This window comes from Pseudomonas sp. M2(2023) (assembly GCF_030263955.1).
GTDB lineage: Bacteria > Pseudomonadota > Gammaproteobacteria > Pseudomonadales > Pseudomonadaceae > Aquipseudomonas > Aquipseudomonas asiatica.
In genome coordinates, this window is sequence record NZ_CP127114.1 from 1,605,142 (window position 1) to 1,835,827 (window position 230,686).

Annotated in this window: 190 protein-coding genes, 12 tRNA genes and 1 pseudogene (2 of these 203 running past the window's edge); 127 read left to right on the forward strand and 76 right to left on the reverse strand. The window is 63.5% G+C overall.

Translation table 11 applies throughout. The annotated features are described in order from the left end of the window. The 3 genes from QN085_RS07475 to QN085_RS07485 all read right to left on the reverse strand — a co-directional run. Positions 1-719 carry the 5' portion of a cytidine/deoxycytidylate deaminase family protein gene (locus QN085_RS07475; protein ID WP_023661446.1) on the reverse strand. Its footprint begins 568 nt before the window's first position, so 719 of the gene's 1,287 nt are visible here — the first part of the coding sequence; it begins with the start codon at positions 717-719; its stop codon lies beyond the left edge, outside the window. A 114-nt stretch (positions 720-833) separates the two neighbouring features. Then, a tRNA-Asn gene (locus QN085_RS07480) sits at positions 834-909 on the reverse strand. 62 nt (positions 910-971) lie between these two features. Then, a complete protein-coding gene (locus tag QN085_RS07485; protein WP_013971589.1) occupies positions 972-2,168 on the reverse strand; it encodes an amino acid aminotransferase in 1,197 nt (398 codons plus the stop codon). A gap of 288 nt (positions 2,169-2,456) precedes the next feature. Between QN085_RS07485 and uvrB the strand changes: the two genes are divergently transcribed. Next, on the forward strand, positions 2,457-4,472 hold the full coding sequence (gene uvrB, locus QN085_RS07490) for an excinuclease ABC subunit UvrB (RefSeq protein ID WP_013971590.1): 2,016 nt from the start codon (positions 2,457-2,459) through the stop codon (positions 4,470-4,472). 133 nt (positions 4,473-4,605) lie between these two features. On the opposite strand, the gene QN085_RS07495 is transcribed toward uvrB, so the two are convergent. Next, positions 4,606-6,156, reverse strand: a complete 1,551-nt coding sequence (locus QN085_RS07495) for an MDR family MFS transporter (protein ID WP_023661890.1) — start codon at positions 6,154-6,156, stop codon at positions 4,606-4,608. Next, positions 6,146-7,201: an HlyD family secretion protein gene (locus QN085_RS07500; RefSeq protein WP_013971592.1), complete on the reverse strand. Its 1,056-nt coding sequence runs from the start codon at positions 7,199-7,201 to the stop codon at positions 6,146-6,148. Before QN085_RS07500 ends, QN085_RS07495 begins: the two co-directional genes overlap by 11 nt. A 143-nt stretch (positions 7,202-7,344) precedes the next feature. Between QN085_RS07500 and gltX the strand changes: the two genes are divergently transcribed. From gltX to QN085_RS07565, 13 genes are all read left to right on the forward strand, one after another. Next, the gene (gltX, locus tag QN085_RS07505) at positions 7,345-8,826 is read left to right on the forward strand and encodes a glutamate--tRNA ligase (protein ID WP_013971593.1); all 1,482 of its coding nucleotides are present in this window, start codon (positions 7,345-7,347) and stop codon (positions 8,824-8,826) included. Positions 8,827-9,115: 289 nt separating this feature from the next. Further along, a tRNA-Ala gene (locus tag QN085_RS07510) sits at positions 9,116-9,191 on the forward strand. A gap of 72 nt (positions 9,192-9,263) precedes the next feature. After that, positions 9,264-9,339, forward strand: a tRNA-Glu gene (locus QN085_RS07515). Positions 9,340-9,392: 53 nt separating this feature from the next. Beyond that, a tRNA-Ala gene (locus QN085_RS07520) sits at positions 9,393-9,468 on the forward strand. Between the two features lie 41 nt (positions 9,469-9,509). Next, positions 9,510-9,585: transfer RNA gene (locus QN085_RS07525), tRNA-Glu, on the forward strand. A 60-nt stretch (positions 9,586-9,645) separates the two neighbouring features. Then, positions 9,646-9,721: transfer RNA gene (locus QN085_RS07530), tRNA-Ala, on the forward strand. Between the two features lie 42 nt (positions 9,722-9,763). Beyond that, positions 9,764-9,839 (forward strand) — tRNA-Glu (locus QN085_RS07535). Between the two features lie 173 nt (positions 9,840-10,012). Then, entirely contained in the window at positions 10,013-10,552 is a 540-nt protein-coding gene (locus tag QN085_RS07540) for a TetR/AcrR family transcriptional regulator (protein ID WP_013971594.1), read from the forward strand. A gap of 15 nt (positions 10,553-10,567) precedes the next feature. Next, a complete protein-coding gene (locus tag QN085_RS07545) occupies positions 10,568-11,401 on the forward strand; it encodes an alpha/beta fold hydrolase (RefSeq protein WP_031324306.1) in 834 nt (277 codons plus the stop codon). Positions 11,402-11,653: 252 nt separating this feature from the next. Continuing rightward, positions 11,654-12,604, forward strand: a complete 951-nt coding sequence (locus tag QN085_RS07550; RefSeq protein WP_013970357.1) for an IS110 family transposase — start codon at positions 11,654-11,656, stop codon at positions 12,602-12,604. A 264-nt stretch (positions 12,605-12,868) separates the two neighbouring features. Continuing rightward, a complete protein-coding gene (locus tag QN085_RS07555) occupies positions 12,869-13,303 on the forward strand; it encodes an acyl-CoA thioesterase (RefSeq protein WP_013971596.1) in 435 nt (144 codons plus the stop codon). A 51-nt stretch (positions 13,304-13,354) separates the two neighbouring features. Next, positions 13,355-14,326: a tRNA dihydrouridine synthase gene (locus tag QN085_RS07560; protein WP_023660793.1), complete on the forward strand. Its 972-nt coding sequence runs from the start codon at positions 13,355-13,357 to the stop codon at positions 14,324-14,326. Positions 14,327-14,560: 234 nt separating this feature from the next. Further along, positions 14,561-15,004, forward strand: coding sequence for an Hsp20 family protein (locus tag QN085_RS07565; RefSeq protein WP_003260273.1), 444 nt, complete (start codon positions 14,561-14,563; stop codon positions 15,002-15,004). Positions 15,005-15,097: 93 nt separating this feature from the next. Here the strand turns inward: QN085_RS07565 and QN085_RS07570 are convergent, their stop codons facing one another. Together QN085_RS07570 and QN085_RS07575 are read right to left on the reverse strand one after the other, a co-directional pair. Beyond that, positions 15,098-18,394 carry a PAS domain S-box protein gene (locus QN085_RS07570; protein ID WP_023660792.1) on the reverse strand — a complete coding sequence of 1,099 codons (3,297 nt, stop codon included), beginning with the start codon at positions 18,392-18,394 and terminating at the stop codon, positions 15,098-15,100. 62 nt (positions 18,395-18,456) lie between these two features. Then, complete coding sequence (locus QN085_RS07575; RefSeq protein ID WP_003260272.1) at positions 18,457-19,335, reverse strand: LysR family transcriptional regulator; 879 nt, start codon at positions 19,333-19,335, stop codon at positions 18,457-18,459. A gap of 131 nt (positions 19,336-19,466) precedes the next feature. Here QN085_RS07575 and leuC point away from each other — a divergent pair, with 131 nt between their 5' ends. The 22 genes from leuC (at position 19,467) to QN085_RS07685 (ending at position 40,464) form a co-directional block, all read left to right on the forward strand. Then, positions 19,467-20,900: a 3-isopropylmalate dehydratase large subunit gene (leuC, locus tag QN085_RS07580; protein ID WP_013971600.1), complete on the forward strand. Its 1,434-nt coding sequence runs from the start codon at positions 19,467-19,469 to the stop codon at positions 20,898-20,900. Further along, entirely contained in the window at positions 20,897-21,541 is a 645-nt protein-coding gene (leuD, locus tag QN085_RS07585; protein WP_015269431.1) for a 3-isopropylmalate dehydratase small subunit, read from the forward strand. The genes leuC and leuD overlap by 4 nt, the downstream gene beginning before the upstream one ends. Before the next feature lie 149 nt (positions 21,542-21,690). Further along, positions 21,691-22,455 carry a class I SAM-dependent methyltransferase gene (locus QN085_RS07590; RefSeq protein ID WP_023660791.1) on the forward strand — a complete coding sequence of 255 codons (765 nt, stop codon included), beginning with the start codon at positions 21,691-21,693 and terminating at the stop codon, positions 22,453-22,455. Positions 22,456-22,509: 54 nt separating this feature from the next. Then, positions 22,510-23,592 carry a 3-isopropylmalate dehydrogenase gene (leuB, locus tag QN085_RS07595; protein WP_013971603.1) on the forward strand — a complete coding sequence of 361 codons (1,083 nt, stop codon included), beginning with the start codon at positions 22,510-22,512 and terminating at the stop codon, positions 23,590-23,592. Positions 23,593-23,655: 63 nt separating this feature from the next. Then, complete coding sequence (asd, locus tag QN085_RS07600) at positions 23,656-24,768, forward strand: aspartate-semialdehyde dehydrogenase (RefSeq protein WP_023660790.1); 1,113 nt, start codon at positions 23,656-23,658, stop codon at positions 24,766-24,768. A 494-nt stretch (positions 24,769-25,262) separates the two neighbouring features. After that, complete coding sequence (locus QN085_RS07605) at positions 25,263-25,571, forward strand: hypothetical protein (protein ID WP_285690264.1); 309 nt, start codon at positions 25,263-25,265, stop codon at positions 25,569-25,571. Further along, on the forward strand, positions 25,568-26,572 hold the full coding sequence (locus QN085_RS07610; RefSeq protein ID WP_285690267.1) for an aspartate-semialdehyde dehydrogenase: 1,005 nt from the start codon (positions 25,568-25,570) through the stop codon (positions 26,570-26,572). The genes QN085_RS07605 and QN085_RS07610 overlap by 4 nt, the downstream gene beginning before the upstream one ends. Positions 26,573-26,643: 71 nt before the next feature. Beyond that, positions 26,644-29,370, forward strand: coding sequence for a motility hub landmark protein FimV (locus tag QN085_RS07615; RefSeq protein ID WP_041506183.1), 2,727 nt, complete (start codon positions 26,644-26,646; stop codon positions 29,368-29,370). Positions 29,371-29,565: 195 nt separating this feature from the next. Continuing rightward, complete coding sequence (gene truA / locus QN085_RS07620; RefSeq protein ID WP_031325625.1) at positions 29,566-30,426, forward strand: tRNA pseudouridine(38-40) synthase TruA; 861 nt, start codon at positions 29,566-29,568, stop codon at positions 30,424-30,426. 61 nt (positions 30,427-30,487) lie between these two features. After that, positions 30,488-31,108 carry a phosphoribosylanthranilate isomerase gene (locus tag QN085_RS07625; RefSeq protein WP_013971608.1) on the forward strand — a complete coding sequence of 207 codons (621 nt, stop codon included), beginning with the start codon at positions 30,488-30,490 and terminating at the stop codon, positions 31,106-31,108. Positions 31,109-31,329: 221 nt separating this feature from the next. Continuing rightward, on the forward strand, positions 31,330-32,223 hold the full coding sequence (accD, locus tag QN085_RS07630) for an acetyl-CoA carboxylase, carboxyltransferase subunit beta (protein ID WP_013971609.1): 894 nt from the start codon (positions 31,330-31,332) through the stop codon (positions 32,221-32,223). After that, the gene (gene folC, locus QN085_RS07635; RefSeq protein ID WP_041506181.1) at positions 32,223-33,530 is read left to right on the forward strand and encodes a bifunctional tetrahydrofolate synthase/dihydrofolate synthase; all 1,308 of its coding nucleotides are present in this window, start codon (positions 32,223-32,225) and stop codon (positions 33,528-33,530) included. The genes accD and folC overlap by 1 nt, the downstream gene beginning before the upstream one ends. Beyond that, positions 33,514-34,179, forward strand: a complete 666-nt coding sequence (locus QN085_RS07640) for an SPOR domain-containing protein (RefSeq protein WP_013971611.1) — start codon at positions 33,514-33,516, stop codon at positions 34,177-34,179. Before folC ends, QN085_RS07640 begins: the two co-directional genes overlap by 17 nt. Before the next feature lie 288 nt (positions 34,180-34,467). Next, positions 34,468-35,025, forward strand: a complete 558-nt coding sequence (locus QN085_RS07645; RefSeq protein WP_013971612.1) for a CvpA family protein — start codon at positions 34,468-34,470, stop codon at positions 35,023-35,025. Between the two features lie 42 nt (positions 35,026-35,067). Next, entirely contained in the window at positions 35,068-36,573 is a 1,506-nt protein-coding gene (gene purF, locus QN085_RS07650) for an amidophosphoribosyltransferase (RefSeq protein WP_013971613.1), read from the forward strand. Positions 36,574-36,589: 16 nt separating this feature from the next. Beyond that, positions 36,590-37,801, forward strand: coding sequence for an O-succinylhomoserine sulfhydrylase (locus QN085_RS07655; protein ID WP_003258500.1), 1,212 nt, complete (start codon positions 36,590-36,592; stop codon positions 37,799-37,801). After that, on the forward strand, positions 37,798-38,571 hold the full coding sequence (locus QN085_RS07660) for an SDR family oxidoreductase (RefSeq protein WP_013971614.1): 774 nt from the start codon (positions 37,798-37,800) through the stop codon (positions 38,569-38,571). The genes QN085_RS07655 and QN085_RS07660 overlap by 4 nt, the downstream gene beginning before the upstream one ends. A gap of 240 nt (positions 38,572-38,811) precedes the next feature. Beyond that, a tRNA-Val gene (locus QN085_RS07665) sits at positions 38,812-38,887 on the forward strand. Positions 38,888-38,953: 66 nt separating this feature from the next. Next, positions 38,954-39,030: transfer RNA gene (locus tag QN085_RS07670), tRNA-Asp, on the forward strand. A gap of 99 nt (positions 39,031-39,129) precedes the next feature. Further along, positions 39,130-39,206: transfer RNA gene (locus QN085_RS07675), tRNA-Asp, on the forward strand. Positions 39,207-39,347: 141 nt separating this feature from the next. After that, positions 39,348-39,424 (forward strand) — tRNA-Asp (locus tag QN085_RS07680). Between the two features lie 200 nt (positions 39,425-39,624). Beyond that, a complete protein-coding gene (locus QN085_RS07685) occupies positions 39,625-40,464 on the forward strand; it encodes a DUF2242 domain-containing protein (protein WP_013971615.1) in 840 nt (279 codons plus the stop codon). A 207-nt stretch (positions 40,465-40,671) separates the two neighbouring features. On the opposite strand, the gene QN085_RS07690 is transcribed toward QN085_RS07685, so the two are convergent. Then, positions 40,672-41,541, reverse strand: a complete 870-nt coding sequence (locus QN085_RS07690; protein ID WP_023662621.1) for a DMT family transporter — start codon at positions 41,539-41,541, stop codon at positions 40,672-40,674. Positions 41,542-41,662: 121 nt separating this feature from the next. On the opposite strand from QN085_RS07690, the gene QN085_RS07695 reads away from it, so the two are divergent. Then, positions 41,663-43,072: an aminotransferase-like domain-containing protein gene (locus QN085_RS07695; protein ID WP_023662620.1), complete on the forward strand. Its 1,410-nt coding sequence runs from the start codon at positions 41,663-41,665 to the stop codon at positions 43,070-43,072. A gap of 347 nt (positions 43,073-43,419) precedes the next feature. Here QN085_RS07695 and QN085_RS07700 read toward each other — a convergent pair whose 3' ends face one another. Beyond that, positions 43,420-44,460, reverse strand: a complete 1,041-nt coding sequence (locus tag QN085_RS07700) for an AraC family transcriptional regulator (RefSeq protein ID WP_041506180.1) — start codon at positions 44,458-44,460, stop codon at positions 43,420-43,422. Positions 44,461-44,464: 4 nt separating this feature from the next. Next, positions 44,465-45,583, reverse strand: a complete 1,119-nt coding sequence (locus QN085_RS07705) for a nitrilase-related carbon-nitrogen hydrolase (RefSeq protein ID WP_024086535.1) — start codon at positions 45,581-45,583, stop codon at positions 44,465-44,467. Positions 45,584-45,774: 191 nt separating this feature from the next. Here QN085_RS07705 and QN085_RS07710 point away from each other — a divergent pair, with 191 nt between their 5' ends. Together QN085_RS07710 and QN085_RS07715 are read left to right on the forward strand one after the other, a co-directional pair. Further along, positions 45,775-47,811, forward strand: coding sequence for an NADPH-dependent 2,4-dienoyl-CoA reductase (locus tag QN085_RS07710; protein WP_024086536.1), 2,037 nt, complete (start codon positions 45,775-45,777; stop codon positions 47,809-47,811). Positions 47,812-47,964: 153 nt separating this feature from the next. After that, positions 47,965-48,855 (forward strand): 1-aminocyclopropane-1-carboxylate deaminase/D-cysteine desulfhydrase, encoded by an 891-nt coding sequence (locus QN085_RS07715; protein ID WP_013971621.1) that lies wholly within the window; start codon positions 47,965-47,967, stop codon positions 48,853-48,855. Here QN085_RS07715 and cybB read toward each other — a convergent pair. Further along, positions 48,846-49,391, reverse strand: coding sequence for a cytochrome b561 (cybB, locus tag QN085_RS07720; RefSeq protein WP_013971622.1), 546 nt, complete (start codon positions 49,389-49,391; stop codon positions 48,846-48,848). The genes QN085_RS07715 and cybB overlap by 10 nt on opposite strands. Before the next feature lie 224 nt (positions 49,392-49,615). Continuing rightward, positions 49,616-50,548, reverse strand: coding sequence for a DUF1853 family protein (locus QN085_RS07725; protein ID WP_038409142.1), 933 nt, complete (start codon positions 50,546-50,548; stop codon positions 49,616-49,618). Positions 50,549-50,636: 88 nt separating this feature from the next. Here QN085_RS07725 and QN085_RS07730 point away from each other — a divergent pair, with 88 nt between their 5' ends. From QN085_RS07730 to QN085_RS07780, 11 genes are all read left to right on the forward strand, one after another. Beyond that, complete coding sequence (locus QN085_RS07730) at positions 50,637-51,527, forward strand: NAD(+) kinase (protein ID WP_013971624.1); 891 nt, start codon at positions 50,637-50,639, stop codon at positions 51,525-51,527. Beyond that, positions 51,527-52,498 (forward strand): metallophosphoesterase, encoded by a 972-nt coding sequence (locus QN085_RS07735; protein WP_285690281.1) that lies wholly within the window; start codon positions 51,527-51,529, stop codon positions 52,496-52,498. The genes QN085_RS07730 and QN085_RS07735 overlap by 1 nt, the downstream gene beginning before the upstream one ends. Next, entirely contained in the window at positions 52,495-53,382 is an 888-nt protein-coding gene (locus tag QN085_RS07740; protein ID WP_023662506.1) for a rhomboid family intramembrane serine protease, read from the forward strand. Before QN085_RS07735 ends, QN085_RS07740 begins: the two co-directional genes overlap by 4 nt. Before the next feature lie 13 nt (positions 53,383-53,395). Then, positions 53,396-53,656: a YeaC family protein gene (locus QN085_RS07745; protein ID WP_003260154.1), complete on the forward strand. Its 261-nt coding sequence runs from the start codon at positions 53,396-53,398 to the stop codon at positions 53,654-53,656. After that, positions 53,653-54,483 carry a DUF2797 domain-containing protein gene (locus QN085_RS07750; protein WP_013971627.1) on the forward strand — a complete coding sequence of 277 codons (831 nt, stop codon included), beginning with the start codon at positions 53,653-53,655 and terminating at the stop codon, positions 54,481-54,483. Before QN085_RS07745 ends, QN085_RS07750 begins: the two co-directional genes overlap by 4 nt. A 13-nt stretch (positions 54,484-54,496) precedes the next feature. Next, positions 54,497-57,154 carry an aminopeptidase N gene (gene pepN, locus QN085_RS07755; RefSeq protein ID WP_023662336.1) on the forward strand — a complete coding sequence of 886 codons (2,658 nt, stop codon included), beginning with the start codon at positions 54,497-54,499 and terminating at the stop codon, positions 57,152-57,154. A gap of 267 nt (positions 57,155-57,421) precedes the next feature. Continuing rightward, the gene (locus QN085_RS07760) at positions 57,422-58,441 is read left to right on the forward strand and encodes a WD40/YVTN/BNR-like repeat-containing protein (protein WP_013971629.1); all 1,020 of its coding nucleotides are present in this window, start codon (positions 57,422-57,424) and stop codon (positions 58,439-58,441) included. A gap of 20 nt (positions 58,442-58,461) precedes the next feature. Further along, a complete protein-coding gene (locus tag QN085_RS07765; RefSeq protein WP_024086538.1) occupies positions 58,462-60,837 on the forward strand; it encodes an efflux RND transporter permease subunit in 2,376 nt (791 codons plus the stop codon). 135 nt (positions 60,838-60,972) lie between these two features. Further along, positions 60,973-61,263, forward strand: a complete 291-nt coding sequence (locus tag QN085_RS07770) for a DUF5629 family protein (protein ID WP_013971631.1) — start codon at positions 60,973-60,975, stop codon at positions 61,261-61,263. Continuing rightward, complete coding sequence (locus tag QN085_RS07775; RefSeq protein ID WP_023660912.1) at positions 61,229-62,359, forward strand: lactonase family protein; 1,131 nt, start codon at positions 61,229-61,231, stop codon at positions 62,357-62,359. Before QN085_RS07770 ends, QN085_RS07775 begins: the two co-directional genes overlap by 35 nt. A 122-nt stretch (positions 62,360-62,481) precedes the next feature. Next, complete coding sequence (locus QN085_RS07780; protein WP_012271225.1) at positions 62,482-62,661, forward strand: hypothetical protein; 180 nt, start codon at positions 62,482-62,484, stop codon at positions 62,659-62,661. Positions 62,662-62,825: 164 nt separating this feature from the next. Here the strand turns inward: QN085_RS07780 and QN085_RS07785 are convergent, their stop codons facing one another. The 3 genes from QN085_RS07785 to QN085_RS07795 are packed head-to-tail and all read right to left on the reverse strand — an operon-like array spanning position 62,826 to position 68,295. After that, complete coding sequence (locus tag QN085_RS07785) at positions 62,826-63,419, reverse strand: glutathione S-transferase (RefSeq protein WP_024086539.1); 594 nt, start codon at positions 63,417-63,419, stop codon at positions 62,826-62,828. Continuing rightward, positions 63,416-67,060 (reverse strand): AAA family ATPase, encoded by a 3,645-nt coding sequence (locus QN085_RS07790; protein WP_285690292.1) that lies wholly within the window; start codon positions 67,058-67,060, stop codon positions 63,416-63,418. The genes QN085_RS07785 and QN085_RS07790 overlap by 4 nt, the downstream gene beginning before the upstream one ends. Continuing rightward, a complete protein-coding gene (locus QN085_RS07795) occupies positions 67,057-68,295 on the reverse strand; it encodes an exonuclease SbcCD subunit D C-terminal domain-containing protein (RefSeq protein WP_013971635.1) in 1,239 nt (412 codons plus the stop codon). Before QN085_RS07795 ends, QN085_RS07790 begins: the two co-directional genes overlap by 4 nt. A 307-nt stretch (positions 68,296-68,602) precedes the next feature. Here QN085_RS07795 and QN085_RS07800 point away from each other — a divergent pair, with 307 nt between their 5' ends. The 5 genes from QN085_RS07800 (at position 68,603) to QN085_RS07820 (ending at position 75,569) form a co-directional block, all read left to right on the forward strand. Further along, on the forward strand, positions 68,603-73,246 hold the full coding sequence (locus QN085_RS07800) for an RHS repeat-associated core domain-containing protein (RefSeq protein ID WP_285690296.1): 4,644 nt from the start codon (positions 68,603-68,605) through the stop codon (positions 73,244-73,246). Positions 73,247-73,316: 70 nt separating this feature from the next. Beyond that, a complete protein-coding gene (locus QN085_RS07805; protein WP_023662515.1) occupies positions 73,317-73,673 on the forward strand; it encodes an HNH endonuclease signature motif containing protein in 357 nt (118 codons plus the stop codon). A gap of 51 nt (positions 73,674-73,724) precedes the next feature. Then, positions 73,725-74,216, forward strand: coding sequence for an SMI1/KNR4 family protein (locus tag QN085_RS07810; RefSeq protein ID WP_023662514.1), 492 nt, complete (start codon positions 73,725-73,727; stop codon positions 74,214-74,216). A 33-nt stretch (positions 74,217-74,249) separates the two neighbouring features. Further along, on the forward strand, positions 74,250-74,696 hold the full coding sequence (locus QN085_RS07815) for a YrhA family protein (RefSeq protein WP_023662513.1): 447 nt from the start codon (positions 74,250-74,252) through the stop codon (positions 74,694-74,696). A gap of 519 nt (positions 74,697-75,215) precedes the next feature. Next, entirely contained in the window at positions 75,216-75,569 is a 354-nt protein-coding gene (locus QN085_RS07820; protein WP_023662512.1) for a hypothetical protein, read from the forward strand. Here the strand turns inward: QN085_RS07820 and QN085_RS07825 are convergent. Then, positions 75,566-76,422, reverse strand: a protein-coding gene (locus QN085_RS07825) for an IS5 family transposase (RefSeq protein ID WP_128637302.1) whose coding sequence is annotated in 2 segments (ribosomal slippage) — positions 75,566-76,081 and positions 76,084-76,422 — 855 coding nt in all. Because the reading frame shifts where the segments join, the coding sequence is not laid out codon by codon here. The two genes, QN085_RS07820 and QN085_RS07825, sit on opposite strands and share 4 nt — an antisense overlap. A gap of 358 nt (positions 76,423-76,780) precedes the next feature. Here QN085_RS07825 and QN085_RS07830 point away from each other — a divergent pair. Next, the gene (locus QN085_RS07830; protein ID WP_013971637.1) at positions 76,781-77,212 is read left to right on the forward strand and encodes a DUF2628 domain-containing protein; all 432 of its coding nucleotides are present in this window, start codon (positions 76,781-76,783) and stop codon (positions 77,210-77,212) included. Positions 77,213-77,419: 207 nt separating this feature from the next. On the opposite strand, the gene QN085_RS07835 is transcribed toward QN085_RS07830, so the two are convergent. The 7 genes from QN085_RS07835 to QN085_RS07865 form a co-directional block, all read right to left on the reverse strand. Further along, a complete protein-coding gene (locus QN085_RS07835; protein WP_023661137.1) occupies positions 77,420-77,686 on the reverse strand; it encodes a hypothetical protein in 267 nt (88 codons plus the stop codon). 431 nt (positions 77,687-78,117) lie between these two features. Next, complete coding sequence (locus QN085_RS07840) at positions 78,118-79,752, reverse strand: BatD family protein (protein WP_024086544.1); 1,635 nt, start codon at positions 79,750-79,752, stop codon at positions 78,118-78,120. Beyond that, a complete protein-coding gene (locus QN085_RS07845) occupies positions 79,749-81,467 on the reverse strand; it encodes a vWA domain-containing protein (RefSeq protein WP_041506178.1) in 1,719 nt (572 codons plus the stop codon). The genes QN085_RS07840 and QN085_RS07845 overlap by 4 nt, the downstream gene beginning before the upstream one ends. After that, positions 81,464-82,540, reverse strand: a complete 1,077-nt coding sequence (locus QN085_RS07850) for a vWA domain-containing protein (protein ID WP_041506177.1) — start codon at positions 82,538-82,540, stop codon at positions 81,464-81,466. The genes QN085_RS07845 and QN085_RS07850 overlap by 4 nt, the downstream gene beginning before the upstream one ends. Beyond that, complete coding sequence (locus QN085_RS07855) at positions 82,533-83,027, reverse strand: DUF4381 domain-containing protein (RefSeq protein WP_013971642.1); 495 nt, start codon at positions 83,025-83,027, stop codon at positions 82,533-82,535. Before QN085_RS07855 ends, QN085_RS07850 begins: the two co-directional genes overlap by 8 nt. 13 nt (positions 83,028-83,040) lie before the next feature. Next, on the reverse strand, positions 83,041-83,985 hold the full coding sequence (locus tag QN085_RS07860) for a DUF58 domain-containing protein (protein ID WP_041506176.1): 945 nt from the start codon (positions 83,983-83,985) through the stop codon (positions 83,041-83,043). 4 nt (positions 83,986-83,989) lie between these two features. Beyond that, complete coding sequence (locus QN085_RS07865) at positions 83,990-84,949, reverse strand: AAA family ATPase (protein ID WP_013971644.1); 960 nt, start codon at positions 84,947-84,949, stop codon at positions 83,990-83,992. A 231-nt stretch (positions 84,950-85,180) separates the two neighbouring features. Here QN085_RS07865 and QN085_RS07870 point away from each other — a divergent pair, with 231 nt between their 5' ends. Then, positions 85,181-86,488, forward strand: coding sequence for a T6SS phospholipase effector Tle1-like catalytic domain-containing protein (locus QN085_RS07870; RefSeq protein ID WP_023663272.1), 1,308 nt, complete (start codon positions 85,181-85,183; stop codon positions 86,486-86,488). Between the two features lie 88 nt (positions 86,489-86,576). Here QN085_RS07870 and QN085_RS07875 read toward each other — a convergent pair whose 3' ends face one another. Both QN085_RS07875 and QN085_RS07880 read right to left on the reverse strand, forming a co-directional pair. Next, entirely contained in the window at positions 86,577-87,773 is a 1,197-nt protein-coding gene (locus tag QN085_RS07875; protein WP_023663271.1) for an MFS transporter, read from the reverse strand. A gap of 59 nt (positions 87,774-87,832) precedes the next feature. After that, the gene (locus QN085_RS07880) at positions 87,833-89,047 is read right to left on the reverse strand and encodes a benzoate/H(+) symporter BenE family transporter (protein ID WP_031325778.1); all 1,215 of its coding nucleotides are present in this window, start codon (positions 89,045-89,047) and stop codon (positions 87,833-87,835) included. Positions 89,048-89,149: 102 nt separating this feature from the next. On the opposite strand from QN085_RS07880, the gene pdxR reads away from it, so the two are divergent. Next, positions 89,150-90,661, forward strand: coding sequence for a MocR-like pyridoxine biosynthesis transcription factor PdxR (gene pdxR, locus QN085_RS07885; protein WP_041506175.1), 1,512 nt, complete (start codon positions 89,150-89,152; stop codon positions 90,659-90,661). Between the two features lie 37 nt (positions 90,662-90,698). Here pdxR and QN085_RS07890 read toward each other — a convergent pair whose 3' ends face one another. Together QN085_RS07890 and QN085_RS07895 are read right to left on the reverse strand one after the other, a co-directional pair. Then, complete coding sequence (locus QN085_RS07890) at positions 90,699-91,586, reverse strand: dihydrodipicolinate synthase family protein (RefSeq protein WP_024086549.1); 888 nt, start codon at positions 91,584-91,586, stop codon at positions 90,699-90,701. 44 nt (positions 91,587-91,630) lie between these two features. Beyond that, positions 91,631-92,413, reverse strand: coding sequence for an aldolase (locus QN085_RS07895; protein ID WP_023663065.1), 783 nt, complete (start codon positions 92,411-92,413; stop codon positions 91,631-91,633). Between the two features lie 238 nt (positions 92,414-92,651). On the opposite strand from QN085_RS07895, the gene QN085_RS07900 reads away from it, so the two are divergent. The 3 genes from QN085_RS07900 (at position 92,652) to QN085_RS07910 (ending at position 96,736) form a co-directional block, all read left to right on the forward strand. Further along, positions 92,652-94,199 (forward strand): AMP-binding protein, encoded by a 1,548-nt coding sequence (locus QN085_RS07900; RefSeq protein WP_031325722.1) that lies wholly within the window; start codon positions 92,652-92,654, stop codon positions 94,197-94,199. Positions 94,200-94,213: 14 nt separating this feature from the next. After that, positions 94,214-95,380, forward strand: a complete 1,167-nt coding sequence (locus QN085_RS07905; RefSeq protein WP_285690311.1) for an acyl-CoA dehydrogenase family protein — start codon at positions 94,214-94,216, stop codon at positions 95,378-95,380. A 102-nt stretch (positions 95,381-95,482) separates the two neighbouring features. Then, positions 95,483-96,736, forward strand: coding sequence for an MFS transporter (locus tag QN085_RS07910; RefSeq protein WP_023663062.1), 1,254 nt, complete (start codon positions 95,483-95,485; stop codon positions 96,734-96,736). 12 nt (positions 96,737-96,748) lie between these two features. Here the strand turns inward: QN085_RS07910 and QN085_RS07915 are convergent, their stop codons facing one another. Then, positions 96,749-97,693 carry a LysR family transcriptional regulator gene (locus QN085_RS07915; protein ID WP_023663061.1) on the reverse strand — a complete coding sequence of 315 codons (945 nt, stop codon included), beginning with the start codon at positions 97,691-97,693 and terminating at the stop codon, positions 96,749-96,751. Positions 97,694-97,908: 215 nt separating this feature from the next. On the opposite strand from QN085_RS07915, the gene QN085_RS07920 reads away from it, so the two are divergent. The 4 genes from QN085_RS07920 to QN085_RS07935 are packed head-to-tail and all read left to right on the forward strand — an operon-like array spanning position 97,909 to position 101,767. Continuing rightward, positions 97,909-99,762, forward strand: coding sequence for a DUF1302 domain-containing protein (locus tag QN085_RS07920; protein ID WP_031325721.1), 1,854 nt, complete (start codon positions 97,909-97,911; stop codon positions 99,760-99,762). A 22-nt stretch (positions 99,763-99,784) separates the two neighbouring features. Continuing rightward, positions 99,785-101,095, forward strand: a complete 1,311-nt coding sequence (locus QN085_RS07925) for a DUF1329 domain-containing protein (RefSeq protein WP_031325720.1) — start codon at positions 99,785-99,787, stop codon at positions 101,093-101,095. Next, on the forward strand, positions 101,095-101,481 hold the full coding sequence (locus tag QN085_RS07930) for a YidH family protein (protein WP_015269474.1): 387 nt from the start codon (positions 101,095-101,097) through the stop codon (positions 101,479-101,481). Before QN085_RS07925 ends, QN085_RS07930 begins: the two co-directional genes overlap by 1 nt. Continuing rightward, positions 101,474-101,767 (forward strand): DUF202 domain-containing protein, encoded by a 294-nt coding sequence (locus QN085_RS07935; RefSeq protein WP_023663036.1) that lies wholly within the window; start codon positions 101,474-101,476, stop codon positions 101,765-101,767. Before QN085_RS07930 ends, QN085_RS07935 begins: the two co-directional genes overlap by 8 nt. 82 nt (positions 101,768-101,849) lie before the next feature. Here QN085_RS07935 and QN085_RS07940 read toward each other — a convergent pair whose 3' ends face one another. Together QN085_RS07940 and QN085_RS07945 are read right to left on the reverse strand one after the other, a co-directional pair. Continuing rightward, positions 101,850-103,811: an alkyl/aryl-sulfatase gene (locus QN085_RS07940; protein WP_023663035.1), complete on the reverse strand. Its 1,962-nt coding sequence runs from the start codon at positions 103,809-103,811 to the stop codon at positions 101,850-101,852. A 101-nt stretch (positions 103,812-103,912) separates the two neighbouring features. Next, entirely contained in the window at positions 103,913-104,836 is a 924-nt protein-coding gene (locus tag QN085_RS07945; RefSeq protein ID WP_023663034.1) for a LysR family transcriptional regulator, read from the reverse strand. 83 nt (positions 104,837-104,919) lie between these two features. Between QN085_RS07945 and QN085_RS07950 the strand changes: the two genes are divergently transcribed. The 5 genes from QN085_RS07950 to QN085_RS07970 are packed head-to-tail and all read left to right on the forward strand — an operon-like array spanning position 104,920 to position 110,757. After that, positions 104,920-106,158 (forward strand): 3-hydroxyacyl-CoA dehydrogenase, encoded by a 1,239-nt coding sequence (locus tag QN085_RS07950; protein WP_023663033.1) that lies wholly within the window; start codon positions 104,920-104,922, stop codon positions 106,156-106,158. Then, positions 106,155-107,930: an acyl-CoA dehydrogenase C-terminal domain-containing protein gene (locus QN085_RS07955; protein WP_023663032.1), complete on the forward strand. Its 1,776-nt coding sequence runs from the start codon at positions 106,155-106,157 to the stop codon at positions 107,928-107,930. The genes QN085_RS07950 and QN085_RS07955 overlap by 4 nt, the downstream gene beginning before the upstream one ends. Positions 107,931-107,960: 30 nt before the next feature. Beyond that, a complete protein-coding gene (locus QN085_RS07960; protein WP_031325707.1) occupies positions 107,961-109,124 on the forward strand; it encodes an iron-containing alcohol dehydrogenase in 1,164 nt (387 codons plus the stop codon). Beyond that, on the forward strand, positions 109,124-109,576 hold the full coding sequence (locus tag QN085_RS07965; protein WP_003260181.1) for an acyl-CoA thioesterase: 453 nt from the start codon (positions 109,124-109,126) through the stop codon (positions 109,574-109,576). Before QN085_RS07960 ends, QN085_RS07965 begins: the two co-directional genes overlap by 1 nt. Beyond that, the gene (locus QN085_RS07970; protein WP_023663031.1) at positions 109,573-110,757 is read left to right on the forward strand and encodes an acetyl-CoA C-acyltransferase; all 1,185 of its coding nucleotides are present in this window, start codon (positions 109,573-109,575) and stop codon (positions 110,755-110,757) included. Before QN085_RS07965 ends, QN085_RS07970 begins: the two co-directional genes overlap by 4 nt. Before the next feature lie 95 nt (positions 110,758-110,852). Here QN085_RS07970 and QN085_RS07975 read toward each other — a convergent pair whose 3' ends face one another. Both QN085_RS07975 and QN085_RS07980 read right to left on the reverse strand, forming a co-directional pair. Further along, positions 110,853-111,713 carry a CAP domain-containing protein gene (locus QN085_RS07975; RefSeq protein ID WP_013971651.1) on the reverse strand — a complete coding sequence of 287 codons (861 nt, stop codon included), beginning with the start codon at positions 111,711-111,713 and terminating at the stop codon, positions 110,853-110,855. Between the two features lie 162 nt (positions 111,714-111,875). Beyond that, positions 111,876-113,441, reverse strand: coding sequence for a winged helix-turn-helix domain-containing tetratricopeptide repeat protein (locus QN085_RS07980; protein ID WP_013971652.1), 1,566 nt, complete (start codon positions 113,439-113,441; stop codon positions 111,876-111,878). Between the two features lie 244 nt (positions 113,442-113,685). Between QN085_RS07980 and QN085_RS07985 the strand changes: the two genes are divergently transcribed. The 5 genes from QN085_RS07985 to QN085_RS08005 are packed head-to-tail and all read left to right on the forward strand — an operon-like array spanning position 113,686 to position 117,973. Continuing rightward, on the forward strand, positions 113,686-114,429 hold the full coding sequence (locus tag QN085_RS07985) for an SDR family oxidoreductase (protein WP_023663030.1): 744 nt from the start codon (positions 113,686-113,688) through the stop codon (positions 114,427-114,429). A gap of 38 nt (positions 114,430-114,467) precedes the next feature. Continuing rightward, positions 114,468-114,881 (forward strand): cupin domain-containing protein, encoded by a 414-nt coding sequence (locus QN085_RS07990; RefSeq protein ID WP_013971654.1) that lies wholly within the window; start codon positions 114,468-114,470, stop codon positions 114,879-114,881. 57 nt (positions 114,882-114,938) lie between these two features. Beyond that, a complete protein-coding gene (locus tag QN085_RS07995) occupies positions 114,939-116,012 on the forward strand; it encodes an HlyD family secretion protein (protein ID WP_041506173.1) in 1,074 nt (357 codons plus the stop codon). Then, positions 116,009-117,631, forward strand: a complete 1,623-nt coding sequence (locus QN085_RS08000; protein ID WP_023661737.1) for an MFS transporter — start codon at positions 116,009-116,011, stop codon at positions 117,629-117,631. The genes QN085_RS07995 and QN085_RS08000 overlap by 4 nt, the downstream gene beginning before the upstream one ends. A 45-nt stretch (positions 117,632-117,676) precedes the next feature. Beyond that, the gene (locus QN085_RS08005; RefSeq protein ID WP_023661736.1) at positions 117,677-117,973 is read left to right on the forward strand and encodes a DUF3144 domain-containing protein; all 297 of its coding nucleotides are present in this window, start codon (positions 117,677-117,679) and stop codon (positions 117,971-117,973) included. Positions 117,974-118,164: 191 nt separating this feature from the next. Here the strand turns inward: QN085_RS08005 and soxR are convergent, their stop codons facing one another. The 3 genes from soxR to QN085_RS08020 form a co-directional block, all read right to left on the reverse strand. After that, complete coding sequence (gene soxR, locus QN085_RS08010) at positions 118,165-118,620, reverse strand: redox-sensitive transcriptional activator SoxR (RefSeq protein WP_023661735.1); 456 nt, start codon at positions 118,618-118,620, stop codon at positions 118,165-118,167. A 152-nt stretch (positions 118,621-118,772) separates the two neighbouring features. Beyond that, positions 118,773-119,510, reverse strand: coding sequence for a GntR family transcriptional regulator (locus tag QN085_RS08015; protein WP_023661734.1), 738 nt, complete (start codon positions 119,508-119,510; stop codon positions 118,773-118,775). Positions 119,511-119,569: 59 nt separating this feature from the next. After that, positions 119,570-120,013, reverse strand: a complete 444-nt coding sequence (locus QN085_RS08020; protein ID WP_023661733.1) for an acetyltransferase — start codon at positions 120,011-120,013, stop codon at positions 119,570-119,572. 301 nt (positions 120,014-120,314) lie between these two features. On the opposite strand from QN085_RS08020, the gene QN085_RS08025 reads away from it, so the two are divergent. Further along, the gene (locus tag QN085_RS08025) at positions 120,315-121,241 is read left to right on the forward strand and encodes a LysR substrate-binding domain-containing protein (RefSeq protein ID WP_024086554.1); all 927 of its coding nucleotides are present in this window, start codon (positions 120,315-120,317) and stop codon (positions 121,239-121,241) included. Between the two features lie 194 nt (positions 121,242-121,435). On the opposite strand, the gene lysA is transcribed toward QN085_RS08025, so the two are convergent. Beyond that, complete coding sequence (gene lysA / locus QN085_RS08030; RefSeq protein WP_023661732.1) at positions 121,436-122,668, reverse strand: diaminopimelate decarboxylase; 1,233 nt, start codon at positions 122,666-122,668, stop codon at positions 121,436-121,438. 124 nt (positions 122,669-122,792) lie between these two features. Here lysA and QN085_RS08035 point away from each other — a divergent pair, with 124 nt between their 5' ends. Further along, positions 122,793-123,698: a LysR family transcriptional regulator gene (locus QN085_RS08035; RefSeq protein ID WP_015269490.1), complete on the forward strand. Its 906-nt coding sequence runs from the start codon at positions 122,793-122,795 to the stop codon at positions 123,696-123,698. Between the two features lie 159 nt (positions 123,699-123,857). Here the strand turns inward: QN085_RS08035 and QN085_RS08040 are convergent, their stop codons facing one another. Next, positions 123,858-124,211, reverse strand: a complete 354-nt coding sequence (locus tag QN085_RS08040; RefSeq protein ID WP_031324624.1) for a hypothetical protein — start codon at positions 124,209-124,211, stop codon at positions 123,858-123,860. Between the two features lie 274 nt (positions 124,212-124,485). Here QN085_RS08040 and QN085_RS08045 point away from each other — a divergent pair, with 274 nt between their 5' ends. Then, positions 124,486-129,351: an NAD-glutamate dehydrogenase gene (locus QN085_RS08045; RefSeq protein WP_023661731.1), complete on the forward strand. Its 4,866-nt coding sequence runs from the start codon at positions 124,486-124,488 to the stop codon at positions 129,349-129,351. A 130-nt stretch (positions 129,352-129,481) separates the two neighbouring features. Here the strand turns inward: QN085_RS08045 and ppsR are convergent, their stop codons facing one another. Beyond that, the gene (gene ppsR / locus QN085_RS08050; protein WP_009684026.1) at positions 129,482-130,300 is read right to left on the reverse strand and encodes a posphoenolpyruvate synthetase regulatory kinase/phosphorylase PpsR; all 819 of its coding nucleotides are present in this window, start codon (positions 130,298-130,300) and stop codon (positions 129,482-129,484) included. A gap of 177 nt (positions 130,301-130,477) precedes the next feature. Between ppsR and ppsA the strand changes: the two genes are divergently transcribed. From ppsA to QN085_RS08090, 8 genes are all read left to right on the forward strand, one after another. Beyond that, positions 130,478-132,853, forward strand: coding sequence for a phosphoenolpyruvate synthase (ppsA, locus tag QN085_RS08055; RefSeq protein ID WP_015269493.1), 2,376 nt, complete (start codon positions 130,478-130,480; stop codon positions 132,851-132,853). Between the two features lie 102 nt (positions 132,854-132,955). Beyond that, positions 132,956-133,948 carry an alpha/beta fold hydrolase gene (locus QN085_RS08060; RefSeq protein ID WP_024086558.1) on the forward strand — a complete coding sequence of 331 codons (993 nt, stop codon included), beginning with the start codon at positions 132,956-132,958 and terminating at the stop codon, positions 133,946-133,948. Positions 133,949-134,167: 219 nt separating this feature from the next. Beyond that, positions 134,168-134,659 carry a ribonuclease E activity regulator RraA gene (gene rraA, locus QN085_RS08065; protein WP_013971668.1) on the forward strand — a complete coding sequence of 164 codons (492 nt, stop codon included), beginning with the start codon at positions 134,168-134,170 and terminating at the stop codon, positions 134,657-134,659. Positions 134,660-134,686: 27 nt separating this feature from the next. Beyond that, positions 134,687-135,682, forward strand: coding sequence for a divalent cation transporter CmaX (gene cmaX / locus QN085_RS08070; RefSeq protein ID WP_013971669.1), 996 nt, complete (start codon positions 134,687-134,689; stop codon positions 135,680-135,682). Between the two features lie 205 nt (positions 135,683-135,887). Then, the gene (locus tag QN085_RS08075; protein WP_004376140.1) at positions 135,888-136,160 is read left to right on the forward strand and encodes a hypothetical protein; all 273 of its coding nucleotides are present in this window, start codon (positions 135,888-135,890) and stop codon (positions 136,158-136,160) included. 2 nt (positions 136,161-136,162) lie between these two features. Continuing rightward, complete coding sequence (locus tag QN085_RS08080) at positions 136,163-136,987, forward strand: mechanosensitive ion channel family protein (protein ID WP_004376138.1); 825 nt, start codon at positions 136,163-136,165, stop codon at positions 136,985-136,987. Positions 136,988-137,099: 112 nt separating this feature from the next. After that, positions 137,100-137,666 (forward strand): RNA polymerase sigma factor SigX, encoded by a 567-nt coding sequence (sigX, locus tag QN085_RS08085; protein ID WP_003248665.1) that lies wholly within the window; start codon positions 137,100-137,102, stop codon positions 137,664-137,666. Between the two features lie 111 nt (positions 137,667-137,777). Beyond that, the gene (locus QN085_RS08090; protein WP_004376136.1) at positions 137,778-138,815 is read left to right on the forward strand and encodes an OmpA family protein; all 1,038 of its coding nucleotides are present in this window, start codon (positions 137,778-137,780) and stop codon (positions 138,813-138,815) included. 182 nt (positions 138,816-138,997) lie between these two features. Here the strand turns inward: QN085_RS08090 and cobA are convergent, their stop codons facing one another. From cobA to QN085_RS08115, 5 genes are all read right to left on the reverse strand, one after another. Beyond that, positions 138,998-139,738 (reverse strand): uroporphyrinogen-III C-methyltransferase, encoded by a 741-nt coding sequence (gene cobA / locus QN085_RS08095; RefSeq protein WP_023661728.1) that lies wholly within the window; start codon positions 139,736-139,738, stop codon positions 138,998-139,000. A gap of 27 nt (positions 139,739-139,765) precedes the next feature. After that, on the reverse strand, positions 139,766-141,436 hold the full coding sequence (locus QN085_RS08100; protein WP_013971671.1) for a bifunctional protein-serine/threonine kinase/phosphatase: 1,671 nt from the start codon (positions 141,434-141,436) through the stop codon (positions 139,766-139,768). 9 nt (positions 141,437-141,445) lie between these two features. Next, the gene (locus tag QN085_RS08105; protein ID WP_013971672.1) at positions 141,446-142,657 is read right to left on the reverse strand and encodes a nitrate/nitrite transporter; all 1,212 of its coding nucleotides are present in this window, start codon (positions 142,655-142,657) and stop codon (positions 141,446-141,448) included. A gap of 325 nt (positions 142,658-142,982) precedes the next feature. Then, a complete protein-coding gene (locus QN085_RS08110) occupies positions 142,983-143,558 on the reverse strand; it encodes an ANTAR domain-containing response regulator (protein WP_013971673.1) in 576 nt (191 codons plus the stop codon). Between the two features lie 12 nt (positions 143,559-143,570). Further along, the gene (locus QN085_RS08115; RefSeq protein WP_039614903.1) at positions 143,571-144,785 is read right to left on the reverse strand and encodes a CmpA/NrtA family ABC transporter substrate-binding protein; all 1,215 of its coding nucleotides are present in this window, start codon (positions 144,783-144,785) and stop codon (positions 143,571-143,573) included. 144 nt (positions 144,786-144,929) lie between these two features. On the opposite strand from QN085_RS08115, the gene QN085_RS08120 reads away from it, so the two are divergent. Beyond that, positions 144,930-145,952, forward strand: coding sequence for a quinone-dependent dihydroorotate dehydrogenase (locus QN085_RS08120; RefSeq protein ID WP_013971675.1), 1,023 nt, complete (start codon positions 144,930-144,932; stop codon positions 145,950-145,952). Between the two features lie 218 nt (positions 145,953-146,170). On the opposite strand, the gene rmf is transcribed toward QN085_RS08120, so the two are convergent. Then, complete coding sequence (rmf, locus tag QN085_RS08125) at positions 146,171-146,386, reverse strand: ribosome modulation factor (RefSeq protein WP_003248687.1); 216 nt, start codon at positions 146,384-146,386, stop codon at positions 146,171-146,173. A gap of 561 nt (positions 146,387-146,947) precedes the next feature. On the opposite strand from rmf, the gene rlmKL reads away from it, so the two are divergent. Beyond that, entirely contained in the window at positions 146,948-149,140 is a 2,193-nt protein-coding gene (gene rlmKL, locus QN085_RS08130; protein ID WP_285690338.1) for a bifunctional 23S rRNA (guanine(2069)-N(7))-methyltransferase RlmK/23S rRNA (guanine(2445)-N(2))-methyltransferase RlmL, read from the forward strand. A gap of 94 nt (positions 149,141-149,234) precedes the next feature. Next, positions 149,235-151,625, forward strand: coding sequence for a sensor domain-containing diguanylate cyclase (locus tag QN085_RS08135; protein ID WP_023661726.1), 2,391 nt, complete (start codon positions 149,235-149,237; stop codon positions 151,623-151,625). Between the two features lie 130 nt (positions 151,626-151,755). Here QN085_RS08135 and dacB read toward each other — a convergent pair whose 3' ends face one another. The 8 genes from dacB to QN085_RS08175 form a co-directional block, all read right to left on the reverse strand. Next, a complete protein-coding gene (gene dacB / locus QN085_RS08140) occupies positions 151,756-153,213 on the reverse strand; it encodes a D-alanyl-D-alanine carboxypeptidase/D-alanyl-D-alanine endopeptidase (protein WP_013971678.1) in 1,458 nt (485 codons plus the stop codon). 186 nt (positions 153,214-153,399) lie between these two features. After that, positions 153,400-153,744 (reverse strand): YggL family protein, encoded by a 345-nt coding sequence (locus QN085_RS08145; RefSeq protein ID WP_004376110.1) that lies wholly within the window; start codon positions 153,742-153,744, stop codon positions 153,400-153,402. Positions 153,745-153,785: 41 nt separating this feature from the next. Continuing rightward, the gene (locus QN085_RS08150) at positions 153,786-157,418 is read right to left on the reverse strand and encodes an ATP-binding protein (RefSeq protein WP_023661725.1); all 3,633 of its coding nucleotides are present in this window, start codon (positions 157,416-157,418) and stop codon (positions 153,786-153,788) included. An 8-nt stretch (positions 157,419-157,426) separates the two neighbouring features. Beyond that, the gene (locus tag QN085_RS08155) at positions 157,427-158,044 is read right to left on the reverse strand and encodes a response regulator transcription factor (RefSeq protein ID WP_031324623.1); all 618 of its coding nucleotides are present in this window, start codon (positions 158,042-158,044) and stop codon (positions 157,427-157,429) included. 283 nt (positions 158,045-158,327) lie between these two features. Beyond that, a complete protein-coding gene (locus QN085_RS08160) occupies positions 158,328-159,659 on the reverse strand; it encodes a deoxyguanosinetriphosphate triphosphohydrolase (protein WP_013971681.1) in 1,332 nt (443 codons plus the stop codon). 145 nt (positions 159,660-159,804) lie between these two features. After that, positions 159,805-160,134: a hypothetical protein gene (locus QN085_RS08165; protein WP_013971682.1), complete on the reverse strand. Its 330-nt coding sequence runs from the start codon at positions 160,132-160,134 to the stop codon at positions 159,805-159,807. Next, a complete protein-coding gene (locus QN085_RS08170) occupies positions 160,131-160,505 on the reverse strand; it encodes a phage holin family protein (RefSeq protein WP_013971683.1) in 375 nt (124 codons plus the stop codon). Before QN085_RS08170 ends, QN085_RS08165 begins: the two co-directional genes overlap by 4 nt. A 9-nt stretch (positions 160,506-160,514) precedes the next feature. Continuing rightward, positions 160,515-160,829, reverse strand: coding sequence for an ElaB/YgaM/YqjD family protein (locus QN085_RS08175; protein ID WP_013971684.1), 315 nt, complete (start codon positions 160,827-160,829; stop codon positions 160,515-160,517). 313 nt (positions 160,830-161,142) lie between these two features. On the opposite strand from QN085_RS08175, the gene QN085_RS08180 reads away from it, so the two are divergent. The 5 genes from QN085_RS08180 to QN085_RS08200 all read left to right on the forward strand — a co-directional run bounded on the left by QN085_RS08180 (position 161,143) and on the right by QN085_RS08200 (position 164,511). Beyond that, positions 161,143-162,351, forward strand: coding sequence for an ammonium transporter (locus tag QN085_RS08180; protein ID WP_015269506.1), 1,209 nt, complete (start codon positions 161,143-161,145; stop codon positions 162,349-162,351). A 70-nt stretch (positions 162,352-162,421) separates the two neighbouring features. Continuing rightward, entirely contained in the window at positions 162,422-162,661 is a 240-nt protein-coding gene (locus QN085_RS08185) for a glutaredoxin family protein (RefSeq protein ID WP_004376101.1), read from the forward strand. A 108-nt stretch (positions 162,662-162,769) separates the two neighbouring features. Then, a complete protein-coding gene (locus QN085_RS08190) occupies positions 162,770-163,201 on the forward strand; it encodes a D-Ala-D-Ala carboxypeptidase family metallohydrolase (RefSeq protein ID WP_023661723.1) in 432 nt (143 codons plus the stop codon). Positions 163,202-163,266: 65 nt separating this feature from the next. After that, the gene (locus QN085_RS08195; protein ID WP_004376097.1) at positions 163,267-163,575 is read left to right on the forward strand and encodes a hypothetical protein; all 309 of its coding nucleotides are present in this window, start codon (positions 163,267-163,269) and stop codon (positions 163,573-163,575) included. A 51-nt stretch (positions 163,576-163,626) separates the two neighbouring features. Then, positions 163,627-164,511, forward strand: a complete 885-nt coding sequence (locus QN085_RS08200) for a pseudouridine synthase (protein WP_015269509.1) — start codon at positions 163,627-163,629, stop codon at positions 164,509-164,511. Positions 164,512-164,752: 241 nt separating this feature from the next. Here the strand turns inward: QN085_RS08200 and QN085_RS08205 are convergent, their stop codons facing one another. From QN085_RS08205 to acnA, 3 genes are all read right to left on the reverse strand, one after another. Beyond that, on the reverse strand, positions 164,753-166,318 hold the full coding sequence (locus tag QN085_RS08205) for a methyl-accepting chemotaxis protein (protein ID WP_023661721.1): 1,566 nt from the start codon (positions 166,316-166,318) through the stop codon (positions 164,753-164,755). A 199-nt stretch (positions 166,319-166,517) separates the two neighbouring features. After that, on the reverse strand, positions 166,518-167,294 hold the full coding sequence (locus QN085_RS08210; protein ID WP_013971689.1) for a CPBP family intramembrane glutamic endopeptidase: 777 nt from the start codon (positions 167,292-167,294) through the stop codon (positions 166,518-166,520). A 59-nt stretch (positions 167,295-167,353) separates the two neighbouring features. Next, positions 167,354-170,095 (reverse strand): aconitate hydratase AcnA, encoded by a 2,742-nt coding sequence (acnA, locus tag QN085_RS08215; protein WP_024086573.1) that lies wholly within the window; start codon positions 170,093-170,095, stop codon positions 167,354-167,356. 216 nt (positions 170,096-170,311) lie between these two features. Here acnA and rlmM point away from each other — a divergent pair, with 216 nt between their 5' ends. The 3 genes from rlmM (at position 170,312) to pdxB (ending at position 173,718) form a co-directional block, all read left to right on the forward strand. Next, a complete protein-coding gene (rlmM, locus tag QN085_RS08220; RefSeq protein ID WP_013971691.1) occupies positions 170,312-171,376 on the forward strand; it encodes a 23S rRNA (cytidine(2498)-2'-O)-methyltransferase RlmM in 1,065 nt (354 codons plus the stop codon). An 896-nt stretch (positions 171,377-172,272) separates the two neighbouring features. Beyond that, a complete protein-coding gene (tusA, locus tag QN085_RS08225; protein ID WP_003248727.1) occupies positions 172,273-172,515 on the forward strand; it encodes a sulfurtransferase TusA in 243 nt (80 codons plus the stop codon). 60 nt (positions 172,516-172,575) lie between these two features. Beyond that, positions 172,576-173,718, forward strand: a complete 1,143-nt coding sequence (pdxB, locus tag QN085_RS08230) for a 4-phosphoerythronate dehydrogenase PdxB (RefSeq protein WP_013971692.1) — start codon at positions 172,576-172,578, stop codon at positions 173,716-173,718. A gap of 176 nt (positions 173,719-173,894) precedes the next feature. Here the strand turns inward: pdxB and QN085_RS08235 are convergent, their stop codons facing one another. Beyond that, positions 173,895-174,068 (reverse strand): PA1571 family protein, encoded by a 174-nt coding sequence (locus QN085_RS08235; RefSeq protein ID WP_013971693.1) that lies wholly within the window; start codon positions 174,066-174,068, stop codon positions 173,895-173,897. Between the two features lie 212 nt (positions 174,069-174,280). Between QN085_RS08235 and QN085_RS08240 the strand changes: the two genes are divergently transcribed. The 4 genes and pseudogenes from QN085_RS08240 (at position 174,281) to mqo (ending at position 179,735) form a co-directional block, all read left to right on the forward strand. Continuing rightward, on the forward strand, positions 174,281-176,044 hold the full coding sequence (locus QN085_RS08240) for an ABC transporter transmembrane domain-containing protein (protein WP_031324565.1): 1,764 nt from the start codon (positions 174,281-174,283) through the stop codon (positions 176,042-176,044). A gap of 765 nt (positions 176,045-176,809) precedes the next feature. Then, a pseudogene (locus QN085_RS25945) lies at positions 176,810-176,920 on the forward strand (hypothetical protein); the annotation flags it as partial. Positions 176,921-177,148: 228 nt separating this feature from the next. Next, a complete protein-coding gene (locus tag QN085_RS25950) occupies positions 177,149-177,853 on the forward strand; it encodes a methyl-accepting chemotaxis protein (RefSeq protein WP_410479882.1) in 705 nt (234 codons plus the stop codon). A gap of 307 nt (positions 177,854-178,160) precedes the next feature. Further along, positions 178,161-179,735, forward strand: a complete 1,575-nt coding sequence (gene mqo, locus QN085_RS08250; RefSeq protein ID WP_013971696.1) for a malate dehydrogenase (quinone) — start codon at positions 178,161-178,163, stop codon at positions 179,733-179,735. A 140-nt stretch (positions 179,736-179,875) separates the two neighbouring features. Here mqo and QN085_RS08255 read toward each other — a convergent pair. Then, positions 179,876-179,952, reverse strand: a tRNA-Pro gene (locus QN085_RS08255). Positions 179,953-180,032: 80 nt separating this feature from the next. After that, positions 180,033-180,254 (reverse strand): YgdI/YgdR family lipoprotein, encoded by a 222-nt coding sequence (locus QN085_RS08260; RefSeq protein WP_013971697.1) that lies wholly within the window; start codon positions 180,252-180,254, stop codon positions 180,033-180,035. 188 nt (positions 180,255-180,442) lie between these two features. On the opposite strand from QN085_RS08260, the gene moaB reads away from it, so the two are divergent. Further along, a complete protein-coding gene (gene moaB, locus QN085_RS08265; protein ID WP_013971698.1) occupies positions 180,443-180,982 on the forward strand; it encodes a molybdenum cofactor biosynthesis protein B in 540 nt (179 codons plus the stop codon). A gap of 22 nt (positions 180,983-181,004) precedes the next feature. Beyond that, positions 181,005-182,192, forward strand: coding sequence for a molybdopterin molybdotransferase MoeA (locus tag QN085_RS08270; RefSeq protein WP_044039961.1), 1,188 nt, complete (start codon positions 181,005-181,007; stop codon positions 182,190-182,192). Here QN085_RS08270 and QN085_RS08275 read toward each other — a convergent pair. Further along, positions 182,181-183,428 carry a glycosyltransferase family 4 protein gene (locus QN085_RS08275; protein ID WP_013971700.1) on the reverse strand — a complete coding sequence of 416 codons (1,248 nt, stop codon included), beginning with the start codon at positions 183,426-183,428 and terminating at the stop codon, positions 182,181-182,183. The genes QN085_RS08270 and QN085_RS08275 overlap by 12 nt on opposite strands. 257 nt (positions 183,429-183,685) lie before the next feature. On the opposite strand from QN085_RS08275, the gene yegS reads away from it, so the two are divergent. After that, positions 183,686-184,573, forward strand: a complete 888-nt coding sequence (gene yegS / locus QN085_RS08280; RefSeq protein WP_041506171.1) for a lipid kinase YegS — start codon at positions 183,686-183,688, stop codon at positions 184,571-184,573. Here the strand turns inward: yegS and QN085_RS08285 are convergent. The 3 genes from QN085_RS08285 to QN085_RS08295 all read right to left on the reverse strand — a co-directional run bounded on the left by QN085_RS08285 (position 184,557) and on the right by QN085_RS08295 (position 186,983). Beyond that, entirely contained in the window at positions 184,557-185,216 is a 660-nt protein-coding gene (locus QN085_RS08285; protein ID WP_013971702.1) for a response regulator, read from the reverse strand. The two genes, yegS and QN085_RS08285, sit on opposite strands and share 17 nt — an antisense overlap. Further along, positions 185,206-186,102 carry a sensor histidine kinase gene (locus QN085_RS08290; RefSeq protein WP_013971703.1) on the reverse strand — a complete coding sequence of 299 codons (897 nt, stop codon included), beginning with the start codon at positions 186,100-186,102 and terminating at the stop codon, positions 185,206-185,208. Before QN085_RS08290 ends, QN085_RS08285 begins: the two co-directional genes overlap by 11 nt. A 371-nt stretch (positions 186,103-186,473) precedes the next feature. After that, a complete protein-coding gene (locus QN085_RS08295; protein WP_031324484.1) occupies positions 186,474-186,983 on the reverse strand; it encodes a ferritin family protein in 510 nt (169 codons plus the stop codon). 350 nt (positions 186,984-187,333) lie between these two features. On the opposite strand from QN085_RS08295, the gene QN085_RS08300 reads away from it, so the two are divergent. Next, complete coding sequence (locus tag QN085_RS08300) at positions 187,334-188,269, forward strand: chemotaxis protein CheV (RefSeq protein ID WP_013971705.1); 936 nt, start codon at positions 187,334-187,336, stop codon at positions 188,267-188,269. Positions 188,270-188,325: 56 nt separating this feature from the next. Further along, positions 188,326-189,129 carry an MOSC domain-containing protein gene (locus tag QN085_RS08305; protein ID WP_023661159.1) on the forward strand — a complete coding sequence of 268 codons (804 nt, stop codon included), beginning with the start codon at positions 188,326-188,328 and terminating at the stop codon, positions 189,127-189,129. A 129-nt stretch (positions 189,130-189,258) separates the two neighbouring features. On the opposite strand, the gene QN085_RS08310 is transcribed toward QN085_RS08305, so the two are convergent. Continuing rightward, positions 189,259-191,184, reverse strand: coding sequence for a transglycosylase SLT domain-containing protein (locus tag QN085_RS08310; RefSeq protein WP_023661158.1), 1,926 nt, complete (start codon positions 191,182-191,184; stop codon positions 189,259-189,261). A gap of 221 nt (positions 191,185-191,405) precedes the next feature. Here QN085_RS08310 and QN085_RS08315 point away from each other — a divergent pair, with 221 nt between their 5' ends. Further along, the gene (locus QN085_RS08315) at positions 191,406-193,334 is read left to right on the forward strand and encodes an ATP-binding cassette domain-containing protein (RefSeq protein ID WP_031324482.1); all 1,929 of its coding nucleotides are present in this window, start codon (positions 191,406-191,408) and stop codon (positions 193,332-193,334) included. A 125-nt stretch (positions 193,335-193,459) separates the two neighbouring features. Here the strand turns inward: QN085_RS08315 and QN085_RS08320 are convergent, their stop codons facing one another. Then, positions 193,460-193,900: a universal stress protein gene (locus tag QN085_RS08320; protein ID WP_013971709.1), complete on the reverse strand. Its 441-nt coding sequence runs from the start codon at positions 193,898-193,900 to the stop codon at positions 193,460-193,462. A 110-nt stretch (positions 193,901-194,010) separates the two neighbouring features. Here QN085_RS08320 and QN085_RS08325 point away from each other — a divergent pair, with 110 nt between their 5' ends. From QN085_RS08325 to QN085_RS08355, 7 genes are all read left to right on the forward strand, one after another. After that, positions 194,011-194,448, forward strand: a complete 438-nt coding sequence (locus QN085_RS08325) for a hypothetical protein (protein WP_013971710.1) — start codon at positions 194,011-194,013, stop codon at positions 194,446-194,448. A gap of 635 nt (positions 194,449-195,083) precedes the next feature. Then, the gene (gene fadB, locus QN085_RS08330; RefSeq protein WP_023661155.1) at positions 195,084-197,231 is read left to right on the forward strand and encodes a fatty acid oxidation complex subunit alpha FadB; all 2,148 of its coding nucleotides are present in this window, start codon (positions 195,084-195,086) and stop codon (positions 197,229-197,231) included. 31 nt (positions 197,232-197,262) lie between these two features. Next, positions 197,263-198,438 carry an acetyl-CoA C-acyltransferase FadA gene (gene fadA / locus QN085_RS08335; protein WP_013971712.1) on the forward strand — a complete coding sequence of 392 codons (1,176 nt, stop codon included), beginning with the start codon at positions 197,263-197,265 and terminating at the stop codon, positions 198,436-198,438. A gap of 77 nt (positions 198,439-198,515) precedes the next feature. Beyond that, the gene (locus tag QN085_RS08340) at positions 198,516-198,767 is read left to right on the forward strand and encodes a DUF1653 domain-containing protein (RefSeq protein WP_023661154.1); all 252 of its coding nucleotides are present in this window, start codon (positions 198,516-198,518) and stop codon (positions 198,765-198,767) included. A 100-nt stretch (positions 198,768-198,867) separates the two neighbouring features. Next, positions 198,868-201,477, forward strand: a complete 2,610-nt coding sequence (topA, locus tag QN085_RS08345) for a type I DNA topoisomerase (protein ID WP_015269531.1) — start codon at positions 198,868-198,870, stop codon at positions 201,475-201,477. A gap of 187 nt (positions 201,478-201,664) precedes the next feature. Then, positions 201,665-202,180 carry a DUF6586 family protein gene (locus QN085_RS08350; RefSeq protein WP_031324481.1) on the forward strand — a complete coding sequence of 172 codons (516 nt, stop codon included), beginning with the start codon at positions 201,665-201,667 and terminating at the stop codon, positions 202,178-202,180. A gap of 50 nt (positions 202,181-202,230) precedes the next feature. After that, positions 202,231-202,464 carry a hypothetical protein gene (locus QN085_RS08355; RefSeq protein ID WP_004376430.1) on the forward strand — a complete coding sequence of 78 codons (234 nt, stop codon included), beginning with the start codon at positions 202,231-202,233 and terminating at the stop codon, positions 202,462-202,464. A 49-nt stretch (positions 202,465-202,513) separates the two neighbouring features. On the opposite strand, the gene sulA is transcribed toward QN085_RS08355, so the two are convergent. Together sulA and lexA are read right to left on the reverse strand one after the other, a co-directional pair. Beyond that, a complete protein-coding gene (gene sulA, locus QN085_RS08360; RefSeq protein ID WP_013971717.1) occupies positions 202,514-202,990 on the reverse strand; it encodes an SOS-induced cell division inhibitor SulA in 477 nt (158 codons plus the stop codon). Positions 202,991-203,003: 13 nt separating this feature from the next. Beyond that, on the reverse strand, positions 203,004-203,612 hold the full coding sequence (lexA, locus tag QN085_RS08365; protein ID WP_004376420.1) for a transcriptional repressor LexA: 609 nt from the start codon (positions 203,610-203,612) through the stop codon (positions 203,004-203,006). Positions 203,613-203,827: 215 nt separating this feature from the next. Between lexA and QN085_RS08370 the strand changes: the two genes are divergently transcribed. The 4 genes from QN085_RS08370 to nagZ (QN085_RS08385) all read left to right on the forward strand — a co-directional run bounded on the left by QN085_RS08370 (position 203,828) and on the right by nagZ (QN085_RS08385) (position 207,320). Then, a complete protein-coding gene (locus tag QN085_RS08370; RefSeq protein WP_013971718.1) occupies positions 203,828-204,541 on the forward strand; it encodes a TetR/AcrR family transcriptional regulator in 714 nt (237 codons plus the stop codon). Positions 204,542-204,581: 40 nt separating this feature from the next. Further along, the gene (locus QN085_RS08375) at positions 204,582-205,106 is read left to right on the forward strand and encodes a L,D-transpeptidase (protein ID WP_013971719.1); all 525 of its coding nucleotides are present in this window, start codon (positions 204,582-204,584) and stop codon (positions 205,104-205,106) included. Between the two features lie 22 nt (positions 205,107-205,128). After that, a complete protein-coding gene (gene nagZ, locus QN085_RS08380; RefSeq protein WP_169774649.1) occupies positions 205,129-206,127 on the forward strand; it encodes a beta-N-acetylhexosaminidase in 999 nt (332 codons plus the stop codon). Between the two features lie 194 nt (positions 206,128-206,321). Further along, the gene (nagZ, locus tag QN085_RS08385; protein WP_013971721.1) at positions 206,322-207,320 is read left to right on the forward strand and encodes a beta-N-acetylhexosaminidase; all 999 of its coding nucleotides are present in this window, start codon (positions 206,322-206,324) and stop codon (positions 207,318-207,320) included. Positions 207,321-207,447: 127 nt separating this feature from the next. Here nagZ (QN085_RS08385) and QN085_RS08390 read toward each other — a convergent pair whose 3' ends face one another. Genes QN085_RS08390 through mfd form a run of 3 tightly spaced genes read right to left on the reverse strand, consistent with a single transcriptional unit; the run spans position 207,448 to position 214,792 of the window. Further along, the gene (locus QN085_RS08390; RefSeq protein ID WP_023661359.1) at positions 207,448-210,756 is read right to left on the reverse strand and encodes a DEAD/DEAH box helicase; all 3,309 of its coding nucleotides are present in this window, start codon (positions 210,754-210,756) and stop codon (positions 207,448-207,450) included. Between the two features lie 4 nt (positions 210,757-210,760). Beyond that, the gene (locus tag QN085_RS08395) at positions 210,761-211,333 is read right to left on the reverse strand and encodes a CsiV family protein (RefSeq protein ID WP_013971723.1); all 573 of its coding nucleotides are present in this window, start codon (positions 211,331-211,333) and stop codon (positions 210,761-210,763) included. A gap of 9 nt (positions 211,334-211,342) precedes the next feature. Further along, positions 211,343-214,792, reverse strand: a complete 3,450-nt coding sequence (gene mfd, locus QN085_RS08400; RefSeq protein ID WP_023661358.1) for a transcription-repair coupling factor — start codon at positions 214,790-214,792, stop codon at positions 211,343-211,345. Between the two features lie 167 nt (positions 214,793-214,959). On the opposite strand from mfd, the gene QN085_RS08405 reads away from it, so the two are divergent. From QN085_RS08405 to sthA, 3 genes are all read left to right on the forward strand, one after another. Beyond that, on the forward strand, positions 214,960-216,423 hold the full coding sequence (locus QN085_RS08405) for a glyceraldehyde-3-phosphate dehydrogenase (protein ID WP_031324543.1): 1,464 nt from the start codon (positions 214,960-214,962) through the stop codon (positions 216,421-216,423). 195 nt (positions 216,424-216,618) lie between these two features. Then, entirely contained in the window at positions 216,619-217,617 is a 999-nt protein-coding gene (locus QN085_RS08410) for an FAD:protein FMN transferase (protein ID WP_024086582.1), read from the forward strand. 202 nt (positions 217,618-217,819) lie between these two features. Continuing rightward, complete coding sequence (sthA, locus tag QN085_RS08415) at positions 217,820-219,214, forward strand: Si-specific NAD(P)(+) transhydrogenase (RefSeq protein ID WP_013971726.1); 1,395 nt, start codon at positions 217,820-217,822, stop codon at positions 219,212-219,214. Between the two features lie 42 nt (positions 219,215-219,256). Here the strand turns inward: sthA and QN085_RS08420 are convergent, their stop codons facing one another. After that, positions 219,257-219,979, reverse strand: coding sequence for a glycerophosphodiester phosphodiesterase (locus QN085_RS08420; RefSeq protein ID WP_013971727.1), 723 nt, complete (start codon positions 219,977-219,979; stop codon positions 219,257-219,259). 31 nt (positions 219,980-220,010) lie between these two features. Then, positions 220,011-220,595, reverse strand: coding sequence for a PilZ domain-containing protein (locus QN085_RS08425; protein WP_013971728.1), 585 nt, complete (start codon positions 220,593-220,595; stop codon positions 220,011-220,013). A 93-nt stretch (positions 220,596-220,688) separates the two neighbouring features. On the opposite strand from QN085_RS08425, the gene QN085_RS08430 reads away from it, so the two are divergent. From QN085_RS08430 to QN085_RS08440, 3 genes are all read left to right on the forward strand, one after another. Beyond that, positions 220,689-221,939: a lipoprotein-releasing ABC transporter permease subunit gene (locus QN085_RS08430; protein WP_015269543.1), complete on the forward strand. Its 1,251-nt coding sequence runs from the start codon at positions 220,689-220,691 to the stop codon at positions 221,937-221,939. Positions 221,940-221,946: 7 nt separating this feature from the next. Beyond that, the gene (gene lolD / locus QN085_RS08435) at positions 221,947-222,630 is read left to right on the forward strand and encodes a lipoprotein-releasing ABC transporter ATP-binding protein LolD (RefSeq protein ID WP_169774647.1); all 684 of its coding nucleotides are present in this window, start codon (positions 221,947-221,949) and stop codon (positions 222,628-222,630) included. 61 nt (positions 222,631-222,691) lie between these two features. Beyond that, on the forward strand, positions 222,692-223,933 hold the full coding sequence (locus QN085_RS08440; protein WP_013971731.1) for a lipoprotein-releasing ABC transporter permease subunit: 1,242 nt from the start codon (positions 222,692-222,694) through the stop codon (positions 223,931-223,933). Between the two features lie 134 nt (positions 223,934-224,067). Here the strand turns inward: QN085_RS08440 and QN085_RS08445 are convergent, their stop codons facing one another. Together QN085_RS08445 and cinR are read right to left on the reverse strand one after the other, a co-directional pair. Next, entirely contained in the window at positions 224,068-225,420 is a 1,353-nt protein-coding gene (locus QN085_RS08445) for a heavy metal sensor histidine kinase (protein ID WP_041506169.1), read from the reverse strand. Next, positions 225,417-226,097: a two-component system response regulator CinR gene (gene cinR / locus QN085_RS08450; RefSeq protein WP_015269546.1), complete on the reverse strand. Its 681-nt coding sequence runs from the start codon at positions 226,095-226,097 to the stop codon at positions 225,417-225,419. The genes QN085_RS08445 and cinR overlap by 4 nt, the downstream gene beginning before the upstream one ends. A 207-nt stretch (positions 226,098-226,304) precedes the next feature. Between cinR and queF the strand changes: the two genes are divergently transcribed. Beyond that, a complete protein-coding gene (gene queF, locus QN085_RS08455; RefSeq protein ID WP_023662003.1) occupies positions 226,305-227,135 on the forward strand; it encodes an NADPH-dependent 7-cyano-7-deazaguanine reductase QueF in 831 nt (276 codons plus the stop codon). Positions 227,136-227,281: 146 nt separating this feature from the next. On the opposite strand, the gene QN085_RS08460 is transcribed toward queF, so the two are convergent. Continuing rightward, complete coding sequence (locus QN085_RS08460) at positions 227,282-227,545, reverse strand: DUF4404 family protein (protein ID WP_004376395.1); 264 nt, start codon at positions 227,543-227,545, stop codon at positions 227,282-227,284. Positions 227,546-227,667: 122 nt separating this feature from the next. Beyond that, positions 227,668-228,231 (reverse strand): HAD superfamily inactivated hydrolase PcrP, encoded by a 564-nt coding sequence (gene pcrP, locus QN085_RS08465; RefSeq protein WP_013971737.1) that lies wholly within the window; start codon positions 228,229-228,231, stop codon positions 227,668-227,670. Positions 228,232-228,430: 199 nt separating this feature from the next. Between pcrP and QN085_RS08470 the strand changes: the two genes are divergently transcribed. Next, positions 228,431-229,138 (forward strand): MlaA family lipoprotein, encoded by a 708-nt coding sequence (locus QN085_RS08470; protein WP_015269550.1) that lies wholly within the window; start codon positions 228,431-228,433, stop codon positions 229,136-229,138. Positions 229,139-229,277: 139 nt separating this feature from the next. Here the strand turns inward: QN085_RS08470 and QN085_RS08475 are convergent, their stop codons facing one another. Beyond that, on the reverse strand, positions 229,278-229,577 hold the full coding sequence (locus QN085_RS08475) for a PilZ domain-containing protein (RefSeq protein ID WP_013971739.1): 300 nt from the start codon (positions 229,575-229,577) through the stop codon (positions 229,278-229,280). Positions 229,578-229,858: 281 nt separating this feature from the next. Between QN085_RS08475 and rssB the strand changes: the two genes are divergently transcribed. After that, positions 229,859-230,686: the 5' portion of a two-component system response regulator RssB gene (gene rssB, locus QN085_RS08480; RefSeq protein ID WP_015269551.1), read on the forward strand. Its footprint extends 357 nt past the window's final position; 828 of the gene's 1,185 nt are visible here — the first part of the coding sequence; its start codon is at positions 229,859-229,861; its stop codon lies off the right edge, out of view.

The window sequence follows — 230,686 nt, forward strand, 5'->3', positions numbered from 1 at the left end:
TTGCTGCGCAGGCTCCATGGGCTCAAGCCCGCCAGGGCCTGGCGTACCAGGCTCCGGCTGGGTAGGGTGATCGGGTCTTTCAGGGCAGATGGCGGGAGTCCGGCGTTGCTGCTTTCGTCGTGCACGTGGTTCACGCTGGCCTCGAACAACGAACGGGTAAGGCACATCGTTGCGGCGTCGATGCGTTCGCCAGCGTAGACCGGCCCTTGCGGCGGCCCGACATAGTCGCGATCAAAAGGGTTGCCGACAGCATAGTAGCCCCACGTGGCTTGCGCGCGCAGACGAAGTGCGGCCGGCAGGCCGGGGAATTCGAAACGGCCGTCATGATTGACGCCGGCAAAGGTGTCGAGCGCACTTACGGCAACATTGAAGCCGGCAGTCAGCAAGGCACCTGCGCACATGGCGCAGGGGTCGAGCGTGGTGATGACGGTCAGTTCATGCGTGGGGGGGAGGGCAAGGCGCTGCTGGTTGTCGAAATACCAGTCGACCAGCCGGCGCTCACCATGCCCCGTTGGGTCGCGGAGCCTGAATGCGGGTTGCGCCTGGCTGGCAGAGGGCTCCAGCACGCGGTTGTGCAGGGCGATCAGTACCTTGCCAGTGGCATTTTCGATGATGCAGCCACCCACGGCGAACGTTGCTTGTCGGCTTGCCAAGAGGGCCTGGTTGGCGGCGATTGCTACCGCTTGCTGAGCGTTCTGGGTGAAATCGTTGGCTTTCATGCTTGCCTGTGCTCGTCGAGGGATCTCGGACGATACAGCAGCCGTGCGCTGGCATGAGGGGATAAGTGCAACAAAAAACCTCCAGTGCTTGCGCATCTGGAGGTTTTCAAATTTTGGCTCCGCGACCTGGACTCGAACCAGGGACCCAATGATTAACAGTCATTTGCTCTACCGACTGAGCTATCGCGGAATCTGTGCGTATCTTACTGATTGCCCAGGGGAAGTCAAGCCACCCCTAGGCAAAACAATGAGTTACAGCACCTGCACGATAGCTTTGGTCACTACGTGGATGTTGCTCTGGTTCAGCGCGGCCACGGCGATGCGGCCGGTGTCCAGCGCATAGATGCCGAACTCGTTCTTCAGGCGGGCGACCTGTTCGACGGTCAGGCCCGAGTACGAGAACATGCCAACCTGGCGGCCAACGAAGCTGAAGTCGCGGTTGGCGCCATATTCGGCCAGCAGCGAAACCATCTGCTTGCGCATGCCGTGGATGCGCTCGCGCATTTCGGCCAGCTCGGTTTCCCACATCTGGCGCAGTTCGGCGCTGTTCAGCACGGTGGCAACGATGGTTGCACCGTGGGTCGGCGGGTTGGAGTAGGTGGTGCGGATCACGCGCTTGACCTGCGACAGCACGCGGGTGCTCTCGTCCTTGGAGGCGGTGACGATCGACAGCGCACCGACGCGCTCGCCGTACAGCGAGAACGACTTGGAGAATGAGCTGGACACGAAGAACTCCAGGCCCGACTCGGCGAACAGGCGCACGGCGAAGGCGTCTTCGGCGATGCCGTCACCGAAGCCCTGGTAGGCCATGTCGAGGAATGGCACGTGGCCCTTGGCCTTGACCACTTCCAGGACGTTTTTCCAGTCGTCCAGGTTCAGGTCGACGCCGGTCGGGTTGTGGCAGCAGGCGTGCAGCACCACGATCGAGCCGGACGGCAGGTTGTTCAGGTCTTCGAGCATGCCGGCGCGGTTGACGTCGTTGGTCGGCGCGTCGTAGTAGCGGTAGTTCTGCACCGGGAAGCCGGCCGATTCGAACAGCGCACGGTGGTTTTCCCAGCTCGGGTCGCTGATGGCAACCACGGCGTTTGGCGACACACGCTTGAGGAAGTCGGCGCCAATCTTCAGTGCGCCGGTACCGCCGACGGCCTGCACAGTAACCACGCGGCCAGCGGCCAGCAGTGGCGACTCGGCGCCGAACAGCAGCTTTTGTACAGCCTGGTCGTAGGTGGCGATACCGTCGATCGGCAGGTAGCCGCGCGAGGCGTGCTGGGCGGCACGCTGGGTCTCGGCTTCGATCACGGCGCGCAGCAGCGGAATGCGGCCTTCCTCATTGCAATATACGCCCACGCCCAGGTTGACCTTGTCGGTACGTGGGTCGGCGTTGAATGCTTCGTTGAGGCCCAGAATAGGGTCGCGGGGTGCCAGCTCGACAGCGGAAAACAGGCTCATTGTTACCTTGGCTCTGATTGGAGTGTGATAGGACGTACACGCTCCAGCCCGAATGCACTGAAGCGGTGCACAAACGGGGAGTCAGTATAGTGATACCGACCGGTCACCGCGACAGTCCGGCATCGCTTTTCAGGTCATTTGCGCAAATATTTTTCGACCATTGGTCTAATTGCCGGGTCCACCGTAACAAGCGCTCACAGCTGTGCCTTGAAACTGCCCCCCGGCGGGCGCATTTGGGTATAGACTACTGGCTAAATTTACAGTTGCTGCAACACCGCGAGGTCCGTCATGTCCGAGTTCCAGCTCGTCACCCGTTTCCAGCCGGCCGGCGACCAGCCCGAGGCCATCCGCCAGATGGTCGAAGGTATCGAGGCGGGGCTGTCGCACCAGACGCTGCTCGGGGTGACTGGCTCGGGCAAGACCTTCAGCATCGCCAACGTCATTCAGCAGGTGCAGCGGCCTACCCTGGTGCTTGCGCCGAACAAGACCCTGGCCGCGCAGCTTTATGGCGAATTCAAGGCATTCTTCCCCAACAATGCGGTGGAGTACTTCGTTTCCTACTACGACTACTACCAGCCTGAAGCCTACGTACCGTCGTCCGACACCTTCATCGAGAAGGACGCTTCGATCAACGACCACATCGAGCAGATGCGCCTGTCAGCGACCAAGGCATTGCTGGAGCGGCGTGACGCGATCATCGTCACCACCGTGTCGTGCATCTACGGCCTGGGCAGCCCCGAGACCTACCTGAAAATGGTCCTGCACGTGGACCGCGGCGACAAGCTCGACCAGCGCGCGCTGCTGCGCCGCCTGGCCGACCTGCAATACACCCGCAACGAGATGGACTTTGCCCGCGCCACCTTCCGCGTGCGCGGCGATGTGATCGACATCTTCCCGGCCGAATCGGACCTCGAGGCCATCCGCGTCGAACTGTTCGATGACGAGGTGGAGAACATCGCAGCCTTCGACCCGCTGACCGGCGAGGTCTTCCGCAAACTGCCGCGTTTCACCTTCTACCCCAAGAGCCACTACGTCACCCCGCGGGAAACCCTGCTGGAGGCGGTGGAAGGCATCAAGGAAGAGCTCAAGGACCGCCTGGAGTACCTACAGAAGGCCAACAAGCTGGTCGAGGCCCAGCGCCTGGAGCAACGCACCCGCTTCGATCTGGAGATGATCCTGGAGCTGGGCTACTGCAACGGCATCGAGAACTACTCGCGCTACCTGTCCGGGCGCCCGGCCGGGGCGCCGCCGCCCACCCTGTACGACTACCTGCCGCCCGATGCGCTGCTGGTGATCGACGAATCCCACGTCAGCGTTCCGCAGGTCGGCGCCATGTACAAGGGCGACCGCTCGCGCAAGGAAACCCTGGTCGAGTACGGCTTCCGCCTGCCTTCGGCGCTGGACAACCGGCCGATGCGTTTCGACGAGTGGGAGGACGTCAGCCCGCAGACCATCTTCGTCTCCGCCACCCCGGGTCCCTATGAGGCCGAGCACGCCGGGCGCGTGGTAGAGCAGGTGGTGCGCCCCACCGGCCTGGTCGACCCACAGGTAGAAGTACGCCCGGCGCTTACCCAGGTGGATGACCTGCTGTCGGAAATCCGCAAGCGCGTGGCACAGGGCGAGCGGGTGCTGGCCACCACGTTGACCAAGCGCATGGCCGAAGACCTCACCGACTACCTGGCCGACCACGATGTGCGGGTGCGTTACCTGCACTCGGACATCGACACCGTCGAGCGGGTGGAGATCATCCGCGACTTGCGCCTGGGTACCTTCGACGTGCTGGTGGGCATCAACCTTCTGCGTGAGGGCCTGGATATGCCCGAGGTGTCGCTCGTGGCGATCCTCGATGCCGACAAGGAAGGTTTCCTGCGCTCCGAGCGCTCACTGATCCAGACCATCGGCCGTGCTGCGCGTAACCTCAATGGCCGGGCCATCCTGTATGCCGACAACATCACCGGTTCCATGCAGCGCGCCATCGACGAGACCGAGCGTCGTCGCGAGAAGCAGATCGCCTTCAACCAGGCCAATGGAATCGTGCCCAAAGGCGTGGTCAAGGACATCACCGATATCATGGAAGGCGCGACCGTGCCCGGCGCGCGCAGCAAGAAGCGCAAGGGCATGGCCAAGGCAGCGGAGGAGAGCGCCCGTTACGAGGCCGAGCTGCGCACGCCGGGCGAGATCACCAAGCGCATCAAGCAGCTGGAAGAGAAGATGATGCAGTTCGCCCGCGATCTGGAGTTCGAGGCCGCGGCGCAATTGCGCGACGAGATTGCCCAACTGCGCGAGCGGCTGATCACCAGCTGATTTCTTTACTGCCTGCACTGGCCTCTTCGCGGGTAAACCCGCTCCCACAGGATCGTTGTAATCCTTGAGCTCTGCGCAGTACCTGTGGGAGCGGGTTTACCCGCGAAGAGGCCGGCTCAGGCGACAACCCCATTCAGTGGGCCTCCCCAGCCTTCAGCCCCTCCGGCAACTTGCGGGTCAACAACACCGCCACCATGCTCACCGCCAACCCGATCCCCACAAAGTGGAACGCATCGTTATAGGCCATGATCAACGCCTGCTGGTGAGTGATCTCGCTCAACTTGCCCAGCGCCGCATTGTCATTGCCCAGCCGCTCCGCCAGTTGCGCCAATCGTTCCGCCACCTGCGGGTTGCTCGGCACCACTGCCTCCCTCAGGTAATCGAAATACACCTTGGTCCTTGCATCCAGCAGCGTGGCCAGCAGCGCAATGCCGATCGCACCGCCCAGGTTACGCAGGATATTGAACAGGCTCGACGCCGAACCCGCATCCTGCGGCTGTATATACGCCGTGGCGATCAGCGAAATGGTCACCATGATCATTGGCTGGCCGATGGCACGGATGATCTGGATATGGTTGAACTGCGGCCCTGCAAAATCCGGGTTGAGCACCCCCGAGCCGAAACTGGCGGCGCCGAACAGGCAGAACCCCAGGGCACACAACACCTTGGGCGACACCACTTTCATCAGTTGCGGCACCAACGGGATCAGGAACAGCTGCGGGATACCCATCCACATGATCACCTCGCCGATCTGCAAGGCGTTGTAGCCCTGCACCTGCGCCAGGTACAGCGGCAGCAGGTAGATCGACCCGTACAAGCCCACCCCCATGCCAAGGCTGGCGATGCTCGACAGGCCAAAGTTGCGGTTGCCGAGGATGCGCAGGTTGATCAGCGGGTGTGGCTTGGAAAACTGCAGGATGACGAAGGTGATCAGGCTGACCAGGGCGATGCTGCCCAGGCCGACGATCAGCTGCGATTCCAGCCAGTCCTTGCGGTGGCCTTCCTCCAGGAACACCTGCAGGCAGCCAAGCCCCAGGCCCAGGGTGAGGATGCCGGCGTAATCGGTGCTTTTCAGCAGTTCCCAGTGCGCGTCCTTCTTTTCCAGCCCGTACAGCAGGCCGGCGATCATCACCAGGCCCGGTGGGATATTGATGTAGAAAATGTACTCCCAGCCCCAGTTCTCGGTCAGCCAGCCGCCCAAGGTGGGGCCGATGGAGGGGGCGAAGGTGGCGGTCATGGCGAACATGGCCATGCCCTTGGCGCGGTGGTGTTCGGGCAGCTTGATCAGGGTCAGGGTGAAGGCCAGCGGGATCAGCGCACCGCCGGTAAAACCTTGCAGGGCGCGGAACAGGATCATGCTCTCCAGGTTCCAGGCCATCGAACATAACAGCGACGACAACAGGAAGCCGCCGGATACCCACACGGCCAGGCGCCGCGCCGACAGCAGCTGCACCAGCCAGGCGGTGAGCGGGATCATGATGATTTCCGCGACCAGGTAAGAGGTGGAAATCCACGAGCCTTCCTCCAGCGTCGCCGACAGTGCGCCCTGGATGTCCTTGAGCGACGAGTTGGTGATCTGGATGTCCAGCACCGCCATGAAGGCGCCGAGCATCACGCTCATTACCGCGATCCAGTCCCGCCGTGTCGGCTCCGCGGTTGGCCTGAGCAGCTGGTCACCGGCCATTGTGGCCTTCGTCTTCGCTGCGCAGGTCGACGGTGGCGGTCACCGACATGCCAGGGCGGATGCGCCCGTGCAGCGGGTTGTCAGCGCGGAAGGTCAGCTTGACCGGAATACGCTGCACCACCTTGGTGAAGTTGCCGGTGGCGTTGTCGGGCGGTAGCAGGCTGAACTGCGCGCCGGAGGCGGCGAAAAGGCTGTCGACCCGGCCTTCTATCGGTGTGTCGGGGTAGCTGTCGAACAGCAGCTCGGCACGCTGGCCGGGCTGCATGCGGCCGATCTGGGTTTCCTTGAAGTTGGCCTGCACCCAGATGTCTTCGTCCGGCACGATCGACAGCAGGTAGGCACCGGCCTGTACCACCTGGCCATTACGCGCGTTGCGCTGGCCGATACTGCCACTGATCGGTGCGCGGATTTCGCAGCGGGTCAGGTTCAGTTCGGCTTGTGCCAGGTCGGCGCGGGCGTTGGCGATCTGCGCGTCGAGGCGCTTGAGTTCGGCGGTCAATGCGTTGACTTGCTGGCGCTGGCTTTGCAGGTCGGCACGGGCCTTGTCGACCTGCGAGCCGGCGACATGGCTGTCCGCGGACAGGGTGGTGACCCGTTCTTCCGATACGAAACCTGGTTTGCGCAGCTTCTCGGCACGGCTCAGGTCCAGGCGCGAGCGGTCAAATGTAGCCTGGTTGGCCGCCACCTGGGCCTGGCCGGCGGCGATCAGGCTGGCTTGCTGCGTCAGGCGGCTTTGCGCCTGCACCTGCTCAGCTTCGCGGGTGGCCAGGGCGGCGCGGGCGCGTTGCACGGCCAGTTCGAAGTCGGCGGCCTCCAGGCGCACCAGCAGGTCGCCTTTTTTGACGTGCTGGTTGTCCTCGACCCGCACCTCGTCGATGCGTGCGCCCAACTGGCTGGAAATGCGGGTGATCTCGCCCTGTACGTAGGCGTTGTCGGTGCTTTCGTAGAAGCGGCCCTTGAAGTACCAGTGGCCCAGGAAGGCGAGGGCGATGACGGCCACCAAGGTGAAGAAGACCAGCAGGCGGCGTTTGAGTTGGGCAGGCATGAGGACTATCGTTCCAGAAATGTAAATAAATTTAACAGCGGCACATGGCCAGTCGACAAGTGACGTTCGCGCCATTGCTGGAGCCCGGTGCCTGCCTCCTGCTAACATCCCGCCTTTGTTTCATCTTTCGTTCGAGACTCTCCATGACCACCGTACGCACGCGTATCGCGCCATCGCCTACCGGCGACCCCCATGTCGGCACTGCCTACATCGCCCTGTTCAACTACTGCTTTGCCAAGCAGCACGGCGGTGAGTTCATCCTGCGCATCGAAGACACCGACCAGCTGCGCTCCACGCGCGAGTCGGAGCAGCAGATCTTCGATGCCCTGCGCTGGCTCGGCATCGAATGGAACGAAGGTCCGGACGTCGGCGGCCCGCACGGCCCTTACCGGCAGAGCGAGCGTGGCGAAATCTACGCCAGGTACGCCAAGGAGCTGGTTGACGCCGGCCATGCCTTCTACTGCTTCTGCACCGCCGAAGAGCTGGAGCAGATGCGCGCCGAGCAGCAAGCCCGTGGCGAAACCCCGCGCTACGACGGCCGCGCGCTGCTGCTGAGCGCCGAGGAAGTGCAGCGCCGCCTGGACGCTGGCGAGCCGCACGTTATCCGCATGAAAGTGCCGAGCGAAGGCGTGTGCGTGGTACCGGACATGCTGCGTGGCGATGTCGAGATCCCGTGGGACCGCATGGACATGCAGGTGCTGATGAAGAACGACGGCCTGCCGACGTACTTCCTGGCCAACGTGGTCGACGACCATCTGATGGGCATCACCCACGTGCTGCGCGGCGAAGAGTGGCTGCCATCGGCACCCAAGCTGATCAAGCTGTACGAATACTTCGGCTGGGAACAGCCCAAGCTGTGCTACATGCCGCTGCTGCGTAACCCGGACAAGTCCAAGCTGTCCAAGCGCAAGAACCCGACCTCGGTGACTTTCTACGAGCGCATGGGCTTCATGCCCGAGGCGATGCTCAACTACCTGGGCCGCATGGGCTGGTCGATGCCAGACGAGCGCGAGAAGTTCTCGCTGGCCGAGATGGTCGAGCACTTCGACCTGTCGCGTATCTCGCTGGGCGGCCCGATCTTCGACATCGAGAAGCTGTCCTGGCTGAACGGCCAGTGGCTGCGCGAACTGCCGGTCGAGGAGTTCGCCGCGCGCCTGCAGAAGTGGGCGTTCAACAGCGACTACATGATGAAGATCGCCCCACACGTGCAAGGCCGGGTGGAAACCTTCAGCCAGGTTGCCCCGCTGGGCGGGTTCTTCTTCGAAGGCGCGCTGAAGCTGGACGTCAAGCTGTTCGAAAGCAAGAAGCTGTCGGCCGACCAGGTACGCCAGGTGATCCAGCTGATCCTGTGGAAGCTCGAAAGCCTGCGTCAGTGGGAAAAAGAGCGCATCACCGGTTGCATCCAGGCGGTGGTCGAGGCGCTGGAGCTGAAGCTGCGTGATGCCATGCCGCTGATGTTTGCCGCCATTACCGGCCAGGCCAGCTCGGTTTCGGTACTGGACGCGATGGAAATCCTTGGCCCGGACCTGACCCGCTACCGCCTGCGCCAGGCCCTGGACCTGCTGGGTGGTGTGTCGAAGAAAGAAAACAAAGAGTGGGAAAAGCTGCTGGCCTCTATCGCCTGACAGTGGTCCCGAGGCCACAAGCCGAACTTGTGGGAGCGGGTTCACCCGCGAATACGATGGTGCGTTTTCCGTCGCATTCGCGGGTAAACCCGCTCCCACAGGGCTCACTGTTCGGTTTTGGCAAGGGGAGGGCGGTAAGTGATTGTTATCTGTGAAAAATTTTTTGAATATTTTGAAAAATTCGTTTGACAGCCCTGCAATCCGATCTTAATATGCGCCCCGTCCACAGCGATGAACGAAAACGAAACGCCAGGCACCCAGCCAGCGCTTCGGTTCAAAGCGACATTGTGGGGCTATAGCTCAGCTGGGAGAGCGCCTGCATGGCATGCAGGAGGTCAGCGGTTCGATCCCGCTTAGCTCCACCAAATTCCGCCTGGCAGCCAAGGCTGTCGGGCAAGACCGGGTCCAGCAACCGGGTCTTGAAGGTAAGAAGGTTCGTCCCCTTCGTCTAGTGGCCTAGGACACCGCCCTTTCACGGCGGTAACAGGGGTTCGAGTCCCCTAGGGGACGCCAGTTTTGCACAAGCGATGTTTCAGAATGTCGCTGGGCCGAGAGGCTAGAAATCCGGGGCTATAGCTCAGCTGGGAGAGCGCCTGCATGGCATGCAGGAGGTCAGCGGTTCGATCCCGCTTAGCTCCACCAATTTGCCGCGGTTCGCGAAAGCGGATCGGCACGAAGGTTACGTCCCCTTCGTCTAGTGGCCTAGGACACCGCCCTTTCACGGCGGTAACAGGGGTTCGAGTCCCCTAGGGGACGCCACTTTTCCTGCGTTTTGCAGGGCTTTAAAGGCTCGTCGATTACTGATGAGCCTTTTGTTTCGGGGCTATAGCTCAGCTGGGAGAGCGCCTGCATGGCATGCAGGAGGTCAGCGGTTCGATCCCGCTTAGCTCCACCATTTCTGCCGCGGTTCGCGTAAGCGGATCGGCACGAAGGTTACGTCCCCTTCGTCTAGTGGCCTAGGACACCGCCCTTTCACGGCGGTAACAGGGGTTCGAGTCCCCTAGGGGACGCCACGTTTACCCGCGTTTTGCGGGACTTTGAAGGCTCATTCGATTATTGAATGGGCCTTTTGTTTTTCTCCCCTAATCAAAATTTCGCGACCGACAGGCGGCTACAGATTCTGCTTGCCAAAAAATATTATGCGAATAATATTTCGATCATCATATTTTGATCGGCGAGTGGCCTGATGAGCGACAAGAAGAGCAGAACCCGCGAGCGCATTCTCGAGGCGGCGCGAAGTGCGTTGATCCAGCACGGCCCGGCCGAGCCCAGCGTCAGCCAGGTCATGGGTGCGGCAGGTCTGACCGTCGGTGGTTTCTACGCCCACTTCGACAGCAAGGACGAGTTGATGCTCGAAGCGTTCCGCCAGTTGCTGGGCGAGCGCCGCGCCTTGCTCGCACAGATCGACCCCAGCCTCGATGGTGCCGGGCGGCGGGCGTTGGCCAGTGCTTTCTATCTGTCGCGCAAGCACCGTGATGCCGAAGTGCATGCCTGCCCGCTGCCCAATTCGCTGGGCGAGATGCAGCGCCTGCCAGAGGCCTTCCGCGAGGTTCTGGCCGAGCACATCGAGTTGATGGCAGCCGCCATGGTCGACCGCCCCGAGGACGCCGACAAGGCATTGGCCGACCTGGCCCTGATGGTTGGTGGCCTGGCGCTTGCCCGTGCCCTGGGCACCAGCGAACTGTCCGATCGTATTCTGCGCGCCGCCAAATCGGCGGTGCTTTGAGCCTGGAGCATGGCGATGACTACCCTGAGCTGGATTCGTGGTGTCAATGGAACCTTGGGCCGCCTGGCCCCCGAGCATGTCGCGGGCAGGATGCGCCGTGCCTTCATGACCCCTCGCAACCTGCCGCCACGGGATTGGGAGTTGCCCGTGCTGGCCAGCGCCGAGCGCATCACTTTGCGCTTCGGCTTGTCGGCCTTGCGCTGGGGCAAGGGGCCGACCGTGCTGATGATGCACGGCTGGGAGGGGCGCCCGACCCAGTTTGCCGCGTTGATCGAAACCTTGGTCCAGGCGGGGCACACGGTGGTGTCGCTGGAGGGGCCGGGGCATGGCCGTTCGCCTGGCGAACAGGCAAATGTGGTGTTGTTTGCCCGAGCGCTGCTGGAAGCTGCCGCCGAGCTGCCGCCGCTGCGCGCGGTTATTGGCCATTCCATGGGCGGCGCCAGTGTATTGCTGGCCTTGCAGATGGGGCTGCGTACCGAGGCAGCGGTCAGCATCGCTGCCCCGGCGCGGCTATTGGGCGTACTGCGTGGCTTTGCCCATCGTCTGGGGCTGCCGGCGCGGGCGCGGGCTGCATTCATTCGTCAGGTGGAGCGGGATGTGGGCATGCAGATTGCGCGGCTGGATGTGACGGGTTACCAGTTGGAGTTGCCCGGGCTGGTGGTGCATGCCGCCGATGATGCCTTGGTCGCAGCCGATGAGGCCCGGGTTATCCACAAGGCCTGGTTCGATAGCCGCCTGATGCTGCTTGAGGCGGGTGGCCACCAGCGCGTGCTGTCCGACCCGCGCCTGAGTGAAGCGGTGCTGGAGCTGCTGGCCCGGGCTGGCGCACCAGCGCGGCAAAGTGCCTGATGATGTTGCCTGTACTGGCCTCATCGCCGGCAAGCCAGCTTGTGTCTTCAAGGTCTCTTAAACTCGAAAGGGTGAGAGCAGTGGATGGCAGACTGAAAGCCAGGTGTGCTCTAAAGCACGAGTGGGAGCCTAGTCGCCATCCACCTCTCACTCTGACCTAAGCCCGAACAGTTGAATGAGTGGCGAACTCGCAGTCACAAGCTAGGGCTAAGTCAGAGTGCTCTCACTTCTTGAGTGTAAGAGGGCTTGGCGATGATTTCCTACTTCGTTGGTCTCGACGTTTCGAAAGCGACTCTGGATGTGGGCTTTCTTCCTGAAAGTATTCCCCAGTTCCAGGTCAGGAATGACTCTGAGGGCTTTGCGCAACTGATCGCATGCCTGAACGAGCTTGAGGTCGAACGGGTCTTGCTGGAAGCCACCGGTGGCTATGAACGGGCCGTATTCAAAGCCTTGCGACTGGAGGGTTTGAACGTCGTCAGGGTCAACCCCAGGCGCTGTCGGGACTATGCGAGTGCCATGGGCAAAATTGCCAAGACTGACAAGATCGACGCCCAGATGCTGGCGCGGTTTGCCAGGGACTTCGAGGACTTGCCGCAGATAGAGCCTAATCAAGATCGGGATGAACTGGGAGAGCTCATCAAACTCCGTGGCAATCTTGTCCAGCATCGGGATGATGACAAGCGTCGGATGAAACAAACCACTTCAGCTACGGCCATTACCGTTTATACCGAGCATGTCGCTTACCTGAATGATCAGATTAAGGCCTTGGACAAGGCGATTGAGCGTGCCTCGAACGTGCTGGATCGCACGACAGCCATGCGGCTAAGGTCTGTGAAAGGGATTGGCGTCATCAGTTGTGGCACCTTCATGGCCTACCTACCTGAGCTGGGAAGCGTGACGGGGCGCGAAATTGCAGCCTTGGCTGGGTTAGCGCCGTACAACAAAGACAGCGGCAAGAAGAGTGGCCCCAGGAAGATCGAAGGCGGGCGTTACAGAGTCCGCAAGGCGGCCTACATGTCGATCTGGTCAATGATCCAGCATGTCCCAGAAGTTAGAACCCGCTATGAAGCCCTGATAGCCCGAGGCAAGCGCGCAAAAGTTGCCGCAGTGGCGTGCATGCGCGTGTTGCTGGTGCGCCTGAACGCAATGCTGCGTGACGGAACGGAGTGGAAAGAGCTCAAGCCTCAGGTACCCGCACCCTGATCACGAACGAGGATCGATTTTCTACAAATGCGGGCTTCGCCAGCGACACCGCTACGCGGTATCGAGCGAAGCCCTGCCCGAATGGCACGCTTGAAAATAAATTTCTAAAGACAGTTGCTCCCACAGGTACAGCGCAAGCCTTTGAACCAGCGCAGACCCTGTGGGAGCTGGCTTGCCGGCGATGAGGCCGGTAAATCCTCCACAAGGGCTGGACTTTTTTCTGCAGGGCCCTGCTAAATCCACTTTTGCTCCAAGGAAGCGAACATGAGCTGGGACCTGGCAACACCTTTCGTCATCGACCTGCGCGTCGGCAACGAGGATATCGACGGCCTCGGCCACGCCAACAACGCGGTCTACGTTACCTGGCTGGAGCGCTGCGCCTGGCGCCACTCCCAACGCCTGGGCCTGGACCTGGCCGAATATCGCCGACTGGACCGGGCCATGGCCGTGGTGCGCCACGAAATCGACTACCTGGCCGCTGCCTACGAGGATGACGAGTTGCAACTGGCCACCTGGATCATCAACTGGGACCAGCGCCTGCGCATGACCCGGCGCTTCCAGCTCAAGCGCCCGCGCGACGGCGTGACTTTGCTGCGCGCCCAGACCACCTTTGCCTGCATCGAGCTGTCCAGCGGCAAGCCCAAGCGCATGCCGGCGGAGTTCCTCGACGGTTACGGCCCGGCGCTGATCGGCGCCTGAAACACCGGCAATTTTTGTTAGACTGCCGGCTTTTTCCGCCGAGAACCTGACATGCAAATTGCCCTGGCCCCCATGGAGGGGCTGGTCGACAACATCCTGCGCGACGTGCTGACCCGCGTGGGCGGTATCGACTGGTGCGTCACCGAGTTCATTCGCGTGTGCGACCGCCTGCTGCCGCCTTCCTCGTTCGACAAGCTGGCGCCCGAGTTGCGCAATGGCGCACGGACCGCTGCAGGGGTACCAATGCGCGTGCAGTTGTTGGGTTCGGACCCTGTGTGCCTGGCGGAAAACGCCGCGCTGGCCTGCCAGTTGGGCGCGCCGGTGATAGACCTGAACTTCGGTTGCCCGGCCAAGACCGTGAACAAGTCGCGCGGTGGAGCGGTGCTGCTCAAGGAGCCGGAGCTGCTGCACGCCATTGTGCGTGAAGTGCGCCGTGCCGTGCCGGCACATATCCCGGTCACCTCGAAGATGCGCCTGGGTTTCGACAGCCCCGATGGCGCGCTGGAGTGTGCCACGGCGCTGGCCGAAGGCGGTTCGGCGCACCTGGTGGTGCATGCGCGGACGAAGGTCGAGGGCTACAAGCCCCCGGCCCACTGGGAGTGGGTGGCGCGGGTGCAGGATGTGGTCAAGGTGCCAGTGTTCGCCAACGGCGAGATCTGGACCGTGGATGACTGGAGGCGCTGTCGTGAGGTCAGTGGCGCCGAAGATATCATGCTGGGCCGTGGGCTGGTTTCGCGCCCCGATCTTGGGCTGCAGATTGCCGCGGCGCGTGACGGGCGGGAGTACCAGCCGATGAGCTGGGACGACCTGCTGCCGTTGCTTCGCGAGTTCTGGCGTCAGGCCCAGGCCAAGTTGTCGCCGCGCTATGCACCGGGGCGGATGAAGCAGTGGCTGGCGATGCTGACCCGCAGTTATCCCGAAGCGGTTGTGCTGTTTGCCGAATTGCGGCGGGAGGATGACTGTGCGCGGATCAGCCGGTTGCTGGGGGTTGAGGCGGTTTCCTTGGAGGCTTGTGTTGCCTGATCCGGCCCTTTCGCGGGTAAACCCGCTCCCACAGGTTCGGCGCAGGTTTTGGAATGTGTGAGCTCCCTGTGGGAGCGGGTTTACCCGCGAAGAGGCCGTCAAGCCCAACGCAGGAATCCAGATTTTTTCTGCTCCCCCCTTGAAAGCATTACCCCCGGCCATATCTCTTGAGTACGCGATGCCGAAGTCGGGTCGCGTAATGACTTACTTGCTGAATCTCAGGAGTTCATGACCATGACTACCGCTTTCTCTCTCGCTCCACTGTTCCGCCATTCCGTTGGTTTCGACCGTTTCAACGACCTGTTCGAATCCGCGGCACGTAACGAGGCCGGTAGCAGCTACCCGCCCTACAATGTGGAAAAGCATGGCGATGACCACTACCGTATCGTGGTTGCTGCAGCCGGTTTCCAGGAAGAGGACCTCGACCTGCAGGTTGAAAAAGGTGTCCTGACCGTGACCGGTGGCAAGCGCGACAATGGCCCTGCTGAAGTGACCTACCTGCATCAGGGTATCGCGCAACGCGCCTTCAAGCTGTCGTTCCGCCTGGCCGACCATATCGAAGTCAAGGCCGCCGGCCTGGCCAATGGCCTGCTCAGCATCGACCTGCTGCGCATCGTGCCTGAAGAGGCCAAGGCCAAGCGCATTCCGATCAACGGCGACAAGCCAGCGCTGAACTGATCGTGTAGATGTGAAAAAGGGCACCCCCAGGGGTGCCCTTTTTATTGTGATCGCCTGAAGGCCGCTCCCACAGGAATCGCATCTGCATCGGTTTCAGTAATCCGCCGGCGCCTCCAGCAACATCTGCCGGAATTCCGGCAACGGCAGCGGTCGGCTGTGCAAGTACCCCTGGTACAGGTGGCACCCCAGCCGTTCAAGGAACTCCAGCTGTTCGGTCAGCTCCACCCCTTCGGCAATCACCGTCAGATCCAGGCTGCGAGCCATGGCGACGATGGCGCGGACGATTTCGGCGTCGTTGGGGTCTTCCGGCGCATCGCGCACGAAGGTCTGGTCGATCTTCAGCGCATCCACTGGCAGGCGTTTCAGGTAGGTCAGCGAGGAATAACCGGTGCCGAAGTCATCCATGGCAAAGCTCACCCCGTAGCGCTTCAGCTCGCGCATCTTGCTGATGGTGTCCTCCAGGTTCTGGATGACGATGCCTTCGGTAATTTCCAGCGTCAGCATTCGCCGTGGCAGGCGGTAATCGTCCAGGCTGCGCAGCACCCGCCCGACAAAGTCGTTCTGGCGGAACTGCCGTGGGCTGATGTTCACGCACAAGCTGAAATCATCGGCGTCGATCAGCCCGTCGCCGAGCATGCGTGCGCAGGCATCGCAAGCTTCGTCGAGTATCCAGCTGCCAACCTCCAGGATCAGGCCGCTTTCTTCCAGCACCTGAATGAATTGCGCCGGTGGCTGCTGACCCAGTTGCGGATGATGCCAGCGCAGCAGCACCTCGGCACCCACGATGCGGTTGTCGCGCGCATCCACCTGTGGCTGGAAGTGCAGCGCCAACTCGCCGCGGGCCAGGGCCAGGCGCAGGTCGTTTTCCATGCGCAGGCGCTCGCTGGCAGCCTTCTGCATGGTGGTATGGAACAGCTGGGTGGTGTTGCGCCCGGAATCCTTGGCACGGTACAGGGCGATATCGGCACGCTTGAGCAGGTCGGCCGGGGTGGCGCCGTGGTCAGGGATCAGCGCCACGCCGATGCTGGGTGTTACTTGCAGGCGCTGGCCATCCAGCGACATCGGCTCGGCCAGCAGTTCGCGCAGGGTATCGGCCAGCCCGCGGACTTTCTCTTCGACCAGCTCGCGGCTGCCTTCCAGGCCGCTGAGCAATACCACGAACTCATCGCCACCCAGGCGCGCCACGGTGTCTTCCAGGCGCACACTGGCTTCCAGCCGCGCTGTGATGATCTTCAGCACCGTGTCGCCCACCGGGTGGCCCAGCGAGTCGTTGATGTGCTTGAAGTGGTCGAGGTCGAGGAACAGCAGGGCGCCGCGAAGGTTGTGGCGCCTGAGCAGGGCGATCTGCTGGCTCAGGCGGTCCATCAGCAGGGCGCGGTTGGGCAGGTTGGTCAGCGGGTCGTGGTAGGCCAGGTGGCGAATCTGTGCCTGGGCGTTTTTCAGCTGGCTGACATCGCGGGCGGTCACCAGCAGGCAGTCCACCTCATTGAGGGTGATCGGCTCCACCGACACTTCCACGGTGAGGATGTCGCCGCGCTTGTTGCGCCCGAGCATCTCGCGATGATGCACCCGGCCACGCTCGCGCAACTCGGCCAGCAGGGCGCTGCGCTGCTTGTCGTCGGCCCAGATGCCGATCTCGTACACCGTGCGGCCGACCACGTCGGCGGCGTTGTAGCCGGTCAGGCGGCAGAAACCGTCGTTGATTTCCAGGTAGCGACCGCTGTAGCGTTCGGTGATGGTGATGGCGTCAGGGCTGGAGTGGAAGGCCTTGGCAAACTTCTCCTCGCTGGACTTCAGCGCCGCCTCGGCGCGCTGCTGCTGGGTGATGTCACGCAGGGTGGTAACACTGCAAGGCTGGTCATCGACGGTGATCAGGCGGCTGGAAATCACGCAGGTCAGCGGTGCCCCATTGCGGTGGTTGACCACTACGGCGACGTTGCTAAGGGCCTGTTCGCGGATTACCCGCTCTATGCGTTGCGCGCGCTCGATGGACTCCGCCCACAGGCCGATTTCCTCGGCGGTGCGGCCGATCACCTGCTCGGTGCTCCAGCCGAAGGTCTGGGTGAACGCCGGATTGATCTCGATGAACTGCCCGGTGTCCTGGCGGGTGACACAGATTGGGTCGGGGCTTACCTGGAACAGGCTGGCGAACTTCTCTTCCGAAGCGCTCAGGCGCTGTTCGCGCTCCACCTGGTCGGTGATGTCGAGCAAAGTGCCAGCCATGCGCAGCGGGTTGCCCTGCTCGTCGCGGTACAGCCGGGCGCGGCTTTCGATGTAGCGCGAAATGCCGTTTTCCAGCTGTACCCGGTAGGTGATCTGGTAGTTGCCGGCAGGTCCTTCGCGCAGGCTACGGTAGGCCTGGCGCATCGAATTGCGCTCTTGCTCCGGGACCCCTTCGAAAAACGCGTCGAACGATTCGTGAAACGGGATGGGCGGCAGGCCGTGCAGCTGTGCGGCGCGCGCCGAACCGTACAGCATGCCGCTGGGAATATGCCAGTCCCAGGTGCCCAGCTGTGCCGAATCCAGGGCCAGGTCCAGGCGCTCCTGGCTGTCCTTCAAGGCCTGCTCGGCACGTTTGCGCTCGGTGGTGTCGATAAAGGTGCTGAGCAGGAAGGTTCCGCCCTCCAGTTCGATGCCCTGGGTACAGAGGATGCCGTCATGCACCTTGCCGCTGGTAGCGCGGAACTGTACTTCCATTATCAAAGGCCCAGTGTTGCCACGGGTCGACTCCAGCAACTGGTGGCGCTGTTCGGGGTTTGCCCACAGGCCAAGCTCCAGGCTGGTCTTGCCGATCACCTGGCTACCGGGCCAGCCGAACATGTCTTCGAAGTGCTGGTTGACCTCGAAGATCATGCCGTCGTGGCGTCGGGTGAGCAAAATGGCATTGGGGCTGAGGTGGAACAGGGTAGCGAAGCGTTTTTCCGAATTGATCAACGCCGTTTCCCGCTCGCGCTGGCGGGTGATTTCACGGATCACCCCGATCATCTGCGGCCGGCCGTTCGGGTCGTGGGTCAGGCTGCCGTTGATCTCCAGCCAGTGCAGGCTGCCGTCCGGCCAGCGGATACGGTGGCGCATGGCCTGTTCCACCGGTTCGCCGTTGAACACTGCCTGGAACACCTGGCGTGTGCGCGCACGGTCTTCCTCCGGCAGCAGGTCGAGGTAGTCGATATCCGCGGGGAGCGGGCGCTGCGGGTCGAAGCCGAACAGGGCCTGGGTGCCCCGTGACCAGCTCACCCGGCCGCTGTCGATATCCCATAGCCAGGCACCCAGCCGCGCGCCGTTGAGTGCGGCCAGCAACTGTGGGGCGTTCTGCCAGGCCTGTTCCGACTCCTGAGGGTCGGCCGCTGGTATGCGCGGCAGGCGCAAAAAGCGATTCGCTGATTTGGGCATCGGTACCAGACCTTTGGCGTATGACGCGTCCTTGGAGGTGGCAATACCGGGCTGACGACCGGTCAAGCGGGCCCCGCGTGGCTGTCGAGCAGGGCCATGAATGCCCTGGCCGCGTTCGAAAGCGTACGCTCCGTGTGCAAAATGTAGCCTAGCTGGCGAGACAGCTGTATGCCCGGCAATGCGATGGGTGCAACCTGTTCGTCGAGCATGGTGCGCGGCAGCACGCTCCAGGCCAGGCCGATGGACACCATCATTTTGATGGTTTCCAGATAGTTGGTACTCATGGCGATGTTCGGCGTCAGGCCCTGGCTTTCGAATAGGCGCTGAACAATGTGGTGGGTAAAAGTGTTGCCGCCGGGGAACACGGCCGGGTGGCGGGCGACGTCGGCCAGGCTGACCGCTTGGTTGTTGGCCAGCGGGTGCTCGGGAGCGGCGACGAAGTCCAGGGCGTCGTCCCATACCGGCACGGCCTTGACCAAGTGGTGCGGCTCGGGTGCCAAGGTGATAACGGCAATCTCCGCGCGGCCATGGAGGATCTCGTCGTAGGCCGCTTCCGAATCCATGAACTGAATATCCAGCGCCACTGCAGGGTATTCCCGGGTGAAGGCCCGCAGCAGCGGGGGAAGGCGGTGCAAGCCGATATGGTGGCTGGTGGCAAGGGTCAGCCGACCACTCACTTCCCCGGTCAAATTGGTCAGCGCGCGCCGGGTATCATCGAGGACGTTGAGGATCTGGTAGGCGCGGGGAAGCAGGGCGCGGCCCGCCTCGGTCAGGGTCACCTCGCGGCCCAGCCGGTCGAACAGGCGCACATCCAGTTGCTGTTCCAGTCCGGCGATGCGTTTGCTGACGGCCGGTTGAGTCAGGAACAGGCGGTCGGCCGCCCCGGAAAAACTACCGGTTTCGGCAATCGCGATGAAGGCGCTAAGGTTGGCCAGATCCATGGGGTCGCATTCCTGTTGGTTATCCAAAGCATAAAAATTATGAATTTGAGTTATTCAATCTAACCCCCTAGCATCGACCGCACAAGCCAAGGGGTCTTTGGCATAGAAAGACGCTGATGAGGAACAGTCTGATGGCTGGCAAAACGCTCTACGACAAACTCTGGGAAGCCCATGAGGTCAAGCGCCGTGATGACGGCTCGTCCTTGATCTACATCGACCGTCACATCATCCACGAAGTGACGTCGCCCCAGGCCTTCGAAGGCCTGCGCCTGGCCAACCGCAAACCTTGGCGCATCGACGCCAACATCGCCACGCCTGACCACAACGTGCCGACCACGCCAGAGCGCAAGGGCGGTATCGAGGCCATCGTCGACCAGGTGTCGCGCCTGCAGGTGCAGACCCTCGACGAGAACTGTGACGAATACGGCATCGTCGAATTCAAGATGAATGACGAGCGTCAAGGCATCGTCCACGTCATCAGCCCGGAGCAGGGTGCCACCTTGCCTGGCATGACTGTGGTCTGCGGTGACTCGCACACCTCTACCCACGGCGCCTTCGGTGCCCTGGCCCACGGCATCGGCACCTCCGAAGTGGAGCACGTGCTCGCTACCCAGTGCCTGGTCGCCAAGAAGATGAAGAACATGCTGGTGCGCGTGGAAGGCCAGTTGCCTGCCGGCGTAACCGCCAAGGACATCGTCCTGGCCGTGATCGGCAAGATCGGTACCGCCGGTGGTAACGGCCACGCCATGGAATTTGCTGGCAGCGCCATCCGCGAATTGTCGATGGAAGGCCGCATGACCATCTGCAACATGTCCATCGAAGCCGGTGCCCGCGTAGGCCTGGTGGCGGTGGACGACACCACTGTTGCCTATGTCGAAGGCCGCCCGTACGCGCCGAAGGGCGAGCAGTGGAAGCAGGCGGTCGAAGCCTGGAAAGGCCTGGTCTCCGACGCTGACGCGGTGTTCGACACCGTGGTCGAGCTCGACGCTGCGCAAATCAAGCCGCAGGTCAGCTGGGGCACTTCGCCGGAGATGGTCCTCGCTGTCGACCAGCGCGTGCCGGACCCGGCTGCCGAGCCTGACCTGATCAAACGTGGTTCGATCGAGCGTGCCCTCAAGTACATGGGCCTCGCCGCCAACCAGGCGATCACCGATATCAAGCTCGACCGCGTCTTCATCGGTTCGTGCACCAACTCGCGTATCGAAGACCTGCGCGCTGCCGCCGAAATCGCCAAGGGCCGCAAAGTCGCTGCCAACGTCAAGCAGGCGCTGGTGGTGCCGGGCTCGGGCCTGGTCAAGGCCCAAGCCGAGCGCGAAGGCCTGGACAAGATCTTCCTCGAGGCCGGTTTCGAATGGCGTGAGCCAGGCTGCTCGATGTGCCTGGCGATGAACCCGGACCGCCTGGAGAGCGGCGAGCATTGCGCGTCTACCTCCAACCGCAACTTCGAAGGCCGTCAGGGTGCCGGTGGCCGTACCCACCTGGTCAGCCCGGCCATGGCCGCCGCCGCCGCGGTGACCGGCCACTTCATCGATGTCCGCGAGTTGATCCAAGGGAGCGCAGCATGAAAGCCTTTACCCAGCACACTGGCCTCGTCGCACCGTTGGACCGTGCCAACGTCGACACCGACCAGATCATCCCCAAGCAGTTTTTGAAGTCGATCAAGCGCACCGGCTTCGGCCCCAACCTGTTCGACGAGTGGCGTTACCTGGATGTGGGCCAGCCTTACCAGGACAACAGCAAGCGCCCGCTGAACAAGGAGTTCGTGCTCAACCACGAACGCTACCAGGGTGCCAGCGTGTTGCTGGCGCGCGAGAACTTCGGTTGCGGCTCCAGCCGTGAGCACGCCCCGTGGGCGCTGGACGAGTACGGCTTCCGCAGCGTGATCGCGCCGAGCTTTGCCGACATCTTCTTCAACAACAGCTTCAAGAACGGCTTGCTGCCGATCATCCTCAGCGACGAGGAAGTAGACGAGTTGTTCAAGCAGGTCGAAGCCATCCCGGGCTATCAGCTGACCATCGACCTGCAGGCGCAGGCGGTGACCCGTCCGGATGGCAAGGTGCTGCACTTCGAGATCGATGCGTTCCGCAAGCACTGCCTGCTCAACGGCCTGGACGACATCGGCCTGACCTTGCAGGACAGCGATGCGATCAAAGCCTTCGAGGGCAAGCACCGCGCCGGGCAGCCTTGGCTGTTCCGTGATGCCTGAAGTTTGCAGGTGACAGTACCGGCCTCTTCGCGGGCACGCCCGCTCCCACAGGTACAGCGCAGGATTCGAAACCTGTAGAGGTCCTGTGGGAGCGGGTTTACCCGCGAAAGGGCCGGTACAGGCAGCAGAAAGACCAAAAGGATCGAGACATGACCAGCACCCAGCACACCGATGTGGTCCAACGCCAGTTCGGCGAACAGGCCAGCGCCTATCTCAGCAGCGCCGTGCACGCCCAAGGCAGTGAATTCGGCCTGCTGCAAGACGCGCTGGCAGGGCGGGGCCATGCCCGCTTGCTCGACCTTGGTTGCGGTGCCGGTCATGTCAGTTTCCATGTCGCCCCTCTGGTTGCCGAAGTGGTCGCCTACGACCTCTCGCAAGCCATGCTCGACGTGGTCGCCAGTGCCGCCGCCGAGCGCGGCCTGGCCAATATCACCACCGAGCGCGGTGCTGCCGAACGCCTGCCGTTTGCCGACGCCTCGTTCGACTTCGTCTTCAGCCGCTACTCGGCCCACCACTGGAGCGACCTGGGCCTGGCCTTGCGCGAAGTGCGCCGAGTGCTCAAGCCGGGTGGCGTGGCGGCGTTCATCGACGTCATGTCGCCGGGCAGCCCGCTGCTCGACACCTACCTGCAAACGGTCGAAGTACTGCGCGACACCAGCCACGTGCGCGATTATTCCGCTGCCGAATGGCAACGCCAGGTCAGCGAGGCTGGCCTGCATGTGCGCAGCCACACTCGCCAGCCGCTGCGCCTGGAGTTTTCCAGCTGGGTCGAGCGCATGCGCACCCCCGAGCCAATGCGCGTGGCAATTCGCCAATTGCAGCAAGCCATGGGTGAAGAAGTACGGCAGTATTACCAGATCGAGGCCGATGGTTCGTTCAGCACCGATGTGCTGGTGTTGTGGGCCGAGCGTTAAGAACTTTTCGGTGGGGCCCGCTTGGCCGCACCGCGTGATTGGATAGAGGAAAGCATGAGCAAGCAGATTCTGATTCTCCCAGGTGACGGTATCGGCCCGGAAATCATGGCCGAGGCGGTCAAGGTGCTGGAGCTGGCCAACGACAAGTTCCAGCTCGGCTTCAGCCTGGAGCACGATGTGATCGGTGGCGCCGCCATCGACAAGCACGGCGTGCCGCTGGCCGACGAGACCCTGGAGCGTGCGCGCAAGGCCGATGCCGTGCTGCTGGGCGCCGTGGGCGGGCCGAAGTGGGACAAGATCGAGCGTGACATTCGCCCCGAGCGCGGCCTGCTGAAAATCCGTTCGCAACTGGGCCTGTTCGCCAACCTGCGCCCGGCCATCCTCTACCCGCAACTGGCCGATGCCTCGTCGCTCAAGCCAGAGATCGTTTCCGGCCTGGACATCCTCATCGTCCGTGAGCTGACCGGCGGTATCTACTTCGGTGCCCCGCGTGGCCAGCGCGAGCTGGAAGGCGGCGAGCGCCAGGCCTACGACACCCTGCCGTACAGCGAAAGCGAAGTGCGCCGCATTGCCCGTGTCGGTTTCGACATGGCCCGCGTGCGCGGCAAGAAGCTGTGCTCGGTGGACAAGGCCAACGTCCTGGCTTCCAGCCAGCTGTGGCGTGAAGTGGTCGAGGACGTGGCCAAGGACTACCCGGATGTTGAACTGAGCCACATGTACGTCGACAACGCCGCCATGCAGCTGGTGCGTGCGCCCAAGCAGTTCGATGTGATGGTGACCGACAACATGTTCGGTGACATTCTGTCGGATGAAGCTTCCATGCTGACCGGTTCCATCGGCATGCTGCCTTCGGCGTCGCTGGATGCCGACAACAAGGGCATGTACGAGCCGTGCCACGGCTCGGCCCCGGACATCGCAGGCCTTGGCATCGCCAACCCGCTGGCGACCATCCTGTCGGTGTCGATGATGCTGCGTTACAGCTTCAATCAGTCGGCTGCCGCCGAGGCGATCGAGAAGGCCGTGAGCCTGGTCCTGGACCAGGGGCTGCGCACCGGCGACATCTTCTCGGAAGGCTGCCGCAAAGTTGGTACGCAGGAAATGGGCGACGCAGTAGTCGCAGCGCTGCGGAATCTGTAATCTCTCTGGCCCGCCACCCAAAATTCCCGGTGGCGGCCCACTTTTAGCAAAGGTGTAGTTGCGATGAAACGTGTAGGTCTGATCGGTTGGCGCGGTATGGTCGGTTCCGTGCTCATGCAGCGGATGCTGGAGGAGCAGGATTTCGACCTCATCGAGCCGGTGTTCTTCACCACCTCCAATGTTGGCGGCCAAGGCCCGAACGTGGGCAAGGATACAGCACCGCTCAAGGATGCTTATTCGATCGAAGAACTCAAGACCCTCGACGTTATCCTGACCTGCCAGGGCGGCGACTACACCAACGAGGTCTTCCCCAAGCTGCGTGAAGCCGGCTGGCAGGGTTACTGGATCGACGCCGCCTCGTCCCTGCGCATGCAGGATGACGCGGTGATCATCCTCGACCCGGTCAACCGCAAGGTCATCGACCAGCAGCTGGACGCGGGTACCAAGAACTACATCGGCGGCAATTGCACCGTCAGCCTGATGCTGATGGGCCTGGGTGGCCTGTTCGAAGCCGGCCTGGTCGAGTGGATGAGCGCCATGACCTACCAGGCGGCCTCGGGTGCCGGTGCGCAGAACATGCGCGAGCTGATCAAGCAGATGGGTGCTACCCATGCTGCCGTCGCCGATGACCTGGCCAACCCGGCCAGCGCCATCCTCGACATCGACCGCAAGGTTGCCGAGACCATGCGCAGCGAAGCGTTCCCGACCGAGAACTTCGGCGTGCCACTGGCTGGCAGCCTGATCCCGTGGATCGACAAGGAACTGCCGAACGGCCAGAGCCGTGAAGAGTGGAAGGCCCAGGCCGAGACTAACAAGATCCTCGGCCGCTTCAAGAGCCCGATCCCGGTCGACGGCATCTGCGTGCGCATCGGCGCCATGCGTTGCCACAGCCAGGCGCTGACCATCAAGCTGAACAAGGACGTGCCGCTGGCCGATATCGAAGGCATGATCAGCCAGCACAACCCTTGGGTGAAGCTGGTACCTAACCAGCGTGAAATCAGCATGCAGGAGCTGACACCGACCAAGGTTACCGGCACCCTGAACATCCCGGTTGGCCGCCTGCGCAAGCTGAACATGGGGTCCCAGTACCTGGGCGCGTTCACCGTAGGTGACCAGCTGCTGTGGGGCGCGGCCGAGCCGCTGCGCCGCATGCTGCGGATTCTGTTGGAGCGTTGATCGCTCCGGTTTGACCGAAAACCCGCGCTGGCGACAGCGCGGGTTTTTTTATTTCCGATCCATCCTGGCCGGCCCGGCTCTTCTCTGCTTTCGCTTTCGCTTTTGCTTCTAGGCGCGCGCCGCCGTCGCGAATGAATGCCTTCTCGATGTGAATGCCCACATCCAAAAGGCCAAAAGGCCAAAAGGCCAAAAGGCCAAAAGGCCAAAAAGCCAAAAAGCCAAAAAGCCAAAAAGCCAAAAAGCCAAAAAGCCAAAAAGCTTAAGCGACGGTTTTGATATGGCGAACAGTCCGTTTGCGATGATGACGCATACTCACCTTTTCGCCCTTACGGCGAGTCACTTTTTGCCAAACGCGGCAAAAAGTAACCAAAAAACGCTGCACTCCCATCATCCGGCCCCTACGCTGCGCTCCGGGGTTCCCTCGCGCCGGTCTTGCTCCCGGGAGTACGCGCTGCAGGCCCCATCCATGGGGCCTCAGCGCTTGACGGGCATCCATGCCCGTCACCTCCCTCCGCAAGACCTCTGCTCGGCCTCCTGAAGTCGCGAAGATCAAGATCAAGATCAAGATCAAGATCAAGATCAAGAGCAAGAGCAAGAGCAAGAGCAAGAGCAAGAGCAAGAGCAAGAGCAAGAGCAAGAGCAAGAGCAAGAGCAAGAGCAAGAGCAAGAGCAAGAGCAAGAGCAAGAGCAAGAGCAAGAGCAAGAGCAGCGCAGCTCTAGGTTTGGGCCAGCACAGACAAAACTCTACAATCCGAGTAAAGTGCCGCCCCCCGCCGTTTTCAGCAAAAGGATCCCTTCTATGACACACCCTTTGGACATCGCCGTCGTCGGCGCCACCGGCAGCGTCGGTGAAGCCCTGGTGCAGATCCTCGAAGAACTGGATTTCCCGGTCGCCACCCTGCACCTGCTGGCCAGCATGGAATCGGCGGGCAGTAGCGTGATGTTCGCCGGCAAGAAGCTGAAGGTACGTGAGGTGGACAGCTTCGACTTTGCCCAGGTCAAGCTGGCCTTTTTCGCCGCAGGCGCCGCAGTCAGCCGAAGCTTTGCCAGCAAGGCGCTGCAGGCAGGCTGCACGGTCATCGACCTGTCCGCTGGTCTGGACGACGCCCTGGCTCTGGTGCCCGAAGCCAACGCCGAACGCCTGATTGACCTGGCATTGCCCGCGCGCATCGTCAGCCCGTGCTCGGCCGCGGTTGCCCTGGCCGTTGCTCTGGCACCGCTCAAGCGCCTGCTGGATATCGAGCGGGTGCAGGTGATGGCCGCGCTGGCGGTGTCCGCACAAGGTCGGGAAGCTGTCAACGAACTCGCCCGGCAAACTGCCGAGCTGCTCAATGCCCGGCCCCTGGAGCCGCGCTTCTTCGATCGCCAGGTGGCGTTCAACATGTTGGCCCAGGTCGGTGCCGCCGATAAGCAAGGCCACACCGCCCTGGAGCGCCGCCTGGTCGGTGAGTTGCGTGTGCTGCTGGGCCTGCCTGAACTGAAGATTTCCGTGAGCTGCGTTCAAGTCCCGGTATTTTTCGGCGATAGCTTCAGTGTGGCGGTACAGAGCCGTCGCCCGGTCGACCTGGAGGCGGTCAACCAGGCCCTCGAGGCGGCTGACAGCGTCGAACTGGTGGAGCGCGACGATTATCCGACTCCGGTAGGCGACGCAGTAGGCCAGGACGTGGTCTATGTTGGTCGTGTAAGGCATGGTGTTGATGAAGACCAGCAGCTCAACCTCTGGCTGACCACCGACAACGTGCGCAAAGGCGCCGCGCTCAATGCCGTGCAAGTGGCGCAATTGTTGATTAAACACATGCCGTAAAAGATACTGGCGAGCACTATTGTCCTGCTCCGCATGCAGGTTTCAGGACGCTTCATACAAGGGAAGAGGTCATGCTTCGAATTCGCAAACTGGTTCTGGCCATGGCTGCAGCATCGGCGCTGTCGTCGGGCATGGCGAATGCCCTGGGCCTGGGGGAACTGACCCTCAAATCGGCACAGAACCAGCCCCTGGACGCCGAGATCGAACTGCTCGACGTGCGCGACCTCACCGCTGCCGAAGTGGCACCGAGCCTGGCGCCGCCGGAAGATTTCAGCAAGGCCGGGGTGGCATTCCCAACCTACCTTGAAGACCTAACCTTCACACCGGTGATCAACCCCAACGGCAAGAGCGTGCTGCGTGTTACCTCCAGCCAGCCGCTACCGGAGCCGGTGGTAAAGTTCCTGGTCCAGGTGATGTGGCCGCAGGGCCGCCTGCTGCGTGACTACAGCGTGCTGCTCGACCAGGCCAAGGCCCAGGGCGACAAGCCTGCGGCAGGCAATGTCGTGCCAGCGGTGACCGCTGCCGGCAGCTATACCACCCAGCGCCGGGACACCCTGTGGCAGATTGCCGCGCGCAATACCCAGGGCGGCTCGATCCAGCAGACCATGATCGCGATTCAGGCCCTGAACCCGGACGCGTTCATCGGCAACAACATCAACCAGCTGAAGGTTGGCCAGGTGTTGCGCCTGCCCGACCAGCAGCAGATCCAGAACATCCCGCAGGGCGAGGCGACCGCCGAGGTGGCCGAGCAGTATGCTGCCTGGCGTGAAGGCCGTCGCCTGGGCCCGCGTGCCCGCCAGCTGGACGCCACTCGCCGCGGTGCCGCCGAGGCAGCTCCGGCGCGTATCGCCCAGGGCGACAACCTGCGCCTGGTCAGCCCGGGCAACCAGGCCGGTGCTGGCCAGGCCAAGGCCCTCAATGACAAGCTGGCGGTGGCCCAGGAAAGCCTGGACACCAGTCGTCGCGACAACGAAGAGCTCAAGAGCCGCATGGCCGACCTGCAGAGCCAGCTGGACAAGCTGCAGCGTCTGATCGAGTTGAAGAACAACCAGCTGGCCCGCCTTGAAGCGCAGGGGGCGGCTGCACCGGCCGAACCGGTCGTTAAGCCTGCGCCTGACACCGTCGATACCTCACCCAAACCGGTGTCTGCCGCCGAAGCTGCACCTGCCGCCGGCCAGCCAGGTAGCGTCGTCGACGAAATCATGGGCAACCCGCTGCTGCTCGGGCTGATTGCCGGTAGTGCCTTCCTCGTACTGTTGCTTCTGCTGCTGTTGCTGGCGCGCAAGCGCAAGGCCCAGCAGGAGGCTGAAAAGCACCTGCGCATGGCGCGGGCGCTGGAAGAAGAGCAGGGCGCAGGCTTTGACAGCGATAGCGCAAGCTTCGATGGCGTAGAAGTCTCGGCGCCGAGCGTGACCCTGTCGCCGGCCGTGGTCGCCGCTTCGGCTGCCGCCGCCACCGCCGCGGAAAAAACGGCGGCACCCGCGTCCGAAGCGCAACCTGAACCGCAAGCCGACCCCCATGCCGCGCTGCTGGCGGAAGTCGAGCAATGCGTGGCCGAAGGCCGCCTGAACCGCGCTACCGACCTGTTGGAACCTGCCGTGGCCGCCGCGCCGCAGCGTGACGACCTGCGCCTGAAACTGATGGATGTGTACGCCCGCCAGGGTGACCAGAGCGCGTTCGTCGAGCAGGAGCGCAAGTTGCCGGCCAGTGAGCAGAACAGTGAAGCGGTTGCCGGGCTGAAAGAGCGCTACCCGGCCATGCTCGGCCTGGCCGCTGCCGGCCTGGGCGCGGCGGCCCTGGCTGCCGAGATGGATGAGCAGTACGTGCAGGAGCTGTTGCAGGATCAGCCTGATACGCCAGTGGTTGCCGATGTGGCGCCGGAGGAAGTGCCTGCGGTCGAGCCAGAGGTGGCGATTGAACCAGAGGCCGTTGCCCTGGCGGAACCTGAAGCAGCGCTCGAACCCGAAGTTGATCTGGATGCTGAGCTGGATGCCTTCGATGAAGTGCCGACCCTCGATGCGCCGGGCCTGGACGAGCAGGACCTGGACAGTGCCTTCGACCTGAGCCTGGGTGACGACCTGCCCGAGCAAGACCCGCTGGCAGCGCCGCTGCTGGACGAATCTGTGGCCCAGCAACCTGTAGTCGAAGAGCCGGTACTGGATGAACCTGTGCTGGAATCGGTTCAGCCGGAAGACGAGCCGTTTGCGGTGGACGCCGAGCTACAGGCCGACGCTGACGCCGAATTCGAGGCCATGCTGGCACAGGCCGAGCCACAGCCCGCTGTGGACCTGTCCGACTTCGACCTCGACATCAGCGAGCCGGTTGCCCCGGCCGCCCCGGCTGCGGTCGACGAAACCCCGGTGGATGTCGCCGCCGAGTTGGCTGCCTTCGACAGCGAGCCAGCGTTCGACCCGCTTTCCGAGTTCGATCTGCCATCCGACTTCGATCTTTCGCTGTCGCTGGAAGACGATTCGCCGGCAGCCAAGAGCTTTACCTCGGAGCTGGATGACGTCAACGCTGAGCTGGACAAGCTGTCGCAGAGCCTCGAGTCACCGTCGCTGGAGCCGCATTTCACCAGCGAGGATGCGGCTGCCCAGCCCGAGCCCGAGCCACTGGACGACCTGGACTTCGACTTCTTCTCCGGTAGCGACGAAGTGGCCACCAAGCTTGACCTGGCCCGCGCCTATATCGACATGGGCGACAACCAGGGCGCACGCGACATCCTCGATGAAGTGGTCAAGGATGGCGACGACAGCCAGCGTCAGGAGGCCGAGGACATGCTCTCCCGGTTGGTCTGATGTAAGCAGGGCCGGCCTCTTCGCGGGCTTGCCCGCTCCCACAGGATCTCCACACATTTTCGACCTTGTGAGTAACCTGTGGGAGCGGGCGAGCCCGCGAAGAGGCCCTCAAATGCGGTGCATATTCAACGGCAGCCCTACACGGCTGCCGTTGTCGTTATAATCCCCGCCATTCCGTACACCCCCACAGGTTTCATGCTCTTGGACATCATCGACACCGCCGCCGCCGAGTCCGCGGCCGAAGGCTACTCCCGCATCGCCCTGGGCGTGGAATACAAAGGCGCGCGCTACCGTGGCTGGCAGCGCCAGGCCAGTGGCGTGCCCAGTGTCCAGCAGGCCCTGGAGCAGGCGCTGTCCAAGGTGGCCAACGAGCCCATCTCGGTAATCTGCGCCGGGCGCACCGACGCCGGTGTGCATGGCTGCGGGCAGATCGTGCACTTCGACACCCGCGCCGTGCGCGATGAGCGCGCCTGGACCATGGGCACCAACTTCAACCTGCCCCATGACATCAGCGTGGTCTGGGCGCGGCCGATGCCGGCCGACTTCCATGCCCGCTTCAAGGCCTGCGCCCGGCGTTACCGCTACGTCATCTACAACGACCCGATCCGCCCGGCCCACCTGGCCGAGGAAGTCACCTGGAACCACCGCCCGCTGGATGTCGAACGCATGGCCGAAGCCGCGCAGTACCTGCTTGGTACCCATGACTTCAGTGCCTTCCGCGCCAGCCAGTGCCAGGCCAAGTCGCCGATCAAGCACATCTACCATCTGCGCGTCACCCGCCATGGCCAGATGATCGTGCTGGACGTGCGCGCCACGGCTTTCCTGCACCACATGGTGCGTAACATTGCCGGTGTACTGATGACCATCGGTGCCGGAGAGCGCCCGGTCACCTGGGCGCGTGAGGTGCTGGAAGGGCGCAACCGCCGCGAAGGTGGGGTCACGGCGCACCCATACGGCCTCTACCTGGTACAGGTGGAGTACCCCGAGGAGTACGCGCTGCCCAAGCGTTACATCGGTCCACACTTTTTGACCGGTTACGAAGCATTGGCAGACTGACGGGCGAAAAGTCATTTGCTAACATCCGGCCTTTCACCGTAACAAGCAGGGTTCGCTGTCCATGAGCAATGTTCGCAGCAAGATCTGCGGGATTACCCGCATCGAAGACGCACTGGCCGCTGCCGAAGCGGGGGCCGATGCCATCGGCTTCGTCTTCTATGCCAAGAGCCCGCGCGCCGTGGACGTGCGCCAGGCGCGGGCGATCATTGCCGAGCTGCCGCCGTTCGTGACCACGGTCGGTTTGTTCGTCAATGCTTCGCGCTGCGAGCTGAACGAGATCCTCGAAGTGGTTCCGCTGGACCTGCTACAGTTCCACGGCGACGAAACCCCACAGGACTGCGAAGGCTACCACCGCCCCTGGATCAAGGCCCTGCGCGTACGCCCGGGCGACGACCTGGAGGCGGCCTGCCGGCTTTACGCTGGTGCCCGCGGCATTCTGCTGGACACCTACGTGCCGGGCGTACCCGGAGGCACCGGTGAAGCGTTCGACTGGTCGCTGGTGCCTGCGCGCCTGAGCAAGCCGATCATCCTGGCCGGCGGGCTGTCTGCCGACAATGTCGGCCAGGCCATCGCCCAGGTGCGGCCATACGCGGTGGATGTCAGTGGCGGCGTGGAGCAAGCCAAGGGCATCAAGGACGCGGCGAAGATCGAGGCCTTCATGCGTGCGGTGAAACAGGCGTGATGGCAGATGTGACGGCTGGCTGCGCGCCATCGTCCATAGCTTTCGCAGCCCTGCGGGGCAGCCGCCTGCGCCTGTGGCGGCAACACAACACATTAGCGGTGGGGTGGCGCGCTGGTAGTCCCGGCGGCCGGTCCATCATCGTTTCATAAAGATTTTGAGCTCAAGGGCAGGGTAGGGCCGGCGACACCGGACCACGCCTGCCAATACTGGAGAAAGAAAGCATGAGCAACTGGTTAGTCGACAAACTGATCCCTTCGATCATGCGTTCCGAGGTGAAGAAGAGCTCGGTGCCTGAAGGCCTGTGGCACAAATGCCCGGCCTGCGAGGCCGTGCTGTATCGTCCGGAGCTGGAAAAGACCCTGGATGTCTGCCCCAAGTGCAACCACCACATGCGCATCGGCGCACGTGCGCGCATCGACATCTTCCTCGACGCCGATGGCCGTGCCGAACTGGGCGCCGACCTGGAGCCGGTCGACCGCCTGAAGTTCCGTGATGGCAAGAAGTACAAGGACCGCCTGGCTGGCGCGCAGAAGCAAACCGGCGAGAAGGACGCCCTGATCTCCATGAGCGGCACCCTGATGGGCATGCCGATCGTGGTCAGCGCCTTCGAGTTCTCGTTCATGGGCGGCTCCATGGGTGCCATCGTCGGCGAGCGCTTCGTGCGCGCGGCCAACTATGCCCTGGAGCACCGCTGCCCGATGGTCTGCTTCTCCGCCTCGGGCGGTGCACGCATGCAGGAAGCGCTGATCTCGCTGATGCAGATGGCCAAGACCTCGGCCGTGCTGGCGCGCCTGCGCGAAGAAGGTATCCCGTTCATCTCGGTACTGACCGATCCTGTATACGGTGGTGTTTCCGCCAGCCTGGCCATGCTCGGTGACGTGATCGTCGGCGAGCCGAAGGCACTGATCGGCTTCGCCGGCCCGCGCGTGATCGAGCAGACCGTGCGCGAGAAGCTGCCGGAAGGCTTCCAGCGCAGTGAGTTCCTGCTGGAGCACGGCGCCATTGACCTGATCATCTCTCGTGGCGAGCTGCGCCCGCGTCTGGCCCGCCTGCTGGCGCAGATGACCGGCCAGGAAACCCCGGAGCAAGCGCGTGAGGCGGCTGCCGTCGCGTGATGAAACAACGATCCCTGGGCGAATGGCTCGCCTACCTCGAGCAGTTGCACCCCTCGGCCATCGACATGGGCCTGGAGCGGTCGCAGAAGGTGCTTGCCCGGCTGGCGCTGGGCAAGCTGGCGCCACGTGTGGTAACGGTGACCGGCACCAACGGCAAGGGCTCGACCTGTGCCTTCGTGGCCTCGCTGCTGCGTGCCCAGGGGTTGAAGGTTGGCGTGTACAGCTCGCCGCACCTGTTGCGTTACAACGAGCGGGTGCTGATCGATGGCCAAGAGGCCAGCGATGAGCGCCTGTGCGAAGCCTTCGCCGCCGTCGAGGCGGCGCGGGGCGAAATTTCCCTGACCTACTTCGAGATGGGCACTCTGGCCGCGTTCTGGTTGTTCTACCAGTCGCAGCTGGATACCGTGGTACTGGAAGTGGGGCTTGGTGGCCGCCTGGACACCGTGAACGTGGTGGATGCCGACCTGGCCCTGGTGACCAGCATCGGCGTCGATCATGTCGATTACCTGGGTGATACCCGCGAGCTGGTGGCCTTCGAGAAGGCAGGCATCTTCCGTCAGGGCAAGCCGGCACTGTGCGGTGACCTGGATCCGCCTCAGCCGCTGCTGGATAAGGCCGCCGAACTGGCTGCGCCGCTATTCCTGCGTGGTCGTGACTTCGACCTGGCCATTGCCGATGGCAGCTGGAACTGGCGGGGTACTGCGGCTGATGGAGCGCCGGTAGAGCTGCTTGGCCTGCCTTTGCTCGACCTGCCCATGGAAAACGCCACGCTGGCCCTGCAGGCCTACCTGCTGATGGGGCTGCCCTGGGACGCCGGGCAGATTCGCCAGGCGCTGCTGGATACCCGCATCACGGGTCGCCTCGACCGTCGTCAGCTGAGCTGGCAGGGCAAGCCGGTGGAACTGTTGCTGGATGTCGGGCACAACCCGCACGCCGCGGAGTATCTGGCCCGGCGCCTGGCGACCCGGCCGCTGAAGGGGCGCCGCCTGGCGGTGTTCGGCCTGCTCGCCGACAAGGACCTGGAAGGTGTTGTCGCGCCGCTGCAGGGGCTGGTCGACGACTGGGCAGTGGCGCCACTGGATACCCCGCGCAGCCGCCCGGCTGCGGAGCTGGCCACGGCCTTGACGAACGTCGGCGCCGCGGTGAAGTCTTATGCCAGCGTCGATGCTGCCCTTGAAGGGCAATGCGCGCAGGCAACGGCGGATGACCAGATCTTGCTGTTCGGTTCGTTTTTCTGTGTTGCCCAGGCACTGGAATGGCTGGAGCGGCACGCCCAGGAGGGTGGAGTAGATGGCAGTGCTGGATAAAGGGATGAAACAGCGCATGGTGGGTGCGTTGGTGCTGGTGGCGCTGGCGGTAATTTTCCTGCCGATGCTGTTCACCCGCGAGGACGAGATGCGTCAGGTGCGCGTCGATGCCCCGCAGGCGCCGGCCATGCCAAGCCTGCCGGAAGTGAAGGTGGAGCCGGTCGCGGTGCCGGAGCCGCAGGCCATTGCGCAAGAGCCGCAACAGCCACCGGTGGTGGTGGACGAGTCCACCGCGCCGGCGAGCACGCCCAGCCAGCCGATTACACCGTCACCGCAGACCCAGCCTCAAGTGCAGGTGCAGCCCCAGCCTCAGCCTGCCAAGCCGCAGGCGCCTGTGGCCAAGGTCGAGCCTCAGCCGGCAGCCAAGCCGGCCGCACCGGCGGCGCCATCGAAGATCGACGTCAATGGCCTGCCGGTCAGCTGGTCGATCCAGTTGGCCAGCCTGTCCAACCGTGCCGGGGCCGAAAAGCTGCAGCAAACCTTGCGTAGCCAGGGTTACAACGCCTATATCCGCTCGGCGGGTGGCATGAACCGGGTGTACGTGGGGCCGCTGATCGAGCGGGCCGAGGCCGAGCGCGTGCGCGACGCCATCAACCGCCAGAACAGCCTCAAGGGCTTCGTGGTGCGCTTCCAGCCTGAGCGCAGCTGATAACCCGGGGGGGCGGCTTTGCCGCTCATTCGCGGGTTCTTTATAGGTCTTGCAGCGGCGCGGTCCATGTGGAAGCGGCCTTGAGTCGCGAAAGGGCCGCGAAGCGGCCCCAAGATCTCAACGACACAGCCAGAATCGCCGGGACCGCTTTGCGGCCCTTTCGCGACACAAGGCCGCTCCCACAAAGATCGCGTAAGCCCGGGTAGCGCTAATCACCTGACATTCCGCTTACCCAAGCCCCCGCCGCTCTGTTAAAATGCGCCGCCTCAAACGTCTGCAGGCAGCACCGTGGCATTTACCTTGGTTGATTGGGCGATCATCGCGATCATCGCCGTCTCCACACTGATCAGTCTCAAGCGCGGCTTCGTCAAGGAAGCCTTGTCCTTGCTCATCTGGATCATTGCCGGTGCGGTTGCCTGGATGTTCGGCGGTTCGCTCTCGGTGTATCTTGAAAGCTACATCCAGACGCCGTCGATGCGCGTCATCGCCGGCTGCGCCATTCTTTTCGTCGCCACCTTGCTGGTGGGGGCCATGATCAACTTCCTCATCGGCGAGCTGATTCGCGTGACCGGGCTGTCCGGCACCGATCGTTTCCTGGGCATGGCCTTCGGCGCCGCGCGCGGGGCCTTGCTGGTGGTGGTGGCCATCGGGCTGATCAGCCTGGGGCCGGTTCAACAAGACACCTGGTGGCAGGAATCACGCCTGATACCACAATTTCTCTTGGTCGCCGACTGGTCGAAAAACCTGATCCTGGGTTTTACCGGCCAGTGGACACCTAGTGGGCTGATCGGCACTCCAGCTGATCTTCCGTTCAAGGAACAGTTGCTCGGGCCGGCAAAGCCCTGAGCACTATTCACTCAAGTTTCGTCAAAGTAGGGGTTGCGTCGCATGTGTGGCATCGTCGGTATCGTCGGTAAGTCGAACGTCAATCAGGCGCTGTATGACGCGCTTACGGTCCTCCAGCACCGCGGCCAGGACGCTGCCGGTATCGTGACCAGCCATGACGGCCGGTTGTTCCTGCGCAAGGATAATGGCCTGGTGCGCGACGTGTTCCAGCAGCGCCACATGCAGCGCCTGGTCGGCAGCATCGGTATCGGCCACGTGCGCTACCCGACGGCGGGCAGCTCGACCTCGGCCGAGGCGCAGCCGTTCTACGTCAACTCGCCGTATGGCATCACCCTGGCACACAACGGCAACCTGACCAATGTCGAGCAGCTGGCCAAGGAAATCTACGAGTCCGACCTGCGCCACGTCAACACCAACTCCGACTCGGAAGTACTGCTGAACGTGTTCGCCCATGAGCTGGCGGTGCGTGGCAAGCTGCAGCCGACCGAAGAAGACGTGTTCGCCGCGGTTTCCCACGTGCACAGCCGCTGCGTCGGCGGTTACGCCGTGGTGGCGATGATCACCGGCTACGGCATCGTCGGCTTCCGCGACCCCAACGGCATCCGCCCGGTGGTGTTCGGCCAGCGTCACACCGACGAAGGCGTGGAATACATGATCGCTTCGGAAAGCGTGGCCCTGGACGTGCTCGGCTTCACCCTGATCCGCGACCTGGCGCCGGGCGAAGCGGTGTACATCACCGAAGAAGGCCAGCTGTACACCAAGCAGTGCGCCGAAGCACCGAAGCTGCAGCCGTGCATCTTCGAGCATGTCTACCTGGCCCGCCCTGACTCGATCATGGATGGCGTGTCGGTGTACAAGGCCCGTCTGCGCATGGGTGAAAAACTGGCCGACAAGATCATGCGCGAACGTCCCGAGCATGACATCGACGTGGTCATCCCGATCCCGGACACCAGCCGCACCGCGGCCCTGGAGCTGGCCAACCGTCTGGGCGTGAAGTTCCGCGAAGGTTTCGTCAAGAACCGCTACATCGGGCGTACCTTCATCATGCCAGGCCAGGCCGCGCGCAAGAAATCGGTACGCCAGAAGCTCAATGCCATCGAACTGGAGTTCCGCGGCAAGAACGTGATGCTGGTGGACGACTCGATCGTGCGCGGCACCACCTGCAAGCAGATCATCCAGATGGCCCGCGAAGCCGGCGCCAAGAACGTCTACTTCTGCTCCGCAGCTCCTGCCGTGCGCTACCCCAACGTCTACGGCATCGACATGCCGAGTGTTCACGAACTGATCGCCCACAACCGTACCACCGAACAGGTGGCCGAGTTGATTGGCGCCGACTGGCTGGTCTACCAGGACCTGCCGGACCTGATCGACTCGGTCGGTGGCGGCAAGATCAAGATCGATCAGTTCGATTGTGCGGTGTTCAACGGTGAGTATGTCACTGGCGATATCGACGAAGCCTACCTCGACCGCATCGAGCAGGCTCGTAACGACCTGGCCAAGGCCAAGAACCAGGCGGTCAGTGCGATCATCGACCTCTACAACAACTGATTTCGGGAGCGACGGCATGACGGATCAATGGGATGCCGGACGACTGGACAGTGACCTCGAGGGTGTCGGTTTCGACACCCTGGCGGTGCGCGCCGGTCAAAACCGTACACCGGAGGCCGAGCACAGCGAAGCGCTGTTCCTGACCTCCAGCTATGTGTTCCGCACGGCTGCCGATGCGGCCGCGCGCTTTGCCGGCGAGACGCCGGGCAACGTCTATTCGCGCTACACCAACCCGTCGGTGCGTGCCTTCGAGGAGCGCCTGGCGGCCATGGAAGGCGCCGAGCAGGCTGTGGGCACCTCCACCGGCATGGCGGCGATCCTCGCCGTGGTGATGTCGCTGTGCAGTGCCGGTGACCATGTGCTGGTGTCGCAGAGTGTGTTCGGCTCGACCATCAGCCTGTTCGAGAAGTACTTCAAGCGCTTTGGCGTGCAGGTGGACTACGTGCCACTGGTCGACCTCGCCGGCTGGGAAAAGGCCATCAAGGCCAATACCAAGCTGCTGATCGTCGAATCGCCGTCCAACCCGCTGGCAGAGCTGGTCGATATCACCGCGCTCAGCGAAATCGCCCATGCCCACGGCGCCATGCTGGTGGTGGACAACTGCTTCAGCACCCCGGCGCTGCAGCAGCCGCTGAAGCTGGGTGCCGACATCGTGTTCCACTCGGCCACCAAGTTCATCGACGGCCAGGGCCGCTGCATGGGTGGCGTGGTTGCCGGCCGTGCCGAGCAGATGAAAGAAGTGGTGGGCTTCCTGCGTACCGCAGGCCCCACCCTCAGCCCGTTCAACGCCTGGATCTTCACCAAGGGCCTGGAAACCCTGCGCCTGCGCATGCGTGCGCACTGCGAAAGCGCCCAGCTGCTGGCCGAATGGCTGGAGCAGCAGGAGGGCGTGGAGAAGGTGCATTACGCCGGCCTGCCGAGCCACCCGCAGCACGAACTGGCCAAGCGCCAGATGAGTGGCTTCGGTGCGGTGGTCAGCTTCGAGGTCAAGGGTGGCAAAGAAGGCGCCTGGCGCTTCATCGACGCTACCCGGGTGATTTCCATCACCACCAACCTGGGTGACAGCAAGACCACCATCGCCCACCCGGCCACCACCTCCCACGGTCGCCTGACGCCGCAGGAGCGTGAAGCCGCGGGTATCCGTGACAGCCTGATCCGGGTTGCCGTGGGCCTGGAAGATGTGGCCGACCTGCAGGCCGACCTGGCGCGCGGGTTGGCTGCACTGTGATTGAAATCCGCGGCGGTACGCCCGGCCATAACGGCCGGGTAGCCCTGGTGACCGGTGCCGCACGCGGCATCGGCCTGGGTATTGCCGCCTGGTTGATCTGCGAAGGCTGGCAGGTGGTGCTCAGCGACCTCGACCGCCAGCGCGGCGCAAAGGCGGCCAAGGCGCTGGGTGACAATGCCTGGTTCATCACCATGGACGTTGCCGACGAGGCCCAGGTCAGCGCCGGGGTGTCGGAGGTGCTGGGGCAGTTTGGTCGCCTGGACGCGCTGGTGTGCAATGCGGCCATCGCCAACCCGCACAACCAGACCCTGGAAAGCCTGAGCCTGGCGCAGTGGAACCGGGTGCTGGCGGTCAACCTCAACGGCCCGATGCTGCTGGCCAAGCATTGTGCGCCGTACCTGCGTGCGCACAATGGGGCGATCGTCAATCTCACCTCCACCCGGGCGCGGCAATCCGAACCCGATACCGAGGCCTACGCAGCGAGCAAGGGCGGGCTGGTGGCCTTGACCCATGCCTTGGCCATGAGCCTGGGCCCGGAGATTCGCGTCAATGCGGTGAGCCCGGGCTGGATCGATGCCCGTGATCCGTCGCAGCGCCGTGCCGAGCCGTTGACCGAGGCGGACCATGCCCAGCACCCGACGGGCAGGGTAGGGACGGTGGAAGACGTGGCGGCCATGGTTGCCTGGCTGTTGTCTCGGCAAGCGGCGTTCGTCACCGGCCAGGAGTTCGTGGTCGATGGCGGCATGACCCGCAAGATGATCTACACCTGAGCCTTGTGCATATCCTGTACCGGTCTCTTCGCGGGCACGCCCGCTCCCACAGGTGCAGCGCAGTTCTCAAGACCTGTGCGGTACCTGTGGGAGCGGGTTTACCCGCGAAGAGGCCGCCACAGGCAACCGCACCGCTTTTGCGCTTTTCTGAAAAAAATTCAATGGGGCTATTGACTTAGCTTCGCCACCTGCGTAAATTTCGCGGCCTCAGCGAAGCAAACGCAACAAGCAACATCGCGAGGGTGATTAGCTCAGCCGGGAGAGCATCTGCCTTACAAGCAGAGGGTCGGCGGTTCGATCCCGTCATCACCCACCACTTCCTGAGATGTTCCTGGTGCTTCAGGTTTCGCAAGAAACCGATAGCCAGAGAGGAACGCACTGCGCAGCGGTAGTTCAGTCGGTTAGAATACCGGCCTGTCACGCCGGGGGTCGCGGGTTCGAGTCCCGTCCGCTGCGCCATTTTTTAGTATCAGATGGGTGCCTGGCACCGGTCTGAAGCCACAAGGTAAACGCCTTGGGCTGATCCCAGTTTCAATCGGGCGAAAGCCTGAACGATACGCAGCGGTAGTTCAGTCGGTTAGAATACCGGCCTGTCACGCCGGGGGTCGCGGGTTCGAGTCCCGTCCGCTGCGCCATCTTCGTTTCAAGGTCCCTTGAACACCTTGAAGCAAACACAAGAGAAGCGATCACGTTATCGCTTTTTTTGTGCCTGTCCTGAGGCCATCGCGCCGGAAGGGTAGACCCAGGTTTCAATCGGGTGCAAGCCTGAATGATACGCAGCGGTAGTTCAGTCGGTTAGAATACCGGCCTGTCACGCCGGGGGTCGCGGGTTCGAGTCCCGTCCGCTGCGCCATCTTCGCTTCGAGGCCCCTTGAACGTCTCGAAGCCACGAGAAAGCGACCTTAGGGTCGCTTTTTTCGTTTCTGCGTCTGGCAATTGCCGCCCTTGACCCAGATTTACACGAACCTGACAGACTCTTCACCGATCAGCGGTTCCTGTGCCTGCCTGCTGTGTTGCACAATAGGCACCTTCTTGACTTACCCGGAATTCGCAATGACCAGATCTTCCGTCTTTGGTGCGCTCGGGCTGGCCCTGGTGCTGGCGGGCGTGACCGGTTGTTCCTCGAAAAAAGCCGCCGTCTACGAGCACGAGAACTTCGATGACTCGGGCACCTTCTCGCGCAGCTTCCCGGTGAGCGATGCCGGCTCCTGCGAGGCCGCCCGACGCGCCTTGCTCAGCCAGGGTTACATCATCACCAGCAGCGGCGCCAACCAGGTGGTGGGCAACAAGAGCTTCCAGCAGAACAGCGAGAACCACCTGCAGATCAGTTTCAACGTCACCTGTGCGCCGGATGTGAGCGACGAGCAGCGTTCGACCATGTTCGCCAACGCCCTGCAGGACCGCTACGCCCTGAAAAAGTCCAACACCTCCGCCAGCCTGGGGGTTGGTGTACTGGGGTCGGTATCGATGCCGATCGGCTCCAGCGACGACTCGATGGTCAAGGTGGCCAGCGAGACTGTGACAGCGGCTCAGTTCTATGACCGCTATTTCGCCCTGGTAGAGAGCTATCTGCCCAAGCCCAAGCCGAAGCAGGCCAATAAGGCCGAGGTCGAGGCGCCTGCGCCGAATGTCGAGAAGCCGGCGGCAGCCCTGGGGCTACCGGAGCAGGCCGCCGCAGCGCCGGTGGCACCGGCCCCGGTTGCTGAGCCTTTGGTTGATGCGGCGCCAGCCCCGGCCCCTGTAGCCCCGGCCAGCGAGGCGGTAGCAGCGCCGGTGCTGGATGACAGCCAGGGCTCGCAGCCAGTGGCACCGCCGGCTGAGGCTGCGCCTATTGAAGTACAACAGCAAGCACAGCCTGCCGAGGCCGCTGAGCCCGCGTCCCCCGCCCTTTGATGGCTTGCCTGTACGGGTAAACCCGCTCCCACAGGTACTGCGCAGTTCTCAACATCTGCGCAGTACCGCCATGGGGCAAAATCCTCCGTGCCCATGAACTTGGCCCTGTGCTGTGCAACTGCCCCGGTGCGAACAGCTTACGGAGGTCCCCAAGGCGCGCTGCGGCTTGGCGAAGCCTTCCCAATTCGCTTTTTTCTGGATCGACATCTACAAGGCGTACTTCTTGGCCCCGGCAACACAGATGACAGCCCCCAGCGTCACCACAAGCATCATCCAGCTGACCTGTTCGTGCAGCAGCAACGCTGCCAGCCCAAGCCCCATGAACGGCTGAAAGAGTTGCAACTGGCCCACTGCTGCAATGCCACCCTGGACCAGCCCTCGGTACCAGAACACAAAACCGATCAGCATGCTGAACAGTGAAACGTAGCCGAGGCTGAACCACGCAGGGGCGCTTACTTTGGCGAAGGCATCTGGTGTCGGAAGATTAGTGATTGTCAGTAGTAGCATCAGCGGCAACGCCACCAGCAACGCCCAACTGATCACTTGCCAACCCCCCAACGTCCGTGACAGGCGCGCCCCTTCGGCATAACCCAACCCACAGACGATGACCGCCGCCATCATCAGCAAATCGCCCAGCGCCGATGCCTCCCCACCATTCATAAGCGCATATCCAACGACGATTCCGGCACCCGTCAACGAGAATAACCAGAACAGTGGCCGAGGTCGCTCACCGCCCCGCAGCACGGCAAACCCTGCGGTACACAGCGGCAGCAGCCCGACAAAGACAATGGAATGGGCAGAGGTTACATGCTGCAGGGCCAGTGCCGTCAGCAGCGGGAAACCGATTACCACGCCCAACGCTGTTACCGCCAATGACCACAGGTCACCGCGTTCAGGGCGAGGCTGGCGCAGCACAAGCAAGAAAAGCGCCCCCAACAGAGCGGCAATCGTTGCCCTGGCACAGGTCAGGAACGTCGGTTCGAAGGCCGTCACTGCCACACGGGTGGCCGGCAGCGAGCCGGCGAAGATGGCGACGCCTATGAAGCCGTTGGTCCATCCGCTTGTTGATTTTTCCATCGCCCAGTCCTCGATAAGTCTGGGTTCAGTACATCACTGACGCGCTCACCAAGGCCATGTACAATCCAATACAGTTTTACCGAACTGTTATGCACATTAATCCAGCACAGTTGAGGGTGCGATGAAACGCAGTGGAACGCTGATTCGGACCGTCATGGGTGAGGTGCAGGCGAGGATAGCCTCCCGGACCTACACGCCCGGTGCGCGGATCCCTTCGGTCCGGGCAATGGCACAGGCCATGCAGGTATCGGTTTCTACCGTACTTGAGGCCTATGAACGGTTGATGGCAGAGGGGGTGCTCAGCGCCCGCCCTGGCTCTGGCTACTACGTGGCAGGGCCCGTGGCGCCCTTGGCACTGACCGAACTCGGCCCCAGGCTCGATCGTGAGGTCGACCCGCTGTGGATCTCGCGCCAGTCTCTTGAAACCTCCAGCGATGCGCTGAAACCAGGGTGCGGGTGGCTGCCTGCCTCCTGGATGTACGAAGCCGGCATGCGTAAAGCGCTGCGAGTCGCTGCCCGTTCCGACACGGTAAAACTGGCCGAGTACGCGTCGCCGCTCGGGCATCCGCCGCTCAGGCAGTTCCTGTCGCGACGGCTGGCTGGCATCGGCATCGAAGCCCCGCTGGAACAGATCATGCTCACCGAATCGGGCACCCACGCCATCGACCTGATTTGCCGTTTTCTGCTGGAACCGGGGGACACGGTCCTGGTCGACGACCCCTGCTATTTCAATTTTCACGCACTGCTCAAAGCCCACAGGGTGAACATTGTCGGGGTACCCTACACGCAGACAGGCCCGGACATCGAGGCGTTCGGCGCAGCCCTGCTCAGGCACGCACCCAGGTTGTACATCACCAATTCCGGCATCCACAACCCAACCGGGGCCAGCCTGTCCCCGGTCACCGCGCACAGGCTGCTGAAGCTGGCCGACACCTCTAGCCTGGTGATCGTGGAGGACGACATCTTCGCTGATTTCGAGAATACGCCCGCGCCACGGCTGTCTGCCTTCGACGGCCTCTCGCGTGTGATTCAGATAGGCAGCTTTTCCAAGACCATCTCTGCTTCAATCCGATGCGGCTACATCGCCGCCCGTGGTGAATGGATCGAGAGCCTGGTCGACCTGAAGATCGCGACCACCTTCGGCGGTGGACGCTTGGCCGCGGACATCATCTATCAAGCGATTACGGATAGCGGGTACCGAAAACACATGGAAGGTGTCCGCCACCGGTTAGGCGAGGCAATGGACAGAACGGTGCCGAGGCTTCAGGCCATTGGTATCAAGCCGTGGATAATTCCCCAGGCAGGCATGTACCTCTGGTGCCAGCTCCCTCAAGGCAAGGATGCAGCAACGCTGGCCAGGACCTGCCTGAATGAAGGTGTAGTGCTGGCGCCCGGTAATGCGTTCAGCCAATCCATGACGGCGGGGGATTTCCTGCGCTTCAACGTTGCTCAATCGGGTGACGGCAAACTCTACGAAGTGTTGAAAAGGGCGCTGAGTGCGCAGTCGCCAGAGCACTTAGTGCCAGGCTGAGCTTGTCATGGGGCACACCTGCGACAGAAATGGCTGCGGCATGCTCGCGCACTGCACGGGGGAGCGCAGCCAGCACTGCGCACGCGTAGTTCGGCTTGGGCCTGCCGTCTAAAGCCTGCATGACCTACAAACGGCTAATATCAAGTAGCACGGGGCTAACGATTGCTGGGCACCGGATCATAAGCTTGTCATGATTCCTTCATCCTTCCTGCCTAGGGTGAGGCGACAGTTACCAGGAAAAATGAGTGAAGAGGGCTTAGGGCTATGGACGAATACCAAGAAGAACTTCTCGAATTCCAGGCTTATGAACTGGACACCCCGGAACCGGCTGACGACGCCACCGAGCTCTAGCCCACCCGCCGCTGGCTGCGGCGAAACTCCCCCGGCGTAAGGCCCGTCCAGCGCTTGAAAGCGCGCTGGAAGGCCTCGGCCGATGCAAACCCCAACAGATAGGCGATCTCGCCAAAGGCCAATTCCGTATCGCGGATATAGGTCTCGGCCAGGTCGCGCCGTGTTTCACTGAGCAGGTCGCGAAAGCGCGTGCCTTCCTCGGCCAGTTTGCGGCGCAAGGTCCAGGTCGGCAGTTGCAGGTGCAGCGCCACTTCTTCCAGGTCCGGTTCACGGCCACCATTTAGCAACGGGCCCAGCAGGTGGGTAATGCGCTCACCCAGGCTGCGCACCCGCGTACGCTGCAGCATTTCCGCCTCGCACAGCTGCAGCAGGTGCTGCCAGGTGCTCGGGCAATGCCTGGGGTTGGCCAGCTGCAGCGTGGCCCGGCTCAGGCGCAGCTGGTTACTCGCTGCTGCGAACTGCACGGGTGTGCTGCACAGCGGCTGGTAGCGCGCGGCATAGGCGGGTGCGGCGAACTCGATGTCCATATGTTCGGCCTGCACTGCCGTACCGGCCAGGTCGGCAAGCTGGGCGAGCCAGCCGGCAAGTAGCGAATCGACCACGAAACGGTTGTAGGCGTTGTAGGGGCTGATGGAGTAGAAGCGCAGCCAGGCGCCCTGGGCATCTTCCTGAAAACTGGAGTGGCCGCGGTAGTTGGCGGCGTACAGCGGCTCGAAGCGCAACAGGGTACGTGCCGCCTCGCCCAGGTTCGGTGCCTGGGCAGCGGTGACCCCGGCCAGGCCGGCATGCGCCAGGCGGCTCAGGCGCCCCATGTGCAGGCCCAGCGCGGCCTCGCCGCACAGCTCGATGGCAGCGTGCCCAAGGTGCATGTAGCGCGGGATCGACAAGCGCGCACCGGCTTCGCCCAGGCGTGCCGCGTCCAGGCCATAGCGGCGCAGCAGCGGCTCGGGGTCGTGGCCCAGTTCACGCAGGGCCTCGGTCAGCGGTTGGACAAAACCAACCGACAGGTCACCCAGGCGCACGCGGGGGCGGGCCATGGGCTTACAACCACAGGTTCAACAGGCGGGCTCCAGGGCTGGGGGTGCCTGCCAGCAATTCACCCGCCTGGCGGGCAAAGCCCTGGCCGTCGCTGCCCTGTTCCCAGAACTGCCCACGCATGAACACGCTCATGCTGCTGACGCTGGTTCCGGCCGATTGGGTCAGTCGCTGCCATGCAGCCTGTTCGCTGACTTCGCCGCGCCGCAAGGGCAGCCCGGCGCTGGCATCCTGATGGCGATTGCCGCGCCAGGGCGCTTGCCAGCTGCCCTTGCCGCTGAGGAACACCGGGTTGGCGATCAGTTGTACTGCCTGTTGGGCCAGTTGTTGGTGGTTTTCCGGGTACCAGCTGTCGCTGCCCACCAGCACGCCCAGGCGCCCGGCAGGGGTTTGCAATACCTGCAGCGGGTGCTGGCGGCCATCATGTACATAGCGGCGCATTTCGCTGTCGGGGAACTGCTGGCGTTGCGGTTGGCCCAGCAGCGAGCCGTCGCCGGCGAACACTACGCTGCTGTTGAACAGCGGGCCGCTGCCGGCATGCAGCACGCCCTGTTTCACGTAGGGGGCGGGTAGTACGATGGAGCCGGCCACCAGAGTGACATTGAATTCCTTGGCCAGGCCACCGAACAGTTGCTGGTAGTCCGCAGCCATCTGCTCGGCTTTCATGCGCAGGTGCGCGTCGGCGCGCCAGTCGTCCCCGTCGGCACGGAGCATGGCCAGGCCATAGCGCAGCGGGTTGCTCAGTTCCAGCCATTGCAGGGCTTCGCGGCTTTGCGTGACTTGATAAAGCTCGTTCTTTTCGCCACGCGCCCACAGCCAGGTGCCGATGTGCTCGGGCAGCACCACCACCGTGCGCGGGCCGACCAGCCCTTGGGTACGGGCCTGTTCCAGATAGGCCGAGAGCTTGCGGTGCAGGCGTTGCAGGTTCTGGTAGTCACCCGGGTAGAGCAGCGGTTCGACGCCGAGCAGGTTGCCGTGCTCGCCTGGCACGCCATGGTTCAGCGCCAGTTCGATGCGCAGGTCGGACAGGTAATGGCCTTCCGGGCGCTGCTGGGTCCAGAAACCGTAGCCGCAGAGGGCGGCGATCATCACCAGCGCCAGGGCGCTTGCCAGGAGTTTTCGCATGAAGCAGGACAGCGCCTTGGAAACAAGAGTTTCCTAGGGTAGTCGCGCTGTGCGCGAGGATCAATAACTTGTCAGTTTCGATCATTGAGCCCGTTCAAACGTCTGTTTAATGTCGCAGGCAGACAAACGACGGGGTCCGCCAGCCGGTGAGGCACCCGCATTCCGTGAATACGCCACCTGGGGACCTTTCCATGGCCGCCGACCGCTACCCGCACCTGCTCGCACCGCTGGACCTGGGCTTCACCACCTTGCGCAACCGCACCCTGATGGGCTCGATGCACACCGGCCTCGAAGAGCGCCCGGGCGGCTTCGAGCGTATGGCGGCGTACTTTGCCGAGCGCGCCCGCGGTGGCGTCGGCCTGATGGTTACTGGCGGCATCGCGCCCAACGATGAGGGCGGAGTGTATTCCGGGGCGGCCAAGCTCAGCACCGAGGAAGAAGCCGACAAGCACCGCATCGTCACCGAGGCGGTACACGCTGCCGGCGGCAAGATCTGCCTGCAGATCCTGCATGCCGGGCGCTACGCCTACAGCCCGCGCCAGGTGGCGCCCAGCGCGATCCAGGCGCCAATCAACCCGTTCAAACCCAAGGAACTGGACGAGGCGGGTATCGAGAAGCAGATCGCCGACTTCGTCAATTGCGCGGTGCTGGCCCAGCGCGCCGGTTACGACGGCGTCGAGATCATGGGTTCGGAAGGCTACTTCATCAACCAGTTCCTCGCCGCCCACACCAACCACCGCACCGACCGCTGGGGTGGCAGTTATGAAAACCGCATGCGCCTGGCGGTGGAGATCGTCAGCCGGGTGCGCGGCGCGGTCGGGCCGAACTTCATCATCATCTTCCGCCTGTCGATGCTCGATCTCATCGAGGGCGGCAGCACCTGGGATGAAATCGAGCTGCTGGCCAAGGCCATCGAGAAGGCCGGCGCGACGTTGATCAATACCGGCATCGGCTGGCACGAAGCGCGTATACCGACCATTGCCACCAAGGTGCCGCGCGCGGCATTCAGCAAGGTCACCGCCAAGTTGCGCGGCGTGGTGAACATTCCGCTGATCACCACCAACCGCATCAATACTCCGGAGGTGGCCGAGGCGGTGCTGGCCGAAGGCGATGCCGACATGGTCTCGATGGCACGTCCGTTCCTGGCCGACCCGGACTTCGTCAACAAGGCCGCTGCTGGTCGCGGCGACGAGATCAACACCTGCATCGGCTGCAACCAGGCCTGCCTGGACCATACTTTCGGCGGCAAGCTGACCAGTTGCCTGGTCAACCCGCGTGCCTGCCACGAGACCGAGCTCAACTACCTGCCCGTGCGCACCGTGAAGCGCATTGCCGTGGTCGGCGCAGGCCCGGCCGGCCTGGCGGCAGCCACGGTGGCGGCAGAGCGCGGCCACGCGGTGACCCTGTTCGATGCCGCCAGCGAGATCGGCGGGCAGTTCAATGTGGCCAAGCGGGTACCGGGAAAGGAAGAGTTCCATGAAACCCTGCGTTACTTCCGCAACAAGGTCAAAAGCACGGGCGTGGACTTGCGCCTGAACACCCGGGTCAATGTGCAGGCCCTGGTGGACGGTGGCTACGACGAGATCATCCTGGCCACCGGCATCGCCCCGCGCACGCCGGCCATCCCCGGTGTCGAGCATGCCAAGGTGCTCAGCTACCTCGACGTGCTGCTCGAGCGCAAGCCGGTGGGCAAGGCTGTCGCGGTGATTGGTGCGGGTGGCATCGGTTTCGACGTTTCCGAGTACCTGGTGCATCAGGGCGTTGCCACCAGCCAGGACCGTGAGGCGTTCTGGAAGGAGTGGGGCATCGACACCCATCTGCAGGCGCGTGGTGGCGTGGCCGGGATCAAGGCCGAGCCGCATGCCCCGGCGCGGCAGGTGTACCTGTTGCAGCGCAAGAAATCCAAGGTGGGTGACGGCCTGGGCAAGACCACCGGCTGGATTCACCGCACCGGGTTGAAGAACAAGCGGGTGCAGATGCTCAACAGCGTCGAGTACCTGGGCATCGACGATGCCGGCCTGCACATTCGCGTGGCCGATGGCGAGCCGCAGGTGCTGGCGGTGGACAACGTGGTGATCTGTGCAGGGCAGGAGCCGCTGCGCGAGCTGCAGGACGGGCTGGTGGCGGCGGGGCAGTCGGTACACCTGATTGGTGGGGCAGATGTGGCGGCCGAGCTGGATGCCAAGCGGGCGATCAACCAAGGTTCGAGATTGGCGGCTGAGCTCTGAGATCGCCGGGGCCGCTTTGCGGCCCTGTGGGAGCGGGTTCACCCGCGAATAGGGCTGCGCGGTGCATGGCACCGGCTGCGCCGGTGTTCGCGGGTGAACCCGCTCCCACAGGGACGCAAAGCAGCCCCAGGCTTTCACTGGTAAACTCGCACGATGCACTTTGACCTGCCCCAAGCCCCCCTGCAGCCCCTGATCCTGCCCTGGCTGCAACAAGCCCAGGTAGAAGCCGCCATCCTGCGCCTGGACCTGATCGATCCGCTGATCAGCGGCAACAAATGGTTCAAGCTACGCCATCACCTGCAACAGGCCAGCGCCAGCAACGCCCCGGGCCTGATCAGCCTCGGCGGCAACCATTCCAACCACCTGCACGCCCTGGCCGCTGCCGGCAAGCGCTTCGGCTTCGCCACCGCCGGCCTGCTGCGTGGTCACGCCCAGGACACGCCAACCGTGCGTGACCTGCAGACGCTGGGCATGGAACTGCACTGGCTGGGCTATGGCGGCTACCGCGCACGAAATCAAGCGGGTTTCTGGGAGCCCTGGCAAGCGCGCTACCCGGGTTGGTACTGCATCCCTGAAGGGGGCGGCGGGTTGGCCGGTGCACAGGGCTGCGCGCTGATCATGCAGCAGGCACGGGCGCAGATCGCGGCACTGGGCTGGTCGGGCTACGACGCCTGGTGGCTGGCTGCTGGAACGGGGACTACCCTGGCCGGTCTGGTAATGGCCGAGGCGGGCGCACATGTGGTGCATGGTGCAGTGGCGGTACCCAGGGACCATGGTGTGCCGGTGGCGGTAGCAGCACTGGCCGGCGCGCATGGCTACCAACTGCACGACGCCTGCCGTGGCGGTTTCGGCAAATTCGACGCTGATCTGTTGGCGTTCATCGCTGATTGCGAGCGGCACACAGGCGTGCCGCTCGAAGCCCTCTACACTGGCAAGGCTCTGCTGGCCCTGCGTGAGCAGGTCGAGGCCGGGCTGTTCGCGCCCGGCACCCGCCTGATCGTGGTGCACACCGGCGGCCTGCAGGGCCGGCGCGGTTACTTGTAGGGCAGCATGCGCAGCAGCGTGTTGTCGCGCTGCACATAGTGGTGATAGAGCCCGGCCAGAGCGTGCAGGCCGATCAGCCAGTAGCCCCAGCTGCCGATGCGTTCATGCCAGCCTTTGATGAACTTGGCCTGGTCCGGATTCGGGCCGATCAGGTGCGGCAGCTCCAGACCGAAGAACGGCACTGGTTTGTCGGCGGCGCTGAGGATCAGCCAGCCGGCCAGCGGCAGGATGATCATCAGCAGGTACAACGCCAGGTGCATCAGGTGCGCGAGGCCGGTCTGCCAGGCCGCAGGCTTGGGCACGATGGGTGGAGTCGGGCGGCTCAGGCGGATGGCCAGGCGCAACCAGACCAGCACGAACACGCTGAGCCCGAGCATGAAGTGCAGGTCCTTCATCAGGTTGCGTTCGACGCTGTCCTTGGGGAACAGGCCACGCAGTTCGATTAGGGCGTAGACAGCGGCCAGCAGCACCAGCATCAGCCAGTGCAGGGCGATGGACAGGCGCGCGTAATGGGTCGTGGGGGTGGATGAAACCATGATCGGTCCTCGTCATCAGGTCGGAATAGCGCTCTTGCCGGCGCTCAGGAAGTACTGTAGTGGCTACGGGGTAACAAATCTTTGCGCCAGGTCTGTGAAAATTGTGTTGTCTGCACCGGCCCTTTCGCGGGTGAACCCGCTCCCACAGGCACAGCGCTGAGCCAGAGACCTGTGCAGTACCTGTGGGGGCGGGCAAGCCCGCGAAGAGGCCGGAACAGCCTGCATCATGCCTTGGATGTAAATGGCCAACTGTCAGCCACCAGAAACACCCGCTCGGCCTCCTGCCACGCCCCGTCAGCCTCTTGCTCCAACCTCACCAGCAACTGCGCCGGAGCCTGCCGCTCCAGCACATGCAGCCATGCCGCAAACTGCTCCACCGCCCAGCACTCATGCGCCTCGACCCGCGCTGGCGCCAGCCAGGCATGCCGTTGCAGCGGCTGCCATTGCTCACCTTCGCCCATGACCCAGTCCCGCCGCCGCAGCCAGCGCCCGCGCAAGTGCTGCGGATTGGCGCCCTGTGGTGGCTGCGCATGCCCGGGCCACGGGTAGAACAGATAGCCACCCAGCCACACATGCGCCTGCACCTGCTCCACCCCCAGCCGAGCCAGCACCTCGCGGCTGTGTGCCCCCGCCGACATGGGCAACTGGTGCCGTGCCAGGTGCGCCAGTTTGCTTCCCAGTCGGTCATGGCAGCCCGGCCCCAGCCAGGCGTCGGGGTCATGCCCGGGGTGTTCCGGACCCAGGTACAGCTTGATGGCCAGTTCCAGGTGGTGCACACCGTCGCGGTCGCGCAGCACCACATCCAGCTCGCCCAGGGTGCGCCCGCCGTCGCGAATCGCCAGGTTGGCCGCCAGCAGTTCGATGCCCGGGGCCTGGCCCAGGGCGAATTGCCACAGCCGTTCGTAGTAGTGCCCCAGGCGCCGGCTACCCAGCTGCGCCAGCCAGTCGCGCAATGGGCGGTCATCGTCATCCAGCGCCCGCAGCCAGTCTGCCAGGCGCTGTGGCTGGTCCGCCCACAGGCTGCCCGCCAGCGGGTGGCGCTGGGGGCAGGGCGGGGCGCTGAGCAACGGAGGCGACAGCAGGGCCCAGGCCAGGTCGCGCACGTTGGGGCGGCGTAGCTGCCGGGGCAGGTCGTGGAGCAGGGCGAATGGCATCATCCTGCGAGCATAGCCGGTTTGCCGCTACCCGGTGGTTTCGCCCATAATCGCGGCATAGTCACCCGCCGCAGAGCCTCGCAGGAGCCCCATGGAGCAATTTCGCAATATCGGTATCATTGGCCGCCTTGGCAGCTCCCAGGTGCTCGACACCATTCGCCGACTGAAAAAATTTCTTATCGAGCGCCACCTGCACGTGATCCTCGAGGACACCATCGCCGAAGTGTTGCCTGGCCATGGCCTGCAAACTTCCACCCGCAAGCTGCTGGGCGAGGTCTGTGACCTGGTCATCGTGGTCGGCGGCGACGGCAGCCTGCTGGGCGCCGCCCGCGCCCTGGCCCGGCACAACATTCCGGTGCTGGGCATCAACCGTGGCAACCTGGGCTTCCTCACCGACATCCGCCCCGACGAGCTGGAAGAGAAGGTCGCCGAAGTGCTCGACGGCCACTACCTGGTGGAAAACCGCTTCCTGCTGCAGGCCGAGGTACGCCGCCACAACGAAGCCATCGGCCAGGGTGATGCGCTGAACGATGTGGTGCTGCACCCGGGCAAGTCCACGCGCATGATCGAGTTCGAGATCTACATCGATGGCCAGTTCGTCTGCAGCCAGAAGGCCGACGGCCTGATCGTCGCCACCCCCACCGGCTCCACCGCCTACGCGCTGTCGGCCGGCGGCCCGATCATGCACCCCAAGCTCGATGCCATCGTCATCGTGCCGATGTACCCGCACACCCTGTCGGGCCGGCCGATCGTGGTCGACGGCAACAGCGAACTGAAGATCGTGGTGTCCAAGGACCTGCAGATCTACCCGCAGGTATCCTGTGACGGCCAGAACCACTTCACCTGCGCCCCCGGCGACACCATCACGGTGAGCAAGAAACCGCAGAAGCTGCGCCTGATCCACCCGCTGGACCACAATTACTACGAGGTCTGCCGCACCAAGCTCGGCTGGGGCAGCCGGCTGGGAAGCAGGGACGACTGATGCTCGATCCGGCGCGTAGTTTCGACATCATCGGTGACGTGCACGGTTGTGCGCTGACCCTTGAACGCCTGCTCGACGCCCTCGGTTACAAGCGTGTGGCAGGCGCGTGGCGCCACCCGCGGCGCCAGGCGCTGTTCCTTGGCGACATCGTCGACCGCGGGCCACGCATCCGCGAGGCGCTGCATATCGTCCACGACATGGTCGAGGCCGGCCAGGCGTTCTGCATCATGGGCAACCACGAGTACAACGCGCTGGGCTGGGTCACCCCGGCACTGCCTGGCAGCGGCAAGGCCTTCGTGCGCGAGCATACGCCACGCCACGCCCGGTTGATCGACGAAACCCTGACCCAATTTGCCCACCACCCCGCTGACTGGCACGACTTCGTCAACTGGTTCTACGAATTGCCGCTGTTCGTCGACGCCGGGCGCTTCCGCCTGGTGCATGCCTGCTGGGACCCGCGGCTGATCGAGCCGCTGCGCCAGCAGTACCCCGACGGGCGCATCGACGAACACTTCATCCAGGCCTCGGCGGTGAACGGCAGCTTTGCCGCCACCGTGTGCAACCGCCTGCTGCGCGGTACCGACATGCGCCTGCCTGACGGCCTGACCCTCACCGGTGGCGACGGCCTGACCCGTGCCTTCTTCCGTACCAAGTTCTGGGAAGAAGATCCGCAAACCTACGGCGACATCGTGTTCCAGCCAGACGCCCTGCCCGCGGAAGTGGCCAGCACCCCGCTCAGTCACAGCCAGAAGAACGCCTTGCTGCGCTATGCCGAAGACGAGCCCATGCTGTTCGTCGGCCATTACTGGCGCAGCGGCCGCCCGGCGCCGATCCGCGCCAACCTGGCCTGCCTGGACTACAGCGCCGTGCTCTATGGCAAGCTGGCAGCCTACCGGCTGGATGATGAAACCCGCATCGACCCGCACAAGTTCGTCTGGGTCGACGTCGACCGCCCACAGGCCAACCAATGAACATTATCGAAGTGATGCGCCTGCCGCTGTCGGTCGACCTCAGCGGCTTCGTTCACCTGCTGCAGCGCCTGCAGGTGCCGCACCGGGTCAGCGAGGAGGGCGATGCCCAGGTGCTCTGGGCCCCCGACACCCTGGCAGCGGACGTCCGCGAACTCTACCAGCGCTACCCCGACGGCAACGCCGACCTCGAACTTGCACAGGACCCTGTGGGAGCGGGTTTACCCGCGAATAGCCCCACACAACCCTCCCTGGCAGAACAGGCCAAAGCCTGCAAAGTCACCACTATCACCCTGCTGCTGTGCTTCATCGTCGCCGGCCTCACCGGCCTTGGCGACAATTTCACCACCATCAGCTGGTTCACCTTCCTCGATTTCCGCGTCCAGGGCGACTACCTGTACTTCAGCCCGCTGGCGCAAAGCCTGGACCAAGGCCAGTGGTGGCGCCTGGTATCGCCCATGCTGCTGCATTTCGGCGTGCTGCACCTGGCCATGAACAGCCTGTGGTACTGGGAGCTGGGCAAACGCATCGAACTGCGCCAGGGCCCGTGGGCGCTGCTGGGCCTGACCCTGCTGTTCAGCCTGGTGTCCAACCTGGCCCAGCACTACAGCAGCGGGCCGAGCCTGTTCGGTGGCCTGTCCGGCGTGCTGTACGGCCTGCTCGGGCACATCTGGCTGTACCAGTGGCTGGCACCCGACCGTTACTTCAACCTGCCCAAGGGCGTGCTGGTGATGATGCTGATCTGGCTGGTGGTGTGCCTGAGCGGCGTGATCGACACCCTGGGCCTTGGCCAGATCGCCAACGCCGCCCACGTCGGCGGGCTGCTCATCGGATGCCTGACCGGGCTCTTGGGTGGGGCGCTGGCCCGGCGTAAACTGTCGGCTTGAATCAGGAGACACTATGTCCACTTTCGCGCAAATGATTGAAAACATCACCCCGGAAATCTACGAGAGCCTGAAACTGGCCGTGGAAATCGGCAAATGGTCGGATGGCCGCAAGCTCACTGCCGAGCAGAAAGAGCTGTCGCTGCAGGCGGTAATCGCCTGGGAGATGAAAAACCTGCCCGAAGACCAGCGTACCGGCTACATGGGCCCGCAGGAATGCGCCTCGAAGTCCGCGCCGATCGCCAACATTCTGTTCAAGTCGGACTCGGTACATTGATCGAACTCGCTCGTGGCTCGTTGAGCAAGATGGCGGTAAGCCTGCAGGCGCCAGTGGTGCAGTACAGCTTTCGCCTGGATGACACGCAGGTGCCGGTCAACCCGCTGATCGGCCAGCGCCTGCGCCTTGAGTACCTTGGCGCCATTCACTGCAGCCATTGTGGCAAGCGCACCAAGACCAGCTTCAGCCAGGGTTACTGCTACCCGTGCATGACCAAACTGGCCCAGTGCGACGTGTGCATCATGGCCCCGGAAAAGTGCCACTACGACGCCGGCACCTGCCGCGAACCGTCGTGGGGCGAACAGTTCTGCATGACCGACCATGTGGTCTACCTGGCCAACTCGTCGGGGATCAAGGTCGGTATCACCCGCGCCACCCAGCTGCCCACCCGCTGGCTCGACCAGGGCGCCACCCAGGCCCTGCCGATCGTGCGCGTGGCCACCCGCCAGCAGTCCGGCCTGGTCGAAGACTTGCTGCGCAGCCAGGTGCCGGACCGCACCAACTGGCGCGCCCTGCTCAAGGGCGATGCCGAGGAGCTCGACCTGGTGGCTATTCGTGAACAGGTCTTCGACGCCTGTGCCGAGGGCCTGCGCGAGCTGCAGGGGCGCTTCGGCCTGCAGGCGATCCAGCCGCTGGCCGACGCCGAAGTGGTGCAGATGAAGTACCCGGTCGAGGCCTACCCATCGAAGATCGTCAGCTTCAACCTCGACAAGGACCCGGTAGTGGAAGGCACGCTGCTGGGCATCAAGGGCCAGTACCTGATCTTCGACACCGGTGTGATCAATATTCGCAAGTACACGGCCTACCAGTTGGCCGTGCTCCAGTAAAAAGGACCTGCACATGCGTACCGAACAACCGCAAGTGATCTACCTCAAGGATTACCAGGCGCCCGAGTACCTGATCGACGAGACGCACCTGACCTTCGAGCTGTTCGAGGACCACACCCTGGTTCACGCGCAACTGGTCATGCGCCGCAACCCGGCACGCGGTGCCGGCCTGCCGCCACTGGTACTCGATGGCCAGCAGCTGGAGCTGCTGCGCGCCTCGCTGGATGACCAGGAACTCCAGCCGGGCGACTACCAGCTCGACGCCGACAGCCTGACCGTGCAGCCCAAGGCCGAGCACTTCACCCTCGACACCAGCGTGAAGATCCACCCCGAGAGCAACACCGCGCTGGAAGGCCTGTACAAGTCGGGCAAGATGTTCTGCACCCAGTGCGAGGCCGAAGGCTTCCGCAAGATCACCTACTACCTCGATCGTCCGGATGTGATGAGCACCTTCACCACCACGGTGATCGCCGAGCAGCATCGCTACCCGGTATTGCTGTCGAACGGCAACCCGATCGGCAGCGGGCCGGCAGACGATGGCCGCCACTGGGCGACCTGGGAAGACCCGTTCATGAAGCCGGCCTACCTGTTCGCCCTGGTGGCCGGTGACCTGTGGTGCGTCGAGGACAGCTTCACCCGCCAGTCCGGCCGTGACGTGACCCTGCGCATCTACGTCGAGCCCGAGAACATCGACAAGTGCGACCACGCCATGGTCAGCCTGAAGAAGTCCATGCGCTGGGACGAAGAAGTCTATGGCCGCGAGTACGACCTGGACATCTTCATGATCGTCGCGGTCAACGACTTCAACATGGGCGCCATGGAAAACAAGGGCCTGAACATCTTCAACTCCAGCTGTGTGCTGGCTCGTGCCGAAACCGCCACCGATGCCGCCCACCAGCGCGTCGAAGGCGTGGTCGCCCACGAGTATTTCCACAACTGGTCGGGCAACCGCGTCACCTGCCGTGACTGGTTCCAGCTGTCGCTGAAGGAAGGCTTCACGGTGTTCCGAGATGCCGAGTTCAGCGCCGACATGAACTCGCGCACGGTCAAGCGCATCGAAGACGTGGCCTACCTGCGTACTCACCAGTTCGCCGAAGACGCTGGCCCCATGGCCCACCCGGTGCGCCCGGACAGCTTCATCGAGATCTCCAACTTCTACACCCTGACCGTGTACGAGAAGGGCGCCGAAGTGGTGCGCATGGTTCGTACCCTGCTGGGCGCCGACGGCTTCCGCAAGGGCAGCGACCTGTACTTCGAACGCCACGATGGCCAGGCGGTGACCACCGACGATTTCATCAAGGCCATGGAAGACGCCAACGGCGTCGACTTCACCCAGTTCAAGCGCTGGTACAACCAGGCCGGCACCCCGCGCCTGGAAGTCAGCGAGGCCTATGACGCGGCCGCGCAAACCTACAGCCTGACCTTCCGCCAAAGCTGCCCGCAGACCCCGGACAAGGCCGAAAAGCTGCCGTTCGTGATCCCGGTGGAGCTTGGCCTGCTGGATGCCGCAGGCAACGACCTGCCGCTGCAACTGGCCGGCGAAGATACGGCGCAGGGCACCAGCCGCGTGCTGTCGGTGACCGAGGCCGAGCAGACCTTCACCTTCCAGGGTATCCAGGCCAAGCCGCTGCCGTCGCTGCTGCGTGGCTTCAGTGCACCGGTCAAGCTGAGCTTCCCCTACGACCGCGACCAGCTGATGTTCCTGATGCAGCACGACAGCGACGGCTTCAACCGCTGGGAGGCGGGGCAGCAGTTGTCGGTGCAGGTGCTGCAGGAGCTGATCGGCCAGCATCAGCGCGGCGAGGCACTGAAGCTCGACCAGCGCCTGATCACCGCCCTGGGCACCGTGCTCGGCAATGAGTCGCTGGACCCGGCCATGGTTGCCGAAATGCTCTCGCTGCCGGGTGAGGCATACCTCACCGAGATCAGCCAGGTGGCCGACGTGGACGCCATCCACGCTGCCCGCGAGTTCGCCCGCCAGCAGATCGCCGAGCAGCTGTTCGACGCCCTGTGGGCGCGCTACCAGGCCAACCGCGAAGTGTCGCGCAGCACCGCCTACGTGGCCTCGGCCGAGCATTTCGCTCGCCGCAGCCTGCAGAACATCGCGCTGTCGTACCTGATGCAGAGCGGCAAGCCGCAGGTGCTGCAGGCGGCTTTGGAGCAGTTCGAGCACTGCGACAACATGACCGAGCGCCTTACCGCCCTGGCTGTGCTGGTCAACTCACCGTTCGAAGCCGAGCGGGCCAAGGCGCTGGAAGCCTTTGCCGAGCACTTCAAGGACAACCCGCTGGTCATGGACCAGTGGTTCAGCGTGCAGGCGGCCAGTACGCTGCCGGGCGGGCTGGCGCGGGTCAAGGCGCTGATGCAGCACCCGGCGTTCACCCTGAAGAACCCGAACAAGGTACGTGCGTTGATCGGCGCCTTTGCCGGGCAGAACCTGGTCAACTTCCATGCGGCGGATGGCTCCGGCTACCGCTTCCTGGCGGACCTGGTGATCGAGCTGAATGCGCTGAACCCGCAGATCGCTTCGCGCCAACTGGCACCGCTGACCCGCTGGCGCAAGTATGACGATGCGCGTCAGGCCCTGATGAAGGGTGAGCTGGAGCGGATTCTGGCTTCTGGTGAGCTGTCCAGTGATGTGTATGAGGTTGTGAGCAAGAGCCTGGCTTGAGTTTTCCGTAGCCTGAACCGACCTCTTCGCGGGTAAACCCGCTCCCACAGGTCCTGCACCGCTTTCACGGGCTGTGCAGGACCTGTGGGAGCGGGTTTACCCGCGAAGCTTTTGGAGCCGACAACAAAACATAACACCCCGCCCGTTGTATTCCCGCAAACATCCCCGCTACGATCCCTTCAAGCTATTGCAAGCCTCTAGATCAGGCTTTTCGCAGTACCTGCAGTGCATTGACCCACCAGACAAGAACACAACAGGGGGACAGTCATGAGGGAACAGAACAGGCGCTTTGCCTGGCCATTGGCAGCCAGCGCGGTACTGGCGCTGGGGCTCGGCGTGTGGGCTGACAGCGTGCAAGCCGCTGCCGCCGACGAATATTCCACCGAATCGGCCAAGGCCAGCCAAAGCCTGCTGATCGACGCCACCCATGCCGGTAAGCGCCTGGTGGTAGTGGGCGATCGCGGTCATATCCTGTTCTCCGACGACCAGGGCAGAACCTGGACCCAGGCGCGGGTGCCCACCCGGCAACTGTTGACCGCGGTGTTCTTCCTCGACGACAAGCGCGGCTGGGCCGTCGGCCACGATGCGCTGGTGCTCGCCAGCAGCGATGGTGGTGCCACCTGGAGCAAGCAGTTCGAAGACCTGACCCGCGAAGCACCCTTGCTCGATGTCGCCTTCCTCGACGCCCGGCACGGCTTTGCCGTAGGTGCCTACGGCGCCTTGCTGGAAACCACCGACGGCGGCCAGCACTGGCAGGACGTGGCCGAGCGCCTGGACAACCCCGACCAGCTGCACCTGAACGGTATCGCCCAGGTGCGTGACGCGGGCCTGTTCATTGTCGGCGAGCAGGGCGGCATGTTCCGCTCGGCCGACAACGGTCAGACCTGGGCCAAGGTTCAAGGCCCCTACGAGGGCTCGCTGTTCGGCGTGATAGGCACTGCACAGCCGCGCACATTGCTGGCCTACGGCCTGCGCGGCAACCTGTTCCGCTCCACCGATTTCGGTGACAGCTGGCAACCGATCGAGCTCAAGGCCGCACGTGGCACCCTCGAATTCGGCCTGGCAGGCGCTACGCTTGTCGAGGACGGTAGCCTGGTGCTGGTCGGCAATGGCGGCAGCGTGCTGCGCAGTACCGATGACGGCCAGACCTTCAGTGTCTACAACCGCGCCGACCGCATTGCCCTGGCCGGCGTCAGCGGCCTGGCCGATGGCGGCCTGCTGCTGGTAGGGCAGGGTGGCGTGCACCTGGCTGACCCGCAGGGTGCTGACCAGGAGGTGCGTCCATGACCAGCAGGGAGAGCATCACCATGCACCCGCATCACCAGGACAAGGCCACGTTGCTCGAACGCCTGATCTTCAACAATCGCCCCGTGGTCATCGCCCTGTGCGTGCTGGTCAGCATCTTCCTGTTCTGGCAGGCCACGCAGATACGCCCGTCCACCAGCTTCGAGAAGATGATCCCGCTGCAGCACCCGTTCATCGAGCAGATGATGGAGCACCGCAACGACCTGGCCAACCTCGGCAACACCGTGCGCATTTCGGTGGAGGCCGTGAATGGCGACATCTTCGACAAGGACTACATGGAGACCCTGCGGCAGATCCATGACGAAGTGTTCTACATCCCTGGCGTCGACCGTGCCGGGTTGAAGTCGCTGTGGAGCCCCAGCGTGCGCTGGAGCGAGGTCACCGAGGAAGGCTTCTCGGGTGGCGAGGTGATTCCCAACACCTACAACGGCTCGCAGGACAGCCTCGACACCCTGCGCGACAACGTGCTCAAGTCGGGCCAGGTGGGGCGACTGGTGGGCAACAACTTCAAGTCCAGCATCGTCGATGTGCCACTGCTGGAGAGCTACCCCGACCCGCAGGACCCAGGCAAGCAGGTGAAGTTGGACTACCAGCAGTTCTCGCACCAGCTTGAAGAAAAGATCCGTGACAAGTTCCAGGCGCAGAACCCCAACGTGAAGGTGCACATCGTCGGCTTCGCCAAGAAGGTCGGCGACCTGATCGACGGCCTGGTGATGGTGGCGATGTTCTTCGGCGTCGCCCTGGCCATCACCTGGGTGCTGCTGTACTGGTTCACCTGGTGCATCCGCAGTACCATCGCCGTGCTCATCACCACCCTGGTGGCAGTGGTCTGGCAGTTGGGCCTGATGCATGCAGTGGGCTTTGGCCTGGACCCGTACTCGATGCTGGTGCCGTTCCTGATCTTCGCCATTGGCATTTCCCACGGGGTGCAGAAGATCAACGGTATCGCCCTGCAGTCGAGTGACGCCGACAACGCCCTGACCGCCGCCCGGCGCACCTTCCGCCAGCTGTTCCTGCCGGGGATGATCGCCATCCTCGCCGACGCCGTGGGCTTCATCACCCTGCTGATTATCGACATCGGCGTGATTCGTGAACTGGCCATCGGTGCCTCCATCGGTGTGGCGGTGATCGTGTTCACCAACCTCATCCTGCTGCCGGTAGCGATCTCCTACGTCGGCATCAGCAAGAAGGCCGTCGAGCGCAGCAAGCAGGACGCCACCCGCGAGCACCCGTTCTGGCGCCTGTTGTCGAACTTCGCCAGTGCCAAGGTGGCGCCGGTGTCGGTGGCCCTGGCGCTGGTCGCCTTCGCCGGTGGCCTGTGGTACAGCCAGAACCTGAAGATCGGCGACCTCGACCAGGGTGCGCCGGAGCTGCGCCCCGACTCGCGCTACAACCAGGACAACAACTTCATCATCAGCAACTATTCGACCAGTTCCGACGTGCTGGTGATCATGGTCAAGACCCCGCCGGAAAGCTGCTCGATCCACTCGACCATGGCACCGATCGACGAGCTGATGTGGACCATGCAGAACACCCCGGGCGTGCAGTCGGCAATTTCCCTCGTGACCGTGTCCAAGCAGGTGATCAAGGGCATGAACGAGGGCAGCCTGAAATGGGAAACCCTGTCGCGCAACCCGGACATTCTCAACAACTCCATCGCCCGCGCCGACGGCTTGTACAACGGCGACTGCTCGCTGGCGCCGGTGCTGGTGTTCCTCAACGACCACAAGGCCGAAACCCTGGAGCGGGTCACTGCCGTGGCCAAGGCGTTTGCCGACAGCCACAACAAGGAAGGCCTGCAGTTCCTGCTGGCGGCGGGCAATGCCGGGATCGAAGCGGCGACCAACGAGGTGATCAAGTCGGCCGAGCTGACCATCCTGATCCTGGTGTACATCTGCGTGGCGGTGATGTGCCTGATTACCTTCCGCTCGTTCGCCGCCACCCTGTGCATCGTCCTGCCGCTGGTGCTGACCTCGGTGCTGGGCAACGCGCTGATGGCCTACATGGGCATCGGGGTCAAGGTGGCGACCTTGCCGGTGGTGGCGCTGGGTGTGGGCATTGGCGTGGACTATGGCATCTACATCTACAGCCGGCTGGAAAGCTTCCTGCGCGCCGGGTTGCCGTTGCAGGAGGCGTATTACGAGACCCTGCGCTCGACCGGCAAGGCAGTGCTGTTCACCGGCTTGTGCCTGGCCATCGGCGTGTGCACCTGGATCTTCTCGGCTATCAAGTTCCAGGCGGACATGGGGCTGATGCTGACCTTCATGCTGCTGTGGAACATGTTCGGTGCGCTGTGGCTGCTGCCGGCGCTGGCAAGGTTCCTGATCAAGCCTGAGAAGATGGTGGGCAAGGAGGGGGGCTCCATTTTCGCTCATTGACCGCAGGGGGCCGCTCCTGCAGGGGAACGCGTATCGGCAGGCTGATGCGATCCCTGTAGGAGCGGCCTTGTGTCGCGATGGGCTGCAAAGCAGCCCCAGGGCTATAATGCCAACTCATTTCAGATTGGTACCCCCATGTCCCCCCTCGCCACCGCCCTGCAGTCCTGCGACATGCTCCTGATCGACGGCCTGCACGCCTTCGACTTCACCTCCGATGAATCCGGCCTCACCATCGAATGCATGGACGGCCGCCAGCTCCGCCGCTGGACCTTCACCCCCGAGCAGATCACAGCTGCCATCGCCGTGGGTGACGAGTGGCAACTCGACGATGCCGACGGCGCGCATCGGCTAGTCTGTATGAGTGCCTTTCGCGCCCCGGATGATGACGAAGATGAATCGGATCTGGACGAGCCTGCTGACCGCTAGCCTGATGAGCCTGACCATCCATGCCCACGCCGCCACCTTGCTGGTGGGCAGTTACACCGATGGCGCCAGCGAGGGCATCTACCGCTACGGGTTCGACGAAAAGACCGGTCATATCGACCCGTCGCCGCAGCAGGTGGTGGAGAGTGTCAGCCCTTCATGGCTGGTGCTGTCGGCCGATCAACGCCAGCTCTTTGCGGTCAACGAAACGCCGAAGGGCGGGGTCAGCAGTTTCGCCGTCAGTGCAAAAGGCGAGATCAAGCTGCTCAACCAGGTACCCAGCCAAGGTGACGAGCCTACCCACGCCAGCCTCAGCCAGGACCAGCGTTATCTGTTCGTGGCCAACTACGCGGTCAAGCCCGATCCCGGCGGCAGCCTGGTGGTAGTCCCGGTGGCCAAGGACGGCAAGCTCAAGCCGGTGGTGCAACAGGCCCGGCACAAGGCGAGCGGGGTCAACCCCGAGCGCCAGGCCGGCGCCCATGTGCATTCGCTGGTGCTGTCACCGGACGGCCGCCACCTGTATGCCAGCGACCTGGGGGCCGACAAGGTGTTCATCTACCGCTACGACGGTGCCAGCGCAGACCACCCGTTGACGCCGGCGATCCCCGCGTCGGTGGACCTGCCGCCGGGCAGCGGGCCGCGCCACCTGTTGTTCGACGCCAAGGGTCGGCACGCCTACCTGACCCTGGAAATGAGTGCCGAAGTGGTGATGTTCGACGTGCAGGAGGGCAACCTGGTCGAACGCCAGCGCCTGCCCCTGACCGAGAGCAAGGAAGCTGCGGCGAAAGCGGCAGGTGGCTTGCACTTGTCGGCAGACGGGCGCTTCCTGTATGTGAGCAACCGAGGCACGGCCAACGAGATCGTGGCGTTCAGCGTGGGCAAGCAGGATGGCCAGCTGACCTTCCTGCAGCGCCGTTCGGTGGAGGGGGATCATCCCCGCGAGTTCGCCCTCGACCCGAGTGACAACTTCTTGCTGGTGGCCAACCAGAAGAGCAACCAGATCGTGGTGATGCGCCGCGATCCGCGCAGCGGCAAGCTGTTGGAGACGGTGCAGACGCTGAAGCAGGATGCGCCGTCGGACCTGAAGTTCATCGAGTGATATCGATCGGCGTGATAGTCGATACTGGCGCAATGAATTTTTGCCTGCGGCTTCGGCGGCGTAAGTTTGACCCAAGGCCCAAACAGGCCAACGTCAAACCACCGCCGTCGAGGTCAGCCCAGATGAACTTCAATCTCTTCCCGGTCATTGCCGCATCCGCCATTTCCGCTTCGGTCGTATTGCCAGCGCATGCCCATGCCGACAGCAGCGGCAAGGCGTCCGCTACCCATAGCTACACCGAACAGTACCTGCGCCAGAGTGCCAACTTCCATGCGGCATTGAGTGGCAAGCACAACCACTGACTCAAGCCTGACACGGATCCTGTGGGAGCGGCCTTGTGTCGCGAAAGGGGCGCGAAGCGCCCCCAGGATTTCAGCGGTTTACCCCAGGATTGCCGGGGCCGCTGTGCGGCCCTTTCGCGACACAAGGCCGCTCCCACAGGGGACTGTGCAATGCTGATAGTTGTTCATTTGGCCATGACTGACCTGAACAGCTCCGAAGCCAACCACCCCTCCAGCCAGCTCCGCACCCGCGGATAAGCCGCCTCGGCGAACCACTGCGGTTCGACCCCGGCAAACTGGCGCATCAGGGGCAGCAACGCGGCATCGGCAATGCTCGGGTGCGTGGCCAGCAAGTAGGGCCTGCCTGCCAGCAGGCCCTCGAGCTCCGCCAGCCAGGCCTCGGCCTGCTGGCGGTAATGCTCGCGGGTATGCTCGGGGTAGCGCTCGGCATACTTGTACAGGTTCGCCTGCGCCTTGAACGTGCTGTCGTTGCGCGCAATCAGTGTTTCAGCCTGCTGCGCCGCCGCAGGGTCGGCCTGCAGCCGCCAGTCCTGGGGGTCGTTTTGCGCCAGCGCCCAACGCATGATGTCCAGGCTTTCTTCGAGCACCCCGGCACCGGTATCCAGTACCGGCACCGTGCCCTTGGGTGACAAGGCCAGCAGTTCTGCCGGCTTGTTCTTCATCGCTACCTCGCGAATCTCCACCTTGCACTCCGCATAGCGCAGGGCCAGGCGCGCGCGCATGGCCCAGGGGCAGCGGCGGAACGAGTAGAGGATCACCCGCACACCTCCACGTCACTCAGGCCATTGCCTTGGCGGCGCACCTGGATCTGCACCGGGATGCGTTCGTGCATTTCCTGCACGTGGGAAATCACCGCCACCTTGCGGCCCTGGGCCTGCAAGCCGTCAAGGGCGTCCATGGCCAGTTGCAGCGACTCGGGGTCGAGGCTGCCGAAGCCTTCATCGATGAACAGCGATTCGATGCGCAGCGTGCTGGAGGCCATCGAGGCCAGGCCCAGGGCCAGGGCCAGCGACACCAGGAAGGTTTCCCCGCCAGACAGCGAGTGCACCGAACGCAGTTCGTCACCCATCTCGGTGTCCAGCACCAGCAGGCCCAGGGCGCTGCCGCCGCGCTTTAGGCGGTAACGGCGGGCCAGCTGGCGCAGCTGGGCGTTGGCGTGGTGCAGCAGCAGGTCGAGGTTGTAGCCCTGGGCGATCTTGCGGAACACATCGCCAGAGGCCGAGCCGATCAGGGCGTTCAGGCGAGCCCAGCGTTGCCACTGCTGGTGGGCCTGTTCGATTTCCGCCGCCAGCGCCTGGTGCGCCTGTTGGCGACGCTGGTCATCGGCCTGCTGTGCACGCAGTTCGGCGCATTGCTGCTCATGGCCGGCCAGGCGTTCGCGCAGTTCGGTCAGGGCCTGTTCCAAGGCGTCGGCCGAGGTGTCCACAGTCATTTGCGCGGCATGTTGCTGCAGGCGTTGTTCACGTTCCTGCAGCAGCACGCGTCCCTGTTCGATGGCCTTTTCGGCGCCTTGCAGGCGCTGGCGCAGCTCATTTACCTGCGCGTCCTCCATGCCCAGCAGGCGATCCAGGCCGGCGTCGTCCAGTTCCGGGTGTTCTGCGCGCCACTGGGCGATCTGGCCCTGCAACTGCTGGCACTCGGCGTCCAGCGCCTGCTGCTGCTGGGTGTTGGCCTTGAGTTCGCTGGCCAGTTGCACGCCTTGGGTACGCAAGTCCTGCAGGCGCTGGGCAGTGTCGGCATCGAGGGCGCGGGCCTGCTCCAGCGCGGCGTCCATATGCAGTTGCCAGGCTTCGGCGCTGGCGTGTCCGCCCAGCAGTTCGCCGAGCGAAGCCTGTGCCTGCTGGCGCTGCTCGTCGAGGGCGGCAAGTTTCTGCTGCAGCTGCTGCTGGGTCTGCACGCGTGCCTGCTGCTGGTCGCGCAGCTTGTCCAGCTGGGCCTGGCGGGCTTGCTGTTCTTCCTGTTCGTCCTTGCGCTGCTCCAGTTGCTGCAGGCGCAGGGCGATCTGCTGGTCCAGGGCGAGGAAGGCATTGGCCGGGTCGTCGTTCAAGGCCTTGAGGGCCTCTTCGGGCAATACGCCGGCAAGGTCCTCAAGGCCTTGCTGCAACTGCTGCTCGTCGCTGGCCAGGGCCTGGTGCTGTTGCTCCAGGTGGCGCTGGGCTTGCTGTTGCGCCTGCTGGGCGGCCTGCAATTGCTGGTTGAGACGGGCTGCATCTTTTTGCAGGGCGAGCAGGGCGCTCTGGCGTTTCTCGTCCTGGCCGATTTCTTCGTCCAGGCGCCGCAGCTGGCTGTCGAGCCAGGCACTGCGGGCATTGTCGTCCTGCGGGGCCAGGGCGGGCCACAGGCTGTGCGCCTGCACCTGGGCCACCAGCGGTTGTAGCTGTTCGCCCAGTTGCTGCTGTTGCTGCTGATAATCCTTGAGCTGGGCGTTGACCACGCCCAGCTGGGTGCGCAGCTCCACCAGCTTGCTGTTGAGGGTTTCGACCTGCTTCTGCGCGGCGTCTTCCTCGGCCTGGTCATGGCGACCCAGGCTTTGCAGCAGCGCGTCAGGCTGGTGGAACGGGTGCTCGGCGCTGCCGCACACCGGGCAGGGTTCGCCGTCGCGCAACTGGCCGCGCAACTCTTCGACGCTGGTGTTACGTGCCAGGCGCTGGCGTTCCAGCAACTGGCGGGTGAGGTTGAGCGCTTGCTCGGCGGCTTCCAGCTCGGCCTTGGCGGCGGTGCCTTCGGTAATCAGTTGCTGGCGCTGCTGCATGGCCTGCTGCTGACGCACGCGTACGGCCTCCAGCTGTTGGCGCAGCTCCAGTTCACGGCCATGCAGACGTGACAGCTCTTCCACGGCGCGCTGCTGCTTGCGGTTGTCCTGCAGCATGCCACCCAGCAGGTCGATCTGTTCTGCCAGGGCCTGGGGTTCGGCCTTGGCTTCGCGGAACAGCAGCTCGAAGGCATCGCGCTCGGCCTGCAAGTGCGCATTGGCCTGGCTGGCCTGGGCTTGTAGGCCGGGCAGCTCTTCACGGCCCTTGGTCAGGCGGCCACCGATCAGCATCACTTGCTTCAGTTGCGGCAGGTAGGCGTGCCAGGCATTGGCCAGGCCCGCCAGATGCTGGCTGTCGGCGAGCGCGGTGTCGATCTGCGCCAGTTGCTGCAGGCTGCGCTGCTGGTTGTCTTCGAGCTGCTGCAGGTGCTGCTGGCCTTCGGCGACCTGCTGCTCGGCCTGCTGGCCGGCGCTGCGCTGTGCTGCCAGCTCCTGGTCCAGGCGGGCCAGGTTGTCCTGGGCGGCAAAGGCCTGGCGCAGGCGAGGGGCGTTCTCGCTGTGTTGGGCCTGGCTATCGGCAAGCGCCTGACGCGCGGCGTCCAGCGCCTGTTCGAGCTCACTGGTGCGCACTTGCAGTTCGGCTTGCTGCTGCTGTTGCTCGGCGATCTTCGCTGCCACCGGTGCCAGTTGCGCGGTCAGTGTCTGCTGGCGGTGGAACTGGTGACGCTGCGGGGCCAGACGCTCCAGGCGCACCAGGTCCAGGCGCTGGTCAGCCAGTTGTTGCCAGTCCTGTTCGGCGGCCTGCAGCGCGGTGCCGGCTTCGGCGTGCTGGGCCTGCAACTGGCGCTGCTCGTTCAGCCAGTTGCGTTGCTGTTCCAGCTGGCGCTCGCCAGCCTGGTCGGCCTTGAACTGCTGTTGCGCCTGCTCCAGGCGCTGGTCGAGTTCGGCGCGCGCTTCGGCGGCCATCGGCAGCAGGTGGCTGGCACGGTCCTTCAGGGCATTGTGGGCCTCGCCGGCTTCGCGTGCCTTGCTGAAGGCCCGCTGGCCCAGGCGGGTGTAGATGGCGGTGTTGGTGAGCTTTTCCAGCAGCTCGCTGCGTTCTTTGTCGTCGGCCTTGAGGAAGGCGCCGAATTCGCTCTGGGCCAGCATCACCGCGCGGGTGAACTGTTCGAAGTTCAGGCCCAGGCGGGCTTCGACCAGTTGTTTGTACTCGTTCTTGCCGCTGCCCAGTACCTGCTCGCTGTCCAGGTCGTAGAAGCTCTGGCGGCTGTGCTGCAGCTTGCCGTTGGCCTTGTCGCGGGCGCGGTTGGCTTCCCAGCGGGCGCGGTAGCGGCGGCCATCGATGCCGACGAAATCGACTTCGGCAAAGCCGCTGCCGGTGCCGCGGCGCAGCAGGTTGCGCGGGTCGGAGGTAGGGATTTCACCGTCTGCATCCGGCACCTTGGCCTCGCGGCCAATGTCGTGCAGCCGCGGCACGGTGCCGAACAACGCCAGGCACAGGGCGTCGAGCAGGGTACTTTTGCCCGCCCCGGTAGGCCCGGTGATGGCGAACAGGCCGGCGCTGGCCAGCGGTTCGGCGGTGAAGTCGATATCGACCGGGCCGGCCAGGGATGCCAGGTTCTTCAGGCGGATGGCGAGAATCTTCATGGCTGTTCCTCTTCCTGCTGCACGTCCTGCAACAGCAGGGCGAAGTCGGCCAGCGCCTGTTCGTCGGCGGGGTTGCCATAGGCCTGCTCCCAGGCGCGGCTGAACAGGTCCTGCGGGGTCATCTGGGCCAGTTCGACAAAGGCCAGGTCATCGTCTTCGGCATTGTTGCGGCCGGCGTATTCGGCACTGATGCGGATCAAGCGCACGGCCTTGCCTTGCAGTGCGGTTTCGATCTGCTGGCGCAGGTCGGGTTGCGGCTCATCCAGTATCACCCGCACCTCCAGCCAGGGCTGGCGGTTGGGGTCTTCGAGCAGGTCGATCACTGGCAGCTCGGCCAACTGCTCCAGCAGTTCGCCCAGTGGTGCCGGGCCGACCCGTTGCAGGGCCACGGCGCGCGGTACCGGGCGCGGTTCGACGCTGACCAGGCCAGTGCCGTCCAGCTCCACTTCCAGCACTTGGTGCGGGTAGTTGATTTCGGCGAACGACAGCGGGATCGGCGAGCCGCTGTAGCGGATGCGTTCTTCGCGGTTGACCTTCTGCGGCTTGTGCAGGTGGCCCAGGGCGACGTAGCTGATGGCCTTGTCGAACAGCTTGGCCGGCAGCGCTTCGGCGTTGCCGATGATCAGGCTGCGTTCGGAGTCCTCCGACACCGCGCCACCGGCCATGTGCGCGTGGCTGATGGCGATCAGCGCCTGGTCCTTCTTGCGCTTCTTTTGCGCGGCGGCGATCAGTTGCTGGTGCACCTGGGTAATGCCTTGCAGGTAGTCGTCACCCAGTTGCGGGCCGGTCACCTCGGCCGGGCGCAGGAAGGGCAGGGCCAGGCACCAGGCGGCGACCTTGCCACGGCCGTTGGTCAGCGGAATCAGCAGGCGCTCGGCATCCAGCTGGCCCTCGTCCAGCCAGTGCACACGGCCCAGGGCATGGGTGCGCAGGCGGCGCATCAGCGCCGCGGGCAGCTCGATGCGCGAGCCGGAGTCGTGGTTGCCAGCGATCATCACAATGTCCAGCTTCGGCTGTTGCTCGTGGGCCTGGACGATGAAGTCGTAGAGACGTTCCTGGGCTTTGACCGGCGGGTTGACCGTGTCGAAGATATCGCCGGCGATCAGCAGCGCATCCGGCTGGCGCAGGCGCAGCTGGCCGAGCAGCCAGTCGAGGAAGCAGGCGTGTTCGAAGTCGCGTTCCTGGCCGTGCAGGCTTTGGCCCAGGTGCCAGTCGGAAGTATGAAACAGACGCATGGATGACCTGTTGGTGTCGAGTCGAGCAAGCGGGGGCTTGGCTTGGGTGATGGGTGTTGCGCAAGGGCGGTATGGTAACCCAAGCCTATGCGGCAAGGCAGTCGCTCCTGGCGGGTAAGTGCTTTCCTACAAGCAGGTCCGCGCACTGAACGCCTTGTTCATTGACGGCCTAACGGCGTTTTCCTAGCGTCCTTGGGTTTCAAGCCTCAAGGACGCAACAATGATCAAGGATCTGACCGAGCGCTCGCTGCTTCAGTCTTGTCGTTCATTCACGTTGCACAACTTGGCCGAACAGGAGTAACCCCTCATGTTCGAAGCGGCCAGGTTTGGCGACGAGATTTCACACACCGGCGCATTGGGCGGCTTCCTGCTGGGCGCTGCCCTGGGTATCGCACTGGTGGCCACGGTGGCCATCGCCACCTTCACCTGCGGGTTAGGCGTGGCTTTGCTGGCCGGCATCGCGGCAGGTCTCGGGGGCAGCTTGCTGACCGCTGCCGGCGAGGCACTGGGCAGTCTGTTCTCATCCCCCTCAGGGACGATACTGACGGCCTCGCCCAACGTCTTCATAAATAGCCGCAAGGCCGCCCGCGTCGAGAAAAGCATCGGTGCCTGCGACAAGCACCCCGGCCCGGTGCAGATCGCCGAGGGCTCGACCAATGTCTTCATCAATGGCGTCGCGGCGGCGCGCAAGGGCGACAAGCTGACCTGCGGCGCGACCATTTCCGGGGGTTCGAACAACGTCTTCATCGGCGGTGGCACTTACCGCTACCTGCCCGTGGATGACGAAGTCCCGGAGTGGCTGCGCACCACCGTGGATGTGCTGATGGCGATTGCTGGCGCAGCCAGTGGCCTTGCGAATGTGCTCAAGATGGGTACCCAGGCCGGTATGAAGGCCGCCCTACCTTGTGCCCTGAAATTCACGGCCGGCTTCATTGCTGGCGAAGTGGCCGCCCGCTACATGGTCGAGCCTGTGGCACGCAGGGTGTTGGGTGGACTGGTTGGCAACCCGGTCGACCTCACCACCGGCCGCAAGCTGATCCCCGATGAAATTGACTTCAGCCTCCCGGGCTTGATGCCGATCGAGTGGTCACGTTTCTACGCCAGCGACCTTACCGTCGACAGCGTGCTCGGGCGCGGCTGGGTGCTGCCCTGGGAGCAAAGCCTGCGTCGGCGGGGCTCATTCATTTACCTCACCGACAACCAAGGCCGCAAAGTTCCGTTCGTGACCCTGCAACCGGGCGAACGGATCTACAACCCGCACGAGCAGGTGTACCTGGTGTGCACCGAGGGCGGCCACTACATCCTGCAAACGCGGGACAACCTGTTCTTCTACTTCGGCGAAGTGCCAGACACCAACAGCGAAGTGCCGCTGCAACGCATCGAGAACGTTCTCGGTCACTTCCTGCATTTCACCCGCACGCCTGACGGTACGCTGACCGACATCAGCGGCACCGGCGGCACCCGCGTGCACCTGCACTACGACCACCCGCTGGGCCGCCTGACCGACATCAAGCGCGTGGTGAACGACCAGGCGGTCGAAACGCTCACCCAGTACCGCTACGATGAACACGGCCAGTTGAGCGCGGTGATCAACCGCAACGGCCACACCGTGCGCAGTTTCAGCTACGCCGAAGGCCTGATGGTAACCCACAGCAACGCGCTGGGCCTGGGCTGCCATTACCGTTGGGAAACTCTCGGCGGCCAGCCGCGCGTGGTCGAGCACTGGACCACCGATGGCGAACGCTTCCACTTCCGCTACGACCTCGACGCCCGCACCAGCTGGGCCACCGACGTGCTCGGCCGCGAGCTGGAAGTGCAGTACAACCCCGACCACCGGGTGATCGCCAGCCGCGACTACGGCGGCGAACGCTACGCCACCGAGCTGGACGACAATGGCAACATGGTCGACCTGACCTTGGCGGACGGTAACCGCCTGCAATTCAAGTACGACGAATTCTCCCGCCTGCTCGAAGAAACCGACCCGCTGGGCCGCAAGACCACCTACGAATATCACCACCTGACCACGCTGGTGACCCAGGTCAGTTACCCGGATGGCAGCACCTGGCGGGCGCGCTACGACGAAAAGGGCAACCTGCTCGCCGAATTCGATGCCCTGGGTCAAATGACCGAATACCTGAACAGCGATGACGGCCTGCCGCACACCATTATCGACGCGACCTACAAGTCCAAGTACCTGTGGTGGAACACCTTGGCACAGGTCGAGCGTTACCAGGATTGTTCGGGCAAGAATACCTGGTACCGCTACGACGAACGCCAGCACCTCGTCGCGGTAACCGATGCGCTGAACCAGACCACCACGCTGGAGCGCAAGCCCGACGGTGAGGTGCTGCGCATCAGCCATCCCGACGGCACGGCGGAAACTTTTACCTACAACGACCTTGGTCAGGTGCTCGACCACACCGATGGCAAAGGCCAGATCACCCGCCTGCTACGCACTTCCCGTGGTTTGCCGAGTAACCGCCGGGACCCGAAAGGAGGGACGGTTCGTTACGAGTACGACAAGGCCTGGCGTCTGACCGGGTTGGTGAACGAGAACAACGCCACGTACCGCTTTGCCTATGACGCCTCGGACCGGCTGACTGAAGAAGTGCGGGTGGATAACCTGACCCGGCGTTTCAGCTACAACCTCGGCGGCCATCTGACCCGGCTGGATGAGATTGGCTATGGCGAAAATGCCGAGCGGCCGGAGCGGCATACGCTGTTCGAGCGTGACAGCATTGGCCGGTTGGTCGCCAAGATCAACCGCGATGCGAGCCAGACCTTCGCGTACGACGACAGCGACCGGTTGCTGAGCATCGAGCGGCAGCCGACCGGAATCGGCAAGCAGCTAGGAATCAGCGAAGAAAAGCTGGAGTACACCTACGATTTGCTGGGCCGGCTGATCAAAGAAATCACCTCCGACGGCACGCTCTGCTACGAATACGACCCGCTCGGCAATCTGACTACGCTAACCCTGCCGGACGGCCGCAAGGTCAATCACCTGTACTACGGCAGTGGGCATCTGCACCAACTGAACCTGGACGGTCAGGTGATCAGCGACATGGAGCGTGATGACCTGCACCGCGAGGTTTACCGGACCCAGGGCAAGCTCACCAGTTGTTTCGGTTATGACGAGATGGGGCGCAAGGCGCGGCAATACGCCTCGATGCTGCCCGCCGACAAGCTCTCGCAGGTGCACAACACCGGTATCAATACCTCATTGCTGGTGGAGCATGCGTACAACCCGATTCACCGCCGTTACCAATACGACCCGGCAGGTGAACTGGTGCGTACGCTCGACAAGCTGCGTGGCGAGATCAAGTACGAGTACGAAGCGAACGGCCAGTTGCGCAGCCGCGATACGGGCTCGCTGGTTGGCAGCGAAGAGTTTCGTTACGACCCTGCGGGCAACCGCTTGGATTTCAATGCCCGGCAATTTGCCAAGTCCAGGGACAACCGCATCACACACTGGCGGGACCAGGAGTATCGTTACGACCCGTGGGGCAACCTGATCGAAAAATGCTCGGAATATGGCAACCGGTTGCAGCGCTTCGGTTATGACGGTGAAAACCGGCTGGTGCGGGCGGAGACATGGGTCAATGGCAAGCTGGAGAGTACCGGGCACTACCGTTATGACAGCCTGGGGCGGCGGGTGGCCAAGCTGGCTGAGATCAATGGCCAGGTCGAGCAGAAGCGCTTCCTCTGGCAAGGGCTGAGAATGCTGCGGGAGGAGACGCCGGGGCAGAGCATCCTGTATCTGTATGAGCCGGGTAGCTATGCGCCGTTGGCGCGGGTCGATCAGGCGGAAGGGGAGGAGCAGAAGCTTTATTATTTCCATACTGACCAGATTGGTACGCCGCTGGAGGTCACGGACAGTGACGGTAAGATCGTCTGGCAGGCGACGTATCGCTCGTGGGGGGCAATAGAGAGTCTGCCGATCAATGAGATCGAGCAGAATTTGCGTTTCCAAGGTCAGTACTTTGATAGTGAAACGGGACTGCACTACAACACGTTCCGGTACTATGGTCCTGAGATAGGGCAATTTATCACCCAAGACACAATTGGCTTGGGCGGGGGATGGAATCTCTATAAATATGCCAACAATCCGGTTGTTTGGGTTGATCCCTTTGGATTGGATGCATTAAGCACTCTTGCCGAGCGTGGTTATTTTGGTATAACTAAAACACTAGGTGGTGGCCTAGATTATTCTGGTAGCAATGCGCTTTATGCGAAAAATCCAGGGGTCAATCCCATAGTGGTAATTGAATATACGGGAAATTATATTGAGGACTTTGAGGCTGCAAACAAAGTGGCCGAATTAAATCAAAAAACCACGCCGCGAGGCTATGTGTGGCATCATGTGGATGACTATAATCCTAAAACCAATAAAGGCACTATGCAATTAGTAGAGCAGAGGGCTCATCAAGGTGTTCCTCATAATGGAGGAGTATCTCAATATAAAGCTGCAACCGGAAAAGCTTATACATTCCCAGCCAGAAAGCCAGTGGCCGCGAAAAAAAGCAGGAGGAATTTCATGTTAGATCTCGAAGGGTCTGAATCCAGTATTGATGTCGGTGATTTTTCAGAAATTGAAACTTTGGCAAATGGTAAGCTTCCGATCCTATTTAAGGAAATTTATCTTAGGAACAATGGCGGATTTCCCAGGATTACCGAGGTGGAAGGTGATGAGTATGTATTTAGTATAAATGGTTTCAATTCGGTAAAATTCGGGGAGCTACCGATAGAAAAATTAATGCAAGAATATAATGCTCAAGATAAGGCTTTGCATGGCTATGTGCCTTTTGCATATGACGATGGCGGCAACAGCTTCATGCTTTCTCTGAGGGAGGAAGACGCTGGAACTGTATATTTACTAATTCAAGATGGTCTGCAAATGGAGAGGGTCTGTGCGAGCTTTGATGATTTCGTAAATTCGCTGAGCATTGGGTGAGATAGTTGTTTTATTAAGGTGAGGTTCAGTTGTTAAAGTGCTGGATTCAATCGCTTAGCAAGAACTGCTTGTGGGGTTGATAGATGTTGCGGCAATCGAGGTTGAACCGGAGTGCGTTGAGGTTTTCGCTCGCTTTGATTTTGCTAAACAGCGTGCGCCTGAACTGTGCTCTGACTTTACCGAGGCTTACAAACAGGCTGGACTGACAAAGGCTCAAGTGAAATCAATAGGCAAATACACTTGGCACCACTTGGACGATTTCGATCCTGTGACGGGCAAAGGTACTATGCAGTTAGTAATGCAGTCTGCTCACAAGGCTTCGTTGCCGCATACTGGCTCAGTCGCGCAATTCGAAAAATATTTTGGTTTGCCTTCTGGATCTTATGGGATACCTGAAGCTATAGCTATCTCACAGGATAAGGGTTGACTAAAGGCCGCCCACAGAAAACAACATTAAAAACTTGTTGAAGATTCTATAATGGATGACTTTGAACTGTTTGATTCTGGTGCTCCCGTCTCGATATTAGATATTGATAACCTTGAGTCTGAAATTGGCATGCAATTTCCAACGGACTTCAGGGAGCTTTACCTGTCTTTCAATGGAGGCACTCCGAATCGGGAGTTTTGGACGGGCGATGAAAATTATGAGCCGATTAGAATTGAAGATTTTAAAAGCATCGCCAGCGCTGAAATCGTTGACAAAGACGAGACTAAATACATAGGCGGATGCTTCAATTTGATGGTGCATAGGAACGTATTGCCAGCACATTTGGTACCTTTTGCCGTTGATGAGGCAGGTAATTTTATTTGCCTTGATAAAGAAGGAGGTAGTGTTATTTATTTTGCGGTTGATGTTTTTCAGCCGGATATTGACATGCGCATAAATCACATTAACGCTCAAAAGATGTTGTCCTCTTCGTTTCGTGTGTTTATTGACTCCTTGGTTGGTGAGGGTGAGGTCGATCAGTAGATTCCTTGAGGGGCGTGCATATTAGGTCATTAGATGATTGAAATGAAAATGATGATCGACAAGTTGTCTGGTGCGCCTGCACTTATTCCCGGTGCATCCGAAGAAGATCTGGAATTATTTGTTCAGCGCTGTCAGTTGGCGTTGCTTGCTATGCCGCCCTCAGAGTATCTGGAGCTATTAGGTGTTTGTAATGGGGCTGCGGAGAATGGCGTATTTTTGTATTCAACTCGCCGAATACCATTTTCGGATTGTGCCGGTGAGACCAATGATTTTATAGAGATGAATTTGAATTGGCGTGATTTGGAATGGATGAAGGATTACTTGGTTTTTGGAGAGAGTGATATGGATGTTTATGTGCTGGAAATGTCCTCAAAAATATATCAGGTGAGAGATCGCCAGGCCTTCGATAATGTTTACTATGAGTTTTCAACATTTAATGAAATGGTAAGTCATATGTTTGGTTTTATGGCGGTCGGGTGAGTTTTTAAGGGGCAGTTTTCCAATTTCTGATAGAGTGTGATCCATGAACTCCCCCTGCTACAAGATGGGGCTCAATTTGCCGTGGCATCTCTGGCCCCATGAAAAACCCTGCGCCTCCTGGGTTTGAGGTTACGAGACCTCTGCATGCGGATTGTTCCGATGAAGGAATATACAGAAATGGAAGGTTTTTCTCGATTGGCTTCGAGGATCAAGTAAAGGTGTTAAACTATGAATCAAACTTCCAAGGGTCGAGTGAAGTGGTAAATACCTAGAAGAGGGCAAGATCATTTTCCGGATGGGGGTTATATAAAAATGGAGATATCCCTGTTGATCCAGGGTTTCGTTTTTCCATGATTGCTAAGGCTGCTAAATTGGGTTCGGAACTGCAGCGGGTCAATAGTTTGCCTTCGGGGTATTGAGGTGTATGAAAATGAATTGGCCTGAATCTTTGAGGCGGCGTATTGTAACGAGCTAAAAGGTTATGATGTATATTTTTCACCTTACGATGTTCCTAGAACAATGTCTGTCATTGCGATTGTCATGGAGGGGGCTGGGGTCTCAGCTTCAGCCCTTATGAAGCTCCATCGTGTACTTGGTGTCCCATTGTTGCAGTTGAAATCAACGATTCTGGCGCATGAGCCAGTATTAGAGTTGGAAATTTTTGACGGCGACTATCACGATCATGCAAAAATGATTCGATCAGTTTGTGCTGTGCTAACTGCGGAAAAAGTAGATGCGTCTTATTACGAAATTCCCTATGGTCAGCAATATGTAGGGAACCCCAAATTATCCATTTGGAAAATCGATTCAAGTCTGGTGGAGGGTATATTGAGTGCGGCTGATGATGAGGTGGAGCGACAGCTCAATAGTTAGGCTCTGTACGAAAAGAGATGTCGCAAACACCGCATGGAACAAGCCAGTGAGACCATGGCTGCATAGCTTTTCGCGAGCTTGTCGAAGCGCGTCACGATGCGGCGGTTCTCTTTCAGCCAGCCAAACATGCGCTCAATGATGTTGCGCTGTCGGTATTTGGGTCGATCAAACAGTCTGGGTAAGCCAGGCTTGGGTTTACGCTTCATTGAGCGCATCGGGATGACGGGTTGCATTCGGTACTGGTCGCAGTAACGGCGCAGCGCTTCGGCGTCGTAGCCCTTGTCGGCGAGCAACCATTTGCAGCGCTTACGCGGGCGGCCACGTTGGTTCGATTGAATGCTGACTTCGTCCAACAGTGGTTGGGCGTAGCTGATGTCACTGGCTTGACCGCCAGAGAGGAGGAAGCGCAACGGTATCCCGTTAGCGTCGCAGAGCATGTGGATCTTGGTCGTCAGGCCACCGCGACTGCGGCCTAGAGCGTGATCGGCAGGTTCGTCAGCCCCCCTTTTTTCCGAGCACCAGATGAGGCTCGGGTTGCACGTACGGCGGTTGAGTCGATCATCCAGGTTTGCAGATCGATCAAGCCTTGCTCATTCAATCTCAGGTGTAAGCGTTTGAGCATCTGATCGAACGTCCCCTGGTTTCGCCAGCCGCGAAACCGTTGATACACCGTTGACCATGGGCCGAAGCGCTCCGGCATGTCTCGCCATGCAGCGCCCGAGCAGAGCACCCAGAGCACGCCATCGAGCATCAGGCGGTCGCTTAAGCGTGGCCGCCCTCGGCCATGAGTTTCGATGAAGAGATCAGAGACCACATCCCAGGCCTCGTCAGAGAGTTCGTAACGCTTTGCCATCACAGAATTCCTTTCCGTAGATGGCCGGGAACCCTACAGAATTTCAGCTTCCGAAGGGCGCCAATTGGGTTTCTCGGGATTTCGTACAGAACCTAGTCTAATAGGGGGTATACGAAGTTCCTCAGCGGCACCCGCGTTCACCTGCACTACGACAACCCGCTGGGTCGCCTGACCGACATCAATTGGTGAACAACGAATTTCTGATCGCGCCGATCTGGAAGCCTTGAGTGTTTCGTGACTTGGCTCTCGCTTTGCGGGAGGTATTAAGCTTGCCCTCAAAAGCATGCTGTTTTACCCTCCAAACCGGCCATGATCATGGCTATTCGACACACACGGACGATAATCACAGGAGTCACCAATGGAAGGCATCCCACAAACCCAATCCACCCCAGATAACCTCAAGCCAAAATGGCGGGAGCGTTTCGCTTTCTTCGATCAGTACGGCGCACCCACCTCCGAGCCCTACAAAGCCGCTTTCCGCGCCTTGCCATTTGGTAAGAAGCTGCTGATCAACAACAACTTCATCGCCTTTTTCTTCGGCCCGATCTACTGGTTCGTGCTGGGACTGTGGAAGAAGAACCTGGTCATGCTGGCCATCATGATCGCCATCGGCGTTCTCCTGAGCTACTACGAGATCGCGACGGGTAGCGAAATCCCGCGCCCGTTGGATAACGGCATCAGCATGGCGTTTGCGTTTCTGTACAGCTTCCTGACCAACCGTGCCTACTACCTGAAGCAGACCAAAGGACAGCAGAGCTGGAACCCGTTCGAGGGGCAGCGGTTCATCTGAGCTGTCAGCCAGTTAAACAGTTGCTCACAGGTTGATGAAGCCCTCTTTCCCACCACGGTCTCTGTAGGAGCGGCCTTGTGTCGCGAAAGGGGCGCAAAGCGCCCCCACGATCTCCGCTCCACCACAAAATCGCCGGGGCCGCCTTGCGGCCCTTTCGCGACACAAGGCCGCTCCTACAGGGGCCGCGCATGTCTTGGGGCTGTGTAGTCAGTGCCAGGTGATATCCCCGGTTTGCCGGTGCAACAGCAACTCGGCCAGGGCCTTGGTCATCTGTACGTGATGCACCGCGTTGACCAGCATGTTGATGCCGGGCTCGCCGGCATTGGCGCAGATGTATTCGTCCAGCGAGTCTTCGATGCCGGCCATCAGCTGGAGGGTGTGGATCAGGGCGTCAACCGAGGGTGTGTCCTGGTTGATGGTGTAGAAGGGGCGGGCCGTTAGTTTTACGGGTGGATTGGGGACGAGTTTCTTCATGGCGTATTCCTCTGAAGGAGAAGGGAACTGCCACCTGAATCTTTCTCACGGATTGAGGGTGGCAGCCGTACGCGGGGTGAGAAACCGAGGAGAAATACGCAAAGACTCGGCCAGGCCAAGGCCCGCCCACGTACGGCCACCATAGAGGTGCTGCGTAAAATCTCTGTCGGGTTCTCACACCCGGTCACCGAAGCGACCCGGAAACGTTATCCGTGAGGTGTTTCCCCGACAACAGCGATAGTTCGGCAGCGCGCGTAGGATAATTCCTAAGTGGGTTGATTCTGAAGCATTAGGGTGCAGGTTCAGAAATGTCGTACGGCGGCGGGTGGCACCGGCTACGCCGGTGTTCGCGGGTGAACCCGCTCCCACAGGTACTGCGCAAGGTTTGTGGGAGCGGGTTTACCCGCGAAGAGGCCCGCACAGGCAACCACTTACTTGGGATATAGCGGCGGCAGGCTGCCGTTCTCGCCGGTCGGTAGCAATACCTGCTCAGCCGGCGGGATCGTACCGATCGCCCGCCACAAATCTTCACCCTGCCAATACTGCCCGCTCTCGCTATACAGCGCCCCGTTCAACCCATCCAGTGCATCCGACAACGGCACGAACCGCGCCGCCATCTCGGCCAGGGTCTCCGGCTGCTGGCGGGCCCAGGCGTCCAGCGCCTGGCGGGTTGCCTGTGGGTCGTTGGCCTGGCACGCGCGCTTGAGATCATCCAGCAAGGTACGCGGGCTCGGCCCGGCCTGCGCGGCACGCAGCACCGCTGGCTGCGAGCGGGCGCGCCACCACAGGGCAAAGCCCAGCACGGTGGTGAGGGCGAACACCAGGGTGGCCAGCTGCCAGGGCCACAGCAAGCTGCTGGCACTGCTGTTGTCGCCAACCGGGGTGTCGGCGCTCAGCGCCGGGTTGTCCTGCACATTCAGCGTGCGCGCCGGCAGGCTGCTGTGCTCCAGGTGGTCTTCTCGGGTATTCCACCAGGCCACTTCCAGCGCCGGCAGGGCCAGCGCGCCGCTGTGGGTTGGCACCAAGGCTTCGCGCTCTTCGCGGTTGGCAATCATCCCTCGTTCGCTGATTTCGTTGCGCAGCAACGGCTGGTCGGGGTACCGGCGCAGGCCGGTGATTTCGGTGGCTGGCAGCGGTGGCAGCTGGGTGCTGGACAAGCCTTCGGCACGCAGGGTGATGTTACGGGTCAGCGAGTCGCCAATCTGCACCTGCTGGTTGCCAGGGTCGGGGTTCCAGTGCTCTTCAAGTGTCAGGCTGCGGGCCGGTAGCCAGGGCGCGCCAGCAGGCCAGGCCGCCGGAATCGGCCGTACGGCCAGGCGCAATGGCAACGAACTGACCTGCACCTGGTGGCCGGCCCGGGTCGTGCCGTTGGCTTGCGGGGCCTCGTCCTGGCTAGCGGCGGCGGTGGCGGTGAAAGTCAACGGTGGGATGTCGAGGGTGCCGCTTTGTTGGGCATACACGGCATAGCGGGTTTCGATCACGCCGTGGCGGACGCCGTTGATTTCCTTTTCATAGGTGCGCGATTCACCCAGCGGTTCGACCTTGGCGTTTTCCAGTTGCAGCGGGCTGAGGCTGCTGTCGTCGTACAGTGCCACTGAATGGTAGATGCGCAGGGTGAGCACGGCCTGGGCCTGGACGTAGACCTCGCTGCTGTCGAGCGTGGCTTCGATGAACACCTGCGAGGCACTGTCCTGGCGGCTGGCATCGGCCTGCAGCACTTGCAGTTCGATGGCCTGGCTGTGCGACTGGCCCAGTTGCAGTTCGGGGATGCGCAGGCTGCCGCTGCGCCGCGGCAGCAGGGTGATGATCCAGCGGGTACTGGCGCGGGTTTCGCCATCGAGGCTGTGCAGGCTGTTCAGCTGGCGCGTGCCGCGCACTTCGAAGTCACCCTCCAGCGCGCGCAGGTCGGGCTTGCCGAACTGGGTGACGTCCTGGCTTTCCAGGGTCAGCTCCAGGCTTTCGCCGGCTTCCAGGCGGGTACGGTCGACGCTGGCACGCAGCAACGGTTCGGCCTGGGCCAGCACGGCCCACAGCAGACAGAGGAGAAAGACGCCGAAGCGACTCATCGTGAGGTTTCCTGATGCAATTGCTGTTCATACCAGAATTTGCGCCGCAGCAGCTCCGCCGGGTTGTCGGGGATCTCCCGCAGCCATTGTTCCAGGGCCTGGCGCTGTTCGGTATCAAGGCTGGTCGATACCGGGCGCTGCGGCGGCTGGGTGACGCTGTCGTCCGCGCCCGCTTGGTTGCCGGGCGTTACCTGGCTGTTGCTACTGCCTTCGCCGGGCTGTTCGGCGCTGGCCTGTTCGTCGTTGCCGGGCGTGCCCTGGGCCGGGCTGCTGGCCGAGCTGCTGTTGCCTTCGGTTTCGCTGCCGGGCGTGCCTTGGGTATCGCTGCTGGCCGGTTGTTCCTCGGCAGTGGCCTCGCGCTGTTGCAGCAGTTGCTGCACCAGTGCCTGGTTGTCCAGCGCCGCTTGCAGGTCGGGCTGGCGTTCAAGGGCTTGTTCGTAGGCGTCCAGCGCAGCTTCCAGCTCACCGCCGCGGGCCAGGGCATTGCCTCGATTGTAGTGTGCGGCGGCGGTGTCGCCTTGGGAAAAGGCTTCGGCAGCGCCGGCATAGTCGCCGGCCTGGTACAGGGCCATGCCGCGCCATTGCGGGTCCTGGAAATGGCGCGCGGCACTGGCCGGGCGATTCTGCTCCAGCAGGCGCTGGCCTTGCTGGTCGGGGCGCAGCCACAGGTCGTTGAACTCGAAGGCCTGGCTGGGCTGGGGCAGGGCCAGCAGCAGCGGCAGGCAGAACAGCCAGCCGCGTCGGCCGGCACAGGCGGCCAGCAGCAACAGCGGCAGCAGCAGCCAGTACCCCTGGTCGGCCCAGCTGTCCAATTGCAGGGTCTGGCCATCATTGCGCCCGGTGCGCGGGCTGTCGAACAGGCCCAGGCCTCGCAGGTCGAGGTCGTCGATGCGAGCATGCCGATAGCGCCCGCCGGTGCCGTTGATGAAGCCCTTGAGGCTGGTGCTGTCCAGGCGTGGCAACAGGATGCCGCCCTGGTCGTCCTTCAGGTATTCGCCATTGGCCTGGCGCACCGGTGCGCCTTCGCGGCTGCCGATGCCCAGCATCAGCAGGCTCGGGCCCTGGCGGCCGAGGGCCTGGGCGATGCCTTCGCGCTCCGGGGCGCTGAGCGACGAGCCGATCAGCAGCAGGCGGCCCTGGCCCAGGCCGCTCTGGGCAAGTAGGGCGAGGCCTTTTTGCACGGCCAGGTCGGCGCGCTGGCCGGGCTTGGGCATGATCGATGGGTCGATTGCCTCGAGCAGGTTGCGGCTGGTGGCCAAGTCATCGGACAGCGGCACCAGGGTGTGTGCGGAGCCAGCGTAGACCACCAGCGCGGTCTGGCTGTCGCGGCGGTGCTCCAGCAGGTCGAGGATTTTGCGCCGCGCCTGCTCCAGGCGGTTGGGCGGGCTGTCCTCGGCGAGCATCTGCGGGGTCAGTTCGAGCAGGATCACCAGTGGGTCGGCCGGGCGCTGGCGGCTTTCTTCCACGCGCTGCCAACTGGGCCCGAGCAGCGCCAGGATCACCAGGACCCAGGCCAGGCCCAGCGCCACCCACGGCAGCTTGCTGGTGCTGCCGCTGCCACCGCCGAGCAGGACGCCATGGAACGCCGGCGGCAGAATCATCTGCCAGCGCCCGGCGCGCTTGCGCCGGTGCCACAGTTTGTACAGCAGCCAGGCGAGCAGGGGTACGGCCAGCAGCCAGAGCGGGCGCAACCATTCGGGCCACAGTTCGATCATCGCCGCCTCCTCAGGCGCAGGCGCTTCAGGCGCTGGCGCCATTCCGGGTGCGGTTGCAGGAAGCGCGGCTTGCGCAGCAGGCGGTGCAGCAGGTTGTCCGGCCATTGCACGGCCAGCACCAGCAGCACGCTCAGCAGCAGGGCCAGGGCCAGGGGCCAGGCATACAGGGCCCTGGCCGTGCGCGCCTGGGTCGGTTGCTGGGCCACCGGTTCGAGCTGGTCGAGGGTGTCGCCGATGGCGTTCAGTTCGGCGCCGTCATGGGCGCGGAAGTAGTTGCCGTGGGTGATGTCGGCAATTTCCTTGAGCGAGGCTTCGTCCAGGTCCAGGCTCGGGTTCAGGCCGAGCAGACCGGGGGTGCCACTGGCTTCGGGGTTGGCGCCGATGCCGATGGTGTAGATGCGCACGCCTTCCTGGGCGGCCAGGCGGGCGGCGGTCAGCGGGTGGATCTGCCCGCCGTTGTTGGCACCGTCGGTGATCAGCACCAGCACCCGGCTTTGTGCCGGCCGTTGACGCAGGCGCTTGACCGCCAGGCCAATGGCGTCTCCGATGGCGGTGTTCTTGCCGGCGATGCCGATCTGCGCCTCGTCGAGGAAGGTACGCACGGTACGTCGGTCGAAGGTGAGCGGCGCCTGCAGGTAGGCCTGGCTGCCGAACAGGATCAGGCCCACGCGGTCGCCCTCGCGGTCCTGCAGAAAGTCGCCGAGCAGCGCCTTGACCAGGTCGAGGCGGCTGATTTCTTCGTTCTGCCACTGCATGTCGGGGAAGTCCATCGACCCGGACACATCCACCGCCACCAGCAGGTCGCGGCCGCTGGCGGCCACTGGCACCGGCTCGCCCAGCCATTGCGGGCGGGCGGCGGCGCACAGCAGCAACAGCCAGATGACGACAAAGGGCGCCTGCTGGCGCCAGGTTGGCAGGTTGAGCCGCGCGCGGCGCCCGGCCAGGCCTTCCAGTTCGTCGAGGAAGCCCACCTTGAGCACCGGTTCGCCGCTGTCGGCTGCTGGCAGCACCAGGCGCGCCAGCCACGGCAGCGGCAACAGGGCGAAAACCCACGGCCAGGCCAGTTCAAACATGCTTGCGAATCCAGGTTTCGACGGCTTGGCTGAGCCCGGCGATGGCCTTGTCGTCGAGCTTGCACTCGGGTTTGTAGGCGCCTTCGACCAGTACCATCCAGCGGGTCAGGCCGGCGGCCGGGCAGCGGTTGTCGAGAAACGCCAGCCACTGGCGGCCGTTGAGGGTATGGCTGTTGGCACCCGGGTAGTGGCTGCGGCACAGGCGCTTGAGCAGGGCGTTGATCTGTTGCAGCCAGGCCCCGGCCGGGGCGCCGTCGTAGGGGCGCGGCAGGCGGGCCAGTTCGGCCAGCGCTTCCACGCGTACCGGGTCCAAGGGTTGTTCGGCACGCACGATACGACGTTTGCCCGGGCGCCAGTGGCGCACCCGCCACAGGCCCCAGGCCAGCAGCGGCAGCATGGCCAGCAGCAGCCACCAGCCGGGTGCCGGTGGCCAAAGGCCGATCGGCGCGGGGGCGATCAGCGGCTGCAGTTGATCAAGCGGGTTCATTGGCCGCTGCTCTTCATGACGCGCTCCGTGGCCGCTGGGCGTTCAGGTACTCGCGCAGTTGCTCGATCATTTCGCTTTGGGTGCTCAGTGGCATCAGCAGCACGCGCAGCTTTTGCGCCATCAGCTCCCAGCGCTCGATGCGCGCTTCGGCCTGCTGGCGGTAGGCCTGGCGCAGGTTGGCGTCCAGGGTGTCGAGCTCCAGCTGCGCGCTGCGCTGGGCGAAGCGCAGCAGGCCAGCGGCGGGCAGGGCATGATCGAGCGGGTCGGACACCGGCATCAACAGCAGGTCGCAATGGCGCGAGAGCATGGCCAGGTGCTGCTCCACCTGGGCAGTGAGCGAGCGCTCATCGCAGATCACGATGGCCAGGCTGCCGGGGCGCAGCACTTCGCGGGCGCGGCGCAGGGCCAGGCCGAGGCTGTCGGCACCGGGCGTGGCCTCTGTGTGCAGCGCCTGGTTGACCTTGGCCAGACGGTTGAGCAGTTGCAGCAGGCTCTGCTTGCTGCGCCGGGGCTTGATTTCGTGGTGCTCGTTGTCGCCGAACACCAACCCGCCAATGCGGTCGTTATGGCCCAGCGCGGCCCAGCCGAACAGCGCTGCAGCCTGGGCGGCCAGCACCGACTTGAACATCAGCCCCGAGCCGAAGAACAGCCGTTGGCTCTGCTCGACAAGAATGAAGATGGGCCGTTCGCGCTCTTCGTGGAACAGCTTGGTATGCGGCTCCTGGGTACGCGCGGTAACCCGCCAGTCGATGTTGCGCACATCGTCGCCAGCCTGGTAGACGCGCACCTGGTCGAAGTCCACGCCGCGCCCGCGCAGCTTGGAGTGGTGCAGGCCCACCAGCGGGCTGCGCTGGCCGGGCCGGGAAAACAGCTGGATTTCGCGCACGCGGTGGCGCATGTCGATCAGCTCGGCAAGGCCGATGCGGATGCCGGGTTCGGCCAGCGATGCAGTGGGCATGGGCTCAGGCAACGGCGACGACGTCGAGGATGCGCTGGACCACGCGGTCCTGGTCGATCCCTGCCGCCTCGGCCTCGAACGAGAGGATGATGCGGTGGCGCAGCACGTCGAACAGCACCGCCTGGATGTCTTCGGGGCTGACGAAGTCGCGCCCGGCCAGCCAGGCGTGCGCGCGCGCGCAGCGGTCCAGCGAAATGGAACCACGCGGGCTGGCGCCGTAGGCGATCCAGTCGGCCAGTTCGGCATCGAACTTGGCCGGAGTGCGGGTGGCCATCACCAGTTGCACCAGGTATTCCTCCACCGCGTCGGCCATGTACAGGCCAAGGATTTCCTTGCGGGCGGCGAAGATCGCCTGCTGGCTGACCCGGCGCTCGGGCTTGGTCTCGCCGCCCAGGGCTTCACCACGGGCCTGCAACAGGATGCGCCGCTCTACCGCAGCGTCGGGGAAGCCGATTTTCACGTGCATCAGGAAGCGGTCGAGCTGGGCTTCGGGCAGCGGGTAGGTGCCTTCCTGCTCGATCGGGTTCTGTGTGGCCATGACCAGGAACAGCGGCGACAGGTCGTAGGTGCTGCGGCCCACGCTGACCTGGCGTTCGGCCATGGCTTCGAGCAGTGCGGACTGCACCTTGGCCGGGGCGCGGTTGATTTCGTCGGCCAGCACCAGGTTGTGGAAGATCGGCCCCTGCTGGAACACGAAGCTGCCGGTTTCCGGGCGGTATATCTCGGTGCCGGTGATGTCGGCCGGGAGCAGGTCGGGGGTGAACTGGATGCGATGGAACTGCGCCTCGATGCCTTCGGCGAGCTCTTTGATGGCCTTGGTCTTGGCCAGGCCCGGCGCGCCTTCGACCAGCATGTGGCCGTCTGCCAGGAGCACGATCAACAGCCGCTCGACCAGTTTCTCCTGGCCTAGGATCTGGGAAGAAAGAAAGGTGCGCAGCGCGATCAGCGCTTCACGGTGTTCCATCGGTGACGGTTCCTGGTATGGGGCCGCAGGCGGCTGGAAGCAGCTGCCCTGGCAAGGGGTGATACTTTAATCCATCCGGGGGGGTGGCGACCAATGGCGGTAGGGAAATTTATCCTTGCCGGGGGCCATGCAGGTCCGGAAATGTCCTGTGTATCGCTGGCCATTGGCTGATGTTCCGCAGCAGCGTGCTGGCGCCTGCTTGTGCTTTTGGTACAAGCAGGAAGCACGACGATGGACCTGAACAGCTGTAGCACTGCACGCATCACGCCGGTCACCCTGCGTTTTGGCGTGTTCTTCGATGGCACCGGTAACAACCTGAGCAATGTGATGCCGGTGGATGCACCGGGGAACAAGGGGGGCAGTTATGCCAATGCCTTGAGCAATGTGGCCCTGTTGCATGCTCTGTACCCGACGCAGGGGGCCAATGCTGATGAGACCATGGCGTTTCTGAAGCGCTATGTCGAGGGCGTGGGCACCCTGGCGGGGGAGGCGGATCATGCCTATGCCTCGGCCACCGGGTGTGGGCGTAGAGGAGCCGAGGCGCGTGTCACCGAGGCCTTGGCGGGGATTGCCGGGCAACTGCGGGACTGGCGCCAGGCGCACCCAAAGGCAAGGCTCGAGCGGGTCGAGTTCGACTTGTTCGGTTTCAGCCGCGGCGCTGCGGCTGTGCGTCATCTGGCCAACCTGCTGCATGATGGCGGCAGCAGCCTGTTGGCTGTGCCCTGTGGCATCGTGATCAACTTCATCGGCCTGTTCGACACGGTTGCTGCAATCATCGCTCCGCTGCAGGGCGACTTCGATCCTGCCGACGACCGCCATGGTGACTTGCGCCTGGGCCTGGGCGCGGGCATTGCCCGGCAAATGGTGCAGCTGGTGGCGGGGGACGAGCAGCGGCACAACTTCCCGCTGGTACGCAGCGGCCATGACATCGTGTTGCCAGGCGTGCACTCGAACATTGGCGGTGGTTACCCGGATACCACGCAGGAGCAGGTGCTGCTGTGCAAACCGCATTCTCAGCGGGTGCCGCTGAGAATGCGCGCCGAGCACACGCGTGTGCATGCCACAGTCAGTGCGTTGCTGGCGTCGTCGTTTGGCGAAATGGGTGCGCCCAGGCCGCGTGTGCTGGCCTGGGAGGTTCCGATTGCCGGTGGCCTGCCTAGCGAGGCGCAAAAACAGGTATATGCGGCGGTGTACCGCGAACGGGAAGTGGCGGGGCAGCTGTCGCGGGTGTACCTGAGCATCATGCGGGAGCTGGCGGTGCGCGCTGGTGTGCCGTTTGCGCAACTGGGCGGGCAGGTCGAGCACCGGCTGCCGGATGAACTGCTGGGCATCAGCCGCAAGTTGCATGCGTTTGCCCTGGGTGAATGCGAACAGCCTGGGTTGACCGAGGATGAGCAGCGATTGTTGCGAGACAGGTACGTGCATGCATCAGCGAACTGGAATGCGTTGAAGGGGTTGCACGGCAGTGTGCTGGATGTGTTGTTCGTCAATCGGCCGGGGGCAGGTGGGCGGGTGGTGCATGCCAATCCGGTCGCCTGAGTAGCCAGTGCGCAGATGAATCAATGGCCATGTGCTGTTCTGCAGGATCTGCCTTGCATTGCGAAAGGGCTGCAAAGCAGCCCTGGGGCTAGACAGGCTGTCGGTGCTTCCTGGCCAGGTAGGCCTCCTGCGCCAAGGTCAGCAGCACCGTCAGCAGCATGAACACGATCGATGCCACGAAGATGCCATGAGGCAGGCGTTGGTCGAGCATCCAGCCAAACGCCACCGGCCCGAGGGCACCGCCGATGCTGAAGCCGGTCGAGACCAGCCCGAACGCTTTGCCCTCGGCGCCGCTCGGTGCCGCCGCCTTCACCAGCATGTCCCTCGACGGGGCGATGATCCCGGTCAGCAAGCCAATGGCACCGAGAACCACCACCAACCCCCAGCCCCGAAGCAGCCCGAGGGCCACCAGCGTTGTCAACGCGGCAGCCAGGGCAAAGGCCGAGGCCGCCACCAGGCCGTGACGCCGGGTCCGGTCAGCCAAGGCCCCACCGCACAGTACACCTGCAGCACTGCTGAGCAGAAAGGCCGTGAGTGCCGTGTTGGCCCAGGCCAGGGTCAGGTCTTGGCCCTGGACCAGGGCGGCCACGGAGAACTTCTCGATGGCACTGGTGCTCAGGTTGAGCAAGATGAACAGGACCGTCAGCAGCCCGAGCATGGGCGTGAACAGTCGCGCGCGACCTGCTGCAGTGGGGCCAGAGCCGCCTTTGCCAGGCTTGGCAACGTGGTGGATTCCACTGCCTGGAACCGATATCAACAGCAAGGCGGCAACCCCCGCAGCCGCGCCCGCCATCAGGGCAGCCTGCGTGCCGAATAGTGCAGCGATGCCGAGAAATATAGCTGGCGTTACCGCCGAGCCGAGGAAGCCGGCAAAGGTATGGATCGAGAACGCCCGCCCCAGGCGGCCTTGTTCGATGCCGTTGGCCAGCAGCGCGTAGTCGGCCGGGTGGTACACGCCATTGGCCAGGCCGGCCATGGCCATCGCCACCAACAGCAGGATGTAGCTGGGGCTGACAGCAACCAGCAGGAAACTGATGCTGCCCAGCAGCAAGCCCGCCTTGAGCACCTTGCGCGCACCGTAGTGGTCGACGGCATAGCCTAGCGGTGCCTGCACCAGGGCGGAGACGACATTGAACACGGCCAGGGCTGCGCCGAGTTCGACGAACCCTACCCCCAGCAAGTCGGGGAGCACGGGTAGCAGCGCCGGGATAAGCATGATGTGCACATGGCTGACGAAGTGTACGGCAGCAATTTGGGTAAGAAGCTTGGGGCCAGCTTTGGGCATGTCGATACCTGTTGTACGGCGTGCGCACCTGGCGCACGGCAGGATGGTGGAAAGCCCGCTTACCGGGAGAAGTGGCAGAAACCGGGTAGGCGGCCGTTCAATACGGCATAGGCCAGCAAGCCAATGACCAGCCCCCAGAATGCCCCGCCAATGCCAAACAGGTTGATGTTGGCTGCCGCGGCCAGGAATGTGATCAGTGCCGCTTCGCGTGAACGGGCATCTGCCATTGCGTTGGCCAGGCTGGCGCCGATGGTGCCCAGCAGTGCAAGGCCGGCCAGCGTGGTGATGAAGGTGGCCGGCAGGGCCATGAACACACTGGCCAGGGTGACCCCGAATACCCCTACGAGGATGTAGCAGACGCCGGCAGCGATGCCCGCGACCCAGCGTTTGCCCGGGTCTTCGTGGGCTTCCTTGCCAGTGCAGATGGCGGCGGTGATGGCAGCGATGTTGAAGGCGTGCGACCCGAACGGTGCCATCAGCAACGACCCCAGGCCAGTGACTGCCACGATCGGATTGGCGCTGGTCTTGAAGCCATCGTTGCGCAGCACCAGCATGCCTGGCATGTACTGACCGGTAAGGGTGATCAGGAACAACGGCAGGGCCACGCTCAGGGCGGCGTTGAGGGAGAAGGTGGGCGCGGTGAACAACGGCGTGGCGAATTCCAGCCTGAGCGCTGTCAGGTCCACCTGGCCCTGCAGTAGCAGGTAGCCCAGGCCCAGCAGCAGAATGCCTACTACGGCATAGCGGGCGGTAAAGCGTTTGAATGTTACATAGGCCGCGATCAACAGCCCGGCCAGGGCGGGGTCGACCGACAGGCCGCCGAATGCACCAATGCCGAATTGCAACAGGATACCCGCCAGCAGGCCGGCGGCAATTCCGCCCGGGATGGCCCGCACCAGGCGCTCGAAGTAACCGGTCACTCCCAGCATCACGAAGCCGGCTGCCGACAGCAGGTAGGCACCGATGGCGTCGCTGTAGGGCACGCTGGCCAGCGCTGTGACCAGGAACGCAGCGGCCGGCGTGGACCAGGCGGTGATCACCGGCTCGCGGCTGTACCAGGACAGGACCAGGCCACTGAGCCCGACGCCGATCGACACTGACCAGACCCACGAGGAGGTCAGCGCCGGGCTCAGCCCGGCCAGCTTGGCGGCCTGGAACACCAGGATGAAGGTGCCGCCATAATTGACTATTACCGAAACGATCCCCACCACCACGGGGTGAAGGATGTCTGTCAGCCGTAGCGGGGTTGGAGCAGTGTGTGCGGGCGTGTTCATCGAGGCCTCGGTCGTTCTGGCGCATAGGGTTGGAAAGGCTGGTTTTTATAGCGCTAGAATGGCCGGTATAGCCCCACCAATTTTCCGCATATGGCCATACCAATGTTCAAGCATGCACAACTGGAGTCGGTGAAAGCCTGGATCGGCGACCCAGAGCGCGCGTCACTGCCTTTGCACGTAAGAATCCAGCGTGCGATACGCCAGCTTGTTCTCGAAGGGGCGTTGCCTGTGGGCAAGGCGTTGCCCGCCTCCCGTGCGCTGGCGGCCTCGCTGGCTGTGTCACGGGATACGGTCGAGGCTGCATATGGCCAGCTGCACGCCGAAGGCTTCATCGAGCGCCGGGTGGGCAGTGGCAGCTTCGTTTCACCCCGTGCGCAGTACCTGCCGGCCCAGCCCCGGGGTCGCAAGGTGAAAGCCCCGGACGAACCGCCGGCAATCAGCCGTCGTGGCCAGGCGCTGTGCCAGGAGGGCGGAGTGCACAATTTCTTCGTTTCTCGGCCGTTTGCGCCGGGGGTGGCGGAAACCCGCAACTTCCCGTTGCAGGCCTGGGAAAAGCTGCAACGGCAGGTGTTCAAGGAACATGGCTCCCAGGCATTGCAGCCCAGTAGCGCGCAAGGTACCGAGCCACTGCGGCGGGCTATTGCCGATTACGTCAATCTTGAACGTGGCGCACAGGCCACGGCTGACCGCGTGCTCATCCTTACCAGTTCACAGCAGGCGTTCAGCCTGTGTGCCCACGTATTGGCCGACGCGGGCGACCAAGTGGTTATCGAAGACCCGGCCTACCATGGGGTCAGGAAGGCGCTGGGTGCTGCTGGCCTGCATTGCATCGCCGTGGCCGTGGACACGGACGGCATGCAGGTCGCGCAGATAACACGGCTGGCTCCCCATGCCAGGGCTGTTTTCCTGACCCCTTCGCATCAGTTCCCTACTGGTGTGACCCTGTCCCTGGACCGGCGTCTGGCGGTGATCGAGTGGGCGCGGCAACAACGCGCCTGGATCATCGAGGACGATTACGACAGCGAGTTTCACTATGCCGGCAAACCCACCGCGTGCGTGCAAGGCCTGGATGCCCACGACCGTACGGTTTACATCGGCACGTTCACCAAGTCTCTGTTCGCCGGCTTGCGCATTGCCTACATGGTCTTGCCGCCGCAACTGGTCGAGCCGATGACCGCTGCGCGAACCTTGCAGGACGGGCATACGGCTTCGCTGGCGCAACTGACCTTGGCCAGGTTCATCGAAGGCGGGCACTTCGGCGCCCATGTGCGCTTGATGCGGGCGATCTATGCGGAGCGCCGCGATGCCCTGGCGGCATTGGTGCAGGCACAGCTGTCGGACTTTCTTGTCGCGCGTGTGCCCGCAGGCGGCATGCAGATGCCTTGTGTTTTCACCAGGCCGATGCCTGAAGAGCAGGTCGTGAAGGCGGCGCAGGCCGCTGGCATAGACCTGCTGGGGCTAAGTGGCCTGTATGCGTCGACGAAAGGGGAGGCGGGATTGCTGATGGGGTTTGCGGCGCATACCCCTGGCGAGCTGGCGATGGCCGTGGCGAAACTGGCGAAGGTGTTGCGCCAGGTCGAGTCTGGCCAAGGGCGAGCAACGTTGCCAGGATGAAGCCCGGCAGCAAGACGCCGCCGGGCAGTTGTCACGGTCAGTCGGCCAGTTCTACCAGCATGCTCTTCAGGTAGTCGCTGCCTTGCGCATCCAGCGGCTGCAGGGGCAGGCGTGGAGCGCCGACATCCTGGCCGAGCAGTTTCAAACCGGCCTTGATGGTGGTGGGCAGGCCACGGCGGGTGATGTACTCCAGCAGTTCGTACTGGCGGTAGAACAACGCGCGAGCTTCGGCCAGGTTGCCTTGCTGCACCGCGTCCCACAGCGCCAGGTTCAGCGCCGGGATCAGGTTGGGCGCGGCGGTGCACCAGCCGGTGGCACCGGCCACCAGGGCTTCCAGGGTGAGCGGGTTGCAACCGTTGTAGAAGGCCACCTGGCCATCGGTGGCCTTGAACAGGCGGTGCATGCGCTGAATGTCGCCGGTGCTTTCCTTGACCATGGTCACATTGGGCACTTCGCCGAGGATGCGCAGGATCAGCTCCACCGACAGGTCGGTGCCGCTGGTGCCCGGGTTGTTGTAGAGCATGATCGGAATGTCGATGGCCGCGCCCACCGCCATGTAGTGGGCGACCACTTCGGCTTCGGTGAGCTTCCAGTAGGAGATGGGCAGCACCATCACCGCCGTGGCGCCGCAGGCCTGTGCCAGGCGGGCGCGCTGCACGGTGCGTGCGGTAGTCAGGTCGGAGACGCTGACCACGCTGGGCACGCGGCCGGCGATGCGTGCCTGGCTGAAGCGCACCACCGTTTCCCATTCGCTGTCGGACAGGTAGGCGCCTTCGCCGGTGCTGCCCAGCGGTGCGATGGCGTGCACGCCGTCTTCTATCAGGCGGTCGATGGACAGGCCCAGGGCATCCAGGTCGAGCGCGCCGTCTGCCGTGAAGGGAGTGATGGTGTAGCCGATAACGCCGCGAATTACAGGTGTAGACATAACCAGGCACCTTTGCCGTTGTTGGGGAAAGAGTACAGCTTCAGTCAGCCCAGGCAGTCGCCATGGGCACGCAAGGCACGGCGCGCGTAATAGCTGAACGCGGCACCATGACGTTTGGGGGTGGAGATCCAGTCGTGGGCTTCCTTGCCCAGGGCATCCGGGATGGGGCGAATTTCACCGGCGCCCATGGCCAGCAGCTGCATCTTTGCCGCGCGCTCGAACAGCATGGCAAGGACGCAGGCTTCCTCGATCGAGCGGCCGGCGATCAGCAAACCGTGGTGGGAAAGCAGGATCGCGCGCTTGTCGCCGATCGCCCTGGAAATGATTTCACCTTCTTCGTTGCCCACCGGTACGCCGGGCCATTCCTTGAGGAACGCGCAGTCGTCGAACAGCGGGCACAGGTCCATGTGCGAGATCGCCAGTGGCACTTCCAGCATCGACAGGGCGGCGCTGTGCAGTGGGTGGGTGTGGATGATGCAGTTGACGTCGGGGCGTGCGCGGTACAGCCAGCTATGGAAGCGGTTGGCCGGGTTGGCCATGCCGCGGCCTTGCAGCACGGTGAGGTCTTCGTCGACCACCAGCAGGTTGGAAGCGGCGATCTCGTCGAAGCCCAGGCCGAGTTGTTGCGTGTAGTAGGTGCCAGGCTGCTCGGCGCGGGCGGTGATCTGCCCGGCCAGGCCGGAATCGTGGCCGCCGTCGAACAGGATGCGGCAGGTGAGAGCGAGTTTTTGTCGAGGGGTGTAGGTGTTGTCGGCCAGCGCCGTCAGCATCTGCTGCTGGGCGAGTTTGACCAGCTGGTTCTTGGGGGTCTGCATGGTGGTCGTCATGGGCGGTACCTGCATGGGGAAGGGCGATGGATTGCTGATCGGCGAGGACGCCGTCAGGACACAAGCTCGATATTAATGACACAAAGTGTCATATGCAAGCGATGTGTCATCACCCCTGCCGCTCATGCGATGTGGTCCAGTGCAAACCGTTATGGCCCGCATACGTAACTGGTATTACTTGCTCCGACCGCATGCTGTTTAGCATCGACCGGGTCTTAACCGCGACGAGAACAACAACGTGAACCTCGCAACCCTAACCAGTCGAAGTGCAAGATACTGGCCTGAGCGCTTGGCGGTGATCGACCGCCACACCCGCCTCACCTTCGCGCAGCTTGAGCAGCGGACCAATCAGTTGGCCTCGGCCTTGTTGGCCCATGGCATCGCCAGCGGCGAACATGTCGCGATCCTGGCTCCCAACCGGGTCGAGCTGGTGGAGGCTGAGGTGGCTTTCTACAAGGCCGGCCTGGTCAAGGTCCCGGTCAATGCACGCCTGGCGCTGGATGAAGTGATCCAGGTACTGAATGACGCCTGCAGCGTCGCGCTGATCGCCGACCCGCAAGCTGCCGAGGCCTTGCTGGCGCGTAGGCAGGAGGTGCCTGCGCTACGCCTGATCGTTACCCTTGGCGAGCAGGGCGGCGATATCGGCTACGGCGCACTGCTGGCCCAAGGCAGCAGCCAGCCGGTCAGTTGCGATCTGCCTGACGATGCACTGGCCGTATTGCACTACACCTCGGGCAGTTCCGGTGTGCTCAAGGCAGCAATGCTCAGCGTCGGCAACCGCAAGGCGCTGATCCGCAAGAGCATCGCCAGCCCCACCCGGCGTGCCGGCCCAGGCGACATCATGGCCCATGTCGGCCCCATCACCCATGCCAGCGGCATGCAGCTGATGCCGCTGCTGGCGGTGGGTGCCTGCAGCCTTTTGCTGGAACGCTACGATGACCAGTTGCTGCTCGAGACCATCCAGCGCGAGGGCGTGACCCGGTTGTTCCTGGTGCCGGCCATGATCAACCGTCTGGTCAATTTCCCCGGGGTCGAGCGCTATGACCTGAGCAGCCTGCGCCTGGTGATGTATGGCGCAGCGCCAATGGCGCCAGCGCTGGTCAAGCGGGCTATCGAAGTGTTCGGGCCGATCCTGGCCCAGGGCTACGGCGCTGGCGAAACCTGCTCGCTGGTGACGGTGCTGACCGAGCAGGACCACCTGTGTGAAGGCGGCGACTACCGCCGGCTGGCCTCGTGCGGACGATGCTACTTCGAGACCGACCTGCGTGTGGTGAACGACGATTTCCGCGATGTCCAGCCAGGCGAGGTGGGCGAGATCGTGGTCAAGGGACCGGACATCATGCAGGGCTACTGGCGCGCACCGCATCTCACCGCCGAGGTTATGCGTGATGGCTACTACCTCACCGGCGACCTGGCCACGGTGGACCAGCAGGGCTACGTGTTCATCGTCGACCGCAAGAAGGAAATGATCATTTCCGGTGGCTTCAACATCTACCCCAGCGAAGTCGAGCAGGTGCTCTACAGCCTGCCGCAAGTGTTCGAGGCTGCCGTGGTGGGCGTGCCCGACGAGCAGTGGGGCGAAGCGGTGCGGGCAGTGATCGTGCTCAAGCCTGGCATGCAGCTGCAGGAGCACGAGGTGATCGAGCATTGCGCCCAGGCTCTTGCCGGGTTCAAGAAACCGCGTGGGGTGGACTTCGTCAGCGAGCTGCCGAAGAACCCCAACGGCAAAGTGGTGCGCCGCCTGATTCGAGACGCCTACTGGCAAAACAGCGAACGCCGCATCTGACCTGAGGAATTGCCATGTACCAGCCAAGCGAAAAGGCCAAACAGATCATCGAGGCCATCGGCGGCTTCGTTCGCAACGAAATCCTGCCCCTGGAACAACGCGCCGGCCTCAGCTGGGCCGAACCGCACCCGCGTGAGGTGCTGCAGCAGGTGTGGCAACGCTCCTGCGAGCAGGGTTTCTACAACATCATGCTGCCCGAAACGATTGGTGGGGCAGGATTGAGCGTGTCCGACCTGTGTGCGGTGAAGGAGGCCACGGTTCTGACGGGCTCTATGCTGGCGCCGCACATTCTCGGCGAGCTTTCCGGGCCGCCGCGTGTCGGCCACCTGTTCAAGGTGGCCAGCCCGGCCCAGATCGAGGCATTCCTGCAGCCGGTGTGCCGAGCCGAAAAGGCCGTGTGCTTCGCGCTGACCGAAAGTGAAGCCGGGTCCGATGCCACGGCGATCAGGACTACCGCTCGGCGCGACGGCGAGCACTACGTGCTGAGCGGGGCCAAGCGCTACATTTCCGGGGCGCCTTATGCCGACATCGCGGTACTGCTCGCGGTCACCGGCCCCGGGCGTGGCGCCCAGGGGATCTCGGCGTTCTTTGTCGAGCTGGATGCGCCGGGCGTGCGGGTGGAAAGCGATTACTCGGTCATGTCCGGCGGCGGCGCCCATGGCGACATAATTCTCGATGAGGTACGAGTGCCGGTGGCCAACCGCATTGGCGAGGAGGGGCAGGGCTTCAAGCTGGCAATGGGGCGCATCACGCTCAATCGTCTGCTGCATTGCCCAACCATGCTGGGCCTGGCGGGCCTGGCGCTGAACCTGTCGGTCGATTACGCCCGCACGCGCAAGCAGTTTGGCCAGCCGATCGCGATGTTCCAGTCGATCAATCACATGATCGCCGACATGGCCACCGAACTGCATGCGGCACGCAGCATGGTCTATGCCACTGCCGCGGTGAATGACGCCGGTGGCGATATCCGCACCCAGGCGCCGATGTGCAAGCTGTTCGTATCGGAAACGGCCTTCCGTATCGCCGACCGCGCGGTGCAGATTCATGGGGGGGCCGGGCTGTTGCGGGGCAACCCGGTGGAGTGGATCTTCCGTGCGACCCGTATGATGCGCATTCTTACCGGGACCAGCGAAATCCAGCGCAACACCATTGCCAAGGGCGTGCTCATGCCCGAGCAGTGAAACTGCACGCCCGGCCTCGAGTGGCCGGGCTCTCCCACAAGAACAATAAGAGAGATCGACATGACTCATACTGACCCCCGCGCGCGTGCAGGCACGGCCTGGATGATTGCGGTACTGCTGGCACTGCTTATGCTGGTGAACTTCCTGGACAAGGTGGTCATCGGCCTTGTAGCGGTACCCATGTCCAGGGAACTGGGTTTGTCCCCGGCCGAGTTCGGCCTGGTGGGTGGCGCGTTGCACTGGTTCTTCGCCATCTCTGCAGTGGTCGGTGGCTTCATGGCCAACCGCCGGCCGACCCGCACCCTGCTGTTGGGCATGGGCGCGTTCTGGGCGCTGATCCAGTTGCCCATGCTGTTCGTCACCTCCCTGTGGGCGATTGTCGCTTGCCGGGTGCTGCTGGGCATCGGCGAAGGGCCGGCGTCACCGGTGGCAACCCATGCCTTGTACAAGTGGTTCCCCAACGACCGGCGCAATCTGCCGGTGGCGCTGTTGCATACCGGTAGTGCACTTGGGCTGCTGGTGGCAGGCGCAATGATTCCATGGATCAGCGTGCACTATGGCTGGCGCATGAACTTCATCGTGCTGGCCTTGATCGGTGCGGCGTGGTGCGTGCTGTGGTGGGCATTGGGGCGCGAGGGTACTCTTGACCGCATCCGCCCCGGCCAGCCCAGGGAAGAACAGGCGCACATCGCCTACCGCCGTCTGCTCGGCGACCGCACTGTGCTGGGCAATTACCTGTGCCACTTCGCCGCCAATTGGTCGCTGGCCCTGACCTTGACGTGGGTGCCGAGTTATCTGGAAACCGGGTTGGGCATCGACCCGATCATGACCGGTCGGGTGTTCGTGCTTTTCGTGGTGGTGACCACGCCGCTGAGCCTGTTCATGGCCTGGCTGTCGCAGCGCATGATGCGCGCCGGGGTGGCGACACGCTGGTCGCGCGGAGCCTTCGTGTCCCTGTGCCTGATTGCCAGCGGGTTGTTGTCGGCGGCATTGTTCCTGCCGGGCCTGGGGAATGTCGAGCGAATCATCAGCCTGACTTTCAGTGGCGGGCTGGCGCTGGTCATGTACTCGGTGGGGCCAGCCATGCTGGCGGAGTTCACGCCCAGCGGGCAGCGTGGCGGCATCCTGGCTATCGGCAATGGTATCGCTTCGCTGGCCGGGCTGGCGGCACCCGTAGTCACGGGGTTTCTGGTGCAGGGCGCCGGAGCCGACCACCCGGCAGGGTATGGCCAGGGCTTCCTGGTATGCGGGGCGGTGCTGGTCATTGCCGGGTTGACCGGGCTGGTGTGGATGGACCCTCAGAAAACCCGGCAACGGCTGCAGCAGGTGGGCACGACTGCGCTGGCCCGGGCCTGACCTGCGCTGCGTTCAGAGGCTCTGCTGGGGGAGGGGGGCACGCTCGATCAGGGTGCCTTTCCAGCGCTCGCTGCGCACCGCATCCACCAGCAGCCCGCGCACCAGGTCGCGCATGCAGGCGGCGGCGAATGACAGTGGCTTGTGTTGCGAATGGGCCAGGGCAATGGTACGGGTGATGCGCGGTTCCACGATCAGCCGCGCGCTGGCCGGGGCGGCCAGGTCCAGCAATGGCGGCCAGTTGCTGATGGTCGCCGCCAGGCCGGCGCGTACCAGGCTGGCTATGCCGGGTGCAGACTGCTGTTCATAGCTTGAATCCAGGGCCACGCCGGTTTCCATGGCCGCCTGCTCGATGCGCCTGCGCAGGTGCAGGCTGCGCGGCGGCATTACCAGCCGGCTCGACGCGGCCTCGGCCAGGGTGATCGGTGAATCGTCCGGACCATGCGCAGGCAGGCCGACCCAGTACAGGTCTTCGGAGAACACGGGCTCGGCGACAATGTGCGCCAGCTCCTCCGCATTTGGCACCACACCGAAATCCACCTTGCCCAGCTCGATCGCCTGGCCGCCTTCGCGGCTAAGGCCGTCCCATACGGTGAGCTTGATACCAGGAAAGCGCGCCTGCGCCTGGGTGATGATGGCTGGCAACAACAGCGCCGAAGCCGTGGCCGGAATCGAGATGGCCACGTGGCCCTTGGGGTTGCCGCGGCTGGACTTGAGTTCGTCCTTCACCGAATCAAGCTTCTGTATCACCGAGCGTGCCACTTCGTACAGCTGGCGCCCTGCATCGGTCAGCTCGATGCCGTCATGCTGGCGCGCCAGCAACTGCATTTCCAGCTCGCTTTCCAGCAGTCCTATCTGACGGCTCAATGCTGGCTGGGCAATGAACGCGTGGCGCGCGGCGTTGGAGAAGCTGCCGGCTTCGACAATGGCAATCAGGTAACGCAGCTGTTTCAAAGTCATGGCAATTCTCAGGCTATGCCGAAGTGGTATGGCAACTATCGAGAGACGTTATTTGTTCAGCTCTAGTGGCCTACTTAGTATCGGGGAACACCGGCTCGAGGATAACAGAAACTTTCACTTATTTATCCAACCCCTTTTTACACAAGCCTTTGCGCCGTGTTTCGGCGCTAACTCGCAACTCACTCTCGAATAAACACAATAAGAGGTTAAGAGTGATGGCATTTCGTGCTTCTGGTCTTTCGGGACCGTTGTCGCTGCTTGCGTCGTCTGCACTTTTTTCTGTGCCTGCCCTGGCTGTTCAATTTAATCTGGGAGAGTTTGAAGGACAGTTTGATTCAGCGTTTTCGTTTGGCACCAGCATTTCCACTGCCAACCCGGACCCGGCTTTGCACAATAGTGCAAACAGTGATGACGGCCGCCTGAACTTTGCCTCGGGGGATGTATTTTCGGCAGTGTTCAAAGGTACCCATGATCTGGAGCTCAAACATGCCAACCTGGGTGTGTTCCTGCGTGGCACCTACTGGTACGACACGGCGCTGCGCGACCATGGCCAGCGCTTCAAGCAGGTCGAGGACAACAACCGCAAGCGCTCGGCCAAGACCGCAGGTACCCAGCTGCTCGACGCCTTTGGCTACTACCTCTACGACATCGATGGCCAGCCAGGCTCGGCAAGGCTGGGCAAGCAGGTAGTGAACTGGGGCGAGAGCACCTTCATCCAGGGCGGGCTGAACGTCATCAATCCCTTCAACCTGGCGGCGCTGCGCCGCCCAGGTTCCGAGGTGAAGGACGCGCTGGTGCCGGTGAACCTGTTCTACTTCACGCAGAACCTGACCGAGGCGTTGTCGGTCGATGGCTTCTACCAGTTGGACTGGGACCAGACCCAGCTCGACAACTGCGGCACGTTCTTCTCCAACAACGACTTCCTGCCCGATGGTTGCGATGGCTTGGATGTGGGGGCCAGGTTGCTTGGCAACCCGGCTGCCGTCGCCGGCCTTGCACCGTTTGGCGTGAACCTGACCAGCGAAGGCGTGCGCATACCCCGGGGCAGTGACCAGGATGCCCGCGACGGCGGGCAGTGGGGTGTTTCGTTGCGCTGGTACGTGGCGGCGCTGGACACCGAGTTCGGTGCCTACGCAGCCAACTATCACAGCCGCACGCCTTATCTGGGGACGGTCAGCAGCCCTTATTTCGACAACAGCCGCTTCGCTCCCCAGTTGTGCGCCAACCTGGGTATCGGCCCGGCCGGCTGCGCCGGGTTCCTCGGCTCCGCTGCCGGTCAGTCGCTGGTCGGTGCATTGCGCCTGGGTACCTCCCAGTACCGTGTGCAGTACCCCGAGGACATCCGCATGTACGGGTTGTCGTTCGCCACCACCCTGCGCAGCGGTACGGCCCTGCAGGGTGAGCTGAGTTACCGGCCGAATATGCCCATGCAACTCAACGGTACCGACATCATCCAGTCGCTGCTCAACGTCGAGGGGCGTTCGCCTTTGCTGGGCGACGGGCTGCGGCCAGAAAGCGCCAGCACCCTGTTCGACGGCTACCGGCGCAAGGAGGTGACCCAGCTTCAGGTGACCGCCGTACATGCCTTCAGCCAGGTGCTGGGGGCCAACCAGATGCTACTGGTGGGCGAGGCCGGGGCCACCTACGTCGGCGGGCTGGAGGGCGGCGCAGGCCCGCGTTACGGCCGCTCGGGTACCTTCAACAGTGGCGAGCTGGCGGACAACAGCGTATGCCGGGCGATTTCCAAGACGCCAGAGCACTGCAACGACCAAGGCTTCATGACCCCGTTCTCCTGGGGCTACCGGTTACGCGCGACCTTGACCTACCCCAACGTGATCGCCGGCTTCGACCTGCGGCCGAACCTGTCCTGGTCGCACGATGTGCACGGTACAGGCCCGGTGGAAGGCTCGGCTTTCAGCGAAGGCTCCAAGGCCATGAGCGTCGGGCTGGATGCGACGCTTGCCAGCACCTACAGCCTGAGCCTGTCGTATACCGACTTTATCGATGGCGACTATGGCACCCGTGGTGACCGGGACTTTGTCTCGCTGAGCCTGGGCGTCACCTTCTGAGGGCATGATGATGAATATGCGAATGGTGATGATCGGCCTGTTCTGGGCCAGCGGCGCGCTGGCTGCGACAGGCCTGCCAGACAACCTCACCCCTGTGGGCGCCGAACGCGCGGCCAGCCCGGACGGCCGTATCCCGGCCTGGCAAGGCGGGTTGAGCGTCGCCCAGCAGCGCCTGGGTGACAACGGCACGCCGCTGGATCCATATGCCGCCGAGCAGCCGCTGTACCGGATCACGGCGGCCAACTATCGGCGTTACCAGGGCCAGCTTTCCGACGGCCAGGTAGCCTTGCTCAAGCGCTTCCCGCACACCTTCGAGCTGCCGGTCTACCCCACCCATCGCAGTGTCGCGGTACCTGCCGGCGTCGCCGCCTCGGCCGCCCGCAATGCAGCGCAGGCGCAGCTGGATGACCAGGGCAACGGCCTGCGCGGGTTCAGTGGAGTGATTGCGTTTCCCCGGCCGGACAACGGCCTGGAAGTGATCTGGAACCATCTGACCCGGCACCGTAATGCCAGTTACATTCAGATGTCCGACAGCGTCACACCGTTCAAGAACGGCCGCTTCGTACTGATGAGCGCGCGCCAGGATGTAGCCCGCCCGGAAAGCCTGGGCGGGATGGGTGCTAGCAATGTGCTGTATTACTTCACCTACCGCATGACGGCACCATCACGGCTTGCCGGTGATGCCATGGTGGTTCACGAAACCCTTGACCAGGTAGCCGAGCCCCGCTTGTCCTGGGTCTACAGTGCCAGTCAGCGGCGTGTGCGGCGCGCGCCGAACATCGCCTACGACACCACGGGGCCAGGCACCGCAGGCCTGCGTACTGCCGACAGCCGCGACATGTTCAATGGCGCCCCCGACCGTTACCAGTGGAAGCTGCTGGGCAAGCAGGCCCTGCACGTGCCGTACAACAGCTACCGCCTGGCATCGCCCGAGCTGCGCTATGCCGAGCTGATCAGGCCTGGTCATGTCAATCCGGCGCCTACACGCTACGAGCTGCACCGGGTGTGGGTGGTGGAGGCGACGCTGAAGCCCGGCGCACAGCACATCTATGCCAAGCGACGCTTCTATGTGGACGAAGACACCTGGGCCATTCTCGAAACCGACAGCTACGATGCTGGCGGCCATCTGTGGCGTACATCACAGGCCCACAGCTTCTACCACCCGGGCGGCGAGGTGGCGGTCAACGCAATGGAGGTCACCTATGACCTCAAGAGTGGCCGCTACCATGCGTCGGGGCTGATCAACGAGCAACGTCGCCCGTTCGACTTCAATGTTCGCACCAGCCTTTCGTATTTTTCTCCCGGCGCCCTGCGCAGCTTTGGCGTGCGCTGATGGACGCGTTTGAACCACGGCCGGACTGGGCGCGGCGTCTGCTGGGGCAGGGCGAGGCGCCCGACCCTCGCTTCACCTTGGCCAACGAGCGCACGTTCCTGGCCTGGATCCGTACCGCGCTGGCGTTGCTGGGAGGTGGCATTGCCATCGAGACCTTTGCCGGCCAGGCCCTGCAGGCGCCGCTTCGGCTCTGGCTTGTCGGCAGCCTGATGTTGCTGAGCATGTTGCTGAGCGCCGGCGCCTGCCTGCGCTGGCTGCGGGTGGAGCGTGCCTTGCGACAGCGCCGGCCATTGCCGCTGCCGGCGCTGGTGCCGCTGTTGGCCCTGGGTTGCCTGATCGCGGCGTTGATGGCCGCTGTCGTGTTGTGGCCGCGCTGGCATGCCTGATCCGGGCTTGCAGGCCGAACGCACCGAACTGGCTTGGCGGCGTACCTGGTTGGCGCTGGTGGCGGTCGCGGGGTTGGCTTTGCGCCAGGGCGACCTGGCGCTGGCCGCAGTGGTCGGCTTCGCAACGCTGGCGCTGTTGACCCGCCAGGGGCGGCGCTACAGCGAGGGGCTGGCGATGTTGCGGGCCGAGCGCGGTCAGCCTGCGATTCTGCCGGTAATGGCACTGGGTAGCGCGGTGTGCCTGATGGCGCTGGCAGGGTTGTACCGGTTGGCGAACGGGGGCTGAAACCCCTCCCACAGATACGATGTGAATCCAGACGCCATTGCGGTACCTGTGAGAGCGGGCTTGCCGGCGAAGATGCCGGCGCTCAAGGGGTCACGATGTTGAAGCGGGAATCGGCGTTCTCCAGGCCGCCCATGAAACGCAGGAACTTCACCCGCTCACCTTCGATGGAAATCTCGCCCAGCGTGGCCTCCTTGAGGAACCCGGTCTGCTTCAGGGCAATGCGGTCCAATGTCTGTTTGCTCATGCTCACCTGCACATCGGCCTGGGCGTGACGAGCCAGGTCGCGATGGGTGAGCACGCCGTTGCGCAGGGTCAGGGCGTAGTCTTCACCCAGGTCGGTGAAGCGCCAGTTGATGCTCAGGTCGCTCTCCGCCGCCTTGAAGGCATCCACCCGTACCCCAAGGTAATCGAAGAACAGGCTTGGGGTCAGTGCCCGCACCATGTCGTCGGCATTGCCGCCACTGCCGGTGGCGGCGGCTATTCCGCCGCGCAGCTCCTGGGCGCCGCTGAGGTAGGCGTTGCGCCAGGTAGCGTTCTCGCTCTGGTAACCCAGCTGTTCCAGCGCATCGGCCTGCAGTTCGCGCGCTGCGGTATTGCCCGGTTCGGCGAATACCAGATGGTTCACCAACTGCGCGACCCAGCGGTAGTCACCTTCGGCAAAGGCTTGGCGTGCCTGGGCCAGCACCTGATCGGCGCCACCCATTGCCGCCACGTAGCGCTTGCCGGCAGCTTGCGGCGGCAGTGGGTCGAGGTTGGCCGGGTTGCCATCGTAAAAGCCCATGTAGCGTTGGTAGACGGCACGTACGTTATGGCTGAGCGAGCCATAGTAGTCGCGGCTGTACCACTTGCTGGCCAGGCGCGGCGGGAGGTTGGCCAGGCTCTGGGCGATTTCCATCGGTGTCTGGCCCTGGTTGATCAGGCGCAAGGTCTGGCTATCGATGAAGGCATACATGTCGCGCTGGTCGGCCAGGTACTCGCGGATTGCCGGCCCGCCCCAGGTCGGCCAGTGATGCTGGGCGAACACTACCTCGGCCTGGTCGCCGTAACGCAACAGCGATTGGTCCAGGTAGTGCGCCCAGACTTTCGGGTCGCGTACCAGCGCACCGCGCAGGGTCAGCACATTGTGCTGTACGTGGGTGGCGTTCTCGGCCATGCACAGAGCCTTGAGCCCAGGGAAGTAGATGTTCATCTCCGCTGGCGCTTCGGTGCCAGGGGTCAACTGGAACTCTACCTCCACGCCGCTGAGGGTCATGCGTTGCAGCGGCTGGCTGATTTCCAGCGTCGGCGCTATCAGGCTGACGGTGGCGTTGGCCGGCACCCCTTTGCCCAGACCGGCATCCACCTGGCCGCGTGGCCCGCGGGGCAGGGGGGCACCGTACATGTACTGGGCGCGGCGCTTCATGGCCGGGCCGGCCAGCACGTTTTCGCCGATGGCATGCTCGAAGAAGCCTTCGGGTGCAATGACCTGGACCTTGCCGGCCTTTACGTCCGCCTCGTCGATCACTCCGCGCGCGCCGCCGAAATGGTCGATGTGCGGGTGGGTGTAGATCAGCGTGGTCACCGGTTTGCGCGGGCGGTGCCGAAAATACAGTTCGAGGCCGGCCCTGGCGGTTTCGACGGCCAGCAGCGGATCGAGCACGATCAGCCCGTCCTGGCCTTCAACGATGGTCATGTTGGCCAAGTCCAGGCCGCGGACCTGGTAGATGCCTTCGGTGACCTTGAACAGGCCGGCGATGGTGTTCAGCTGGGCGATGCGCCACAGGCTCGGGTTTACCGTGGCCGGGGCCTGCGTCGGGTCGAGAAAACGATACTGACCCAGGTCCCACACAGTCTTGCCATCGGCGGTCGCGACCGGCCCGTCGAAGCGTTCAAGCAGCCCGCGCCGGGCCGCTTCGAAATCCCCGTGGTCATCGAAAGGCAGGCGTTGCAGCCATTGCTGGTTGCTGGCCTGGGTGGCCGGGGTGGCATCCTTTGCCGCCGTAGTGGCCAGGCTCGGGAGGGGCGCCAGCAGGGCGAGCGCCAGCATCGACAGTGGGAAGCGCATGGTGTGTCCTTGTTGTTATGGTGGCGGACCACTGTAGGGGACGGGTTCGGGCACCAGCCAATACCAGAGCGGCATGGTTGCCATCGCATTTGCTGATGGCCTCAGGCAGGCGGAAGCTCCATGATCTGCTCCACCAGCCAGGCCAGGGCGGGGTCGTGCCGACGATGGGTCAGGTGCACCAGTTCCAGCTCGAACGGCTCCAGGGCGAAGGGCAGTTCGTGCACCGCCAAGGGCAGCAACTTGGCGAACTGCTGCGCAAGTTGCCGCGGCAGCACCACGCAAATCTCGGTGGCGGCGGCCAGATGCGCTGCTTGAAGGTAGTTGGGGGTGGTGTAGGCAATTTTCCGGGTCAGGCCTTGTTCGGCCAGCCATTGGTCGACCATGCCGCGGGTCTGGCCACCGTGTACCCAGATGTGCCGCAAACCAAGAAACGCCTGAAGATCCAGTGCCTGGTCCGGCGCCAGTTGCGGATGCTTCTGGCGCAGCGCGACTTGCAGGGTTTCACGCCTCCAGGGGCGGCGGCTGAAACGTGCCGGCACCTCATCGAAGCGCCCCAGCACCAGGTCGAGGTCGCCGCGGTCCAGCGCGTCGGCCGGCAGGTTGGGAGCCAGGTGCACCACATCGATGCGCAAGTGCGGGGCCAGAACCTGCAGGCGTGCCAGCAGCGGTGGCATGCACAACTGTTCGACGAAGTCGGTGAGGGCGATGCGCAGCTGACGGTGGCTGCGCCGTGGCTCGAAGGCATCGCCAGTGGCCAGGGTCTGCTCGATTTGTTGCAGCGCCGCTCGAATCGGCCCTTCCAGCGCCAACGCCCGTGGCGTAGGGCGCATGCGCCGGCCCACACGAACCAGCAGCGGGTCGCCCAGCTGGTCGCGCAACCGCGCCAGAGCGTTGCTGACAGTGGGCTGGGTCAGGGCCAGGCGTTCAGCCGCCCGTGAGACGTTCTGCTCGCGCAGCAACATGTCGAAGACCCGCAGCAGGTTCAGATCGAAGTTGGAAATATTCATGGGCAGAATATATGGCATACGAAATTGAAATTTCAAAAATACCTGCGGCCTGCTTAGGGTGATGCCTGTCCTCATACCTACAACAAGCAGGAGCGTTGCGCGTGAATACCCCCTTTCCGATCAACCAGGTGGCCGTGATAGGCGCAGGTACCATGGGCCGCGGCATTGTCATCAGCCTCGCCAGTGCCGGGCTGTCGGTGCTGTGGCTCGACAGCAACGCATCAGCCCTGGACGCTGGCCTGAGCATGGTCAGCCAGGCCTGGACCCAGCAGGTGGAGAAGCAGCGTGTCACCCAGGCCGAGGCTGAAGCCTGCCTGGCGCGAGTGCAGGCGGTGGATGGCTACGCCGCGCTGGCCCAGGCCGATCTGGTGATCGAGGCAGTGTATGAAAGCCTTGAACTCAAACAGGAAATCTTCCGGGCCCTGGACCAGCACCTCAAACCGGAGGCGATCCTGGCCAGCAATACCTCGGCGCTGGACATCGACGCGATCGCGGCGGTGACCCGGCGACCGTCGCACGTACTGGGCCTGCATTTCTTCAGCCCCGCGCATGTCATGAAGCTGCTCGAGATAGTGCGCGGCGCGCACACCGGCCAGGCGGTGCTCCATACCGCCCTGGCGCTGGGCGAGCGCCTGGGCAAGGTGGCGGTAGTGGCCGGCAACTGCCCCGGTTTCATCGGCAACCGCATGCTGCGCAGTTATGTGGCCGAAGCGCGCAAGTTGCTGCTCGAAGGCGCGCTGCCGCACCAGGTGGATGCGGTGCTGCAACAGTTCGGTTTTGCCATGGGCCCGTTCCGCATGTACGACGTGGTCGGTATCGACCTGGAATGGCGTGCCCGCCAGCTGGCCAGGCAGGGCATGCACGATCCGCTGGTGCAAGTGGATAATGCGCTGTGTGATCTGGGCCGGCTGGGTCAGAAGACAGGGAAGGGCTATTACCGTTATGCACCTGGCAGCCGCCAGGCCGAGCATGACCCCGAGGTCGACGCCCTGGTGCTCAAGATTTCCAACGACCTGGGTTACCGACGCCGGGGCATCAGCGCCGAGGAAATCGTCGAGCGCTGCCTGCTGGCGCTGGTCAACGAGGGCGCGAAGATTCTGCAGGAAGGCATCGCTGCCAGCAGCGCCGACATCGACCGGGTGTGGCTCAACGGCTATGGCTTCCCTGCGGCCACAGGTGGCCCGATGCGCTGGGCCGATGACCAGGGTGCAGCATTCGTCCTGGCTCGGCTGGAATACCTGCAAAGCGTACTGGGCGAGCACTGGCGCCCGGCCGCTCTGCTCTGCACGCTGGTGGCCAACGGCAAGCGTTTCGAGCAGCAGGCGGAGGTTCAGGCATGAACTACCAGGCTCCCTTGCGCGACATGCGCTTCGTGCTGCACGAGCTGTTCGACGTTGCCGCCCATTGTCAGCAGCTGGGTATCGAACTGGACCGCGACACACTCGACGGCATACTGGAAGAGGCCGCGCGCTTTACCGGCGAGGTAGTCGCTCCCCTCAACCGCAACAGTGACGAGCAGGGCTGCCAGCTGGCTGATGGGGAGGTCATCACGCCCGATGGTTTCCGCGACGCCTACCGGCAATACGTGGCCCATGGCTGGGCCAGCATGACCGGGCCGCAGGCTTACGGCGGGCAGGGCCTGCCGCAAATGGCCTCGGCCAGCTTCCACGAAATGCTGATGGCCGCGTCGTTGTCGTTCCGCATCTACTCCGGCCTCACCGAAGGTGCCGTGCTGGCTTTGCATCGCCATGGCAGCCCGGCGCTGCAGCAGTCCTATCTGGCGCGCATGGTCAGTGGCGAGTGGGCCGGCACCATGTGCCTCACCGAGCCGCAGGCCGGCACCGACCTGGCCTTGCTGCGCACCCGCGCCCAGCCGCAGGTCGACGGTTCCTATCGCATCACAGGCAGCAAGATCTTCATCAGTGGCGGCGAACAGGACCTGACCGACAATATCGTTCATCTGGTACTTGCACGCCTGCCCGATGCGCCGGCCGGGGTGCGGGGCATCAGCCTGTTCCTGGTGCCCAAGCTGCTGCCGGGCGGCGAACGCAACGCGTTGGGCTGTGGCGCGCTGGAGCACAAGATGGGCATCAAGGGCGCCTCGACTTGCGTGATGAATTTCGACGGTGCCCAGGGATGGCTGGTAGGCGAGGCCAACCAAGGCCTGGCGTGCATGTTTACCATGATGAACGACGCCCGTTTCCAAGTCGGCCTGCAGGGGTTGGGCATTGCCGAAGCGGCCTTCCAGGGGGGGCTGGCCTATGCACGCGAGCGCTTGCAATCGCGCGCGCTGACCGGCCCGGCGGCGGCGGACAGGCCGGCCGATCCGATCATCGTCCACCCGGATGTGCGACGCATGCTGCTGACCCAGAAAACCCTTACCGAGGGCTGCCGAATGCTGGCCATCTATACCGCCCGGCAGCTCGACCTGGAGCACGCAGCGCCTAGCGATCAGGCACGCAACGGCGCAACCCGACGGGCGGCACTGCTGATCCCGATCGTCAAGGCGTTTTTCACCGATGTCGGGCAGGAGGTCGCCAGCCTTGGCGTGCAGCTATATGGCGGACACGGCTATATCCGCGAGTGGGGCATGGAGCAGTTGATGCGCGACAGCCGCATCACCCAGCTCTATGAAGGCACCAACGGCATCCAGGCTCTCGACCTGGTGCGCCGCAAGCTGCTGGGCGACGGCGGGGCCGAGCTGAACTTGCTGGTCGATGAACTGGCCCTGCATGTCGAGGCGGCTGGTGTCGGTGGTGGTCTGCATGCCATGGCGACAGCGGTCGGGCAGCGCCTGGAGGAATGGCGTGTGCTGGCAGGCCATGTAGTCGAAGCTTGCCAGCGTGACCCTCAGGAAATGGGCGCGGTCTCGGTGGACTTCCTGGCCTACTCGGCCTATGTGCTGCTCGCCGCGTTGTGGCTGCAGGCGGCCGTGCGCGCCGAGACGGCGCTGGCTGGCGGCAGTGCCGAAACTGGTTTCTACCGGGCCAAGCTGCACGCGGCGCAGTTCTACTGGCGACGCGTCCTGCCCCGCGCCACCGCGCACCGCGAAGCCCTGCTGGGCGGTGCAGATTGCCTCATGGCACTGCCAGCGAGCGACTTCGCCTTCTGACGCAGGGCCAACGACGACAAGGAGAGCCAGATGCAGCCTTTCAGCTTTGCCACTACCGGGCAGATCCTCTGCGAAGCAGGCGCGGTGCAGCGCCTTGCCACTCTGTGCCGCGAGCGCGGCGCACGGCGCGTGCTGATCGTCAGTGACCCCGGTATCGCCCGCCTGGGCATGCTCGATGATCTGCTACCGGGATTCACGACGGCCAAGGTCGGCGTGGCGATCTTCAGCGAGGTTACCGCCGACCCCAGCGAAGCTTGTGTACTGGCAGCCACCCAGCGGGCCCGGCATATCGGTGCCGACCTGGTGGTGGGCTTTGGCGGCGGCAGTTCGATGGATGTTGCCAAGCTGGTCGCGCTGCTGGCCCACCGCGACTGCAACCAGCCGCTTGCCGAACTCTATGGCATGGACAAGGCCAAGGGCCGACGCCTGCCGTTGATCCAGGTGCCGACCACGGCCGGCACCGGTTCGGAGGTGACGCCGATCGCCATCGTCACCACCGGCGCCACCAGCAAGATGGGCATCGTCTCGCCGCTGCTGCTGCCGGACCTGGCGGTACTCGATGCCGTCTGCACGCTCGGCCTGCCCCCGGCGGTAACCGCCGCAACCGGTATCGATGCCATGGTGCATGCCATCGAAGCCTATACCAGCCGTCTCAAGCGCAACCCGCTGTCGAGCCTGCTGGCGCGCGAGGCGCTGCGGCTGCTGGCGGAAAACCTGGATCAGGCCGTGCACAACGGCGGCAATCTGGATGCGCGTCAGGCCATGCTGCTGGGCGCCTGCCTGGCCGGCCAGGCGTTTGCCAATGCCCCGGTGGCGGCGGTGCACGCGCTGGCTTACCCGTTGGGTGGGCACTTCCACATTCCCCATGGCCTGTCCAATGCATTGGTGTTGCCGCATGTGCTGCGTTTCAACCTGCCCGTGACGGTGACGGACTATGCCCAGCTGGCGGTGCCCCTGTTGGGCGCACGGTTGCAGCCTGGCGACCTGTACCGGCAGGCTGATCAGTTCGTCGAGGAACTGGCCGCGCTGGGCGCCCGCTGCGGTTTGCCTGGGCGGCTGCGTGATGCCGATGTTCCGCGCCATCGCCTGCCGCAACTGGCAGAAGATGCCATGCAACAGCAGCGCCTGCTGGTCAACAACCCGCGTGAAGTCACCCAGGCCGATGCACTGGCCATCTACGAGGCTGCCTACTGATGAGTGTGCATCGGCAACGTGACTACTACCGGCACTACACGCCAATCGCCACCCGCTGGCATGACAATGACGCCTACGGGCACGTGAACAACGTGGTCTATTACGGCTTTTTCGACAGCGCCGTGAACCGCCTGCTGATCGAGCAGGGCGGACTGGATATCCACCATGGCGCGGTGATTGCGCTGGTGGTCAGTTCGGCCTGCGACTACCAGTCGCCTGTAGCGTTTCCGCAGGGCATCGAGGTGGGCCTGGCGGTAAGCCGGCTGGGCAACACCTCGGTGCAGTACCAGTTGGCCGTATTCATCCAGGGCCAATCCCTGGCTTGCGCCACCGGACGCTTCGTCCATGTATTCGTCGACCGGCAGGGCCGACGCCCGGTCCCGGTGCCTGCCCGCTTGCGGCAGGTGTTGAGCGAACTGCAGCCTTTACTCCCCGAGGAATTTCGACCATGAAAGACGCCGTGATCGTAGCCACTGCCCGCACACCCATCGGCAAAGCCATGCGTGGCGCCTTCAACGACCTGAAAACCCCCAGCATGACTGCCGTCGCCATTCGGGCAGCCGTCGAGCGGGCTGGTATCGAGCCGGCGCAGGTGGAGGATCTGGTGCTGGGTACCGCCATGCAGAGTGGTACCGCCGCGATCAACCCTGGCCGACTGTCGGCGCTGGCTGCCGGCTTGCCGCAATCGGTCAGCGGGCAGACCCTCGACCGCCAGTGTGCGTCGGGCCTGATGGCCATCGCTACAGCGGCCAAGCAGATCATTGTCGATGGTATGCAGGTGACCATCGGCGCCGGCCAGGAGCAGATCAGCCTGGTCCAGCAGGTGCACAACCAGCTGGCCAGCGAGGCCTATGACCCTGCCGTGCTGCGGATGAGCGAACACGCCTACATGCCGATGCTGCAAACCGCCGAGTTTGTCGCCCGCCGCTATGGCATCAGCCGGGAAGCGCAGGACGCCTACGCCTTGCAGTCGCAGCAACGCACTGCAGCGGCGCAGGCGGCGGGGTTGTTTGCCGATGAAATCGTGCCCGTCTCGGCACGCAGGAAGGTGGTCGACAAGCTGTCCGGTGCGGTGAGCCATGAGGAAGTCTGCCTCAGCCAGGACGAAGGTAACCGGCCGGCGACCACCCTGGCAGACCTGCAAGGGCTGAAGCCAGTTGTCGAAGGCGGCTGCGTGACGGCCGGCAATGCCAGCCAGCTGTCTGATGGCGCCAGTGCCTGCGTGCTGATGGAAGGCGCACTGGCCGCAAGGTCGGGCAAGGCGCCGCTGGGGCTGTATCGTGGTATCGCCGTGGCCGGTCTGGCTCCTGAGGAAATGGGTATCGGCCCGGTGCTGGCGGTGCCCAGGTTGCTGCACCAGCACGGCCTGAACGTGGACGACATCGGTCTGTGGGAGCTGAACGAAGCGTTCGCCTGCCAGGTACTGTACTGTGCCCAGCGTTTGCAGATAGACCCTGCGAAGCTGAACGTCAATGGCGGTGCCATTGCCATCGGCCACCCCTACGGCATGAGCGGTGCACGGATGGTCGGGCATGCGCTTCTGGAGGGCAGGCGGCGCGGGGTGAAGTACGTGGTGGTGACCATGTGTGTTGGCGGCGGGATGGGCGCGGCAGGGCTGTTCGAAGTGCTGTAGGGCATCGGTCAGGCCAGCCCCGGCGTCTGCGGCTGGCCGCGGGGTGGCCTGCAAGTCTGAACGGCGGCTCGTTCGGGGTCTGCAGCCTGAGTCAGTCAAGGCGCGCCGAACAGCATCGTCCAGTACACGCCGTTATCGCTACGCGAGTTCTCGGCAAAGGCCGCACCCACCTGGGTAAACATCGGGTTCATCAGGTTGGCGCAATGCCCGGGGCTGGCCAGCCAGCCTGCCATCGCCTTGCTCGGTGACCCTTGGCCTGCGGCAATGTTCTCGCCGATCTGCCGCCCACGGTAGCCGGCATCCCATGCCCGATCCGCAGGTAGATCACCGTCGAGGTCGCGGTGCGCGAAGAAATTGTCGTTGGCCATCGCCCGGCTGTGGCGCTGCGCCGCCGTTCCCAGGGCGGTGTTCCAGGCCAGCGGGCGTGCAGCGGCAAAGCGCTTGCGACCACACAGGCGTGGTTTCGCCCGTGCAGCGTTCACCTGTGCCAGCAACGCTTTGCTTGCCGATCGCCCATCGCCGAGCTGGGCATCGAGCAGGGGCCGAGCCAGCAGCACCCGCCACTCGTTGCGTGAGCGACTCACACCGATATCGGCATATTGGCTATCGAGCAGCGCCGTGCAGTAGTCGCTGCGCAGCATATCGAAGGCCTCCTCGGCATCTTGCGCGCCGACCAGGCGGATGGCCCGCACCTTCACGGCCTGATAACCCGCAGCCTTCAATCCTTCCCGCAAACCCCCGCCGTAGCCGACTGGCAACGCCAGTTTCGGTTTCAGCACCAGCGGCGTCGAGCCCCGGATAATGCGCCGCTCGCAGCGCTGTGGCTGGGTGCGATAGTCGTTGATGGCTGCCACCAGTTGCCTTTCCCCGCTGGCATGGGCGGGGTTGGCGAACAGGTGGAAAAAAGGAATGAGGCAGAGCGAGACAAAGGGGGAGCGACGGACTGCGTGGCGCATGGGGTGAATGGCTCTGGTGAATGGCGGCGGCAAGGCCGAATTTAGGGCTCGGCTAAGACTGTGCGCCTCAATCCAGGTTCACTGGTGGCGGGTACAAATTTGTAGTTGGAGTTTCGGTACTCCAACGAAGGCAATCCAGGCCAGGGTTTCATGCATCCCCGATCAAGCCGGTAACCCCGCCAACCTCAACCCTTCGGCAAATCGGGCCAGATCCTCATCGCGGTAAATCGGCAGCCACTGGCGCAAGGTCGACACCCTTAACCCTGGGTCTTGTGCTCGCAAGCGCTCCATCGCCCGGTGCGCGCTGTCCATCCGCCCGCTCAGTGCATGGCTGGCCGCCAGCAGGGCCACCGCCGCCAGCAGACTGGGCAGATTCCCCAGCGACTTTTCCGCCCACTCCACAGCCTCATCCAGCCGCCCGGCAAAGAAATGCGCCAACGCCATGCCCACCTGCATGCGAAACATCTCCGGGTCCAGTGGGCTCAGCCGTGTGGCGTGCTTGAGATTGTCGATGGCGGTCTGTGTCTCGCCGCGTAACGCCCTGAGTATCCCGCCCAGGTACCAGGCCGGCGCCAGGTTGGAGTTGAGCAGGCGTGCCCGGTCAAGCAGCGCTATCGCGCCGTCCAGGTCACCCGTCAGGTGCCCCAGGGCATGGCCGCCGCGGGTTAACGCCACGGCATCGTCACGCCCCAGTTCCACTGCCAGGCGCGCAAGCCGGGCACCCTCGGTGATTTCCTGGGCGCGATCATCCATCCAGCCATTGAGCTTGCGCCAGAAGTAGCACCACGCCGCCATGCCATAGGCCGAAGCGAACTCAGGGTCCAGTTCGATGGCTTGGTAGTACAGCGGTAGAGCCTGGGCGATGGCGTCGCGGGTGCCGTTATGCAGCTTGGCCGTGCCGCGCAGGTAATAATCGTAGGCGCACAGGTTGTCGGTGGGCTTGCGCTTGGCCCGTTCGATCTCCGCCCGTTCCAGCTGCGGGGCGATGGCGCCCACCACGCTTTCGGTCACCTGGTCCTGCAACTCGAACAGGTCGTCGAGCCGCCCCTCGAAACGCTCGGCCCACAGATGCTCGCCGCTGGTGGCGTCGATCAGCTGGCCGGTGATGCGTAGCCGCTTGCCAGCCTTGCGCACGCTGCCTTCGAGCACATAGCGCACGCCCAGTGCCTGGCCAACCTGCTGCACATCGATGCGCTGGCCTTTGAAGGTGAAGCTCGAGTTGCGGGCGATGACGAACAGCCAGCGAATGCGGGACAGGGCGGCGATGATGTCCTCGACCATCCCGTCGGCGAAATAGTCCTGCTCAGGGTCACCGCTGAGGTTCTGGAAGGGCAGCACGGTGATCGACGGTTTATCGGGCAGGGCGGGCCCACAGGCGACGGGAACAGGTTCGGATGGGGCCTGTGCCGCGCTGCTGGAAGGCTCGCGGATCAGGCCGACGAAGCGGTAGCCCTTGCGCGCGATCGTGCGTACCAGGCGCTGCTCTTCACCGGAATCGCCGATGGCTTTGCGCACGGCATTGATATGGCTGGTGATGGTCGATTCCGAGACGATCTTGCCGTTCCACACGCGCGCCAACAACTCGTCACGCCCCAGCACCTGGTCGCGGTGACTGACCAGTTGCAAGAGCAGGTCGAACACCTGCGGGCCGATGGCCACGGCCTTCCCGCACAGGGTCAGCTCCCTGCGCTGTTCGTCGAGCACATAGTCGTCAAACTCGAATGGCACGTGGCATCCCCTCGCACGCCCTAGGCTTCGTGTCCGAGGCGACTGTTCAGTGGTATGGGCCGATGATACGGCAGCGCAAAGCTGGCTGCACATGCCAGGGCGTGAATTGAACAGTTTGGACGGAAATTCAAGCAAGCCTGGAGGCAAATCCAGCCGGTACGCAAGGACTCTGCACAGGCCGGCGGCGCATGCTTGAACCTCCACGACGGCAATGGTTGCAGTCGTGAACGTGGAGACAGCCCCAATGAAAATCGTGGTGATCGGAGGCACTGGCCTCATTGGTTCGAAGCTTGTCGGCGGCCTGCGCGAGCGCGGCCACGATGCCGTCGCGGCAGCGCCGAGCACGGGGGTGAACAGCATCACCCGCGAGGGCTTGGCAGAGGCGATGAACGGTGCGGATGTGGTAGTGGATGTGGCGAATGCCCCGTCCTGGGAGGACCAGGCGGTGCTCGATTTTTTCGAGACGTCCACCCGCAACCTGCTGGCAGCCGAGAAGGCTGCAGGGGTCAAGCATCATGTCGCGTTGTCTATCGTGGGCAGCGAGCGGTTGCCGGAAAATGGCTACTTCCGGGCCAAGGTCGCCCAGGAGGCGCTGATCAGGGAGTCCGCGCTGCCGTACACCATTCTGCGCGCCACGCAGTTCTTCGAGTTCGTCGAAGGCATTGCCCAGGCAGGGACGGTAGGAGAGGAGATTCGCCTGTCGCCGGCGCTGTTCCAGCCTTTGGCCTCGGATGATGTGGTAGCAGCGCTGATCGATGTGGCGTTGGCGCCACCAGCGCTCGGCATGCTGGAGGTTGCCGGGCCAGAGGCCGCGCCACTGGATGAACTGGTGCGCCGCTTCCTGCGCCTGCGTGGAGATACACGAAAGGTGGTGGCGGATGTGCATGCCCGCTATTTCGGTGCCGAGCTCGATGACAAGTCGCTGACTCCCGGCAGCGGCGCGCGGCTTGGCAAGATCCGCTTCGAAGACTGGCTGGCTCGCCAGTGAACGATTCAACCCCTATCCCGAACCGAAGGAGCATCACCATGTTCAGCCGCCCCCTCCTGGCCGCCGCGTTCACCGTGCTGGCCATGACCCCGGTTGTCGCCGCCGAGCGGCCAGTCAGCAAAGTCACCGTGGTCTTCGACAGACCACTGCCCAACGTGCCAGGCAAAAGCATGCGCGGAGTGATCGTCGACTACGCCCCCGGGGCCGCGTCGCCCGCGCATCGGCACCCGAAATCTGCATTCATCTATGCCACGGTGCTGGAAGGCGAAGTGCGCAGCAGCGTCAATGGCGAGCCAGCCAAGGTCTACAAACCTGGCGAAAACTGGTACGAGGCACCGGGCGCTTTCCATGGCGTCAGTGCCAACGCCAGCGACAGCAAGCCGGCCAAGCTGATGGCCGTGTTCGTGCTCGACAGCAATGAGACGGTACTGGTCACGCCGAGCGAGAAGTAGGCCTTCGGCCCTGTTGGCAGTGCCATGCCACCAGGGCCGAATACAGGACAACGCATCATGAACACACATGAACCTGAGCAGGCCCACGCGGCGGTGATGCCGCAGCCTGCACGGATGAAGATAGTGGGCGTCGTGCTGTGCGTGGCAGCCATACTGTTGCTGGCTGTGGGTTGGCTGACGTTGCGCTCTGCTGACGTCGCCTTTACCGACAACGCCTATGTGCGTGGAGATGTAACGTCGCTGGCGGCCAAGGTGTCGGGTTACGTGACGGCGGTGGAGGTCGGGGACAATCAGCAGGTCAGGGCCGGTGACGTGTTGTTCCGTATCGATGACCGCGACTACCGTGCGCACCTGGCCCAGGCGCAGGCCAACCTGAAGGCTGCCGAGGCGCGTCTTGGCGATGTCGACGCCCAGACACGCCTGCAGCAGGCGCAGGTCCGCCAGGCCGAGGCGCAGCGCCAGTCGGCCCAGGCCGAGCGGCAGCTGGCCAGCAAAACCCACGAGCGCAGCCGCAAGCTGATTCGGTACAGTGCAATCAGCCAGGCCTTGGTCGATCAGACCGACGCCGCCCGCAGCAGCGCCGAGGCCGCGCTGAAGGCTGCGGCGGCGACACTCGATGCTCAGCGTCAACGTATCGCCGTGCTGGATGCCCAGCGTGAGGCAGCCGTGGCGGCTATCGCCCAGGCCAGGGCCGCGCGCGACCTGGCGCTGATCGAGCTTGAACATACCGTGGTGCGGGCGCCGGTTGCCGGCGTGATTGGTAATCGCCAGGTACGGGTCGGACGATTCGTTACGCCGGGTGCTGCCTTGCTCGACCTAGTCCCGGTCGACGGGGTGTGGATCGTGGCCAACTTCAAGGAAACCCAGCTGGAGCAAATCCAGCCTGGGCAGCGGGCACGGGTCACTCTGGATGGCTACCCGCAGGACAGCCTCGAAGGCGTGGTAGACAGCTTCGCACCTGGCAGCGGCGCGGCGTTCAGTCTGTTGCCGCCGGACAACGCAACGGGCAATTTCGTGCGTGTAGTGCAGCGGGTGCCGGTGAAGATTCGCCTGGCCCACAACCCGTTGCCCGGGCGCATCGTGCCGGGGCTGTCGGCGCGAGTGCGGATCGAGGTCGGAGGTGGCTCGTGAGCACCCGGAAAGTGGGCATCAAGTGGCTTAAAGGGTGGCTGCTGGTTGCTGGCATCGTACTGGCTGCGCTCACCGACGCCATCGCCAGCAGCGTGCTGGCGATAGGGCGCAACGACATCATGGGCGATACACATGCCACGTCGGATGAATTCGCCTGGCTGGATGTTGCTTACACTGCATGCAAATTGGCAGGGTTCCTGTTCGCGCCCTGGCTGCTGGGCAGGCTGCCACCGCGCGCGGTGATCATCGGAGCGACCCTGGCCATGGGGTTGGCCTGTGTCGGTGCGGCGCAATTGGTGAGCATCGAGCTGCTGGTGGCCTTGCGCGCCTGCCAAGGCCTGTCAGGCGGTGTATTGCTGGTGGCGGGGCAGACACTGATCTTTCTTGCCTACCCGCGGCGGCAGCAGCCGGTCTTGCAAGGCTTGTTCGCCATTGGCGCGGTGGTCGCGCCAGCGGCACTCACGCCGTCGATGCAGGGGTGGTTGATCGATAGCCAGGATTGGACCTGGATATTTCTCAGCGTTGCGCCGCTGACCTTGGCGGCGACCGGCCTGTTGCTGCTGGTCGAGCTGCCTGCCTATGACCTGCCAGGCCGGCGCCGCTTCGATTGGCCGGGCTGGGTACTGGCGGCCACCGCGTTGCTGTGCCTGACCTACCTCCTGACCCAGGGCAGCCGCTGGGATTGGTTCGAGGCAGCACACATGTGCTGGGCCGGCGTGGTCGGCGGCACGGCGTTGTTGCTGTTGCTTGGCCAGCAACTGACGGGTAATGGGCAGGGGTTGCTGGACTTCAGTCTGTTCCGGTCGAGTGATTTCACCTTCGCCTTCATTGTCAGCTTCGTTGCTGGCGCGGCATTGTTCGGCAGCGCCTTTGTGATACCGGCTTTTGCCTTGTCCATGCTGGGTTTCACCGCCACCGACGCCGGCCTGTTGCTTCTACCCAGTGGCGTGGTGTTCATCGCCGTGCTGCTGGGGGTGGCGTACCTGATCCAGGTGCGTGGTATCGCGCCTTTTGCCACTGTGCCGTTTGGCATCCTGGCAATCATGGCGGCGATGTGGATGCTTTCGGGCTCGACCCGCGAGAGTGGCATGCACGACATGATGGCCGCGGTCATGCTGCGCGGGGCCGGGCTGGGGTTGCTGTTTCTGTCGCTGACTCTGATTGCCTTTGGCAGGCTGGGCCGGCACAGCCTGGCCAGTGGTATCGGCCTTTTCAATACCGGGCGGCAGGTGGGTGGGCTTTTGGGGGTAGCAGGGTTGCAGACGCTGCTCGACCAGCATGGCGTGCTCAATGCCCAGGCGCTTGGTGCGCATGTGAGCACAGGCGCGACGGCGGTAAATGAACGGCTTGATTCGGTGACGTCGATGTTGCGGCTTGAGGGTATTGACCCGCCGGCTGCTGGACGAGTGGCCATGAGCCTGTTGTCGCAGGCAGTGACGGGGCAAGGGGCGGTGATCGCCTTCGACACGGCGTTCATCGCTGTGGCGTTGCTGTTTGCCGTGGCAGCGCCGCTGCTAGTGTGCATCAAAATGCTGTTGGCGCGCATGGCCGGGAAACAGGACGCCGGGCAATCTCATGAAGGTGAATTGCCGGTTTCACATCGTGAGCTTTCGCTGTAAAACGGCGCTGTGCCTAATTTGAATGCAGCAGCAAGGTAAACCGCAATGACACAAGCTACCGATCAGGCTTTTTATGACCGCGCGGATGCGCATATCGAACTGGCGAACCAGCAGATCGAGAAAATCGAAGACCTGGGCAAGGTCAGCGCCTCACTGACCTTCGGCGCCTCGCGCTTCAATGCCTGGATGAGCGCCCGCAGTTTCAAGACCGGTGCGGAACTGGCTGCCGCGCGGGAGGAGCTGTTGAAGTATTTCTGCGAGCAGTACCGGATGATGCTTGAGGACAACCTGGACGAGCACATCGAGCATTTCGACCGGTATGTGCTGGGCAAAGGCAACTGAGCCATGGGGGCGCGATCTCATGGAACTGCACAAGGCTCATTGAATTAGCAGGGACCCTGTGGGAGCGGCTTTAGCCGCGAACACCGGCGCAGCCGGTGCCATGCACCGCGTTGGATTCTTCGCGGGTAAACCCGCTCCCACAGGGTACGCGGACCGCTTGTGAATTCAGTCCTCTACCCGCCAGCGCAGCCTTATCGGGCCTTCTTCTCCAGAATCCGCGGCCCGGTACCTTCCTTGCCCAGCACATCCTCGGGGTTGCGCAGTGGGCAATCTTCCAGCGACAGGCAGCCGCAACCAATGCAGTTGTCCAGGTTGTCGCGCAAAGCCTCCAGCGTGCGGATGCGGGCGTTCAGGTCCTCGCGCCAGGCGGTCGACATCTCGCCCCACTGCGCTGCCGTGAGCTTGCTGTTGGGCGCATAGCGGCTGAAGGCCTGCTTGATCTCCTCAAGCGGAATACCCGTGCGCTGCGCCACCTTGATGATGGCCAGCGTACGCAGCACCAGTGAAGGATAGCGGCGCTGGTTACCCGCCGTACGGACGCTGGCGATCAGCCCCTTGGTCTCGTAGAAGTGCAGCGCAGAAACCGCCACGCCGCTGCGTTTGGCCACTTCCCCTACCGTTAGCATCCGTGTGTTGTCCGCTGCCATGCCTGTTGACCTCAAGTTAACTCGAGCTCTTATAGTCCTGCCCGATCTTCCCCGCAACCGCTTTGCTGATGATCGAAGCAACCAGTACAGGTGGCAGCCGAGATGGCGGGGCGCATTGCCTTCGAGATCTACAGGGATCGCGGTTGGTTTGATCAGCCAGGCGACCGATCCCGGCGCATCTGGGTAACCAGGGTAAAGCGATCATCCGGGTGCACCGTCTCGGACACCGCCATCAGGTCGCCGTTTTCCTCGCGGTAATGGCGAATGATCTTCAGCCCCGGCGCGCCTGCCTCGGCCTTCAGCAGCCGGGCCATTTCCGCGGTCAGCAACACTGCCCGCACCTGCTGGTCGACCACCGCGATCGCCCGGGCAAAGTGCTGCTCGATCAGCCCCGCAATAAGTTGGTCGGGGTGCTCGCGGGCCAACTCGATGACTTCGGCATGGTCGCGCTGCGCGTACACATCGGTCCAGCACAGCGGCGCCGCGTTGTGCACGCGGTCGACACGGATGCTCGACACGCAGAAGTAGTGCTCGCCCGGTACCAGCCCCAGCCGCGCCGCCTCGCTCAGGTCGGCGACAAAGTGGCGCACGTCCTGGATTTCCCGTTGCTGGTTTTGCGCCAGTTGCGCCAGGTCCGCCACGCTGGCCAGTGACTGCGAGTAGCCACCGCGCGGGCTACTGGCCTCCACCCGGGTACCCACGCGCTTGCGCCGCGATACCAGCCCTTGGTTGAGCAACTGGTTGATCGCCGCGCGCACCGTGTGTCGGCTCACATCGTACAGGTCGCACAGCTCGAACTCGGTCGGCAGCAGGCTGCCCACCGGGTAGCGGCCGCTGGCGATGCCTTCCATCAAGTCCTTTGCCACGGTGGTATAACGCGTTGGGTTCATACCTTTGGTCTGTCTCGCGAATTTGTATCAGCAGCAGGGGCGCAAAGTCGCCCCGAAAATCAAGCCTGGGCAGGCAGGCTCATATGCAGCAAGGGGAACGGCCGGCCTTCGCCATCCAGCGCTGAGCGGCCGGTCTGGATGAAGCCGTAATGCCGGTAGAACCCCACTGCCTGCGGGTTCTGCTCGTTGACATCGACGCTCATCGCGCTGCGCTTCTGGCGGCCGAAATCAAGCAGCGCGCGGCCTATGCCCTGGCCGTGGCGCTCGGGGGCGACGAAGAGCATTTCCACGTGGTTGCCATTGAAGCCGATGAAGCCCAGCGGGCGGTCTTCGGTGTCAACCGCGACCCAGAGCTCGACGGCCTGGAAGTAGACGTCGCGCAATTGCGGCAGTAGTGCGTCGATGTCGGATGCTTGCAGAAAGTGGTGCGTGGCGCGCACGGCGCGCAGCCAGATATCGAGCAGTTGCGGGTGGTCTGCAGCGATACTTTGGCGAATGATCATGGAGTCATGCCTGGGCGGTGTATGGCCGGGGAGGCCGGGAGGAAGAAAAAGGGTACCCGGATTGTGTGGGGCGGGGCAATGGACGGTGGGGCAGGGCATCAGCTGATGTGTTGCCCGGGCCGGCCCTTTCGCGGGTAGACCCGCTCCTGCAAGCATGGCACTGCCCTCGAGCCCGGCGCCGTACCTGTGGGAGTGGGTTTACCCGCGAACATGGGCGAAGCCCGTGCCATCGATGGGCTCGACTGCAATCCACATCGATGCTGGAATTGAACCCGCACAACAAGAACGGCCGGGAGCGCCAATGAACCGAAACGAACTGCGCAAAGCCGATATCAACCTGATGGTGGTGTTCGAAGCGCTGATGCAGGAGCGCAACATCACCCGTGCCGCAGAGAAACTGTTCGTCGCCCAATCCACGGTCAGCGCTGCGCTGGCCCGCATGCGCACGATGTTCAACGACCCGTTGCTGATCCGTGTGGGCAACCGCATGGAGCCCTCGGCCAGGGCCGAAGAGGTGATCAAGTACCTCACTCCGGCACTGGATGCCATGTCCGTCGCCCTCAGCCTGACCCACGACTTCGACCCGCTGACCAGCAAGATGACCTTCCGCATCGGTTTGTCCGATGACGTCGAGTCGGGGTTGTTGCCGCCACTGCTGCGGGCGCTGCGAGTGGAAGCGCCGAATGTGGTGGTGGTCGTGCAGCATGTCGATTATTGGCGCATTCCGGACCTGCTGGCGGCGGGCGACGTGACGGTCGGGATCAGCCAGACCCGTGGGCTGCCGGCCAATGCCAAGCGCAAGGTATTGCGCACCATGCAGGGCCGGGTAGTGCGGGCCGACAAGTCCGCCACGCCGCTGACGCTGGATGAGTTCTGCGCCCGCCCGCACGTTCAGGTCTCACCCACCGCCAATACCCAGGGTGTGGTCGATGACTGGCTGAAAGAGATCGGCCGCCAACGCAAGGTGGTGTTGTCGGTGCCGCAGTTCAGTTCACTGCCGGCGATTCTGGCCGGTACCGACCTGCTGGCCTGCTGCCCGGACTATGCCGCGCAGGGCATGGAGCGTTGGGGCAACCTGCAGGCCGAGCACCTGCCGTTCGAGACCACGGCGCTGGAACTGGCCATGGTCTGGCTGGGTACCACCGACAGCGACCCTGCCGAACGCTGGTTGCGTGGCCGCCTGGAGCACTACATGGGCGGTGTGCGCGAGGGGCTGATGGGGGCCTAGCCACAGGCCTATCATGGAACTGCACATAACTCATTGAATTGGCACGGCCCCCGTGGGAGCGGCTTTAGCCGCGAACACCGGCGCAGCCGGTGCCATGCACCGCGTTGGGTTCTTCGTGGCTAAAGCCGCCCCACAATGTACGCGTATGGCTTGCGAATTCAGTTCTCTACGCGACAGCGCATGAAAAACGGTATCTAGAAGCCCGCCTCCAGGCCCAGCAGGTCCTGCACTGTCTGCCTGCGGCGAATCATCCGTAGCGCCCCATCCTCGATCAGGAACTCCGGCAGCAACGGCCGGCTGTTGTAGTTCGACGACATCGACGCGCCGTAGGCCCCGGCGTCGTGGATCACCAGCAGGTCACCCACCTGCGCCTGGGGCAGGTCGTGCGGGGTCAGTTCCTGGTCATCCTGGGTAAACACATCACCCGACTCGCACAGCGGCCCGGCCACCACGGTCGGCTGCCGTGGGCGGTCAACCGGCTGGCCGTCGGCGTCGAGCAGGGTCATGCGGTGGTAGGCCCCGTACATCGCCGGGCGCATCAGGTCGTTGAAACCGGCGTCGATCATGACGAAGGTGTTGCGGCCCACCTGCTTCACAGCGCGTACCTCGGCCACCAGGTAGCCCGATTCCGCCACCAGGAAGCGCCCCGGCTCGATCTCCATGCGCACGGGGTGGCCCAGCATCGCTTCGATTTCCTTGCGGGCCACGGCCCAGGTCCGGGCGTAGCGTTGCAGGTCGACCGGCGTGTCGCTGCTGCGGTACGGGGTGGAAAGCCCGCCGCCAATGGAGAACGCCTCGATGTCCACGCCCAGGCGGCCGATCAGCTCGATCATCGAGCGGGCCACTTGCTCCAGGTGCTGGTAATCCACTCCCGAGCCGATGTGCATGTGCACCCCTACCAGGTGCAGGCCATGGGCTTTCACGCAGGCCAGCGCTTCGCCCAGCTCTTCGTGCCAGATGCCGTGCTTGCTGTTCTCGCCGCCGGTGTTGGTCTTGCGGCTGTGGCCATGGCCGAAGCCGGGGTTGATGCGGATCCACACGCGGTGGCCGGGCGAGCGTTCACCCAGTTGGCGCAGCATGTCGATGGAACCGGCGTTGACTTCGATCTTCGAGGCCACCACCCGCTCCAGGGTCGGCCGGTCCAGTGCGTCGCAGGTCAGCACCACGCCGGCAGGGTCGCCATCCACGCTGGCGCCCGCGGCAAAGGCCCGCTCCATTTCGCCCAGCGACACTGCGTCCAGCACCAGGCCGTGGGCGCGCATCAGGCGCAGCACATGCAGGTTGGGGTTGGCCTTCTGGGCGAAGCGCACGGTGTCGAACACCTTCAGCTGTTCGACACGCTCGGCGATGGTGCCGGCGTCATAGGCCCACAGCGGCGAGCCGTGCTGGCGGACAGCCTCGGCCAGAAGAGTGAAGGGTGCAGTCATGGCGGCGCTACTCATATAAGGAAGGCCACGAGAATGAGCCAAAGCATGAATTCAGAAAAATAGCTATTTTTCTGTCAGTCATTCATATCTGATATGACCATTACCGACTTGCCAGGTGTTGCCCGTGAAACTGTCCGTCCGCCATATCGAAGTGTTCCGCGCCATCATGGCCGCTGGCAGTGTCACCGGTGCGGCGCGCCTGCTGTTCACCTCGCAGCCCACCGTCAGCCGCGAACTGGCGCGGCTGGAGCAGGTAACCGGGCTGAACCTGTTCGAGCGCGAAGGTGGCCGCCTGGTGGCGACGGCCCAGGCGCTGCTGTTGATCGAGGAGGTTGAGCGGGCCTACGTAGGGCTGGAGCGCATCGACCGCTTTGCCCAGGCCATCCGCAATTTCGAGCAGGGCCGGCTGGCCATTACCTGCCTGCCGCTGTTTTCCCAGACTTTGCTGCCCAAGGCTTGCCAGCGCTTTCACCAGCAGCACCGGGGCGTGAGCGTGAGTATCCTGGCGCAGGAGTCGCCGTTGCTGGAGGAGTCGCTGGTTGCCCAGCAGCATGACCTGGGCCTGACCGAGGTAGAACAGATACCGCGTGGCGCCTACGGCGAATTGCTGTTCAGCGCCAACATGGTGTGCGTGCTGCCCGACGGGCACCCGTTGCAGGCCAGGGCCGAGCTGGAGCTGAGCGATTTCCATGAGGTCGATTTCATCAACCTGGCCAGCCTGGACACCTACCGGCAGCGCCTGGACCAGCACTTTCGCGCGGCAGGGGTGAACCGCCGCACGGTCATCGAGACCACCAGTGCTGCCTCGGTGTGCGCCATGGTCAGGCAAGGCCTGGGGGTGGCGATCATCAACCCGCTGAGCGGCCTGGAGGCGGCGCAGGGCGGGTTGCCAATTCGGCGGTTGCGGGTGTCGGTGCCGTATCAGGTGATGCTGATCAGGCCGGACCACCGGCCGGCGTCGGCGGCGGTGGAGCCGTTTTGCCAGGCGTTGCGGGTGCAGGCCCGGGAGATGCAGCAGGCGCTGGCATGATCGTTGTGGGGGAACTGCCTTGCACAAAACCTAAAAACTGGCGCGATCACTGTGGGAGCGGGCGCGCCCGCGAAGCAGGCGACGAGATGGATGGCACCGGCTGTGCCGGTGTTCGCGGGCATGCCCGCTCCCACAGTGATCGCGCCGGTATTCAGTTCGTCACAGCTCGCAGACGAAGGTGCCGGTCCCGGCCAGGATGTTCTCCAGGGTTTGCTTCACTTCATCCATGTCACTCAACTCGCTGGTCAGGTTGATCTCCAGCACCTCATCCCCCTTCAGCGCATCCCGGTCGCCGGCCGCCACTTCGATCAGCAGGCGCTTGGCGCTCAGGGTCACTTTCAGGCCATCCAGCGTCGACGGCTCGTCATCCAGGGTCAGGTCGACGGTGTCTTCATCCGGGTAGCGGGTCAGCAGGAACATCTGACCCTTGTCGCTGTGGCAGCACAGGGTCGCCATGTTGTCTTCCTCGTCATCGCAAGGGGTGGCGAACAGCAGGGCAGTATTGATTTGCATGGACAAGGCTCGGATCAAAGGAAACGGAAGGGAATTCTGACAGTCTTGCCGACAGGCATAAACGTAAAGTTACCGCCCCTTGACCGAAATTGTCGCAGCGCTGCAAGCCTTGATGACCGATCAGTCGTTAAGCTTCGGCGAGCCCTGGGCGTGCCTGCGCACGTTCAACGCCTGGTTTTACCGTCCGCCTTGCCACGGGTTGGCTATCGTTGATCCGTAGACGGCGCACGCAGCGACGCTTCAATTATTACAAAGCCCAAGCGGAGTACCACAGATGGCGTTCTTCACCGCAGCCAGCAAAGCCGACTTCCAGCATCAACTGCAAGCGGCCCTGGCGCAGCACATCAGCGAACAGTCCCTACCACAAGTTGCGCTGTTCGCCGAGCAGTTCTTCGGCATCATCTCTCTGGACGAACTCACCCAACGCAGGCTTTCCGACCTGGCCGGCTGCACCCTGTCAGCCTGGCGCATCATCGAGCGTTTCGACCCCGAATACCCGCAAGTACGGGTGTACAACCCCGATTACGAGCGTAATGGCTGGCAATCGACCCACAGCGTGGTCGAAGTGCTGCACCACGACCTGCCGTTCCTGGTCGACTCGGTACGCACCGAGCTCAACCGCCGCGGCTACAGCATCCACACCCTGCAGACCACCGTGCTCAGCGTGCGCCGCGGCGCCAAGGGCGAGCTGCTTGAACTGCTGCCCAAGGGCACCCAAGGCGAGGGCGTACGCCATGAGTCGCTGATGTACCTGGAGATCGACCGTTGCGCCAACGCCGCCGAGCTGACGGTACTGGCCCGCGAGATCGAGCAGGTGCTGGCCGAGGTGCGGGTGGTGGTGGCCGACTTCGAACCGATGAAGGCCAAGCTGCGTGAAGTGGTTGCGGAGGTGGAGCAGACCGCCTTTGGCCCGGCGCAGAACGAAAAGGGCGAGGTCAAGGCTTTCCTCGAGTGGCTGCTGGACAACCACTTCACCTTCCTGGGCTATGAAGAATTCACCGTCAAGGGCGACGCCGATGGCGGCCAGATGGTCTACGACGAGCAGTCGTTCCTCGGCCTGCCGCGCCGCCTGCGCGTGGGCCTGACGAGCGACGAGCTGCGCATCGAAGACTACGCCGTGGCCTACCTCAACGAACCGCTGCTGCTGTCGTTCGCCAAGGCCGCGCTGCCAAGCCGCGTACACCGCCCGGCCTACCCGGACTACGTGTCGATCCGCCAGCTGGACGCCAATGGCAAGGTGATCAAGGAGCACCGCTTCATGGGCCTGTACACCTCGTCGGTGTACGGCGAAAGCGTGCATGCCATCCCTTATATCCGGCAGAAGGTCACCGAAGTCGAGCGCCGCTCGGGCTTCGATCCCAAGGCCCACCTGGGCAAGGAACTGGCCCAGGTGCTGGAAGTGCTGCCGCGCGACGACCTGTTCCAGACCCCGGTCGACGAGCTGTTCAGCACCGTCATGTCGATCGTGCAGATCCAGGAACGCAACAAGATCCGCGTGTTCCTGCGCAAGGACCCATACGGCCGCTTCTGCTACTGCCTGGCCTATGTACCGCGGGAAATCTACTCCACTGAAGTGCGGCAGAAGATCCAGCAGGTGCTGATGGAGCGCCTGAAGGCCAGCGACTGCGAGTTCTGGACCTTCTTCTCCGAATCGGTGCTGGCCCGTGTGCAGCTGATTTTGCGGGTAGACCCGAAAAACCGCATCGACATCGACCCGCAGCAGCTGGAACGCGAAGTGATCCAGGCCTGCCGCTCGTGGCATGACGACTACTCGGCGCTGGTGATCGAGAACTTCGGCGAAGCCCAGGGCACCAACATCCTCGCCGACTTCCCCAAAGGTTTCCCGGCCGGCTACCGCGAGCGCTTCGCCGCGCACTCGGCGGTGGTCGACCTGCAGCACGTGCTGAACCTGTCGGAAAGCAAGCCGCTGGCGATGAGCTTCTACCAGCCATTGACCCAGGTCGGGGAACGCACCCTGCACTGCAAGCTGTACCACGCCGACACGCCGCTGGCGCTTTCCGACGTGCTGCCGATCCTGGAGAACCTTGGCCTGCGCGTACTCGGCGAGTTCCCGTACCGCCTGCGCCATGCCAGTGGCCGCGGCTACTGGATCCACGACTTCGCCTTCACCTACAGCGAAGGCCTGAGCCTGGACATCCAGCAGCTCAACGACACCCTGCAGGATGCCTTCATCCACATCGTCCGCGGCGATGCCGAGAACGACGCCTTCAACCGCCTGGTGCTGACCGCCGGTCTGCCATGGCGCGACGTGGCGCTGCTGCGCGCCTACGCCCGTTACCTGAAGCAGATTCGCCTGGGCTTCGACCTGGGTTACATCGCCAGCACCCTGAACAACCACACCGACATCGCCCGCGAGCTGACCCGGTTGTTCAAGACCCGCTTCTACCTGGCGCGCAAGCTCACCCAGGAAGACCTGGATGACAAGCAACTGCGCCTGGAGCAAGCCATCCTGACCGCGCTGGACGACGTGCAGGTGCTCAACGAAGACCGCATCCTGCGTCGCTACCTGGACCTGATCAAGGCCACCCTGCGCACCAACTTCTACCAGCCGGACGCCAACGGCCACAACAAGTCGTACTTCAGCTTCAAGTTCAACCCCAAGCTGATCCCCGAACTGCCTAAGCCAGTGCCTAAGTTCGAAATCTTCGTCTACTCGCCACGGGTCGAAGGCGTGCACCTGCGCTTTGGCAACGTCGCCCGCGGCGGCTTGCGCTGGTCCGACCGCGAGGAAGACTTCCGCACCGAAGTGCTAGGCCTGGTGAAAGCCCAGCAGGTCAAGAACTCGGTCATCGTGCCGGTCGGCGCCAAGGGCGGCTTCCTGCCGCGCCGCCTGCCGCTGGGCGGCAGCCGTGACGAGATCGCCGCCGAAGGCGTGGCGTGCTACCGCATCTTCATTTCCGGCCTGCTCGACATCACCGACAACCTCAAGGACGGTGGCGTGGTGCCGCCGGCCAACGTGGTACGCCATGACGATGACGACCCGTACCTGGTGGTGGCGGCCGACAAGGGCACCGCGACCTTCTCGGACATCGCCAACGGCATCGCCATCGACTACGGCTTCTGGCTGGGCGACGCCTTCGCCTCGGGCGGCTCGGCCGGTTACGACCACAAGAAGATGGGCATTACCGCGCGCGGCGCCTGGGTGGGCGTGCAGCGCCACTTCCGCGAGCGCGGCATCAATGTGCAGGAAGACCCGATCACCGTCATTGGCGTCGGCGACATGGCCGGCGACGTGTTCGGCAACGGCCTGCTGATGTCCGACAAGCTGCAATTGGTGGCGGCGTTCAACCACCTGCACATCTTCATCGACCCGAACCCGGAGCCTGCTTCCAGCTTTGCCGAGCGCAAGCGCCTGTTCGACCTGCCGCGCTCGGCCTGGAGCGACTACGACACCAGCATCATGTCCGAAGGCGGCGGTATCTTCCCGCGCAGTGCCAAGAGCATCGCCATCAGCCCGCAGATGAAAGAGCGCTTCGCCATCGAAGCTGATCGCCTGACCCCGACCGAGCTGCTCAATGCGCTGCTCAAGGCACCGGTAGACCTGCTGTGGAACGGTGGCATCGGTACCTACGTCAAGGCCAGCACCGAGAGCCACGCCGATGTCGGCGACAAGGCCAACGACGCGCTGCGGGTCAATGGCAACGAGCTGCGCTGCAAGGTGGTGGGCGAGGGCGGCAACCTGGGCATGACCCAGCTTGGCCGGGTCGAGTTCGGCCTGCATGGCGGCGCCACCAACACCGACTTCATCGACAACGCCGGCGGCGTGGACTGCTCCGACCACGAGGTCAACATCAAGATCCTGCTCAACGAAGTGGTGCAGGGTGGCGACATGACCGAGAAGCAGCGCAACCAGCTGCTGGGCAGCATGACCGACGAAGTGGCCGGGCTGGTGCTGGGCAACAACTACAAGCAGACCCAGGCGCTGTCGCTGGCGGCCCGCCGCGCCCGCGAGCGGATTGCCGAGTACAAGCGCCTGATGGCCGACCTGGAAGCCCGTGGCAAGCTGGACCGTGCCATCGAGTTCCTGCCGTCCGAAGAGCAGTTGGCCGAGCGCCTGGCCGCCGGTCAGGGCCTGACCCGCGCCGAGCTGTCGGTGCTGATCTCGTACAGCAAGATCGACCTCAAGGAACAGCTGCTCAAGTCGCTGGTGCCGGACGATGACTACCTGACCCGCGACATGGAAACCGCTTTCCCGCCGTCGCTGGTCAGCAAGTTCGCCGAGTCCATGCGCCGCCACCGCCTGAAGCGCGAAATCGTCAGCACCCAGATCGCCAACGACCTGGTCAACAACATGGGCATCACCTTCGTCCAGCGCCTGAAGGAGTCGACCGGCATGAGCCCGGCCAACGTGGCCGGGGCCTACGTGATCGTGCGCGACATCTTCCACCTGCCGCACTGGTTCCGTCAGATCGAGGCTCTGGACTACCAGGTGCCGGCGGAAATCCAGCTGACCCTGATGGACGAGCTGATGCGCCTGGGCCGTCGTGCCACCCGCTGGTTCCTGCGCAGCCGCCGCAACGAGCAGGACGCCGGGCGCGACACCGCGCACTTCGGGCCGAAGATCGCGCAACTGGGGCTCAAGCTCGACGAGTTGCTCGAAGGCCCGACCCGCGAGCGCTGGATGGTGCGCTACCAAGGCTTCGTCGAGGCTGGTGTGCCGGAGTTGCTGGCGCGCATGGTGGCTGGTACTACCCACCTGTACACCCTGTTGCCGATCATCGAGGCTTCGGACGTTACCGGCCATGACCCGGCGCAGGTGGCCAAGGCGTTCTTCGCCGTGGGCAGCGCACTGGACCTGACCTGGTACCTGCAGGAAATCAGCAACCTGCCGGTGGAGAACAACTGGCAGGCGCTGGCCCGCGAGGCGTTCCGCGACGACATCGACCTGCAGCAGCGGGCGATCACCATCTCGGTACTGCAGATGGCCGATGCACCGCAAGACATGGACGCCCGCGTGGCGCTGTGGGCCGAGCAGCACCGGGGGATGGTGGAGCGCTGGCGCGCCATGCTGGATGACCTGCGCAATGCAACGGGTACCGATTATGCGATGTACGCGGTGGCCAACCGCGAGCTGGTCGACCTGGCCATGAGCGGGCAGGCGGCGGTGGTGCCGTCCTGAGCCATGAGCTGAAATGAAAAGCCCCGGCAGTGATGCCGGGGCTTTTTTATGGTTCCAGTGCTATCACAAGGCTTGAGCGTAGTGAGGCCCCTGTAGGAGCGGGTTTACCCGCGAAGAGGCCGGTACAGGCTTACTTGAACCTGCGCTCCACCCCTTTCTCCACCAGGATCTTCGCCGAAATCTCTTCCACCGAAAAATGCGTGGAATTGATGTTGGGAATGTTCTCCCGGCGGAACAGGCTCTCCACTTCTCGCACTTCGAACTCGCACTGGGCAAAGCTGGAATAGCGGCTGTTGGGTTTGCGCTCGTGGCGGATGGCGGTGAGGCGGTCGGGGTCGATGGTCAGGCCGAACAGCTTGTTGTGGTGCTTTTTCAGCACCGCCGGCAGCTGCAGGCGCTCCATGTCGTCCTCGGTCAGCGGGTAGTTGGCGGCGCGGATGCCGAACTGCATGGCCATGTACAGGCAGGTGGGGGTCTTGCCGCAGCGCGATACACCTACCAGGATCAGGTCGGCCTTGTCGTAGTAGTGGGTGCGTGCGCCATCGTCATTGTCCAGGGCGAAATTCACCGCCTCGATGCGTTCCATGTAGTTGGAATTGCCGCCGATAGAGTGCGATTTGCCGACCGAATACGACGAATGGGCAGTCAATTCCTGTTCGAGCGGGGACAAAAACGAAGAAAAGATGTCGATCATGAAGCCATTCGAGGTAGCCAGGATCTCACGGATGTCCTGATTGACGATGGTATCGAAGATGATCGGGCGTACACCATCGCGCTCGGCCGCAGCGTTGATTTGCTGGACCATGGTCCGCGCCTTTTCCGGCGAATCGATGTAGGGACGGGTGAATTTATTGAACGGAATGCTCTCGAATTGAGCGAGCAGACTCTGGCCCAGGGTTTCGGCGGTAATGCCGGTGCCGTCGGAGATGAAGAACGCGGTTCGTTTCATTTGCGATCTGGGCCTTAAGCTGATGACGTTTCTTGGATATGATAAGTTCGGTTTGCCGAATGCGGCTGTCGGCATTCTCACTTATTTTCCAGGTACAGGCCACAAGCGTCCGGCCAAGTCAATGAAGGCAGGCGGGCGCCATTGAGCTTTTCCAACACAGTTAGTGGAGAGATCACCTTGGTAGAGTACGTAGTTTCCCTCGATAAGCTCGGCGTCCATGATGTGGAGCATGTGGGGGGCAAGAACGCATCCCTGGGCGAGATGATCAGCAACCTCGCAGGTGCTGGTGTATCGGTGCCGGGCGGCTTTGCCACTACGGCGCAGGCGTACCGCGATTTTCTCGAACAGAGTGGTCTCAACGACCGTATCCACGCCGCGCTCGACGCACTCGACGTGGATGACATCAACGCCCTGACCAAGACCGGCGCGCAGATTCGCCAGTGGGTCATGGAAGCCGACTTCCCGGCACGTCTGGATTCGGAAATCCGTACGGCCTTCGCCGAAATGGCTGCCGGCAACGACAACATGGCCGTTGCCGTGCGTTCCTCGGCCACCGCCGAAGACCTGCCGGACGCCTCGTTCGCCGGCCAACAGGAAACCTTCCTCAACATCCGCGGCGTCGACAACGTGATCCGCGCGGCCAAGGAAGTGTTCGCCTCGCTTTTCAACGACCGTGCCATCGCCTACCGCGTGCACCAGGGCTTCGACCACAAGCTGGTGGCCCTGTCCGCCGGCGTGCAGCGCATGGTCCGCTCCGAAACCGGCACCGCCGGCGTCATGTTCACCCTCGACACCGAGTCGGGCTTCCGCGACGTGGTGTTCATCACCGGCGCCTACGGCTTGGGCGAAACCGTGGTGCAGGGTGCGGTCAACCCTGACGAATTCTACGTGCACAAAAACACCCTGCAGGCAGGCCGCCCGGCCATCCTGCGCCGCAACCTGGGCAGCAAGGCGATCAAGATGGTCTATGGCGAAGAAGCCAAGGCCGGCCGTTCGGTCAAGACCGTCGAAGTGGACCGCGCCGAGCGCGCGCGCTTCTGCCTGACCGATGCCGAGGTCAGCGAGCTGGCCAAGCAGGCCATGATCATCGAGCAGCACTACCAGCGCCCGATGGACATCGAATGGGCCAAGGACGGTGACGACGGCAAGCTGTATATCGTCCAGGCGCGCCCCGAGACGGTGAAGAGCCGCTCCAGCGCCAACGTCATGGAACGCTACCTGCTGAAAGAGAAGGGCACCGTTCTGGTCGAAGGCCGCGCCATTGGCCAGCGCATCGGCGCCGGCAAGGTCCGCGTGATCAACGACGTATCGGAAATGGACAAGGTCCAGCCGGGCGATGTACTGGTCTCCGACATGACCGACCCGGACTGGGAACCGGTGATGAAACGCGCCAGCGCCATCGTCACCAACCGTGGCGGGCGTACCTGCCACGCGGCGATCATCGCCCGTGAGCTGGGCATTCCGGCCGTGGTCGGTTGCGGCAACGCCACCCAGGTGCTGAAAGACGGCCAGGGTGTGACTGTGTCCTGTGCCGAAGGCGATACCGGTTTCATCTTCGAGGGCGAGCTGGGCTTCGATGTGAAGCAGAACTCGGTCGACGCCATGCCCGACCTGCCATTCAAGATCATGATGAACGTCGGCAACCCGGACCGTGCCTTCGATTTCGCCCAGCTGCCCAACGCCGGTGTCGGCCTGGCGCGCCTGGAGTTCATCATCAACCGCATGATCGGCGTGCACCCCAAGGCGCTGCTGAACTATGCCGGCCTGCCAGCCGATCTGAAGGACAGCGTCGACAAGCGCATCGCCGGCTACAACGACCCGGTAGGCTTCTATGTCGAGAAGCTGGTCGAGGGCATCAGCACCCTGGCTGCGGCCTTCTACCCGAAAAAGGTCATTGTGCGCCTGTCGGACTTCAAGTCCAACGAGTACGCCAACCTGATCGGCGGCAAGCTGTACGAGCCGGAAGAAGAAAACCCGATGCTCGGCTTCCGTGGCGCTTCGCGCTACATCAGCGAATCGTTCCGTGACTGCTTCGAGCTCGAGTGCCGTGCGCTCAAGCGCGTGCGCAACGAGATGGGCCTGACCAACGTCGAGATCATGGTGCCGTTCGTGCGTACCCTGGGTGAAGCCAGCCAGGTTGTCGACCTGCTTGCCGAAAACGGCCTGGCCCGTGGCGACAACGGCCTGCGCGTGATCATGATGTGCGAACTGCCGTCCAACGCCATCCTCGCCGAAGAGTTCCTGGAGTACTTCGACGGCTTCTCGATCGGCTCCAACGACCTGACCCAGCTGACCCTGGGCCTGGACCGTGACTCGGGCATCATCGCCCACCTGTTCGACGAGCGTAACCCTGCGGTGAAGAAGCTGCTGGCCAACGCCATTGCCGCGTGCAACAAGGCTGGCAAGTACATCGGCATCTGCGGTCAGGGCCCGTCGGACCACCCGGACCTGGCCAAGTGGCTGATGGAGCAGGGTATCGACAGCGTGTCGCTGAACCCGGACTCGGTACTCGAAACCTGGTTCTACCTGGCTGAAGGCCAGGGCGCGGTCTGATGCAGTAAAACGCGGGGGTACGTCTGGCGTACCCCCGCCTGGTTTTTTCCAGGGCGAGCTCCAGCAATGGATCCCGCCCTTTTTTGTGCACCAAGCAACCTTATGCAAAGCAGCAGCACTCTATTCCCCGTGGCCCTGCTCAGTGCCGAACGCCGCGGCGACCTCAGCGAAGATGTGTACCGGATCAAGGCCGGCAACAGCCCTGACCCCAGCGTCGAGCTGGCTGTCACCCGCCTGGGGCTGGCCGATCAGGGCCAGGCCCAGGGCGTACCGGTCATTCTCCTGCACGGCAGCTTCTCCAACCGCCGCTTCTGGTATTCCCCCAAAGGGGTTGGCCTGGGCGCCTATCTCGCCCGCGCCGGCTTCGATGTGTGGATCCCGGAAATGCGCGGCCATGGCCTGTCGCCGCGCAACCATGACTGGAAGCACAACAGCGTTGCCGCCTATGCCCGCGATGACCTGCCGCTGATTGCAGCGTTCGTGCGCGAGCAGTCGGGCCAGACGCCGCACTGGGTCGGCCATTCCCTGGGCGGCACGACCCTGGCGGCAGCGCTGGGCGGTGGTTTTCTGGCTGCCGAACAGGTGGCCAGCGTGGCGCTGTTCGGTACCCAGATCAGCCGCGTGTACTGGCCGCTGAAGGTGCCACCGCTGGCCTGGGGGGCCAAGCTGCTGCTCAAGCGCTGGGGGCAGATTTCCGGGCCGCGTTTCAAACGTGGGCCGGAGGATGAGCCGATCGGCCTGGCCCTGGAAAGCATGCGCTGGCATGGCCTGTTCGGGCGCTTTGGCGACAAGCAGAGCGACTGGTGGGCGGGGCTGGCCAAGGTGGATGTGCCGCTGCTGGCCGTGGCTGGTGCGGGGGACTTCCAGGACCCGGTGTGGGCCTGCCGCAAGCTGTTCGAGCAATTCGGCGGTGAGCGCAAGCAGTTTCTGCGGCTGGGGCTCGAGGAAGGCTTCGACGCTTTCGGGCATGTCGACATGCTGGTGAGCAAGGCCGCGCAGGTGCAGGTGTGGCCGCTGGTGGAGCGTTGGCTGCGGGATCCGCTGGTGCCTGTGCATGAATCCACGGTGGTGGCGGAGCCTGTGCCCGTCGGTTGAATGGGTTGCGCCTGTGCTGGCCTCTTCGCGGGTAAACCCGCTCCCACAGGAATTGCACAGGGCTCGGGTGCAGTGAAAACCCTGTGGGAGCGGGTTTACTCGCGAAAGGGCCGGTACAGGCAAAACACAACTGACTGCTTGGTCCCGGATGACTGCAATGGGCTCTACGGTGTAGCCTTGGCCGATACCCGCTTTCGTTGTGACTGACAGGAGCTTCCCATGCAGCATTACGTTACGCCCGACCTGTGTGATGCCTACCCGGACCTGGTGCAGGTGCTGGAACCGATGTTCAGCAATTTCGGCGGCCGCGATTCGTTCGGCGGCCAGATCGTCACCATCAAGTGCTTCGAAGACAACTCGCTGGTCAAGGAGCAGGTCGAGCTCGATGGCAAGGGCAAGGTCCTAGTCGTCGATGGTGGTGGCTCGCTGCGCCGCGCACTGCTCGGCGACATGCTCGCCGAGAAGGCTGCCAGGAACGGTTGGGAAGGCCTGGTGATCTACGGCTGCGTGCGTGACGTCGACGTGCTGATCCAGACCGACGTCGGCGTGCAGGCCCTGGCCAGCCACCCGATGAAGACCGACAAGCGCGGCATCGGCGACCTCAACGTGCCAGTGACCTTCGCCGGGGTGACCTTCCGCCCGGGCGAGTATGTGTATGCCGACAACAATGGCGTGCTGGTCTCGCCAAGCCCGTTGAAAATGCCTGAGTAAGGCGCCGCCCGCGCTGATGGAGCTTTGATGTTCGAGGAAGACAACGCGCAGTGGGGGCTGGTGCACGCCCTGGTGCTCGATGGCAAAGGTGGCGCGCGCTCGATTGCCCGTACCGAGCTGGACGACCTGCAGCTGCAACCCGAGCAAAGCCTGTGGCTGCACTGGGATCGCAGCCATCCGCAAACCCGCACCTGGCTGCTGCACGACAGCGGCCTGAGCGCGTTCGCCTGCGAGCTGCTGCTGGAAGAAAACACCCGGCCGCGCCTGCTGCCCATGGCCGATGAACAGTTGTTGCTGTTCCTGCGTGGGGTCAACCTCAACCCGGGTGCAGAGCCGGAAGACATGGTCTCGGTGCGTATCTTTGCCGAGGCGCAGCGGGTCATCTCGCTGCGCCTGCGGCCGTTGCGCGCCAGTGACGAGATTCTCCAGCAGCTCGAAGAGGGCAGGGGCCCGAAATCGGCTTCCGAGCTGTTGCTGCTGATGGGCGAACTGCTCACCGAAAAGGTTCAGGGTCTGGTCAGCGACCTGTCCGAACTGGCCGACATTGAGGAAGAAAAGGTTGAATCCGACGAACGGTATACCCCGGAGAACGGCAGCCTGCAGCAGATCCGCCGGCGTGCCGCCGGTCTGCGGCGTTTTCTTGCCCCGCAGCGGGAAATCTACGCCCAGTTGTCGCGCAGCAAATGGAGCTGGTTCGCCGATGCCGACGCCGATTACTGGAACGAGCTGAACAACAGCCTCATCCGCTACCTCGAAGAGCTGGAACTGACCCGCGAACGTGCCGCGCTGGTGCTGGAAAGCCAGGATCGCCGGCGTAGCGAGCGCATGAACCGCACCATGTACCGCTTCGGCATCATCACCTGCATCTTCCTGCCCATGAGCTTCATCACCGGGCTGCTGGGCATCAATGTCGGCGGCATCCCCGGGGCGGAAAACCCCTATGGTTTCCTGTTCGCCTGCATCGTCGTGCTGGGGCTTGCGGTGGGGCAGTGGTGGCTGTTTCGGCGGTTGCGGTGGGTATAGATGTCGATTGACCTGCTCTGGCCTCTTCGCGGGCACGCCCGCTCCCACAGGGACACCACAGCCTTCAGGTTCTGTGAGATCCCTGTGGGAGCGGGCGTGCCCGCGAAGAAGCCGACGCGCATTCATTTTGAAACACTCGTCCCAATGCGATGTGTGACCCATCGACCGGCCATCTCGTCTCTGACTGACACTGCGCGAGGTGCCCATGCACGATCCGTTTGAAGAATCCCTGCGCGACCTGCTCAAGGCGTCCCCCTCCGGCAATGACCGGGACGACCGGGACGACGCCGCTTGCCTGGGTCGCGTGCTGAAAACCGCCAACCGCCAGGTTGGCGCGGGCGATCTGTTCAGCCTGCTTGGCCGCTGGAGCCAGGCGCTGCTGATCGCCGTGAACAATGGCGCGGCGCATGTTGCGCCGGTGCGTCGACACTCTTCCCGCAACGCTGCCAACGGCAGCAAAGCAGATAAGGCCGATTGAATATGGAACTCGATCTCTGGACCCAGAGCCTGGTCACCGCCATGACTGCCCTTTGGACCAAGGTAGCGAACTTCATCCCCAACCTGTTCGGCGCGCTGGTCGTGGTGCTGCTCGGTTTCGTGGTGGCCAAGCTGCTCGACACGCTGCTGTCCAAACTGCTGGCCAAGTTCGGCCTGGACCGCCTGATGGCCGGCACCGGCCTGACCAAGATGCTCGGCCGGGTCGGCATCCAGGTACCCATCTCCACCCTGATCGGCAAGATCGTCTACTGGTTCGTGCTGCTCATCTTCCTGGTCTCGGCCGCAGAGTCGCTGGGCCTGGAGCGGGTTTCGGCAACCCTCGACATGCTTGCCCTTTACCTGCCGAAGGTGTTCGGCGCAGCCCTGGTGCTGCTGGCCGGCGTGCTGCTGGCCCAGGTGGCCAACGGCCTGGTACGCGGCGCTGCCGAAGGCATCGGCCTGGAATACTCGGCAGGCCTGGGCCGTATCACCCAAGGCCTGGTGATCATCATCAGCATCTCGGTGGCCATCAGCCAGCTGGAGGTGAAAACCGACCTGCTGAACCATGTGATCGTGATCGGGCTGATTACCGTTGGTCTGGCCGTTGCGTTGGCAATGGGCCTCGGTAGCCGCGAAATCGCCGGGCAAATCCTCGCCGGCATCTACGTGCGCGAACTTTATCAGGTGGGCCAGCAGGTGCGAATTGGAGAGGTCGAAGGGCACATCGAGGAAATCGGTACGGTCAAGACGACGCTGCTGACCGATGATGGCGAACTGGTGTCGCTGTCCAATCGCGAGTTGCTTGAACAGCGAGTCAATAGCCGCTAACCGCACAAAGCTGTTAATGTATGCCGCCGCGAAAATCGACCCACGGGGTCGCGCGGCGACATTGACCTGACTGTCGGCCAGATCCGTTTTGAATAAAGTTCATTCGCCGCCCATGCGTTATGACCCCCGCGAGCTCACCGACGAAGAGTTGGTGGCGCGTTCGCATGAAGAGCTGTACCACGTTACCCGCGCCTATGAGGAGCTCATGCGGCGCTACCAACGGACCCTGTTCAACGTCTGTGCACGTTATCTGGGGAACGACCGTGACGCGGACGATGTCTGTCAGGAAGTCATGTTGAAAGTGCTGTACGGGCTGAAGAACTTCGAGGGTAAGTCCAAGTTCAAGACCTGGCTCTACAGCATCACCTACAACGAATGCATTACCCAGTACCGCAAGGAGCGCCGTAAACGTCGGCTGATGGATGCCTTGAGTCTGGACCCTGTCGAAGAGGCGTCCGAAGACAAGGCTCCGAAGCCGGAAGAAAAAGGCGGGCTGGACAAGTGGCTGGTGCATGTGAACCCGATTGACCGGGAAATCCTGGTGCTGCGTTTTGTCGCAGAGCTGGAATTTCAGGAAATTGCCGACATCATGCACATGGGCCTGAGCGCGACAAAAATGCGCTACAAGCGCGCGCTAGACAAGCTTCGGGAGAAATTTGCCGGCCTCGATGAAACTTAGTGGCGTGCAAATATCTCTAACGAACCGGCGAGTTCTGCTAGACTTGCCGTCGAGTTGTCCCCCTTGTTTGTGGTGGGACTGCTTAACTATCACCAGATGGGGATTTAACGGATGAAATTGAAAAACACCTTGGGCTTGGCCATTGGCTCGCTCGTCGCTGCTACTTCGTTCGGCGTTCTGGCTCAAGGCCAAGGCGCTGTGGAAATCGAAGGCAACGTTACCAAGCAGTACTACGACAGCGAACGTAACTTCAAGAACGACGGCACCAATCCTGGTGTTCGCCTGGGCTACTTCCTGACCGACGACGTTTCCCTGGACCTCGGCTACAACGAGACCCACAACGCTCGTGGTGAAGTCTTCAACAAAGACATCAAAGGTTCCAAGGCCAAGCTCGACGCTACCTACCACTTCGGTACCGTTGGCGACGCTCTGCGTCCGTACGTTTCCGCCGGTTTCGCTCACGAGAGCCTGGGCCAGGCCACTCGTAGCGGCCGCGACCACTCCACCTTCGCCAACGTTGGCGCTGGCGCCAAGTGGTACATCACCGACATGTTCTTCGCCCGTGCTGGCGTAGAAGCCATGTACAACATCGACAACGGCAACACCGAATGGGGCCCGACCGTTGGTGTTGGTCTGAACTTCGGCGGTAGCCCGAAGCAAGCTGAAGTCGCTCCGGCCCCAGTTGCCGAAGTGTGCTCCGACTCCGATAACGACGGCGTTTGCGACAACGTCGACAAGTGCCCTGACACCCCGGCCAACGTTACCGTTGACGCTGATGGCTGCCCGGCTGTTGCCGAAGTCGTTCGCGTTGAGCTGGACGTCAAGTTCGACTTCGACAAGTCGGTCGTCAAGCCAAACAGCTACGGCGACATCAAGAACCTGGCTGACTTCATGAAGCAGTACCCACAGACCACCACCACCGTGGAAGGTCACACTGACTCCGTCGGCCCAGACGCTTACAACCAGAAGCTGTCCGAGCGTCGTGCCAACGCTGTCAAGCAGGTCCTGACCCAGCAGTACGGCGTAGAATCCAGCCGTGTTGATTCGGTTGGCTACGGCGAAACCCGTCCGGTTGCCGACAACGCCACCGAAGAAGGCCGCGCTGTCAACCGTCGCGTTGAAGCTCAGGTAGAAGCCCAGGCCAAGTAATTGGTTTGAAGCTTCATGAAAAACCCGGCCTCGGCCGGGTTTTTCTTTGCCTGGGATTTGTGTGGTGTGTGCCGGCCCTTTCGCGGGTAAACCCACTCCCACAGGTTCGCCGCACCCTTCAGGTCATGCACAATCCCTGTGGGAGCGGGTTTACCCGCGAAAGGGCCGGCGCAGGCAGCGCATCATCCAGCAATTGCCACCAATTCCTGAACCACCTGTTCCCCAACCACCTCCCCAATCACCAAAATCGCCGGGCTACGCAAGCCAAACCCCCGCGCATCCTCGACCATCCCCCGCACATCGCTCCTGCACTCCCGCTGCTGCGGCAACGAGGCATTCTCGATCATCGCCACCGGCATCGCCGGTGCCATGCCCCCGTCCAGCAACCCTTGGCGCACCTGCTCCAGCCTGGCCACGCCCATGTACACCACCAGCGTCGTCCCGCCCTGGGCCAAGGCCGCCCAGTTCAGTTCGCTGTCGTCCTGGGTATGTGCCGTGACCAGCGTCACGCCCCGGCTCACACCCCGTGAGGTCAGGGAAATTCCGCATTGCGTGGCGCCAGCCAGGCCGGCGGTGATGCCGTTGACCACTTCCACCTCGATACCATGCCCCTGCAACCACAGCGCCTCTTCACCGCCGCGGCCGAAGATGCACGGGTCGCCGCCCTTGAGCCGCACCACGCAGCGCCCTTGCCGCGCATGGCGCAGCATCAGGCGCTGGATGAACGCCTGCGGCGTGGAGCGGCAGCCGCCGCGCTTGCCCACGGCAATCACACGGGCCTGTGGGCAGTGCTCCAGCACCGCCGGGTTGACCAGGTCGTCGATCATCACCACAGCGGCTTGCTGCAAGGCGCGTACAGCCTTGAGAGTGAGCAGCTCCGGATCACCAGGACCAGCACCAACCAGCCAGACTTTCGCATTCATCAGGGTTTCCTCATCGGCAAGGTGCGTTCAGCCCTTGAGCAGGGTGAGCAGCAAAATCAGGTTGAACAGCAAGGACAGCAGGGCCAGGGTGCGCCAGACCTTCAACGGTTCGCGCTCCAGCAACGGCCGTGGCCGGGTGGGCAGTTCCTGGCGGTCGCCACGTTCGAGTAGCAGTAGCCAGTGTTCGGCGGTTTCGAAGCGCTGCGCTGGGTCGGCTGCCAGTGCCTGCTGCAGGTTGTGCTGCAGCCATTCCGGCAGGTCAGGGCGGTAGCGCGCGGCGTTGACCGGCTGGCCGAAGCGTGGGCGCTGGAAGGCCTCCACCTCGCCGTAGGGGTAATGCCCGGTCAGCAGGTGATACAACGTCACACCCACGGCATACAGGTCCTGGCGTGGGCTGGGCGGTTGGCCGTCGAACGCTTCCGGGGCAATGTATGACGGTGTGCCCGGCAACTCGTGCAGCGGGTCTTCGGACAAGCCCGGGCAGTAGGCCAGGCCGAAGTCCAGCAGGCGCAGCTGCCCATCGCTGCCCAGGTGCAGGTTCTCTGGCTTGATGTCGCGGTGCAGCAGGTTGCGCCGGTGCAATACGCCGACCGCCTGCAGCAGTTGCCGAGCCAGCTCCAGCCACTGCGGTATGGGCAGCGGGCCATGCTCGGCCAGCAGCGCCGCCAGGCTCTGGCCGGGGTATTCGCGCATCACGTAGTACAGGTGCTGGCGCTGGCTAGCGGTGTGCAGCTCGGGAAAGTGCCGGCCAGCGACCCGGCGCAGGAACCATTCCTCCAGCAACAGCCCTTGCGCCGCGCCGGGCTCCTGCTCGCGCGCGGGTGGCAGTGTCTTCAGCAGCCAGGCTCGGCCCTGACTATCGCGCACCCGGTACAGCAGCGACTGGCGGCTTTGCGAAAGCAGCTTTTCGGCTTGCCAGCCATCGATTACCTGGCCTTCACGCAACGGGCCGGGCACCGGCCATTGCTGCAGTTGCGCCAGGGTGTCGCCCAGGTTGGCAGTGCCCAATTGCTCGACCTGCACCAGCAAGGCACTGGCGTTGTCCTGGCTGCCGTTCAGGTGCGCGCTGGCGACCAGGGTATCGACGGCCAGTTGCAGGTCGGGTTGCTCGCGTAGCACCGCCTGGATGTGCTGGTCGCCCAGGCTGGCCCATACGCCATCGCTCAACAACAGGAAACTCTCGCCCGGCTGCAGCTCACCTTCCAGATAATCCACCAGCAGGTGCTGGTCCAGGCCCAGCGCGCGCTTCAGCACATGCTGCATGCCGGGCTGGTCCCATACATGGTCTTCGCTCAGGCATTGCAGGCGCCCAGCGTGCCAGCGGTACACGCGACAGTCACCCACGTGGGCCAGGGTAAAGCGTCGGCCGCGCAGCACCAGCGCGCTGAGGGTGGTCAGCAGTGGCTGGCCACTGCCTTGGGCGCGCAGCCAGCGGTTTTGCGCCAGCAGCAGGCGGTCCAGTGCCTGGGCCACGCTCCAGGTCGCGGGGGTGGCGTAATAGTCCAGGGCCAGCGCCTGCAGGCTGGCACGGGCTGCCAGGCCGCCATCGGCACATTGGCTGACGCCGTCGGCGAGGGCGAACAGGTAGCCTTTGCTGGCGGCCAGCTCCGGCGCCGGGGTAACCAGGCGCAGGGCGTCCTGGTTTTCCTCGCGTGGCCCGGTGGCGCTGGCCTGGGCAAAGTTCAGTTGCAGGCTCATGGCTGTGCCTCAGACCCGTGCCGCGGTAACCGCAGCCGAGCCCCAGGTGGTGCGCCAGCGCTGTTTCACGCCGTGCAGGCCGAACCAGGCCAGCAAGCCCAGGCTGGCGAACAGCCACAGCCCCAGCTGGTAGTCACCGGTGTGCTGCTTGATGGTGCCAAGCCCGGCGGCCAGCAGGAAGCCCCCGATGCCGCCGGCCATGCCGATCAGCCCGGTCATCACGCCGATCTCCTGGCGGAAGCGTTGCGGTACCAGTTGGAACACCGCGCCATTGCCGGCTCCCAGGCCGAGCATGGCGCTGACGAACAGGGCCAGTGCGGCGGCGGCGCTTGGCAGGTTGAAGCCGACTGCGGCGATGCAGATGGCCGCCACGCTATACATGCCCAGCAGGGTGCGGATGCCGCCGAAGCGGTCAGCCAAGGCGCCGCCAAGTGGGCGCATCAGGCTGCCGGCGAACACGCAGGCAGCGGTGTAGTAGCCAGCGGTGACCGGGCTCAGGCCATACTGGTCACTGAAATAGCCGGGCAGGGCGCTGGCCAGGCCGATGAAGCCGCCGAAGGTGACGCTGTAGAAGAACATGAACCACCAGCTGTCACGGTCGCCCAGGGCCTTGAGGTAATCGGCCATGGCTTTTGGCTTGGGCCGCTGCGGAGCATTGCGTGCCAGCAGGGCGAACACCAACAGGGCCAGCGACAGCGGGATCAGTGCGAAGCCGAACACGTTGTTCCAGCCAAAGCCCGCAGCCAGCGCGGGGGCCAGCAGGGCGGCGAACACTGTGCCGGAGTTGCCGGCACCTGCAATGCCCATGGCTTTGCCTTGGTGCTGTGGCGGGTACCATTGCGAGGCCAGCGGCAGTGACACGGCGAACGAAGCGCCGGCAAAGCCGAGGAACACGCCCAGCAGCAGCGCTTGTTCATAGCTGTGCACGCCCAGGTGCCAGGCAGCGGCGAGGGCGACGATGACCACCACTTGGCCGATCAGCCCCGCGGTCTTGGGTGACAGGCGGTCAACCAGCACGCCCATGGCGAAGCGCAGGATCGCCCCGGCCAGGATCGGCGTGGCCACCATCAGGCCCCGTTGTTGTGCACTCAGCTGCAGATCGGCGGCAATCTGCACCGCCAATGGGCCAAGCAGGTACCAGACCATGAAGCTGAGGTCGAAGTACAGGAACGCGGCGAACAGCGTGGGCACATGCCCGGATTTCCAGAAGCTGGTACTCATCGAACACCTCACTCGGCAATGCAACGGAACGAAAAAGACGCCGCTACCCGCTCCACGTGCGTGGAGGGGAGAGCGACGTCTTTGTCGGGGATTAAGTGGGGCAACCGCCATTGGCTACCGGTGATATTTGTTCAGCAAGAGATGGGCCAACTCGGACCGTGGGTTGACTCGGGTTATGTGGGAGCGGCCTTGTGTCGCGAAAGGGCTGCGCAGCAGCCTCGGCAATATCTGCGGCGAAGCTGAAAAATTCGGGGGGGGCGCTACGCGCCCCTTTCGCGACACAAGGCCGCGCCCACATGGATCGCGTGAGGTTTTGAACGAGGCGTCAGCCCAGCATCTCGTGCATGGCAATGATCTGCTCGGCCACCTGGATCAGCTTCTGCTGCCGGCTCATGGCCTGTCGGCGCATCAGGGTGTAGGCCTGTTCTTCGTTGCAGTCCTTCATCTTCATCAGCAAACCCTTGGCCTGCTCGATGCGCTTGCGTTCAGCCAGTTGCTGGTCGCGCGCAAGCAGCTGTGCCTTCAGCGCCTGGTCGCTTTCGAAGCGGGCCATGGCCACGTCCAGGATCGGTTGCAGCCGCGCGGCATGAATGCCTTCGACGATGTAGGCGCTCACCCCTGCCTGGATCGCCTGGCGCATCACCCCGGGATCATGCTCGTCGGTGAACAGCACGATTGGCCGTGGCTGGTCACGGCTGACCAGGACCACCTGTTCCATCACATCGCGGTCCGGTGAGTCGGTATCGATAAGCACCACGTCCGGGCGCACCGTTTCGACGCAGGCGGGCAGGTCGATGGTCAGGCCTGGGGCTTCGATGACCTCGAAGCCGGCCTCGCTCAAGGCCGCCTTGAGGCGGCCGAGTTTGCTCTGGGTGTCGTCGATCAGCAGGATGCGCAACATGAATGGTCCCCCTCACGCGCCGACACGGGCATCGGGCAGGTCGCCCAGGGCATGCAGGCTGAAGCTGCGGGCATAGCCGTAGGGGTCGCTGCCGTCCCAGCGGCTGCCATCGATCAGCAGGCTGCTGCGCATCGGCTGCTCGGGGCAGGCCACGCCTAGGCTTTGGGCCGCCTCGCCATACAGTGCCAGCTGCTGGACCTGGCGGGCCACGCCGAGGTAGTCGGGGTCATCGCGCAGCAAGCCCCAGCGGCGGAACTGGGTCATGAACCACATGCCGTCGGACAGGTACGGCAGGTTGGCCCGGCCGTGATCGTGCAGGCGCAGGGCGTGCGGGTCTTGCCAGTGGTTGCCCAGGCCATCGTGGTAGCTGCCGAGCAGTCGCGGCTCGATACTTGCCAGCGGAGTGTCCAGGTAGGCGCTGCTGCTGAGCAGTTGCGCGGTGCTGCGGCGGTTTTCCGGGCTTTGCTCGATGAAGCGGCTGGCGGCGAGTACCGCCTTGATCAGCGCGCGGGCGCTGTTGGGGTATTGCTCGGCAAAGGCGCGGGCGCAGGCCAGGACCTTTTCCGGGTGGTCCGGCCAGATCGACTGGCTGGTGGCCAGGGTGAAGCCCTGGCCCGTGGCCACTGCATCGGCAGCCCAGGGTTCGCCCACGCAGAAACCGTCAATGCGCCCGGCCTGGATATGCGCAGCCATTTGCGCCGGTGGTACCACCACGCTGTCGACGTCGCGCAATGGGTGGATGCCCTGGCTGGCCAGCCAGTAATACAGCCACATGGCGTGGGTACCGGTGGGGAAGGTTTGGGCGAAGGTGAGGCGTGCGCCATGCTGGTGCACCAGGCGCGCCAGTGCTTCAGGGTTGGTCACGCCTTTGCGCTGCAGGGCCGGGGACAGGTTTATGGCCTGGGCGTTCTGGTTCAGCCCCATGAGCACGGCCATGGCGCTGGCCGGTACACCGCCGATGCCCAGGTGCACGGCGTACACCAGGCCATACAGGCAGTGCGCCGCATCCAGTTCGCCGCTGACCAGCTTGTCGCGCAGCCCGGCCCAGGAGCCTTGGCGCTTGAGGTTGAGGGTAAGGCCGTGCTGCTGGGCGAAGCCCTGGGTGGCGGCGACTACCACCGAGGCGCAGTCGGTCAGGGCCATGTAGCCGATGTTCAGGCTGGGCTTTTCCGGCGCGTCGCTGCCGTTGACCCAGGCCAGGGGCGTTGCTCGGGGTGCAGTGTTCACAAGGTTCCTCGCCCGTACTGATAAGGCTGTGGGCTTTTCCGGTGCAACCGATGTGCCATCTGACAGCAGCCCCACGATTTGCTGTCATGCCGGCCTCACGCTGGCTATAATCGCCCCCTCATTCACCCCGAGCCTTGCCTGCCCATGTATACCCTGGCCCGCCAGCTGCTGTTCAAGCTTTCCCCGGAAACCTCCCACGACCTGTCCCTGGACCTGATCGGTGCCGGTGGCCGTCTCGGCCTCAACGGCATGCTGTGCAAGCAGCCGGCGGCTTTGCCGGTTACGGTCATGGGCTTGAACTTCGCCAACCCGGTGGGCCTGGCGGCCGGCCTGGACAAGAACGGCGCGGCCATCGACGGTTTCGCCCAGCTGGGCTTCGGCTTCGTCGAAATCGGCACCGTCACCCCGCGCCCGCAGCCGGGCAACCCCAAGCCACGGCTGTTCCGCCTGCCAGAGGCAACGGCCATCATCAACCGCATGGGCTTCAACAACCTGGGCGTTGATCACCTGCTCGGCCGGGTACGGGCTGCGCGTTACAACGGTGTGCTGGGCATCAACATCGGCAAGAATTTCGACACCCCGGTGGAGCGTGCCGTCGATGACTACCTGATCTGCCTGGACAAGGTGTACACCGAGGCCAGTTACATCACGGTCAACGTCAGTTCGCCCAACACCCCGGGCCTGCGCAGCCTGCAGTTCGGCGATTCGCTCAAGCAGCTGCTCGATGCCCTGGCCGTGCGCCGCGAGCAACTGGCCGGCACGCATGGCAAGCGCGTACCTCTGGCAATCAAGATTGCCCCGGACATGAGCGACGAAGAAACCGCCCTGGTGGCCGCCGCGCTGATGGAGTCGGGCATGGATGCGGTGATCGCCACCAACACCACGCTGGGGCGTGAAGGTGTCGAAGGGTTACCGTACGGTGGCGAGGCGGGCGGCCTGTCGGGCGCGCCGGTGCTGGAAAAGAGCACCCATATCGTCAAGGTGCTGGCGGGCGAGCTGGGCGGCAAGCTGCCGATCATTGCCGCTGGCGGTATTACCGAAGGCCGCCATGCCGCCGAGAAGATCGCTGCCGGGGCGAGCCTGGTGCAGATCTACTCCGGCTTCATCTATAAAGGGCCGGCGCTGATTCGCGAGGCGGTGGACGCTATCGCTGCAATGTCCAGGTAACCTGACAGGCCAATTCGCGGGTAAACCCGCTCCTACAGGAATTGCACAGCGCTTGAAGGCAGCAGGGCATCTGTGGGAGCGGGTTTACCCGCGAAAGGGCCGGTGCATTTGATAACATTTGCCAAGTAGCATAAAAAAGGGCCCCATCAAGGGGCCCCTGGGCCTTCGCCCGCCGCCCGGATAGGGCGTGCATGGTGAATCGAATTCAGTGTCCTCGTTCAGCCAACGGCGTGATTTTCGTTGAGTCTATGGATGCCAGCGGTGCCAGTCATTCCGTCCCAGTTATCACCGCGACCTTCACGCCAGCCGTTGATCCAGGCTTGGCGAACAGAAGGAAGATTGAAGGGGCAAAGTTCGCGGGATTTGCCGGTGACCCCGTATTGGTAGCCACGTGAATATGCTCTTTCCAACGGATCACGCTTAAGTCTTCTCATAGGGTGTTGCCCTCACTTGTTGACTGTAATGTCCCGTCGGCCTCTCCGAGGCCGGGCAGAGTCTTTCTGCCGGTGTGCGCTCGCTGCCGGCGTGGCGAGCTGAAAGTGCCACCTCGTTGCGAAGCGGCCTGAGACCAGTTCTATCGAATGCGAGTCACGGTGTGAATGATCGATTTGTCATAAGCACGTAACCTTTCCAAGGGTGAGGGGATAAGTAAATAAATGCGACTCAACCTTGTTTAGCGTTGAGCCCGCTATGATCAGGGTTTGCCGATCATTGACGTCATTTCGCCAGCGTTGCTTGCGGATGACAGAAATAATTTGAAATGCGACGAAGGGTCACATTGGTCCTGGTATCGCCAGAATTTTTCATACTGCCTGATGATCTAAGCTGTCTTTGCCACTGGGCCAAGCACAGATCGGTCAGGCGGCCCGGCCTTTCATTGCACGTTCGCGTGTCGGGAAGGGCCACCCGCACGTCTGCTGGAAAGGTGTGCGGGCAAACATCGCGGGGCGATGCGTCGCCCCGTCAGTCAAATAGCCCAAGGCGCTGGATTACTCATGTCGGACCGTTTCGAACTTTACCTCACTTGCCCTAAAGGCCTGGAAGGCCTGCTTGCCGAAGAGGCGCGGGGCCTCGGCCTGGATGACGTGCGCGAGCACACCTCGGCCATTCGCGGCGCCGCCGACATGGAAACCGCCTACCGCCTGTGCCTGTGGTCACGTCTGGCCAACCGGGTGCTGCTGGTACTCAAGCGCTTCTCCATGAAGAACGCCGACGACCTCTACGACGGCGTGCACGCGGTCGACTGGGCCGATCACCTGGCAGCCGACGGTACCCTGGCGGTGGAGTTCAGCGGCCATGGCTCGGGCATCGACAACACCCACTTCGGTGCGCTGAAGGTCAAGGACGCGATCGTCGACAAGCTGCGCAACCGCGAAGGCCTGCGCCCGTCAGTGGAAAAGATCGACCCTGATGTGCGCGTGCACCTGCGTCTGGACCGTGGCGAAGCCATTCTCTCGCTCGACCTTTCCGGGCACAGCCTGCACCAGCGTGGCTACCGCCTGCAGCAAGGTGCCGCGCCGCTGAAGGAAAACCTGGCGGCGGCGGTGCTGATCCGCGCCGGCTGGCCGCGCATTGCCGCCGAAGGTGGTGCGCTGGCCGACCCGATGTGCGGTGTGGGTACCTTCCTGGTCGAAGCGGCGATGATCGCCGCCGATATCGCGCCCAACCTCAAGCGTGAGCGCTGGGGCTTCAGTGCCTGGCTCGGCCACGTACCGGCATTGTGGCGCAAGGTGCATGACGAGGCGCAGGCGCGGGCACAGGCCGGCCTGGCCAAGCCACCACTGTGGATCCGTGGCTACGAGGCCGACCCTCGGTTGATCCAGCCAGGCCGCAACAACGTCGAGCGTGCCGGCCTGGGCGACTGGGTGAAGATCTACCAGGGCGAAGTCAGCACCTTCGAGCCGCGCCCGGACCAGAGCCAGAAAGGCCTGGTCATCAGCAACCCGCCTTATGGCGAGCGCCTGGGTGACGAAGCCAGCCTGCTGTACCTCTACCAGAACCTCGGCGAGCGCCTGCGCCAGGCCTGCATGGGCTGGGAGGCGGCGGTATTCACTGGCGCGCCGCAGCTGGGCAAGCGCATGGGCATTCGCAGCCACAAGCAGTACGCGTTCTGGAACGGCGCCTTGCCGTGCAAGCTGCTGCTGTTCAAGGTGCAGCCCGACCAGTTCGTTACCGGCGAGCGCCGCGAAACGCAGCCTGAAGGCGCGGAAACCCGCCAGCAGGCAGCACCGGCCAGCGAGCCGGCGCGCCTGTCGGAAGGGGCGCAGATGTTCGCCAACCGCCTGCATAAAAACCTCAAGCAACTGGGCAAGTGGGCCCGCCGCGAGCAGGTCGATTGCTACCGCCTGTACGATGCCGACATGCCCGAATATGCCCTGGCGGTCGACCTGTACCAGGATTGGGTGCACGTGCAGGAATACGCCGCGCCACGTTCGGTCGACCCGGACAAGGCCCAGGCACGGCTGCTCGATGCGCTGGCAGCCATCCCGCAGGCCCTGGGCATTTCGCCGCAGCGTGTGGTGCTCAAGCGTCGCGAGCGGCAGAGCGGCACGCGCCAGTACGAGCGCCAGGCAACCGAAGGCCGCTTCCAGGAAGTGAACGAAGGCGGCGTAAAGCTGCTGGTCAACCTCACCGACTACCTCGACACGGGCCTGTTCCTGGACCATCGCCCGATGCGCACGCGCATCCAGCGCGAAGCAGCCGGCAAGCGCTTCCTCAACCTGTTCTGCTACACCGCCACGGCCACCGTGCACGCGGCCAAGGGCGGCGCGCGCAGCACCACCAGCGTCGACCTGTCGAAAACCTACCTGGACTGGGCGCGACGCAACCTGGCGCTCAATGGCTTCTCCGAGCGCAACCGCCTGGAGCAAGGCGATGTGATGGCCTGGCTGGAAGGCAACCGCGACAGCTATGACCTGATCTTCATCGACCCGCCGACCTTCTCCAACTCCAAGCGCATGGAAGGCGTGTTCGATGTGCAGCGTGACCACGTGCAACTGCTGGACCTGGCCATGGCCCGCCTGGCGCCGGGTGGCGTGCTGTATTTCTCCAACAACTTCCGCAAGTTCCAGTTGGACGAGCACCTTATGGCGCGTTATGCGGTGGAGGAGATCACGGCCCAGACCCTGGACCCGGACTTCGCGCGCAATAACCGTATCCATCGCGCCTGGCGTCTGCAGCTTCGTTGAGGCGACGAGGTACATTGCGCGGCTAATGGCCAATAGCTATAACTGAGGGCAGGGCAAGATAATCCGCAGGACGCTGACGTGACGAGATGGGTGTATGTCAAAGGGTGGCGTGCGTGCGCGGTTGCTTGGCCTGTGCACAGAGGCAATGTCCGCCTGGGCGGTGGCCGTGGTCGCCCTGGTCGTGGGTGGCCTGTTGACGGCCGTCCTGGCGTTAGCCACGCAAACCTTCTACAAGCAGCAACTGCGCCAGCGCTTCGAGCTGCTGGCCAGCGAGCGTTTCAGCCGGATCGCCGAGCGGTTTGACGAACAGCAGCAGCGCCTGGACGGGCTGCGGCGGTTTTTCAGCTTTTCCAACGAAATCACCCCACACGAGTTCGACGGCTACGCCCGGCCATTGCTGCAGCGGACCCTGGCCTACGCCTGGGCGCCGCGTGTCGAGGCCGCGCAACGCGCCGAGTTCGAGCGCCAGGCCAGTGTGCATTTCGGCCCGGGCTATGTGATCCGCGACCAGGATGAACAAGGCCAGTGGCACCCATCCCCCCAGCGCGACCATTACTTCCCGGTACTCTATACCCAGTCGGGTGAATTGCCCGGGCTGCCCCATGGTCTGGATCTCGCCGGCCAGGAAGTGCCCTTGGCGGCACTGGCGCGGGCGCTGGGGCCCGGCAGCATGGCGGTGTCCGAGCCACTGCCCATGTTCGATACCAGCTCGGATGCGCGTGGCCTGCTGATGGTGGCGCCAGTGTTTTCCGATGCCAACCCCCGCGGCGCGGCAATGGGCTATGTGATGGCCCTGCTGAGCATGCGTGAACTGGTCAGTGACGGGCGCCCGGTTACGGCAGACGATAACCTGGTGATGCGTATCGTCGACCCCACCGGGCTGCATGGCCCCGAGGTGATGTTCGACTCGCAGAACCCGGTCGCACCTCTGCCGCTGGCCATCAACCAGTTGTTGCACCTGGCTGACCACCACTTCCAGCTGAGTATCCGGCCGAGCCTGGCCTTCGTGCGCGCCAACCGCTCCTCCGCGGTGCTGGCGGTAAGCCTGCTGGGCGGCTTGTTGAGCCTGCTGCTCAGTGTGTTGCTCTACAGCCTGTTCAGCCAGCGCCAGCGCGCCTTGGCCCTGGTAGAGCAGCGTACCGCCGAGCTGCGGGTCAGCGAGCAGTCACTGCGTGGTACCCACAACCAGCTGCGCAGCGTGCTGGATGCCGCAACCCAGGTGGCGATCATCGCCACCAACCTCAAGGGCGTGGTCAGCACCTTCAACGCCGGTGCCGAGCGCATGCTCGGTTACCCGGCCTGCGAGGCGATCGGCAAGCTGCGCCTGGAGGACCTGGTGTTGCCCGAGGAGTTGAGCCTGCGTGCCCATGCCTTGAGCCTGCGTTTCGGCCGGCCGATTGCAGGTGGCCAGGCCATGTTTGCCGAAACAGTGCAGGAGCATGGAGCCGAGCCGGGGGAGTGGACCTTGTTGCGCGCCGATGGCAGCCAACTGGTGGCCAACATGCTGGTCACCGCCATGCTCGATGAGCAGGGGTTATGGATCGGTTACCTGGCGATCTGCATCGATGTCACTGAACGGCGTCGGGTGCATGAGGCGCTGGCGGCGCGTGACCGCCTTCTGGAAAAACTCAGTGCCGAGGTGCCGGGCGGCATCTACCAGTACCGCCTGGATGGCAACGGCCATTCCTGTTTTCCGTACGCCAGCAAGGGCCTGTACGACATCTACGAAGTCGATCTGCAGCAGTTGCGCGAGGACGCCACGGCGGTGTTCGAGCGCATCCACCCGGATGACCTCGAGCGCGTGCGCCGCTCGGTGCGTTACTCGGCCGAACACCTGTCGCCCTGGCGTGAAGAATATCGGGTCTGCCTGCCGCGTGCCGGGCTGCGTTGGGTGCGTGGCGAGGCGACACCGGAGGTGGGCGAGCAGGGCTGCACGTTGTGGCATGGCTACCTGACCGATATCTCCGACCTCAAGGGTGTGGAGGAAGAGTTGCGCGCGCTGTCGGTGACCGATTCACTGACCGGCATCCATAATCGCCGTTACTTCCAGGAGCGGCTCAAGCTCGAGCTGGAGCGGGCCCAGCGCGATGGCCAGGCACTGGCGGTCATCATGCTCGATATCGATCATTTCAAGCGCATCAACGACCATTTTGGCCATGCTGTCGGCGATCGCGTGCTGCGCAGCCTGTGCCTGCGTATCAGCCAGCGTTTGCGCCGTACCGATGTTTTCTGCCGCTTGGGCGGCGAGGAATTCATGGTGCTGTGCCCGGGGAGCGATGCCGAGCAGGCGCGGCTGCTGGCGCTGGAACTGTGGCATGGGGTGCGCAATGTGCCGGTGGAAGGCGTGGGCAGGGTGACTGCGAGTTTTGGTGTGGCGGGCTGGCGACCGGGGGAAGGGGCCGATGCCTTGCTGTTGCGGGCTGATGCAGGCGTGTATGCGGCCAAGCAGGCCGGGCGGGACCGGGTGGAGGGGGAGTTGGCCTGACAGCTTTCAGTTGCCAATGCCGGCCCGTTCGCGGCTAAAGCCGCTCCCACAGGGACATCACAGGTCTTGAACCCTGCACTGTACATGTAGGAGCGGCTTTAGCCGCGAAGAGGCCGGTACCGGCTAACGATCAGTTGGCCGCAGTACTGCCGGCCAGTTTCGGCTGGCGGTACAGGTCCAGCAGCACCTGGTCGAGCACCTGCGAGGCGCCCCACGGTTTCGGATCGTTGAGGATCGCCGCCACCGCCCAGGTATGGCCGTTGCTGTCGCGGCTGAAGCCTGCAATTGCCCGCACGGTATTCAGCGTGCCAGTCTTGATGTGCCCTTCGCCGGTCATGGCGGTACGCTTCAGGCGCTTGCGCATGGTGCCATCCATGCCCACCAGCGGCATCGAGCTCATGAACTCGGCAGCATAAGGGCTCTTCCAGGCAGCCTGCAGCATCGCGGCCATTTCCCGGGTGCTGACCCGTTCGGCACGCGACAGGCCGGAACCGTTTTCCATTACCAGGTGCGGCGCGGTAATGCCCTTCTTCGCCAGCCACTGGCGCACCACACGCTGGGCGGCGCGGGCGTCGTCACCGTCGGCATCGGTGCGGAACTGCGCGCCAAGGCTCAGGAACAGCTGCTGGGCCATGGTGTTGTTGCTGTACTTGTTGATGTCGCGGATCACTTCCACCAGGTCTGGCGAGAAGGCTCGGGCCAGCAGGCGAGCGCCCTTGGGCACGTTCTCGAAGCGGTCGCCACCCTGGATGCTGCCACCCAGCTCGTTCCAGATCGCGCGCACGGCACCGGCGGCGTAGGTCTGGTGGTCGAGCAGCGACAGATAGGTCTGGGAGTTGCAGCCGTCACCCAGCTGACCACTGACCGTTACGCTGATGCCATCGGCCTGCTGCACCGGGTTGTAGCGCACGTCACCCGAGCACTGTCTGGAGGCTACTGCCTTGACCTGGTTGTCGATACGGATGCTGGCAATCGGCGGTTCGACTGCGATGGTTACCTTGCCGCCATCGTTGCGGGCCACGAAACGCAGGGCCTTGAGGTTGACCAGCAGCGAGTCGGGCTTGACCAGGAACGGCTTGTTCTCATCGCCACCGTCGTCGTTGAACTGCGGCAGGTTGGGCTGCACGAAGTGGCTGCGGTCCAGCACCAGGTCGCCGGTGATGGTGCGCACGCCATTGGCGCGCAGGTCACGCATCAGCAACCACAGCTTTTCCATGTTCAGTTTCGGGTCGCCGCCACCCTTGAGGTACAGGTTGCCGTTGAGTACACCGTTGCTCAGGGTGCCGTCGGTGTAGAACTCGGTTTTCCACTGGAAGGTCGGGCCGAGCAGTTCGAGGGCGGCGTAGGTGGTGACCAGTTTCATGGTCGAGGCCGGGTTGACCGAGACATCGGCATTGAACACGGTCGGTGTGCCGGGGCCGTCCAGCGGCAGCATCACCAGCGACAGGGCAGAATCCTGCAGCTTGTTGGCCTTGAGGGCCTGCTGCACCTTGGCAGGCAGCGTGGTGTTGACGGCGGCGGCCTGGCTGGGCAGGGCGAGTGGCAACAGCAGGCCGGCAAGAACGAGGGGACGAAGCGTTTTGATCATGATCGATAAATACCCTACGGCGAGGGAAAAGGGCATTGGGGCTGTAAGGAATGATGGCCCCAGGGTGAAAGAATACGCATTATGCCCCAAGCGCAGCGACGATGCGCCACGTTCGACGGAAAAGCACCCCCAATAAAAAAGGCCACCCCTGAGGGTGGCCTTTCCAGCGATCGAGCCGGGCCGGTATTACTCGGCCTTGTTGATCGGCTTTTCCGGGTACCAGGCGTCCAGCAGCGGGCTGACCTCGATCTTGGTCAGTTCGCTACGGCCTTTGAGCCAGGCTTCAACGGCTGCACGCTGTTCTTCGCTGACCGAGCCGCGTTTGACCGAGCACACCAGGCCGAAATCGTCACCGCCTACATAGTCCAGGCCATTGGCGTCCATGGCTTCTGCCAGGAACGCGTCGAGGAAAGCATCGATTGCCTGGTCATCCAGATCTTCCTTGAATTCCAGGTTCAGCTCGAAGCCCAATTCCTGAAACTCGTCGACACACAGCTTCTTGCGCAGACGACGGGAGCGGTTTGTGGCCATGAAACAATCCTCTTAGGTAATAACGCCGCGCAGTCTACCAGTTAACACGCCTGGCTGCCTGCCTGTGTGCAGGTGCCTGTGGCCAGTTCCCTGGCCAGGGCACGTTCTACCCGGTACATATGCCGCGCCAGTGCCTGGCGCCGCAGGCGTAGCTGAGTGGTAGGCAAGCCGCTTGCCTCGAGGGCTTCGCAGGCTTTCATCAGCTCGGGGGCTTCCAGCATCCGCGCGGCACTGAGCACCTTGTGCGCCTGTTCGGCAATAGCATCGCTGTCATGCTGCGGATGCAATGCCATCAAGGTGGCCAGGTCGGCCTGCAGGCTCTGCTGCAACGCCTGCAGGAAACGCTGGCGATCGTTCGGGTCATGCCCGACCACCGTGGCCAGGCCGTCCAGGTGGTAGAGCTTGCGGCGCGGTTTCTGCTGGCGGCGTGGGCGGATACTGGCAAGACGCTGGCTGAGCGTGCCCAGGCTGATGGGCTTGAGCAGGCAGTCGTCCATGCCGGCGCTCAGGCACTTGCGGCGTACCTCCGGCTGTGCGTTGGCGGTGTAGCCGAGAATGGTGCAGCGCTGCCGCTTGCCATGGCGTTCCTCGGTACGCACGGCAGTGGCCAGCTGGTAACCGTTCATGTGCGGCATGTTGCAGTCGAGCACCAGCACATCGAAGTCGCCCGCCCGCCAGGTAGCCAGGCCTTCGCGACCGTCCTGGGCGCTGGTGTGCTCAAGCCCCAGGTAGCCAAGCTGCTGTGCCATCAGTTGCAGGTTGGCCGGGTGGTCGTCGATCACCAGCACGCTCAGCCGTGGGTCGGGCACGTCGAGGTGTTCGATCAGCGGGGTCGGTTGCGCTGCTGCGTCAACCCGCTGCAGCGGCATCTTCAGGCGCACCTGGGTGCCGACATCCTCCAGGCTCTTTATGGTCAGGCTGCCGCCCATCATCTCGCACAGGTTGCGACAGATGGCCAGGCCCAGCCCGGTACCTGCACGGGCGCTCTGGCTATGCGGGTTGGCCTGGATGAACGGGTTGAACAGGCGCTGCAGGTCGTCGGCGTGGATACCGATGCCACTGTCGCGCACTTCCAGCTCCAGCACTGCGGGGGTAGTGCTGCCGTCGTCCACCAGGCCGACGCATATGCGCACCTGGCCATGCTCGGTAAACTTGATGGCGTTGCTTACCAGGTTGGACAGGACTTGCTTGAAACGCAGGGGGTCGAGCAGGGCATGGCAGCGGGCGGCCGGTGCGATGATCACCTCCAGGGCCAGGCCTTTCTGCCGGGCCTGGCCCTCGAAAATGCGCCCCACCGACTCGACCAGGGCCGCCAGGTCGACGGCCTCCGGGGCGAGGGACAAATGCCCGGACTCGATGCGCACAATGTCGAGGATATCGCCGATCAGGCCCAGCAGGTCCTTGGCCGAATGGTGGGCCAGCTCCAGCGCACAGCGGTCTACACGGCCTTGGTCGGCGCGCTTGACTGCCAGCTCGAGCATGCCGATGACGGCATTCATCGGGGTGCGGATTTCGTGGCTGATGGTGGCCAGGAACGTGCTTTTGGCGCGGTTCGCATCATCGGCCTGCTGCTTGGCCTGGCGCAGCTCCATGACCAGATGGCGGCGCTCGCTGATGTCGATCCAGCCACCGATGATGCCCTGCACCTCACCCAGTGAGTCGCGGTACGGCAGAATCCAGTGGTAGATGGTCATCTCCCGGCCCTGGATCCGAAGTGGCCGGTCCATGATCAGCGGCGAGCCTTCGGCCATCACCTTCAGATAATCGGCGTGGATCTGTCGGGTCTGCTCGTAATCGGCGAACAGGCTCCCCTCCAGGTTTTTGCCGATGACCTCCTCGGAGCGGGCCTGCACGGCTTCCAGATAACTGTAGTTGCAGCTTTGCAGTCGGCCCTCGCGATCTCGCACGTACATGGGGTGGGGCGTACCGTTGAGGAGGGCGCGCATGAACGCCAACTGGTCGTTCAGCGCCCGTTCGGCGCGTTGCCGCTGGCGAATCTGCAAGCGCAGGCGGGCATTCCACAACAAGGCCAGCAGCAACAGCACGGCGGTGCCCAGTACCACCTGTATCGCCAGCCGGCGGTAGCCGTGGTCGTTGCCATCCTCGTGCAGGCTGAAGCCGCGCCAACGGTTGTTGATGACCCCGAGTTCTTCCGGCGAGATGCTCAGCAGCGCCTTGTCGAGGATCGACACCAGCGCTTGTGACGGGGCGCTGGTGGCCATGGCGAAGGTGGCGGGTTCGCTGCCGACGGTGGCCCGGATGACCAGTTCGGGATTGCCAGCCAGGGCGTGGTTGGCGTCGATCAAGGTGGTGATCACCGCATCGACGGCACCACTGTTGAGCAACGCCATGGAATAGAACGAGCTTTCGGTCTCGACCCAGCCGATTTGCGGATAGTGCCGCGACAGCATGGCGTCCATGGCACTGTAGCGGGTAATGGCGATGCGATGCCCCTGCAGCTGTTCCAGCGAGGTGAAGGGTTGTTTGTCCTTGCGGCTGACCAGCACATAGGCGCTTTCCAGGTAGGGTTGGCTGATTTGCAGGTCGTCTTCGTTCATCCCGCCGCTGGCCAGTGCAGCAATGACATCGGCGCGGCCATCCTTGAGGCGGGCAATCATGTCGGCAAGGCCGCTGGCGCGCTGCACTTCGAAGCGCAAGCCGGTGCGCAGGCGAAGGAGCTCGAGCAGGTCGGCGGTGATGCCGCGAAAATGCCCCGAGCCGTCGAAATAGGAAACCGGTGCAGCGGTGTCATCGATTGCAACGCGCATCACCGGGTGGTCTTTCAGCCATTGTTCTTCGGTGTCGGTCAGTTGCAGCTTGCGGTCGGTCAGCAGCAGGTCGCTACCAGCACTCCAGCGCTTGAAGATGCTGGCGCGTATGGCCGAGGTCTGTCTGTCCAGGGTGGCGTTCACCAGATCCATCAGGACCCTGTCCTCGCGGCGCAGGGCAAAACCGAAGCCGATGGCCTCGTGCTTGCCGAAACTGGCCATGCGCAGGCGCGGCAGGTGGCCGCGATTGAGCTGGTAGTGGGTGGAAATGGTATCACCGATGAACACGTCGGCCTGGCCGAACGCCACGGCACTCAGGGCCTGGCTGGACGAGCCGAAGGCCAGAAGCTCGGCCTTGGGGTAGGCGCTGTTCACCTCCTGCCGGGGCAGGTAATGGTAGAGCATGCCCAGGCGCATGCCGCCCAGGCCCGTGTCCAGCGCCCGGCTTTCGTCCTCGCGCGTTACCAGCACCGGTTGGTCGATGGCATAGGGGGCCGACAGGGCCAGGCCATCGCTGGCCGCTTCGTAGCCGTTGGAGCTGCCAAGGAGGTCGATATCGCCCTGCCGGAGCGCCTCGACCGCCGCTTGCCGGCTGGAAAAGCGCAGCACCCGCACGGGCAACTGCAGGGCCTTGCCGATCAGGCTTGCGTACTCGGCGGTAAGGCCCTGGTAGTCGCGGCCCCCACTGGTGATGTCGAACGGCGGGTAGTCTGGTGCCGAGGTACCCAGCACCAGTTCCTGACGGCCTTCGAGCCATTGCCGTTGTTCGTCCGTGAGCGCTGGTAATGCCGGCCTGGCCGATGAGCGTGCCAGCAAGGTATAGGATGAAGCCTCGTGATGGGTAGCCTGTGCCACGCCGCTGAACAGGAGCAGGGTGAGCAGTAGGCGAGCGATACTGTGCGCCATGACTACCCTCAGACCAGCGCGTTGCGTTTGGCCATTTCAATCAGATCGACCAGCGTATTGACCTGAAGTTTGTGCATGAGGCGCTTCTTGTAGGTACTGACGGTCTTGCTGCTGAGGAACATGCCTTTGGCAATTTCCTTGTTGCTGCGGCCTTGGGCGAATAGTTGCAGCACCATCAGTTCGCGGTCATTCACCTGACGGAAAAGTTGCAGGTCGGCATCTACCGCCTGGTTATGCTTGATTGCCTGGCTGGGGAAATAGTTGTAACCAGCCAGCACGGCCTTTACTGCACTGAGCAGTTCGCTCAGGTCCTCCTGCTTGCACACATAGCCTGCAGCACCCGAGTGCATGCAGCGTACGGCAAACAATGCGGGAGATTGCGCGGTCAGTACCAGTACCTTCACGGGCAAGGCCATGGCCTGGAACCGGGCAAGCACCTCCAGCCCGTCCAGTTTGGGGATGCTGATGTCGAGGATGACCAGGTCTGGCGCGGCTTCGCGAATCATCTGCATGGCGTCCACGCCATTGTCCGACTCGCCGACAACCTTGTAATTCTGGTTTTCCAGCAACATACGAACGGCCAGGCGGATGACGGGATGGTCGTCGACGATAAATATGGAATGCATGTTCAACTTCCCTGCGGGCGATTGAGGGTGACAGGCGGCACCTTATCGCAGTTGAAAGTCATCGGGCATGCGAGGAAGGGCTATTAGCCCTATATGGGAAATGGCTTACAAGATAAAACAATTCGGGCTACGAAATAAGCGCGTTTAATTCATTGTCAAAGCGTGATTGGTAACTTTTCATTTACTTTTATTCGTGCCGTTTAACTTGTCGCCAGTATATGTAGGAAGTTTCCCACAATGTGCGGTGCAGCTACGGGCGATGTCCGGGCTGCACCGGCAGGGCTCAGGTCGGGCTGGAGCGCCCGGTCATTTCCCGGGCCATTTCACTGGCATAGCTGTCGGTCATCCCCGCGATGAAGTCGATCATGCGCAGGAAGGCGCTGTGCAGCGAGCCGTGTGGGTCGGGGGCATTGTTGCCGATCAGGTCCAATACCCGGCGGCTCTTGAACGAGGGCGTGCGTCCACCGTGCTGCTCGAGGGCAGCCCCGCAGAAGGTGTTCAGCAAGATTTCCAGCGTGGTGTAGGCGCCGATCTCGTGCAGGGTCTTGCGCTTGTCCTGGAAAATCTTGTTGCGTGCCATGTCCTTGGCCTGCAGCACGCAGCGCTTGGCCGGGCCGTGCATGTGTTCGACCAGGTCGCCCGCCAGCTGCCCGGCCAGCAAGGCCTGCTGCTGCTCGACGAAGGCACGGGCGGCAGCGTTGGTCAGGTGCTCGATGGCCTTGCCGCGCAGGATCGCCAGCTTGCGCCGCCGGGAATCGCCAGGGCCGAGCTGACGGTAGGTTTCCGGCAGGTCATCGCCGACCAGATCGAGCAGCAGTGCTTCGACTTCGGCGTATTGCAGCAGCTCCATTTCCAGGCCGTCTTCCAGGTCGATCAGCGCGTAGCAGATGTCATCTGCAGCCTCCATCAGGTAGACCAGCGGGTGGCGCGCCCAGCGCTGGTGTTCCAGTTGCGGCAGGCCGAGCTTGCGGGCGATTTGCTCGAGCAGCGGCAGTTCGCTCTGGTAACTGCCGAACTTGTGCTTCTTGTAGCCCAGGGCGTCGGCGTGGCGTGCGCTCCACGGGTACTTCAGGTAAGTGCCGAGGGTGGCATAGGTCAGCCGAGTACCGCCGTCGAACTGGTGGTACTCCAGCTGGGTGAGTACGCGAAAGCCTTGGGCGTTACCTTCGAAGTTGAGGAAGTCGGCGCGCTCGTCGTCGCTCATGTCATCCAGCCAGCCACGCCCGGCGGCCTGCTGGAACCAGTGCCGGATGGCGTCTTCGCCAGAGTGGCCGAACGGTGGGTTGCCGATGTCATGGGCCAGGCAAGCCGACTGCACGATCATCCCCAGGTCGCTGGGGGCGCACCAGTCCGGCAGGCTGTCGCGCAGGGTTTCGCCGACGCGCATTCCCAGCGAGCGGCCGACGCAGCTGACTTCCAGCGAGTGGGTCAGGCGTGTATGGATATGGTCGTTGCTGGAAACCGGGTGCACCTGGGTCTTGCGCCCGAGGCGGCGGAAGGCACCGGAGAAGATGATTCGGTCGTGGTCCTTGTGGAAGGGGCTGCGCCCGAGTTCATCGGCGCTGTACAGGGCTTTGCCCAGGCGTTCGCGGGTGAGCAGGGTATGCCAGTCCAAGGCGCGGTCTCCTGTAGGTCGAAGGCAGCAGCATATCCTGTAGGAGCAGCCTTGTGCTGCGAAGAGGTCCGTTTGATCGATACAAATTCCTCGCCGCTCCCGGCCTCTTCGCAGCACAAGGCTGCTCCTACAAGGATCGCGATGGTCAGGGGCGGCGGCTGCCTTGCAGGTACAGGCGCAGCAGCGGCAGCAGGCTGGTGCCCAGGCGCAACAGCCGCGCCAGGTTGCCGCTGCGCACGCCCTTGCCGGTGAGGAAACCCAGCGCCACCACTGCGCCAATCCCCCACAGCGGCGCATGCTTGATGCCCAGCCCGTCGTGCAACGAGCTGCCCATGCCGCGCACGCGGCGCAGTGGCTCAAGCAACTGCGCGGACTCGTGGCGGATTTCCTGGCGGTGCATTTCCATGCGCAGGCGCAGCAGCGCCTTGCGCAGTTCCCGCGGGTTTCGGGTGTTTGGCAATTCTGGCAGGCTCATGGCAACAGGCGCTCCCGGTCCTTGGCAAGTTCCTCGAGGGTGGCGCCGAAGGGCGACGATTCGTCGAACACCGCGGCCTTCAGGCGCAAGCCGCAATACAGCGCGGCTATGCCGTAGAACACGCACAGGCCAATGATGCCGGCCAGGCGATAGCTATCCCACAGCAGCACCAGCAACAGCCCGGACAACGCCGTCAGCAGAAGCAGGGCGAATACCAGGGCGAGGCCGGCGAACAGCAGCAGGCTCAAGGTGCGGCCCTTCTGCTCCTGCAATTCGATGCCGAACAGTTCGATGTGGCTGTGCAGCAGCCCCAGGGCAGCCGCCCCCAGGCGCTTGCCCGAGGCGCTGGCGCCGTTGGCGTCGTTCTCCATGGAAACCCCTCAGCGCCGGTTGGCCAGCAGGCCGATCAACAGGCCGACGCCAGCGGCAATGCCGATCGCCTGCCACGGTTTTTCCTGCACGTACTGTTCGGCACTGCTCAATGCTGCCTGGCCGCGTTCCCGCACCGAGTCCTGGGTCAGTTGCAGGGTTTCGCGGGCCTGGGTCAGGCGGTCGTGGATCTGTTCACGCAACTCGTCAGCCTGGTCGCCTGCCAGGTTGGCAGTGTCGGCCAGCAGCTTCTCGGTGTCGCGGACCAGTGCCTGGAAGTCAGCCATCAATATCTCTTGTGCAGTCTTTGCCGATTTGCTGGCCATGGGTATCTCCCTGTCGATGAGTGTTGGTAGTTCGAGTGATAGCACGCGCGGAAGGTTCAAGTACCGGCGCTGGTATGGGCCTTGCTAAGGCTTTGCCACGTTGCGGGGCGCCCTGGTCGGGTATTGCGCCGATTCAGGGCGTCAGCGCAGCGGATACCGATAAACCTTAACTCAATCCACGACAAACCCAAGAAAAAACCAAGCAGGCTCCGCCCGGTTCACCGAAACGGGGCAGGGAGCTGGCACCGATTCGGTGCAGGGATGCAGGTTCTTGAACTGTCCTGGTGCCTTTTTCAGCAGGTCTGCCTATTTCATGGAAAACATGCACAGCGCGATGGACTCTCTGGTCCACGGTTCAAACACCCTGTTCATTCTCATGGGCGCCATCCTGGTGCTGGCCATGCATGCCGGCTTCGCGTTTCTCGAAGTGGGCACTGTACGCCACAAGAACCAGGTCAACGCCTTGTCGAAGATTCTCAGCGACTTCGCTATTTCGGCATTGGTGTACTTCTTCATCGGCTACTGGATCGCCTACGGGGTCAGCTTCTTCCAGCCGGCGGCAGCGTTGGCGGCCGACCATGGCTATGCGCTGGTCAAGTGCTTTTTCCTGCTGACCTTCGCTGCGGCGATCCCGGCAATCATCTCCGGGGGCATCGCGGAGCGGGCGCGATTTGTGCCGCAACTGTGTGCCACGGCGTTGATCGTAGCGTTCATCTATCCGTTCTTCGAGGGCGTGGTGTGGAACGGCAACCTGGGCGTTCAGGCCTGGTTGCAGGCACGCTTCGGCGCGCCGTTCCATGATTTTGCCGGCTCGGTGGTGGTGCATGCCATGGGCGGCTGGCTGGCGCTGGCGGCGGTGTTGCTGCTGGGCGCGCGCCGTGGGCGCTACCGCGATGGCCGGTTGGTGGCTTTTGCCCCTTCGAGCATTCCCTTTCTGGCATTGGGGTCGTGGATCCTGATCATCGGCTGGTTTGGCTTCAACGTCATGAGTGCCCAGACCCTGCAAGGTGTCAGCGGCCTGGTGGCGATCAACTCGCTGATGGCCATGGTCGGTGGCACCCTGTCGGCCTTGCTGGCCGGGCGTAACGACCCGGGCTTCCTGCATAACGGGCCGCTGGCCGGGCTGGTAGCGGTTTGTGCCGGTTCCGACCTGATGCACCCGATTGGTGCGCTGGCCACCGGCCTGGTGGCGGGTGCGCTGTTCGTCTGGACCTTCACCGCGGCGCAGAACCGCTGGAAGATCGACGATGTGCTGGGTGTGTGGCCGTTGCATGGCCTGTGCGGCGTATGGGGTGGCATGGCCTGCGGCATCTTCGGCCAGGAGGTGCTGGGTGGCATGGGCGGTGTCAGCCTGGTCAGCCAATTGCTGGGCAGCCTGATGGGCGTGGTGGTGGCATTGGCCGGCGGTTTTGCCGTGTATGGTGCAATCCGCGCGCTGCATGGGCTGCGCTTGAGCCATGAGCAGGAATTCCAGGGCGCGGACCTGTCGCTACACCGTATCGGCGCCACCAGCCAGGATTGAGCCAGGTCAGGTGCACTGTGGGCAGGACGGACCTAGAATAGGTTTCTCCCTGCCAAAGCGGACTTGCCCCATGCTGCCTGAATGCCAACTGTTCGGCACCCTCGGCTGCCACCTGTGTGAAGTGGCCGAGGCCGTGCTGATGCCCTTCGTCGATCATGGCCTGCTGGTGGAACTGGTCGACATTGCCGAGAACGAAACTCTGTTCGAACGCTATGGCCTGATCATTCCGGTGCTGCGCCGTTGTGACAACGGCGCCGAGCTGCACTGGCCGTTCGATGCCGAACAGGTGGTGGCGTTTCTCGCGCAGTAATTGCGCCAGGGGAGGTCTGTCCCTGCTCCATGCGGTGTGCAGCGTTGTGATGATCCGCTGCCGGCACGTTGAGGCCGGCATCCTTCACCGGTCATCAGGAATCCAGCCATGCGCATTACCCCCCATTTCACCCTCGATGAAATGACTGTTTCGCAGCTCGCCGCCAGGGAAGGGCTCGACAACAATCCTCCAGCCGAGGCGCGTGCCAACCTGCAGTTGCTGTGCAATGCACTGGAGCAGGTGCGCGCGCTGTTCGGCGCACCGGTCATCGTCAGCAGTGGTTATCGCAGCCCCGCAGTCAATCAGCGCATTGGCGGGACGCTGACGAGCAAGCATCTGCAGGGGCTGGCGGCTGATTTCACGGTGATTGAAGTGACCCCGCGCGAGGTTGTGCGACGGATCAGCGAAAGCACCATCCCCTTCGACCAGCTGATCCTCGAATTCGATGACTGGGTGCACCTGGCCGTGTCGCGCGGCGCCCCTCGGCGCCAGGTGTTGACCATCCGTAAAGGCACCGGCTATCTGCCGGGCCTGCAATGAAGCGCATTGACGGCGGTAAGAGGATATTCGTATGCTGTATATAAATACAGTGTCGAGGTGAAGCCATGCTCAATGTCGAGCAACTCAAGTACAGCGTCAACCGCATGCCCGTCGAGCGGGTGGCCGACGCTGTTCTGGAACTGCGCCTCGAAGGCCTGGTGACCGATGACCGCACGCCGTTCGGCAAGGTCCACTTCAATACCTGCTTCGCCGAGATCGAGGCCCTGTTCCAGCGTGCCGGCTATCACCGCGGGCTGGATGTGGTGGGGTATCAGGGGTTGCTGTATGCCCTCTACGACCCTGGGCGCTGGGAGCCGGTGCAGGTGTTGCGCTGGTTGAAGGAGCGCTGCGAGGCCATTGCCCAGGCTGGTTGAGGGCGCGGGCTTGGGGGATAATGCGCGGCCGTGAACGTTTCGAGCCCTGCCATGACCACGCCTTTCGACCCCGCCCGCCAGCAAGCCAGCACGGTGTGCCTGCCCCCCGGTAACTGGGCGACGGTGCTCGACTGCCTGTGTGACCATTTCAAGGCCATCGACCGCGCCCAGTGGCTCGATCGTTTTGCTCGTGGCCGGGTGCTTGATGCCGAAGGGCGGGCGGTTTCTGCCGAACTGCCTTACAAGCGCGGTATGCGATTGCACTACTTCCGTGAGGTGCCAAACGAGCGGCCGATCCCGGTGCAGGAGGCCATACTGCATGTGGATGAGCACCTGGTGGTAGCCGACAAGCCGCATTTCCTGCCTGTGACGCCGACTGGTGAATACGTCGAACAGACCTTGCTGCGCCGCCTGATCCGCCGCCTGGGCAACCCGCATCTGGTGCCGTTGCACCGTATCGACCGGCATACCGCCGGGCTTGTGCTGTTTTCCGCCAACCCGCAGAGCCGCAGTGCCTACCAGCGGCTGTTCCCCGAACGACGCATCGACAAGCGCTACCAGGCAATTGCGGCGGCCATGCCGCAGCACGATTTCCCGCTGGTGCACAAAAGCCGCCTGGTTCATGGCGAGCCGTTTTTCCGCATGCACGAGGTAGAGGGGGAGGCCAACAGCGAAACCCTGGCCGAAGTGCTGGAGAAGAATGGCGAGCTTTGGCGTTACGGGCTGTCGCCGGTAACTGGCAAGACCCATCAGTTGCGCGTGCACATGGCAGCGCTGGGGGCGGGGATCTGCAATGACCCATTCTATCCGCAGCTTCTCAACGACGAGGACGACTACCAGCGGCCGCTGAAGTTGCTGGCGCAGAGCCTGCGCTTTGCAGACCCGCTGAGCGGGGAAGAACGCTACTTCGAGAGCTGTTTGCAGCTGGATTGGTAATGCTCACGCGCTCGTTGCATGAGCAACTGTCGTGAATGCACTCTGAAGGCTTGCGCGGCCCCCTGTGGGAGCGGGTTCACCCGCGAAGAAGCCTGCGCGCTGGATGGCACCGGCTTCGCCGGTGTTCGCGGGTGAACCCGCTCCCACAGTGATCGCGCAATCTTTTGGATTTTGAGCAAGACAGTTACTCCCACAGGTACGGCGCAGGTATAAAGTGCATGCCGTACCTGTGGAAGCCGCCTTAGCGGTTGAACCGCTCCACCAGCGAGTACTGGGTACCCGCCGTACTGGTCAGCTCTTCGCTGAGCAGCGCCGAGTGCTGGGCCTGTTCGGCAGTCTGGTCGGCCAGGTCGGCGATGGTGCTGATGTTGCGGCTGATCTCGTCAGCCACTGCAGTCTGCTCTTCGGTCGCTGCAGCAATCTGGGTAGCCATGTCGGTGATGTTGGCCACCGCTTCACTGATACCCACCAGCGCCTCGTCGGCCTGCATCACACGGTCGACGCCTTCCTGCGCCTGGCGATGGCCGGTTTCCATGGTCAGTACGGCATTGCTGGCGGTTTGTTGCAGCTTGGCGATCAGGCCGTGGATCTGCCCGGTGGATTCGGCAGTGCGCTGGGCCAGCTGGCGCACTTCGTCGGCCACCACGGCAAAGCCTCGGCCCATTTCACCGGCACGTGCCGCTTCGATGGCCGCGTTCAGCGCCAGCAGGTTGGTCTGGTCGGCGATGCCCTTGATCACATCGACCACGCCACCAATCTCGTCGCTGTCCTTGGCCAGTTGCGTCACCGTCTGGCCGGTTTCGCCCACCGCCGCCGACAGGCGCTCGATGGCCTCGCGGGTTTCACCGGCAATCTGCCGGCCCTGGCTGGTCAGGCGGTTGGCTTCCTGGGTGGCATCGGCGGTGCGTTGCACGTGGTTGGCCACTTCCTGAGTGGTGGCGGCCATCTGGTTGACCGCAGCGGCAACCTGCTCGGTCTCCACCCGCTGGCGCTCCAGGCCCGAAGAGCTCTTGTGCGCAAGCGCGTCAGACTGGCGCGCCTGTTCGCTGAGGTGTTCGGCGCTGTCCTGCAGGCGGGTCAGGCAGGTTTTCATGCGCGCGTCCTGGCTGAGCATGGCCATTTCCAGGCGCGCCTGCACGCCCCGGCTGTCGGTGTACATCTGCGCGATCAGCGGGTCGGAGGTGGTTTGCTCGGCCAGGCGCAGCAGGCGCTTGAGGCCGCGCTGCTGCCAGCTCAGGCCCAGCAGGCCCAGCGGTACGGAAAGCCCGGCAGCCAGGGCGAAGCCCCAGGAATGGCCCAGCCAGTTGCCGATCAGGAAGCCCACCTGGCTGATCAGGATGAACGGCAACCAGTCCTGCAGCACCGGTAGCCACTTGTCCCGGCGCGGTACCGGCGGCTTGCCCTGGTTGATGCGCTGGTACAGCGCCTCGGCGCGGCGGACCTGCTCGGCGGTGGGCTTGACCCGCACCGATTCGAAGCCGACCACCTGGTTGTTGTCGAAGATCGGCGTGACATAGGCGTTGACCCAGTAATGGTCGCCGGACTTGCAGCGGTTCTTGACGATGCCCATCCACGGCTGGCCCTGCTTGAGGGTTTGCCACATGTGGGCAAACACCGCTGGCGGCACATCGGGGTGACGCACCAGGTTATGCGGGGCACCGGTCAGTTCTTCGCGGGTGAAACCACTGATCTCGACGAAGGCATCGTTGCAGTAAGTGATCACACCTTTGGCATTGGTGGTGGAGATCAACCGCTGCTGGGCAGGGAAAGTCCGTTCTCTCTGGGTAATCGGCTGGTTGTTACGCATGGGTTGATAGTCCGCAGGGCTTTCGACTGGTATCGGCAAGCCGCTGGTTTTATTGAATGAATAATTAATGTGCTTGACCTGTGGCAACAGGCCATCACTTCGATCTGGGTTAGCCAACGAGCACGTTCAAGTAATTTAGCGTCATTATTTCGTTTTTACTGCTGTTTAATGACGGATAAGTCGAATGATGACCGACTGGCTAGCCAAGAGCCAGCATCGGATAGCTGAACAGGGTGAAATGCACCAGGTTCAGGCCAAAATGGCAGAGCACCGCAGCCGCCACGCCGCCCCAGCGGTACGCCAGGCCGTAGCCGATACCGGCAAGGGTAGCCAGGTATACCCATTGCCAGCCGGCCCCCAGGTGGGCCAGGCCGAACAGCAAGGCGGCGGCGAACAATGCCAGCCCTTGGTGGCGCAGCAGCCGTTGCAGGCCGGCCTGGATGTAGCCGCGGAACAACAGTTCTTCGGTCAGGCTTACCAGCAGCAGGTTGTTCAGCAGCCAGAGCCAGGCTTGGTCGGGCCATTTCGGGGCCCAGGCCAGCATGCCCATTGCCCAGGCGCCGCCCAGGCAGGCAAGCAGTGTCAGGGGCAGGGCGTACAGCAGGCTGGTCGCCAGGCCCTGGCTGCGCCACAGGAACAGCCAAGGGCAGGCCAGCAGCAGCCAGGCGCCGATCAGGGGTTTGTCCAGGTTCAGGTACATCGTGAAGGGCAGGGCGCCAGGGCTGAGGGCAACGCCGTCGATGACCTTGGCAGCGTTGAAGCCGGGCAGCCAGTGCAATGCCAGGGCGATGGCCAAGAGGATGAACAACGTGTGGCCGAGAGCTTGTTGCCAGCGCTGGGGGCGGCGAGCGAGTAGGGCGCTGGCAAGCAGGGCGAGAAAGGTTGGCAGGGTGGTGATGCCGAGGTTGCCCTGGCTCAGGGCGAGGGTGTAGCCGAGTGCCAGGAGTAAAAGTGCGATCAGGTGGAAGCGAGGCACGAGTGGTCCTTCTCGTTGAACAATATTGGGGCTGCACAGCAGCCCCAAGCATACGCGCCTCAACCAGCAATCAGCTGCCGCAACACATAATGCAATATTCCCCCCGCCTTGAAGTACTCCACTTCATTCACGGTATCGATCCGGCACAGCACCTCGATCTGCTCGTGCTGCCCATCCTCGCGGGTGATGCGCAAGGGCAGGCTCATGCCCGGGCGGATCTGTGTACCGTTCAAGCCCAGTACATCGATCTTCTCCTTGCCGGTCAGTCCCAGTTGCTTGCGGTTGTGGCCGGCCTTGAATTGCAGCGGCAGTACGCCCATGCCTACCAGGTTGGAGCGGTGAATGCGCTCGAAGCTTTCCGCCAGTACCGCTTTGACCCCCAGCAGGTTGGTGCCTTTGGCGGCCCAGTCGCGGCTCGAGCCGGTGCCATATTCCTGGCCGGCGATCACCACCAGCGGCGTGCCTTCCTGCTGGTAGCGCATGGCCGCGTCGTAGATCGACAGCTTCTCGCCACTGGGCACGTGCAGGGTGTTGCCACCTTCTTCGCCCGCCAGCATTTCGTTGCGGATGCGGATGTTGGCGAAGGTGCCGCGCATCATCACTTCATGGTTGCCACGCCGTGAGCCGTAGGAGTTGAAGTCGTGGGGTTCCACGCCCTGCTCACGCAGGTAGCGCCCGGCCGGGCTGTCGGCCTTTATGTTGCCGGCCGGGGAAATGTGGTCGGTGGTCACCGAGTCACCCAGTAGTGCCAGGATCCGCGCACCCTGGATGTCGGTGACCTGCGGGGGTGGCCCGCCGATGTCGTCGAAGAACGGCGGATGCTGGATATAGGTAGAATCGGCCTGCCACACGTAGGTGGCCGCCTGCGGTACCTCAATGGCCTGCCACTGTGCATCGCCGGCGAACACTTCGGCGTATTCCTTGTGGAACATCGCCGTGTCTACCTTGGCCACGGCAGCGGCAATTTCCTGCTGGCTGGGCCAGATGTCACGCAGGTACACCGGTTGACCATCCTTGCCAGTGCCCAGAGGGTCGCGGGTCAGGTCCAGGCGTACGCTGCCGGCCAGGGCATAGGCCACCACCAGTGGCGGCGAGGCCAGCCAGTTGGTCTTGACCAGCGGATGCACACGGCCTTCGAAGTTGCGGTTACCCGACAACACAGAAGCCACCGTGAGGTCGGCGCTGCCGATGGCTTTTTCGATCGCTTCATCCAGCGGGCCGGAGTTGCCGATGCAGGTTGTGCAGCCATAGCCGACCAGATCGAACCCCAATTGGTCCAGATAGGTGGTTAGCCCGGCGGCCTTGAAGTAGTCGGTGACCACCTTGGAGCCCGGCGCCAGCGAACTCTTGACCCAGGGTTTGCGTTGCAGGCCTTTCTCCAGGGCCTTTTTCGCCACCAGCCCGGCGGCCATCATCACACTGGGGTTCGAGGTGTTGGTACACGAGGTGATCGCGGCAATCACCACGGCGCCATCGCGCAGGGTGTGGGTCTGGCCTTCATGGCTGTAGTCGATCTCCCCAGCCTGGTCGGCGTTGCCCACCGCCACGCCGCCGCCACCTTCGCTTTCCAGGCGGCTGACCTCTTTGGCCAGCGGTTTGGGTTGCAGTTCGATGAAGTGGTCGAAGGCCTGGCTGACCTGGCCCAGGGCTACCCGGTCCTGCGGCCGCTTGGGCCCGGCCAGGCTGGCCTCGACCTCTTGCATGTCCAGCGCCAGGCTGTCGCTGAACAGTGGCTCCTGGCCCGGCTGCCGCCACAAGCCCTGGGCTTTGCAGTACTGCTCAACCAATTGCACCGTCGCCTCGGGGCGGCCGGACAGGCGCAGGTAGTCCAGGGTCACTTGGTCGACGGGGAAGAAGCCGCAGGTGGCACCGTATTCCGGGGCCATGTTGGCGATGGTTGCCCGGTCGGCCAAGGGCAGCTCTGCCAGGCCGTCGCCATAGAACTCGACGAACTTGCCCACCACGCCCTTCTTGCGCAGCATCTGCGTCACCGTCAGCACCAGGTCGGTGGCGGTGATGCCTTCGCGCAGCTTGCCGGTCAGCTTGAAGCCGATCACTTCAGGGATCAGCATCGACACCGGCTGGCCGAGCATGGCTGCCTCCGCTTCGATCCCGCCCACGCCCCAGCCAAGCACGCCCAGGCCATTGATCATGGTGGTATGCGAATCGGTACCGACCAGGGTGTCGGGGAAGGCGTAGGTGCGGCCATCGGCCTCACGGGTCCAGACGGTGCGGCCGAGGTATTCGAGGTTGACCTGGTGGCAAATACCAGTACCCGGCGGTACCACGCGGAAGTTGTCAAAGGCGCTCTGGCCCCAGCGCAGGAAGGCATAGCGCTCGCCGTTGCGCTGCATTTCGATGTCGACGTTCTCGCTGAAGGCCTGCGGCGTGCCGTAGCGGTCGACCATCACCGAATGGTCGATCACCAGGTCCACGGGTGAAAGCGGGTTGATCCTCTGCGGGTCGCCGCCGGCCTTGGCCATGGCAGCGCGCATGGCGGCCAGGTCGACCACGGCCGGCACACCGGTAAAGTCCTGCATCAGCACCCGCGCCGGGCGGTACTGGATCTCGCGGTCGGAGCGTCGCTCGCCCAGCCATTGGGCGAGCGCGCGCAGGTCGTCGCCGGTGACAGTCTTGCCGTCCTCCCAGCGCAGCAGGTTTTCCAGCAGTACCTTCAGCGACATGGGCAGGCGCTGCAGGTCGCCCAGTTGGCGGGCGGCCTCGGTGAGGCTGAAGTAGTGGTAGGTCTGGTCGCCGACCTTGAGGGATTTGAGGGTATTCAGGCTATCGAGCGAGGGCATTGCCAACTCCTTCTGCGCCGGTGCCTGGCAAGATATGCCGGTGGCACCGCTGTGTATCGATCCGCACGGCACGGACCTGGCTGAAAGGTCAGGTTAGACCGCTTTGCGTCATCTGACCCTTTTCTGGACCGGCGGGGCGTGTCGCAGGTTCCGATCTTCCTTTATCATCGCCGCCCTGCCGGCGCCTGTGGCGCGCCAGCCGTAGTGGAGTGAGAAATGAATACCCTGTTCATGCATTGCCGGCCCGGTTTCGAGGGTGAGGTGTGCGCCGAAATCAGCGAACATGCCGCCCGCCTGGGCGTTGCCGGCTATGCCAAAGGCAAGCCGCAGAGTGCCAGTGCCGAGTTTGTCTGTAGCGAGGAGGGCGGTGCCGAGCGCTTGATGGGGGAACTGCGCTTCAACCAGCTGATTTTCCCGCGGCAGTGGGCTCGTGGCGGTTATGTCGAACTGCCGGAAAGCGACCGTATCAGTGTGCTGCTGGCGCATCTGGCCGGGTTCCCGGTGTTCGGCAGCCTGTGGCTGGAGGTGCTGGACAGTAACGAGGGCAAGGAACTGTCCACCTTCTGCCGCAAGTTCGAGGTGCCGCTGCGCAAGGCTTTGGAAAAGGCCGGCCGCCTGGTCGACGATGCCAGCCGCCCACGCCTGCTGCTCACCTTCATCAGCGGCCGCCGGGTATTTGCCGGTGTTGCCCCGGCCAACAACAGTGCACTGTGGCCCATGGGCATCCCGCGCCTGAAATTCCCCCGCGAGGCGCCCAGCCGCTCGACGCTCAAACTGGAAGAGGCCTGGCACCAGTTCATCCCGCGCGAGCAGTGGGAGCAGCGCCTGGGCGATGACATGACCGGTGTCGACCTAGGAGCCTCGCCGGGTGGCTGGACCTACCAGCTGGTGCGCCGGGGCATGCTGGTGACCGCCATCGACAACGGGCCGATGGCCGAAAGCCTGATGGACACCGGCTTGGTCCAGCACCTGATGGCCGATGGTTTCACCTGGCAACCGAAGCAGCCGGTGGACTGGATGGTGTGCGACATCGTCGAGAAACCGGCCCGTACCACCTCGCTGATCGAGACCTGGCTGGGCGAGGGGCTGTGCCGTGAAGCTGTGGTCAACCTGAAGCTGCCGATGAAGCAGCGCTATGCCGAGGTACGCCGGCTGCTCGACCGCATGGAGGCGACCTTCAAGGCGCGCAAGATCAAGGTGTCGATTGCTTGCAAGCAGCTGTATCACGACCGTGAGGAAGTGACCTGCCATCTGCGCCGGTTGGACTTGAAACCGCGCTAGCACAGCGAACCGCTTTGCTCTTGCTCTTGCTTCGGCTTTTGCTTCTAAGCGCGATAGTTCAGGCGCCGCCGATTGCGACTTCAGGAGGCCGAGCGAAGGGGCTGCGGAGGGAGGTGACGGGCATGGATGCCCGTCAAGCGCTGAGGCCCCATGGATGGGGCCTGCAGCGCGTACTCCCGGGAGCAGGCCCGTAGCGAGGGAACCCCGGAGCGCAGCGTAGGGGCCGGATGATAGGAGCCAGCGTTTTTTGGTTACTTTTTGTCGCGTTTGACAAAAAGTGACCCGCCGTAAGGGCGGAAAGGTGATTAAGCGCCACCTTCGAGAATGAATGTTGACCTTGTTGTTGATGCCCACGCTTGAAAGCGAAGAGCGAAGAGCGAAGAGCGAAGAGCGAAGAGCGAAAAGCGGAAAAGTACTGGTCTTGATCTCGCGCATAGTCCATTTACGATGGCGACGCTTACTCACCTTTTCGCCCTTACGGCGAGTCACTTTTTGTCAAACGCGACAAAAAGTAACCAAAAAACGCTGCGCTCCCATCATCCGGCCCCTCCGCTACGCTCCGGGGTTCCCTCGCGCCGGTCTTGCTCCCGGGAGGACGCGCTGCAGGCCCCATCCATGGGGCCTCAGCGCTTGACGGGCATCCATGCCCGTCACCTCCCTCCGCAAGACCTCTGCTCGGCCTCCTGAAGTCGCGAAGATCAAGATCAAGATCAAGATCAAGATCAAGATCAAGATCAAGATCAAGATCAAGATCAAGATCAAGATCAAGATCAAGATCAAGAGCAAGAGCAAGAGCAAGAGCAAGAGCAAGAGCAAGAGCAGGGCGCGTCTTCACAGGCGGTGCTTGGACCACGTCGCGCGATGCGCGACAATAGCGATCATTTGCGGAGCCCCCCATGACCGATTTCACCCCCGACGCCATCCTCGACGCCACCGGCCTGAACTGCCCGGAACCGGTAATGATGCTGCACCAGCACGTGCGCAACCTGGCCGCTGGCGGCCTGCTCAAGGTCATCGCCACCGACCCCTCGACCCGCCGCGATATCCCCAAGTTCTGCAACTTCCTCGGCCACGAACTGCTGCAGCAGCAGGAAGACGCCGGTACCTTCCTGTACTGGATCCGCAAGAAAGCCGACTGAACCGCTCTGGAACACGCCCGGCGTTGCGCCTACACTGCGTTCCCCAGACAGGAGAGCGCCATGCTGATAGTTGCCGACGAGAACATCCCGCTGCTCGATGCCTTCTTCCAGGGTTTCGGCGAAATCCGCCGTTACCCCGGCCGAAGCCTCGATGCCGCCAGCGTAAGGGACGCCGACATTCTACTGGTGCGCTCGGTGACCAAGGTCGACCGCCAGTTGCTCGAAGGCAGCCGCGTGCGCTTCGTCGGCACCTGCACCATCGGCACCGACCACCTCGACCTGAACTACTTTGCCGAAGCCGGCATCCACTGGAGCAGCGCACCGGGCTGCAATGCCCGCGGCGTGGTCGATTACGTTCTGGGCAGCCTGCTGACCCTGGCCGAGCTGGATGGCGTGGCACTGCCCGAGCGCGTGTATGGCGTAGTGGGCGCGGGTGAGGTGGGTGGCCGCCTGGTGCGGGTGCTGCACGGCCTTGGCTGGAAGGTACTGGTATGCGACCCGCTGCGCCAGGCCGCCGAGGGCGGTGACTACGTCAGCCTCGAGACCATCCTGCAACAGTGCGATGTGATCAGCCTGCACACCCCCTTGCAGCGTGGCGGCGACCACCCGACCTGGCACCTGCTGGGCCAGGCGCAGCTGGCGCAGTTGCGCCCGGGTGCCTGGCTGGTCAATGCCAGCCGTGGCCCGGTAGTGGACAACGCCGCCCTGCGCGAATTGCTGCTGGACCGCGAAGACCTGCATGCGGTGCTGGATGTGTGGGAGGGTGAGCCGCAGGTCGACCTGCAACTGGCCGACCTGTGCACATTGGCTTCGCCGCACATTGCCGGCTATAGCCTTGACGGCCGCCAGCGTGGTACGGCGCAGATCTACCAGGCGCTGTGCCGCTTCCTCGGTGTGGATGAACAGGTGCAACTGGCCGACTTGCTGCCCCGGCCACCGCTGGCGCAGATCGAACTGGATGCCAGCACCGACCCGGCCTGGGCCTTGGCCACCCTTTGCCGCGCAGTGTACGACCCACGCCGCGACGATGCCGATTTCCGCCGCAGCCTCAGCGACGACCCGCAGCAGCAGCGCGCAGCGTTCGACCAGTTGCGCAAGCAGTACCCGCCACGGCGCGAGATCGAGGGGCTGGCGGTGCGCGTGCGCGGGGAGTCGCCGCAGTTGGCGCAGCTGGTCAGTGCCTTGGGTGGGGTGTTGGTCTGACAGCCATTTGAAAGCTGTGCCGGCCTCTTCGCGGGTAAACCCGCTCCCACAGGTAGCCCGCTGACCTCAAGGCTTGTGTTGTCCCTGTGGGAGCGGGTTTACCCGCGAAAGGGCCGGTACAGGATTCAGGCAAATAAAAACCCGGCGCAAGCGCCGGGTTGCAAGGAATTCGCCGATCAACCTTTGCGTACGCGCTCGACCCGGCTTTCTTCCAGGGCCTTGCAGGCCTGCTGGATCATCTGCTCGGTGATCGGTACTTCGCGCCCCTTCGCATCGATGATCGAACCGCACACCTGCGGCGGTGGTGTGGTCCGGGGCTTCTGGTTGTCGCTGCCATGCTGCAAGCTCATGTATTGTCTCCTCATCAGGTTCAAGCGCAGGTTAACCCTGTGCCGTGACTGGCCTGTGACAGTACCTGCAGGGTCACGGCAGGCACAGTCCAACAGAAACGGCAGTAAAGCTCCATAGCCTGGTTAGACCGATAGGCTATAGCAACCCTGCAAGGGTTCCACAGGCGTGGATGAGTGGTAGGCTGCGGTTTCCCACCATTGTGGTCAGCGCCATGCCCGAATCGGTTTCCCCACGTCAACGCCGCGCCTTGCGCCTGGGTTGGCAGTTTGTCCGTCCTTACCGTCGCCAGGTGATGCTTGCCTTGCTGGCCCTGGTAGTCACCGCCGCCATCACCCTGTCCATGGGCCAGGGCATCCGCCTGCTGGTGGACCAGGGCTTCATGACCCGCTCCGCGCATCAGCTCAACCAGACCATCGGCCTGTTCCTGCTGCTGGTGTTGGCCCTGGCGGTGGGTACCTTCAGCCGCTTCTACCTGGTGTCGTGGATCGGCGAGCGCTGCGTGGCCGATATCCGTCGAGCCGTGTTCGACCACCTGATCGGTTTGCATCCCGGGTTTTTCGAAGACAACCGCAGCTCCGAGATCCAGTCGCGCCTGACCGCCGACACCACCTTGCTGCAATCGGTAATCGGCTCTTCGCTGTCGATGTTCCTGCGCAACGCGCTGATGGTCATCGGTGGTGTGGTGTTGCTGTTTATCACCAATCCCAAGCTCACCAGCATCGTGGTGGTGGCCCTGCCGCTGGTGCTGGCGCCGATCCTGCTGTTTGGCCGCCGGGTACGCAGCCTGTCGCGGCAGAGCCAGGACCGGGTAGCCGATGTGGGCAGCTATGTGGCCGAGACCCTCGGGCAGATCAAGACCGTGCAGGCCTACAACCACCAGGCGCATGACCGCCAGCTGTTCGCCGGTACGGTCGAAGCGGCTTTTGCCGTGGCCCGGCAGCGTATTGCCCAGCGTGCCTGGCTTATCACCCTGGTGATCGTGCTGGTACTGGGAGCGGTGGGGGTGATGTTGTGGGTTGGCGGCATGGATGTGATCGCCGGACGCATTTCCGCGGGCGAACTGGCCGCGTTCGTGTTCTACAGCCTGATCGTCGGCAGTGCCTTCGGCACCCTCAGCGAGGTAATCGGCGAGTTGCAAAGGGCGGCGGGCGCCGCCGAGCGCATTGCCGAACTGTTGGCGGCGCGCAGTGCAATCCTGCCGCCCGCCGTGGCGCAGGTGCTGCCGCAGCAGCGGGCCAGTGGGCGTATCGAGCTGCAGCAGTTGGTGTTCGCCTATCCGTCACGGCCCTCGGTGGCGGCTGTCGATGGCCTGAGCCTGACCATCGAGCCGGGGCAGACCGTGGCACTGGTGGGCCCGTCGGGGGCGGGCAAGTCGACCTTGTTCGATTTGTTGCTGCGCTTCTACGACCCCCAGCAGGGGTGCATCCTTCTCGATGGCAAGGCGATCACCGAACTTGACCCCAATCACCTGCGCCAGCAGTTCGCCCTGGTGGCACAGAACCCCTCGCTGTTTCGCGGCACGGTCGAGGCCAACATCCGCTATGGCCGGCCCGAGGCGACCCTGGCCGAGGTCGAGGCAGCCGCCCGGGGTGCCCATGCCGACGCATTCATCCGGCAATTGCCGCAGGGCTACCAGACACAGCTGGGCGAGGGCGGCATCGGCTTGTCCGGCGGGCAGCGGCAGCGCCTGGCCATTGCCCGTGCGTTGCTGGTCGATGCGCCGATCCTGTTGCTGGACGAAGCCACCAGCGCACTCGACGCACAAAGCGAACACCTTATCCAGCAGGCGCTGCCCAGCCTGATGGCCGGGCGCACCACACTGGTGATCGCCCATCGTCTGGCTACGGTCCAGCATGCCGACCGTATCGCGGTCATCGACAAGGGCAGGCTGGTGGCGGTGGGGACGCATCGCCAGTTGATCGAAGAGAGCCCGCTTTATGCGCGGCTTGCGGCCTTGCAGTTCACCACGGGGTAGCTTGTAGTGGCCTCGTAACATTTCTGTAGTACTTGCCTGAGAGTATCTAGCTCAACTGTTGCGTAAGTGCTCGACCTGGCTGCCATTGCTTGATGGCAGCCTTTTTTTGGCCTGCCCGTAACCGGGCTGCGTTGCGCCTTGTTGCCAGCTTGCGCGGCCCTCCGGTCTTCCTCCTGCTTTCCGAGATCCCAGATGTTGCGTAAATCCCTCAGAGTGCAAATTCTCTCCCTGCTCGGCGGCAGTCTGGTGGCGATGTTGCTGATCGCCCTGGTGTGCTTCCAGTTCCTTTCGTCCAGCGTGCGCGGCTACGCCGAGCTGGTCGACGGGCCGCTGCGGGCCTCGCAGTTGATCGACGAAGCCAACCTGCAGTTCAAGATCCAGGTGCAGGAGTGGAAGAACGTGTTGTTGCGCGGGCGCCAGCCGGCTGACATGGACAAGTACTGGCAGCAGTTCCAGGCTCGCGAGCAGCAGGTGCAGCAACTGCTCGGGCAATTGATCGACAGCAGCGACGCCAGGCTCAAGGCGCCGCTGCAGCAACTGCGTGACAGCCACCGGCAGCTGGGCCAGACCTATGCGCAGGGGCGCCAGGCATTCCAGGCGGCGGGCGGCGACCCGGTGGCCGGCGATCTGGCGGTCAAGGGCGTGGACCGCGCCGTCAGCGAGCAGATGAGCGAACTGGTCGAGCAACTGCGTGCCGATGCCCGTCAGCACGCCGCCAGCCTCAGTGCCGGTGCCGAGCGCACGGTATGGCTGGGCTTGCTGGTGATGCTGGCCTCGGCCGTGCTGGTGGGGCTGCTCAGCCTGTGGCTGGTCAACCGCAGCCTGATCGAGCCGATCCGCCAGTTGATCGAGTATGTCGCGCAGCTGAGCCAGGGCCGCTTTGCCGCCCGGGTAGACAGCCGCCGTGAGGACGAACTGGGCCGCCTGGCGCGGGCCGCCAACACCCTGCGCGATTTCCTCGCCGACACGGTCGGCCGGCTGCAGGACAACGCCCAGGAACTGGAAGGCGCCAGCGGCCAGCTGCGCAGCATCGCCGGCGACATGGCCCGTGGTACCCACGACCAGTTCCAGCGCACCGACCAGGTGGCCACGGCCATGCACGAGATGTCCGCCACTGCCCAGGAAGTCGCCCGCCACGCCGCGGAGGCCGCCCGCGCTGCGGACGACGCCGATCACAGTGCCCAGGCGGGCGAGCAGGTGATGCAGCAGACCATCGACATCATCGGCGTGGTCAACCGCGAAATCGCTGGCACGGCGGCGGTGATTCGCGACCTTGAGCATGACAGCGCGCGCATTGGCAAAGTCCTTGAAGTGATCCGCGGCATTGCCGAGCAGACCAACCTGCTGGCGCTCAACGCGGCCATCGAAGCGGCCCGTGCCGGCGAGGCCGGGCGAGGTTTTGCGGTCGTCGCCGATGAAGTGCGCAGCCTGGCCCAGCGCACGGCGGCGTCGATCGCCGAGATCCACCAGATCATCGAGGCGGTGCAGTCGGGGGCGGTGGAGGCGGTCAAGGCCATCGAAAGCGGCCAGCAGCGCAGCGAGGAGGGTGCCGAGCAGGTGCAGCAGGCCGGGCAGATGCTGCAGCGCATCACCCTGGCAGTGGAAGCGATCCGCGACATGAACCGGCAGATCGCCACGGCGGCCGAAGAGCAGACCAGCGTGGCCGAGGACATCTCCTGCAACCTGATCGAAATCACCCGCATCGCCACGGCCAACCAGCAGGCGGTGCAGCATACCGAACAGGCGGGGCAGCGCCTGCATGGGTTGTCGGGGCAGCTGGGTGAAGTCACCTCCCGCCTCACCGCCTGACGCGGCTCTTGTGGGAGCGGCCTTGTGTCGCGAAAGGGCCGCGCAGCGGCCCCAGGGTATCAGCATCCATGCAGAGATTGCCGGGGCCGCTTTGCGGCCCTTTTGCGACACAAGGCCGCTCCCACAACGGTACGGCGCCAGGTTGGCTACTGGGGAAACCCGCCACTTCCACTGCTTCATTCCATGCCCTCTGGCGGATTGCCGCCATCTATCCCGTCGCGCGCCCCCTGTATCCACTGCTCCAGACCCAGTTGGCACGTTCCCTGCTCAAGGCGGCGCGCGTGTACACAACAACTGGATAACATCAATGAAGAAATTCCTGCTGACGTTCCTCTGCCTGGGCGTCATCGGCTGCTCCAAACCCGCGGAACCGGAAAAGACCGTCGACGTGCTGCTGATCGGCGGTGGCATCATGAGTGCCAGCCTGGGTACCTACCTCACCGAGCTGGAGCCCTCCTGGAAGATCGACGTCTATGAGCGCCTGGACCAGGTGGCCGAAGAAAGCTCCAATGCCTGGAACAACGCCGGCACCGGTCACTCCGCGTTCTGCGAGTTGAACTACACCAGTGTGGGCAAGGACGGCAATATCGATATCAGCAAGGCCGTTGGGGTCAACGAGCAGTTCGAGGTGTCCAAGCAGTTCTGGGCCTACCAGGTCGAGCAGGGCGTGCTGAGCAACCCGAAGTCGTTCATCAACAACGTGCCGCACATGAGTTTTGTCTGGGGTGACGACAACGTCGCCTTCCTGCACAAGCGCGTCGACGCCCTGCAGCACAGCTCGCTGTTCCGCGGCATGGAAATCTCGGAAGACCACGAGCAGATCCGCAAGTGGGCGCCGCTGGTGATGGAGGGCCGTGACCCGGGGCAGAAGGTCGCCGCCACGCGCATGGCCATCGGTACCGACGTGAACTTTGGCGAAATCACCCGCCAGTTGTTCGCCGCGATGACCCGCAACCCCAATGTGTCGCTGAACCTGCGTCATGAGGTGCGTGACATCGTGCGCAACGACGACGGCACCTGGCATGTGCGGGTGCTCGATCTGGCCAACGGCGGCGAGGAAAAGGCCGTCAACGCCCGCTTCGTGTTCATCGGTGCCGGTGGTGGCGCGCTGAAGCTGCTGCAGAAGTCGGGCATTCCTGAAGCCGAAGGCTACGCCGGCTTCCCGGTCGGTGGTCAGTTCCTGATGACCGACAACCCCGACCTGGTCGCCCGCCACCAGGCCAAGCTGTACGGCAAGGCCTCGGTTGGCGCGCCGCCGATGTCGGTACCGCACCTGGACACGCGGATGATCGATGGCAAGCAGGTGCTGCTGTTCGGCCCGTTCGCCACCTTCTCCACCAAGTACCTCAAGCACGGCTCGCTGCTGGACATGTTCGCCTCGCTGAACAGCCACAACGTGCTGCCGATGGTCAATGCTGGTATCGACAACATCGACCTCAGCACCTACCTGATGGGGCAGCTGATGCTCAGTTTCGATGACCGCATGAACGCGCTGCGCGAGTACTTCCCCAACGCCAAGAACGAAGACTGGAAGTTGCTGCAGGCCGGCCAGCGGGTGCAGGTGATCAAGAAGGACCCGGTCCTGGGCGGTGTGCTGCAGTTCGGTACTGAAGTGGTGGCGGCGCAGGACGGCAGCATCGCTGCGTTGCTGGGAGCTTCGCCGGGTGCCTCGACAGCGGCGCCGATCATGCTGACCGTGCTGGAAAAGACCTTCAAGGACCGTATCCAGTCGCCAGCCTGGCAGGCCAGGCTCAAGGAAATCGTGCCGAGCTATGGGCAAAAGCTGAACAACAACCTGGCGCTGACCAACCAGACCCGGGCATGGAGCAGTGAACGCCTGCAGTTGCTGTATGTGCCGGTGGAGGCCGAGGTGTCGCACTGACCTGCACAAGTTGTTGGGGGCTGCCTTGCAGCCCTTTCGCGACACAAGGCCGCTCCCACAAGGGGGCGCGCGCGCTGGGGCAGGGCACTTTTCAACGCACAACAAAAAGCCCGCACAAGGCGGGCTTTTTGATGAGGATTTGGTCGGAGAGACAGGATTCGAACCTGCGGCCTTCTCGTCCCGAACGAGACGCGCTACCTGGCTGCGCTACACTCCGATGAAGGAAATCCTACTGCATACTTTTTTTGCACGCAAGCCCTTGTTGTTAAAAGGGCCTTTGCAAAAAACAGGCTGCGATCAGAGCTCTTTGACGGTGCGGATCTGGTCCTTGTTCAGGCGCGTGCGCTTGCCGTCCAACTGCTCGAATTCGTAGAAACCGGAGTCTTCATCATACTTCGGTGTGTCGGTGGCCTGGATTTCGCGACCGTCGTTCAGGGTAATGACGGTTGGCGATGCGCAGCCAGCGAGGGCGCCCAGGCCCAAGGCGAGCAGGAAGGCGGGTAGGGTCCGTTGAATCATCGTGTTTCTCCAGTGCGATGGTGCTAGATGACATTAAGACGCAGGGTGTCCACGCAAGTTCCGTCTACAGTGCAGCATAGCGGCAAACCTATGGCATTGATCGAGGGCAAGGGCCATGGGCGTCAAGCTGTGATGGGCGCGTGCTGTGTTATAACTGCGGCCATCCCCTCTTCTTGTGACGGACCCCCATGAAAGCCAAGGCAGATACCCCCTTCGTGCCGCTGAACATCGCCGTGCTCACAGTCAGCGACACCCGCACCTTCGACACCGATACCTCCGGCCAGATGTTCGTCGACCGCCTGAGCGCGGCTGGCCATCGCCTGGCCGAGCGCGTGCTGCTCAAAGACGACTTGTACAAGATTCGCGCCCAGGTCGCCACCTGGATTGCCGATGACAGCGTGCAGGTAGTGCTGATCACCGGCGGCACCGGCTTTACCGGCCGCGACAGCACGCCCGAGGCCGTGGCCTGCCTGCTGGACAAGCAGGTAGAAGGTTTTGGTGAGCTGTTCCGGCAGATTTCCGTGGCCGACATCGGCACCTCCACCGTGCAGTCCCGCGCCCTGGCCGGGCTGGCCAACGGCACCCTGGTGTGCTGCCTGCCGGGTTCGACCAACGCGGTGCGCACCGGTTGGGACGGTATCCTCGCCGAGCAGCTGGATGCCCGCCATCGCCCGTGCAACTTCGTGCCGCACCTGAAGCAGGCAGCGGCCTGCGACAGCCGTGGCTGAGGTTACCCAGGCCCGGCCGCTGATGCCGGTAGAGCAGGCCTTGGAGCAGCTGCTGGCATTGGCCGAAGCGGCACCTATCCGTGACACCGAGAACCTGCCACTGGCCGAGGCCGAAGGCCGTGTGCTGGCCACCCACCTGGTGGCTTCGCTCGACCTGCCGCCTTGGCCGAACAGCGCCATGGACGGTTACGCCCTGCGCCTGGCCGACTGGCAGGCCGAACCACTGCCGGTCAGCCAGCGGATTTTCGCCGGCCATGCACCGCAGCCGCTGCAGCCGGGTACCTGCGCACGCATCTTCACCGGGGCACCGCTGCCCGAAGGTGCCGACTGCGTCGAAATGCAGGAAAACACCGAAGTGGCGGAGGATGGGCGGGTACGCTTTCTCGAAGCGCTGAAGACCGGGCAGAACATTCGTCCCCAGGGCCAGGAAACCCGCAAGGGCGAACAGGTGATGAGCGCCGGCACCCGGCTTGGGCCGATCGAGCTGGGCCTGGCCGCGACCTTGGGCCACGGCCGGCTGGATGTGGTGCGCAAGGTGCGGGTGGCGGTGTTGTCCACTGGTGACGAACTGGTCGAACCTGGCCTGCCGCTGGGGCCGGGGCAGATCTACAACAGTAACCGCCGACTGCTGGTCAGCTGGTTGCAGCGGCTGGGCTGCGAGGTGGTTGATGCGGGCATCCTGCCGGATGACCTGGCACGTACCCGCACCTGCCTGGCTGAACTGGGCGATGTCGACCTGATCCTGTCCACCGGCGGTGTCTCGGTGGGTGAGGCCGACTACCTCGGTGCCGCCCTGCGCGAAGCCGGCGAGCTGGCCTTGTGGAAGCTGGCGATCAAGCCGGGCAAGCCGCTGACCTTCGGCCACTTCCAGGGCGTGCCGGTAATCGGCCTGCCGGGTAACCCGGCCTCGACCCTGGTCACCTTCGGCCTGCTCACCCGGCCCTACTTGTTGCGGCGTCAGGGCGTGACCGATGTTACGCCGTTGCGCTTTGACATGCCGGCCGGCTTTGACTGGCCCAGGGCTGGCACGCGCCGCGAGTACCTGCGCGCCCGCATCGAGCAAGGCCAAGTGCGCATCTACAAGAACCAGAGTTCGGGCGTACTGCGCAGTGCGGCCTGGGCCGAGGGGCTTGTAGAAGTGCGTGAAGGCAGTACACCGAAGCAGGGTGACAGCGTGCCCTTCATTCCCTTCAGCGAACTACTTGGCTGAGCGGCCCAGCCAGGCACTGGCCAGCGGCGCGGCCTCGACCGGTGCCGCCAGGGCCAGGCGCATGTGCACGTTCTCCAGTTGCTGGGCGGCCACGCTCCAGTCGTGGCGCTGGCGGGCAAACTGGCGCCCGGCGTCGCTCAACTGGCTCATGCGCCAGGGCTGGTTGAGCAACTGGGTGATCAGCAGCGCCAACTGGTCGCCATCCTCACTGCCCAGGTAGTGCTCACCGTTGTTCGCGGCCAGGCCTGAAACGCCCTTGCCGGTGGTGATTACCGGCAAGCCGGCGGCCATCGCTTCGAGGATTTTTACCTTGGAGCCACCGGCATAGCGCAGTGGTGCGAAGAACAGTGCCGAGCGCCGCTGCAGTTCACGCAGGTCGGGGCGGTAGCCGAACCATTCGATGCGCGGGTCGTTCCAGTGCAGTTTCCAGCTGGCCGGCATGGCATGCCCGGCAATCGCCAGGCGCACCGCCGGGTTGCTCATCCAGACCTGCGGCATGATGTCTTCCAGCGCCCATTCGATGGCCTCCAGGTTGGCGCCATACTCGAAGTTGCCAACGAACAGCAGGCGCTGGCTGTGCAGCGCGGGTTGCACGTGCTGGTAGAAATCACAGTCCACGCCATTGACCACCACGTTCACCGGGCGCCCGCTGATCTGCGCGATCAATTCGGCATCGTGGGCGCTGACTGCCACCAGTTCGGTGGGTTGGCGCAATACCCGCTGTTCCCAGCGTCGATAGCGCCAGCGGTCGAAGGCGTTGAGCGGGCGCAGCCATAGCGGCAGGCGATCGTGGCTGGCGCCACCCATCACCGATTCCAGGGTGTGCTCGCTGAGCATGTACGGCAGTCCGCGTGCCTGCAGGGCCTTTTCGAAGGGCTGGAAACTGTAGCTGTGCTCGATCTGTATCACGTCCCAGGGCTCGTCCAGCAATTGCTCGAAGCGGTGCCGCAGGCAAGGGGCCAGACCATTGATAATTGCCCGCATGGGGTAAACGATAATCGGCGAGGCCAGCAGGTTGAGCGGGCTGTGCAGGGGCCGTCGGGGCAGCACGATCAGGCGCTCGAGCAGCGGCTCCAGGGCCTCGCGGGCGGCATCGTCGAGGGGGATCTTCGATTGCACCAGCAGGGTAATCCGGTGGCCCCGCTGTGCCAGTGCGCGTATCAGGTGGTATTGCCGGGTCTTGCTGCCGCTGGTGGTTGGCCAGGGCAGGTACGGCAGTGTCCAGAGAATGCGCATGACCCGGAATCCTCGCTAAAGGCTGCGGATAGCAAGACGCGCCCGTGGGCAGCAGTGGTAGAACCACTGCCGGGGGCGCGTCCGTGGCAATAAAGTGTATTTGCTGAGCATAGCCGTGCATTGCCAGGCGTGTGGGAAAAGACCGGCCTACGCAATTAAATACTGGGAGCGGCCTGCTATTTTTTCGGGCGCATGCAACGATCCGCGACTGCAAAGGGTCGAGATCTGGGGTGATCACTTCACGGAGGCGCACAAACATGCGAGCGGGCAAGGCAATGCTGATCCTGCATGGCAAGCAGGCCATGAACGAAGACGTGCGCAGCGCCGTGCATGGCCTGCGCGACAGCGGCTGGGTGCTGGATGTGCGGGTCACCTGGGAGGCCGGTGACGCCCAGCGCCTGGTCACCGAGGCGCTGGCCGCCGGCTACGACCACATCGTCGCCGGAGGTGGGGATGGCACGCTGCGTGATGTCGCCGAGGCCATGGGGCTGGCAGGTACCAAGGCCAGCCTGGCGTTGTTGCCGCTGGGCACGGCCAACGATTTTGCCAAGGCCGCCGGCATACCCCTGGAGCCTGCCACGGCCCTGGCCTTGCTGAACATACCCGCACGGCCGATAGACCTGGGCCAGGCCGGCGACCAGTTGTTCCTCAACATGGCCACGGGCGGTTTTGGCAGCCAGGTCACGGCCAGTACCTCCGAAGACCTGAAGAAAGTACTGGGCGCGGCCGCCTACCTGTTCACCGGGTTGTCACGCTTCAGCGAACTGCAGGCCGCCTCGGTAGAGCTGCAAGGGCCAGGCTTCGACTGGCAGGGTGACCTGCTGGCGCTGGGGATCGGCAATGGCCGCCAGGCCGGGGGTGGGCAAGTGCTATGCCCCGAGGCCCTGGTGAACGACGGCTTGCTCGATATCGCCATCCTGCCGGCACCTCAGGAGATGGTCGGGACGTTGCGTGAGCTGTTGGCCGGTAACGGTCTGTTCGTCAGGGCCAGGTTGCCCTGGGTGGAGATCAAGTGCTCGCAGGGGCTGGACATCAACCTCGATGGCGAGCCAGTGCAGGCCGAAAAGTTACGCTTCCAGGCCAAGCCCGCTGCATTGCGGCTACACCTGCCAGAGGGGTCTCCGTTGCTCAGTCGTCCAGGCTGATGATTTTCTCGCGCACGGCGAACAGCACCAGGCCGGCCACGTCATGGATTTGCAGGCGTTTCATTACTTGCGAGCGGTGGGTTTCCACTGTCTTGATCGACAGGCCCAGGCCGGTGGCGATTTCCCGGGTGGACTTGCCACGCACGATCAGGCGCAGGATCTCCAGCTGTCGCGCCGTGAGATTATGCCGCTCGCCAGCTGGTTGCTTGCCCTGCCTGGTGTGCAGCAGCGCCTGGTTGATGACCGTATGAGCGACGGCTGGGCTGAGATAGCGCTCGCCGTTGCGCACCGCGGCCAGGGCCTGTTCCAGCTCGGTGGCGCTGGTGTCCTTGAGCAGGTAGCCGTGGGCGCCACTTTCCAGTGCCCGCATGATCAGGTCCGGGTCGGTGTGCATCGACAGGATCAACACTTTGCAGGTGCTGCCGCTGGCGCGTAGTTGGGTGAGGGCGTCCAGGCCGCTGGTCGAGCGCATGGAGATGTCCAGCAAGACTATGTCCGGCGCCAGCGTGCGCACCTGTTCGAGCAACTGGCTGCCGTCGTCGGCTTCACCGATCACGTCATAGCCGGGAATGTCGCACACCAGTGCGCGCACACCGGCGCGAATCAGCGAGTGGTCGTCTACCAGCAGCAGTCTACAGGTCATGGGTTGCAGTGCTCCTGGCGCGTTGCTGAGTGCGCGGTGGCCATGGGAACATCGCCTCGATGTGCGTGCCCAGGCCGAGCTGGCTGGTGATGTCCAGGCTGCCCTGCAACGCGGTTACCCGCTCCTGCATACCGGCCAAGCCCCGCTGGCCTGCTTCGGCCGGTTGCCTGGCGGGCACGAAGCCGCGGCCATCGTCTTGGATTGACAGCGCCAACCCCTCGGGGGTGCGCTGCAGGCGGATGACCAGATTGCGTGCCTGGGCGTGGCGCAGCATGTTGGTCACGGCTTCCTGGGTAATGCGGAACACCGCCATGGCCACGGCCTCGTCGATGCCCCCCAGGCGCTGGTTGCATGCCAGGCTCCAGTGAACGCCGCTGTTGCCCAGGGTGCGCACCAGGTGTGCGCGCAGGCTGGCCTCCAGGCCCAGACTGGCCAACTGCCGCGGGTTGAGCAGGGCGGAGACATCGCGCACGTTGCCCAAGGTGTCATCCAGCGTGCTGCGCAGCGCGTCGCAGTGGCCTTGCAGCTCGTCGGGCATGCGCTTCTGCAGCCACTGCAGCTGCAGCTTGGCGGCGGTGAGCAACTGGCCGATGTCGTCGTGCAGTTCCCGGCTCAGGTGCTGGCGCTCGCCTTCCTGGACTTTGAGCATGCGCTCGGCCAGTTCCGCCGGGCGCAGGCTGATCGACCTGGCACCCAGGGCCAGGTGCACGGTAGCGCCCAGTGTGGCGACCAGTTGCAGCACCAGCAGGCTGGCCGGGATCACCTGATCGGCCAGGTACAGCAACAGGTTGGCGACCAGCGAGGCCATGCACAGCCCGACAGTTGCCCAGCGCAGCAGGGTAGTGCGGGAGCAGCACCGCGAAGAAGTGTTCAAGCGTGGAAACATAGGTAGGGAAGCCACTGAAGTATTGCTGATGGAGGCCTTGCACAATCCATGTCAGAGGCTTTGGAGCAGTACTTGCCTTTTTCTTTCAAACACATGATCTTGCGACCTTGCTGCTCGCAAGCGTTTTGGGGCTGCATATTACCACTTCGCAGTGCATTGGTCGCGATCGGGTAACGCCATGAAACGCCGGCGGGGCGGGCGCTGGAGGGTGGCAAAGTGCCGCTTTGCTTGATCGCGCAACAGGCACTTGCCATGGAACTTGTGTGCTGTTGATTCAACTTGGCCCCCCTCAACCTGAAAAGCCTCGAGAATTTTCCAGGTTCGGCCAGGGTGGGCCTGAATAAACGTGCCCGGCTGCATTTTGCGCCAGTTCAATAGGTGGCAGATGAGCGGCCGGAGTGCGTGCTGCCTGCCGTCTCGGAATGCGGGTGGATGCATACGCTGCCTTGCTCGTCGCAGGGTGTGCAAGGTTGTGCAAACGTTTGCTGCACGGCCTTGGCCAGTTCACCCAGCAGCACCAGCTGCTCGCCGATGTCCATGTTAAGCCGCCCGGTGCAAGGGTCGACCAGTTCCAGCTGCCAGGCTAGCAGGGTCAGGCAAGCCCCTACCGCGGGCAGGGCTTCGCGCTGCAGGCAACCGACCTGACAGGCCGGTGCCAGCAACTGCTGCAGGGCGGTGGTGTAATGGGCGATTTCGCGCAGGCCCAGATGTGCGGCCTGTCGAGCGAGGTTGTCGAGGGCATTTTCCAGGTAGTGGCAAGCATCCGGGTCGTTGTCGATCAGTTCCAGATGCTGCAGGCATTCCTGGGCCTGGGTCAGCAGTACCTGGGCATCCAGCAGGAAACCCTGCAGGGCGTTATCGAACGACAAGGCGCTGTCCATCATGATGCCCCCGCGCGTGGGGCTGGCACAGGGGACGGGCACGCCAAAACGATAGCTAGCAAAAGCCTGACTCCATTCATGCAATGAGAATGGCGTCACATTAATGGCTAAAGGATATCGCGAACATCAGGTTTCACCCGATTGTGGCTAAGGGTTTCCCTGATAAGGGCCTCAGGTGGGGAACTTTTGCTGTCCCGCTGAATCACCCGCGCTTCCCGCAGTAAAGCATGATGGTAAAGTGATATCAATTGCCTTCACGGCATTTTCCCGCAAGGGTCAAGGTGTGCGTGAAGCCGCCGATACAGGGTGGCTGATTTCACTTTTTCCGACTTAAGCCTGGGGGCTTTCCAATGGCTGGCATTCTCGACACGGTAGACCAACGCACGCAACTGGTGGGTGAGAACCGACTGGAAATCCTGATGTTTCGCCTGGCCGGCCGCCAGTTGTTCGCGATCAACGTGTTCAAAGTGCAGGAAGTGCTGCAGCTGCCCAAATTGACCCTGATGCCCCAGCGCCACGCTTTCGTCTGCGGCGTAGTCAACCTGCGCGGCCAGACCCTGCCGGTGATCGACCTGTCCCAGGCGATCGGCATGCGCCCGCTGCAGCCGGGGCCGGACAGCACCATCATCGTCACCGAATACAACCGCTCGGTGCAGGCTTTCCTGGTGGGCGGTGTCGACCGCATCGTCAACATGAACTGGGAGGCGATCATGCCGCCGCCGTCCAGCGCCGGACGCCAGCATTACCTGACGGCCATCACCAAGGTCGATGACAAGCTGGTGGAAGTGATCGACGTGGAGAAGGTGCTGGCCGAGATCGTGCCCTACAACGCCCGGGTTTCCGGCGACAAACTCGCCGATCCGGTGCTGGCCCGGGCCCGCGGCCGCGAAGTGCTGCTGGTGGACGATTCCAGCGTGGCCCTGGCGCAATTGCGCGACACCCTGTCCCAGCTGGGCGTGAAGCTGCACGTGGCCAGTGATGGTCTGAAGGCGCTGCGCATGCTCAAGGGTTGGGCTGACGCTGGTGAGGATGTGTGCGAGAAGCTGCTGATGGTGTTCACCGACGCCGAGATGCCGGAAATGGACGGCTACCGGTTGACCACCGAGATCCGTGGCGATGCCCGTTTGCGCCGGCTGTACGTGGTGTTGCACACCTCGCTGTCGGGCAGTTTCAACGAATCCATGGTGAAGAAGGTTGGCTGCGACAACTTCCTGTCCAAGTTTCAGCCCGATCGCCTGGTCGACGTGGTCAAGCAACGCCTGTTGCTGGATGCCGCTACTGCGTGATCCCGGCCCCTGCCGGGTATAAGCTTGGCGTTTGGGCATGACGCGAGGCGGCAGGGATGTTTCTCAGTGAGCTGTATCGGTACCCGGTGAAGTCCGGGCAGGCGCAACGCCTGCAGGCTTCACCGGTGGGGTTGCTGGGGTTGCAGGGCGACCGGCGCTGGATGGTAGTGGAGGAAGAAAACGGACGCTTCCTTACCCAGCGCGCCTGGCCTCATCTAGGCCAGATCAAGGCAAGTGATGATGACAGCGGCCAGTTGCTGCTGGAATCACCTGGGCAAACTCCCTTGCGGGTACCTGTGCCACCTACCGATGACGCCCTGCGCGGCGTGACCATCTGGCGCGATACCTTGCGTGTGCCGGATGCGGGCGATGCGGCGGCGGCCTGGCTCAGCCAGTTGCTGGGCAAGGCCGTGCGCCTGGTGTATTGCCCGGAGCAGCGCGCGCGTTATCTGCCCAATGGCTATGGCTTCAACAGTGACCGGGCGGCGTTCCCCGACGGTTTCCCGTTGTTGCTGATCAACCAGGGATCGCTGGAAGAACTCGACCGCCGTATCGGCCGGCCCATGGAGGTGCTTCGCTTTCGGCCCAACCTGGTGGTGCAGGGGGCCGAACCGTTTGCCGAAGATGGATGGAAGCGGATCCGTATCGGCAGCCTGGAATTTCGCGTGCTCAAGCCCAGTGTGCGCTGCATCTTTACCACCATCGACCCGGCTACCGGCGAGCGTACCGAGGACCGCGAGCCGATGGCCACGCTCAGGACCTTCCGTGAGAAGGAGGGGGATGTGCTGTTCGGGCAGAACCTGGCAGTGGATGGCAGTGGGCGGTTGGAGGTAGGGATGAAGGTCGAAATCCTGGAGTAGCTGTGTTGCCTGTGCCGGCCTCTTCGCGGGTAAACCCGCTCCCACAGATACTGCACCGCATTCAGGACCGGTGAAATATCTGTGGGAGCGGGTTTACCCGCGAAGAGGCCGGCGCAGGCTCACCAGTAATCACATGTCATCGAAGTACCGCTCATGCCAATCCACCAGCGGCTGCGGCGAGTTCAGCTTCTGCCCGTAGATCACCGAATACGACAGTACGTTCTGCACATACTGGCGCGTTTCGTCGAACGGGATCGACTCCACCCACACATCGAAGCTCAGGTGCTTGGCGCCTTTGAGCCACTGTCGCACGCGTCCCGGCCCGGCATTGTAGGCTGCCGAAGCGAGCACCCGGTTACCGTTGAACTGGCTGTGCACCTGGCTCAGGTAGGCCGCGCCCAGCTGGATGTTCTTGTCCGGGTTGAGCACCTGCGCCGGTGATGCCAGCGGGATACTGAACTTGCGCGCGGTTTCCTTGGCCGTGGCCGGCATCAACTGCATCAGGCCGCTGGCACCCACCGGGGAACGGGCATCCTCCATGAACGCACTTTCCTGGCGGGTAATGGCGAAGACCCAGCTCGAATGCAGGCCGCGGACCTTGGCCTCGCGCACCAGGGTGTCGCGGTGGGCCATCGGGAAGCGGATGTCCAGGTCGTCCCAGTACTGCGCCTGGCTGATGGTGCGAATGGCCGGGAAGTACCAGCGCAGGTCGTAGCCCAGGCGCGCCTGGGCGACCATTTCGTCGCGGGTGAAGTGTCGGCTGACGTGGTACCACTCGCGGCGGCCTTCGACGATCTGGCCACGGGCGTGGAACTCCAGGGCACGGCGGATGCCCGGGGTGTTGCGGACTTTGTTGACCAGCTGTGGGCTGAGCACCAGCGGCTTGTTGTTCAGCTGGTAAGGGGTTTGTGCCCGGTCGGCGGCGAGGAAACCGTAGAAGTCACGTTCGCGCGCCACGGTCTTGTACAGCAGCGGGATCTGTGGGTTGTTCGGTTGCGCCAGCTCCAGGCTGCGCGCCTGCCAGTACTTCCAGCGGCTGCTGTTGGCCAGGTCCTGGGGCAGGCGGCGGGTCAGCTCGTAGGCGTCTTCCCAGCGGCCCAGGCGCAGCAGCAGGCGCAAGCGCCATTCGCTGACGGTATTGTCACGCAGCTCGGGGTCGTAACGGGTCATCAGGTCGAGCGCGCGCGGGTCGTAGCGGCGCGCCAGGGTCAGGCCGATTTCGCGGGCGATGGCCACCTTCTCGTCGCGTGAAAAGTGCATGCGCTGGGCGTAGTCGTCGAGCAGCGCCATGGCCCGCTCCGGGTCCTGTCGGGCCAGGCGGCGCAGGCCGAGGCTGACCACGTCGGACATGGCTTCGTTGGCCGGGGTGAAGCGCGACGGCTGGTTGAGCAGCTCGGGTTTCTGCGCCACATCTACCAGCAGGCGCCCCTGCGGCGCGAGGGTGGTCAGGGTCTTGACCAGGTTGTTGGCCAGGCCGTAGTTGCGCGCCTGGGCCGCCAGCTTGGTGCGTTGCCAGCGCTTGGCCTCGGTCAGTTGGCCCTCGGCCGCCCACATGCCGAACAGTGTGTCGCAGGTAGCCGGCTGCGACTTGCCGACGTTCCACAGTTTGTCGGCCGTGGCAAAACCCTCGGCGCGCAGGCCGTGGCTGAGCTGGTACTGGCCGTTGAGGCAGTCCAGTTCGGTGAAGTTGAGCTTGGGGTCGTAGTACTTGACGAAAGTGTTCCATTCGCCGCGTTCGGCCAGCCAGCGCAACCAGCGCAGTTTCATCCAGTTGGCCTGGGGCAGGTCGCCATGCTTGGCAAGGAAGCCTTCGATTTCCTGGTTGCTCGCGGTTTTCAGGCGGGCGGTGAGTTCGTCGTAGGCCAGGTAGGGCGTCAGCGGGTAGTCGCTGAGGGCCTGGGCATAGCGCAGGTATGGGCCTTTGTCGCCTTTGGCCAGCGCGCGCTTGGCCTCGTCATAGTACTGGCGTTGCAGGGTAAGATCGGCGGCCTGCGCCGCGCAGGTGGCGGCGGTGAGCAGCAGGCAGGATGCAATATGTAACAGGCGGCTGCGCATGATACGTCCGGGCAGTTGAACCATGGGGAAGTGACGGCGGAGCCAGCACTGTTGGAAGCTATTGCCTTAGCTTAGCTGTTTGCCGGCGGCGGGTGAAAGCACTGTGCTTGTATCGGGATATTAAGTTCGACCAGATGTCGCAAAGCCCTTGCCGGATGACCAGGCGGATGCCGTCGGGGGCCAAGTCAGGTAGAATGCGCGCCCGATTTATGGAGACCAACATGACCCTGCTCAAATTCAGCGATGTGTCCCTCGCATTCGGCGCCATGCCGCTGCTGGACAAAGTGTCCTGGCAGATCGCTCGTGGCGAGCGGGTGTGCATCATCGGCCGCAACGGCACCGGCAAGTCGAGCATGCTGCGCCTGGTCAAGGGCGAGCAGAAGGGCGACGACGGCGAAATCTGGCGTGCCCCGGGCCTGAAGATCGGCGAGCTGCCGCAGGAGCTGCCGGTGGCCGACGAGCGCACGGTGTTCGATGTGGTGGCCGCAGGCCTGGATGGTGTGGGCGATCTGCTGGCGCAGTTCCATCACCTGAGCCTGAACATCCAGGGTGATGAAGACCTGGAAAAACTCATGCACGTCCAGCACGAGCTGGAAGCCCGTGACGGCTGGCGCCTGCAGCAGGTGGTGGAAAGCACCCTCAGCCGCCTGCAGCTGCCGGCCGACAAGACCCTGGCCGAACTGTCCGGTGGCTGGCGCCGCCGCGTGCTGCTGGCCCAGGCGCTGGTGTCGGAGCCCGACCTGCTGCTGCTCGACGAGCCGACCAACCACCTGGACATCGGTGCCATCGCCTGGCTCGAAGAGGCCCTGCGCGGCTTCAATGGCGCGGTATTGTTCATCACCCACGACCGTTCGTTCCTGCAGAACCTGGCCACCCGCATCCTGGAACTGGACCGCGGCGGCCTGATCGACTGGAACGGCGACTATGCCAGCTTCCTGGTGCACAAGGAGGCCGCACTGGCCGCCGAGGAAACCGCCAACGCGTTGTTCGACAAGCGTCTGGCCCAGGAAGAGGTATGGATTCGCCAGGGCATCAAGGCCCGCCGTACCCGCAACGAAGGCCGCGTACGCGCACTGAAGGCCCTGCGCGTGGAGCGCAGCGAACGCCGCGAGCGCCAGGGCAAGGCCAACATCCAGATCGAGGCGGCGGAAAAGTCCGGCAAGCAGGTAATGGTGCTGGAGAACGTCAGCTTCCATCACCCGGAAGGGCCTGTGCTGGTCAAGGACTTCTCCATGGTCCTGCAGCGTGAGGACCGCATCGGCCTGCTGGGCGCGAATGGTACCGGCAAGACCACGTTGCTAAAGCTGATGCTCGGTGACCTGGAGCCGACCGCAGGCAAGGTCGAGCGCGGCACCAAGCTGGAAGTGGCCTATTTCGACCAGATGCGCCACCAGCTCGACCTGGAAAAGACCGTTATCGACAACCTGGCCGAAGGCCGGGACTTCATCGAGATCGACGGCCAGAACCGCCATGTGCTGAGCTACCTGGGCGATTTCCTGTTCAGCCCTCAGCGTGCCCGTACGCCGGTCAAGGCGCTCTCGGGTGGCGAGCGTGCACGGCTGTTGCTGGCCAAGCTGTTCAGCAAGCCGGCCAACCTGCTGGTGCTTGACGAGCCGACCAACGACCTGGACGTGGAAACCCTCGAGCTGCTCGAGGAGGTGCTGTCCAACTACAAGGGCACCGTGCTGATGGTCAGCCACGACCGGGCCTTCCTCGACAACGTCGTCACCAGCACCCTGGTGTTCGAAGGCGAGGGCAAGGTGCGTGAATACGTCGGTGGTTACGAGGACTGGATTCGCCAAGGGGGCTCGCCGAAGCTGCTGGGCGTGACCGAGAGCAAGGGCGGCAAGTCCGAGCTCAACAGTGCGGTGGTGGAGAAGGTCGAGGCCAAGCCGGCGCCTGCGCCGGTTGCAGAGGTGGCCGAGGGTTCGAAGAAGAAGCTCAGCTACAAGCTGCAACGTGAGCTGGAAATGCTGCCGGGGCAGATCGACGAACTGGAGCAGCGCATGGCCGAGGCCCAGGAAGAAGTGAATGCGGCGGGCTTCTATCAGCGGCCGATTGCGGAAACCTCGGCAGTGCTGGCCAAGATCGAGAAGCTGCAGGGTGAGCTGGATGTGCTGGTGGAGCGTTGGGCCGAGCTGGAAGGCTGATCGGCGTTAGCCTGGCCCGGCCTCTTCGCGGGTGAACCCGCTCCCACAAGGACCGCACCGCTGTTGAGCGCGGTGCAGTACCTGTGGGAGCGGGTTCACCCGCGAAAGGGCCGGCACTGGTTGAATCATTCCTTCTTCTGCAACCGCACCGCCAGTACATCGCACGGCGCTCCATGCAGCACGTCATTGGCCGTGGACCCCAGCAGCAGCGCCAGGCCATGACGGCCATGGCTGCCGACCACGATCAGGTCGCACTTCTGGTCCTTGGCCAGTTGGTGAATCTCCTGGCGCGGCTGGCCATAGGTCAGGTGCGAGTCGCCGCGGTGGATGTCCGGGTATTTGTTGAACAGGCGGTCCATGCGCTCCTTGGCCTGGTCGAACTGCTGCTGTTGCAGCTGCGACAGGTCCATCGGCACGTCGCCGCCGAACGCCATGGCCATCGGCTCGACGATGTGTACCAGCGAAACCTTGGCATTCGACGGCGCGGCCAGCGCCATGGCGCGTTTGATCACCGGGTCGCATTCTTCGGTCAGGTCGACGGCGACCAGAAGATGTTCGTAGGACATGAGCGGAACTCCTGACAATCGCGATAGAAGAAGTATGGTCGCTTTCGGGCGGGTCTTCCGTGAAAAATGGCTAACCAGCTCATTTGCAACGTTTTATGGGAACTACTGATATGACGGTATTGCTGGTGGTGTCAATCCTCGCGCTGATTCTCAGCCCGCTTTCCTGGCTGCGCACCTCGCGCAAGCAGAGCGAGCAGATGAAGCTGCGCCTGGAGGCTCGGCGCATGGGTTTGGCCATGCAGCTGGCGCCGCAGCAGTGGCCGCACTGGCTGGAAAAGGAACCGCCAAGCCCGTGCCCGCAATACCACCGGGCCCGTCGCCGCGGGCATGAGGACAGCTTCAGCTTCTGGCAGATCACCCCGGGGGTGTGGTGGAACCAGTGGCGTGAGCCCTGCGAGGACCCACGCTTCATGGAGGCCTTGGCGCGCTTGCCGGCGAGTGTCTACAAGGTCGAGGCCGATGCCCGGATGATCGCGCTGTACTGGACCGAGCGGGGTGATACCGCTGTGTTGCAGGATATTGCCCACGTCCTCGAAACCCTGGCCTGAAATTTGCCTTTGCGCGGCCCCTGTGGGAGCGGGTTTACCCGCGAAAAAGGCGACTCGGTGGATGGCACCGGCTTTGCCGGTGTTCGCGGGTAAACCCGCTCCCACAGGGCCCCGCTAAGCCCTCCCATTGGTCTTCTCATCCGAAGGCAAGCACATAACGACAAAGCGGCGGCTTGGCCGACCCCTGAAGGGGTGGGGTGCCAAGTCGCCGCTTTGCGTTCTGCTGCGCAGAAAAGGCCAGGCAGGCCGGGTATGCATTCAAGCAAGTGCCAGTGTAGCCGTTCAAGGCCGCCGCGCAAGGCAAAGGCTGCAGCATTCTTCTGCGGTTCGTGGTCAATCGCTGACATGAATGGTCAGCAATCACTGTCATCACGTTTTGTACCGGGACGCTACAAAATGACCGGAAAGTCGTGTTTTCACCTTGCTCGCGAGCATTTGACAACGCCGATCTTTTCGGAGAATGTGTGCACACCCAAATCAAACGGGCGTATGAATTGAGCGTTTGTATGTCATGACGCCAAGCCATACTTCCGACTAGCGCGCTGACGGGTGTGCCTGGGGCAGGGCAGCTAGGCCTGCTTTTGCTGCAGCGATCGGCGTGTACAGTTCAGCTTCCATATCGTGGAGATCAGTTGATGATTTACGAAGGTAAAGCCATCACGGTTAAGGCTCTTGAAAGTGGCATCGTCGAGCTCAAGTTCGACCTCAAGGGTGAGTCCGTCAACAAGTTCAACCGCCTGACCCTGAACGAACTGCGCCAGGCCGTCGATGCCATCAAGGCCGACGCCTCGGTCAAGGGCGTGATCGTCAGCAGTGGCAAGGACGTGTTCATCGTCGGCGCCGACATCACCGAGTTCGTCGACAACTTCAAGCTGCCCGAGGCCGAACTGGTCGCCGGCAACCTGGAAGCCAACCGCATTTTCAACGCCTTCGAAGACCTCGAAGTGCCGACCGTCGCCGCCATCAACGGCATCGCCCTGGGCGGCGGCCTGGAAATGTGCCTGGCCGCCGACTACCGGGTCATGTCCACCAGCGCCAAGATTGGCCTGCCGGAAGTCAAACTGGGTATCTACCCGGGCTTCGGCGGTACCGTGCGCCTGCCGCGCCTGATCGGTTCGGACAACGCCATCGAATGGATCGCCGCCGGCAAGGAAAACCGTGCCGAGGACGCCCTGAAAGTGGGTGCCGTCGACGCCGTGGTCGCGCCTGAACTGCTGATGGCCGGTGCCCTTGACCTGGTCAAACGCGCCATCAGTGGCGAGCTGGACTACAAGGCCAAGCGCCAGCCCAAGCTGGAAAAGCTCAAGCTCAATGCCATCGAGCAGATGATGGCCTTCGAGACTGCCAAGGGCTTCGTCGCCGGCCAGGCCGGCCCTAACTACCCAGCCCCGGTCGAAGCCATCAAGACCATCCAGAAGGCTGCCAACTTCGGTCGTGACAAGGCCCTGGAAGTGGAAGCCGCAGGCTTCGCCAAGCTGGCCAAGACCTCGGTTGCCGAAAGCCTGATCGGCCTGTTCCTCAACGACCAGGAACTCAAGCGCAAGGCCAAGGCGCATGACGAAATCGCCCACGACGTGAAGCAGGCCGCCGTGCTCGGCGCCGGCATCATGGGTGGCGGCATCGCCTACCAGTCGGCGGTCAAGGGCACCCCGATCCTGATGAAGGATATCCGCGAGGAAGCCATCCAGCTGGGCCTGAACGAGGCCTCCAAGCTGCTCGGCAATCGCGTCGAGAAGGGCCGCCTGACCCCGGCCAAGATGGCCGAGGCACTCAACGCCATTCGCCCGACCCTGTCCTATGGCGATTTCGCCAATGTCGACATCGTCGTCGAGGCCGTGGTCGAAAACCCGAAAGTCAAGCAGGCCGTGCTGGCTGAAGTGGAAGCCCAGGTGAAGGACGATGCGATCCTCGCTTCCAACACCTCGACCATTTCCATCAACCTGCTGGCCAAGGCGCTCAAGCGCCCGGAAAACTTCGTCGGCATGCACTTCTTCAACCCGGTGCACATGATGCCGCTGGTGGAAGTCATCCGTGGCGAGAAGTCCAGTGAAGTGGCGGTTGCCACCACCGTGGCCTACGCCAAGAAAATGGGCAAGAACCCGATCGTGGTCAACGACTGCCCGGGCTTCCTGGTCAACCGCGTGCTGTTCCCGTACTTCGGCGGCTTCGCCAAGCTGGTAAGCGCCGGTGTCGACTTCGTGCGTATCGACAAGGTCATGGAAAAGTTCGGCTGGCCGATGGGCCCGGCGTACCTGATGGACGTGGTCGGCATCGACACCGGCCACCACGGCCGCGACGTGATGGCCGAAGGCTTCCCGGACCGCATGAAGGACGAGCGCCGCTCGGCCGTTGACGCACTTTACGAGGCCAACCGCCTGGGCCAGAAGAACGGCAAGGGCTTCTACGCCTACGAAACCGACAAGCGCGGCAAGCCGAAGAAGGTCGCCGACGCCACCGTGCTCGACGTGCTCAAGCCGATCGTCTTCGAGCAGCGTGAAGTCACCGACGAAGACATCATCAACTGGATGATGATCCCGCTGTGCCTGGAGACCGTGCGCTGCCTGGAAGACGGCATCGTCGAAACCGCTGCCGAAGCCGACATGGGCCTGGTCTACGGCATTGGCTTCCCTCCCTTCCGCGGTGGTGCGCTGCGCTACATCGACTCGATCGGTGTGGCCGAATTCGTTGCCCTGGCCGATCAATACGCCGACCTGGGGCCGCTGTACCACCCGACCGCCAAGCTGCGTGAAATGGCCAAGAACGGCCAGCGCTTCTTCAACTGAGCGGTCAACGAGCTAGAGCGAGAGATTTGATATGAGCCTGAATCCAAGAGACGTGGTGATTGTCGACTTCGGTCGCACGCCGATGGGCCGCTCCAAGGGTGGCATGCACCGCAATACCCGCGCCGAAGACATGTCGGCGCACCTGATCAGCAAACTGTTGGAACGCAACGACAAGGTCGACCCGAAAGAAGTCGAGGACGTGATCTGGGGCTGCGTCAACCAGACCCTCGAGCAGGGCTGGAACATCGCCCGCATGGCCTCGCTGATGACCCAGATCCCGCACACCTCCGCGGCGCAGACCGTCAGCCGCCTGTGCGGCTCGTCGATGAGCGCGCTGCACACCGCCGCCCAGGCGATCATGACCGGCAACGGTGATGTATTCGTGGTCGGTGGCGTGGAACACATGGGCCACGTCAGCATGATGCATGGCGTCGACCCCAACCCGCACCTGTCCTTGCATGCCGCCAAGGCTTCCGGGATGATGGGCCTGACCGCGGAAATGCTCGGCAAGATGCACGGCATCACCCGTGAGCAGCAGGACCTGTTCGGCCTGCGTTCGCACCAGCTGGCCCACAAGGCCACGGTAGAAGGCAAGTTCAAGGATGAAATCATCCCGATGCAGGGCTACGACGAGAACGGCTTCCTGAAGGTGTTCGATTTCGACGAAACCATTCGCCCGGAAACCACCCTCGAAGGCCTGGCGTCGCTGAAGCCGGCGTTCAACCCGAAAGGCGGTACCGTCACTGCCGGTACCTCGTCGCAGATCACCGACGGTGCATCGTGCATGATCGTCATGTCCGGCCAGCGCGCCATGGACCTGGGTATCCAGCCATTGGCGGTCATCCGTTCCATGGCGGTAGCTGGTGTCGATCCGGCAATCATGGGCTACGGCCCGGTGCCGTCGACCCAGAAAGCCCTCAAGCGTGCTGGCCTGACCATGGCCGACATCGACTTCATCGAGCTCAACGAAGCCTTCGCTGCACAGGCCCTGCCAGTGCTGAAAGACTTGAAAGTACTCGACAAGATGGATGAGAAGGTTAACCTGCACGGCGGCGCCATTGCCTTGGGCCACCCGTTCGGTTGCTCCGGGGCACGGATTTCCGGCACCCTGCTCAACGTCATGAAGCAGAATGGCGGTACCCTGGGGGTGGCGACCATGTGTGTCGGCCTCGGCCAAGGTATCACCACTGTCTTCGAACGCGTCTGATCGCGTAGCGGGACAGCGACCGGGGCCTTGTGCCCCGGTTTTGTTTTTTACAGGTTTTATTCAAGAGGGTGGGCAACATGCAGATACAACCAGGCGTATACCGGCATTACAAAGGGCCTGAGTACCGTGTCTTCAGTGTTGCGCGGCACTCCGAGAGCGAAGAGTGGATGGTGTTCTACCAATGCCTGTATGGTGATTACAGCTTCTGGGTACGGCCACTTTCGATGTTCCAGGAGTCCGTCGAGGTTGACGGCGAGCAGGTGCCACGCTTTGCTTTGGTCAAGGCCGAAGAGGGGCTGCCCGGGTTGCTGGGCAAGTCGCACGAGTGATAGTCCGAACTTGACCTCACACTTTTGCCACTATATATAGCGGTGCCGCGTCTGGCACCTGACGCGTTTTTTATCTTCAGATTCAGGAATACTCCGATCCATGGGCAAATCGCTGGTCATTGTGGAATCCCCGGCCAAGGCCAAGACCATCAACAAGTACCTGGGCAACCAGTACGTGGTGAAGTCGAGTATCGGCCATATCCGAGACCTCCCCACCAGCGGTTCGGCCAGCGCCAGCAAAGAGCCAGCCGCCAAGCGTGGCAAGGCCGCGGGTGAGGCTCCGGCCCTGTCGCCGAAGGAAAAGGCCCGCCGCCAGCTGGTGGCACGCATGGGCGTCGACCCCGACCACGGCTGGAAGGCCAAGTACGAGATCCTGCCTGGCAAGGAAAAGGTGATCGAAGAGCTGCGCCGCCTGGCGAAGGACGCCGACACCATCTATCTCGCAACCGACTTGGACCGCGAAGGGGAAGCCATTGCCTGGCACCTGCGCGAGGCCATCGGCGGCGACGACACCCGCTACAAGCGCGTGGTGTTCAACGAAATCACCAAGAAGGCCATCCAGGAAGCCTTCTCGCAGCCGGGCGAGCTGGATATCGACCGGGTCAACGCGCAGCAGGCGCGGCGTTTCCTCGACCGCGTGGTCGGCTACATGGTTTCGCCGCTGCTGTGGGCCAAGATCGCCCGTGGCCTGTCCGCCGGCCGTGTACAGTCGGTGGCGGTGAAGCTGGTGGTGGAGCGCGAGCGTGAAATCCGCGCGTTCATCCCGGAAGAGTACTGGGAAATCCACGCCGACCTCGGCACCGCCAAGAACGCCAAGGTGCGTTTCGAAGTGGCCCGCGAGAAGGGTGAGGCCTTCAAACCGCTGAACGAAGCCCAGGCCATGGCCGCGCTGGAGAAGCTCAAGGCTTCCAGCTACAGCGTGGTCAAGCGCGAAGACCGCCCGACCAGCAGCAAGCCGTCGGCACCGTTCATTACCTCCACCTTGCAGCAGGCCGCCAGCAACCGCCTGGGCTTCGGTGTGAAGAAAACCATGATGATGGCCCAGCGCTTGTACGAAGCCGGCTACATCACCTACATGCGTACCGACTCGACCAACCTGTCGGCCGACGCCCTGGATATGGCGCGCAGCTACATCGAGCGAGAGTTCGGCAAGCAGTACCTGCCCGAGGCGCCGCTGGTGTACGGCAGCAAGGAAGGCGCCCAGGAGGCGCACGAAGCGATTCGTCCTTCCGACGTGAACACCCACCCGAGCAAGCTCAGTGGCATGGAGCGTGACGCCGAGCGCCTGTATGAGCTGATCTGGCGCCAGTTCCTGGCCTGCCAGATGCCGCCGGCGCAATACCTGTCCACCAGCGTCACCGTGGCTGCAGGCGACTTCGAGTTGCGTGCCAAGGGCCGTATCCTCAAGTTCGACGGTTACACCCGTGTGCTGCCGCAACAGAGCAAGCCTGGCGAAGACGACGTGTTGCCGGAAATGGTCCAGGGCGAAGCGCTGAAGCTGATCCAGATCGACCCGAGCCAGCACTTCACCAAGCCACCGGCGCGCTTCACCGAAGCCAGCCTGGTCAAGGAAATGGAAAAGCGTGGCATCGGTCGCCCGTCGACCTATGCGGCGATCATTTCGACCATTCAGGACCGTGGCTATGTGACTCTGCACAACCGCCGCTTCTATTCCGAGAAGATGGGCGACATCGTCACCGAGCGCCTGTCCGAAAGCTTCTCCAACCTGATGGACTACGGCTTTACCGCCGACATGGAAGAGAACCTCGACGACGTGGCCCAGGGCGAGCGTGACTGGAAGAACGTGCTCGACGAGTTCTACGGCGACTTCAGCAAGAAACTGCAGACCGCCGAGTCCAGCGAAGACGGCATGCGCGCCAACCAACCGACCATGACCAACATTCCGTGCAAGGAATGTGGCCGGCCGATGATGATCCGCACCGCCTCCACCGGCGTGTTCCTCGGTTGCTCGGGCTACAGCCTGCCGCCGAAAGAGCGCTGCAAGGCCACCGTCAACCTGGTGCCGGGCGACGAGATTGCCGCCGACGACGAGGGCGAATCGGAATCCCGCGTGTTGCTGGGCAAGCACCGCTGCCCGATCTGCGCCACGGCGATGGATGCCTACCTGCTGGACGAGAAGCACAAGCTGCACATCTGCGGTAACAACCCGGATTGCGCGGGCTACGAGATCGAGGAAGGCAACTACCGCATCAAGGGTTACGAAGGGCCGAGCCTGGAGTGCGACAAGTGTGGCAGCGAGATGCAGTTGAAGACTGGCCGCTTCGGCAAGTTCTTCGGTTGCACCAACCCGGCGTGCAAGAATACCCGCAAGCTGCTCAAGAGCGGCGAGGCGGCGCCACCGAAGATGGACAAGGTGGACATGCCAGAGCTCAAGTGCGAGAAGGTCGACGATACCTACGTGCTGCGTGATGGCGCTTCGGGGCTGTTCCTGGCAGCCAGCCAGTTCCCCAAGAATCGCGAAACCCGTGCACCGCTGGTGCTGGAAATCGTTCCACACAAACACGAGATTGATCCGAAGTACCACTTCCTGTGCGATGCGCCGCAGAAAGACCCGGAAGGCCGCCCTGCAGTGATCCGCTACAGCCGCAAGACCAAGGAGCAGTACGTGCAGTCCGAGGTTGATGGCAAGCCGACCGGCTGGAAGGCGTTCTACGACGGCAATGCGTGGAAGGTTGAAGACAAGCGCTGATCTGTCAGTGCTGTAATTGGGGCCGCTTTGCGCCCCTTCGCGGGCTTGCCCGCTCCTACAGGTACAGCGCAGGCCTTGGGCTTGATGCAATTCCTGTGGGGGCAGGCAAGCCTGCGAAGGGGCGCAAAGCGGCCCCAATCATTTATGATGCAGCTATCCGCCTTGCAGCCTTAGGGAGGTCACTGAAATGGCCCAGGAACTCTACACCCGCACCAATCAGAAACTGTTCTTTGCCGGCCTCGCTCTGGAGTCCATGGCCAAGGCCGAACAAAGCCAGGCCATGAATGCACAAGGCCTGGTCCAGGCCGAACGCGAGTCGGCGCTGTTCCATCTCTACGGCGCATTGCTGGGCCTGTGTCATGAAATTGGTGGCTTCTACCGCCTGCCAGTTGTTGCAACTGTCGAGCAGGCACTGGCTGACGACGCCCTGAACGGTATCGCCATCCCGGAAGTGGCGGAGCTGTTGGAGCTGGCCCGCCAGCGCGAAACCTGGCTGGCACAAATGCTTGGTGCTTATGCCGATTTGTTCCGACCACCGGTCGCGAAAAAAACGCCGAAAACCGACGTTACCCAGCCATTGATCCAGGCGGTCAATCTCGATGAGCCCGAGCATCCGGCGCTGTCGCGTGCCGAACTGGAAAGCTGGCGCAGCAACCTCAAGGGCCTGGTGAGACGTTTCCGTGACGCGTTGAGTGAGTGCTGATAACTGCTACGGCTGGTACAATGCTGGCCTTTCGCGGAGAACTGCCATTTATGTCTACGTCGTTTCTGGAAATTGTCGAGTTGCCTGATGGCCGCATCGAACTGCGTCGCGCCGAGGATGAGGGCTCTCTGGTAACCCTGGATTTCTCGGAAGACGCCAAGGCGTTCCTGCAGGGTCAGCATGTGGAAGTGGCCAAGGCCATGCTTAGCGTGGGCGTGCAGATGGCCGGTCGCCTGATGGATGGCGAGCTTGAGCGTGATGAAGGGCCGCGTGTGCTGCACTGAGGTGCAGCAGGGCATCAGGTTTCATGCAGTGACAGGCAAAGCCTGAACATCAGCCGAGGCGGATGTTCAGGCTTTGTGCGTTTCCGGCACTGGCAGCGCGCAGCAATTGCTGGCGCGCAGTGGCGTTGACATTGCCCAGCCAGCTGACGACGGTGTGGCTGCGGCCCAGACGCAAGGCTTCGCAGGCCAGTTGAAGCGGGCTTTGATTGCCACGAGGTTGCAGCAGCAGGATGCGTTCACGGTTGAGCCCGGCATCGCGCAGCCAGGCCTGGGTCAGGCTCGACGGCGGGGCGATCAGGGTCAGCCAGCGGGTCTCGTCCTCTTCGCTCAGTTCGCGCAGTACGGGTGCCAGCAGGCTTTGGCAATGCCCGGGGGCTCCGCGCAGCGACAGTTCGCTGAACAGCTCGGGCTGGCTGCTCTTGCGCGCCACTTCGCTGGCTTTCAGGCCAGGCAGTACGGGCTGGGCGAGGAATGCTTCGAACAATGGCAACTGAGCTTGCTCGGGTACGTGAATGAACTGCTGCATGACGCCTCCTGGATCAGCGGCGAATGACGCCGACGCTCAAGCCCTCGATCACCAGCTCCTGTTCTTTCAGGTCGACTTCGATGGGGGCGAATTCGGGGTTTTCGGCAAGCAGCCACACCTTGCTGCCTTCGCGCTTGAAGCGCTTGACGGTGACTTCGTCGCCGATGCGGGCCACGACGATCTGGCCATTGCGGGCTTCGCGGCAGGTGTGTACCGCCAGCAGGTCGCCATCGAAGATGCCGACGTCCTTCATGCTCATGCCGTGTACGCGCAGCAGATAGTCGGCCTGGGGGTGGAAGAAGTCGGGGTTGATGTTGCAGGATTGCTCGATGTGCTGTTCGGCAAGGATCGGCGCACCGGCGGCAACCCGGCCGATGATCGGCAGGCCGCTTTCTTCGGCCTTGGCTTCCAGGCCGGGGATGCGAATACCACGGGAGGCGCCCGGGGTCATCTCGATCGCGCCCTTGCGGGCGAGGGCCTTGAGGTGTTCCTCGGCGGCGTTGGGCGACTTGAAGCCCAGCTCCTGAGCAATCTCGGCGCGCGTCGGCGGGAAGCCGTTGTCTTCCAGGCAACGCTTGATGAACGCGAGAATTTCGGCTTGGCGTGGCGTCAGTTTCAACATGGTGAGCGCTCTGTCTTTTTGTACAGTGACTGGGATTATATACAGTACTGGATGCGCTGCAAGCCAAAACCTGCAATAAACAGCAGCAATGGCGCTTGCAGCCGCCCTCCTGGCGCTTTTAAATGGCGACCGGCCGGTCACCGAGCCTTGACAGAAGCAGGGCTGAAACGTATGTTTCAAACACCTGTTTGTCTGGCGGAGTAGTCGGAGTAGTCATGGCCCAATCGGAAACCGTTGAACGCATTCTCGATGCTGCCGAGCAGCTGTTCGCGGAAAGGGGGTTCGCAGAAACCTCGTTGCGGCTGATTACCAGCAAGGCCGGGGTCAACCTGGCGGCGGTCAACTATCACTTCGGCTCCAAGAAGGCCCTGATCCAGGCAGTGTTTTCGCGCTTCCTCGGGCCGTTCTGCGCCAGCCTCGAACGTGAGCTGGAGCGGCGCCAGGCCAAGCCTGAGCACAAGCCGAGCCTCGAGGAGCTGCTGGAAATGCTGGTCGAGCAGGCTTTGGCCGTGCAGCCGCGCAGCAACAACGACCTGTCGATCTTCATGCGCCTGCTGGGCCTGGCCTTCAGCCAGAGCCAGGGCCACCTGCGGCGTTACCTGGAAGACATGTACGGCAAGGTGTTCCGCCGCTACATGCTACTGGTCAACGAGGCCGCGCCGCGCATTCCTCCGCTGGAGCTATTCTGGCGCGTGCACTTCATGCTTGGTGCTGCCGCCTTCAGCATGTCTGGTATCAAGGCCCTGCGGGCGATTGCCGAAACCGATTTCGGCATCAATACCTCGATCGAGCAGGTAATGCGCCTGATGGTGCCGTTCCTGGCTGCGGGCATGCGTGCCGATAGCGGTGTAACCGACGACGCCATGGCCGCCGCGCAGCTGCGTCCGCGCACCAAGACCAGCGCAGGCGCCACCACCGCCAAGGCCTGAAGGCTGGGCGGGGCAGGGCGCTTCGGCTAAGCTAGCGCCCATGCCTGACCTCGACTTCCTGCACATTTCCCTCGCCGATCAGCGCCTTTATGGTTTTGCCGATGGCCAGCTGCGCGTACGCCTGCCGGTTTCAACGGCGCGCAACGGCGCCGGCGAGCGCAACGGCTCGGGTTGCACGCCGTGTGGCTTGCACCAGGTGCGAGCGAAGATCGGCGCGGGCTTGCCGCTGAATGCGGTATTGGCCGGGCGGCGCTGGACCGGCGAGGTGTGGTCGCCGGCCTTGCATGCGCAATACCCCGGCCGGGACTGGATCCTCACCCGCATCCTCTGGCTTAGTGGCTGCGAGCCGGGTGTCAACCGCCTGGGTGCGGTCGACACCTTCCGCCGTTATATCTACCTGCACGGCACCCCGGATACGGAACCCTTGGGCGTAGCGCTGTCCCATGGATGCATACGCCTGCGCAACATCGATTTGCTAAGCCTGTTCGAGCAGGTGCCGGCCCATTGCCCGGTGCGCATCGAGCAGGCCGCCTGCCCCCAGTGGGCTTCTCTCAGTCTTCAATGAAGGATTACCCATGACTGTCAGCCTGCAAGGCTCCCTGATGGTGGATATCGCCGGTAAATGGCTGACCGCCGAAGACCGTCACCTGCTACGCCAACCTGAAGTGGCTGGCCTGATCATTTTTGCCCGCAACATCGACAGCCCGCGCCAGGTGCGTGAACTGTGCGCGTCGATCCGTGCCATCCGGCCCGACCTGATCCTGGCGGTGGACCAGGAGGGCGGCCGGGTGCAGCGCCTGCGCCAGGGCTTTGTGCGCCTGCCGGCCATGCGGGCGATAGCGGACAATGACAACGCCGAGTACCTGGCCGAGCAGTGCGGTTGGTTGATGGCGACCGAGGTGCTGGCGGTTGGCCTGGACCTCAGCTTTGCCCCGGTACTCGACCTGGACCACCAGCGCAGCGCCGTGGTGGGCAGCCGCGCCTTCGAGGGTGACCCGCTGCGTGCCACGCAACTGGCCGGGGCGTTCATCCGTGGCATGAATGCGGCGGGTATGGCGGCTTGTGGCAAGCACTTCCCGGGGCATGGCTGGGCCGAAGCGGACTCGCATGTGGCCATCCCGACCGATGAGCGCAGCCTCGAACAGCTGCGCCAGGCCGACCTGGTGCCGTTCACCCGCCTGAGCGGGCAATTGGCGGCAGTGATGCCGGCGCATGTCATCTACCCGCAGGTTGACAACCAGCCGGCTGGCTTCTCGCGGCGCTGGTTGCAGGACATCCTGCGTGGCGAGCTGGGTTTCGACGGGGTGATCTTCAGTGACGATTTGTCGATGGCCGGCGCACATGTTGTCGGGGATGCGGCGAGCCGCATCGAAGCAGCACTGAGCGCCGGTTGTGATATGGGGCTGGTTTGCAATGATCGGGCGGCTGCGGAGCTGGCACTGAGTGCGGCACAACGCATGAAGGTAAAACCTTCGCCACGCATCGCAGGCATGCGCGGGCAAGGGTTTGCGCGGACTGACTATCGTCAGCAGCCTCGTTGGCAGCAGGCATTGTCCGCGTTGAAGGACGCTCAACTGGTCGACTGACGAGGCTCCACCCTGCTCGGTCCGAGACAGGATCCTGCGTTTTCGATGTGCGTATTGCGTGAGTACACCGGGAAATGTGCCCCGGTGTACCAGGCAGCACGCATTCCAGAGACTCGGGCAAAGCGGAGATTTCTCCGCTTCGCCCGTAATGGGTTTCTGATATTCGATTAGAGGATTTTGTAATGACAGTTTGTATGCAGGGGGCCTTGATGGTCGATATCGAAGGCACGGGGCTGACACCTGAGGATCGTCGGTTATTGCTCCAGCCTGAAGTAGCTGGTTTGATCATCTTTGCTCGTAATATTGCCCACCCGCGTCAGGTGCGGGAGCTGTGCGCTTCCGTACGTGCTTTGCGCCCTGACCTGATCATTGCGGTCGATCAGGAAGGTGGGCGGGTGCAACGCTTGCGTGAAGGGTTCGTCAGGTTGCCATCCATGCGGCAGATCGCCCAGAGCGATGATGCCGAGCGTTTGGCCGGGCATTGTGGCTGGTTGATGGCAACCGAGGTGCTGGCGATCGGGCTGGATTTGAGTTTTGCTCCAGTGCTCGATCTGGATCATGGGCGCAGTGCGGTCATTGGTGCGCGTGCCTTCGATGGTGATCCTCAGCGTGTTACTCAGCTGGGTGGGGCGTTCATCCGTGGCATGACTGCAGCGGGCATGGCAGCATGCGGCAAGCATTTTCCTGGGCATGGCTGGGCTGAGGCCGATTCGCATGTGGCCATTCCCGTAGATGATCGCAGCCTGGATGAACTGCGCAAGACGGACCTGGTGCCATTTACCCGATTGGCACGCCAGCTGTCGGCAGTGATGCCTGCACATGTGATCTATCCCCAGGTCGATAGTAAGCCCGCCGGTTTTTCGAGGCGCTGGCTTCAGGACATTCTCAGGGGGGAGCTTGGCTTCGATGGCGTGATTTTCAGTGATGATCTGTCCATGGCCGGTGCCCATGTGGTCGGAGATGTTGCTGGTCGCGTCGAGGCTGCTTTCGGTGCGGGATGTGACGTGGGCCTGGTATGTAATGACCGGGCTTCGGCAGAGCTCGCTCTGCTGGCTGCGCAGCGCTTGAAAGTCAAGCCATCGCCGCGCCTTGCTCGGATGCGAGGCTTCAGTTTTGCGCGCACTGACTATCGCCAGCAGCCGCGGTGGCTGGAGGCGTTGGGGGCGTTGCGAGAGGCGCAGTTGGTCGATTGACCGCGCCGGCCCCCTTCGCGGGCATGCCCGCTCCCACAGGTACGGCACCGCCCTTGAGGGCACTGATCTCCCTGTGGGAGCGGGTTTACCCGCGAAGGGGCCGGTACAGGCAGCGAAGGATTCTGGGCTACCGCCCGCGCTTCCCGGGCAGCGGCGCAAACAGCGCTTCGATCTCTTCATCCCCCAGCCGCCATTGCCCGGCCTGCCCGCCATCCAGCAGGCTCGCCGCCAGCGCCGCCTTCTCCTGCTGCAACAGCTGGATCTTTTCTTCCACCGTTCCCCGGGTGATCAGCTTGAACACGAATACCGGCTTGTCCTGGCCAATGCGGTAGGCGCGGTCGGTAGCCTGGTTTTCGCTGGCCGGGTTCCACCAGGGGTCGAAGTGGATCACCGTGTCCGCGGCTGTCAGGTTCAAGCCCACGCCACCCGCCTTGAGGCTGATCAGGAACACTTCGCTGTCACCCTGCTGGAACTGCTGCACCGGCGTGCGCCGGTCGCGGGTGTCGCCGGTCAGCAGGCTGTAGCGAATCTTGCGCTTCTCCAGTTCCTGCTCGATCAACGCCAGCATCGAGGTGAACTGCGAGAACAGCAGCACCCGGCGCCCTTCGCTCAGCAACTCTTCGAGCATTTCCAGCAGCGCGCCCAGTTTGCCCTTGTCGGCCTGGTTGCCTTTGCTTTCCACCCCTTTGACCAGGCGCAGGTCGCAGCATACCTGGCGCAGCTTGAGCAGGGCGTCGAGGATGACGATCTGACTGCGCGCGGCGCCATTGCGGGCGATTTCATCGCGGACTTTCTTGTCCATGGCCACCCGCACGGCCTCGTAGGTGTCACGCTGGGCATCGCTAAGCTCGACCCAGTGCACCATCTCGGTCTTGGCCGGCAGCTCGGTCGCCACCTGCTCCTTGGTGCGGCGCAGCAGGAACGGGCGGATGCGGCTGGCCAGGTGGGCCATGCGCTCGCTGTCGCCGTGGCGCTCGATCGGTGTGCGGTAGTCCTGGTTGAAGCGCTTCAGGTCACCCAGCCAGCCAGGCATGAGGAAGTGGAAAATCGACCACAGCTCGCCCAGGTTGTTTTCCATTGGCGTGCCGGTCAGGCAGACGCGCTGATTGGCCCGCAGCTCGCAAACTGCGAGGGCGGCCTTGCTGGTGCTGCTCTTGATATTCTGCGCCTCGTCCAGCACCAGCACATGCCAGGCATGGGCGCGCAGGTGCTCGAGGTCGCGCGGCACCAGGGCATAGGTGGTCAGGACCAGGTCGTATTCGTGCAATTTGGCGAAATACTTGCTGCGCCCCGGGCCTTGCAGGGCCAGCACGCGCAGCCCGGGGGCGAAGCGCTGGGCTTCGTCCAGCCAGTTGGGCACCAGGCTGGTCGGCATCACCGCCAGGGCTGGAGCACTCAGGCGGCCGGACTGTTTTTCCAGCAGCAGGTGTGCCAGGGCCTGCAGTGTCTTGCCCAGCCCCATGTCGTCGCCGAGGATGCCGCCGGTGCCCATCTCGCGCAGCGCTTGTAGCCAGTTCAGGCCCTGTTGCTGGTAAGGGCGCAGGCTTGCCTGCAACCCGGTGGGCGGTTCTACCTGCAAGTCACGGGCATCGCGCAGGCGTCGGCCCAGGTCGCGTACATGCTCGCCACCTTCCCAGTGCAAAGGAAGGCTGTCGATTTCATTCAGGCGTGCGGCATCGGCACGGTCCAGGCGCAGGGAGGGGCCAGCGGCGTCTTCGTGCAGGTACAGTTCGCCCAGGGTGCCCATCACTGCCTTGATACGGCCATAGGGCAAGGCAACGCGCAGGGCTGGGGCGTCGAGGCGACCACGGTTGAGGTCGATCAGCAGGTGCTCGTCGTCACTGCGCCGGGCCAGTTCGCTGGGGCGCAGCAGTTCCGGGTTGCTGCGCAGCAGCTGCAGCACGATCGGCAGCAGGCTGTGGCGCTGGCCATCGACCACGATGCCCAGCTCCAGGTCGAACCATTCATGGCCGGGCGCTTCGTCGATGGTGGCGTACCAGTCATCCACCTCCTGCAGGTTGAAAGCGAAGTCACGGTGGATGTCGATGTCCCAACCTGCTTCGCGCAGGCGCGGCAGGCCTTCTCGGGCAAAGCGCAGCCAGGCTTCGTCATCGGGCAACTGGAGCATCTCGCCGGCACTGTCTGGCAGGGCCTTGCTCTGCCGGGTGGCGGCCTTGAAACCGAGGTCGCGCAGCACCTTGCGAAGCGCCTGTTCGGCCTGGGGCTGGCGGCGGATGCGCTGGCAGGTATCGCCGACCAGGCGGGTCAGCGGCTTGTCGTCGCTGCCGCTGGTTCGCAGGCCGTCGTAGTCGAATGCCAGCGCGGCACGGTGTTGCATCTGCCGTTGCATGCGGCCGGTCTTGGGCATGTAGGCGCTGAATTCGAGGCTGCCCAGGGTCAGGTACGGCCTGGGTTGCAGGTCGTCAATGAGTTGTTCGTCCAGCGTGGTCGGCGTAGGGAGTTGGTGGTTCAAGGCGTTGAGCTTGTGGCTGAGGGGCACGACAAGGTGTTCCGGAACGTCAGGAGCGATGGTCAGTTGCAGGGCAATATGCGGATCGAGGCTGTGCTCGAGCTTGCCCACCACGCTGCCGGTGAAATCGAAATAGTAAAGTGGCAGCAGCGCAATCACGCAGTTCAGCGGCGTTTCACCGTGGTACCAGATGCCCCGATAGTGACCATTGTCCAGCCGCACCCAGCGAAACTCGGCCGCAAGCGTAGGGCCCTCGCGCAGCAGGGGCTTGTTTTCGTCAAAGAGCATGCGGCCGGTATCCAGCGCGCGCTGGAACAGTTCGCCGCCTTCCCGGCCTTTGAGCTGGTAGCCGCGGTCCTGGCTGCCGGCCTGATTGAGCGCCGAAAGCAGGCGCAAGATGCGGATATCGTCTTCCTTGACGAAGCGCGGGGGTTCGTAAAGGAAATCGTAGAGTGACTGCACACGGCTATAGCGAACGCCCTGGTCTTCGCGAGTGCCTTTGCGTACCCGCAGCGCGCAGCCGGGCTCATCGGTCAGCCTGAGTTGGTAGCAAACCATGCGCCCACGTTTGTCTTGGGTTTCGGCAGGCTCCTGCGCAGGCTGTTCGAGACCTTTCAGCCAGCGCTGCAGATCGGCCGGTAATGCGTCACCATGACTTTTTATCGTTGCCTGTTGTTCGCTAAGGACGAACAGCGCGGCGGCGCAATGCTTGCAGTTATGCCCCACGGGGCAGCTGCACTGGCCGCGTACATGGCAGCGGCCAGCCAGGGCGGTGAGGGTTATCTTCTGCCGATAAGGGCTGCCCTCGCTGCCACGACAGCTGGCTTCGACGAGCGCGCCGATGCAGCTTTCGATCTCTACCCGGTCTTCCCGGGCGTAACGCTCGCCGCGTTGCAGGACCGGGCCGGTGAACGACTGGGTCCAGTTCGGGTACTCGCGCAGCAACTGGAGAGCGTCACGGCTCATTGCATCACTGCTCCATCATCTCCGGGTCCATTACCGGCATTTTAGGCGTACCTGGTGGTGTCACCTTCAGCAGCACCGCCAGGTGCCCGCCATCGAGGAAGGTCAGCTGGCCGCCCTTGACGTTGCTGTTGCTCTGCTTGAACTGCTCGCTTTGCAGCACGCTGCCGTTACCGTCCAGCTGGTTGACCCAGAAATTGGCCTCGACCGCGATGAAACGGCCCTCGGCGATGCTCAGGTTGCCTTCGATGGGGAAGTGCCCAAACTGCTCGACGCCTTCACCCAAGGCGATGCGGCTGGGCTCGCTGCCCACTTGCTGCTGCCAGGCCTTGTGCAGCAGCACGGTGTAGTCGGCGGTGGCTTCCAGGCGGGTGGCTTCGTCTTCCAGCGCCAGACGGCGCTCGGCGTCCTTTTCCAGGCGCGGAGCGCCGGCGCTCCAGTCTTCCGGGGCGAACGGGCTGGTAAAGGCGGGCACGCTGTTCTGCCGCACCAGGATCATTTCTACCTGATACAGGCCTTCGGCGAAGGCGGCCGGGGCGAACAGCGCCAGCAGCAGGGTCAGGCAACGGATGGCACGCATGGGTCTTCCTTAGGCAGGCTGTGGGGTCAGGCGCTCGAACAGCGCCTCCAGGGTATTGAAACGTTCGTCGGGGCGTTCCATCGGCACCAGGAAACGGAACTGGGTGGCGCCTTCGAACTTGTAGCGTTTGGGCTGGCCCTGAATCAGCTTGATCAGGGTCAGCGGGTCGACCGGGGTCTCGGCCTCGAACTCGATCTTGCCGCCGTTGGGGCCGGCGTCGACTTTCTTGATGCCGAGCTTTTCCGCGTGCAGCTTGAGCGAGGTCAGGCGCATCAGGTTCTTGGTCGGCTCGGGCAGCAGGCCGAAGCGGTCGATCATTTCCACCTGCAGGTCCTTGAGGCCTTCTTCATCGGCAGCCGAGGCAATGCGCTTGTACAGGATCAGCCGTGCATGCACGTCGGGCAGGTAGTCCTCGGGGATCAGTGCCGGCAGGCGCAGGTTGATTTCCGGTCCGCCGCCCAGCGGCTGCTCAAGGTTGGGCTGGGTGCCCTTGCGGATCGCCTTGACCGCGCGTTCGAGCATTTCCATGTACAAGGTAAAGCCCACCGCCTGGATCTGCCCGCTCTGGCCTTCGCCCAGCAACTCACCGGCGCCGCGAATCTCCAGGTCGTTGGTGGCCAGCACGAAGCCGGCACCGAGGTCCTGGGTGTTGGCGATCGCCTCCAGGCGTTTTTCGGCGTCGGCGCTGACCTTCTGCCGGGTTGGCGTCAGCAAGTAGGCGTAGGCCTGGTGGTGGCTTCGGCCAACACGGCCGCGCAACTGGTGCAGCTGGGCCAGGCCGAACTTGTCGGCACGCTCGATGACGATCGTGTTGGCGCTGGGCACGTCGATGCCGGTTTCGATGATGGTCGAGGCCACCAGCACGTTGAAGCGCTTGTGGTAGAAATCGCTCATCACCTGTTCCAGCTCGCGCTCGCGCATCTGCCCGTGGCCGATGCCGATGCGCGCCTCTGGCACCAGTTCGGCAAGGTCGGCGGCGCATTTCTCGATGGTTTTCACATCGTTGTGCAGGTAGTACACCTGGCCACCGCGCAGCAGCTCGCGCAGCAGCGCCTCCTTGACCGTGCTCTTGTTCTGCTCCATGACGAAGGTGCGTACCGACAGGCGGCGCGCCGGTGGCGTGGCGATGATCGACAGGTCGCGCATGCCCGCCACCGCCATGTTCAGGGTACGCGGGATCGGCGTGGCGGTGAGGGTGAGGATGTCCACTTCGCTGCGCAGGGCCTTGAGCTGTTCCTTCTGGCGCACGCCAAAGCGGTGCTCTTCGTCGATGATGGCCAGGCCAAGGTCCTTGAAGCGTACATCGTCCTGCAGCAGCTTGTGGGTGCCGATAAGGATGTCGATCTTGCCTTCGGCCAGCTCGGCGGCGGCGTTGGCCACTTCCTTGGCCGACTTGAAGCGGCTCATCACCTCCACGGTCACCGGCCAGTCGGCAAAGCGGTCGCGGAAGCTGTTGTAGTGCTGCTGGGCGAGCAGGGTGGTGGGTACCAGCACGGCCACCTGGCGGCCGCTGTGTACGGCGATGAACGCTGCGCGCATGGCGACTTCGGTCTTGCCGAAGCCGACGTCGCCGCACACCAGGCGGTCCATCGGCTTGGGCGCCAGCATGTCGGCACGCACGGCTTCGATGGCAGCCTGTTGATCCGGGGTTTCCTCGAACGGGAAGCCGGCGCTGAAGGTGGCGTAGTCGGCGGACGGGTCGGCAAATGCATAGCCTTTGCGCGCGGCGCGGCGGGCATAGATATCGAGCAGTTCGGCGGCGACGTCGCGCACCTGTTCGGCGGCCTTGCGCTTGGCCTTCTGCCAGGCCTCCGAGCCCAGCCGGTGCAGCGGTGCCAGGGCATCGTCGCTGCCAGTGTAGCGGGCGATCAGGTGCAGGTTGGCCACCGGTACGTACAGCTTGGCGCCCTCGGCGTATTCCAAGGTGAGGAATTCGGCGGCCTGGCCGTCGATTTCCAGGGTGGCCAGGCCCAGGTAACGGCCCACACCATGGTCGATGTGCACCACCGGCGCGCCTTCGCGCAGCTCGGTCAGGTTCTTGATCACCGCGTCGTTGGCGGTTTCGCCGCGCTTGTCGCGGCGCCGGCGCTGCATGACCCGCTGGCCGAACAGCGGGCTTTCGGCGATCAGGGCCAGGCCTGGGTCGTCCAGCAGCAGGCCTTCGTCCAGTGGGGCGATGGTGATTGCCAGGCGTTCGCTGCCGGTGATGAAGTCGGCCCAGCCGTCGACGGTATGCGGGCGCAGTTTCAGCCGCTCGAGCAGCTCCAGCAGCACTTCGCGGCGGCCCGCCGATTCGGCGGTGAACAACACCCGGCCGGGGAACTGGTCGAGGAAGTTGGCCAGTTCGGCCAGGGGCTGGTTGGCCTTGGCTTCGATTGCCAGGTTGGGCAGGGCGCGTGCCGGGAAGCGCTCGCGACCCACGCCCGGGTCGAGGTCTTCGGTGCTGACCACTACCCGTGGCCATTGCTTGAGCCGGGCAAAGCAGTCTTCCACCGGCAGGAACAGCTCGGCCGGCGGCAGCAGCGGCCGGCTCAGGTCGCCACGGCGGTCTTCATAACGCCCGCGCACGTCGTTCCAGAAGTGTTCGGCGGCCTGTTCCACGCCGGGCAGCGAGAACACCTGGGTGTCGGCTGGCAGGTAGTCGAACAGGGTCGAGGTTTCTTCGAAGAACAGCGGCAGGTAGTACTCGATGCCGGCGGGGATGATGCCGCTGGCCAGGTCCTGGAAGATCGCGCTGCGGCGGAAGTCGACATCGAAGCGTTCGCGGAAGCGCGCCTTGAAGCGGGTCACTTCCTCTTTCTGCATCGGAAACTCGCGCGCCGGCAGCAAGCGCACCGAGTCCACCTTGTCGATCGAGCGCTGGGTCTCGGGGTCGAAGGTGCGCAGCGTCTCGATCTCGTCATCGAACAGGTCGATACGGTAGGGCAGCTTGCTGCCCATCGGGAACAGGTCGATCAACGCGCCGCGCACGGCGAACTCGCCATGCTCGTAGACGGTGTCGACGCAGCGATAGCCACTGGCCTCCAGGCGCAGGCGCATTTGCTCCACGTCGATGGTCTGGCCCACGTCCAGCACCAGGCTGCTGCCCAGCAGGAAGCGGGTCGGCGCCAGGCGGTGCAGGGCGGTGGTGACCGGCACCACGAGGATGCCGTGGCTCAGCTCGGGCAGGCGGTAGAGGCTGGCGATGCGCTGGGAAATGATGTCCTGGTGCGGCGAGAACAGGTCGTAGGGCAGGGTTTCCCAATCAGGGAACGGCAGCACCGGCAGGTCCGGGGCAAAGAAGCGAAGTTCCTGTTCCAGACGATCGGCAGCCTGGCTGTCGGCAGTCAGCAGCAAAGTGAAGCGGCCCGCGCTGCTGGCGGCCTCGGCGATGGCCAGGCTGAGGGCGGCACCGGGTAGATTGCCCCAGGTTTGTTTGCCGGCCGTGGCCGACATTTGCGGTAGGCGCAGAACTGACACGGGAGATTGCACTCCAAGCGTTGCGGCAAAGAGATCGATTGTACCGGTGACGGTGCCGGCTGTCAGGTTCGAAAGGGCATGAACGCTGGCTTGCGTGGCCGCGACAGGCACTCATTGCCCGCAACGCGTTGGGGCGTCATAATGTAGCCCCTTTTTTCTGTCCCTACATGTGGAAGGTTCCCGTGACTCAGAAGCCCGACCAGTGTCTTGGTGAGTGGATCGATCGTGAAGCCCTGGCTGAAGCGATGATCCCGCTTATCGGTCAGCTCTACCGCAACAACAACGTGGTGAGCTCGATTTATGGCCGTAGCCTGATCAACCGTTCGGTTATCTCGATCCTCAAGGCGCACCGCTTTGCGCGTCATCGTCAAGCCGACGAAACCGAACTGTCCGTCCACGAGACATTCCCCCTGCTCAAGGCCATGAGCGAGCTGAAACTGGGCGCCGCTTCGGTCGACCTGGGCAAGCTGGCCAACAAGTTCAAGCAGGAAGGCAATGGCCGCACTGCCGAGCAGTTCGTCCGTGAAGAACTGGCCGAGGTGGTTGGCCAGCAGAACGCTTCGGCGCGCAAAGGCACCGACGTTGTCCTGTACGGCTTCGGCCGCATCGGCCGCCTGCTGGCGCGCATCCTGATCGAGAAGACCGGTGGCGGCGACGGCCTGCGCCTGCGCGCCATCGTCGTGCGCAAGGGCGCCGAGAACGACCTGGTCAAGCGTGCCAGCCTGCTGCGCCGTGACTCGGTGCACGGCCCGTTCGATGGCACCATCACCATCGACGAAGCCAACAACACCATCACCGCCAACGGCAACCTGATCCAGGTTATCTACGCCAAGAGCCCGAGCGAAGTCGACTACACCCAGTACGGCATCGAAAACGCGCTGATCGTCGACAACACCGGCGTATGGCGTGATGCCGACGGCCTGGGCCAGCACCTGGCCTGCCCGGGCGCTGCCCGCGTGATCCTCACCGCACCTGGCAAGGGCGCGCTGAAGAACATCGTGCACGGCATCAACCACGGTGACATCGCTGCCGATGACAAGATCATCTCGGCCGCTTCCTGCACCACCAACGCCATCGTGCCGGTGCTCAAGGCCATCAACGACCAGTACGGCATCGTCAACGGCCACGTCGAAACCGTTCACTCGTTCACCAACGACCAGAACCTGATCGACAACTTCCACAAGGGCAGCCGCCGCGGCCGCGCCGCGCCGCTGAACATGGTCATCACCGAAACCGGCGCCGCCACTGCTGCCGCCAAGGCACTGCCAGTGCTGAAGGGCAAGTTGACCGGCAACGCCATTCGCGTACCGACGCCGAACGTTTCGATGGCCATCCTCAACCTGAACCTCGAGAAGGCCACCAGCCGCGACGAGATCAACGAGTACCTGCGCCAGACCGCCATGCACTCGGAACTGCACAAGCAGATCGATTACGTCAGCTCGCAGGAAGTGGTTTCGACCGACTTCGTCGGTTCGCGCCACGCCGGTGTGGTTGACGCCGAAGCGACCATCTGCAATGACAACCGCGTTGTTCTGTACGTCTGGTACGACAACGAATTCGGTTACAGCTGCCAGGTGGTTCGTGTGATGGAAGAGATGGCCGGTGTGAACCCGCCAGCGTTTCCGCACTGATACGCTTGTAAGGCAATGAAAAAACGGGAACCTTCGGGTTCCCTTTTTTTTATCCAGAATTTGTGTTGCCTGTGCCGGCTTCTTCGCGGGTAAACCCGCTCCCACAGGGCCGCGTCGTCCGTGAGGGCAGTGGTATACCTGTGGGAGCGGGTTTACCCGCGAAGAAGCCGGCACAGGCAACCGAGAGCCCGAACCTTGCGCACAGCCTTGCTGTTCATCCTCATGCTGCTCACCGCCTGCAACCAGGGCCCCACCCTGGAGCGCCTGGGCGGCCCGACCATGGGCAGCAGCTACAGCATCCAGTACGTGCGCGAACCCGGCGGCCCGGCGCCGGTCCAGGTGCAGGCAGCGGTCGAAACCATCCTGCACGACATCGACCAGCACTACTCGACCTACCGCGGCGACTCCACCATCAGCCGTTTCAACCAGTTGCCCGCCAACCAGTGCCTGGTGCTGCCGGCCGACATGCTCGAACTGGTCAGCCTTGGTCAGCACCTGGCCGAGCAGAGCGGCGGCGCCTTCGACCTTACCGTCGAACCCTTGCTCGACCTGTGGGGCTTCGGCCCCCAGGCCCGTCACGAACAGGTGCCCGACCCGTCGGCCCTGGCCCAGGTGCGCCAGCGTGTGGGCTACCGGCATCTGCATATCGACGGCCAGGCCCTGTGCAAGGACGCCCCGGTGCAGCTCGACTTCAACAGCATCGCCGCCGGCCATGCCGTCGACCTGATCGCCGCGCGCCTGCAGGCCATGGGCGTGGCCAACTTTGTCGCCGAAGCCACCGGCGAGCTCAAGGCCGCCGGCCGCAAACCGGATGGCAGCCCCTGGCGCATCGCCCTGGAGCTACCCCGCGAAGATCGCCAGATAGCCCGCCAGATCATCCCGGTCAATGGCCTTTCGGTATCGACCTCGGGTGACTATCGGCACTATTTCGAGGAGAATGGCCGGCGCTATTCGCACACCTTCGATGCCCGCCTCGGGCGCCCGGTGCAGCACGACCTGGCCGCAGTCACCGTGCTCGATGCCTCGGCGCTGCAGGCCGACGGCTATTCGACGCTGCTGTTGATCCTGGGCCCGGAACGTGGCTGGGATTTTGCCGTGGCGCATGGCCTTGCCGCGGTATTGGTGACTCGGGCCGAGGGTGGCTTCGTCTCCCGAGCTACGCCCGCATTCGAACGGGCAGTGAAAGGCGAGTGAAAGCACAAGCAGGGATGATCGCCGCCAGGGAATGGTTCACATATGTAGTGCGGGCAAAATTGGCCTACGACGCGACCAAGGGTTAATGTGCGCGGCGTTCACGCTTGATTAGACTGCACCCGAATTTTCTCATGACGCCCCGGCGGCATGATCGCGCCCCGCGAGCGACCGTAGCTTGCGGGCCAGTTCTGAAGGAGTACGCATGGCTGTCTACAACTACGACGTAGTGGTGCTGGGTTCCGGCCCGGCCGGAGAAGGTGCGGCAATGAACGCCGCCAAAGCAGGGCGCAAGGTGGCGATGGTCGATAGCCGTCGCCAGGTCGGGGGCAACTGCACCCACCTGGGCACCATCCCGTCCAAGGCACTGCGTCACTCGGTGCGGCAGATCATGCAGTTCAACACCAACCCGATGTTCCGTGCCATCGGTGAGCCGCGCTGGTTCTCGTTCCCCGACGTGCTGAAAAGCGCCGAGAAGGTCATCGCCAAGCAGGTAGCGTCGCGCACCGGCTACTACGCACGTAACCGCGTGGATGTGTTCTTCGGTACCGGCAGCTTCGCCGACGAGCAGACCGTCGAAGTGGTCTGCCCGAACGGTGTGGTGGAAAAGCTCAACGCCAAGCACATCATCATCGCCACCGGCTCGCGCCCGTACCGCCCGGCCGATATCGACTTCCACCACCCGCGCGTCTACGACAGCGACACCATCCTCAGCCTCAGCCACACCCCACGCAAATTGATCGTGTACGGAGCCGGCGTGATCGGTTGCGAATACGCCTCGATCTTCAGCGGCCTTGGTGTATTGGTAGAGCTGGTAGACAACCGTGGCCAGTTGCTGAGCTTCCTCGACTCGGAAATTTCCCAGGCGCTGAGCTACCACTTCAGCAACAACAACATCACCGTGCGCCACAACGAAGAGTATGAGCGCGTCGAAGGCCTGGACAACGGGGTGATCCTGCACCTGAAGTCGGGCAAGAAGATCAAGGCCGACGCCTTGCTGTGGTGCAACGGCCGTACCGGCAACACTGACAAGCTGGGCCTGGAAAACATCGGCATCAAGGTCAACAGCCGCGGCCAGATCGAGGTCGACGAGGCCTACCGCACCAGCGTGCCGAACATCTACGGTGCCGGCGACGTGATCGGCTGGCCAAGCCTGGCCAGTGCTGCCCATGACCAGGGCCGTTCGGCAGCTGGCAGCATCGTGGACAATGGCAGCTGGCGCTTCGTCAATGATGTGCCGACCGGTATCTATACCATTCCGGAGATCAGCTCGATCGGCAAGAACGAGCAGGAACTGACCCAGGCCAAGGTGCCGTACGAAGTGGGCAAAGCCTTCTTCAAGAGCATGGCTCGTGCACAGATCGCCGGCGAGCCGCAAGGCATGCTGAAGATCCTGTTCCACCGCGAAACACTGGAGGTGCTGGGCGTACACTGCTTCGGCTACCAGGCTTCGGAAATCGTCCATATCGGCCAGGCCGTGATGAACCAGCCGGGCGAGCTGAACAACCTGAAGTATTTCGTCAACACCACGTTCAACTACCCGACCATGGCCGAAGCCTATCGGGTAGCTGCCTACGATGGCCTGAACCGGCTTTTTTGAGCGGCTCCGACCGGTGGCCTGAGCCGGTCGGAGAGACCGATTTCAACCCTGCCCGAGGGTGGTCCTGGCCAAACCGGGAAAGTCTGTAATCAGGCTGTCCACACCGAAGTCAGCGAGCCGGCGCATCAGTGCCGGTTCGTTGACCGTCCACACCGACACGTGCAAACCCTGGGCCTGGGCTTTCAGCAGGCGCTCGGGGGTGCACAGCGTCCAGTTCAATGCCAGCAGGTTGCAGCCGTAGTTCTGTGCCACCTTCAATGGGTCGAGCCAGGCGTATTCGGCTACCAGCCCGCGTTTGACGTCCGGCACCAGCTCCAGGGCGGCACCCAGCACTTCGCGTGAGCTGGAGGTAATGGTCACCTTGTCCAGCAGGCCGTACTGCTGGGCCAGTTCGCGGATCGCCAGCACGGTGGTCGCGGCGCGGGTACGCGAGGCGCTTTTCACTTCCAGCTGCCAATGCTCGAACGGGCACTTCTGGAACAGTTCTTCCAGCCTCGGAATCGGGCAGGGCTGGACATGGCCCGGGCCGCCTTTGCGGGCATCTATCTTGACCAGGTCTGCGGCCGGGTGCTCGACCACCTTGCCGCGTTTGCCGGTGGTGCGCTTGAGGGTCGGGTCGTGGATCACCATCAGCTCGTTGTCGGCCGACAGGTGCAAGTCCAGCTCGCAGCGGGTCACGCCATGGGCGAGGCATTGCTGGAAGCTCTTCAGGGTATTCTCGGGCGCTTCGCCCTTGGCGCCGCGGTGGCCGTAGATCAGGGTCACGTTCGTTCCTTCAAATCAGAGAAAAATGGGCTCAGGAGGCGGGGTCGTTCTGTTCCAGCTGCTGGCGCCGTTGCTGCTGCTGGCGTTGCAGGATGTAGCGGGCCAGCAATTGCCGTTGGGCGTCGGTCATGTCGGTGAATTCGGTGCCGACCTCGAAGCCGCCCTCCGGGCGCGGGTCGCAATGGGTGACCTTGCCGCGCAGCAGCAGGCCGTGGGCGCGCGGCATCAGCACCATCTTCACCTTCACCCGGGTGCCGGGGGCAACCGCTGTGGCTTGTGCGAACTCGATGCCGCCTTCGGAAATGACAACCGGCTGGGGCTGGCCAACTTCGCCGAGCAGGGTCTGGGCAACTACTGCGCTAAGCAGGTCGAGGCGTTTGTTCTGCGCGCGCAGGAAAGCGGCGAGGGTGCGGTCCTTCTCGCTCAGCTGGCGCAGCAGGTGCTGCGACTCGAAGTCGGACAGGTGCAGCTCGCTGAGCAGGTTGAACAGAGGCGAATCATCTTGCAACACATCTGGGTCAAGGGCTTCGGCCGCGCTGAGGGGGCTGATTTGAAGTGCGATCCGATCTTCGATGCGGTAGTATTCGCGGCGATCTTCTTCGTCTAATGTCGTCATGGCGAACCCAAGGTAGCGGCGGTGGTCCGAGTGTAAAGCCGCCGTAGGCGCCTCGCCACAAGGACGTTCCCTTTCATCCGAACAAGCCCCGACATGTTCAGACCTCTTTTCGCATTCATCGGCACGCGTTATACCCGTGCCAAACGTCGCAATCACTTCGTCTCGTTCATTTCCCTGACCTCGATGATCGGCCTCGCCCTGGGCGTGGTGGTGATGATCGTGGTGCTCTCGGTCATGAACGGTTTCGACCACGAGATGCGTACCCGCGTGTTGGGCATGATCCCCCATGCCACGCTGGAGAGCGGCCAGCCCATTGCCGACTGGCCGGCCCTTGCCCAACAAGTAAAGCAGAATCCGCAGGTGGTGGCGGTTGCGCCCTTCACCCAGATGCAGGGCCTGCTGACCCACGAAGGCAAGGTGCAGAAGGTGCTGCTCAACGGCATCGACCCGGCCCGCGAGCGCGAAGTGTCGATCATCGACAAGTTCGTCCTGCAAGGCCGCCTGGACCAGCTGGCGCCGGGCGAGTGGGGCATCATGATCGGCGACAAGGCCGCGGCCAAGCTGGGCGTGGGCATCGGCGACAAGCTCACCTTCGTCGCCCCCGAGGTCAGTGTGACCCCGGCCGGCATGTTTCCGCGCATGAAGCGCTTCACCGTGGTCGGTACCTTCCACGTGGGCGCGGGCGAAATCGACGGCTACCTGGGCCTGACCAACATCAGCGACCTGTCCCGGCTGCACCGCTGGAAGCCTGACCAGGTCCAGGGCCTGCGCCTGAAGTTCGACGACCTGTTCCAGGCGCCGCGGGTGGCCTGGGACATCGCCCAGCGCCTGGGTGACCAGGAGTTCTACAGCCGTGACTGGACCCGTACCCACGGCAACCTGTACCAGGCAATCCGCATGGAAAAGGCCATGATCGGCCTGCTGTTGCTGCTGATCGTGGCGGTGGCGGCGTTCAACATCATTTCCACCCTGGTGATGGTGGTCAACGACAAGCGTGGCGACATCGCCATCCTGCGTACCCTGGGCGCCACGCCCGGGCAGATCATGCTCATCTTCATGGTCCAGGGCACGGTGATCGGGGTGATCGGTACCCTGATCGGCGCCGTGGTCGGGATCGTCGCCGCGCTGAACGTGAGCGCGGTGATCGCCGGCATCGAGAAACTGATCGGGCACAAGTTCCTCAACGCCGACGTGTATTTCATCGATTATCTGCCGTCGCAGATCCAGGCCCAGGACGTGTACATGGTCTGTGGCGCGGCACTGGTCCTGAGTTTCTTCGCCACCCTGTACCCGGCCTGGCGTGCGGCCCGCACCCAGCCTGCAGAGGCGCTACGTTATGAGTGAGTCGCGCATGAGTGATAAAGCCGTTCTGAGTTGCCGCAACCTGGGCAAGTCCTACGACGAGGGCCCGGAGTCGGTGCAGGTGCTGTCCGGGCTCAACCTCGAGCTGCACGCCGGTGAGCGGGTAGCCATCGTGGGTAGCTCCGGCTCGGGCAAGAGTACCTTGCTCAACCTGCTGGGCGGCCTCGACCGGCCGACCCAGGGCAGCGTCTGGCTGGCCGGCGAGGAGCTGTCGGCACTGGGCGAGCGTGCCCGTGGCCTGTTGCGCAACCGCGAGCTGGGCTTTGTCTACCAGTTCCACCACTTGCTGCCGGAATTCACGGCCATCGAAAACGTGTGCATGCCGTTGCTGATCGGCCGCACGCCCATCCCCGAGGCCCGTGAGCGTGCCGAGGCGCTGCTCAAGCGTGTTGGCCTGGCCCACCGCTTCAACCACAAGCCGGCCGAGTTGTCCGGTGGTGAGCGCCAGCGGGTGGCGATTGCCCGGGCACTGGTCAACCGCCCCGGCCTGGTAATGCTCGACGAGCCGACCGGTAACCTCGACCACCACACCGCCCAGGGCATCCAGGAGTTGATGCAGGAGCTGTCCAGTGCGTCGCGCACGGCGTTCCTGGTGGTCACCCACGACCTCAACCTGGCACGCCAGATGGACCGTGTATTGAAGCTCGACGACGGCCACCTGGTGGCGATCTGATCGACTGCACGGGGTGGCCGGTGCCGCCCCGTTTTCCTGTTTTCATTGGGTGTTTTCGTACATGTTCAGACCCTTGCCCATCTTCATCGGCGCGCGCTACACCCGAGCCAAGCGCCGCAACCACTTCATCTCGTTCATCTCGATGACCTCGATGATCGGCCTGTCGCTGGGCGTGCTGGCGATGATCGTGGTGCTGTCGGTGATGAACGGTTTCCAGCGCGAAATGAGTTCGCGCATCCTCGGCCTGGTGCCGCATGCCGCCATCCTCGGCGTGCAGCCACTGGACGACTGGCACAAGGTGGCCGACGCGGCCATGCGCGACCCGGCGGTGATGGCGGCAGCGCCGATTACCGAAATGGAAGGCATGCTGTCGTACAAGGGCGCGATGCAGCCGATCCAGGTCGGCGGTATCGACCCGGCCGAAGAGGGCAAGGTCTCGATCGTCGGCCAGCATATCGTCCAGGGCCGGCTGCAGGACCTGCAGCCGGGTGAGTTCGGCGTGGTCATCGGTGAGCTGACTGCGCGGCGCTTCCGCTTGAATACCGGCGACAAACTGACCCTGATCGTGCCGGAAATCAGCAAGGAGCCGGGCGGCATCACCCCGCGCATGCAGCGCCTGACCGTGGTCGGTATCTTCAAGGTCGGCGCCGAGCTGGACGGCTCGCAGGCTTACATCCATGTCGCCGATGCTGGCGCCATGCAGCGCTGGGCGCCGGGCCAGGTGCAGGGCGTGCGCCTGAAGCTGCACGACCTGTATGCCGCACCGCAGGTGTCCAAGGCCATCGCTGCCGGGCTGGGTGATGCCTACCGTGCCGATGACTGGTCGCATACCCAGGGCAGCCTGTTCAGCGCCATGAAGATGGAAAAGACCATGATCGGCCTGCTGTTGCTAATGATCATTGCGGTGGCAGCGTTCAACATCATCGCCACCCTGGTGATGGTGGTGAACGACAAGGGGCCGGACATCGCCATCCTGCGCACCCTGGGCGCCACGCCGGCGCAGATCATGGGCACGTTCATGGTCCAGGGCAGCCTGATCGGTATTGTCGGGACGCTGATCGGTGGCGTGCTTGGGGTGGTTGCGGCGTTCAACGTCAGCCAGATCGTCGGTTGGCTGGAGCGGGTGAGCGGGCAGCACATCTTTACTTCGGATGTGTACTTCGTCAGCAGCTTGCCGTCGCAGTTGCAGTGGGGCGATGTGGCGATCATCTGCACTGCCGGGTTGGTGATGAGCTTCCTGGCGACCATTTACCCGGCTTATCGGGCATCGCAGGTGCAGCCGGCGATTGGCCTGGCGGTTTAATGTCTACCTCAGGTTATTGAGCGGCTCTGTGGGAGCGGGTTTACCCGCGAAGAATCCAGCACGTTGCATGGCACCGGCTTCGCCGGTGTTCGCGGGTAAACCCGCTCCCACAGGGTGGCGTGCCAGCCCCGATGTCACTGGTCTTCAGTGAAATCGATCACGAATCGCGTCCACCCGTCCGCACACTCCGCCCTGATGCGCCCACCATGGGCCTGCACGATCGACCGGGTAATCGCCAACCCCAACCCGGCATGCTCGCTACTGCCTTCCCGCCGCGCCGGGTCCACCCGGTAGAAGCGGTCGAACAATCGCGGTAGCGCCGCCGGCTCGATAGCCGCCCCGGTATTGGCCACGCCAATCCTCGGCCCTGGCCCCAATGTCACCTTTATCTGCCCACCCGACGGGGTAAAGCGCAAGGCATTGTCCAGCAAGTTGGACAGCGCCCGGCGCAGCATATGCCGGTCGCCCTGCAGCAGCGCCTCACCCTCGCGCAGCATCTGCACGCCGCTGTCCTCTGCCAGCGGCGCGTAATACTCCAGCAGCGCATCCACCTCCTCATGCAGCACCAGCGGTGCTTGCCCCGGCACCAGCAGGCCATGGTCGGCCTTGGCCAGGAACAGCATGTCGTTGATCATCTGCGCCATCCATTGCAGCTCTTCGAGGTTGCCGTGCAGAGCTTCGCGGTACTCTTCGAGGCTGCGCGGGCGGGTGAGGGTGACCTGGGTGTGGGTCAGCAGGTTGGACAGCGGGGTGCGCAGCTCGTGGGCGATGTCGGCAGAGAATGCCGACAGGCGCTGGAAGGCATCGTCCAGGCGCTGCAGCATGGCGTTCATGGCCGTCGCCAGTTCGGCCAGCTCTTCGGGCATCTGTGCCACCGGCAGGCGGGTGGTGAGCGAGCGCGCCGATACGCTGGCAGCCACCTGGCCCATCTGCCGCAATGGGCGCAACCCGCGGCGTGCAGCCCAGGCACCGAGCAGCGCAGTGGCCAGCGCCGAAAGGCCCACCGTCAGCCAGATCAGCCGTTGCATGCCCTGCAGGAAATGCTGGTGATGAGTGATGTCGAGGTACAGGGTCAGTTGTGGCGACTGCGGGGCGCCTTGCGCCAGGTGCACGGCCAGGCTGCGGTAGTCGGTGCCTTGCGCATGCAGGGTTGCCAGCCCGTCGGGCAGCGGTGTCCGGGGTAGGCCTGTGCGGCTCTCGAACCAGGTGGCGCCGTCGCTGCCGTTGATGCGCAGGGCCAGGTCGGCCTGGTGGCCCAGTTCATCGCGCAAGGCGGGCAGGCGCGCCTGCAGCTCGGCCGGGGTGGAGATGCCGGCCAGCTGGGTGCGGAACAGCGACAGGCGCGAGTCCAGCAGCTGCTGGTCCAGTTCGACGAAGTGCTGCTCGCTGGCCCGGCTGAATATCAGGCCGGCACCGAGCGAGACAGCGGCGGTGCAGGCGGCGAACAGCAGGGCCAGGCGGCTGCCGAGGGAGACCCGAGGCATCACTCCGCGCGCTCTTCGAGTACATAGCCCATGCCGCGTACGGTATGGATCAGTTTGTTGGGGTGTGGGTCGTCGATCTTCAGGCGCAGGCGGCGGATCGCCACTTCGATCACATTGGTGTCGCTGTCGAAATTCATGTCCCACACCTGCGAGGCGATCAGCGATTTGGGCAGCACCTCGCCCTGGCGGCGCAGCAGCAGTTCAAGCAGGGCGAACTCCTTGGCGGTCAGGTCGATGCGCTGGCCGGCGCGCTCGGCGCGGCGGCGGATCAGGTCCAGGCGCAGGTCGGCCAGGCCCAGGGTGGTGTCCTGGCTGGGGCTGGTGCCCCGGCGCAGCAGGCTGCGCACCCGCGCCAGCAGTTCGGAGAAGGCGAACGGCTTGACCAGGTAATCATCGGCGCCCAGCTCCAGGCCGTGTACCCGGTCCTCCACGGCATCGCGGGCGGTGAGAAACAGCACCGGGGTGTCCAGGCCGGCCTGGCGCACGGCCTGGAGGATCTGCCAGCCGTCACGGCCGGGCAGCATCACGTCGAGAATCAGCAGGTCGTGGTCACCGGTCAGGGCGAGGAACTGGCCGGTCTCGCCGTCGGTGGCCAGTTCGGTGGCGAAGCCGGCCTCGTTCAGACCCTGGCTCAGGTACTGGCCGGTACGGGCCTGGTCTTCGACGATCAGCAGTTTCATTGGGTGAATTGACTCCAGCAAACGGCACAAAACCCTGTGGGAGCGGGTTTACCCGCGAACACCGGGATTGGGTGATGCTGAGATGATACGTGACGATGCACCGGCTTGCCCCAAACTGACGAAGATGTAATCCCGCTGACTTGCGCTCCAAGGCGGGGTGCAAAACCGGTAGACTAGGGGCAATTTCGAACCTTCAGGTCAGTTTCCATGCATCCCGCTGCCGAACATTCCCCGCTGGGCAAGTCCAGCGAATACATTGCCACCTATTCCCCGGAGCTGCTGTTCCCGATCCCGCGTACCGCCAAGTGGGCCGAGCTGGGCGTTACTGCCCAGACCTTGCCGTGGCAGGGTGTGGATTACTGGAACTGCTTCGAGCTGAGCTGGCTGCTGCCGTCGGGCAAGCCGGTGGTGGCGATCGGCGAGTTCGCCATCCCCGCCGACTCGCCGAACATCATCGAGTCCAAGTCGTTCAAGCTGTACCTGAACTCATTGAACCAGACGGTGTTCGCCTCGCTTGGCGAGCTGCAGGCGTGCCTGGAGAAAGACCTGTCCGCCGCCGCCGGCAAGCCGGTGGGCGTGAAAGTGCGCACCCTGGCCGAGGTCGAGGCCCAAGGCGTGGTGGCCTTGCCGGGGCAGTGCATCGATGAGCTGGACGTTGCCATCAGCAACTACGAACAGCCGCAGCCAGAGCTGCTGCGCTGCAACCCGGAGCAACAGGTGGAAGAAACCCTGCACAGCCACCTGCTGAAGTCCAACTGCCCGGTCACTGGCCAGCCGGACTGGGGCAGCGTGGTGGTCGAATACAAGGGCAGGGCGCTGGACCATGCCAGCCTGCTGACCTACCTGATCAGCTTCCGCCAGCATGCCGACTTCCACGAGCAGTGTGTGGAGCGGATCTACCTGGACTTGAAGAACCTGCTGCAGCCGGAGCATTTGACGGTGTATGCCCGCTATGTGCGCCGGGGTGGGCTGGATATCAACCCTTACCGCAGCACGGGGGCGATCAGCCCGGACAACATGCGCCTGGTTCGGCAGTAAGGTTCGCAAGTACGCCGGGGGGCGCTTCGCGCCCCTATCGCGACACAAGGCCGCTCCTACAGGTACAGCGCAAGATTTGGGGCTTGCGCTGTACCTGTAGGAGCGGCCTTGTGTCGCGATAGGGCCGCAAAGCGGCCCCAGTATTTCTAGATCCCCATGCTGTGCAGCGAGTTGGCAATGCTGCGCAGCGTGGCGGTGAGGTCGGGGTGGTCGGCCTCGAAGCGTTCGATCGCCAGGTTCACGCCGTCCACCAGGTTGTTGTCTGGCGTGGCTTCCTCAAGCTTCAGTTGCGCCTCGATCTGGCGCGCTTCTTCGTGCAGCGCGGCCAGCTCCTCGTCCGAAAGCGGCACGTTGCGATCCAGTTGCTCGCGCAAGCTGTTCAGGCGCTCTTGCAATTCGCGGGCAGGCATTGGCAGTTCTCCATCAATGGCTTGGCAAGCCATGGACCTCAGCGAAGCGGCAAAGGTTCTGGCCTGTCTTCAGCGTAATCCACCTGCCGATGCTTTGCATGATCCGCGTCAACGGTGCTGTATCAGGGTTTTTCGCCTTTGCGCCGGCGCTGGGCAATGTCCTGTAGACAGGTCTCCAGCGCTTCCAGGTGGTCGATCACCGAGTGCACGCCCAGGCTGAACAGTTCCAGCGTCGCCTTGCCACGGGCCAGGTCCTGCTCCTGCGGGGTCAAGGCTTGCCATTGCCGCGAGCTGCGGTCGCAGAACGGGCTGCAGGCAGCCAGCCCAACCGTCCACAGCCCCGCGTTCAGGCCAGACTGCAGCAGGCGTGGGTCGCCGCTGACCAGCACGCAGCCGTCCAGGCGTTCGCTGTCCAGCGCCATCAGGGCCTGCCAGCAGGCGTTCGGCGCCGGCCAGCGCACGCCGTTCACCGAATGCCCCGGTAGCCAGGCGGGCAGCACGTGCGCCAGGCGCTTGCTTTGGGGGGCGTCGAGGTCGTCCAGCCAGATGCACGGCACCTGGCGCTGGCGCAGGCTGGCGAGGGTGGCCAGCGCGCCGGGGGCGGGCGAGGGGGTACCATTGGCGGCTTGCACCAGGCAGCCGCGCAAGCCGAACAGCACAGCGGTGAAGGCGGGTGCATTGTCCATGGCAACTTCCCTCAAATAGTCCGCAGGCTATTCGGCGATTGTTACCGCCCTGTGACAACCGGCACCGCGCAACAGTTGTTCACAAAATATTGAGCAGCGATGTGTAAAGCTGTTTATCAGCCCGCAAGCCTCTATACTGCCGCCGTACAGCAGCGCACCCGTTTGCGCTTGCGGCCGAGAAATTCGATGGAGAACACCTATGCGTAGGATCGGTGCCAGTGTGATCGAACGAGTCACCCAGGCCTGTGTCTGCGCCAGCATGCTGCTGGCGCCCGTGGCAGCCACCCAGGCAGCCACCGAGGAAGATCCCTGGGAAGCGGTCAACCGCCCGATCTTCCGTTTCAACGATACCCTCGACACCTATGCCCTCAAGCCATTGGCCAAGGGCTACCAGGCGGTCACCCCGCAGTTCCTCGAAGATGGCATCCACAACATCTTCCGCAACCTGGGCGACGTGACCAACCTGGCCAACGACCTGCTGCAGTTCAAGCCCCATGCGGCGGGCGTGGACACTGCGCGGCTGATCGTCAACACCACCTTCGGCCTGGGCGGCTTCTTCGACGTGGGTACCAAGATGGGCCTGCAGCGCAACGACGAGGATTTTGGCCAGACCCTCGGCTACTGGGGCGTGCCGAGCGGCCCGTACGTGGTCATCCCGCTGCTGGGCCCGAGCACCGTGCGTGACGGCGTGGCCAAGTACCCGGATACCTACACCAAACCCTACCGCTACATCGACCATGTGCCGACGCGCAATTCGATCTTTGCCCTGGATATCATCGACACCCGCGCCGACCTGCTGTCGGCAGAGAAGCTGATCCAGGGTGACAAGTACATCTTCATTCGCAACGCCTACCTGCAGAACCGCGAGTTCAAAGTCAAGGATGGCGAGGTCGAAGACGACTTCTGATCCTGCGCGGGTTCTTTGTGGGAGCGGCCTTGCGTCGCGAAAGGGCTGCGTAGCAGCCCCAGATCTCAGCATCCACGCGTGTATTGCCGGGGCCGCTTCACGGCCCTTTCGCGACACAAGGCCGCTCCCACGGGGCCCATCAATGCATCGCCACAATCCGCAACCCGAACTTCTGCTGCCCGCCCGGCTGGTCGGCAATCCACACCACTTCCGTGCTGGCGTGCAGCCCTTTCAGCGCCGGATGCTCGGACTCGATCCGTACCTCGATATGGTCCCCCACCTGGAAGCGCTGCGGTGCCTGCACCTGCATGCCGCCGCTGGACAGGTCAAGGCACACTGCCGCGATCACCTGGCCTTCGTGCAGAAGGCTGACCTCGGTGTCGATGCGCATGCGGATGAAATCGCGTTTCTCGCCGTGGCTGGAGGGCGTGTGGGGCATGCTGCATCCTTCCCGTCGGGTTGCGCTGGTCGACTTTCTTATAACTCTCGGTGATTTGCCCTGTAAAGTGCGCCGGGGTCGACCCTTGCATGCTTGAAACGCCTGCCGGATGGGAGTACCGTCTGCGCCTTACAAGGTAGCTCTCGCAGTTGCCAGACAGTTGCCGGGCAGGTGTTCTTGTCCTACAACTCAAGTAGAGTGTGACCATAAAGAATTCCCGTAGCTGGCCGTCTGCCTTGCCGACACCGCTGCACCAACCTAAATCGGCGCCGTTCGCCCACATGCAGAAAACCAGTGCAACGCTGCTGATCATCGATGACGACGACGTGGTACGTGCAAGCCTCGCCGCCTATCTTGAAGACAGTGGCTTCAGCGTCCTCCAGGCCGGCAATGGCCAGCAGGGGCTTCAGGTCTTCGAAGAACACCAGCCCGACCTCGTGATCTGCGATCTGCGCATGCCGCAGATGGGCGGCCTCGAACTGATCCGCCAGGTCAGCGAGCGCGCCCCGCAGTTGCCGGTGATCGTGGTGTCCGGTGCCGGCGTCATGAGTGATGCGGTGGAAGCGTTGCGCCTGGGCGCTGCCGACTACCTGATCAAGCCGCTGGAAGACCTGGCCGTGCTCGAGCATTCGGTGCGCCGCGCCCTCGACCGCTCGCGTCTGGTGCTGGAAAACCAGCGCTACCGCGACAAGCTCGAAGCCGCCAATCGCGAACTGGAAGCCAGCCTGCATCTGCTGCAGGAGGACCAGACCGCCGGTCGCCAGGTGCAGATGAACATGCTGCCGGAAAGCCCTTGGGTGGCCGGCGAGTTCGCCTTCGAGCATCAGATCATCCCGTCGCTGTACCTGTCGGGTGATTTTGCCGATTACTTCCGGGTGGACGAACGGCGCATCGCTTTCTATCTCGCCGACGTCTCCGGGCATGGCGCGTCCTCAGCGTTCGTCACCGTGCTGCTGAAGTTCATGACCACACGGCTGTTGTTCGAATTCAAGCGCGGCAGCAAAATGCGCGAGTTCAAACCTTCGCAGGTGCTCAGCCACATCAACCGCGGGCTGATCAACTGCAAGCTGGGCAAGCACGTGACCATGGTTGGCGGGGTAATCGATGAA

Coding starts and splice junctions, on each gene's coding strand:
- QN085_RS07485 (WP_013971589.1), bottom strand. CDS start 2,168: ATGAGCCTGTTTTCCGCTGTCGAGCTGGCACCCCGCGACCCTATTCTG.
- uvrB (WP_013971590.1), top strand. CDS start 2,457: ATGTCCGAGTTCCAGCTCGTCACCCGTTTCCAGCCGGCCGGCGACCAG.
- QN085_RS07495 (WP_023661890.1), bottom strand. CDS start 6,156: ATGGCCGGTGACCAGCTGCTCAGGCCAACCGCGGAGCCGACACGGCGG.
- QN085_RS07500 (WP_013971592.1), bottom strand. CDS start 7,201: ATGCCTGCCCAACTCAAACGCCGCCTGCTGGTCTTCTTCACCTTGGTG.
- gltX (WP_013971593.1), top strand. CDS start 7,345: ATGACCACCGTACGCACGCGTATCGCGCCATCGCCTACCGGCGACCCC.
- QN085_RS07540 (WP_013971594.1), top strand. CDS start 10,013: ATGAGCGACAAGAAGAGCAGAACCCGCGAGCGCATTCTCGAGGCGGCG.
- QN085_RS07545 (WP_031324306.1), top strand. CDS start 10,568: ATGACTACCCTGAGCTGGATTCGTGGTGTCAATGGAACCTTGGGCCGC.
- QN085_RS07550 (WP_013970357.1), top strand. CDS start 11,654: ATGATTTCCTACTTCGTTGGTCTCGACGTTTCGAAAGCGACTCTGGAT.
- QN085_RS07555 (WP_013971596.1), top strand. CDS start 12,869: ATGAGCTGGGACCTGGCAACACCTTTCGTCATCGACCTGCGCGTCGGC.
- QN085_RS07560 (WP_023660793.1), top strand. CDS start 13,355: ATGCAAATTGCCCTGGCCCCCATGGAGGGGCTGGTCGACAACATCCTG.
- QN085_RS07565 (WP_003260273.1), top strand. CDS start 14,561: ATGACTACCGCTTTCTCTCTCGCTCCACTGTTCCGCCATTCCGTTGGT.
- QN085_RS07570 (WP_023660792.1), bottom strand. CDS start 18,394: ATGCCCAAATCAGCGAATCGCTTTTTGCGCCTGCCGCGCATACCAGCG.
- QN085_RS07575 (WP_003260272.1), bottom strand. CDS start 19,335: ATGGATCTGGCCAACCTTAGCGCCTTCATCGCGATTGCCGAAACCGGT.
- leuC (WP_013971600.1), top strand. CDS start 19,467: ATGGCTGGCAAAACGCTCTACGACAAACTCTGGGAAGCCCATGAGGTC.
- leuD (WP_015269431.1), top strand. CDS start 20,897: ATGAAAGCCTTTACCCAGCACACTGGCCTCGTCGCACCGTTGGACCGT.
- QN085_RS07590 (WP_023660791.1), top strand. CDS start 21,691: ATGACCAGCACCCAGCACACCGATGTGGTCCAACGCCAGTTCGGCGAA.
- leuB (WP_013971603.1), top strand. CDS start 22,510: ATGAGCAAGCAGATTCTGATTCTCCCAGGTGACGGTATCGGCCCGGAA.
- asd (WP_023660790.1), top strand. CDS start 23,656: ATGAAACGTGTAGGTCTGATCGGTTGGCGCGGTATGGTCGGTTCCGTG.
- QN085_RS07605 (WP_285690264.1), top strand. CDS start 25,263: ATGCCCGTCACCTCCCTCCGCAAGACCTCTGCTCGGCCTCCTGAAGTC.
- QN085_RS07610 (WP_285690267.1), top strand. CDS start 25,568: ATGACACACCCTTTGGACATCGCCGTCGTCGGCGCCACCGGCAGCGTC.
- QN085_RS07615 (WP_041506183.1), top strand. CDS start 26,644: ATGCTTCGAATTCGCAAACTGGTTCTGGCCATGGCTGCAGCATCGGCG.
- truA (WP_031325625.1), top strand. CDS start 29,566: ATGCTCTTGGACATCATCGACACCGCCGCCGCCGAGTCCGCGGCCGAA.
- QN085_RS07625 (WP_013971608.1), top strand. CDS start 30,488: ATGAGCAATGTTCGCAGCAAGATCTGCGGGATTACCCGCATCGAAGAC.
- accD (WP_013971609.1), top strand. CDS start 31,330: ATGAGCAACTGGTTAGTCGACAAACTGATCCCTTCGATCATGCGTTCC.
- folC (WP_041506181.1), top strand. CDS start 32,223: ATGAAACAACGATCCCTGGGCGAATGGCTCGCCTACCTCGAGCAGTTG.
- QN085_RS07640 (WP_013971611.1), top strand. CDS start 33,514: ATGGCAGTGCTGGATAAAGGGATGAAACAGCGCATGGTGGGTGCGTTG.
- purF (WP_013971613.1), top strand. CDS start 35,068: ATGTGTGGCATCGTCGGTATCGTCGGTAAGTCGAACGTCAATCAGGCG.
- QN085_RS07655 (WP_003258500.1), top strand. CDS start 36,590: ATGACGGATCAATGGGATGCCGGACGACTGGACAGTGACCTCGAGGGT.
- QN085_RS07685 (WP_013971615.1), top strand. CDS start 39,625: ATGACCAGATCTTCCGTCTTTGGTGCGCTCGGGCTGGCCCTGGTGCTG.
- QN085_RS07690 (WP_023662621.1), bottom strand. CDS start 41,541: ATGGAAAAATCAACAAGCGGATGGACCAACGGCTTCATAGGCGTCGCC.
- QN085_RS07695 (WP_023662620.1), top strand. CDS start 41,663: ATGAAACGCAGTGGAACGCTGATTCGGACCGTCATGGGTGAGGTGCAG.
- QN085_RS07700 (WP_041506180.1), bottom strand. CDS start 44,460: ATGGCCCGCCCCCGCGTGCGCCTGGGTGACCTGTCGGTTGGTTTTGTC.
- QN085_RS07705 (WP_024086535.1), bottom strand. CDS start 45,583: ATGCGAAAACTCCTGGCAAGCGCCCTGGCGCTGGTGATGATCGCCGCC.
- QN085_RS07710 (WP_024086536.1), top strand. CDS start 45,775: ATGGCCGCCGACCGCTACCCGCACCTGCTCGCACCGCTGGACCTGGGC.
- QN085_RS07715 (WP_013971621.1), top strand. CDS start 47,965: ATGCACTTTGACCTGCCCCAAGCCCCCCTGCAGCCCCTGATCCTGCCC.
- cybB (WP_013971622.1), bottom strand. CDS start 49,391: ATGGTTTCATCCACCCCCACGACCCATTACGCGCGCCTGTCCATCGCC.
- QN085_RS07725 (WP_038409142.1), bottom strand. CDS start 50,548: ATGATGCCATTCGCCCTGCTCCACGACCTGCCCCGGCAGCTACGCCGC.
- QN085_RS07730 (WP_013971624.1), top strand. CDS start 50,637: ATGGAGCAATTTCGCAATATCGGTATCATTGGCCGCCTTGGCAGCTCC.
- QN085_RS07735 (WP_285690281.1), top strand. CDS start 51,527: ATGCTCGATCCGGCGCGTAGTTTCGACATCATCGGTGACGTGCACGGT.
- QN085_RS07740 (WP_023662506.1), top strand. CDS start 52,495: ATGAACATTATCGAAGTGATGCGCCTGCCGCTGTCGGTCGACCTCAGC.
- QN085_RS07745 (WP_003260154.1), top strand. CDS start 53,396: ATGTCCACTTTCGCGCAAATGATTGAAAACATCACCCCGGAAATCTAC.
- pepN (WP_023662336.1), top strand. CDS start 54,497: ATGCGTACCGAACAACCGCAAGTGATCTACCTCAAGGATTACCAGGCG.
- QN085_RS07760 (WP_013971629.1), top strand. CDS start 57,422: ATGAGGGAACAGAACAGGCGCTTTGCCTGGCCATTGGCAGCCAGCGCG.
- QN085_RS07765 (WP_024086538.1), top strand. CDS start 58,462: ATGCACCCGCATCACCAGGACAAGGCCACGTTGCTCGAACGCCTGATC.
- QN085_RS07770 (WP_013971631.1), top strand. CDS start 60,973: ATGTCCCCCCTCGCCACCGCCCTGCAGTCCTGCGACATGCTCCTGATC.
- QN085_RS07775 (WP_023660912.1), top strand. CDS start 61,229: ATGAATCGGATCTGGACGAGCCTGCTGACCGCTAGCCTGATGAGCCTG.
- QN085_RS07780 (WP_012271225.1), top strand. CDS start 62,482: ATGAACTTCAATCTCTTCCCGGTCATTGCCGCATCCGCCATTTCCGCT.
- QN085_RS07790 (WP_285690292.1), bottom strand. CDS start 67,060: ATGAAGATTCTCGCCATCCGCCTGAAGAACCTGGCATCCCTGGCCGGC.
- QN085_RS07795 (WP_013971635.1), bottom strand. CDS start 68,295: ATGCGTCTGTTTCATACTTCCGACTGGCACCTGGGCCAAAGCCTGCAC.
- QN085_RS07800 (WP_285690296.1), top strand. CDS start 68,603: ATGTTCGAAGCGGCCAGGTTTGGCGACGAGATTTCACACACCGGCGCA.
- QN085_RS07810 (WP_023662514.1), top strand. CDS start 73,725: ATGGATGACTTTGAACTGTTTGATTCTGGTGCTCCCGTCTCGATATTA.
- QN085_RS07815 (WP_023662513.1), top strand. CDS start 74,250: ATGATTGAAATGAAAATGATGATCGACAAGTTGTCTGGTGCGCCTGCA.
- QN085_RS07820 (WP_023662512.1), top strand. CDS start 75,216: ATGTCTGTCATTGCGATTGTCATGGAGGGGGCTGGGGTCTCAGCTTCA.
- QN085_RS07830 (WP_013971637.1), top strand. CDS start 76,781: ATGGAAGGCATCCCACAAACCCAATCCACCCCAGATAACCTCAAGCCA.
- QN085_RS07835 (WP_023661137.1), bottom strand. CDS start 77,686: ATGAAGAAACTCGTCCCCAATCCACCCGTAAAACTAACGGCCCGCCCC.
- QN085_RS07840 (WP_024086544.1), bottom strand. CDS start 79,752: ATGAGTCGCTTCGGCGTCTTTCTCCTCTGTCTGCTGTGGGCCGTGCTG.
- QN085_RS07845 (WP_041506178.1), bottom strand. CDS start 81,467: ATGATCGAACTGTGGCCCGAATGGTTGCGCCCGCTCTGGCTGCTGGCC.
- QN085_RS07850 (WP_041506177.1), bottom strand. CDS start 82,540: ATGTTTGAACTGGCCTGGCCGTGGGTTTTCGCCCTGTTGCCGCTGCCG.
- QN085_RS07855 (WP_013971642.1), bottom strand. CDS start 83,027: ATGAACCCGCTTGATCAACTGCAGCCGCTGATCGCCCCCGCGCCGATC.
- QN085_RS07860 (WP_041506176.1), bottom strand. CDS start 83,985: ATGCCCACTGCATCGCTGGCCGAACCCGGCATCCGCATCGGCCTTGCC.
- QN085_RS07865 (WP_013971644.1), bottom strand. CDS start 84,949: ATGGAACACCGTGAAGCGCTGATCGCGCTGCGCACCTTTCTTTCTTCC.
- QN085_RS07870 (WP_023663272.1), top strand. CDS start 85,181: ATGGACCTGAACAGCTGTAGCACTGCACGCATCACGCCGGTCACCCTG.
- QN085_RS07875 (WP_023663271.1), bottom strand. CDS start 87,773: ATGCCCAAAGCTGGCCCCAAGCTTCTTACCCAAATTGCTGCCGTACAC.
- QN085_RS07880 (WP_031325778.1), bottom strand. CDS start 89,047: ATGAACACGCCCGCACACACTGCTCCAACCCCGCTACGGCTGACAGAC.
- pdxR (WP_041506175.1), top strand. CDS start 89,150: ATGTTCAAGCATGCACAACTGGAGTCGGTGAAAGCCTGGATCGGCGAC.
- QN085_RS07890 (WP_024086549.1), bottom strand. CDS start 91,586: ATGTCTACACCTGTAATTCGCGGCGTTATCGGCTACACCATCACTCCC.
- QN085_RS07895 (WP_023663065.1), bottom strand. CDS start 92,413: ATGACGACCACCATGCAGACCCCCAAGAACCAGCTGGTCAAACTCGCC.
- QN085_RS07905 (WP_285690311.1), top strand. CDS start 94,214: ATGTACCAGCCAAGCGAAAAGGCCAAACAGATCATCGAGGCCATCGGC.
- QN085_RS07910 (WP_023663062.1), top strand. CDS start 95,483: ATGATTGCGGTACTGCTGGCACTGCTTATGCTGGTGAACTTCCTGGAC.
- QN085_RS07915 (WP_023663061.1), bottom strand. CDS start 97,693: ATGACTTTGAAACAGCTGCGTTACCTGATTGCCATTGTCGAAGCCGGC.
- QN085_RS07920 (WP_031325721.1), top strand. CDS start 97,909: ATGGCATTTCGTGCTTCTGGTCTTTCGGGACCGTTGTCGCTGCTTGCG.
- QN085_RS07925 (WP_031325720.1), top strand. CDS start 99,785: ATGGTGATGATCGGCCTGTTCTGGGCCAGCGGCGCGCTGGCTGCGACA.
- QN085_RS07930 (WP_015269474.1), top strand. CDS start 101,095: ATGGACGCGTTTGAACCACGGCCGGACTGGGCGCGGCGTCTGCTGGGG.
- QN085_RS07935 (WP_023663036.1), top strand. CDS start 101,474: ATGCCTGATCCGGGCTTGCAGGCCGAACGCACCGAACTGGCTTGGCGG.
- QN085_RS07940 (WP_023663035.1), bottom strand. CDS start 103,811: ATGCGCTTCCCACTGTCGATGCTGGCGCTCGCCCTGCTGGCGCCCCTC.
- QN085_RS07945 (WP_023663034.1), bottom strand. CDS start 104,836: ATGCCATATATTCTGCCCATGAATATTTCCAACTTCGATCTGAACCTG.
- QN085_RS07955 (WP_023663032.1), top strand. CDS start 106,155: ATGAACTACCAGGCTCCCTTGCGCGACATGCGCTTCGTGCTGCACGAG.
- QN085_RS07960 (WP_031325707.1), top strand. CDS start 107,961: ATGCAGCCTTTCAGCTTTGCCACTACCGGGCAGATCCTCTGCGAAGCA.
- QN085_RS07965 (WP_003260181.1), top strand. CDS start 109,124: ATGAGTGTGCATCGGCAACGTGACTACTACCGGCACTACACGCCAATC.
- QN085_RS07970 (WP_023663031.1), top strand. CDS start 109,573: ATGAAAGACGCCGTGATCGTAGCCACTGCCCGCACACCCATCGGCAAA.
- QN085_RS07975 (WP_013971651.1), bottom strand. CDS start 111,713: ATGCGCCACGCAGTCCGTCGCTCCCCCTTTGTCTCGCTCTGCCTCATT.
- QN085_RS07985 (WP_023663030.1), top strand. CDS start 113,686: ATGAAAATCGTGGTGATCGGAGGCACTGGCCTCATTGGTTCGAAGCTT.
- QN085_RS07990 (WP_013971654.1), top strand. CDS start 114,468: ATGTTCAGCCGCCCCCTCCTGGCCGCCGCGTTCACCGTGCTGGCCATG.
- QN085_RS07995 (WP_041506173.1), top strand. CDS start 114,939: ATGAACACACATGAACCTGAGCAGGCCCACGCGGCGGTGATGCCGCAG.
- QN085_RS08005 (WP_023661736.1), top strand. CDS start 117,677: ATGACACAAGCTACCGATCAGGCTTTTTATGACCGCGCGGATGCGCAT.
- soxR (WP_023661735.1), bottom strand. CDS start 118,620: ATGGCAGCGGACAACACACGGATGCTAACGGTAGGGGAAGTGGCCAAA.
- QN085_RS08015 (WP_023661734.1), bottom strand. CDS start 119,510: ATGAACCCAACGCGTTATACCACCGTGGCAAAGGACTTGATGGAAGGC.
- QN085_RS08020 (WP_023661733.1), bottom strand. CDS start 120,013: ATGATCATTCGCCAAAGTATCGCTGCAGACCACCCGCAACTGCTCGAT.
- QN085_RS08025 (WP_024086554.1), top strand. CDS start 120,315: ATGAACCGAAACGAACTGCGCAAAGCCGATATCAACCTGATGGTGGTG.
- lysA (WP_023661732.1), bottom strand. CDS start 122,668: ATGACTGCACCCTTCACTCTTCTGGCCGAGGCTGTCCGCCAGCACGGC.
- QN085_RS08040 (WP_031324624.1), bottom strand. CDS start 124,211: ATGCAAATCAATACTGCCCTGCTGTTCGCCACCCCTTGCGATGACGAG.
- QN085_RS08045 (WP_023661731.1), top strand. CDS start 124,486: ATGGCGTTCTTCACCGCAGCCAGCAAAGCCGACTTCCAGCATCAACTG.
- ppsR (WP_009684026.1), bottom strand. CDS start 130,300: ATGAAACGAACCGCGTTCTTCATCTCCGACGGCACCGGCATTACCGCC.
- QN085_RS08060 (WP_024086558.1), top strand. CDS start 132,956: ATGCAAAGCAGCAGCACTCTATTCCCCGTGGCCCTGCTCAGTGCCGAA.
- rraA (WP_013971668.1), top strand. CDS start 134,168: ATGCAGCATTACGTTACGCCCGACCTGTGTGATGCCTACCCGGACCTG.
- cmaX (WP_013971669.1), top strand. CDS start 134,687: ATGTTCGAGGAAGACAACGCGCAGTGGGGGCTGGTGCACGCCCTGGTG.
- QN085_RS08075 (WP_004376140.1), top strand. CDS start 135,888: ATGCACGATCCGTTTGAAGAATCCCTGCGCGACCTGCTCAAGGCGTCC.
- QN085_RS08080 (WP_004376138.1), top strand. CDS start 136,163: ATGGAACTCGATCTCTGGACCCAGAGCCTGGTCACCGCCATGACTGCC.
- sigX (WP_003248665.1), top strand. CDS start 137,100: ATGCGTTATGACCCCCGCGAGCTCACCGACGAAGAGTTGGTGGCGCGT.
- QN085_RS08090 (WP_004376136.1), top strand. CDS start 137,778: ATGAAATTGAAAAACACCTTGGGCTTGGCCATTGGCTCGCTCGTCGCT.
- cobA (WP_023661728.1), bottom strand. CDS start 139,738: ATGAATGCGAAAGTCTGGCTGGTTGGTGCTGGTCCTGGTGATCCGGAG.
- QN085_RS08100 (WP_013971671.1), bottom strand. CDS start 141,436: ATGAGCCTGCAACTGAACTTTGCCCAGGCCAGCGCCACCGGGCCACGC.
- QN085_RS08105 (WP_013971672.1), bottom strand. CDS start 142,657: ATGAGTACCAGCTTCTGGAAATCCGGGCATGTGCCCACGCTGTTCGCC.
- QN085_RS08110 (WP_013971673.1), bottom strand. CDS start 143,558: ATGTTGCGCATCCTGCTGATCGACGACACCCAGAGCAAACTCGGCCGC.
- QN085_RS08120 (WP_013971675.1), top strand. CDS start 144,930: ATGTATACCCTGGCCCGCCAGCTGCTGTTCAAGCTTTCCCCGGAAACC.
- rmf (WP_003248687.1), bottom strand. CDS start 146,386: ATGAGAAGACTTAAGCGTGATCCGTTGGAAAGAGCATATTCACGTGGC.
- rlmKL (WP_285690338.1), top strand. CDS start 146,948: ATGTCGGACCGTTTCGAACTTTACCTCACTTGCCCTAAAGGCCTGGAA.
- QN085_RS08135 (WP_023661726.1), top strand. CDS start 149,235: ATGTCAAAGGGTGGCGTGCGTGCGCGGTTGCTTGGCCTGTGCACAGAG.
- dacB (WP_013971678.1), bottom strand. CDS start 153,213: ATGATCAAAACGCTTCGTCCCCTCGTTCTTGCCGGCCTGCTGTTGCCA.
- QN085_RS08145 (WP_004376110.1), bottom strand. CDS start 153,744: ATGGCCACAAACCGCTCCCGTCGTCTGCGCAAGAAGCTGTGTGTCGAC.
- QN085_RS08150 (WP_023661725.1), bottom strand. CDS start 157,418: ATGGCGCACAGTATCGCTCGCCTACTGCTCACCCTGCTCCTGTTCAGC.
- QN085_RS08155 (WP_031324623.1), bottom strand. CDS start 158,044: ATGCATTCCATATTTATCGTCGACGACCATCCCGTCATCCGCCTGGCC.
- QN085_RS08165 (WP_013971682.1), bottom strand. CDS start 160,134: ATGAGCCTGCCAGAATTGCCAAACACCCGAAACCCGCGGGAACTGCGC.
- QN085_RS08170 (WP_013971683.1), bottom strand. CDS start 160,505: ATGGAGAACGACGCCAACGGCGCCAGCGCCTCGGGCAAGCGCCTGGGG.
- QN085_RS08175 (WP_013971684.1), bottom strand. CDS start 160,829: ATGGCCAGCAAATCGGCAAAGACTGCACAAGAGATATTGATGGCTGAC.
- QN085_RS08180 (WP_015269506.1), top strand. CDS start 161,143: ATGGAAAACATGCACAGCGCGATGGACTCTCTGGTCCACGGTTCAAAC.
- QN085_RS08185 (WP_004376101.1), top strand. CDS start 162,422: ATGCTGCCTGAATGCCAACTGTTCGGCACCCTCGGCTGCCACCTGTGT.
- QN085_RS08190 (WP_023661723.1), top strand. CDS start 162,770: ATGCGCATTACCCCCCATTTCACCCTCGATGAAATGACTGTTTCGCAG.
- QN085_RS08195 (WP_004376097.1), top strand. CDS start 163,267: ATGCTCAATGTCGAGCAACTCAAGTACAGCGTCAACCGCATGCCCGTC.
- QN085_RS08200 (WP_015269509.1), top strand. CDS start 163,627: ATGACCACGCCTTTCGACCCCGCCCGCCAGCAAGCCAGCACGGTGTGC.
- QN085_RS08205 (WP_023661721.1), bottom strand. CDS start 166,318: ATGCGTAACAACCAGCCGATTACCCAGAGAGAACGGACTTTCCCTGCC.
- acnA (WP_024086573.1), bottom strand. CDS start 170,095: ATGCCCTCGCTCGATAGCCTGAATACCCTCAAATCCCTCAAGGTCGGC.
- rlmM (WP_013971691.1), top strand. CDS start 170,312: ATGAATACCCTGTTCATGCATTGCCGGCCCGGTTTCGAGGGTGAGGTG.
- tusA (WP_003248727.1), top strand. CDS start 172,273: ATGACCGATTTCACCCCCGACGCCATCCTCGACGCCACCGGCCTGAAC.
- pdxB (WP_013971692.1), top strand. CDS start 172,576: ATGCTGATAGTTGCCGACGAGAACATCCCGCTGCTCGATGCCTTCTTC.
- QN085_RS08235 (WP_013971693.1), bottom strand. CDS start 174,068: ATGAGCTTGCAGCATGGCAGCGACAACCAGAAGCCCCGGACCACACCA.
- QN085_RS08240 (WP_031324565.1), top strand. CDS start 174,281: ATGCCCGAATCGGTTTCCCCACGTCAACGCCGCGCCTTGCGCCTGGGT.
- QN085_RS25950 (WP_410479882.1), top strand. CDS start 177,149: ATGTCCGCCACTGCCCAGGAAGTCGCCCGCCACGCCGCGGAGGCCGCC.
- mqo (WP_013971696.1), top strand. CDS start 178,161: ATGAAGAAATTCCTGCTGACGTTCCTCTGCCTGGGCGTCATCGGCTGC.
- QN085_RS08260 (WP_013971697.1), bottom strand. CDS start 180,254: ATGATTCAACGGACCCTACCCGCCTTCCTGCTCGCCTTGGGCCTGGGC.
- moaB (WP_013971698.1), top strand. CDS start 180,443: ATGAAAGCCAAGGCAGATACCCCCTTCGTGCCGCTGAACATCGCCGTG.
- QN085_RS08270 (WP_044039961.1), top strand. CDS start 181,005: ATGCCGGTAGAGCAGGCCTTGGAGCAGCTGCTGGCATTGGCCGAAGCG.
- QN085_RS08275 (WP_013971700.1), bottom strand. CDS start 183,428: ATGCGCATTCTCTGGACACTGCCGTACCTGCCCTGGCCAACCACCAGC.
- yegS (WP_041506171.1), top strand. CDS start 183,686: ATGCGAGCGGGCAAGGCAATGCTGATCCTGCATGGCAAGCAGGCCATG.
- QN085_RS08285 (WP_013971702.1), bottom strand. CDS start 185,216: ATGACCTGTAGACTGCTGCTGGTAGACGACCACTCGCTGATTCGCGCC.
- QN085_RS08290 (WP_013971703.1), bottom strand. CDS start 186,102: ATGTTTCCACGCTTGAACACTTCTTCGCGGTGCTGCTCCCGCACTACC.
- QN085_RS08295 (WP_031324484.1), bottom strand. CDS start 186,983: ATGGACAGCGCCTTGTCGTTCGATAACGCCCTGCAGGGTTTCCTGCTG.
- QN085_RS08300 (WP_013971705.1), top strand. CDS start 187,334: ATGGCTGGCATTCTCGACACGGTAGACCAACGCACGCAACTGGTGGGT.
- QN085_RS08305 (WP_023661159.1), top strand. CDS start 188,326: ATGTTTCTCAGTGAGCTGTATCGGTACCCGGTGAAGTCCGGGCAGGCG.
- QN085_RS08310 (WP_023661158.1), bottom strand. CDS start 191,184: ATGCGCAGCCGCCTGTTACATATTGCATCCTGCCTGCTGCTCACCGCC.
- QN085_RS08315 (WP_031324482.1), top strand. CDS start 191,406: ATGACCCTGCTCAAATTCAGCGATGTGTCCCTCGCATTCGGCGCCATG.
- QN085_RS08320 (WP_013971709.1), bottom strand. CDS start 193,900: ATGTCCTACGAACATCTTCTGGTCGCCGTCGACCTGACCGAAGAATGC.
- QN085_RS08325 (WP_013971710.1), top strand. CDS start 194,011: ATGACGGTATTGCTGGTGGTGTCAATCCTCGCGCTGATTCTCAGCCCG.
- fadB (WP_023661155.1), top strand. CDS start 195,084: ATGATTTACGAAGGTAAAGCCATCACGGTTAAGGCTCTTGAAAGTGGC.
- fadA (WP_013971712.1), top strand. CDS start 197,263: ATGAGCCTGAATCCAAGAGACGTGGTGATTGTCGACTTCGGTCGCACG.
- QN085_RS08340 (WP_023661154.1), top strand. CDS start 198,516: ATGCAGATACAACCAGGCGTATACCGGCATTACAAAGGGCCTGAGTAC.
- topA (WP_015269531.1), top strand. CDS start 198,868: ATGGGCAAATCGCTGGTCATTGTGGAATCCCCGGCCAAGGCCAAGACC.
- QN085_RS08350 (WP_031324481.1), top strand. CDS start 201,665: ATGGCCCAGGAACTCTACACCCGCACCAATCAGAAACTGTTCTTTGCC.
- QN085_RS08355 (WP_004376430.1), top strand. CDS start 202,231: ATGTCTACGTCGTTTCTGGAAATTGTCGAGTTGCCTGATGGCCGCATC.
- sulA (WP_013971717.1), bottom strand. CDS start 202,990: ATGCAGCAGTTCATTCACGTACCCGAGCAAGCTCAGTTGCCATTGTTC.
- lexA (WP_004376420.1), bottom strand. CDS start 203,612: ATGTTGAAACTGACGCCACGCCAAGCCGAAATTCTCGCGTTCATCAAG.
- QN085_RS08370 (WP_013971718.1), top strand. CDS start 203,828: ATGGCCCAATCGGAAACCGTTGAACGCATTCTCGATGCTGCCGAGCAG.
- QN085_RS08375 (WP_013971719.1), top strand. CDS start 204,582: ATGCCTGACCTCGACTTCCTGCACATTTCCCTCGCCGATCAGCGCCTT.
- nagZ (WP_013971721.1), top strand. CDS start 206,322: ATGCAGGGGGCCTTGATGGTCGATATCGAAGGCACGGGGCTGACACCT.
- QN085_RS08390 (WP_023661359.1), bottom strand. CDS start 210,756: ATGAGCCGTGACGCTCTCCAGTTGCTGCGCGAGTACCCGAACTGGACC.
- QN085_RS08395 (WP_013971723.1), bottom strand. CDS start 211,333: ATGCGTGCCATCCGTTGCCTGACCCTGCTGCTGGCGCTGTTCGCCCCG.
- QN085_RS08405 (WP_031324543.1), top strand. CDS start 214,960: ATGTGGAAGGTTCCCGTGACTCAGAAGCCCGACCAGTGTCTTGGTGAG.
- sthA (WP_013971726.1), top strand. CDS start 217,820: ATGGCTGTCTACAACTACGACGTAGTGGTGCTGGGTTCCGGCCCGGCC.
- QN085_RS08425 (WP_013971728.1), bottom strand. CDS start 220,595: ATGACGACATTAGACGAAGAAGATCGCCGCGAATACTACCGCATCGAA.
- QN085_RS08430 (WP_015269543.1), top strand. CDS start 220,689: ATGTTCAGACCTCTTTTCGCATTCATCGGCACGCGTTATACCCGTGCC.
- lolD (WP_169774647.1), top strand. CDS start 221,947: ATGAGTGATAAAGCCGTTCTGAGTTGCCGCAACCTGGGCAAGTCCTAC.
- QN085_RS08440 (WP_013971731.1), top strand. CDS start 222,692: ATGTTCAGACCCTTGCCCATCTTCATCGGCGCGCGCTACACCCGAGCC.
- cinR (WP_015269546.1), bottom strand. CDS start 226,097: ATGAAACTGCTGATCGTCGAAGACCAGGCCCGTACCGGCCAGTACCTG.
- queF (WP_023662003.1), top strand. CDS start 226,305: ATGCATCCCGCTGCCGAACATTCCCCGCTGGGCAAGTCCAGCGAATAC.
- QN085_RS08460 (WP_004376395.1), bottom strand. CDS start 227,545: ATGCCTGCCCGCGAATTGCAAGAGCGCCTGAACAGCTTGCGCGAGCAA.
- pcrP (WP_013971737.1), bottom strand. CDS start 228,231: ATGGACAATGCACCCGCCTTCACCGCTGTGCTGTTCGGCTTGCGCGGC.
- QN085_RS08470 (WP_015269550.1), top strand. CDS start 228,431: ATGCGTAGGATCGGTGCCAGTGTGATCGAACGAGTCACCCAGGCCTGT.
- QN085_RS08475 (WP_013971739.1), bottom strand. CDS start 229,577: ATGCCCCACACGCCCTCCAGCCACGGCGAGAAACGCGATTTCATCCGC.